Origin of the sequence: Geomonas oryzae, from assembly GCF_004117875.1 — a bacterium.
Lineage (GTDB): Bacteria > Desulfobacterota > Desulfuromonadia > Geobacterales > Geobacteraceae > Geomonas > Geomonas oryzae.
On sequence record NZ_RAHW01000003.1, the window covers coordinates 171,384 to 398,225 of the forward strand.

Below are 226,842 nucleotides of genomic sequence, written 5' to 3' on the forward strand. Positions count from 1 at the left end.
CTTGCCGGTCTTTGCCTTCTGGCCCGCGGCAGGTGGCGCAGGCGCCGCGTGCGCGCCTTCCTTGGTGCCGGCGGGCTGCTGCGCGGCCAGTGCCGGAGCGGGTTGAGCCGCCGCACCGTTGCCCCCTTTGCCCCCCGGGAACTGGTAGATCACCTCGTTGCCGCGCACGAGGCCGAAATCGCGCCGCGCGATGCTTTCCAGGTAGCGCCGGTCCGACTGCAGCGCCGCGATCTCGCGCTTTAGCTTGTCGTTTTCCTCTTTCAGCTCGGACAGGTGCTTCTGCATGTCGTCGAGGTCACGGTGCAGGTGGTTGATGCGCAGAAGTCCCCGGTCACCGAAGACGGTGAAGTAGAGGATGAAGATGATCACTGCTGCAGGTGCGAGAAATAGACTTTTCTGCATGCGTTCCTATGCCGTGGTGAGGACCGAGCGGAAGTAGTCGATGGTCTGTTTAAGCCCGTCGTCGACGCACACCGTGGGCTCCCAGCCGAGCATCTGCTTTGCCAGCGAGATGTCGGGCTGCCGCTGTTTCGGGTCGTCCGCCGGCAGCGGCCGATAGACGATGCGCGATGAGGACCCGGTCAGGGCGATGATCTTTTTCGCGAACTCGAGGATGGTCGTTTCCGCGGGGTTGCCGAGGTTCACCGGCCCCGTGAACCCCGGGGTTTCCATCATGCGCATCATCCCCTCGACGAGGTCGGAGACGTAGCAGAAGGAGCGTGTCTGCGCACCCTCGCCGTAGACGGTGATGTCCTCCCCCCTGAGCGCCTGGAGGATGAAGTTCGAGACCACCCGCCCGTCGTTTTCGGCCATCTTCGGCCCGTAGGTGTTGAAGATCCTAATGATTCTGATATCGACGTGGTTCTGGCGGTGGTAATCCATCATGAGCGTCTCGGCGACGCGCTTCCCCTCGTCGTAGCAGCTCCTGATCCCGAGCGTGTTGACGTTGCCCCAGTACGCCTCGGTCTGCGGGTGCACCTGGGGGTCGCCGTACACCTCCGAGGTCGAGGCCTGCAGGATCCTGGCGCGCACCCTCTTGGCGATGCCGAGCATGTTGATGGCGCCCATCACGCTGGTCTTGATCGTCTTCACCGGGTTGTACTGGTAGTGGATCGGCGAGGCGGGACAAGCGAGGTTGTAGATCCGGTCCACCTCGAGGAGGATCGGTTCGGTCACGTCGTGGCGGACCAGTTCGAAGTCGTTGTGGTCCAAGAGGTGCGCGATGTTACGCTTGCTCCCGGTGAAGAAGTTGTCGAGGCAGATGACCTCGTGCCCCTCTTTGAGGAGCCTCTCGCAAAGATGTGACCCTATGAAACCGGCACCGCCGGTGACCAAGACGCGCATAGAACCTCTCTGGATGAACAAGTTCTACGTTCTACGTTCTAGGTTCTACGTTACCTGCCGATTGCTTGCCGGCCGTTCCTGAGAAGCGGCCCTCAGATCTGCAACGTAGAACGTAGAACGTAGAACGTAGAACGTAGAACGTAGAACGTAGAACGTAGAACGTAGAACGTAGAACGGAAGTTACCTGAAGTTACTCCATCTCGCAGACGGCCGCGCCGTTTCTGCCGATGGGGAGATACTCGAAACCGATCTCGCGCATACGCTCCGGCTGATACAGGTTCCTGCCGTCGAAAATGACCGGGTTGACCAGGAGCTTCTTGATCCTGTCGAAGTCGGGGTTTCTGTACTCGTTCCACTCGGTGATGATGACCAGGGCGTCGGCGCCCTTGAGCGGCTCGTACTGGTTCATGTGATAACCGATCCGGTCGCCGAAGTGCTTTTTCGCCTCGTTGAGCGCCTCGGGGTCGTGCGCCTGCACCGTGGCACCAAGCTCGAGAAGACGGTTGATGATGGTGAGCGACGGCGCCTCGCGCATGTCGTCGGTGCGCGGCTTGAAGGAAAGCCCCCATACCGCGAAGCTCTTGCCGGCAAGCGGCTTCGCCCCACCCTGCCCGAGCCTGCGCTCGATCTTGTCGGAGAGGACGCGCTTCTGACGCTCGTTGGCCTCCTCCACCGCTTTCAACAGCACGAAATCGTACTTGCACTCGTCGGCGGTCTTGACGAGCGCCTTCACGTCCTTCGGGAAGCAGGAGCCGCCGTAACCGACGCCGGGGAAGAGGAAGTCGTAGCCGATGCGGGAATCGGAGCCGATCCCCTCGCGCACCGCCATGACGTCGGCACCCATCAGCTCGCAGAGGTTGGCCACCTGGTTCATGAAGGTGATGCGGGTCGCCAGCATGGCGTTCGCGGCGTACTTGGTCATCTCGGCGCTTCTGATGTCCATGACCAGCATGCGGTTGGACTTGCGCATGAAGGCGGAGTACAGCTCTTTCATGATCTCGGCGGTACGCACGTTGTCGGTACCGATGACGACGCGGTCCGGCTTCATGAAGTCGTCGATGGCCGCACCTTCTTTAAGGAACTCGGGGTTGGAGACGACGTCGAACTCGATGTGCGTCCCGCGCAGGGCAAGCTCCTCGGCGACGGCGGCGCGCACCTTGTCGGCGGTGCCGACCGGTACCGTCGACTTGTCGACGATGATCTTGAAGCTCTCCATGGAGCGCCCGATGTTGCGGGCGACGGCGAGGACGTACTGCAGGTCGGCGGAACCGTCGGCACCCGGCGGGGTCCCCACGGCGATGAAGCAGACCAGGGACTCCTTCACCGCGGCGTCGAGGTCAGTGGTGAAGCTGAGGCGCCCCTCTTCGCGGTTTCTGAGCACCATCTCCTTGAGCCCGGGCTCGTAGATCGGGATGATGCCGCGCTTCAGCCCTTCGATCTTCTGTTCGTCGACGTCGACGCAGATGACGTCGTTGCCGCTCTCGGCAAAACAGGTGCCGGCTACCAGGCCGACGTAACCGGAACCGATGACACATATCTTCATGAGGTTAACTCCTCCTCGGGGTTAAGATTAGCATTCTTATATAGCACACTCATTGGTGCTTAGCTAGAGGTTTTCCCAGCCGCCAGCGCCCTGGAAAGGGCCGCGAACTCTTCCAGCGAGAGGGTCTCGCCGCGCCTCATCCCGTCGATGGAACAGGCGGCAAGCGCAGCGGTGAGCGTCCCGTCGCCGTCGTCGAAACCGGCGGAGCGCAGCGAGTTCAAAAGCGTCTTCCTGCGCTGGTTGAAGGCCCCCTTCACGAGGCGCCTGAAGAGGTCCTCGTCCCCCACCTCGACACGCGGCGCGGCAAGCGGCGTGAAGGAGAGTACGGCCGAGTCCACCTTCGGTATGGGACGGAAGGAACCGGGTTTCACGATGAACTCGCGGCGGATGTCGAAGTGCAGCCGCAAAAGCACGGTGAGCGCGCCGTACTCCTTGCATCCCGGGGGGGCGGCGAGGCGGTCTCCCACCTCCTTTTGCAGCATGAGCACGAGCCCCTCGAAGAGCGCGCACTCCTCCATGAACTTGAAGAGAACCTGGGAGGAGATGTTGTAGGGGAGGTTTGCCGCCACCTTCCACTTCCTGCCGGGCGCGCGGCTGGTAAGGATCTGGCGCAGGTCCACCCGGAGGATGTCGCCGTGGCCGATCTCGACCCGGTCGTTGCCGGCGAACTCCGCGTTCAGAAGGGGGATGAGCTCGCGGTCCCATTCGACCGCGACGAAGCGCGCCCCGCTCGCCACGAGAAGCCGCGAGAGCGCACCCCTGCCCGGTCCTACCTCCAGGATGCAGTCCTCAGGAGTAGGGGCGACGCAGGACACGATGCGGGAAAGGACGTTGTCGTCGATGAGGAAGTTCTGGCCGAACTCCTTTTTAGCCTTGATCCGCTTCTCCATCATGCCCCTCCCTTGAAACGCGCTGCCAGCTTGTCGAGCGGCCAGACCGGGAGGGCGTCGAGGTCGAAGCCGCTCGTGATCCCGTTGGACAGGTAGTAGTCACCAGGCACCGCGATCATGGCGGCGTTGTCGGCGCAAAGTTTCGGCGCGGGTATCGAGAGTTCGACGCCGGCCTTTTCGGCGAAACGTGCCATGGAACGGCGCAGACCGCTGTTGCAGGCGACCCCCCCGGCAACCACGAGACGCTTGATGCCGGTTGCCGCCACCGCCGCGGCGGTCTTTTTGGTCAGGACGTCGCACACCGCCTCCTGGAAGGAAGCGGCGAGGTCGTTGATCCCCGCCTCTTTGGCCTCTGGGTGCCGGTTCACGTGGGTGAGCACCGCGGTCTTAAGACCCGAGAAGCTGAAGTTGAAGGTGCCGTCGTGCAGAAGCGGACGCGGGAACTTGATCGCCTCGGGGTTCCCGGTCGCGGCGAGCCGGTCGATGGCGACGCCACCCGGGTACGGAAGCCCGATCAGTTTCGCCACCTTGTCGAAGGCCTCACCGGCCGCGTCGTCCACGGTCTGCCCGAGCGTCGTGTAGCGCCCGACGCCGTCCACGCGGTACAGGTGGGAATGCCCCCCGGAAACCGCCAGGGCCAGGAAGGGAAACTCGACCGGCCGCTCCAGGAAGACGGCGAGGAGGTGTCCCTCGATGTGGTTCACCCCGACGAGCGGGATGCCGCGCCCGAAGGCGAGCCCCTTGGCTGCGGATATGCCGACCAGGAGGGCGCCGGCAAGCCCGGGTCCCTGGGTCACCGCAACCCCTTCGATCTCGGAGAGCGCGACACCTGCCTCACGGAGCGCCTCCTCGACGACCACCGAGACCGCCTCCAGGTGCTGCCGGGACGCTATTTCCGGGACCACGCCGCCGTATTCGGCGTGGACGCTGATCTGGGAGGCGACGATGCTCGAAAGGACGGTCCGGCCGTCTTTGACCACGGCGGCCGCCGTTTCGTCACATGAAGATTCCAGGGAGAGAATAAGCATAGAAAAATAAGAGAGGGCACTGAAGCGTGCCCCCTTTTTGGTCTCCTGATTCCGGGTGGTTAGCTGTCTTACAAAAGGTTCGCCGCCAGTTCCGCGAGCTCGCTGCGTTCACCCTTGGTCATGGTGACGTGGCTGGAGATCGACTGTTCCTTCAGGCGTTCGACAACGTAGGTGAGGCCGTTGCTCTCGGCGTCCACGTAGGGGTTGTCGATCTGGTACGGGTCGCCGGTCAGGATGATCTTGGTCCCCTCTCCGGCGCGGGTCACGATGGTCTTGATCTCGTGCGGGGTCAGGTTCTGCGCCTCGTCGACGATCATGTACTGGTTCGGAATCGAACGTCCCCTGATGTAGGTGAGCGGCTCGATGTCGAGGATCCCCATCGCCATCAGTTCCTTGTACCCCTTGCTGTGCCGCTTCTCCCCCTCGTGCCCGGTCAGGAGCAGTTCGACGTTGTCGAAGATCGGCTGCATCCAGGGGGTGAGCTTCTCCTCGATGTCGCCCGGGAGAAAGCCTAGGTCGCGTCCCATCGGGAAGACCGGGCGGGACACCAATAGGCGCGTGTACACGTTTTCCTCGGCGGTCTTTTGCAGGCCGGCCGCGATGGCGAGCAGCGTCTTCCCGGTGCCGGCCTTGCCGACCAGGGTGACGATCTTTATGTTGTCGTCCAAAAGCGCATCGAGGGCGAAGGACTGCTCGAGGTTGCGCGGGAATACGCTCCAGACCCCTTCCTTGTCGAGTTTCGCGAGCGGCACCATGCGGCGGGAGGCGGTGTCGTAGCGGCCGACGGCGCTGTGCTGGGCGTTACCCTTCTCGGTAAGAAGCAGGTACTGGTTCGGGTAGAAGTCGCCGTCCAACTCGAGCCACCCCTGCCCGTAGAAGCGGTCGATGAGATCGCCTCCCACCTCGAGGGTGGCGGAACCGTTGTACAGATCCTCGATGGCGACCTTGTCGGACTCGTAGTCCTCGGCGTTCAGACCGAGCGCGTCCGCCTTGATGCGCAGGTTGGTGTCCTTGGTGACCAGGATGACCGGCATATCCTTCTGGGTTTCCATCAGGTCGACGGCCACGGCAAGGATGCGGTTGTCGCCGCGCTCCTCGCGCAGCTCGGGAGGAAGGCGCTTCATCACCTTCTCTTCGTAGATCTCGATCCTCAGGGTGCCGCCGCTCTCAAGCGCGATCCCCTGGGAGAGCGACCCCTCCTTCCTGAAGGCGTCCATGAGACGGGAGACGTGGCGGGCGTTGCGGCCGGTCTCGTTCATGTCCTTCTTGAAGCGGTCGATCTCCTCGATCACCGTAATCGGGATGATGATGGAGTTGTCTTCGAACCTGGTGAGAGCTTGCGGGTCGTACAGAAGCACGTTGGTGTCGAGAACATAGATTTTCTTCATATCCACTCCCTGTACGCTGCTGCCTGCTGAATTATCGAACGCTTCCTCATCCCTGGCCAACAAAGCTGAACTTTTCGTATTATCCCCTTCCACGGCCCTTGGCCGGTTTACTTTAGGTTTGCTCTAACAGATGCTGCGCGCCCCGGGGACCGGCTCCGCAGGTGCCTGTCCCCTTCAACCCCGGGCCATTTTTCTCATGATATTATCTCACGCAGTGCCCTAAGAAAATAGTCTATATCGGTTTCACTATTGAAGTACCCGGGGCTCACCCGCACCGTCCCCTCCGGATAGCTCCCGATGCTGCGGTGCACGTCCGGCGCGCAGTGCAGTCCGACCCTCACGCTGATGTCGTAGGTGGAGTCGAGCAGGAAACCGAGCGAAGCGGGATCGTGTCCCTCGGCGTTGAAGGAGACCGCGGCGCCGCGCTCACCATGCAAGGGACCGTACAGCCGCACCCCGGGCATGCCGCGCAGCCCTTCCAGCAACTGCTCGACCAAAGCGCTCTCCTTGGCGCGGATCACCTCGAGACCGGTCGCCTCGATGAATTCCACCCCGGCCTTCAGCCCGGCGATGGCGGGGGTGTTGATGGTGCCGCTCTCCAGGCGCTCGGGCATCTGCTCGGGCGGCTCCGGCGTGCTGGCGCTCCCCCCCGTCCCCCCCACCTGCAGCGGCTCGAGGTTGATTCCCGCGCCGACGGCGAGGACCCCGGTCCCTGGAGGGCCGTAAAGCCCCTTGTGCCCCGGTGCGGCGAGCAGGTCTATCCCGATCGACTCCACGTCTATGGGAAAGAACCCGGCGCTCTGCGCGGCATCGACCAGAAAGAGCGCGCCCCCGATGCGGGCGACCTCGGCGATTTCGGCTATGGGCTGCACCGCACCGGTCACGTTGGAGCAGTGCGCAAGTGCGACCAGCCGGGTGTCCGGGCGCATGGCACGCGCTATGTCGCGCTCCGAGACGATGCCGCAGGGATCGGAGGGGACGAAGGTCACCTCGACGCCGCGCTTTTTCGCCAGGTGCAGCGGACGCGCGAGGGCGTTGTGCTCGACGCAGGTCGACACCACATGGTCGCCAGGCTTCAGCAGGCCGAACACGGCTATGTTGATCGATTCGGTGGCGCTGTGGGTGAAGATGAGGCGGGATGAGTCCGGGACCCCGAAGAAACGGGCCAGGGCGGAGCGTGCTTCGAAGACGATGCGTGCCGCGGCGAGCGACTGGCGGTAACCTCCCCGCCCGGGGGCCACTCCCACTTCCCGCATGGCGGCGTCCATCGCCTGGTATACGGCATCGGGTTTTGGGAATGAAGTCGCTGCGTTATCTAGGAATACGGACATACCGTATTTACTAGCATTTTAACGGGGCTTTGGCAACCCGTTTCATGAACGGTTTACGGGACTAACGCTAATGGATTCTGGTCGGTGAGGCCTAGTTCGTTCAGGAACCTGCGCGTCAGCTCACGCTCCAGTTCGGCAACCCGCGCCGAAGTGACGTTGTCCACCTTCCCTCCGGCCATCATGCCGTGCCCCCCTGCCGTGCCTATGCCTGCCACGAGCTTGCGGATCAGCTCTCCGGCGTTGATCTCCTCGCTGGTGGTCCTGATGGAGAGGACCAGCTCGTTGCTGTAATGCCCGAGGCAGAGGACGGTTTCGGTTCCCTCCAGACGAACGAGCAGATCGGCCAGTTCGGAAACGACCTCCGGGAAGAGCACCCCGTCGAGAGAGGCGACCAGCACGTCCCCGTAAAGCTTTGCGTGTTCGAGCGCGCTGTGCAGCGCGATGAAGTACTCCTTCGGAAGGTTCGGCCGGGTGATGCTGTTCAAAAGGGTCTTGTTGGCGAGCGGGAAGAGCACGAGGTAGGCTTCGCGGTCCGGGCGCGTCGCCTCGCGCCCGAGGTCCTGGGTCTCTGACTTTATCGCGTAGAAAAGCGCGGTGGCGAGCTTCGTCCCGAGCGACACCCCCTGCACCTTCAGGTACTCGTAGAGGATGGTCGCCGTGGTCCCGTAGTGGGGACGGATGTCGACCCAGCGACAGGAGGCGCTGTTGTCGCGCATGGGGTGGTGGTCGATGACGATGTCGGCGCGCACCTCGGGGGGAAGCGAGTTGTTCCCGGTGCCCGGCTGGGTGTCCAGGAGGCAGATGACCTGGAAGGCCTTCAGATCGATGAGCGGAAACGGGGTGAGCGGTATCTGCAAAAGCTTCGCCATGGCGAGGTTTTCGCTGCGGCCGATCATCCCGGAAAAGGCGATCACCGCCTCGCGGTTTAACCGCACCGCGAAGAGGTGGCGCAGCGCCATGGCCGAGGCGAGCGAATCGGGGTCTGGGTTGTCGTGTACCACGATGAGGATGCGTCCGCGTCCGCTCACCCAGGTGAGCATGGAGTCGGTGTAGGACAAAAGGTCGGGACGGGTTTCATTCTCCGGCAAAAGGCACCCCCTGAAAGAGCTGCAAACCCGTGTAGTTTATCCCAGTGACGGAAGCGGTGCAAAAATAAAAAAAGGGAAGCATAAGCCTCCCCATAGACAACTGAGAGTGAAAAGGTTTAGAACTTGCCGCGCAGCAGTTCCGCCATTGCGCAAAGGTTGGTCTGGCGGCCGTTTCCTTCCCTGAACTCCGGGATGATCGTGGGCATGGAGAACTTGATCTTGCCGTTTTCGTACTCGGCGAGCGATTTCGTCGCGGCGAAAGCACCGTAGCTTGCCCCGACGAGGACGCCGACGCCGGCGCCGATGCCTATGTTCTGGATGTGATCGGCGGGCTTTTTGGTGAAGGCCATGAGGGCGGCGCCGACCAGGCTGCCGGCGAGACCGCCGTAAAGGGCGTCCTCGAACACGGTCTTCATCGCGTTTTCTTCTGCGAGACAGGGAGTGGCTAGAAAAACAAGGGCGAAAACAAGGACAACAAGGCGCTTCAGGCTCTTCATATGATCCCCTTACTCCAGGTGTACGAAATGTCCGACATTCTGCAAAAAGGGGGCCACAAGCGCGCAGACAGAAGAACAACATCGACAAGGCGCTGTTTCTGCATGACAAATCCGCACCAGCAGCCACACGGGCACCCTTGTGGATAAGAGGGCCCATTAGTCTTAATGTGCTAATGATGCAACACTCCGGTCCTAAGCCCAAGGCAAGAACCGTTATTTAACGGGAAGATAACAGAATACGGTGAAAAGGCGGCGGTGTGGCAAAAAAGCCACAATCAGGAGAGGAGATTGCGGACCAGTGCGGTTTCATCTTCCTTGCTGGAGACCTTTCCGTTGAGCCTCGCGCTCAATACGACGTCGAGCACCTCGCGGAAAAGCGGGCCGGGCTTCACGCCGAGTTGCTTCAGATCCTCGCCCTTCAAAAGGGGACGCGTGCCGTGCAGCTTGGTGAAGTAAAGCGAGATGCAGCGTTTCACCTCGGAGCTGCCGCTCTTCGCCATCTGGTACAGGAGGATCTCGACGGGTAGCCCGCGCAGGGTGAAGTAGATCTCGCTGTTCTCCACCTGCTCCCCGCGCGCAAGCTTGCGCTCCATCGGCCCCACGAGCTCCTCCCCCTGGCGGCGCGTCTCGGCAAGACGCTCCCTGTAGTGCTCGCTTACCGCGAGCCTGGTGCAGGTATCTATGAACTGATCCTGGGTGAGCCCATCGCAGAGGGCGAGGAAATAGACGGCCCAGCGCTCGTAGGGACGCTCCAGGTAGAGAAGGTCGAACCAGGAGACCACGTAGCGCACCTCCTCGAGGGTCCCCTGCAGTTCGGGGGTAAGCTCGAGGCCGGGATGGATGAAGCGCAAAAGCCCCAGCGACGCCATGCGGCCGACGCCGTTTATCGGCTCCTTTTCCTTAAGGATCTGGACCAGTTCCGAGAGGAGCCTTCTCCCCCCGAGCTTCACGAGGAAATCCATCTTCACCGCCGTCTTGATGAGGTCCTCGGTGTGCTTCGCGATCTTGAAACCGAGCCTCTGCTCGAAACGGATGGCCCGGAAGACGCGGGTCGGGTCCTCCACGAAGGAGAGGTTGTGCAGCACCCGGATCACCTTGGCCTGCAGGTCTCGGTAGGCGCCGAAGTAGTCGATCAGCTTTCCGAAGGAGGGGGCGTTCAGCGATATGGCGAGGGTGTTCACGGTGAAGTCGCGCCGGTAGAGGTCCATCTTGAGCGAAGAGCGCTCCACGGTGGGAAGGGCGCCGGGGGAGACGTAATACTCGAGGCGCGTGCTGGCGACGTCGATCTTGAAGCCGTCGGGAAAGACGATGACGGCGGTGCCGAACTTCTCGTGGCTTTTCACGCGGCAGCCGTGCGACGCGGCGAAGGTCTCGGCGAAGAGGATGCCGTCGCCGTCGACGGTCACGTCGACGTCCGCGTTCTCCTGCCCTAGGAGGAGATCCCGGACGAAGCCCCCCACCGCGTACACCGCGAGGTCGAGCATGTCTCCGACGCTCCCCAGGTCGTGGAGGATCTGCACCGAGCGCTTGGGGAGCGCCTTTTTCATCAGCGCCTCCACCTCGCGGTTTTTCACCTGGATGGCGTCGCGCGAAAGGTCGTAGATCGCCTCGCTGCCGAGGCTGTAGCGCAAAAGATCGGTGCGCGTGATGACGCCGATCAGCTTCTTGTCCGAAAGGACCGGCACGAGGCGGGAGTCGCCCCCAACCATGTAATTCTGGATCTCGCTGATCGGGGTGTCGGAAGCGGCGACGTAGAACTCGGAATGCATGTAGTCCGAGATCGGGACGGCGTTCAGGTTGTGGTAGAGCGCCTTCTCCACCGTTTTTCTCGAGATGATCCCGACCACCTCGCCGCCTGAGACCACCGGCATGGCGCTCACGTTGTAGCGCACCAGGCGTTCGCGCGCCTGCTCGATGGTGCAGTCGGGCGGCAGGGTCTTCACCGGCGAGGACATGATGTTGCGCGCAACGCGGATCGGATCGACCCGTTTCCTGAGCACAGCCTCCAACTGCTCCAGCACCTGGATGAGGGTGAGCCCCCGCACCGTGGCCGAGGCGGCCGTCGCGTGCCCCCCGCCTCCCAATTCCTTCAGGATCTCCCCTACCCTCACCTCGGGGATGCGGCTTCTCGCGATGACGAAGACGCGGTCCTGCATCCCGACGACGAGAAAGAGTACCTGCAGGTTCTCCATGTCGCGGATCATGTGGGCGAGCTGCGCGATGTCCCCGACGTAGCGGTCCACCGAGGCGTGCGCCACCGAGACGTCGACCCCCTTTAGCGAGCTGGTCTTCAAGGAGGTGAGCAGGGTGTTCAGAAGCGACACCTGCTCGGCGGTCAGTTCGCGCCCTATGGAGTCGGCGACCTCGTTCAGTTGCGCACCGCGCTCGAGGAGCCAGGAGGCCACGGCGTAGTCCTCGGCGGTGGTCGATGGGAAGGTTAGGTTGCCGGTATCCTCGTGGATGCCGAGCATCATCAGGGTCGCCTGGCTCGCCGTCACCTCGATCCCGCGCTCCATGAGGATGGTGCCGAGGATGGTGGTGGTGGAACCGCAGGGGCGGATGATGCCGCCGACGGCGTTCAGGTCGCCGGAACTCGTCGGGTGGTGATCGTAGATGTGCAGCTCGACGCCGCCTGTCTTGGCGAGCTCGCCGAACTTGGCGAGTCGGGAGGAATGCTGGCAGTCGACGACGATGAGGCGGGTGATTGCGGAGAGATCGATGTCCTTGATGCGGGTAAAGGAGATCTCCGGGTGGAGCCCCTTCTGGAAGAAGTCACGCACCCCTTTCTCCTGCGCGCCGGAGAAGACGAGGAGCGCGTCAGGGTAGAGCATCTTCGCCGCGACCATGGAACCGATGCAGTCGAAATCGGCGTTGACGTGGGTGGTGATGACCTCCATCAGGAAACCACGAGCGAGGCGTAGGCGACGACGTTGCGCAGGTCGCCGTTCACCTCTCCGCTGGTGGCGTAGTTCACCAGCCTGCAGGAGGTGGCCCCGAGATTTTTGGCGGCGACCATCATGACCACGGCGGGTATCACGCCGCACATGGTGATCCCCTTGTCACGGCAGACGCGCAGGAGCCCTTCCGGGTTCATGTCGGCGAGTTGCGCGAGGGCCAGATCGTCCTTCGCCTTCGCCTGCGCCGCGGATTCGTAATGGGTCATGTCGGAACTCGCCACGATGAGGACCTCTTCGCCGTAGGCCGCGATGGCCTTGGCGATCCCCTCCCCGATCCTTGCGAGGGACGGGAAATCCGGAATGGCGAGGCAGACGGCGGCGATGGTTACGTCCGGGTTTCTGTACTGCAGGAAGGGGACCTGGACCTCTAGGGAGTGTTCGAAGCGGTGCGCCAGGGCGTCCTCGCGGACAAGCGGTGCGTGTTCGAGGATGAGCTGCGAGAGCCTGCGGTTAACCGGGACGGCACCAAGCGGGGTAAGCCATTCCGTGTCAGGGGAGAGCGCCGCGGCACTGCCCGCGCCGGTGTGGTTCGGGCCCAGCACGAGGACGGTGTCGGGGATGCGAACGGCGGAATACACCTTCCCGGCCACCTTTCCGGAGTAGACGTACCCCGCGTGGGGAGCGACGATGCCGAGGGCGCTTTGCGCATCCCCCTGCGGCACCATGGCGGAGAGCTCCTCGCGGAGCCGGTCCGGATCGCCGGTGTAGAACTTCCCGGCCACAACAGGTTGCCGTATCATGCCAGCCATACCAGCCTCCTTGTTGGAAGTGCTCATGAACAGCGAGCCAGGGGATATTTTAACCCGGCAAGGGCTCCTCTTCAACGGACTCGAGGGGAAGCGCGGGCTGGTCCGCGAAGGGATCGGGCGGCACTAGTTCCTGGATCTCCTTGAGCGTCGGGAGCTGGTTCAGGTCCTTAAGTCCAAAGAGCTCGAGGAATTCGCGGCTCGTACCGTAGATGAGCGGCTTTCCCGGGACGTCCTTCTTCCCCATGATGCGCAAAAGCTTCTTTTCCAGGAGGCTCTTCATCACGCCGCCCGAGTCGACGCCGCGCAGGTATTCCACCTCCGCGCGGGTTATCGGCTGGCGGTAGGCGACGATGGCGAGCGTTTCCAGCGCGGACTGGCTGAACTTCACCCCTTTGGTCTTGTTGAGCCTGCGGACGAAGTCGCCGTGCTCGGGGCGGCTTCTCAACTGGTAACCGCCGGCCACCTGGGTGAGGACGATGCCGCGTTCAGCCTGCTCGTACTCCTCGATCAACTCATCCAGCGCGGCGCGCAGGTCGGCCCGCTCGAACTCCTCCAGGATGGAAGCGAGGCGGTCCAGCGTGAGCGGCTGGTCATGGACGAAGAGGATGCTTTCTACGATCGATTTGAGCGACTTAGCGGACAACCAGGTTCCTCCGGTACATGCATAGATAAGACAAAAGCGGGCGAATCACGAAGCATTAAGCTGCCCAGCGCTACCCTTTGATAGGGTTCTTCATGGAATCCGGGCAAAGCCAAATCGGCTACCCACGAAGCACCGCGTGAGCACCTACGTCCCCCCCTTTGCGAAGGGGGGACAGGGGGGATTTAGCCACGTTAACCGCAGCCCAGAGTAAGCCACGGAGTCGAAACCCAACAACTCGTCAGGCTGTGGGCGTAGCTTCCTCGGCCGCGACCTCATCCCCAGCTTCGGGCGTTTCCCCCTCCTCTTCCTCCTTGGCCGCCAGGTGCAGCCAGATGGCGCCCCGGTTCTCCGTCTGCACCACCTTGATCAGCTTCAGCTTGCAGAGTTCGAGGATGGAAAGGAAGGTGACCACCAGGAGGTCACGGGTCATGCCGGTGGTGAAGAGCGCGTCGAAGGAGACCGTCTTTTCGACGTGGAGCACGGAGAGCACCTCCCCGATGCGGTCGGCGATCGAGATGCCGTCGGCGACGACGTCGTGGAAGGTATCGACCGAGACGCGCGCCAGCACCTTCTGGAACGCCTCGATGAGTTCGAAGAGTTCCACATCCGCCGGTTCCTCGACCGGCTCCAGTTCATCGAACTCGGGAGCGTCGAACTTGCGTGCGAAGACTTCCCGCCCAAGGAGGTTGCGGCAGTTGAGCAGTTGTGAAGCATCGCGGTAGCGCTGGTATTCGAGGAGACGGCGCACGAGTTCGGCGCGCGGGTCTTCGATTTCCGCCTCGCCGTCCTCCTCCGGGGTAGCCGGGAGGAGCATGCGCGACTTGATCTGCAAAAGGGTAGCCGCCATCACGAGGAACTCCCCCGCGATGTCGAGGTTCAGTTCCTTCATGATCTCCATGTAGTCGAGGTACTGCCTGGTGATGGCAGCGATCGGGATGTTGTAGATGTCCACCTCGTTCTTCTTGATGAGGTGGAGCAGCAGGTCCAACGGTCCCTCAAACTCCTCGATACGCACCCGGTAAGCCTGGTCCAGTGCGTCGGAGAACAGGTTGCTTTGCATCTCTTCCAAAAAGGCTCCTAGAAACCGTTCAACGTTCTACGTTCAACGTTCGCCATCATTATCCTGTCAGCCAGCGCCACTGGTGGCTTGTTAAAAAGGCTCTAAGACCCGTTCAACGTTCTACGTTCAACGTTCGCCGGCGTTATCCCGCTGGCCAACGCCGCTCGCGGCTTGTCAATTCTCTAAGAGAACCTCGCAAGCCATGGTAACCGTGCCATTTAGGACCGCACAACTCGAACGTTGAACGCTGAACGTTGAACGGTTTATGGGCCGTTAGACTTTAAGCGCCGCTCTCGCCTCGTCCATGGTCTGGCGGGCGACTACCTCGGCCTTGCGGCTACCCTCGGCGAGCACCTCGTCCACGAGCCCCGGCTTCGATGCAAGCTCCACGCGCTTCTCGCGGAACGGCGCCAGGGTGTCGACCATGGCCTGCGCGAGGATCTTCTTGCAGTCGACGCAGCCAAGCTGGGCGCCGCGGCAACCCTCGACGATCTCGGCGCGCTTGTCAGCGTCGACGTAGAGGGAATGCAGCGTGAAGGCGACGCAACGGTCCGGCTCGCCGGGGTCGCGCTTGAAGGGACGCAGGGTATCGGTCACCATGGACATGACCTTCTTCCTGGTCTCCTCGGCGTCGTCGGAAAGGAAGATCGCGTTGCCGTAGCTCTTGCTCATCTTGCGACCGTCGATCCCCAGCACCTTCGGGGTCTCGGTGAGAAGCGCCGCCGGCTCCGGGAAGACCTCGCCGTAGAGGTAGTTGAAGCGACGCGCGATCTCGCGGGTGATCTCGAGATGCGGGATCTGGTCCTGACCGACGGGAACGCGGGCGGCCTTGTAGACGATGATGTCGGATGCCATCAGCACCGGGTAACCGAGGAAGCCGAAGGTGGAAAGGTCCTTCGTGGTCAGGTTCTCCTGCATCTCCTTGTAGGTCGGGTTACGCTCCAGCCAGGAGACCGGTGTGATCATGGAGAGGATGAGGTTCAGTTCGGCGTGCTGCGGCACCTTGCTCTGCTTGAAGATCACGCTATGCTCGGGATCGATCCCGAAAGCAAGCCAGTCGAGCACCATCTCGGTGATGCTGTCCTGGATACCGTCCGTGCTGGCGTACTCCGTGGTCAAGGAATGCCAGTCGGCGGCGAAGAAGAAGCACTCGAAGTTGCGCTGCAATTCCATCCAGTTGGACAGAACCCCGTGGTAGTGCCCGAGGTGCAGCTTTCCAGTCGGTCTCATGCCGCTCACGATACGGTTGTTGCTCATAAAAACGGACTCCTTTTTGGTTTCTATATCCAGCCTACCCTCTCATCATGAGCCGGGTGACGCCGAAGACGAGGTTCGAATAAGGACCTGCCAGAAGGTGCACGCCGAAGCTGAGGGCGGGAGATATGACGTAGCTGAAGGCATTGGTGAAGAACACAAGTGCGATGATGATGATCATGCCGAACGGCTCCACCCGGGCAAGCGCCATGGAGGGGCCATACGGCAGCAGGCCTACCGCCACCCTTCCGCCGTCCAACGGAGGTACCGGGATCAGGTTGAAGATGCCGAGCAGCAGGTTGATGTAGACCGAGAAGGCGAGCATCAGGGTGACCGGGTCGACGAAGGCCGCGATCATGCTCCCCTCTGGGACCTGCTGGGTGGCCGCGATCAGGCCGCGCATCAACAAGGCCGACAGGGTCGCCAGACAGAAGTTGGTGATGGGCCCGGCGGCGGCAACCCAGATCATGTCGCGCTTTGGATGGCGCAGGTTGTTGAAGTTGACCGGCACCGGCTTGGCCCATCCGATCCCGATGACGAAGACCATGATGGTGCCGAGGATATCCAGGTGCTTTATCGGGTTGAGCGTCAGGCGCCCGAGGGATCGCGCGGTGCCGTCGCCGAACTTGTCGGCGATGAAGCCATGGGATACCTCGTGGCAGGTGATTGCCATGAGCCCCGGGACCAGCATGATGGACAACTTTATGAAGAACTGGTCCATGACGTCCTTTAAACCGTGTTAGCTACAAGCCCTATGTCTCTAGCAGATCGGTGTGGGAAAGTCAACGATAGCAGGCGATTGGGAGGAGAGATGAAGGTTCCGCAGTCTCCTTGTCCCCTCTCCCCCCGGGAGAGGGTGGCCGGAGGCCGGGTGAGGGAGGCGCCACGAGCGACATTTTGCTGAACGCAAAGCCCTCACCCCGTCCCTCTCCCGTGGGGAGAGGGAGAGTGGACCGGGTGCGCATCAATCAGTCTAAACCTCGGTGACCGTCTCATGCCGCGCCTCATGCCCCCACAATTGCAGGATGAGTCCGCCGAATAAAAGCACGGCCCCACCGAACCCCTGCAGCGCAGTGATCCGCTCCCCGAGCAAGACCGCGGAGAGAAGCACGGTTATGAGCGGCTCGAGCATGCTGATGATGGAGGCGTTGGTCGCGCCGACCAGGCGCAGCCCTGCGAAGAACCCCATGACGCCGAAAAGGGTCGGGAAGACGGCGATGCCGAGGATGGAGAGCCATCCCTGCGGGCTCAACTCCAGGATGATTTCACCCTTGGCGGCGCCGTAGCACAAAAAGGCGAGCCCGGCGGCGGTGCAGACCCAGAGCGAAGTGACCATGGGATCGAGGTTCTTGAGGATCCGGTTGCCGATGATGATGTAGCAGCTGTAGATCACCGCCGCCCCCAGGACCGAAAGCACCCCGGAAAGCTGCGCCCCCTCGAAGGACGCCCCCAGCAGCAAGACGAGACCTACCGAGCAGACTACAAGCGCGACCCCCTTGGTGCCGCTGAAACGCTCCTCACCCATAATCAGGGCGAGCACGGTTACGAGCGCAGGATAGGTGTAAAGAAGCATCCCGGTGAGCGAAGCGGGGAGGTAGTGGATCGCGTTTGCATAAAGTCCTGACATACCGCCGTAGCCGACGGCTCCCATCAGGATGAGCTGGAAGGCGACCTTTTTGTCCAGGCGGCAGTCGATGCAGCGAGCGCGGAGGATGCCTAAGAGAAAGAGTCCGGCGATCAGGAATCGCCCGGCCAGAACGGTGCTTATGTTGGCGCCGCCGGTGAAGGCGCTTTTTATCAGGATGCCGAGCGTAGCGAATCCCGCCGCCGAAGCGGCGATGAACCACGCCCCCTTGTGTCTGTCGGTCATTGAATAAAGTCCTTATCCCCCCTCCCCTTGCGGGAGGGGGTTAGGGGGTGGGGTAAGGTGCCACAACGTCGTGAATGGCATGCTCACCCTCTCCCCTGCCCCCTCCCGTCGAGGGAGGGGGAGAGCGTAGTTTAATCGAGCTGTATGGTCTGATCCGTGATCTCGGTGAAGCTCACGTCATGGCTCACCAGGAAGAGCTGGTCGTACCAGTGCTCGGTGACCTCCTCCTGCCCGACGTCGATGGCGCGAAACGCCTTCGCCAGGTTCTCGCGCCGTTCCGCGTCGAGATTCGAGGTAGGCTCGTCGAAAAAGGCGATGCGCGCACCGATGGTCTGCAAAAGGGCAAGGCGCAAGGCAACCACCGCACTCATCATCTGCCCTCCCGAGAGCTGGTCGTCGGTACGCTCCCTCATGGCACCGTCCACCATGTCCTTCAGGACGATCTGGTAGTTGTCGCCCCAGAGAAGCTCTTCGTCGGACTCGCAGATGCTGCGGTAGATCCGGTCGGCGCGGAAGCTGATCTCTTCCCGGAAGCGCTCGGAGAGCTGGGCCGAGACGTTCTTGAACACCTGGTTGCGCAGGAACTTCACGAGGTCGGCCTGCTCCTTCAGCTTCGCGATGTCGGCGAGCTTCTGCTCGATCTCGGCGGCGACAGCGCGCAGGACCGCGGTTTCTCCCTCGAGGCGGGTGACGTCGTTGGCTATGGAGCCGATTTCGGAGGCCAGCCTTGTCGCCGCCATCACGAGCTGTTCGCGCTCGTTTTTCGCAGCCTCATGCTGCTCAGGACGGTAATCGGCCACGAGTTTGCCGAGTTCCGCCTGTTTCGCGGCAAGCTCGGAAGCTATCTCCTTCAGACGCCCCTGGAATTTCTCGAGCGTTTCCTGGCGCTTTACCAGCTCTTCCGCGGACTTCTGGTTGGCGATGTAACGATCGCGTTCCGGCTGGAAGCGAACCAGCTCGTCCTCCGCCTCCTTCACGCCGCGCTCCACGTCCGCGAAAGCGGCAAGCTCCGTCTTCCTGGCGCCGACTTCCGTTTGCAGCGCGGAAAGCCGCGCGTTGTGCCGTGCGATGGATTGCTCGCGCTGCGCCGCCTGTTCCCGTGCCACGTCGAGCGTGCGCTCCCTTTTCTCCAGCGCCTCCCCCCCGGCGGACAGGGCGGCGAGTTTGCGGGCGGATTCCTGCACCGGTTCGCCGGCGAGCTTGACGCGCTCTTCCAGCGCCGCTTCCAAGCCGGCAACGACGTGCTGCCAGCCGTCCGTCGTCCGTGCGAGCGCGTCCCTGCGCAGCTTCGGAGCCGCCGCCAGGTCGAGATCCGCAAGTGGCAACTCGGTGGAGCAAACCGCCCCAAGTCCAGCGGTTGCCAGCCACTCTTCAAGCGGCGCTCGAAGTGCCGGGACGGCGATCCGGGCGTAGTTGCGTCCGAATTCCTCTTCCTGCTTCGCCCGCTCCAGCCCGGCCTTGGTCAGTTCCAGATGCACCTGCTCCATGGCGGCGAGCTCACGCTCGGCCTGCTGGGCGACACTCACCTGGGCCGCCAGTTCGGCTGCCTCGCGGTCGAGCCCCGCGATCTCTTCGTCGAGAGCGGCGATGCGGGTGTCGAAGAGTCCGCCCGGATCGGCGCCGTTCAGGTTCTGACACGGCTCCAGGAAGAAGGGGCACTCTCCAGCACCGATCTTCTCGCGTCCCTCGATGAGCGAAAGCTTGCGACCGGCGAGCTCGGAGCGCTGCGCCTGGATTTCCTCCAGCCTGGCCCGGCGTTCGGCAAGCTTCTGTGCTTCGGCCTTCAGCGTTTCGCTCCCGGCCAGCAGCTTTTGCCTCTCTTCAATCTGCCTGTCGATCTCCTCGATCCGGCTTAGGGCGACGTTCAGGTACGGCAGCGTCGTTTCCACGTTGTGCACGGGGAGCTCGCGGAAGAGCACCCTGCTGCGCTCCGCGTCGGCCAGCCCCTGCGCCGCTGCGGCCGCAAGCTTCTTCTGCTCCGCCAGGGCGGTCGCCAGGGATCCCTTCTCGGCCTTGAGACTTTTCAGCTCCGCGTCCATCGAGGCGCGGGCAAGCTCGAGCTCGCGCGTCTCCGCCCCCAGCATCGCCTGAACGCTCCCCTGTTCCTTCTCTAGGTCGGCGAGCCGTCTTTCCAGCTGGTGCTTCTTCTGTTCCTGTTCGCGCAGCTCCTTAAGCCTCGCCTCGGCCGCATCGTACCCCTGTTTACCGGCCGCGGCCGCCGCAACGTGCGCCGCAGCTTGTTTAGACTGTTCCACCAGGAGTTGCTGGTTCGATACGTAGTTCTTGCCTGACTCGGCACGCTCCTCGAGCCCCTGCAGCACCTTTTGGACCGACTGGATCAGTTCCTTTTTCGATTCAAGCGCGTTGAGGAGAGTCGTGGCCCGCTCAAGTTCCGCATTCTTCAGTTCAAGTTCTGCCTTCTTTGCTTCCCCCTGCGTCAGCAAAGCGGCCAGTTCCTCTTCCTTGGCCGGGAGTACGGCGACCTGCTCGGACCTGCTGTCAACCTCCGCCTGAAGCACATCAAGTTTTGCCTTAATGGTGCTGGTCAAAACCTTAGTTTTATCCTGTGCTTTGCGCCAAGCGTCTATGCCGAGGATCTCGTCGAAGGCGTCCTGACGCTTTGCCGGTTGCTTGATGACGAACGGCCCGAGGAAGTCGTTCTGGAAGGGACCGATCACCAGCTTGAACTGCTCGGAGAGCGGGCGCCCCGCGGAGAGGCCGAGCAGCTTGGTGATGCGCGCCTCGGTCTCCTCCATGTTGGCGTGCTCCTCCACCTCGAACTCTCCGCCGACCTCTTTGGCTAGGAGCCATTTTCCTGCGGTTCCAACGGTGCGGGTCACCCGGTACAGCTCTCCGGGCGCCGTCTCGAAAACGACGCCGATCTCGCCACGTTTGGTGCCGATGGTGAGGAAACGTTCCGCATTGGAGACGAAGTCCTTCGCGTCCACGCCGAAAAGGGCGTAGCCGATCGCCTCGAAGATGGTGCTCTTCCCGGAGCCGTTGGCGCCGGAGAGAACGTTGATCCCAGGGGAGAAGGAGAGTTCCTTGTCCCGGTGCGACTTGATGTTTTTAAGATGGACCGAGACTATGCGCACGGCTCACCTCCGGAAGAAAGAAGGCTCAGCAGTTCCTCGCCCTCCACGTCCCCCTTCAACACCAGGTCGCGCAACGCGAGGCTCAGGCGTGTAAGCTCCTCAACGCGCCCCTGGTACTGGCTGTTGGCGCCGATAAGCTCACCGAGCACGTCCCGCTCGATCTCGGCGAGGCTCTTCTTTACCTTCTCCTCCCCTCCCCCACCGGCAACCAGGGAAAGGTGGTTCTTGATCTCCAAGTGGAGCGGTTCGCAGACCTCGGAGAGGGATGCGCGCAAACGGTCGCGGCTCAGTTCGAACGGGTGGAAACCGACCTTTCCGGCCAGACGCACCTCGATAAGCGGGGACCTCTCGTCGGCGCAGCCGGCGAGTTTCCCGGCCATCTCAGTTTTGAAACGCTCCAGGGCGTCCGTGGCGTTGGCGGCACCGTCCAGGTTCGCGGTGACGACCAGCATCGGGCGCGGCGAGGTGCGACGGAACTCGTGCTGCACCTTGCCGTCCGGCTCCAGCGCAACCAGGTAATACCCCTTGTCGTAACGCTCCTCCCCGAAGTTCACGCAGTCGGGCGAACCCGGATTGAAGGCGTACGGGCGCCCCTGCGCATCGTTCACGATGTAAGGCTTGTGCCCGTGTCCGAGGGCCACGTAGTCGAAGCAATCCGAGAGCGGCAGCGCCTCCTCCGGCTTTATGTTCCCGATCTCCACCGGGGAATAGGTCCATACGCCGACATGGAAGAGCAGGATGTTCCGCTTCGTGGCAACCGCGTCGCAGATGCGGGAGATATGGTTTCCGGCCTGAGAGCCGATGTAGCCAAGACCGTAGACATTGACTCCGCCCGCCTCGATATGCCCGCCGCACCCTTCCTCCGGGTCGAAGGGATCGAAGAGGTAGCCGCCGTCGGCGGTGCGCGACGGACGCAGCAATCTTATGTACCCCAGCTGCGAGAGCGCTTCCATCCACGAGACGCTGTCGCGGCGGTGAATCCAGTCGTGGTTTCCCTCGACGGCGATGCAGGGGATGCCGGCATCTTTTAAGGGCTGCAGTATTTCGATGGTCTTTGCGAAGGTCTTGGGAAGGATCTGCCCGGTGTGGAACAGGTCGCCGCCTATCAGGAGGAAATCGACCCGCTCGCGGACCGCGTCTGCCACGATTCCGGCGAAGGTCGCGAAGAAGTCCTGGTAGCGCTGGGCATCGCAGCCGGAGCCGCGATAGGTCTTGCCGAGGTGGATGTCGGAGGTGTGGATGAAGCGAACGGGCATGCGGGCTCCGGCGAAAAGGAATTGCACAGGTATACCGCCGCCCGCGGGGACAAGTCAAGTTCTCTAACCTGGCAACTTCGGCCGCAGTTCGAAGTGCCTCCGCCTTGTTCCGGAGGGGACTGGCTCCGCCAGGTGCCAGTCCCCTTACGCCCTTTGATAAGGCTTTTGGGGAATGAGTTAGTCGGCAGGGCGAAATGGAGCGTTCCGCTAAAGGGACAGGCACCTAACGGAGCCTGTCCCTTCTGCTCCCCCCACCGACACTCCTACTTAACCGCAAAGATCTCGTTGAAGAAGAGCTTCATAGCCTCCCATGAACGCCGGTCCGCCTTCTCGTTGTAGGCGGCACCTTTGCTGTTGTCGCTTCCTGACTTCGGGTTGCTGAAGCTGTGCACCGCGTTGCCGTAATAGTTCATCTGCCAGTCTACCTTGGCGTCACGCATCTCCTTCTGGAAAGCGGCCACCTCGTCGGGCTTCACGTAGGGATCGTCAGCCCCGTGCAGCGCCAGCACTTTGCCTTTTATGTTTTGGGCATCGGCCGGGTTTGGCGTGTTGAGCCCGCCGTGAAAGCTGACCGTTCCGAGCAGGTCCGCGCCGCTGCGCGCAAGCTCAAGGGCCGCAGTGCCGCCGAAGCAGTAGCCGATTACAGCCAGACGCTTGCGATCGACCTGAGGGAAACCCGCCAGTTTCTCCAGCCCCGCGCCACCCCTTGCCCGGATCAGGCTCCTGTCATTGCCGCGGTATTTACCCGCCTCTTTGGCGGCAGCGTCCGGAGTGGCCGGCCGCACCCCCTTGCCGTAGATATCGGCGGCGAACGCCACGTAGCCGAGCTTCGCGAGCTGCTCGGCCCGCATCTTTTCGTAGGGCCCTACGCCCATCCATTCGTGAATCACCAGTACTCCGGGGCGCTTTTCCTTGATGGAATCGTCATAGGCCAGGTACCCCTCCAGCACGGTATCCCCCTGGCGGTATTCAACGGTCTTGCCGACCACTCCGGCAGCGGCGTTTTGCGCTACCAGTGTCATCATCAATGCGAACAGGTATCTTTTCATTGTCTCCTCCAACCGTCCGTTGCCATGCAACGTCGACTTTCATTGACGCTCGAAATTCCAAACCTTCACTGACTACCTGAGTCATGTCGTATTGTACCAAAAACAGTTTCCTTCAGACCATCACGCCCCGCCTCATTTCCTGACACACCGCCTGGCCGTTGACAGTCCCATCCCTTTCAGTACCATTTACCAGTCGAACATCTTAACAGGAGCCTGCCATGAGACAACAAAACCTCCGCAGCTTAACCGTTCGCATCATATCAGCCGCCGCGCTTGTAGGGCTCGCAGGGTGCGCAACCTGGACGAACTGGACCGCGCCGAAGACGGCGACGCTGCAAAACGTTCAGGATGACCTGACGTACGCGCAGATGAAGACGAAGGACACCCGCCAGGCGCTCGAGGAGTTGCTTTTCGCGGACCAGGCAGATCTTCCCGCTGCGTATAAATCCTTCACTGCGAAGCTGAACCTGATGGAAGGTGCGGGGAACCGCCTGACACAAAACGCGGATGGTCTCGTCTACCGCGGGAATTCCTACCTCGTGGAGGCGGAGGCATCGGCCGGGCAGTGCCGTTACCCTAGGCTCTCCAGAAGCGCAAAAATGCCGACGCTCATCCTCGGCGACGCCTTCGAGCCGATAGCCGAGCAGAGCGCACACGTGCAGCGTGCGTACCGGGCGTTCGAGTCGGATCTCGCTGCGGTCAAGATGCATCTCTCCCGGCGCCTCACCGAGCAGGGCGTGCGGGACGTGACCATGTTCATTCGAAAGGGTGAAACGGACGGGGAAAGCCTCTCGTACGCGCTGGACCAGGCAATGGCTGCCGTGACGAAGGCGGAGGCGGCGTATAAAATGACGGCGCAGGAACGGGAGGCGGCACAGCCGAAGGGACAGCCTGCACCGCAAGGGAAGCAGTAACGGGATCAGCGCGAAGCTTTATCGGCGTTGATCGGCAGTTGGCAGTGCAGGCATTTACGCAGATACAAAAGCATCATGCCGTGCATGTGGAAGTAGTTTTTGCAGCGGGGGCAGCGGGCCGTGGCGGAATAGGCCATGGCCCAGAGCAGCAGTGCGAACCAGAGAAAGAAGACCGGCATGGAACCGCTGAAGGAGTGGGTGATTTTTTGTGTGGCCCACATGGCGGGAAGGTAGACGATGAGTACGCCCCAAAGGCACATGCGGCGCCTGCGCACCGCGGAGAGCCCCGAGGCAAGTTGGACCGGATCTACGACTTCTGCAGCATCGGCCCGATCAGCGGCCGGTCGGCTTTCGTGATGCTCCAAGCGCACCTCCCATAACCTTTTACTGCTGCACCCCGTCCCGGTACTTCATGGTGAGTCCCTTCAGGAAATTACGTAGCATCTGATCGCCGCACGGCTTGTAGTTCTCATGCCCATTGGCTCGAAACACCGCGCTCAGTTCGGGCTTGGAAACGGGGAACTTGGCAAGCTTGAAGATCGCGAGCATCTCGTCTTCCTTGAGGGTAAGGGCGATGCGGATCTTCTTCAAGATGTCGTTGTTGGTAAGCTGTGCCGGGATCGACGTCGAGGCCTCACCTTCCCGCTTGCCCCGCTTAATCGCGATCAGCCCATCAAGGAAAGCCTCGAGCACCTCGTCGCTGCACTCGCGGAAGCCTTCCTCCTCTTCCTTTTTGACCAAGCTCGTGATGTCCGCCTGCCCCATCTTCATATCCGAAAGCCGGAAAGCCTCGATCACGGCCTGGGTGTTGAGGTTCAGCGCATAGCGCAGTCTGCGAAAAACATCGTTGTTGGTCATCGGTTGCTCCTATGTATTAACCGGGGTCGCGGAACCCCGCTACTACATAGCATTTACCGTTGCACTCTGCAAGATTTTGATGGGACGGGGATAGAGACCCTGCTGCCTGCGCCCTCACCCCGTCCCTCTCCCGGAGGGAGAGGGAGTAAGGGCGAATCGCCAGCGGACAATTATGCAACTGCTGCCAAACCTGTCTCCTCTTCAAGCGCAGGCAAACCGAGGATCTCGTCGATCTCTGCGGAATCCAGCGTCTCCTTCGCGAACAGTTCCCGGGACAAACGCTCAAGGGCGTCCATGTTCTCTCTCAACAGGGCCATCACGTCGGAGTAGCAGCCGGTGACGATGGAACGGATCTCGTTGTCGATCTCGAGGGCGGTGACGTCGCTGAAACCTTTCTTGGCTCCCGGCTCGGCGCTTTCATTATGCCCGAAGGCCACCGGACCGAAGGCCCGCGACATGCCCCACTCGCAGACCATCTTGCGCGCGGTGTCGGTCGCCCTGGCCAGGTCGTTCCCCGCGCCGGTGGTGGTCGTACTGTAGATCAACTCCTCCGCGGCGCGTCCCCCCATAAGCACCTTCAGATGGGCCACCAGCATCTCTTTGGTGTAGCAGTAGATGTCGTCCTCCGGGATCTGAACCGTTACCCCCATGGCGCGGCCGCGTGGGATGATGGTTACCTTGTGCACCGGATCACAGCCTGGGGTGAGCTTCGCCACCAGCACGTGGCCTGCCTCGTGGTACGCCGTAGAGAGTTTCGACTTATCGGAAAGGACCATCGACTTTTTCTCGGCCCCCATTAGGACTTTGTCCTTGGCGAGGTCGAAGTCGATCATCTCGACCCGCTCCTTGTTGGAGCGCGCTGCCATGATGGCCGCCTCGTTCACGACGTTGGCAAGGTCCGCACCGGAAAAGCCGGGGGTTCCACGTGCGATCACCAGCAGGTCGACTTCGTCATGCAGAGGGACGTTCTTCGCGTGCACCTTGAGAATCGCCTCGCGTCCCCTGATGTCCGGAGATCCCACGGTCACCTGGCGGTCGAAACGGCCGGAGCGCAGCAGCGCTGCGTCGAGAATTTCCGGCCGGTTCGTCGCGGCCAGCACCACGATGCCTGAGTTGACCTCGAAGCCGTCCATCTCCACGAGGAGCTGGTTCAGGGTCTGGTCGCGCTCGTCGCTTGCCCCACCCCCCACCGCCGCATCACGCTTACGCCCGACGGCGTCGATCTCGTCGATGAAGACGATGCAGGGGGCTGCTTTCTTAGCCTGGGCGAAGAGATCCCTCACGCGGGAAGCCCCCACCCCGACGTACATCTCGACGAACTCCGAACCGGAAATGGAGAAGAAGGGAACGTCGGCCTCACCCGCTACGGCGCGGGCGATGAGAGTCTTGCCGGTGCCCGGAGGGCCGACAAGGAGTACGCCGGTGGGCATCTTGCCGCCCAGCAGGGAGAACTTCTTCGGATCCTTGAGGAATTCAACCGTGTCGAGGAGCTCTATCTTGGCTTCCTCGGCCCCAGCCACGTCGGAAAAGCGCGTTGGCGATTCCGCATAGTCGATCATCCTGGCGCGGCTTCTCCCCATGCCGGTAAAACGTCTCAGCACTACGACAAGGAACAGTGCGATGGCGACGAAGAAGCCGATTTCGAACCATTTCGGTCCGCCTGATGCGGGGGTCGAGGTAAGATCTACCTTTTTCGCGATGAGCAGGTCCGGCAAGTTGGCTCCTGCCGGGACAAAGAGCCGGTACTTCTCTCCGTTTCTCGCGTCTGCGGTAATCTCTTCGCCCGCGATGCTGGCTCTAGCGATGCTTCCTGCGTTCACCTTTTGCATGAAGGCGGTGTAACTGATCTGTTTGCTCCTGTCACCGTGTGACTGCCAGGCATAGATGCCATAGCCGGCTAAAGTTAGAAGGCCCAGCGACAACATCACCAATATGAGCTTCTTGTTTCTAGTGCTTCCCATATTTCTCCTGTTGGCACTGAACTAGTCAAACATGGCAAAGATATTCAGTGCGGTATCCTAACTATTGTTATGAAATAGTTCAGCACCATAGCAACAACATCTAACGATAAGCATGCGCTAAACAAAATTTTTAACGTTGCAAAACATGCGAATATGTATTTGTACCGTAGTGGTAACTTTTTTGTACACACAATTATTTTTCATTTCTTTCCATGAATCAGGGAGCTGTTGTCTAACCGCCCCCCCTTTTCCGCTGCACTCTGCCCGCAAGCACCTATGCAAAGCGATAAACGGCGCAAAAAAAGAGGCATCCCCGTAAGGGATGCCTCTTTGGCTGCAACTTGTCTTTCCCCGAAACTACTTACGCAGCAGCTTCACGATGGCGGAGAAATCCTCCTCGCCCCTGCCGTCATTGACGGCCTGCTCGTAGATCCCCGCGACGGTCTTCGCCGCCGGAAGGTCGAGTTCGAGCTTGTCCGCCACCTCGAGCACGCGCAGCATCTGGGAATGCACGTACTTGAGGGCGAGGTTGCGGCTGAAATCGCCGCGCGCGATGGAGCGCCCCTTGGAGTGGAACAGCGGAGAGGCGACCCCGCCGGAGTCGAGCACCTCGAGGATCTTGTCCGGCTTGAAGCCCATCTTCTCGCCGAAGACGAGTCCCTCGGAGAGCGACTGCATCATCTCGGCCTGCAGCAGGTTGACGATCAGCTTCATCCGGGTGGCATCGCCGATCTTCCCGATATGAATGATGTTGAGCCCGAAGTAAGAGAACGGCTCGCGGCAGCGACCGAGGAGCGCCTCGTCCCCGCCGGCCAGGATGGTGAGCAGCCCGTTGGCGGCGTGCTCCTTGCTCCCCCAAACCGGCGCCTCGAGGAACATGACCCGGCGCTTCTTGGCCTCCTCGGCCATGCGCTCTATGGTCTCCAGGCAGTGGGTGCCCATGTCGACGAGGATCGTGCCGGGGTCGATGCCGTCCAGCACCCCGTTCTCGCCAAAGACCAGGAACTTGCTCTCAGGAACGATGACGATGACCAGATCCTGCCCCTTGGCGGTGGCAGCAGGGGAATCACCGACTTTCACCCCGAGTTTTGCCAGTTCGGCCATGGCATTGGCGTCCTGGTCAAACACCGTTAACTGGTAGTCCGACTTGGCAAGATTGGCTGCCATGTGAACACCGACGGTGCCCAGTCCCACAAAACCTATCTTCTTAAGCATAATCCCCCCAGAGTGGCTGGCGTGCTAAACCAGCGGATAGCATTTTCGTTCGGCGGCAAAACTCAAGGCCCCATTATACTCATCGAGCGAATTTGTGCAACACTGTTTTATCTTGATTTACTGACACCGACCCTGTCGCACAACTGGTACAGCGGACAGGTGGAGCACCGCGGTGAGACCGGGGTGCACTGGTTCTGCCCGAAAGTGACCAGAAGATCGTTGATTATGATCCAGTATTGGTCGGGCAGCTTCTTTCTCAGAGCGAATTCGGTCTGCTCCGGCGTGTTTGTTTTCACGTACCCCCAGCGGTTGCTGATGCGGTGCACGTGAATGTCGACACAGATGCCGGGCTTACCGAAGCCCAAGGTGATGACCAGGTTCGCGGTCTTTCGCCCCACCCCCTTGAAGGTGAGCAGCGTTTCGAGGTCATCGGGGACCGCACCCTGGTACAGATCGCAGAGGGTTTGCGAGATGGCGAGGATCTGCTCCGCTTTCACCCGGTAGAAACCGACCGGATAGATCGCCTGCTCGATCTCCGCGACGCCCAGTTGCGCCATCTTTTGCGGCGTATCGGCCATGGCGAAGAGCCGCGACGACGCCTCGGCCGTGGTCTGGTCGCGGGTCCGCAGTGAGAGGATGCAGGAGACGAGCACCTTGAAGGGATCGCGCCCCTGGGTAGCCACGATGGTCACGGCAGGACTGACCCAGGCCTTGACCGCCTCGTTCAGTATCGCTATGGCCTCATGGATCTGCTCGTCACGCATGTCAGATCCTGTTGTTCACGATGCGCATCACAAGCACTCCGAGAATGGAGGCGATGAGACCTACGCAAACAAGGAGAATACCGATGCTGCGCCCCTCTCCAAGGCCCATGAGGTCCTTGTACTTCATGAAGGCGATAAGCCCCAGGCCGGTGAAGGTCATGAGCCCGCCGATGATGAACGTCGACAGGGCGAAAATCGCCCCCGCCATACCTTTTGTCTTTGCCACGAACACCTCTGCTTTTATTGTGAAAAACGCAATGCTTCGTTATACAAGATGGACCGGTCCAAGGCAACTGCTAAGTGTCCCTTAGCGGTTGCACAAAAGACAGAAAACCCTATAATGACCTACTGATCAAATCCGGGAGACCCTAATGAACGATCTGGTAGACCTTCATCTTCACTCGACATTTTCCGACGGAGTGCGCACCCCGACCGAACTGGTGGCCATGGCCAAAGGGCTCGGGCTCAAGGCCATCGCCCTCGCCGACCACGACACCGTGGCGGGTATCGACGAGGCGCTCGCCGCCGGCGCCGCCGCGGGGGTCGAAGTGCTCCCCGCGATCGAATTCTCCGTCGCTTACAGTTCCTTCAAGGACGTCCACCTTCTGGGCTACCTGCTCGACCACCGGGACCGGCAACTCCAGGAGATCCTGAAGGAGTTCAGGGACCGCAGGGAGGCGCGCGGCGACGCCATCGTCAACAGGATCAACGAAAAGCTCGCAACCGAAGGGAGAGAGCCCATCTCGAGCGCCGAAGCCGCCGCTCTCGCCGGCGGCGCCCTCGGGCGCCCGCACATCGCCCAGGTGCTGATGCACAAGGGATACGTGCGCGACATGCAGGACGCCTTCGTGCGATATCTGCTTCCCTGCGACGTCCCGAAGCGCTACTTCCCGATGGAGGAGGCACTCGCGACGGTGCAGCGACTGGGCGGCATCGCCATCCTGGCGCATCCCACCACGATAACCAACGATCGCGACACCCTGTCCCGCATCATCGACGAACTGAGCGCGATGGGGCTTTCCGGCGTGGAAGCCTTCAACAACGTCTGCAGCGAGCAGGAAAGTGCGTTTTTACGGAGTTATGCCGAGAAGAAAGGGCTGATCTGGACCGGCGGGTCCGACTACCACGGCATCGAGGAAGGGATCAGCATGGGTACCGGTCGCGGCACGATGGCGATCCCCTACAGCTGCGTCACCGAACTCAGGCGCATGAAGAAAGAAAGGGTTTAGGAAAAAAGAAAGGGCCTGGCGGCCGGGAGCGGAGTGAAAACCTGCCGGTTCTCACCCCCTCCGCGCCGCCCGGCCCTTGCCGTTCGATGTATGTCAGTTGCTGCGGTTAGACCTGCCTCTAGTCCTTCACCGGCTTGTAGCTCAGCACGTCGAGCTCGCTCTCCACGTCGACCACACCCTTCACCGACTTGGCCAAATTGACGGCCTCCTCGATCTCCTCCTCGGACTGCACGTGCCCCGCGATGGTGACCACACCTTCCTCGCAGCTGATGCAGAACTTCAGGGCGCGCGCGAGGGAGGATTTCAGCAGTTCGGCCTCGACCTTCTTGGCCAGGATGAGATCATCGAGGAGCTCCATCGACTCCTCCTCCCCTTCCTTCAGACGCGCGTCCTTGGAAGCGGCGATGACCGCCTCGATCATGGCATGCGGGGTGCAAACCTTGGTGTTGAAAAGAAGGTCGTAAGCCAGCGGGTCGTTCCAGTCGCGGTCGAAATAGAAGTGAATGAAACCGCCAAGCTGGTGATCGCTTCTACGGATCAACTCACGGGCCAGGTCCGGATCGATCCACTCCCTCTCCGCAAATTTCTCCACCCGGTCTTCAAAAGGCGCGATGAAACGAACCTTCAGCACGTTGGTGAGTCCCTTGATGAGATCCTGAGCGCCCCTGCCGTAAAGGATGACGTTACCCTTCTTGGCGCAGTCCAGGAGGATCAGCTCCATGGTGGCAAGGTGAGCTGCCTGCAGGCGGTCTTCCGCGGTACGGTATGACGGGGGCTTCTCGTCCACCCGTTCCAGGATTTCCGGGGTCAGCCCGTAGGAAGGAGCGAGCTCTTCGATTTTCACCCGGTCTACGAGGGTATACTTGAGCTTTTTCGCAAGTTCCTTCGCGATGGCGTAGGCGCCGGTACCCATCTCCCTGGATATTGTGATGATTGCCATGCATGCCTCCTTTGCTAATGAAAAACGCACGAATCATAGCATGTAAAGTCGTCCGTATACAAGGAGTTTTGCTGCTTTCGGGGAACCGGACCCAGGTGTGGCGGGGGCAAACGCAGGAGTTGAGACAAGAAAAAGGCGGGGGAGAGTCTCCCCCGCCTCCGCAGGCTAGTAGTTTTCCGAGAGACGCTCGAAGTGCGCCTTCGGGTGGTGGCAGACCGGACAGATGTCCGGGGCGTCGGTCCCCTCGTGGATATGGCCGCAGTTACGGCACTTCCAGCTGGTCGGGGCCTCTTCCTTGAAGACGGTCCCCTCTTCCACCGCGGCGAGCAGCGCCTTGTAACGATCCTGGTGCGCCTTTTCGATGGCGGCGATCCCTTCGAACATGGTCGCCAGCGCGGTGAAGCCCTCCTCGCGCGCCTCCTTGGCCATACGGGGGTACATGTCGACCCACTCGGCGTACTCGCCTGCCGCCGCAGCCTTCAGGTTGGTCACGGTGTCGCCCAGGCCGCTGAGCGCCTTGAAGTGGAGCTTCGCGTGCTCCTTCTCGTTCTCGGCCGTTTCGAGAAACAGTGCCGCGATCTGCTCGTACCCTTCCTTCTTGGCCACCGCCGCGTAGTAGGTGTACTTGTTGCGCGCCATCGACTCGCCGGCGAATGCTTCCATCAGGTTCTTCTCGGTCTTGCTTCCTTTCAGTTCCGCCATGCTCTGTTCTCCTTTCGTTGTTGCTGAAAAACGTTGCCAGGTTGGTCAGTCGACGCTGACCCTCTTGACCCCGTCGATAGCACTTAAGCGGGCAAGCAGTTCGACGGACGAACCCTTTTTCGCCTGCTTGACCTGCAGTTCTACGGATATGACCCCCTTTTCGAGGTCCTTTTGCAACTTCGCGTCAACGTTGTCCATGCCGGTATCGCTCAGGATGTCGTAGACCCGGGCGAGAAAGTCCCCCTTGTCCTCCCCCCATACCTTCACCAGCACGTAGGTGTCGCGGGTGAGCCTCCTCTCCACCTCCTTCAGGAGCAGGAGATTGACGAGCGCCACGAGGGTTACCGAGATGGCAAGCCAGAAAAGACCGATGCCGCATGCGATGCCGAGGGCCGCGGCGACCCAGAGGCAGGCCGCGGTGGTGAGCCCGCGGATCGAGGCGCGCTCGCGGATGATGGCACCCGCCCCCAGAAAGCCGATGCCGGTTACCACCTGCGCCGCGATGCGCCCTGGATCGACGCCGACCGGCCCGTTACCGCTGAAATTCCCGAAGAGGCGGTAGACCTCGAGGGAGGTGATGGTGAAAAGGCATGCCCCAAGCGATACGAGCAGATGGGTGCGGAAACCGGCCGGACGGCCGTGGATCTCGCGCTCCAAACCGATCAGCCCGCCGAGGAATGAGGCGAGCAGCAGGCGGGCCAAGAGATGGATGCTCAGTTCGGGTCCCAAATGCTACTCCTCGGAAAGCCCAAGCGAAAGGGTCAGCACGACGGTCTTCTCGCGCGACCCGCTGCGGATGGTAAGCGGCACGCGGATCTGGTCACCTTCGGCAACGACCGGGGTCGCCGCAATCTCCAGGGAAAGCGGCGCTTCGTCCTCCGCTGCAGCGAGCTCCAGGACTGCCTCGGGCGCCTCGGCCGGTGCGGCGGCGGGAGGGGTTGCCTCGGTGAAGGGCTCGACGGGCGCCTGAGCCGCAGGTGCCGCGGGAGTCCCTGCCCCTTCCACCATATGCTGCAGGGTTTCGCCGCTTGCGATCCCATCGGCGCCCTTGGCACGCAGACCGGCCAGGATGCTCTTCACCAGGGCCATCACCCCTTGCAACACCCCCTGACCGCTGTGGCCGGAGGTGCTGAAGGTGAGCAGCCGGGAAGGGTTCAACTGGCGCTCCAGCTCGGCAACGGGGAGAGCGTCGGCAAGATCGTTCTTGTTTAGATGCAAGACGGCCGGAACGGTGCTCAACCCCTGTCCGTAACCCTTCAGGTAGGAAGCGAGTTCGTCCATGGCGGCCCGGTTCTCATCGAGACGCTGCGGCGAAGAGTCGGCCACGACGACGATGCCGTCCGCCCCCTTCAGAACCATCTTCCAGGCTGCGGGATCCACGACCGGTCCGGAGACGGTGTACAGGTGAAAACGGACGCGGAAGCCGTCCACGTTGCCGTCACCTGGCGGCGTGAAGTCGAAGAACAGCATGCGCGCGCCTTGCACGCTCATCACCTTCATCGCGCCGCGGAATTCCGGCTTCAGTTTGTTGAAGATGTGCCTAAGGCTGGTTCCCTTCCCTGCCTGGCCGGGGCCGAAAAAGACTATCTTGGCGTTAATTTCGCGTTTTGCCTGGTTCACCAGAGCCATTCGAGGTCCCCCTGAACTACCTTTTTTCTTTCTTCTGGATCAAGATCTTGCGGGCCTGCGTCGCTATCACCGTGTTGATGTTCTTGCTTTTGGCAAGTGAGGCGAGGTCCTTTTCCCCCAAGGTTCCCAGGAAGCGCAGGGCGTTGGGGAGCGGCGTCTTGTGATTTTCCACGAGCGCCTTTCTTATCTGCGCGTTCTTCACCCACTCCTTGTTGGCGCAGATGACCCGCAGGATCTCGTCGTTTTGCACCGTCGACTTCGCGATGGCGAGCACCTCCGCCTCGGTCATGCGCGGGTTCTTGATGGCGGCGCCCGAGACGAGCTTGTTGTTGTCCTTGATCAGGATAGTGCGCCACTCCTTGTCACCGGTCATGGCGATCTTGATCTTTTCGCTCACCCCCAGTTCCTGCGCTATCTGGAACTTCGACTGGAAACGCTCCTCGTCGATTTCCTCGTCATCGGCGCAAGAGTCCTCGGCGGCTGTATCGTGCCGCCTTTGCGGCTCCTCACCGTCAGCAGTAGCGGATGCGGGGACCACGGGAACGATCCCCTGCGCGGCAAGCCACGTCGACGCCTTCTCGGAGAGGTTCGGGTGTCCGGCAAAGACCGTCCCAAGCTCCGGGCGTTTGCCATGCAGTTGCACCAGAGCGTCCAGCACAACCGGCGGCAGCGCCGGATCAGCCAGTATCCCGGCTAGAAACTGCGCATCCAGGGAGCGCAATGTCCCGACCGCCAGGCGCTTCACCTCCTGGTCCGGATCATGGCAGAGGTAATACAAAAGAAGCACCAGGTCGCTCGGCGGCAAAGGCACCTTGCCGGAGGCGGCGAGAAGCCTGCTCTCTCTCGGTTTGTCCGCGCCCGCGTAAGGAGCGGCCGCCGCTGAGATCCTCAGGGTAACTTTCGTCACGGAATCTTATTTCCCCGCTTTGACGACCTTGGCCGTGAGTCCGCTCTTCTTGAGGCCTGCCGCCGCCTTCTCCGCGCTCGTCGGATCGGGGAAGCTGCCGGCACGTACCTTGACCACGGTAACCGGGATGTTGGCCTTCTTAAGCACCAGGCGCACCCCTTTGTCGTAGAGACGGTCCTGCTCGACGGCAGCCTTCCCTTCCCTCATGAAGGAACCGGCATAGACGGCATAGCGGCCGTTCTCCTTGAGCATGAAGGCGTTCGGAGCCACACCCTTCAGGCGCCCCAACTCCTCGGCGGCTTCGTCGTGGTTGCCGAAGTCGGCAAGGAAGAGGCGGTGCATCGGCTCGCCCTTGTGCGATTTGATGGTGACCACGCGGGTGAGACCCGCCTTTTTCAGTTTGTTCGTCACCGAGGGGATCTCGCTCTCGGCGAGGTCATTGTCCAATTCGAGGGCGAACCCGCCCTTCGCCGAGGCTGCAGCGGACTTGGCCACTTTTGCCTTTGTCGCCGTCTTCGCAGCGGGTTTCGCCTCAGCGGCCGCTGCTGCCTTAGCCTCTTTGGCCGCTGCAGGCTTGGTCTCCTTGGCAGGAGCCGCTTTGGCCTGCTTGGCGGGAGCGGCAGGCTTGGCCTCCTTCGTCGGAGCAGCCTTCGCTTCCTTCGCCGGAGCAGGTTTCACTTCCTTGGCAGGAGCAGCCTTCGCTTCCTTCGCAGGAGCCGGTTTGGCAGGAGCTGACGGAGTGGCGGGTTTCGCAGCCGCCTCCGGTTTCGCCGCAGGAGCGGCAGGCTTTGCAGCAGCCTCCGGTTTGGCCGGAGCAGCCGCGGGTGTGGCAGCAGGCTTCCCTGCCTCGGCCGAGCCAGGTTTACCGGCCTGAGCTTCGGTAGAGGCCGGTTTACCGGCCGGAGCTTCAGCGGAGCCCGGTTTACCGGCCGGAGCCTCGGTGGAGGCCGGGCGCGGCGGCAGCGGTTTCTTGACCACGGCAGGAGCAGGCGGCGGTGTCGGGGCGGAAGCCTGTTCCCCGCGCGGCTTGATCAGACCGGTGAAGAAGTACAGGTACGCAAAAAGGATGATGAGGAGCAGAAGCAGCAAAAGGAGCCTCTGTTGCGAGCTCTTCTTCTGTGCTGCGTTTTCATCTTCTTCCGGAAAAAATTCTTTCGCCATCTGGCCCATCCTCCCTATTGCATCGAAAATTGAACCTGCCCGGTCTCCTCAATCGAAGAGACCGGGCAGCATGCTCAGCTAAGCGCTTTTATGGTTGTTGTTCTTCTGCTCCTGCGCCTCGGTGATGATCTTCTGCGCCAGGTGACTCGGAACCTCCTCGTAATGGGAGAACTCCGAAGTGAACATGCCGCGATCGCTGGTCATGGAGCGCAGGTCGTTGGAGTAGGTCAGGACCTCCGACATCGGTACCACGCTCCTGATGATCTGCGAGTTCGCCTTCGGTTCCACGCCGACCACCTTGCCGCGCCTCGAGTTGAGGTCGCCGATGACGTCACCCATGTTCTCGTCCGGCACCGTTATCTTCATGTTGACGATCGGCTCGAGAAGCACCGGCTTGCACTGTTCCATCGCCTTCTTGAACGCCATGGAGCCTGCGACCTTGAAGGCCATCTCCGAGGAGTCGACGGTGTGGAAGGAACCGTCATAGAGCGCGACCTTGAAATCGACCACCGGGTTCCCGGCAAGGAAGCCGTCCTTGGCCGCCTCCTGGATCCCCTTGTCCACCGCCGGGATGTACTGGCGCGGGATCACGCCCCCCACGATCTTGTCCTCGAAGACGTACCCTTCGCCACGCGGCATCGGCGAGAGCTCGATCCAGCAGTCGCCGTACTGGCCGCGTCCGCCGGACTGCTTCTTGTATTTCCCCTGCACCTTCGCGCTGCCGCGGATGGTCTCCAGGTACGGTACCTTCGGGGTCTTCAAAAGGACGTCCACCCCGAACTTGCGCTTCATCTTCTCGACGATCACCTCGAGGTGCACCTGCCCCATGCCGGAGATGATGAACTCGCGGGTCTGCGGGTCGCGGTGGCTCTCGATGGTCGGGTCTTCCTCGATCATGCGCTGCAGGGCGCCGTGGATCTTGTCCTCGTCGTTCTTCGTCTTCGGCTCAATGGCATACGAGATGACCGGGGTGAGCGGCTGGGCCGGCTCGAAGAGGATCGGCTTCGCCTCGTCGCAGAGGGTGTCGCCGGTCACGGTCTCCTTCAGTTTCGCCACTGCCACGATGTCGCCGGCAACCGCCTGCTTGATCGGGTGCTGCTTCTTCCCTTCCAGCTCGAAGATCTGGCCGATGCGCTCCTGCACCCCCTTGGTCGAGTTGTAGACCAGGGAGTCGGAATTAAGGACACCGGAGTAGACGCGGAAGATGGTGATCTTGCCGGTGTACGGGTCGGAGGTGGTCTTGAAGACCAGCGCCGAGAACGGCTCGCTCTCCGAGGGACCGCGCTCGATGATCTGTTCCGTCTTCGGGTCGATACCCACCGCCTTGGTGCGGTCCAGCGGAGACGGCAGGTAGTTGCAGATCGCGTCCAGAAGCTGCGCGACGCCTATGTTCATCGCGGCCGAACCGCAGAACACCGCGGTGAAGGTGTTGCGCATGGTACCGACCCTGATGCCGTCGATGATCTCCTCTTCGGTGAGCTCGCCGGTGTCGAGGAACTTCTCGGTGAGCGCGTCGTACGCCTCGGCCACCGTCTCGACCATCATGTCGCGCAGGCGCTGCGCCTCGTCGCGGTACTCGGCCGGGATCTCCTCCTCGGAGAACTTGCCGGAGAGGTCCTTCGTGTAGCGGTAGGCCTTCATCCGTACGAGGTCGATGACCCCCTCGAAATTTTCCTCGGCGCCCAGCGGCATCTGCACCGCGACCCCGCGTGCCCCGAGCGACTTCTCCATGTCGTCGATGGCGCGCAGAAAGCTTGCGCGTTCGCGATCCATCTTGTTCACGAAGGCGATGCGCGGGATCTCGAACTCGCTCGCCCACTGCCAGACCTCCTCGGTCTGGACCTTGACCCCCGAGATGGCGGAGAGGATCACCACCGCGCAGTCGAGGGTGCGCATGCAGGCGCGGGTATCGGCGATGAAGTTGCCGTATCCCGGGGTGTCGACGATGTGGATGGAGTGCCCGTTCCACTCGCAGTGGTCGAGGGAGGAGGTGATGGAGATCCGGCGCTTGATCTCTTCCGGCTCGAAATCCATCGTGGAGCTGCCGTCGTCGACCCGCCCGAGCCGGTCGATCATGCCCGTATCGAACAGGATCGCCTCGGCCAGCGTGGTCTTGCCGGCACCGCCGTGAGCTACAATACCGAGGTTACGCAGTTTTGCCGTTTCATACCTTCCCATAGTGCCCTCCCTTTAGAATGAAGATCATCAATGACCTACCGTTCAACGAGACCTGACTTGAGACGAAACAGACTACTACCAACTACCTGGCTGAGACTCTTCAGTGGATTCCGGGGTACCTCCCTCACCCGCCTTGCGGATGGATCTGAACGTGCCGGTTACGCTTAAGCCCTAAGGCTTGTTCCTTTTGTAGATGATGCGCAGCCCCTCCAGGGTGAGGAACTCGTCCACCGCCTCGATGGTGCTCGACTCCGGTGCGATGAGCGAGGCGAGGCCGCCGGTGGCGATGACCTTCAGAGGCTCCTTCCCTTCCGACTTCATGCGCTGCACGATGCCGTCGACGAGCCCCACGTAGCCGAAGAAGATGCCGGCCTGCATCGAGTTCACCGTGTTCTTGGCGATGATGCTCGGCGGGCGGGCGATGTCGACGCGCGGCAGCTTGCTCGCCTTCTGGAACAGCGCCTCCATGGAGATGGCAAGTCCCGGTGCGATGGCCCCGCCGCAGTACTCCCCCTTCTTGTTCACGTAGTCGAAGGTGGTCGCGGTGCCGAAGTCGACGATGATGAGCGCCGAGCGGTATTTCTCGTAGCCGGCGATGGCGTTGACGATGCGGTCCGCGCCGACCTCCTTGGGGTTGTCGTAGTGGATCGGCATGCCGGTCTTGATCCCCGGGCCCACGATGTAGGGGGTGATCTTGAAGTACTGGCGTGCGAGCTTTTCGAGCACCCCGGTCAGGGTGGGGACCACCGAGGAGACGATGATGTCCTTCACGTCCGAGAAGACGATTCCCGACAGGCGGAACAGGTCGTGGAACAGGATGCCGTACTCGTCGATGGTCTTTGACTTGTCGGTGGAAACCCGCCAGTCCTGTACGAGGCGCTCCTCGTCGTATATGCCGAGTACGATGTTGCTGTTCCCTACGTCAATCACCAAAAGCAAACCGAACCTCCCAAAAGCGCCTCACGCAAAGCCGCAAAGACGCAAAGCAATACCTAAACCTAAGACAACCATTTAACAGGGATGAAGGGGATGAAAGGGATAACGGCAAACACGAAAGATTCGGGTTTAAACCCCAAAGTCTTTTGCTGTAAGCCTTTTCTTTGCGTCTTTGCGTCTTTGCGTTACGAAAGTTTTTTACGCCTTTATCCCCTTTATCCCCTTCATCCCTGTTTGAATCGGTTTTTTTCAGACCAGCGCCACATCGCCGGAGAGCACGGTCTCCACGCTGCCGTCGGAAAGCCTGACGAGGAGCGCGCCGAATGAGTCCACCCCCTGCACCTCTCCCGTGAACTCGCGCTCCCCCTGGCTCACCTTCACGCTGCGCCCGCGGATGGCGGAACGCTCGAGCCACTCGGCCCGGACCGGCCCCTCCCCTTCCTGCAGGAAGACGTCGTAGAGCTCGTCGAGCTCGGTCAGAAGCCTCCTGGTGAAGGCGACCCGATCCACTTCCTCACCACCCTCCTCGATCAGCGAGGTGGCCGGATGGCGCAGAAGCGACTCCGCTATCGACGACATCCTGAGGTTCAGGTTCACCCCGATCCCTAGTACCACGAAGTTCACCTTCTCGGTCTCGGCGTTCATCTCGTTCAAAAGTCCGGCTACCTTCCTGCCGTTGATCAGGATGTCGTTGGGCCACTTGATCTGGGGCTTCAGGCTCGTGCAGCTCTCGATGGCACGCGCCACGGCGACCACGGAGAGAAAGGTGAGCTGACAAGCCGCCATGGGTGCTATGGACGGACGCAGCACCACGGAGCAGTAGAGGTTCACCCCGGCAGGCGACAGCCATACCCGCCCGAGCCTTCCCTTCCCGGCGCTCTGGGCGTCGGCGATGACCACGGTCCCCTCGACGGCACCTTCCTCGGCCATCTTGAAGGCGACCTGGTTCGTGGACTCAGTTTCCTTGAGGCAGACGATGCGGGAACCGACCCTCCTGGTGGCGAGGCCGGAAGAGAGATCCAACTGGGTGAGGAGCTTGGGAGAGGAGAGCAACCGATAACCCTTCGAGGGGACCGCTTCGATGAGATAGCCTGCGGCGCGCAGCCCCTTCACGTGCTTCCAGACGGCGGTGCGCGAGACGCCGAGAAGCCGGCTGAGCGCAGCGCCGGAGACGACCCCGTCGCCGGAGCGGAACAGCTCTATGATCCTGCCGTCGACCCCGGAGTCTTTCAAACGTCCTCCATGAGCATTGAGATGTCGGTCGCGCGTACCGAGTGGGTGAGCGCACCGACCGATATGATATCCACACCGGTCAGGGCTATGGACCTGATCGTCTTCAGGTTCACCCCCCCGGACGCCTCGACCAGCGCCCTCTTATCGATAAGTTGCACGGCCTCGGTCATCTGATCAAGGCCCATGTTGTCGAGCATGATGATATCCGCACCGGCGTCGAGCGCCTGCTGCACCTCGTCCAGCGTCTCGGTCTCCACCTCGATCTTCAGGGTGTGCGGGATGTAGGCGCGGGCGGCGCGCACCGCCTCGGCGATCCCCCCTGCGGCGGCGATGTGGTTCTCCTTGATGAGAACGCCGTCGTAGAGACCGGTGCGATGGTTCGTCCCTCCCCCCACGCGCACCGAGTATTTCTCGAGGACGCGCAGCCCCGGGGTCGTCTTGCGGGTGTCGACCACGCGCGCGCCGGTTCCCTCGAGTTCCTTGACGAAGGCCGCGGTCTGGGTGGCGATGCCGGACATGCGCTGCAAAAGGTTCAGGGAGACGCGCTCCCCCTGCAAAAGCGAGGCGGCATCCCCTTCCATCATGGCGATGATGTCGCCCTTCTCAAGGCGCGCACCGTCCTTATATTGCGCGGTGAAGGTGATGTCGGCATCGAGCCTGGCGAAGACGCGGCTCGCGACATCGATGCCGGAGAGGACCATGGCCTCCTTGGCGACAAGACGTGCGCGCATCCTGCGCGGTCTTGCGAGCACGGAAAGGGTGGTGATGTCTCCGGTGTGGATGTCCTCGGCGAGGGCGTTGTCAATTATGTTATCGATTTGGTTCATATTATCCGGGATCTCCCTGTGTTAAGCGGCATTTTTTTATAGCACAGCTTAACTAGGCCCGCAACCGCTAATAAATCCCGCCGAGATGCTACTGACGCCACTCCAGCGGGACTCCGGCCTGGGCCGCGGCAAGGTCGAGTGCCTGGATCCGGTTGAGCATCTCGCTTATCTTCGCATCGTCGCCGGCGATGTCGGCTTCCATTACGTTTATCGCCTGGCGGTCGCTCGCCTTGTGGAAGAAGGTCCGCTTGCGGCGCAGCTCCTCTAGCGCCTGCTCCTTGCCGGCGCGGCCGTCCTGCAGGCTCTTCAGTTCGCTTCTGAGCGCCTTGTAGCGGTCGCGCCACCAGCGCTCGCCGTGGCCGCCCGGCTCGGCCGGCTTTTGCTGCGGCTCCTGTCGCACCGTCCCACCGGCTGGAGGAGCGACCGTGGTGGCCTTGTCGGAAACCTCGACCCGGCGCGCCCGGTCCAGGTACTGTTTCGGGATGTTGCTGCGGTTATCGGTGAAGTGAACGACGCCTTCCGCATCGGTCCATTGATAGAACGCCGCTCGTGCAGGTGACGGCGACAGGAGAGCCAGTATCAGAAGAGAGAGCAACAGGTGCCTCATCCTTCCCCCCTTTTGGTGCCTTAAATGGCCGAAGATAAAAAACAATCAATAGTTTTGAATTGACGATGGCTGTTGCGATGTGTATATTATCCCGGCTGTGCCTAGGCAGAGCAAATAAATTGCCAGAAGGAGTGTACCATGCAGTTTCGCCTCGCCTTACTTATGGTTCTTATCGTCTGCGCGTCGCCTGTTGCGCTTTTCGCAAAGGAGACTAAAGACGTCAAGTTCCCTCTTAAGAACGCGGATGCAGTTGTCTTCAGTCACGATGTACACCTGAAGAAATATAACAACAATTGCAGGATCTGTCACAACGCTATCTTCGATCTTAAGGCGAAGCACCACTTCACCATGGCAGAGATGGAGAAGACCAAGTCCTGCGGTGCCTGCCACACCGGCATCAAGGCCTTCAGCGTAGCCGATGAAAAGAGCTGCGTCAAATGTCACAAGGGCAAGCCGCGCAACGTAGACTTCAAAGTGAAAAGCGCGGGCCAGACTGTGTTCAGCCACTCCGTTCACATCGCCAAGGTCGGTTCCTGCAGGGCGTGCCACAACGGCACCGTCATCACCGGCAAGGAAACCCGCGTGACCATGGCCCAGATGGAGAAAGGCAAGACCTGCGGCGCATGCCACAACGGCAAGAAAGCCTTCACCGTCGCCGGCAACTGCGGCAAGTGCCACGCCGGGATGAAGCCGCGCGAGATCACCTGGAAGGCCAAAGGGGTCACCGACGCGAAGTTCAGCCACGACTTCCACCTCGAGGCGTTCAGCTGCAAGGACTGCCACACCAAGCTCTTCGCCTTCAAGGCAGGCGCCAAGCACTTCACCATGGCTGAGATGGGCAAAGGCAAGTCCTGCGGCGGCTGCCACAACGGCAAAGAAGCCTTCTCCGTGGCAGGCGACTGCAACAAGTGCCATGCGGGCTACAAGCCCGGCAAGGTTCTCTTCAAGAACGACGGCGGCGAAGTAACCTTCAGCCACGAGTTCCACCTTGAAGCCTACAAGTGCGCTGACTGCCACAACAAGATCTTCCCGATGCAGGCCGGTGCCAAGCATCACACCATGGGCGACATGGAGAAAGGGATGTCCTGCGGCGCATGCCACAACGGCAAGGACGCATTCACCTCCTCCGGCGAGTGCGACAAGTGCCACAAGATGTAACTCTCAAGCGGTAATCAGAAACATCAAAAGGCGGGACCTAAACAGGTCCCGCCTTTTTTTACGCCCTTCCCCCACCTGAGAAAACCTGTGGCCCGCTCGGCCGCATCGGGTATACTTGCCGAGTTTGAATGTCTTCTAACCGGAGGGCTGCCCATGTCGAGACGCCGATACTGCCTCGCCGCTCTGCTTCTGCTTTCAACCATGCTCCCCTCGCAACCCGCCCGTGCCGACGACGCCATCATCGGCGACGTGGTGATGACCGCCATTCCCGTTACGGCTTTCGCGGTCGCATTTTTCAAGGACGACGCGGAAGGCGAAAAGCAGTGGCTGCGCAACCTGGCCGCCAACCAGCTCATCACCTCGGCGGCAAGGCTCGGTTTCAACCAGACCAGTTGGGGAAAACGTCCCAACGGTCATCCCTACGGTTTCCCGTCCGGACACGTAGCCTTCGCCGGCTCGGGCGCCGCCTTTTTGAGCGAGCGCTACGGGTGGCACTACGGGCTCCCCGCCTGGATAGGCACCGCCTACGTCGCGTACAACCGCGTCGACAACCACAGCCACCGCTGGCGCGACGCCATCGCCTCAGGCGCAATCGCTTTCGGCGTCGGAAAGCTCTTCGTCAACCCGGAAAACGCCACCCACATAGCACCGACCATAGGGCCGGACTGGATAGGGATGCGCTGGCAGCGCTCGTGGTAAGGGGAGGCAACCGCCATGGCAAAGCTCTTTCTCGGATGCAGCGGTTTCAGCTACGACCACTGGCGCGGCAATTTCTATCCAGACGGTCTTCCCGCCAAGCACTGGTTCGAGCATTACCGCTCCGTGTTCGACACGGTTGAGCTGAACGTCACGTTCTACAGAACGCCCAAGGCCGAGACCTTCAGGCACTGGTATGAGGAAAGCGAGGGGTCCTTTTCCTTCGCCATCAAGGGAAGCCGCTACATCACGCACATCAAGAGGCTCGTTGACATAGAGGAGGCCGTCGCGAGGTTCTTCACCCCGGCGGAAGAACTGCGCGAGAAGCTGCAGGTGGTGCTCTGGCAGTTCCCGCCGCAGTTCAGGGCGGACGTGACACGACTGGAGAGCTTTCTTGACCAGGTGGCACCCTACCACGGCAGGCACACGCTTGAGTTCAGGAACGAGAGCTGGCTTAACGACGACGTCGTGAAGCTATGTCGCAACAGAAACGTTTCCCTCTGCATGGCGGACCATCCGACTTTTCTGGATGAACCTCCCATCACGGCGGACTTCGTCTACATAAGGCGGCACGGCTTGCAGGGGAGTTACAACGGGTTTTATACGGAAGAGGAGTTGCAAAAGGACGCGGCCCGCATCAGGAAGTACCTGGGGCGCGGCTTGGATGTGTATATATATTTCAACAATGACGCCGGCGGCGCAGCGCCGCAAAACGCACGCAATCTCGCCGCTATGCTAAAAGCGTAGCCCGAGCTGCAGCCGGCGGCACTGACAACTTAATTCTCCCGGCATTCCGCAGAACCTTCCAAACCCCTCTCCCTCCGGGAGAGGGTGGCCGGAGGCCGGGTGAGGGCGTTGCCCCAAAGTGATGAGTTGCCAGCTGCCGACGCCCTCACCCTGGCCCTCTCCCGGAGGGAGAGGGGATGTGGACGCACAGTCATGCACCTGAAACCAAGCCAGCCCGCTGCGGCCCGCAAACGTGCTCAACCGAAGTTTCAACACTCCCGCCGCCGACCGTCAGATAGATGTTTCCCTCGGTGATGGTGACCGACCAGTTGATGACCCGCTCCAGCCCGTCGCAAAGCTCCCTCAGGAATTTGAAATCCACCATGCAGACGGTCAGGTTCTTCACCTGCTCCAGCTTCTGCCGGTGCTGAGCAAGCCAGCGCCCCACGTTGGCTCCGAAAGCAAGCAGGACCGCGTGCTCCACGTGCCGGCATGACTTGGCGAGCCGGTCCGGGTCCGGCTGCCCAACCTCGACCCAGAGCCGCACCCGCCCGTCCGGTCCCTTGCTCCAGATATCCGGCTCGTCGCCGGAACCCACCCCCTTCGTGAAAGAGAGATCCTCCTCGTAGCAGAGAGCATAGGCCAAAAGCCTCGCGAGCAGCCGCTCGGAGGTTTCGGAGGGATGCTGGGCGATGGTGGTTTGCAGGTCAGCGTAGACCTGGCGGTCGAGATCCGAGAGCTGCACGGAAGCACGGTAAATAGTCGAGGGTAGTGCCACTTGAAAAACTCCTATTGATTACAGGGGACAGGCTCCGCAGGTGCCTGTCCCCCTCAGCGTTCAAGGAAAGGCGGCGCGCGCCGGGGCGAATGATTATTCGCCCCCCTCCTCCGCCCAGCGTTTCCAGTCGAACCCGGCGAAGTCGATGAGCAGCGCGAGCGGAATGAAGGTGTCCAGCTCGCTCACCCTACGCCCCAGCAACTGCCCGGTAAAATCCCGGAACAGCGCCACCTCCTCGCGGAAGATGGCATCAAACGGTGTGGTGAGCCCGGCCAGTGCAAGCGGATCGACGTCGGTGAAATTCATGGTGCACCACTCGTCGTGCATCACCTCCCCCTCCGTGTCGATGAGCGGAATGCCGTGGAGCCGGCAGGTCATGGGGCGGTTTTCGTAGACCAGGCAGCGCCCGTCGTCACCTAAAAGCACGCAAGGGGTCTCGTCCTCGTCAGGCATCAAGAGTTCCCAGTCCTCCTCCGGGCGGTAGTTCAGCACGAAGGGATGGTCGAGCTCCGGCCAATGCTCCCGCATCGAGGTGAGCCGTTCACGGCACTTGGCCAGCACCTCGTCCTTGACCGGGACAGGCAGGGCATCGAAGCCGCGCTTCAGGTAGTAGGCGTCCAGGAGCGTGATGTCGAAGGTGCCCCGGCAGCAGGCCGAGCAGCCGCTTTGGCAGGCGATGTGCTCCGGGAAAGTCTCCATGCAGCGGGAAAACCAGGCATCGACCTGGGAGAGCAACTCTTTATTTCTTTTCAGTATCTCGTCCATAAAAATCTTAAACAAAGCTCGACCACAGAGGTCACAGAGGTCCACAGAGGACACGGAGAAAACAAGAGGCAGGGGAAAGACTGAAACCTCTAAAAGCTTTTCCTCTGTGACCTCTGTGCACCTCCGGGTCCTCTGTGTTCCGGGGTGAAGGTTTAAAAAACAAAGGCGGCAATGGAGTAATTGCCGCCTTCGATGAAACAGGTGATGCCGGGTGAACTAGGCGAGGATCTCGGCCTTGGTGAAGATGGACTTCAGCCAATACCCTTCCGCCTCGATGTTCTCGCGGCCGCCTTCCTCGCGGTCCACCAGGGTGACGACGCCGAGCACCTTCAGCCCTTCCTCTTCGGCGCGCTTGATCGCCTTCAGGGAGGAACCGCCGCTCGTCACCACGTCCTCGACGATGACCACCTTGGAACCGGGCTTCAGGTTCTTGCGCCCTTCCAGCCAGGCGCCGGTGCCGTGGCCTTTGGGCTCCTTGCGGATAATGAAAGCCGGAACCGGCTTCCCTTCCAGGAAGCTCACCACGGAGGTCGAGGTGGCGATCGGGTCGGCGCCCAGGGTGAGCCCCCCTACCCCTTCAACCCCTTCCACGTCCTTGATCGCATCGAAGAAGAGCTTGCCGGTCAGGTAGCCGCCCTCGGGGTGCAGCGTGGTCTGCTTCCCGTCAAAGTAAAAATCGCTCTGACGGCCGGAAGCCAGGGTCACGTTCCTCTTCTCGTAGGACAGCTCAATGATGATCTTTTTCAGCCTTGCCTTCTCGCTCATTTCTTCTCGATCTCCTTTTCGAATAGTCCCATCTGCGGCTCTTCGAGCAGACGCGGGAATTTAACCGGATAGCCACCGGTGAAGCAGGCGGTGCAGAAGCCGGCGTTTTCCGCGCCGACGGTAGACATGAGACCTTCTTCGGAAAGATAGCCGAGCGAGTCGGCTGTTATGTAGCGGCGGATCTCGTCGATGGAATGGGACGAGGAGATCAGCTCCTTGCGGTTCGGGGTGTCGATGCCGTAGTAGCAGGGGTAGCTGGTCGGCGGCGAGGAGATGCGCACGTGCACCTCGGAGGCGCCGGCGTTCCTGATCATCTTGACGATCTTCCTGGAGGTGGTGCCGCGCACGATGGAGTCGTCGATGACGACGACGCGCTTGCCTTTGAGCACCTCGCGCACCGGGTTCAGCTTGATCTTCACGCCGAAGTGGCGGATCGCCTGCTGCGGTTCGATGAAGGTGCGCCCGACGTAGTGGTTGCGTATGAGACCCAGTTCGAACGGGATGCCGGATTCCTCGGCGTAGCCGAGGGCGGCCGGAACGCCTGAGTCCGGGATCGGGATGACGATGTCGGCGTCGACCTTGTGCTCGCGGGCCAACTGCCGTCCCTGCTCCTTGCGCACCTGGTAGACGTTCTTGCCGAAGATGTGGGAGTCCGGACGGGCGAAGTAGACGAACTCGAAGATGCACGGGGTCGGCTCCGCCTTCTTCAGCGGGAAGAAAGAGGTCATGCCGTTCTTGTCGATGACGATCACCTCGCCAGGTTCGATCTCGCGGATGAACTCGGCGTCGATCAGGTCGAGGGCGCAGCTCTCGGAGGCGACCACGTAGGCGCTCCCCAGGCGACCAAGGCAGAGCGGCCGGAAGCCGTTCGGGTCGCGCGCCGCCACCATGCGGCTCTCGGTCAAAAAGAGCAGGCAGTAGGCCCCCTGGATCCGGTTCAGTGCATCGGTCAGGCGGTCCAGAAGCGAGTTGGCCTTGGAGGTGGCGAGCAGGTGCACGATGATCTCGGTGTCCATCGTGGTCTGGAAGATGGAACCGTAGGCCTCGAGCTCGTCCTTGATGATCTGGGCGTTGACTATGTTGCCGTTGTGGGCCACCGCGATGGAGCCGCGGGAGTAATCCACGTTGATGGGCTGTACGTTCTTGATGACCGACGACCCGGTGGTCGAGTAACGGACGTGGCCGATGGCCGACCGCCCCGGAAGGGTCTTGAAGATCTCCTGGTTGCCGAAGACGTCGGCGACGAGACCCATGCTTTTATGTGCGTGCAGGGTGGCACCGTCCGAGGAGACGATACCGCAGCTTTCCTGTCCCCTGTGCTGCAAGGCGTAGAGCCCGAGGTAGGTGAGGTTGGACGCCTCCGGGTGGTTGAATACACCGAAAATGCCGCACTCTTCTTCGGGCCTGCGCATCATCATTTCTTCCACGACTGCTCCTTATAAAAAAGAACTGCTGTCTTATGTCGTTGCTGACTGATCATCGAGGGGTCGCCAACGCCCTCATCCGCCCCTTACGGGGCACCTTCTCCCGGAGGGAGAAGGGATCCGGCTCCCTCGCCCTCCGGGAGAGGGTGGCCGAAGGCCGGGTGAGGGAGATGCCTCACCGGAAATATTGCTAGAAGTTCTCTTTCACGTACTTCGCCGCGTTCTTGAAGAAGATGAGCCCTTCGCCCTCTTCCGGCAACTCCTCGCGGGTCCAGCGCGGGTGCTGGGTGCGGTGCACGAAGGCCTCGGGGTGCGGCATGAGCCCCATGATCCTTCCGGTCTCGTCGCAGATGCCCGCGATGGCGTTCACCGAGCCGTTGGGGTTCTCGGGGAACTCCATGGTGGCCGCCTTGTAGTTCCTGTCGGAGTACTTGAGGCAGGCGAGGTGCTTCGCCTCGATCGCCTCGAGCGTCTTCGCGTCGTCCACGAGGAACTTCCCTTCGCCGTGGCGCACCGGGAGATAAACCCCGCCTTCGATCCCCTTGGTGTAGAGCGAAGGGGAATCGGCGTCCACCTTGAGGTAGCACCAGCGGTCCTGGAAGCGGCCGCATTCGTTGTAGGTAAGGGTCGCGGTCTGGTTCAGGTAGTTCCCGGAAAGCGCCGGGAGCATCCCCATCTTCACCAGGAGCTGGAAGCCGTTGCATACGCCGAGGATGAGCTTGCCGTCGGCGATGAAGCGGGTGATCTGGTCCACCAGGCGCTCCTCTTTCCCTTCGACGGCCGCGTAGCGCAGGCGGTTCGCCTGGGCCTTCGCGCTGCCGAGGTCGTCGCCGTCCAGGAAGCCGCCGGTCAGGTTCAGGAAGTGGTAATCGTCCAGGCTCACCTCGCCGGTGAGGAGTTCGGCGATGTGGGCGATGCGCGCCTCGTCGAATCCGCCCAGCCTGCAGGCGTGGGCCGCCTCCATCTCGCAGTTGGTGCCGTTGCCTGTTATGACAAGCGCTTTAGCCTTGGTCATCTATTAAGTCCTCTATCGAAGTTGGTAGCGGGCACAACGCCAGCCATTATGGCATAACCCGCTTTTTTTCTGCATATAAAAGATTCGCGATATAAGCCCTCCTCCCCATTCCCTCTCCCCCCGGGAGAGGGTGGCCGAAGGCCGGGTGAGGGCGTTGCCACGAAGTGAGGAATCGCATCTGCCGACGCCCTCACCCCGCCCCTCTCCCGGAGGGAGAGGGAGATGGACCCGTTTACAGGTCCTTGAGCGGCGCCTGCCAGGCGGCCTTCAGTTCGGCGTTGGCGGCGTTCACCACCACGCTGCCGGAAAGCCCCTTCACCTTGAGTGCCGGCTCCTCGGTGACCGCACCGATTCTGCCGAATGCGGTCCCCGCCATCGCCTTCTCGAAGGCCTCCGCCTTCTCGGCACGCACCGTCACCAGAAGACGCGAGGCGGACTCGGAGAAGAGAAGCGCGACATCGCTCTTCCCTGCCGCATCCCCCTTGAAGGGCACCTGGGCCAGGTCGAGCTCGATCCCGAACCCGCCCGCGAAGGCGCTCTCGGCTGCGGCGACGGCAAGGCCGCCGTCGGAGAGGTCGTGGCAGGAAGCGACGAGCCCCGCGTTCAGGGCTGCGCCGTAGGCACGGTAGGTGGCTAGCGCGGCCTGAGCGTCGACCTTCGGCACGTTGTTCCCCACGAACCCTATCTGCGCCAGGTACTCGGAAGCGCCCAGCTCGTTCGCGGTGGCGCCCAGGAGGTACACCGCATCGCCCGCGCGCTTCACGTCCATGGTGACGGCGAGGCGCGCGTCCTCCATCTTGCCGATGACCGAGAAAAGGAGGGTCGGCGGGATGGAGATCTTCGTCGTGCCGTCGTAGAAGTCGTTCTTCATCGAGTCCTTGCCCGAGATGAGCGGCATGGAGAAGAAGGTGCAGTAGTCGTAGAGCGCCTTGTTGGCGCGCACGAGCTGCGCCATCTTGTAGGGGCCGTCCGGGGTCCTGTCGGAGAGGACCGGATCGCACCAGCAGAAGTTGTCCAGACCGGCGACCAAGTCGAGCGAGCCGCCGACGGCAACGTAGTTCCTGAGCCCCTCGTCGATGGCGTTTGCCGCCATGTCGTAGGCGTCGATGTCGCTGTAGCGCGGGCAGATGCCGTGCCCTACGACGACCCCTTCGAAGGAGTCGAGTACCGGGCGCACTACGGCGGCATCGGACGGGCCGTCGTTGTCGACGCCGGTGAACGGCTTGACCACGGAACCACCCTGGACCTCGTGGTCGTAGCGGCGCACCACGCTCTCCTTGGAGCAGATGTTGAGCGAGGAGAGGAGCGCCTTGACGTCGCCGGTGTAATCGGCGGACGCCTCGAGTTTCGGCTCCTCGTGCACCGGCTTTTCCCACTTGGCCGGGATCTGCATCGGGGGAAGACCCGCGTGCATGAAGGAAAGCGGCAGGTAGGCCACGGTCTTCTCGCCGTAGAGCATGTGGAAGATGCCGGAATCGGTGAAGGTGCCGAGCACGGTCGCCTCGACGCCGTAGCGCTTCGCCATCTCCATGAACTCGTCGATTCTCTCCGGGGGAACGGCGAGGCTCATCCTTTCCTGCGCCTCGGAGATGAGGATCTCCCAGGGGGCGAGACCCGGGTACTTGAGCGGCGCCTTGGAGAGGTCGAGTTGGCAGCCGCCGCACTCCTCGGACATCTCGCCGATGGAGGAGGAAAGCCCCCCTGCCCCGTTGTCGGTGATGAAGCGGTAGAGCGCCTTGTCGCGCGCGCGGATCAGGAAGTCGAACATCCGCTTCTGGGTGATCGGGTCGCCGATCTGCACCGCGGAGACCGGCGAGTTCTCGTTCAGCTCCTCCGAGGAGAAGGTAGCGCCGTGGATGCCGTCCTTGCCGATGCGCCCGCCGGTCATAACGATCAGGTCGCCGGGCAGAATCTTCTTCTGGTGTGCCGGCTCACCCTTGATGGTTGCGGGCATGAGCCCCGCGGTGCCGCAGAATACCAGCGGCTTGCCTGCGAAACGCTCGTCGAAGACGAGGGAGCCGTTGACGGTCGGGATGCCGCTTTTGTTGCCGCCGTGCTCGACACCCTCGACGACACCCTCATAGATGCGGCGCGGGTGCAGGAGACGCTTCGGAAGCTCTTTCTCGTAGAAGGGATCGGCGAAGCAGAAGACGTCGGTGTTGAAGATTAGCTTCGCCCCCTTGCCGGTGCCGAACGGGTCGCGGTTCACGCCGACGATGCCGGTGAGCGCCCCGCCGTAAGGGTCGAGCGCGGACGGCGAGTTGTGCGTCTCGACCTTGAAGACGAGGGACCAGTCGTCGTTGAACTTGATGACGCCCGCGTTGTCCTTGAAGACGGAGAGGCAGTAATCCTTGTCACCCTGGGCCGCGCGCACGTCGGCGGTGGTCTTTTGGATGTAGCTCTTGAAGAGGGAGTTGATCTTCTCGGTGTTCCCTTCGCCGTCGTCGTAGGTCACGTCCGCGGAGAAGATCTTGTGCTTGCAGTGCTCGGACCAGGTCTGCGCCAGCGCCTCGAGCTCCACGTCGGTGGGTGCCGCGCCAAGGCCCAGGCTCTTGCGCTTTTCGATCACCTCGGCATCGCGGTAGTGCGCCTGGATGATCTTCATCTCGTCCAGGGTGAGCGCGAGCACGCCGTCGCGGCTTATCCGCATCAGCTCCTCGTCGGAGACCTCGAGGTTCACCGTGTTCACCTCGACCTTCGCCTCGCCCTGCACCTTCGGCACGAACGGAGCGACGCCACCCTGCGCCTTGAAGGTCGCGGCGTCCAGGATCTGGTAGCGCTGGATCAGGGTGTTGCACAGAAGCCCGGTGGCGATCTTCTCGGCATCGGCCTGGGTCAGTTTGCCGGAGAGGAGGTACTGTACCGAGGTGTAGACCCCCTCCCCCGCCGCGAGTTCGCGCCCGAGCAGGTAACCGATCGCCTCTTTGGCGGTGCGCCCGACGTTGTCGGTGACGCCGGCGCGGAAGCCGACCTCGACCAGGAAGTCGAAGCCTGCCGCTGCGGGCTTGTCGATTGAGTAGTCCTGGATGACCGGATCGCTGAAGGGTCCGGCGGCAGCCTGCGCCAGCTCGTCGGCGGAGAGCTCGGCATCGACCGTGTAGACGTCGATGGTGCGTACCTCGGCCACGTCGAGATGGAGGAAGTGTCCGATCTCACGCTTGATACGTTCGCCGCGCGGGTCGCGGACCTCGTCCTTTAGGGTGATCTCAATCCTGTGGGGCATTGTTGGTGTCCTTTTCATAGATGACCGTCCGCGTCGGGTACGGGATATTGATGCCGTTTTCCTGGAATCTCGTAAGGAGCGCGCTGTTGATCTTGTCCTGCGCGCCGAAGACCTGGGTGTACTCGGGAACCCAGAAGAAGAGCGAGAGGTTCAGGGCGCTGTCCCCGAAGTTCACGAAGAACGCCTCCGGGGCCGGGTCCTTTAGCACCTCGGAGACGTCGAGGGCGGTCTGCACCATGATCTCCTTGGCGCGCGCCACGTCGCTGTCGTAGCCGATGCCGATGTTCACCCTCCCTTTGCCGCGCAGGTCCGGAAAGGCCATGTTGATCAGGTTGGAGTTGCACAGCTCCGAGTTCGGGATGATCAGGAGGGTGTTGTCGAGCCCCTTGATCTTGGTGCTCCGAAGGCCGATGTCCATCACGTCCCCGGTCTGGGTGCCGAGCGTGATCCGGTCGCCGATGCGGAACGGGCGGTCGATCATCAGGGTAAACCCGGAGATCATGTTCGCCAGGGTGTCCTTCGCGGCGAGACCGATGGCGAGGGAGCCGACGCCCAGGGCGGTGACCAGGGAGAGGATGTCGTAGTTGAAATGCTTGAGCGTGATGATGAGTGCGGTGACCACCAGGAAGATGGTGCAGAGCTTCTCCACGAGCGGCATGAGCTGCCGGCTCATCTCGGCCCCCGCCACGCGCGCCCCGTAAGCCTTCAAAAGCTCGTCGAGGATGCGGTAGGCGATGACGGTGAGGATGGAGATGTTCACCACGAAGAGAAGCCCCGAGGCGAGGATGCCGATCCGGTCGTGCAGCGGCAGGCGCCTGATGGCCAGGTACAGGCCGGCGCAGTTGACGAGGAGCATGGCGGGTCCGGAGACCCGCTCAAGGATCCTGTCGTCGAGATCCGTCTCCGTGAAGGAGCAAAGGCGCGTGCCGACCTTGGTCAGCAGCTGCTGCGCCAGCCTGGAGAGGAGGTAGAAAACGCCGATGATGACGGCGGAGATGAGTGCCTGCTTGCCCCAGAAGAGAAGGAAGGGATCCATCTCGTCGGGCGCCAGGTAGTACAGGATGCTATCCACCAAAGACCCTCGTGAAAATGGTGTCGACGTGCTTCAGATGGTAACCGAGATCGAAGGCTTCCTTGATCTCCTCGGCGGGAAGGAAGCCGGCCACCTCCTCGTCGTTCAGGAGTTCGGTCTGGAAGTCCTTACCCTCTTCCCACACCTTCATGGCGTTTCTCTGCACCAGGGCGTAGGCCTTCTCGCGGGAGGCGCCCGCCTCGGCGAGCTTCAAAAGCACGCGCTGGGAGAAGATGAGGCCGCGCATCTGGTTCAGGTTTCTCATCATGTTCTCGGGGTAGACCACGAGGTTCTCGATGAGCCCGATGGCGCGGTTCAGCATGAAGTCGAGCGTCACGGTGGCGTCGGGGCCGATGATGCGCTCCACCGAGGAGTGGGAGATGTCGCGCTCGTGCCAAAGCGGCACGTTCTCCATGGCGGAGAGGGCGTAGCCGCGGATCAGGCGGGAAAGACCGGTCAGGTTCTCGGAGAGGACCGGGTTGCGCTTGTGCGGCATCGCCGAGGACCCCTTCTGCCCCTTGCTGAAGAATTCCTCGGCCTCGAGCACCTCGGTCCTTTGCAGGTGCCTGATCTCCACCGCGAACTTCTCGATGGAGGAGGCGATGATGGCGAGCGTGGTGAAGTATTCGGCGTGACGGTCGCGCTGCAGCACCTGCGTCGAGCAGGGGGCGGGTTTCAGCCCGGCCTTCTTGCAGACGTACTCCTCGACCTGCGGGTCGATGTTGGCGAAGGTGCCGACCGCCCCGGAGATCTTGCCGTAGGAGATGGTTTCGAGGGCCGCCTCCATGCGTTTTAAGTTCCTGGCCATCTCGTCGTACCAAAGCGCCATCTTGAGGCCGAAGGTGACCGGCTCGGCGTGGATGCCGTGGGAGCGACCCATCTGCGGGGTCATCTTGTGCTCGAAGGCGCGGGTCTTGATGACCGCCATGAGACGCTTGATGTCGGAGATGATCAGCTCGCCCGCTTCCTTTAGAAGCATGGCGAAGGAGGTGTCGAGGATGTCGGAGGAGGTGAGCCCCAGGTGAACGAAGCGGGAGTCGTCGCCGATGTAGTCGGCAACCGAGGTGAGAAAGGCGATGACGTCATGCTTTACGGTGCGCTCGATCTCGTCGATGCGCTCCACGTCGAAGCTCGCCTTGGCACGGATGCGCGCCACGGCGTCCTTGGGAATGCGCCCCATCTCGGCGTGCGCCTCGCAGGCGTAGATCTCGATCTCGAGCCACTTGCGGTAGCGGTTTTCCGGTTCCCAGATGCGGGTCATTTCAGGACGGCTGTAACGTTCGATCACGAATAGTTCCCCCTTCTTGCATGTCTAGTTTTTTGTATGGCGAAAACAGCTGCACCGCGCGTCGCTGGGGAGGACTCCCCTTTCCGACGCCCGGCGCAAAGGATCAAGCGGAGAATACGCCGCAGACCTTGTGCTGGGCTCCGACGAAGAGGTCGGGACCGCAAAGGTTCTGGCGTTTTAAAAGCCCGTCGGCGGCGGCAAAGGCCAGCGCCGGATCGTTGTTCACCTCGGAGAGATGTGAGAGGAAGACCCCCTGCAGCTCGGGGTGCAGGAGCTCCTCCAAAAGGTTCGCCCCCTCCGTATTGGAGAGGTGCCCGTGGCGGGAGCGGATGCGCTGCTTCAGATGCCATGGATACGGGCCGTCCTGCAGCATCTGCTCGTCGTGGTTGAACTCGAGCACCAGCGCGCGGCACCCCTTGAGCTTCTCCTGGGTGAGCCGGGTGGCGATCCCGAGGTCGGTTGCGAAACCGATGCACCCCTCGCCGCTTTCGATGCGGAAGCCGACCGGATCGCAGGCGTCATGGGTGACCGGAAAGGGGTCGACCGACACCCCCTTGAAGGCGAAGGGGGAACCGGCCTCGAACTCGATGAACTCGGCCTTGCCGATGGCGTGGCGCGCCGCCTGCAGCATGAGGCTCGAACAAAGCACCGGGATCTTCAGGCGCCGGGCGAGCGTCCCCACGCCGCGGATGTGATCGCTGTGCTCGTGCGTCACCATGATGCCGTCCAGGGTGGCGGCGTCGACGCCGATGGAGGCGAGCCGGGTTATCGTCTCCCGGCCGGAGAGGCCGGCATCGATCAGCAAACGGCAGGCATCGGTTTCCAGAAACAGGGAATTCCCCTTGCTGCCACTTGCCAGGAGGCTGAGCCTCATCCATCCCTCCGAGAATTCGCGCATCGCCCGCACGGGGCTCATGAACGGCAGAAAAACCTTATTTTTATACAGGAAACGGGTGGCGGATTCAAGATGAAGTTGCTGAGTTTTGCTTAACGCAGGAGCCTGCTGTAGTCGGTGTTCCCCTCGCCCAGACCGGGCGCGAGCGGAAGCAGAATGTGGAAAGTGGAGCCCGGGAAGCGCTCCGGGTTGTAGCCGGTGGACTCGACCCAGATCTCGCCGCCGTGCATGTCGACGATCCCCTTGGCGATGGAGAGGCCAAGCCCCGCCCCCTTCGCCTTGAAGGCGACCTTGCCGCTTGAGTGCTCCTGGATGTTCCCCACCTCGTAGAACTTGTCGAAGACGCGCAACTGGTCCTCGCGATCGATGCCGATGCCGGTGTCGGTGACGGTGATCTCCAGGAACAGGTGATGCTCGCGCCCCTCCGTCGACCCCGCGGGACCGCGCAAGAGGTACTTCGCGGAGCTGCTCACCGTGATGCGCCCGCCGTCCGGGGTGAACTTGATGGCGTTACCGAGGATATTGGAGAGAAGCTGCATGAGCCTCAGCGCATCGCCGCGTATCGAGGGGAGCGACTCGTCGAGGTTCAGCACCACCTCCTGCTTTCTCATCGAGAAGAAGAAGCGCAGTTCGTTCACCGAGGCCTCGATGAGACGGTTCAGCTGGATGTCCTCGACTTTAAGCTGCAGCCTCTTCTCGTCGATCATGGAGACGTCGACCATGTCCTTGATGATGTTGTCCAGGCGCGACGCTGCGTTGGCTATGTTCACCACCATCTCGAGCACCGTCTTGTCCACCTTGTCGGCGAGGTCGGTGGTGATGAGCTCGGAATACCCCATGATGACGGTGAGCGGCGTCTTCAGTTCGTGCGACGCGAGCCCCAGGAAGGAATCCTTCATCCGGTTCAGGCGCGCGAGGTCGGCGGAGCTCTTCTCCAGGTTGAGGATGATCTCGCGCTCGCGGGTCACGTCGCGGAAGATGGCCTGCACCAGGGTCTCCGAGCCGCTTTTGATGCTGGAGGCGTGCAGCATGGCGACCATGGCGCCCCCCTCCTTCCTGGAGAGCTGCATCTCCTCGGCGATGTGCGCCCCCTCGGAGGCCTCGCGGAAGATCCGGTGCACCTTCGGGATGTTGCTGATGTTCAAAAGAAGGAGCATCTTGGTGAGCGGCAGCCCTACGAGCTCCTTCGCCTCGTAGCCGAAGAACTCCTCCGCCATCTTATTCACCATGCGGATCGAGTCGTCCGCCCCGATCACCACGATGGCGTCGCTTGCGTCCTCCATGAGCGACTTGTACAGCTCCTCGGAGCGCTCGAGGTCGGTGGAGAGGGTCTCGAGCTTGCGGTAGGAGGCCTGCAGCTCCTCGAAGGTCCGCTCCATGTCCTGGTAGTTCTTCTTGATCTCGGCGTCCCTGTTCTTCAGGAACTGCGACATGATGTTCACGTTCCTGGCAAGCTCGTTGAACTCGTCGACCTGCACCTCGCCGATATGGGTGTCGAAGGCCCCCTCGGAGATCTGCTTCACCCCTTTCAGAAGGACCGAGATCGGCTGGGTGACGTAGCGCCGCATGAAGAGCATGATGAGGGTGAAGGAGGTGATCAGGGAGAAGGCGAGCAACAGGAGGGTCTTCAGCACCATGCCGCGCATCTTGTCGAAGACGACCTGTTCGCTGAAACCGACGTGCGCCTGGGCGATCGGCTTGCCGTAGGGGCTCATCACCATGACGGCGTTGTCGTAGAAAGAGTTGTGGGCCCCGTCGAACACCATGGAGACGCGCCGCTTGTAGACCGGCTCGTCACCGGGGCGCGACTCCTCCTTCTGCGGCTGCGGCTGCAGCGGCATGGCGATGAAACGGGGATCGCTGGCGAAGAGCACGCGCCCGCCGAGGTCGGTCACCACGCAGTAGGCGATGTCCGGGTTCCCCTCGATGATCTCGCGGCACTTCTCGGAGACCCCGGTCATGTCCTTCAGCTCGAGCCCGAGGTTCAACACCTTCTCGATGTTGGACTTGAGCGCCACGGCGAGCCCCTTGGAGCGCAGGTTGAGCGCGCTCACCTGGTCCTTGCGCAACGCCATGATATCCATACCTGAACTAATGAAGATAGTAAGGAAGAGGATCAGGAAGGAGAAGAGAAGGATGCGTTTTTCCAGTGTCATTTTCATCAAGTGAATGTCCAGCAGCTTGCGTGGTGGAAAATGGTGCGCATCATGGTCCACGCCAGCATAATTTATACTTCAGCGAAAAGTCAATTATTATGTGTATTTATTCACCGGCAAAAAACGGATCGCAAGGTCTCGATTAACCGTAAAAACCCAGCCTGTACCGGCTCTTCATCGCTATCGACAATCCCGGAATTATCTTGAATAAAATCTTGACGACCACCACATCGGCTGTTAGTATGCCCAATTGTGAAGGAATACTTAATTAACGGGAGGAGCACATGGCTTTAAGAGTGGCGATTAACGGATTCGGCCGAATCGGACGTTGTGTACTTAGGGCAGCTGCGGGCACGCAAGAGTTTGAATTTGTTGCGATCAATGACCTGACTGATGCCAAGACCCTGGCGCACCTGTTAAAGTATGATTCCGTACATGGCAAGTTCCCGGGTGAAGTGTCCGTCGACGGCGACAGCATCGTCGTGAACGGCAAGGCGATCAAGGTGCTCGCGGTGAGAAACCCCGCCGAGCTCCCGTGGAAGGATATGGGCATCGACATCGTGCTCGAATCCACCGGCCTTTTCACCTCGCGGGAGAAGGCGGCGCAGCACCTGACAGCAGGCGCGAAGAAGGTGATCATCTCGGCGCCCGCCACCGACCCCGACCTCACCGTCGTGCTCGGCGTGAACGACAAGGAATACGACAAGAACAAGCACCACATCGTATCCAACGCATCCTGCACCACCAACTGCCTCGCCCCGGTCGCCAAGGTGCTCCAGGACAGCTTCGGCATCGAGAGGGGCCTCGTCACCACGGTCCACTCGTACACGAACGACCAGAACATCCTCGACCTGCCGCACAAGGACCTGCGTCGCGCGAGAGCGGCGGCCCTCTCCATGATCCCCACCACCACCGGCGCCGCCAAGGCGGTATCCCTCGTGCTTCCGGCCCTCAAGGGGAAACTGGACGGCATGGCGATCCGCGTGCCGACCCCGAACGTCTCCGTGGTGGACCTGGTCGCCACGCTCTCGAAGGCGACCGACGCGCAGGCGGTGAACGCGGCGCTGAAAGCTGCCGCCGACGGGCCGCTCAAGGGGATCCTCGGCTTCTGCGAGGAGCCGCTCGTATCCACCGACTTCAACGGCAACGCCCTCTCCTCCATCGTCGACGCCGCGTGCACCAAGGTGATCGACGGGACCATGGTCAAGGTCATCTCCTGGTACGACAACGAGATGGGCTTCTCCAGCCGCGTGGTGGGGCTTATGAGAATCATGCTCTGACAAGCGCGGAGTTTAGGACAAACCGCGGGGGGGAGCAGTCGCCCCCCCGTTTATTTTTAATGCAACCAGGAGGAAACATGTCAATTCGCTACATCGATGAAATCGAAAACCTTGCCGGCAAGAAACTGTTCATGCGCGTCGACTTCAACGTGCCGCTGGACGAGCACCAGAACATCACCGAGGACACGAGGATCCGCGCGGTGCTCCCCACGATCAACTACGCGCTGGACAACAAGGCGAAGATCGTGCTCGCCTCGCACCTGGGGCGCCCCAAGGGGGAGCGCAAGGAGAAGTACTCCATGGCCCCGGCCGCGAAGCGTCTTTCAAGACTTCTGGGCAAGGAGGTGAAGCTCGCCGTCGACTGCATCGGTGACGAGGTACGGGCCATGATCGACGCCATGCAGCCCGGCGACATCATCATGCTCGAGAACGTCCGCTTCTACAACGGCGAGGAGAAAAACGACGTCGACTTCGCCAAGGCCCTTGCCAACGGTTGCGAGGTGTACGTGAACGACGCCTTCGCGGTGTCGCACAGAGCCCACGCCTCCGTCGAGGCGATCACCGACTTCTTCCCGGTGGTAGCTGCGGGCTTTTTGATGAAGAACGAGATGAACTACTTCGAAAAAGCGATGAAGAACCCGATCCGCCCGCTGGTCGCCATCCTGGGCGGCGCCAAGGTTTCCGGCAAGATCGAGGTGCTTGAGAACCTGTGCGACAAGGTGGACAAGATCATCATCGGCGGCGGCATGGCCTTCACCTTCCTGAAGGGGATGGGTTACAACGTAGGGAAGTCGCTCGTCGAGGACAACCTCATCGAGACCGCGATGAAGACATACGAGAAGGCGCGTCAGCAGGGGGTCAAGTTCTACCTCCCGGTCGACTGCGTCGTCGCGGACCAGTTCAACCCGGCAGCCGAGACCAAGGTGACCCCGATCCAGGAGATCCCCGAGGGGTGGATGGCGCTCGACATCGGTCCCGCAACGGTCACCCTCTTCACCGAGGCGCTGCAGAACTCCAAGACCATCGTCTGGAACGGCCCGATGGGCGTCTTCGAGATGGACGCCTTCTCCCGCGGCACCTTCGCCATGGTCTCCGCCGTGGCCAACTCCTACGCGCTCACCATAGTGGGCGGCGGCGACACCGACGTCGCGGTGCACCGCGCCGGCGAGTACGCGAAGATCAGCTACATCTCCACCGGCGGCGGCGCCTTCCTCGAGCTGCTGGAAGGCAAGAAGCTCCCCGGCATCAAGGTGCTCGAGGACAAGGGGCACAAGTAAAACAGTCGAGATCTGAACCCTAATTTTATTCTGATCTGTCATTGAGGAGGGATTAGATGCGCAAGCCGGTCATAGCAGGCAACTGGAAACTGTACAAAACGAAGGACGAGGCGCTCGCCCTGATCGAGGAGCTCGCGCCGTTGGTAACCGGCGTCGACAACGTCGAGATCGTCGTGGCGCCGGTATTCACCGTGCTCCCCGCCCTCCCCGCCGCTCTTGCCGGCACCGGCATCAACCTCGCCGCCCAGGATGTCTTTTGGGAGGAGGAAGGGGCCTACACCGGCGAGGTGTCTCCGCGCATGCTGCTCGACGCCGGCGCAAGCCACGTCATCATCGGCCACTCCGAGCGCAGACAGTACTTCGGCGAGACCGACACGACGGTGAACAAGAAGATCAAGGCGGCGCTCAAAGGGGCGCTGGTACCGATCTTCTGCATCGGCGAGACCCTGGAGGAGCGCGAGGCGGGCAACACCTTCAAGGTGCTGGAGCGCCAGGTGAAGGGGGGACTCGAAGGGCTCACGGAAACCCAGTTCGCACCGGTCATCATCGCCTACGAACCGGTCTGGGCCATCGGCACCGGCAAGGTGGCCACCGACGACCAGGCGCAGGAGGCGCATGCCTTCATCCGCGGCGTCGTTGCGCAGATGCTAGGGAAAAACGCGGCCGACAAGGTGCGCGTGCTCTACGGCGGCTCGGTGAAACCCGAGAACGTCAAGGGGCTCATGAGCCGCCCGGACATCGACGGGGCCCTGGTGGGAGGGGCGAGCCTCAAGGGGGCATCCTTCGCCTCGATCGTCCGTTTCGGCGAATAGTGCTTGGTAATTTCGCACAAGTATGTTAATAAGACTTTTTGGCAGTCTCTTTGAACACTCTCGGAGGTTAGTTTTTTAATGACTATTCTACTGGTAACTCTGCATGTCATGGTCTGTTTCGCGCTTATCGTGGTCGTCTTGCTGCAGTCCGGCAAAGGGGCCGAGATGGGGGCATCGTTTGGCGCCAGCGGCAGCCAGTCCGTGTTCGGCGCAGGCGGTGGCAACACCTTCATGAGCAAGCTGACCACTTACGCCGCGGTGATCTTCATGCTGACCTCCCTCTCCCTCGCCTTCATCTCCGGCAAAGGCGGCGGTTCGTCCATCATGTCCAAGGCCCCCAAGGCCAAGCCCGCCCCCATGGGCGGCATGCCGCTGCAGCAGCCGATGAAACCGGGTGCACCCGCTACCGCACCGGCAGCCCCCGGCGCGCCCGCGGCACCTGCAGCACCGGCAACTCCCGCAGCACCGGCAAAGTAATTAATTAGAGATTTGCTGTTGACATCTCTGACGAGTAATGTTAGAAATCTGGTTCTTCCTGCCGAAGTGGTGGAATTGGTAGACACACCATCTTGAGGGGGTGGCGGGCGATAGCCTGTACGAGTTCGAGTCTCGTCTTCGGCACCAGAAAAGATCAAAGGGTTACGGTACACACCGTAACCCTTTTTTCATTCCCGCTCCCGCACGCTGGGGGCAAAGTACCCCACAGCGTGACCCGACGGAGGGACCGGCCATACCGACAGGCTCGCCGCGCCGCAGCGCGAAATAATGAACCAACACGCGCACTGAACAAAATTCAGTCAACCGGGTTTATTTTGTTGACTTCGAACTCAGCTAATGATAGTAATGTGGTTCTTCAACGCCGAAGTGGTGGAATTGGTAGACACACCATCTTGAGGGGGTGGCGGGCGATAGCCTGTACGAGTTCGAGTCTCGTCTTCGGCACCACACAAATGCAACGCTCCTGCTTTACAGCAGGGGCGTTTTTTGTTTTTACCCTTCCCTGCTGTACGATTTACAGTCACAGCCACCCATCCCCCTGTCTTTCAGCAAATCAAGAAGCTCTGCTTAGCCTCAGAAGTCCTCCACGACATCCGGAAGTTCAAACATTACACACCGCTCATCCAATCAGCGATCATCCCTCCCCTTTCCTCACAGTAAAAATCAGCAAAGTAGTCCGGTTGACAACCAATCAACACCCCATATAATGTTTACACCAACAATTTAATGATATCCAAAGACACGGGAGGGTTATATGAAAGACATGCAGGACGCACTCAAGCAGGCCATCCAGACCGAGAAGAACGCGATGAACTTCTACCAGATCGGCGCACAGCAGATGAAAGACAAGGAAGCGAAGCGGCTTTTCGAACAACTGGCGAGGGAAGAGAAGGAACATGCCGCCCAGTTCTTCAAGGCCTACCAGGGAAGCGAGCTCGGCTCGTTCGAGGAATTCATCACCTCCCCTCCCCAGAACGAGGCACTCTGGGTCAACTCCATCCAGAAGGTGATCGGTCCCGACTTCACCGAGCAGAAAGCGCTTGAGTACGCCATGGAGAAAGAGACCCACTTGGAGAAGGCCCTTCGTGAGACCGCGGCCAAGATCACCGACGCATCCATCAAGGAGATCTTCCTCTGGAACGCCAACGAGACGCACAACCACTTCCTCACGATCGAGGCCGAGTACGCGCGCATCATGGCGATGGTGGACGAGTCCGACATGGACACCTTCGTAAGGGAGTAGCGACACCAGGGGGCCTTCGAGCCCCCTTTTTAGCATCCGACGATTTTTCCGAGAGTTAGCCGCACGGCCAAAAAAGATAATCATTCAGCCATTTTTTTCTTGCACGGGAAGGCGTCCGATGCTATAAGTAGGTCTCTCGCAAGCCGGAGTGGCGGAATTGGTAGACGCGCTAGATTCAGGTTCTAGTACTCGAAAGGGTGTGCTGGTTCGATTCCAGTCTTCGGCACCAAAAGATCAAGAGGTTAGGCGACTGCTTAACCTCTTTTTTCTTCCTGTAAGTTAGGCGAGCACAATCAGATGGGGCTGTAGCTCAGTTGGGAGAGCGCTTGAATGGCATTCAAGAGGTCCGCGGTTCGATCCCGCGTAGCTCCACCATCAATCAGAAGGGTCAGGCATTTAGCCTGACCCTTTTTCTTTGTGACATTTCGCCCCTCTCCCGACATTATCTACTACCCCCCTTTATCTTCAGAGAATGCTGATAAAATCCACCTAGTCCCCGCCGCCTCCTCAACTGCTTGAATGCGCCATTAAAGCCTGAATGGAGGGAAACACAATGAGAAGACCGGTAGCAGCATTGATCTCTTTGGCAGTCATGTCGCTTCTTGCCGCCCTCTCCCCCCTTCCCGTCTCCGCTCAACCCGCACCCGGCAAGGTCCCCGTCTCGCAAGGCCCGGTGCAACGGATCAATCCTTACTTCAGCACCCAGGCCACCCTCTACAGCGACAACAGCGTCCTCGAGCGAGCCGAGATAAACGGCCCGCCAAAACCTCCCTACGGGTACCATATCCGCGCGACAACCCCGCTTCCCGCCCCCATGCAAGCCGCAGGGGTCAACACGCTGCCGGGCGTACCCGCCTTCCAGTGGGTCTTTGGCTGTTCCGCCGTTTCAGCCTCCATGATCGCCGGGTACTACGACCGCACCGGATTCCCGAACATCTATACCGGCCCAACCGGCGGTGGCGTGGTCCCGCTCACCGAGGACGCGGGCTGGGGTACCTGGACCGACAAGACCGGCGACTCCTATCCCAACAACCCGCTCATCGCCTCCCACATGGGAGTCGACGGCAGGACCACCCTGGGTTCCATCGACGACTACTGGATCTCTTACCTGAGCGGCCGGAGGGATCCATACATCTCCGGCAGGTGGACGCAGCATGAGTGGGGGGATGCCGTCGGCGACTACATGAAGACAAGCCAGTCGGCCTACAACAACGTCGACGGCTCGACCTCCTTCTACTACATCAATGCGGCCACCCCGCTCACCTGCGCCGACATGGAGGGGTACGGCGAGGCGAAACTGGATGGCACCTACGGAAGAAAACTCTTCTACGAGGCGCGCGGATATACCGTCACCGACTGCTACACCCAGATGACCGACAACGTGCATGCGGGAGGCTTCTCATTTGCCCAGTTCAAGGCGGAGATCGATGCCGGCCGTCCCGTGCTTTTGAACCTGGAAGGGCACTCGATAGTCGGGCTCGGCTACAACGACTCGAACACGGTGTACCTCCACGACACCTGGGACAGCGACGAGCACACCATGACTTGGGGGGGGAGCTACTCCGGGATGGCCCTTTGGGGGGTTAGCATCGTTAATCTCGCCTCCGCCGCGAGCGCTCCAAACCTGTCGGTCTCGCCCAACCCTTACGGCTTCGGCATCCGCAACCTGAACACCACAACGACGCAGACCTTCACCGTATCCAATACCGGGACGGCTCCCCTCGCCGTAGGCCAACTCTCGCTGTCCGGAGCCGCCGACTTCAAGGTGACAACGGACAACTGCTCAGGGACGACGGTATCCCCATCGGCAAACTGTTCGGTGCAGGTAAGTTTCACCCCGACATTGCCGGGACCGCAATCGGCTACCCTGACTATCCCCTCAAACGATCCGGACAGCCCCGCGTCCGTCTCCATCACCGGCGAAGGTACGAACCTGCTCCCCGATCTGTACGGAAAATGGTCCAAGGTGAGCAAGATCCAAAAGCGCGGTAACTACACGGTTACCGGCACGCTGACCACCATCAATGGAGGAACCGCAACCGCCGACAACGTCACTGTTAACGTCTATATCTCTACCGACGACACACCTTCCGGCAACGCCACGCTGATCGGGACCTACAAGTTCGCCGGCATCGCGGCAGGCGCGAGCAGGGCAACCTCGATACGTTACTCCACCGGGACCACGGACCCTGGGACCTTGTATCTGAAAGCGGTGATCGACCCGGCCAACAGCGTCGCAGAATCGGATGAGTCGAACAACACAGCTTTCGGTGCCATCCCCTAGTACCCTACCTTCCACTCCTCAAGAGGCAGGGGCTTAAGCCCCTGCCTCCCTTTCACCTGCCCAGCCCCCTTCCCTTCTACGGAGCGACCTCGCCTAACCGTTTGCCGGTGTTTACCGGCTCATCGGAAGCCCTGTCCCCACCGTTTATTAGAGCGGAGAGGACTTGAATTTAATTGTCTCACCCACTGTACAACCGTGGGGGGCTTGGCTATATTGAACAGCATCAACGTTAGAGTACTTTAACCATTCACACGGAGGTGACGATGCTACATCTAAAGTACGAACTATCAGGTAAAGCTTCGCTGGTGCTCAGCAACTGCCATCGGTACTACAGCGGCTTGGCTACACTGGAGTTGTATAAGAAAGCGGCCGAGCATGCGGTTCCTCTGGAGATGATCAATGCTGCGATCGTTGACGCTGAGCAAAAGTACAACGGTGCCATCAATTACGACCGCATCGCCATCGTAATGCGGAACCAGGCCTTCAAAGTCATGATCGATCTATTCAAGAAGGTCGCCGCCTATCTCCAGGTAATCGCAACCGAAGAGGACATCCCAGCTCTGCTGCAGGCGGGAGTCGAAGTGGTTGTGCCTCCTAAGAGAAAAAAAACTACCACCTCTTCGTCTGATTAGGTAGCTTCACGGTTCATCATCCTCCACTCCCTCGGGATGGAAGCCCCGAGGGAGTCTTTCCTATTACCTGAAAAATCCCCTGTCTCACCCTTGCCCTCCTTCAACGCCCCCCCAACATACGGCTTCGTGCCTTACCATACTTCATCTGGGCAAAGCGCCGTAGCACATCGCGCGACGTGTAGCACAGTTAAGGCCAAACATCACTGCAGATCTGTTATAGCGCGTGGCACATCGTGGAAGTGTCGCTCCGTTCAGGCCAACCTTAATGGTACATACTGCTATAGGTCGCGGCACAACGTGGACGTGTTGCTCCGTTTAGGCCGGACGTCACGGCACTTCGCGCGATATGTCCTGGCACATAGAGAGACGTTTGTTCCACCACCCCCTTCGTGCATGGCACATCTTGCGAGACAGAATTGGTTTGCGCCAAACGTCACGTCACATCAAGCGACAGGTAGCTCCATCAACCCCAAAGGTTACTCGATATCACACGACATGTTACTCAAAGGCTGGGATGGGACGTAGCAGTTCGGGAGATTGGCCAATCTGGCAGTGGGAAAGCGACGAGGAGAACCCTAACACCATCAGCAGCAAATCAAGATAAAAACGGCGTCTGCTACCCGCTCTATCCTGTACATGCGCTACCGCCTTCTGGTTCTCACGAATGGTAAACGCGAGGTGAGAAAGAAGCCCAGTAGCTCACCCTTTCCTGACGATGTCGACGGAAATCTCAACGGCTGGAATCGTGCCCCTGTTCTCGAGCCAGTGCATGGTGTTCCTGTCTTCGGGCCAGCCTACTCCCGGGCCATAGTCAGTGGCTATGCCGTTTCGGTGGTCGGTGATGATCCCCTGGAGTATATATACCGTGCCGGGCCTGTCTATATGGTCGTGCAGCGGCCCGAAGACGCCTCCGGGCTCGATGGTCACCATGCGCATGCGCAGTTCGCGACCCGCCATTCCCTCTATCTCGGGGCCCAGATCGACCGTTGCAAGTAACTGTACCGAGACCCCTCTCGTCTCGATGTTTGCCCTGTCGTCGCTCATGATCTCACCTCTGCGTACTTGCGAAATCCGGTTCACTGCGCCTTGGAAAGGGTGAAAGATTTGACCATTTCCCGCACCGCGGGCAGATCCCTCGCGAAATAATACCGTGCCGGAGCGGAGTAGGTGATCTGGTAGTACCAGTTATCGTGTACGAAGCCGTAGATCTCGGCGCGATACTTCAGCCCGGCTTTGGTGCTGTAAGTCAGGCGCACCCGAAAACCGGGCTCTCCCCCAACCATTGCTGGTTCATTTTCCTCCACGGCATCCACGGGGAAGTTCTGGTCCGACTGGAATTCGTCGATGACGACTTCGGCCAGCTCCTGCGGCAGCATCCCCGCAGTCACCCGTCGCTTCGTGTGGGTAAACTGCTTCTCCTCCTGGAGCCCCTTCCTGGCGATCTCCACGTTCTGCAGGGCGGGATACTCCTTAGTTATCAACATAAGCGTGTTGGTCCTTTGCTCCTTCCAGCCGGGCGGTTGGGTCATCGAAAACGGCCGGTTTTGCTCCACGGTTTTTGTCGTGGCACAGCCGCCGAGGAGAACAAGCACCATCACCAGCAGCACCTTTTTCATTTATGGCCTCCCCTAACGCAAGTTTTTAAGCATCCCCTCGATGTACGCCCGGTCCTGAGCACCTGGTTGCAGCTTCAGATACTCACCAAGCGACCTGCGCGCAAGCTCCGCGTCCTTTTCCTTGTAGGCGATAAGGCCCAGCATGCGGTAAGGCTCGGGATAGAGCGGATCCAGCCGGACCGCCTTCTGGTAAAGCTCTTTTGCCTTACCCAAATCGGGATGTTTGCCGTCGCGACGGTAAGTATCGCCCATGAGCAGGCAGGCCCGAGCATCCTCGCCACGGGCGGAGATATAACGCGTGATGCAATCCTGCGCCCTTTCGAAGTGCCCCGCCTTCATGTCCATCTCCGCGTTTTCCAGCAGCAGGACGGCAAAGGTGCGCAGGTACCCTTCGGCGTTTATCTTCCCCTTCTTGCCGTTCGCCTCGCCGGCAAGAAGGGAGTTGAAGTTGTCGAGGCGCGCCTGGAGCATCGGGTGCGAGGCGAAGAAGAAGGTCTCTTTGCGGTCTTCCGCCTTGGCCTCCTTCTGAAGGGCACCGAAGATCTTGGGTGCCTCGTAGGGATCGTATCCTGCCCGCACCAGCAACCGGAAACCTTCGCGGTCGGCTTCAGCCTCCAGCTCGCGGGAGTATCCCTTCATGGATGCAAGTGCTCCGAGGTTCCCCAGAGGGGTCAGGAGGTTCCCGGTCAGCATGCCGAGCACCGTCGAAAGGGCACTCTTGTCTTTTGCGTCACGAAGCTCCTTCACCATGTGACGATTTATGGCATGGATGCTTTCGTGGGCAAGGATCGTGGCGAGCTGCGCCTCGTTCTCGATGTTCGCCAACATGCCGGTGTTGATGTAGCCGCTGCCGTTAGGATAGATGAACGCGTTGCAGGAACGCTCCCTGATGATCCGGAATTTTATGGGCAAGACCGCGAGTTGCTCCCTGGTGACGAGCGTCTTCACCACATTGTCCAGGTAAAGCTCCATCTCCGCGTTCTTGTAGATCTGGCTGCTGTCGTTCAGCTTCTTAACTTCCTCATCGGCCCGCAGCCAAAGGCGCCGCTCATCGTCATCCTGCGGGTATGCCGTGCCGGCACCTGGCGCCGCAAAGGCGGCAGGACAGCAAAGTGCCAGGAGCACGAAGAAGATGCAAAACCTGATCATTTCTTCAGTCCCGGGAACTCGTCGAGGGCCACTTCGACGAAACCTTTTGCCAAGTCCGGATCGCGCAGGTTGGTCGACCCGCCCTTGATGTTGTGCCAGAGAACGGTTCCGTTGCGATCGACCAGGGCGATCCTGAGGGTCGTCCCCTCCCCTCTCGGCACGACGACGACACCCGTAAACGCCGACATCATCACGCCTGAGACTGTGCCGAGGACGTTCACCGCCTTCTTCCCGGCACTGGCGTACTGGTCCACGCCATGAACGAGGAGCAGGGCATCGGCGCCCGCCGGGTCCAGAATCTTGGGTATCGGCCCGACCGAGTAGTCGGCACCCGCCTCGTATGTTGTCGGGGCGCTTGGAGTGAATCCAGGCTGTGCCGGAGCGACATGCCGCATTATGGCGCTGCTGACCACCGGAAAGAGAGCGAGGACTTCCTTCATCTCCTGCTCGTTTTGAGGGTCCGGCTTCAATACCGATATTTTGGTGCCGGAGCCTTCGAACTGAGCGAGCACGGCCTTGGTGACGTTGTCACTGGCTAGGCCTGACCATTCATCCATGAGCTCGGGGACGCCACCGGCAGAAACGAGGTAGACCTTTATGTCCGGCTTGGCGAGAACGACGCTCTTTATGTTCTGACATTTCTGTGAGAGGGCGGGATGAGTCTGGATCGTCCGCGGCGCGGCACACCCAAGCAGCAAGAGGGAGAAACCTATGGCGATAAGAGCGAGACGTCTACATCGTTTCAGGTTGTCCATAAAGCCTCCGATCATGGTCAGGAAAAAAGCGCTATAGAACAAGTAAGGGTTGTTGTAACAATGAACTCAAACACACAAAGATTTTATGTCACAGTCAAACATTGTCAAAAGCAGCCAGTCTAGAATCATTGCGACAACCAGCTGAGTTCGAGAGGTCCTCACCCCGTTTCACCTACAGAGAATCCCTTGATTTTCCGAATTTTATCTGGTAAAAGTCTGGTCGAATTGAATCCTTTGACACCGGCATCGCTTGTACGATCACGGTATTGCAGCCACTAAGCAACAGGGGACCAGCTATTTTAGCTGGTCCCCTGTTGCCGTTTTGGAGGAGCGTAGGTGAAAGACGGACACCCAGTCAGGAGAATTTCCCCATGATCAGCAGACAGAAGATACTGCAGAAAGAGAATGCACAGACCTTGAAGCTGCCCATGGACCAACTGCAGTTCTTGCAGCAGTGTGCGGGATTCGAGTCCAAAGTGGCGACTTTATACCACTATTTCTCCGACCTCTTTGCCGATGAGGAAAGCCTTTCCATGCTGTTCAAGAAGACGGCTGTGGAGGAGGAAAATCATGCCCAGCAGTTCCACCTGGCGGTCAGGCTGCAAGGGAGTGGTATGAAAGCGGTCAAGACCGACGTCACGAAAGCGTCTGCCAACCTGAAAAAACTGGAGGAAATCGTCGAGCGCCTGACGGGCTCGACGCCGTTTCCAGAAGACGCCCTTGACATGGCCATCCGCCTGGAAGAGCAGGTGGCGCTTTTGCATATGGCAAATGTGGTGCATTTCCAGGACGCGGGGCTCAAGCAGCTTTTCGAGGCGATGATGGCGCATGACAACGGCCATGTCACCATGTTGAAGGATTACCGGGAGGTCATCCGTATGGGGAAAAACGCGATGGAATTATGCTGACGCCGTGATGCGAGCGGAAAGTTACGCACGTCACGCAAGGGAGGCAGCGGCACTCTCGCGGAGCCCATGGGCCAGCGGCTGGTGATGGACGATGTGCAACGCCTTGCACGCGCGGGTGATCGCAACGTACAGGAGGTTTCGGTCCGGATCGGTCTGGCGGTAATCGAAGGAGCTTGGGTTGTAGAGGATCACGTTGGTGAATTCAACCCCCTTGATGGCGTGAGCATGGATCACCTGGACCCCGGGCGAAAAGGAGACCTCACCTTCGGCGTGCAGACCTGGAACGCCGGAGAGCGCTGCGTGCAGCGCCTTCACGTCAGCCTTCTTCTTGCAGATGACGCCCGTGAGCGAGCCGGGTGCGGCCTGCACCAGTCCCTCGACGATTTCCCTGATCTTGGCCGTCGACTCGGCGGCGTTTCTAGTGGGGTGGAAATCGAGCGCACCGGAATGGGCCTTGGTGGTATCGGCGCTCCGCCCGCTCACCTGGGCGGCCAGATCGACGATCTCCTTGGGACAGCGGTAGGAAACGGTCAGGTTCTCCTTTTCCAGCCCCTGCGAGTGGAGCTGGGCCATGACGCTCGAGAACCCCTGGGAGTCGAGGAAACTCAGGATCTGCTGCTTTTCGTCGGCGCAGATGGTGATGCTTCGCGCAGCGGAGGTGGCGGCCACGATGGTACGCAGCTCAAGCGAGGAGAGATCCTGGGCTTCGTCGACCACGATATGGTCGTAGGCGTTCAGCGCCCCTAGCACCACGGCCCCTGCCGGGCGCCGGAGTTGCGCCAGGCGGAGCAGGATGCTGACATCGGAGAACGAGACGGTCCGCTCCTTCGCCTCGAACTTCCTTTGAGCCGTCCGCTGGAACTCCGCGCCGGAATCGGTGCAAAGTGCTGCGAAGACGTAGTCCTGCATGAGGAAGCGCCACAGGTCGGCGACCGGCTCGATCTTCGTGGTCTCCTTCACGTATTTAGCGAGAAGGGCCGGAACCCGGCTCCCTTTTTTCTGCGCCCCGAAGGGATCGTCGAAGACCGTCTTCAGCGAGTGCACGCCGAGGGCGGCAAGGGCCGTCAGGGACCATGCGCTGTAGGTATCCACCCGGACCGGACCGAGAAGGGTGTCGCTGCTTTGTTTCACGTAGTCGCGCAGGACCCTGTTGAACATGAGGACGATGCACCGCTCCGGGCGGTACCTCTCGGGGGCTTCGAACATGAGGTAGGAGAGCCTGTGGAGCGCCACCGTGGTCTTCCCTGCCCCGGCCGCACCGTTTATCACCACCACGCCGTCTTTGAGCTTCGTGATGGCGCGGAACTGCTCGGGAGAGATCAGGGCCGCGATGGAATCAACCATCCGGTGGTCTTCGGTGCGCTCCTTGGTGTCGGCGGTCGACTCGCCGGCCGAGCCGTTCTTGTGCCACGCGCCGCCGCGCAGCTCGTAGGTCTCCGAAGGGGTCTCGATACGTTGCAGCGCCTTCCTGTTGATGGTCACCTTGTCACGGCGGGTGATCACCCCTTCCCTCTCGACCCCCCTGATGGTGAGCTCGTACTCCTCCCCTATCTCATACCCCTCGTAAAAGGGGCCGGTGATCTCCGCTTTTCTCCAGTCGATGACGACCACCTTTTGGCCGTCCATGAGCGTCTGGTTGCCGATCAGGTACTCCTTCTTCCCGATCCTGCGGTCGTTGTCGTGGATGCCCAGGATGCCGAAGTAGGGAGAGGCCTGCTGGGTGAATTCATGCAGGTATTTGCGCGGCGAGTGGTGCCCGTGCTCGATCAGTTTCTCCGCTAGATCGTTCTTCTCGCGCCAGTCCACCGAGGAGAGGCGCTGCTGTTCCAGCTCCTTCGTGTACGCCTCGTGCCTCGCAATCGTCTGCAGGCGGTCCGCCGCGTAGCGTCCGATCGCCTCGTGTACCCTCTCCAGCCGTTCTATTTCCTGATTTACGATTTCCATCAACTCCCCATACCGAACATAAAAAAGCACCCGCAGGAAAACCCGCAAGTGCTTTGTAACTTTGGTTCCATGATACGTGCAGCGCTTCGTCCTGGGAAGCTCCACGCGGACTAGATATAGCGAGATTCAAGCCCTCTTTCAAGCACTTTCTACGCCGAGTGGGTCAGCTCGAATTCAACTCTCACGTCAGTGGCGTTAACAATCGGTTTCAGGTGTTTGTGTTCCTTGATCAAGGTCACGATGCCGAAGCGCTCCATGGTCTTAAGAGTTCTTGACAGGTTGCTGCTTTTCCGGCCTGATAGCACTTCCAAATCCTTTAAGGATTGCGGCTTCTCCTTTGAAATCAAAGCAAGCAATTCCCTGTTTTCATTGCTAAGTACCTCAGCCATTGGCGACCAGAGTTACGCATGAATTGGTGGAGGGCAAAAAAAGAAACTGCTTTGGGAGGTTGCCGCTGTACATGGACTCGTTTTTAGCAAGTCTAGACGCGGTCTCTGACCAAAGCAGTTTCGTTGGTGACTCCCGGCGGCAATGCAGCGTTTTTAATGCTAGCAGTGTCTACGTCAGCGGTCGGTTTTTTCAGGACCGAGGCTGGTGGAGCGGGAGCCTTTACCTGTTTCTGAAGCTTGTCGTATTCGGTAGATGTGTTTGGCATCCACTCGGTACGGTCTTCATAGCAGGTAATAGCAATTATCTGCCTATCTGCTGGAAAAGCAAACAGGAATTTTGGACACAACGTGCACCAGAATTCCCGTGTGCCTCTCTACCCAATTCGCAGGCGCCAGGTGCCAGGCATCGCCACCTTGCGCCTCCAGGCCCACCGGCTAGGATCAGGTCACTGCGATATCCAGGGTACCTTCCCACAGACCGTGGAGGTTGCACTGCTGTTTCGCCACCAGAGTCACCTTCCCGGTCGACGCGGCCTCTTTGGGGACCACAACGGTGAACGCAACTTTCGGTACAAGGTACCCCCTCGGCTGCAAATCAACTCTTCCAGCGGGCTCGTTGCCAAGGCTGAGATCGATAAAGCCTATCCAGTGGGCCGGCATCATACCGTGGAGCACTTCCCCGACCGATACTTCCACGGTGAAAGGCTTGCCGGCTGTTACTGAGACAGGAGCGGTGATGACAGGTGCATGGCTTTTCTCAAGCGGAGTCTTTTTAGTTGGGTCCTTTACCCTGTTGATTGTCTCGAAGAGCCTCATGTCCACTTGGGTCGGAAAATAGCGTTCGGCCGCCGCAACCGTTCCAGCGAAGCCCGCTACAAAGGTGCCGGCAACTGTGGTTTTCAGAAAAGCCCGTCTGTTCATTTCAAACCTCCTCATGATATTGTAACCAGTCTGTTAACGATAGTCCCCATCTGAGTCTAGTGGCTGGACGAGACAAGTCAACGGAAGGCCGCTCAAAATAGCAGTGCTGGGGGGCTGCAGGCCCGGGGGGACGGAGTTGATGAGTTGACTAAGAACAGAAAATGGCAGGAATAGCCAACAGATCAACACCGTCCCCTTAATCCACCTTAATCCCTTAGTTGAGGTTGCCGATCGTATAGGAGTGAGTTCTGAAGAGATTATTGGAAGAACAAGGGGACACGTATAAGCTTAGAGGTTCGGCAAGGACAAACTTATTATCTAATACCTGTCCCCATAGCATGCCATGGTACGGTTCCCTGCTCTAGTAATTCTCTAATTCGTTGACTCACAACATCGTAGACTTTACACATGGTTAAACCTCCTTGAAATAAAAAAGCCAGACTCTTAATAGTCTGGCGCTTGGGTAATTCGTATTGGTTCAAAGAGATACATAAAAGGTAACCGACCAAACAGCAGCGAGAATTAAAGGCTAATGGAATGTAAGAGCCGAAGGCCTTCGCAAAAACAGTTAGTTATAACGAGCCGAATACTCAATGTACATTTAGGGAAGTTGCGCGGGAAGTGGAAAAGATCTGAGTTGCGGAGGCAGGGGGGCACGCTGTGGGCACAATTGCTGCTGATAAAATTACAGGTTACACCTAACACACGTCCATATATTATTCACTTTGTCATATACCATGTCTGCACCGCAAATCTGACACGCAGGCTTACAACTCTTCGAATTTTCATTTCTATTATCGTTAAAGACATACTGCATTGCTAATAAGTCTTCTAACAGATCAGGTTTAGACATAAAGGCCTCCTACTATGTATCAAACTTTTGATTTGCTAAATAATTAGCCTCGTTGTATTCAATATTTAAATTAATGAACAAGAAATTATGGTATGAGATGACATACAGAGAAAAATCATCATGAGGATCAAGTCTATTTCTGAAGGTTGGTGATTGAAAAAAATAATCCCAATGTTTTTTTGCTTCTGATACATTATTTGCACTTCCAAAGTAACTTGCCAACGCAGCATACGACATTTCATACCCATTTTTTAGTGCTAATCTATGGCATTCAAGACCTTCATTAATATGATGGCATCTTCGTTGTGCTCTATCGTCGCCGAATAATTTTTCCCAAAAAGTACGATTATTATTAATTTCCGATTCCAATTGTTCTGCATAGTCAAGATGCGTTGAACCAAGCATATAATAAGATCTTATAGAACCAGCTTCAGCAGCTCTTGACCATAAAGCTATGCATTTGTTTACATGCTCCTTATACTCTTTACACGTTCTCTCAGGGCCTCTCCGCCAACCATGATACCAATACTCATACGCTTCACTTTCCAATCCGAGCCAAGCCTGTTGAGCCTGAATATTTGATCTACCTGATGGCCTCTCTTGAAGCAATGATTTAAATTCATCTTCGGACAAAGTACCTATAAAATTTGCTGTCGTTTCGATGACATTTATGGCAACGGAGACAGGTGCCCGGAAAAACTCTCGATTACTACTAACACGATACCCGTCTTTTTCCAGTAGTCCATGTGCGTATTTTTCGGCAAGGTCACAATCCGAGACGATGACACTGTATGCGACCATGAACTGCATAGGGACACCAGTGGCCGTAGAAAGTTCATTTGCTCGCTTGTCAGGGTTAACTCCTGTTTTTCCAACCTTAACAAGCCCCTCCAAAGCTGGGTTAATCAGAGCATAAAGATATCCAGGCTTTCCCATTTGAACCTCCTCGTTTGACAGCCGAAATAACAATACTACGATATTAGAGACTGTCAATATGAAGTATACACACGGCCAAACCTTTCCGAACTACGGTTAAGAGAGGTAAGAGAGTCATCTCAAGAAAAGTCAGCTGAGAAGGTAGGAGTTGATCCCAAACAGATTAGTAGAGTTGAGGGTGGCAAGAGCGCTCCGTCATTGGATACACTAGGGACTGAAGGGGGACACGTATAAGTTTATAAGATTCGGTAAGATAAATTTATAATCTTATACGCGTCCCTTTCTTTTCCGCGTCCCTTTCTTTTCCTTTCTTTTCTGAGGGTAGTGGGGACGTTGGTAAGTTATGTAAGTTTTTGGTATGAGTTTTAGGGGTGGAGAAGCTAGGGTCTGGCCTGCAAAGTTGTAAAGTCTGCAGTGCAGAGAGGGGATGCAGGCGAAATATGCGACATACTATGTTCTATGTCTCGTGCAGTGGGTAAAACTGCTTGCCATACAGCTCAATCGTTTTCCTTAACTTCGGCTGCGGCAACGTGTCGAAATGCAGCACGTCGAGCTTGAAAACGAGATCCAACGCATCCAATTCATCCAGCAAGCGGGAAAATTCACCGCTATCCATCTCAGGAGCGATCACGGCCAAGTCAATGTCGGAATATGGCTTTTCTGTCCCCTTGGCGCGTGAACCGAATATCGTCACCTTCTCTATATGGGGATACTTGCTGAAAACGCCGGCAAGCCCCAGATAGTGCCGACGCGCCAGACCGTAAATCAACTCTTCGTCTGCCATGACACCGCCTTTTGCGCAAGCTGCTGAAACAGGGATATCCCCTGTCCTACAACGAACGAGTAGACCTCCTCAGCCAGTTCCTCATTGTAGGTATGGCTGGTCAGGTTCCGCATCTTCTGCAGATCGCTCCAGGCATTACCGTCCTCAATGAATCCTGCTTCAAGTGAAGACTGCAAGGTCTCACGTGGCGTCTTTGGGAAAATATCCTCTTGCTCAAGGCGCAGCTTCAGCATTTTCCAGGCAAGTTCATGGGTAAACTCGAAACGCTGAATCACAGAGTCCCTAAGAAATTCATCCTTCGGTTGACTGCCGGCTTTTTCCAACTGAGCCAGAGCCTTGAGGTAGTCCGATACGCGTTCTTCCAGGCGCTCAGAATCCATGCTCAACTCCATATACTGACGGTGATGATCGTAGGATTATAGTTATCAAAAAAAATGGGTTACAGCAATGTTGCCGTAACCCATTTGATTGTTGTGGCGTCCCCGAGACGATTCGAACGTCCGACCCCTTCCTTAGGAGGGAAGTGCTCTATCCGGCTGAGCTACGGGGACAAGTCAGACGGACTTTATACATCAGCACCATCTGTTTTGCAAGATGTTTTATTAAAACTTGAGCAGCGAGAAGACCTTACCTTCGGGCAGCTTCTTCCGCCCTTCCAGGAACTCAAGCTCGGCCATGAAGCAGCACTCGACAAGCTCTACTTCCATGCTGGTGATCATGTCGACGACGGCGGCCATGGTGCCGCCGGTGGCCAGAAGGTCGTCGGCGATCAGCACGCGGTCGCCCTTGTTGAAGGCGTCGGTGTGGATCTCAAGGGTGTCGGTGCCGTACTCGAGGTCGTAGGTCTTCTTGACGGTGGTGGAGGGAAGCTTGCCGGGCTTTCTAACGAGCACGATGCCTGCACCCAGTTTGTACGCGAGGGCGGCGCCGATGATGAAGCCGCGTGCCTCGACTCCGACTACCTTGTCGATCTTCTGCCCGACGTAGCGGTGCGACATGAGGTCTACCATGCGCTGAAACGACTTGGCGTCTCCTAAAAGCGTGGTGATGTCTTTGAAGAGTATCCCCTTCTTGGGAAAGTCCGGGATGTTCCTGATGATGCTTTTAAGATCTTCCATGTCGAACGGCCGCTCCTTATTTTCCATTGTTTGCACTGCGCCCCATTATGTCGGTTGCTTCCACAATTTTTCTCAGTTTTTCCAGGGACTTCGCCTCGATCTGGCGGATCCTCTCGCGGGTCACGCCGAAGCTGCGCCCGATGGTGTCCAGGGTCTGCGGGTCCTTGTCGTCCAGGCCGAAACGGAGGGTCAGGATCTTCTTCTCGGCGTCGGAGAGGGTCTCGAACCACTGGGATACCAGTTCGTACTTGTTCAGGTCCTCAAGCAAGACCGCGGGGGAGATGGTCGAGGTGTCCTCGATGGTGTCGATGAGGAAGTAGTCGTTGTTCTCCCCCATCGGACGCTCGATGGAATAGGTCTTCTTCAGAAGCACCATGAGACGGCGCACGTAGGTGACGTTCACCTCGAGGGCGTCGGCTACTTCCTTCACCGAGGGCTCGCGGTTCATCTTCTGCACCAGTTCGCGGGTCACCCTGAGCATCTTGTTGATGTCGTCGGAGACGTGCACGGGAAGGCGGATGGTGCGGGACTGGTTCACCAGGGCGCGCTCGATGGACTGCCTGATCCACCAGGTGGCGTAGGTTGAGAAGCGGCACTCCTTGGAGAGCTTGAAGCGCTCGACCGCCTTGATGAGCCCCATGTTCCCCTCTTCGATCAGGTCGAGGAAGGGGAGCCCGCGGTTTATGTAGCGCTTGGCGATCTTCACCACGAGGCGGAGGTTGGAGACGATCATCCGGTCGCGGGCGGCCTTGTCTCCCAGGTCTATGCGCGCCGCGAGTTCCTTCTCCTCGTCTGCGGTAAGGAGCTTGGTCTTCTGGATCTCGCGCAGGTAGAGCTTGATGGCGTCATCGAAGTGCTCCACCTCGACGACCTTGATCTCCTCTTCCTCTACCTCGGCCTCTTCGTCCGCCTCTTCTTCGACCCCTTCGAGCTCTATCGCATCGGGGTCCTGCTCGGCGTCAAGAAAGAGAGGTTCCTTCTCCTCCAACAGTTCGTCGTTTTCCATGCAAGACTCCTTTGGCAAGGGTTTAGGTGTGTGTACAGGTCCTGCCTACGGTTCGTCGCTCCAGCCGTTTTTGCCGATCAATCTCACGAACCGGCAGTCGTCCGCCTCTTCGCGGGTCACGCTGCCGTCCATCCCCTTTCTTACCACCAACAGTTTCTGATCAACCCGGTCGCCGACCGGGATCACCAGGCGTCCGCCGGGTGCTAACTGCTCGATGAGGCACTCCGGAAGAAACGGTGCGCCCGCGGTGACGAGGATGGCGTCGAAAGGCGCTTCCTCGGGCCACCCTTCGGTGCCGTCGCCGATCTTCAGGTTCACGTTCAAAAGTCTCAGACTGTCGAGGGCCTTGCGGGCCTTCAGCGCCAAGGGCCTGATTCTCTCCACGGTGCAGACGCGATCGGCAAGGGTGGCCAGCACGGCGGCCTGGTAGCCGGAGCCGGTGCCCAGTTCAAGCACCTTCTCGCGTCCGGTAAGCGCCAGAAGCTCGGTCATGCGCGCCACGATGTAGGGCTGCGATATGGTCTGCTTCTCTCCGATCGGGAGCGAACCGTCGTTGTAGGCCTGGGCCGACATCGCCTCTTCGACGAAGATGTGCCTCGGCAATTCAAGCATGACGTTGACCACCCGCTGGTCGGTTATGCCGCGTTTCACCAGCTCGGCGACCATCCTCTTGCGTGCTACAGCTGAATTCATTCCACCCCCGATCTTTAGCAGCGGGGAAATATAACAAATGGCGTGCTAAAAGTCCAGCATCACGGCAATTCCCACGTTTCCAGCCGGCCAATCGCGGCGTGGTTGGTGAAGTCGATCTGCAGCGGCGAGACGGAGATGTGACCGCGAGAAACGGCGTGATAATCGGTCCCGGGTACGTCCTGGAAACTCAGATCGACGGTGCCGATCCAGTAGTAATTCCTGCCGCGCGGATCGACCTTGTCCACGATGGTCCCTTCGTAGCTCCTTCTCCCCTGGCGGGTGACGAGCGCGGGGAGGAGCGCTTCGGCGGGGACATCGGGGACGTTGACGTTCAGATAGGTGTCGCGCGGCAGCCCGCGCTCGACGACGACCTTGGAAAGGCGGGCGGCAAAGGCGGCAGCGGCGTCGTAGTTGTCGCCCGCGCCGCGCGTGACGAGAGATACCGCGATGGCGGGTATCCCCATGAGGGTGGCTTCCAGTGCAGCGGCAACGGTGCCGGAATAGGTGACGTCGTCGCCTATGTTGGCGCCGCGGTTGATGCCGGAGATGACCAGGTCGGGCCTGAAGGAGAGGAGGTTGTGGATGCCGAGGTTGACGCAGTCGGTCGGCGTTCCTTCCACCGAGAAGATGTTGTCGGCGATGCGGGCGGCCCTCAAGGGGTGGTGCAGCGTGAGCGCGTGCGAGACGGCGCTTTGTTCGCGGTCGGGAGCGACTACCACCACCTCGGCCACCTCGCCCATCCGTTTGGCAAGGGCGGCGAGCCCGGGGGCGTGGACGCCGTCGTCGTTGGTAAGGAGCACTTTCACGTGGTTCCCTCTCTGGTGGTTATCCCCGGCACGGTGCACACCTATCCTGCATCGGTCTTAGGGAATAAAACTTTAATTTATCTTAATTTCAAGCAGGCCACGTCCCCCAGACCTCGCCTGCGGCGTCGCCCTGTATGCGAGAAGGCGCCCTCCTCAAACAGAGGTGAGGCTGGAGGGGAAGGCGGATCGAGCCGCTGCGCTCCCCCTCCCTATCCCTCCCCCTCCGGGGGCGGGGACGCTTAGTCAGCATTTCCTTTCTTTCCCTTGAACTCGGCGCAGGCCCAGTCGATCTGGGAAAGAAGACCGCGCAGGGAGGCGACTTCGCGCTCGTCGAGTTCGGCACGGGAGAAGATGCGCCGCATGGTGCGCATCATGTGGTCCGGGTTCTGCGGGTTAAGGTAACCGATCCTCAGAAAGGTCTTCTCCATGTGGGCGTACATCGGCTCAAGCGATGCGGAACCGGCAAGCTCGCGGGCTTCCTTTACCGGGACCGGAGCCGCAACGCCTTTCAGGAACTCGTAGCAGAAGATGAGCACGGCCTGGGAGAGGTTCAAAGAACCGAATTCGTCCGCGGTCTCGATGGTGGACTGCCAGCGGCAAAGCGCCACCTCGTCGGTGGTGAGCCCGCTGTCCTCGCGTCCGAAGACGAGGGCCAGGCGGCTTGTCGGGGCGCAGGCGGCGAACTTCTCGACGATCTCGGGCGGTGTGTTGATCTCGCTGCGGTACTTGCCGTGGCGCCTCGTCGTGGCGACGGAATACTCGCAGTCGGCGATGGCGTCCTCGAGGGAGGTGAAGATGCGGGCGCGCTCAAGGAGGTCACGGGCGGAGACCGCGAACTTGATCGCGTCCAGGTGGTCTACCTGGCAGGGGTTCACCAGGCGCAGATCGGCAAGCCCCATGTTCTTCATGGCACGGCAGACCATGCCTATGTTGCCGGGACTCTGGGTCCCTACCAGGACGACGGAAACTCTTTGCTTCAAATCCATGCGGTACCTTTGTTCGTTGTGCGGAATGGCGACCCGATTGGGCGCGGCGGGCATTAGACCATAAAAGGGAGGCGGTTGACAATTGGCAATTGAGGATTGTTGGCATTGGGCGAGTTAAAGGCAAATCCCCCAGGCTCCCCCTTCGCAAAGGTTCATCCGGGAATTTGGTGGAACAGGCGCCTTAAGTCCCCCCTTCCCTTGCGGGAGGGGGTTAGGGGGTGGGGGAAGGTGCCATCATTTCCGTATCTTGCGGCTTCACCCACCCCCCGGCCCCCTCCCGTCAAGGGAGGGGGAGGCCTCAAAGGGCGATTCTCCCGGAATTTCATGAAGACCCTTCGCAAAGGGGGGAACGTCAGGCGGCTACACGCGTGGAAGGTGGTGGTTGGGTCTTGGGTGGCGGGGGCGGGACTTTATGCGGTTCAGACGGGCTCTCGCGTGCCGCTTGCGCCAACGGTGCACGACAAAGTGACTGGACCAGAAACAGGCGATGACTCCAGCTAGTACGAGCATCAGGTACGGCTCGTAACTCTCCAGATCTTCTATGAAGAGGGACGCGGTCTTGCCGAAGAGATAGCCGGCCAGGGAGAAGATGATGGACCAGGTTAGCGCGGAGAGCAGGTTCAGATACAGGAAGCGATGCGATGGAAAGGTGGTCATGCCCAGGATGATCGGGAGGATGATGCGGAAGCCGTAGGTGTAACGGGAGACGAACGCTACGAAGGTGCCGTAACGCTCGATGAGTCGCAGGGCTTTTTTGAACTTCCTGGCGATGGCGGTGAAAAACCGCAAGAGTTGGGCCCCTTTGCGGCGACCTATGTGGAAATAGAACTGGTCGCCCAGGAAGGAACCGACCAGGGCGGAGAGGATGACAAGGTATATATCGAGGTATCCCTGGAAGGCGAGAAAGCCGGCAAAGATGAGGACGGCTTCTCCTTCAAGGAAGGTGCCTAGAAAGAGCACCCAGTAACCGTGGACCTGCAAGTATTCCTTGAACAGTTCCTGCACGGCAGCTCCAGTTATGACAGTGGGGATTCGGCTGACTCAGTGACCGGGACACTTGGAGAGTATACCGCAAATTCCAACGGTCCCCCCTTAGCGGAGGCAGACTACGGGGTACAGGGGATTTCACCTCCATTGGATCAGGCAAACACCTACTGAAACGGCCAAAGCGAAGCAGACGCTAGGTGCCGAGCAACTGTCAATGTACCTCTAAGATAAGCAACTACTTGGAGTTGGGGTTTGAGCGGTGGGAACTGCGGAGCAAAGAGCAAATCCCCCCCGTCCCCCCTTCGCAAAGGGGGGAGCGCGAGGTCACCTGCGACGCTTCGTGGGCAAACTTCGCCGACTTGCTAAGAGTTGCAAAAACAGAAGGGCTACTTGCGGTAAACGGGGTTTTGGCCTCTGACCTCGACTACGGGGCCGTCTTCCAGTTCTTCGAGATTGCCGGTGTCGTCTTCGTACTCGTTCTCGCCTACGGCCCAGGCGTAGAATTTCTCGGAATCGAGCAGCACCGGCTTCTCGGGTATGCCGTAGACGCGGTTCTGCATCCCCTCGTCGTAGAGGCCCACGCAACCGTGGGAGGCGGGCTTGCCGGGGAGATCGCGGGCATGGATCCAGTAGGAGACGTTGTCGGGACCGATGTGGAAACGCATCGCGTTGTCCATCGGATACTGACCGGTTTCGTCCTCGGTCTTGTACAGGGAGGAGGTGTGGGTGCGGTGCCGCGCATCGATGCGGAAAACACCGACGGGGGTTTCATGTCCGGGCGCGCCGGTGGCGGCAGGGGCGGAGAAACGGAGCTTGCCGTTCTCGTAGGCGCCCATCCACTGCTCGGTCATGTCGATGAGGATGTATTTCCCGTAGCGCTTCGCCTCGGGGTACTCGGCGGGCATCGGGGTGTAGCTCCGCGCGGCGGCCATATCGACGGGAACCTTGATGGTCATCCCGGGATAGACGTGACGCCGGTCGATGCGGTTGAAGCGCGCCACGACGGGCCAGTCCTCGCCGTAAAGGGACTCCAGGGTCTCGTTGGGCTGTATGAAATGCCCGCGCCAGGCAATCTTGGCGAGACTCGGGTACTCCACGCGGGTCAGGTCTTCCTTGGCTGGATCTTGGGGATTCGCTCCGGGTAAGGAGATAGCGGAGGGGTTATATACGACGATGGAAAAAAGGACTGCCAGTACGACGAACGCCAGAAGCTTACGTAACATTCTTGCCTACTCCCAACCGGAAAACGACTAATGGGGCCTTAGGCCCCATTTCTGTGTTAATTAACACTTTTGCCGTGAGCGGTCAAGTAAAAGCGCTTTCCGCCATGACTTTCTGCACCGCGCTGTAGGGGTCGGTGCTCCTGTCGCGCAGCCCGTTGAGGATATCCTGGTAGGTGCCGTTCTCGCTGATGGCGCTCATGACGCTCTCGAAGAGCTCGTCCTTGAGTGTATCGGCGAACACCTTGGCGTTTCGTTCCTCGATCAGGCGCTGCAGGGCGCCCGACTCCTTCAGGTAGGTGCGGTGCGCGTCGAACTCCTCGACGAGTTCCTCGATGCCGACGCCCCTGCTCCCCTCGGTTTTCATGACGCGGGGAACCCAGCCGTCCTCGTCCGGGTGTTTCATCTCGAGCATGGTGGTGAGTTCGCGTGCGGTACGCTCGGCGCCGTCGCGGTCGGCCTTGTTCACGACGAAGACGTCGCCGATCTCGAGGATGCCCGCCTTGATCGCCTGGATGTCGTCGCCCAGACCCGGGACCATGACGACGACCGTGGTGTGCGCGGTGCTGACGATATCGACTTCGTCCTGTCCGACGCCGACGGTCTCGATGACGATGACGTCCATTCCCATGGCGTCCATGACGTTCGCCACGTCCATTGTGGAGCGGGAGAGTCCGCCCAGGGCGCCGCGCGTGGCGAGGCTGCGGATGAAGACGCCGGCATCGTCGGCGTGGCGGTTCATGCGGATGCGGTCACCGAGGATGGCGCCCCCCGAGAAGGGGCTGGTCGGGTCGATGGCGACTACGCCGACCAGGAGGTCGCGTTTGCGGTAGGCCGCGACGATCTGGTCGACGAGGGTCGATTTCCCCGCCCCCGGAGGACCGGTGATGCCGATGATGTAGGCGTTGCCGGTATGGGGGTAGAGGGTTTTCAGCTCCTCGACGGCGCTTTTGAAGCGGTCGTCGATGTCGCGCATCAGACGCGCGGCGGCACGGATGTCGCCGTCGAGCACACGTTCGGCTAAGGACATAATTACTCCAGAAAACGTTCTACGTTCTACGTTCTACGTTCTAGGTTCTACGTTAACAACAATCACAACTTCAACGCGGCGTTCATCGGTCAAGGAGACGTTACGGGAGCACCAAGTGATACGCCGCGGGCTGCCTTTTGGCAACTTGCGCGGCGCATGGGTTCGGTTCGGGTGGTAACGTAGAACGTAGAACGCAGAACGTAGAACGTCCGTTAGGTTTAAGCGTGGGGCGTTACGTTGTCGCGCACCCAGCCTACGATGGTCTCGGTGGAGGTGCCGGGGGTGAAGACTTCGGCGATGCCGGACTTCTTGAGCCCGGGGATGTCGTCCTCGGGAATGACGCCGCCTGCCATGAGCACGATGTCGGCGGCTCCCTTCTCGACGAGGATCTCTTTCACCGCGGGAAGCAGGGTGTTGTGTGCGCCGGAAAGGATGGAAAGGGCGACGCAGTCGACGTCTTCCTGGATGGCGGCCGATACTATCTGCTCCGGGGTCTGGTGCAGACCGGTGTAGATAACCTCGAAACCGGCATCACGGAAGGCGCGGGCGATGATCTTCGCCCCCCTGTCGTGCCCGTCCAGACCGGGCTTTCCTACCAACACGCGAACTCTTCTTTCTGCCATGGCAAACCTCCGCTATCAGTATATTGAATGGTAAGTTATTTCTCGATGCCGACGCGCGCGTTGACGCCCGCCTTGTAGTAGTGCTTGATCTCGCACATCTCGGTGACCAGATCGGCCGCGGCGATGACGCGCTCGTGCGCATTGCGGCCGGTAAGAACGAGTTCGACCTTTTCCGGCTTCTTCGCCATGAGATCGAGCAGCGCTTCCACCGGGACGAGTCCCATGGAGACGGCACCGTTCACCTCGTCGAGGATGACGAGATCGTACTCCCCTCCCTGCACCTTCTCGGCAGCAAGTGCGAGCGCCTCTGCGGCCAAGTCCTTGTCGGTCTGGTGCGGGTTGTCCTTGTTCACCCAGCCGGGACGCCCGGTCTGGATGATGGTGAGAAAAGGCGCGAGTTTCTCTGCGGCCATCTGCTCACCGTAGGGCCCGCCCCCCTTCATGAACTGGATCATGCAGACCTTCAGCTCGCGACCTACGGCACGCAGGGCAAGTCCCAGCGAAGCGGTGGTTTTCCCTTTGCCGTTACCGGTATACACCTGAATAAGACCGCGTTCCAGTTTCAAAACGACACCTCTTGGTAATTGTGCGGGGCCCCTATCGGCATGGTAAGAAAGGTTTGCGCTGACGCTAACGGAAGCCCCTCGAGACGCCGCACTATAGCAACAGCCAAAGGACCGTGTCAAGGCGAAAGAGGTAAAATCTAGAACGATGTTAGCGCGTAAAGTGACGACATTACCGGCTCGTGGGGACGGCTTATATCCACTCCTCCCCCTGCCGCACAGCCCATCCCCCCTCCCGTCCACCGTGCATGCCGTTTCATTTTCGCGACTCGTAAACCCATGAGGTGGCGAAGGGGTACAGAAAGAGGAAACCACGTGGAAGGTTATGGCAGTGAGGATATTTTCCTATCCGGCAAGTACGAATAAGTATCAGCGCCAGCGTCAATACTTGTCCTTCATCGGCCTTGAGTGCGGCTTGAGCGGCGATAAACAGTCTTGACATCGATTGGGCCATCTGGTACATACACAGAACACATCGGGCGATTAGCTCAGCGGGAGAGCACTGCCTTCACACGGCAGGGGTCACTGGTTCGAACCCAGTATCGCCCACCATGATAAAAAAGCAAAGGCCAAGTCGAATGACTTGGCCTTTTTCTTTTCCACTTGCTGCTGGTGAATCGTCGTGATCTTTCCTGTCGTTGCGACGCCCTCACCTCACCCCACCCCTCTCCCGGCGGGAGAGGGAGCAGAAATCACCGGTCGGTGATGTCGCGGTCGATGCCTCGGAAACCGCAAAAATTCCCGTCATCGTCGAAGATGGGAATACCGCTGCTCTCTAAAAGCACTTCCTTGCCGTCCTTGCGCAGATTCACGTTCTTCAGATTATGGAATGGCTCGCGCCTTGACACGATGTCGCCAAACACCATGAGCAACCGCTCCGCCTCGTGACGCGGCATGAGGTCGAAGGGGGTCTTGCCGAGCACCTCTTCGGGACCGTAACCCAGAAGGTCGTACACCTTGGGGCTTACGTAGCTGTACACCCCCTTCTCGTCCACCTCCCAGACCCAGTCCGAGGTCACCTCGACGAGCGTTTTGAAGCGCCGCTCGCTCTCCCTGAGCGCGTCCTCGGCCTGCTTCTGCTTCGTGATGTCCAGAAGCACCATGCGGCACTCCTGATGCGCCACGGAGGCCTCCATCGCCAGAAGCACCGGCGTCCCGTTTTGCAGCCTCACCTCGCACTCGAGCTTCCCCTTGCTACGCCGCACCCGCTCCAGACACTCCAGAAGCGAGGACCGGTCCCCCTTGGCCACGAGGTCGAGAAAATCCATCCCATGCAGGACGATCCGGTCCCGCTTCAGAAGCGAGCAGCAGGTGAGGTTGGTCTTCACGATGCGCCGTTCGAAGTCGGTGGAGAGATAGCCGACCGGGGCGTTGTCGTAGAGTTCGGCGTACTGGGCCATGGCGCGGTCCAGTTGAGTGTAGGCGTCCAGCAGTTGCTGGTTCTGCCGTTCCAACTCATTATTTTGGGCGTTGGAATCTGCCATGCGGCCCCCGAAACTATCAGAACTTGAGCCTGAGACCTACGGTCGCATTGTGGGTGGTGAGTTCCATTTTCGTGTCGAAGAAGTTCGCCTCGGTGGTGCCGAAGTACCGGTAGGCAAGATCAAGAGAGAGCTGACGGTTCAGCGGAATCTCAAGACCGCCCCCCACCTGGTAGGCGAAGACGACGTCATCGTCGGATAGATAGGAAAGCTCGTAGCCTGCATTGTCATAGGCGTAGGTGTCGTTCAGATGCAGGGCCGCGAACCCAACCCCTCCGCCGATGTAGGGGGTTATCGGGGTCTGGTTGTGCAGGTCGAAAAACACGTTGGCCATGAACGCAGTCGTATCAATGCTGCCGTTGGCAACGTTGTACCTGCTTGTCTGGTCGGTGATCGTGTCGAACTTGATGTCCTTGTAGGAGACTTCTCCCTCGAAACGGACCCCGCCGAAATCATACCCCATGACACCGCCCACGTTCACGCCGGGCTGGAACGAGATCCTGTCGTTGAACAGGGTACCGCTGCCGAAGCTAGTTGCATCGGTTTTCTCGGGGACGGTTACGCCTACGAAGCCGCCGATGTACGGTCCCTGGCGGAACGGGGCCGCCGATGCCACGGCCGGAAGTGCGAGTGAAGCGGCAACGAGGATTGCTAAAGTTGTCTTTTTCATGGATTTCCTCCTTCTGTTTGCAGGTCTCTTCTCAATCAACGGCAATAACAAAGAACATGCGGTGAAGTATACAGCGTCCTGCGGCGCTTTGTACAGTTTTCGTTATCTACAGTGCAATACAGCGAGCACCTTTGATGCAGTACCGCGGGCTTCTTTGTCAGCCGCGGCAGGCATTGACAGCTTCCAGTGACTTTTCTATGGCTGTAAAAAGATCCTTGTAATCAACCGGTTTCGCGATGTAATGGTCGAGGTGGAAACCGGTTCCGACGCTGTGTTCGACGGTTGCCCTGCCGGTGTCGGCCGTGATGAAGATCAACTGCACGTCAGGTTTTATGGCCCGCAGAGCCTGGACCATGGCTATCCCATCCATCTCGGGCATGTTCACGTCGGTGATCACGATGTCGAAGCTCTCCTGCCTGAAGAGATCGACCCCTTTTCTGCCGTTGTTCGCCGTGCGGATCTCCATGTCGACGTACTTGCGCTGCAGCACGACGCCCAGTATCTCCAGGGTATCCCTGTCATCTTCAACGACCATCATCCTAAGCTTCATATCAAACCTCGATCCTGAACTCGGCGCCGCCCGGCACGTTGCGCGCGGTGAGCACCCCTCCCATATTTTTTTCAATGATGGTCTTGGACATGAAGAGCCCTACGCCGGTTCCGGCCTGCGGCCCTTTCGTGGTGAAATACGGGTCGAAGATCTTGTCGATGATCCCCTCCGGGATCCCCCCCGCGTTGTCGGTGACCACCACAACCGACCTATCCTTCTCCTCCCCGATGGCGATGACCACCCGCGGTGACGCGACGGCGCGCTCGACGAAGGCGTCGCGTGTGTTCAGCAGGATGTTCAGGAGCACCTGGGAAAACTCGTTCGGGTACCCCTCGATGCACGGGTCGCCATCCTGCTTCACCTCCACGGCAATATTGAGCGACTGCAACCATCCGTCCACGAGGGAGAGGGTCTTGCCGACCTCATCGGCGATCCTGAAGCGCACCTTCTCCTTGTCCGGCCGGAAGAAGCTCCTGAAATCGTCGATGGTCTGCGACATGTGCTTCACGATCTGCATGGTCTTGCGCGCATGTTCTTCCAGGTATTCCCGGTCGACCTGACCTAGCTCGTAAAAAAGAGGCGGTTGCTGGACCATGAGGCCAAGGGCGTTCAGCGGCTGGCGCCATTGGTGGGCGATGTTGCCGATCATCTCCCCAAGGGCAGCCTGACGGCTTTGCTGGGTGAGAAGCTGTTCCTGCCTGCGCAACTCCTCGAGGGCGCGGATCTTTTCTGCGGTCTCGCTGCGCAACTCGTCCATGGCGAGGGAGAGCTGCCGCTCGGCAAGATCGCGCTCCGTCTCGCGCCGCTGCAACAGATGCGACGCCTGCACGAGCGCCTCGGCCACCTCGGTGGTCTCCTTGACCGACTCGCTGCGTATGCTCGTCACCACCCTCCCCTGCCCTATGGCCAGCGCGGGCTCCACGAGGCTCAGCACGTCGTTGGCGATGCGATGCCCGATGAAGATGGCCAAAAGGAGGCCGAGCATGGAAATGGCGGCAACCCCGGCGACGGCCCACGCCACCCATAGGTAGATCTGGTGCAGAACCAGCCCCTTGGGCACCCCGAAGGCGACGGTCCATCCTGAATAGGAAGACTTGGCGAAGGCTGTGAAGGCCTCTTCCTTCGCCGGGAAGGTCTGCATGATACTCCCCTCGCCTGCCGCGGCGGCGGCACGGCGCAGCTCTAGGCCGGCCTGCTTTCCGACGACATCGCCGAGATTCCCGGTGCGCGCCGTGATGACGCCGTTGCGGTCCAACACCGCGCCGTACCACTCCTTGAAGACGTTTCTGCTTTGCAAGATCGTGGAGAGTTTTTCGGACGAGAAAGTCATGGAGAGATCGAAGGCCACGCCGCCGTCGATGATGACGGGAACATCTATGGCGATGAGCGGTCGCCTGGTGACGGCCCCGATGAAAAGGTCGCTCACCTGCGGCTGTCCGGTCTCGAAGATGCGCCGCACCATGCGGAGGTTGCTGCGTTTGGGAAGCGTGCTCCCGAAGGGGCGGTAGGTGTTGACGAGCTGCTGCCCATCCCGGTCGGCGATGACGATGTCCGCACCCGGGTAGTTCCGGAGGATCTCCTTGCACTGAAGATAAAGCGCGGGTAGGTCCCTGCTCCTGAACGATGGGGATGTGGCGAGAGCGGCGAGCGACGCCTGGACGTTGGCAAGTTCGCGGTCCACCACGAGGGACATGGCGCGCGCGTTCACCAGCATGTCGCGGTTCACCTGGTCCAGTTTGGTCACGTAGGCGTGGCGCACCATTACCGTGGCCAAAAGCCAAACGGGCAGCACGCACGCCGCGACCAGGAAGCAGAGTTGTAGGCGGATTGTGGACTTCTTGTTTTCCGGCATTGCGGTCCTTTACTGGGCCGTTACTGTCTCAGCGGTGCTTTCCCTGCCAGGTGCAGCGTCACTCGAGCATTTCGGCAAGTATGGCGTCGAGGCTCTTTCCCAGGTAAAGGTTTTCCAGCAGTTTCTGCAGCGTCGTTTGAATCCCTTTGTACTGGCAGTTCGCCACCAGTTGGTTCTCGAGAATCTGCAATTGATCTCTGGTCATCCTTCCTCCTTTTCTCATTATCGGAGCCGCCGACACCAATTCTGCCAAAGGCGCGTTTTCTGTCAATGCGCCCAGTAGGAAAAAAGCTGAAGGATTACAAGATGAAGTAGTGTTAAGCTGATGGTTCCCAGCGCCTGAACCAGGCGAGGAGCGCTTCGGCTGATTGAGCACCAGATATCTGGTCCACGGTCTTTGCGCCGCGCAACAGGTGGGTCACCGGGATCCCTCGTACCCCGAAGCGTGCCGACAGGGTCGGGCTGTCATCGCAGTTCACCTGGATCACGGCGGCCTTTCCGGCCAGAAGTTCTGCAGCTTTTCGCACCGCCGGTGCGAATGAGACGCAGTGGGGTCACCATGGGGCCCAGAACTCGACCAGCACCGGCCCGTGGTAGGAGGAGAGGAAGGGGTTGAAAGTGGAGTCGTCCAGTTGCAAGGGGTGGGTGTAAAGCGGAGGAAGTTCGCCGCGGCAGCTGCCGCACTTGCCTGCGATGCCTTCCTTGTCGGAGGGGACGCGGTTCTTGGCGCCGCATGAGGGACACCTGATTTCGTAATTTTGCATGGTACACCTCCTGTTGGTTTTTCAAGTATAAAATGCGCTGGGGCTTGTGGGGTCTAGTCGGTAAATCCCCTCTATCCCCCCTTCGCCAAGGCTACGGGGGGCAGGCTCCCCCTTCGCAAAGGGGGGAACGTTTTGGCGCGGTCGGTGCTTCGTGGGCGGCAGCGCCTCCTTCCCCGGTTTGTATTCTACCATCCCGCGGGGTCGGCGCAGATTGATATGATTCTCGAGGATTCTCCCGTTTCAAATTTACGAAGTTTCTGCTATGTTAGGTCGTTTGCTTCGCCCCTCGACCAGGGGAAACTATAACGGAGGTTTTATTCCGCATGAAGTTCCGCATCCTGTTCCTTCTCCTTGCCGCCCTCTTCGCCGCTACCGGCGCACAGGCGGCGCCCGCCGCAAAGGCCGCCCCGGCCGCCGTCACCCAGGGAGTCCACGTCCCGATCCTTCTCTACCACCGCTTCGGCCCCACCGTGGCCGACGGCATGACGATAAAGACCTCGGTCTTCGAGGAACACCTGAAGTACCTGAAGGCGAACGGCTATACCGTGATCCCGCTCAGGAAACTGGTGGACTATTACCTGAAAAAGGGACCGGCACCGGCACCCAAGTCCGTGGTCATCGTCGAGGACGACGCCCACAAGTCGGTCTACACCGACATGCTGCCGCTCGCCAAGAAGTACAACGTCCCGGTCACCGTGTTCGTCTACCCCTCGGCCATCTCCAACGCGAAGTACGCGATGACCTGGGAACAGCTGAAAACGCTGCAGAAAAACGGCTTCGACATCCAGTCGCACACCTTCTGGCACCCGAACTTCAAGAAGGACAGGAAGAAGATGGCTCCGGCCGAATTCGAAAAGTCGGTGCAGACCCAGTTGAAGAAATCGAAGGCGCGCCTCGAGGAGAAGCTCGGCACCAAGGTCGACCTTCTGGCCTGGCCCTTCGGCATCTACGACGACTACCTCCTGAAGCGTGCCGCCGAGGCCGGCTACGTCGCCACCTTCACCATCGAAGCGCATCACGCCGGTCCGAACGACCAGGTGATGAAGCTGCCGCGTTACCTCCTCATCAACGCGGACCAGGGGAAATCCTTCGCCCGCATCGTCGAAGGGACCGCGCCCAAGCGCAACATCGTCTACTGACAAGAAGGGGAGCGGCTCTAACGCCGCTCCCCGCTTATGTTCGGTGATTAATATGAGTAAAGAAGAAGGGTGCGGAAACAACTGCAAGAAGCACCCGTGCGAGGACTGCAATTTCTGTCAGTGGTGCTCCGATGACAGGTGCAGGATGTGCAGAGGCAGGCAAAGCGGCAAGAAGAAGCTTTCCATCGCCGAGCAGATCGCCCTTTACGAATCGCTGAACCGGAAGAAGCCCGCCTGAATCATCCCCGATCCGCGAATAGCGCCGTTTAAAATCCTCAAGTAGTCATCCCCTCGTCCGAAGAGAAGCTTGAGTCAGATGTCGGTCCCCTGCCGCACCTGCACCCTGGTTACCCTGACGCGCGGCTTCACGCCGGTCAGCTCGTGATAAAGCGAGGCCAGGTAACGCACGGTCACCACCTTGTGGAGGTACGACTGCGTCCAGCCGTAGAGGAGCTTTCTGAGCCTCGACGGTGTGCGACTGCCAAGGAGCAGCGGGCAGTAATCCGAGAGCCGCACCGTGACACGGATACCATCCCCGGCCGGTGCGGTTGCCAGCGAGAACATGCCGCTGTCGCACTCGCCGGGCTGCACCAGAAACCCGCCGCTGATGTAGAGGTGCACGGCATGCGCGTTCTCGATGGTCTCGAAGCGGGGGGGAGCGAAAGAAAGCAGGGAGAGACCTGGACCGCTGACGCGAAAGCGTACCCCGTCGGCGTCGGCAACCGGGGTGATCATACCGAAGGTGGCGCGGCGCACGACCTTGAAATAGTGCTCGAGCAGGAACGGGGGGGCGGCGCGAAGCGAGACCGAAGAAGGAAGGTCGATCCACTGGACCGAGAAGACGGAGCTGTCCGGAAGCAGTATCTGCTGGTGAAAGATCTCCAAGTGCTTTGTCGGAGGGTGTGGCATGAGGGCTCCGGATACCGCGGCAATGACAGACGGCAAAAGATACCACAGAGTACCGTAATTTGGCACGCATCAAAAGACAGGAGCACCCCGAAGGGAGAGGTTCATGGAAATAGTGGCATGGTCGGATAGTCTCAGCCTCGGCATCGCGAAGGTGGACGAGCAGCACAAAAGGCTGATCCAGATGATGGAAGAGCTGGACGAGGCGATCAGGAACAATCAGGGGGCGGACGTGGTAGAGGACGTGCTGACGAACCTGTTCAACTACGCCCAGGCCCACTTCGCGGTCGAGGAAGAGCTGTTCCGCAAGCACAAGTATCCGGAGATGGCGCTGCACGAGCTGGAACACCAGCGTTTCATCGCGAAGGCGTTCGCCTTCAAGGAGCGCCTTGGGAACAGCAAGCCGGGGCTCGCCCTGGAACTGCTGAATTTCCTCTCCAGCTGGGTCTTGAACCACATCGAGCTCACCGACAAGCGCTACGCGAAGTACCTGCGCGACTGCGGCGTGAGCTAGCGGGACCTACCCTTTCACCGCGACGACGTATTTCAGATAACGCCCTTCCGCAAAGGTCACCGGGTACGGAAAATCCTCCGGCTGCCCGGTGACCGCAATCACCTGCAACTCCGCCCCACCCTGCAACGCCCCCCTGCGCAGTTCCTTCAGGTAATCCGCGAGATCGACCTTCTGGTGGTTCGACGAGGTGATGAGGAGTCCGCCGGGCTTTAAGAGCCTGAGCGCCGAAGCCGCGAGGTCGGAAGTCCCGCCACGCGTGGTGAAGCGGTTCTTGGAGGTGGTCGAGAATGAGGGGGGATCCATGAGGATCACGTCGTAGACCTTCTTCTGGCGCGCGAGGTCGTCGAGCGTGGCGAGGCAATCCCCCACCAGAAACTCGTGGCGCTTGGGGTTCAGCCGGTTCAGGTTGAAGTTTTCCCTCGCCTGCGCCATGTATCCCGGGGACGCGTCCACGCTGGTGACGAGGCTCGCCCCGGCCGCGGCCGCCGCCACGGAAAAGGCGCCGGTGTAGCTGAAGAGGTTCAGGAAACGCTTCCCCTTCACGCGTGCCATCAGTTCGCGGCGGTTCTTGCGCATGTCGAGGAAGAGCCCGGTGTTGAGGCCGCGCTCGAGGCTCACCTGGAAGACGAGTCCGTTCTCGCGCACGTGGTGCGGTTCCGGCGCGGAGGTGCCGGCGAGGAGATGGCCGTACTTCTTGGAATCGCCGGCCGCCTCGAGCTCACGCGTGTTCTGGGGGCGCACCTTCTCGTAGATCCCGGCCGGTGCGAGGAGGTCTTCGAGCGCCTGGGTGACGAGCTTGAGGTGCCGGCGCCAGCCGGAGCAGTAGATCTGCACCATGAGGTAATCGCCGTAGCGGTCGACGGTTAAGCCGGGAAGGCCGTCCCCTTCGCCGTTCACGAGGCGGTAGGCGTCGGAATCCTCGAGGTCGGCGTGCTGCTTTCTAAGCTGCACCGCGCGCTCCAGGCGTTTCAGCACCCATGCGCGGTCCAGGCGCATCCGCTCGCGCGACAGCACCCGCGCCACGATCCGGTCTGACGGGTCAAGGAGCGCGGTGGCGAGGAAGGCGCCGGAGGCATCGACCAGTTCCACGAGGTCCCCGGCCTCGCCGGCCGGCCATTTCCTGGTATAGGCATCGGCGATGATCCAGGGATGCCCCAGTTCGATCATCCGCACCGACTCGCTTCCAACGACACACTTCTTTGACACGTTCACTCCTTTAGGGAAAGGGGGCTCGGCCCCTCGTTTCCGTACTGCCTGAGGCCCTAAACTGTATCTTTTTTTGCACATTAGGGAAAGGTGGGCCTTTGCTGCAAAAAGGCAAATCCCCCCTGTCCCCCCTTCGCAAAGGGGGGGACGCTAGGCGCGGGCAGCGCTTCGTAGGGAGCGGTGCTCCCTCCACTCAGATATGAAACTGGACATTACTGGATGAAGCAAAAGAAGGGGCGGCGCTCCCGTGAGGAACCCCGCCCCTTTTAGACGACTTGTGAAAGCACTACCCTTAGTGGGTTACCTGACCTGCCTGCTCTGCGGCCATGGCGGTACGTGCCTGCTCCATCGCTTCGAATTCCTTCAGCTTCTCACCGAGCCAGAAGTGCAGCTCGCGGGCGGTCTGATGGTTCACGACAACACCGTTGATGACCTGACGCACGAGGCTCCTGCCCAGATCGGACGGCTCAACCTCGGTCTCCGGACCAATCTGGCCGGCCTGGGTGATCTCGTGGCTGATGGCGTTCGGAAGCGGCTGACGCTCAAGGTAGAAGTTGATGACGAGCTCGCCGCGCGGAGAGATCCCGCCGTGGGCACCGTTCACATAGACGGGGTTGTAGTCGTAGGTGAAGATGTATTTAAAGGTCATTTCGTTCTGTTTGGACATGCGGCTGCTCTCCTTTGGCTGATGGCATTGAATAACGGCATGCGACTTATAACACGGAGCGCCCCCGGAAGGCAAACAAGAATGTAAAGGGCGCTAATGTCGGGCTGCGGCGGCTAGGCTCCTCCCCCCGGAGGGGGGAAGCCGGAGCCTTGGCCCCTGCGCTCCCCCTCCCTGACCCTCCCCCTCCAGGGGAGGGGATGCCGGATGATGGGCGTGTCCTGGCGCAAAGCGCGGTTTTAGACGTGGTGGCGGTGCTCGGTCTTGGAGAGGTAGTAGTCGTAGTCCCCCTCGTAGAGGCGCATCTCGCCGTGGTCCACCTCGATGACCCGGTCCACCAGTTCGCGCAGGAAGTGACGGTCGTGGCTCACCAGGATGACGGTCCCCTGGAAGTTCGAAAGGGCGTCGAGCAGGATCTCGCGCGAACGGATGTCCAGGTGGTTCGTCGGCTCGTCGAGAACGAGGAAGTTCACCGGACGCGCCAGGAGCGTCGCCAGCACGACGCGGCTCTTCTCGCCGCCGGAGAGGTTCTCGACGCGCTTGTCGACGTCGTCCCCCTGGAAAAGGAAGGAGCCCAGGAGGTTACGGATGACGCCGATGGTGGCGAGAGGGATGACGTCCTGCACCGTTTCGAAGATGGTCTTCTTCGGGTCGAGGATCTCCATGGCGTGCTGGCTGAAGTAGCCGAGCTCCACGTTGGCGCCGAGCGCCACGCTGCCGCAGGTGGCCTCGGTCTGCCCGGCTATGGTCTTCAAGAAGGTCGACTTGCCGGCCCCGTTCACACCGACCACGGCGATCTTGCTCAGGCGCTTGATGACGCCGGTCACCCCGGAGAAGATGGGGTGCTCGCTCCCGTCCGGGTTGGGCCAGCTCTTGCCGAGGTTATCCATGATGACGACGTCGTCGCCGCTGCGCGGCGGTTCGTTGAAGACGAACTTGACCACCTTGTCCTCGGGGGGGATCTCGATGCGGTCGATCTTCTCGATCTTCTTCACGCGTGACTGCACCTGGGCGGCGTGGGAGGCGCGGGCGGCGAAGCGGGCGATGAACTCCTCTTCCTTCGCGAGCATCTCCTGCTGACGCTTGTAGCTCGCCAAGAGCTGCTCGCGCCGGATGTCGCGCTCGCGCTCGTAGAAATCGTAATTGCCGCCGTAGGTGGTGACGGTCTTGTTGGCCACCTCGACGATGCGGGTCACCACGCGGTTCATGAAGTCACGGTCGTGGCTCGTCATGAGAAGCGCGCCCTTGAACTCGCTGGCTAACCACTCCTCAAGCCAGATGATCGATTCGACGTCCAGGTGGTTCGTCGGCTCGTCGAGAAGAAGCACGTCCGGCTGCAGGGTGAGTATGCCGGCGAGGGCCACGCGCATGCGCCAGCCGCCGCTGAAGGATTCAACCGGGTTGTGGAAACGGTCCGGGCCGATGCCGAGGCCGGTGAGGACTTCCTGGGCGCGGGAGTCGAGATCGTAGCCGCCGCGATGCTCGAACTCTTCCATCGCGACGCCGTAGCGCTCGAGAAGGCTCGCCATGTCGTCGTCGGACATGGGTTGCCCCATCTGCTCCTCCATCTGCTTCAGCTCGCCCGCCAGGCGCACCGTCTCCGCCGAGACCGCCATCACCTCCTGAAGGGCGGAACGTCCCGCCATATCGCCGATGTTCTGGGAGAAGTAACCGATGGTGGTCTTCTTGCCGACGGTGATCTCACCGGCATCCACCTCTTCCTCGCCGGTGATGATCCGGAAAAGCGACGTCTTGCCGGCGCCGTTGGGACCGACGAGCCCCGTCCTCGTACCGGGAAGTATCTGGAAGCTCGCCTCGCGGAAAAGTACCTGCGAGCCGTGTTGTTTCGTGATGTTGGAAAGGTGGATCATGCTTTCTCCCTGGACCGATTTTGAACTTTCCAGCGTTAGCATGAACGCGCGGCAGTGACAACTTAATTTTTGTCAAGGTGCGGGGGAGTGTGGTTCGTATCCGCCTTGGGTGACGCGGGGTGTGCGTCATTTAGCGTACAGATGGGACAGCTAGTGTGCAAATGCCGGACAGTCGGCAGGAAGCGGCGCGGCGGCGAACAGGTGTGCGAGGGGAGGCGTCGAGGATAAGTATCGGTAATGGCGGGAGAAACGGAGTTAATGAGAGATAATGTCGCAGGCGCCATTTTGGGCCTTCTTTGTGCTTCTGCGAGAGGGAAGCCTTGAGTGCCACAGGGAGGGGAATATGAACATCTATAGCGCGCTGATGATGTCCGTAACCATGATCATGACCGCAGTCATGCTGCCTCGCATCTACTTTTCCTGGATCACGGCGCAGCATTGCGACGAAGCTGAGATCGGCCAGCTGGAACAGCTGCTCGCTGAGCAGAACCGCTGGGTCTGGCGCCACTTCGGTTGCGCGACCCTTGCCGTCGCCATGATCTGGATGGCGCACAACTCGCCGAACGACCTGGGCATCCCGGCATCGATGGAGATGACGCTTGCCTGCTACGCCACGGTTTCGCTCTTCTTCGCCGTGCTGGAATCGCTCATCGCCCAGAAGGTGGCGGCGTACCTTGCCCTGGTCCCGGTCGCGATGAGGGAAGAAAAGGACTAGCCCTTCCCGATGAAGCGCTCCACACCTCGCCTGAGCAGGTTGGCGAGGTAGATGGAGACGAACATGATGAGGGCGACGTTGACGAACCTGGTCCAGACGGGATCGCCGCCGACAGTCGCCCTCGCGGCGCTGTGGTAGAGATAGAAGCCGCTTCCCACCGCCCCGACGATGGCGCCCGCCGCCACGAAGGGGCGTCTTAGTTTCGAGACCGTTTTTTCCTTTTGTTGCACCTTGATTCCCCTTCCCGGCCTCAGTGGTATTGGCGCTCGCCGAAAAGCGCCGAGCCGACACGCACCAGGGTAGCCCCCTCCTCGATCGCCGCCTCGAAATCCCCGGACATCCCCATGCTGAGTTCCCGCATCTCGACGCCGTCGATCGCTGCGCCCGCCACCGCTTCGGAGAGCTCGCGCAGCTTTCTGAAGAAGGGGCGCGCCAGCTCCGGTTCGTCGAAGAAGGGGGGCATCGTCATGAGGCCCACGATTTTCAGGTGCGGCAGTTGCGCCACCTCGCGCACGAGACCTATGAGTTCCTCGCTGCTGGTCCCGCCCTTGGTTTCCTCACGCGAGATGTTCACCTGGATCAGGATCTCGCACACCTTTCCCAGGGCGCCCCACTGGCGGTCGATCTCCTTTGCGAGGCTTGCGCGGTCCACCGAGTGGATCAGCTCGACCTTCCCGGCGATCTGCCGCACCTTGTTGCTCTGGAGGTTGCCGATGAAGTGCCAGGAGATCCCTTCCGGCAGCTCGTCGAGTTTACCGACCAGTTCCTGGACGTAGTTCTCGCCGAAGATGCGCTGGCCGCAGGAGTATGCCTCGGCGATGGCCGCGGCAGGCTTGGTCTTGGAGACGGCGACGAGCCGAACCTCCTTCGGATCACGTCCGGCCCTGAGTGCGGCCTTTGCGATGCGCCCCTCGATCGCTTTCAGGTTTTCGGTTATCTCGCCCATGGCACCCTCCTTACTGCGGCAACGCGCCCATTACCCTTAACTGCTCAACCACCTCGCAAAGCGGCAGCCCGACGACGTTGGTGTAGGAGCCGTCGATCTTTTGCACCATGTGGGCGGCGCCACCCTGGATGGCGTAGGCGCCCGCCTTGTCGAAGGGACAACCGGTGGCGATATAGGACTCGATCTCCTCGTCGCGCAGTTGCTTGAAGTACACCTTGGTGCGGACCGCTTTGACTACGGCGCCGTCGCGCTCCCGGTCGTAGATGGCGAAACCTGTGACCACCTCGTGCGGCACCCCGGAGAGTTTCTTCAGCATGCGGAAGGCGTCGTCGTGGTCCTTGGGTTTCCCCATGATCTCGCCGTCGCAAAGGACGATGGTGTCGGCGCCGAGGAAGAAGCGGCCTTCGGTCTTTGCCGATGCCGCACGGGCCTTTCCTTCGGCCAGACGCAGCACGTGGTCCACCGGTTCCTCGCCCGGAAGCGGGTCCTCGCAGATGTCGGCGGGGACGACGCGGAAGTTGATTCCTGCAGATTCGAGAAGCTCGCTGCGCCGGGGGGAGGCGGAGGCGAGGATTATGCTTTGGGTCATGTCGGTGCTCCTTGCAATTTACGTCGGACTATTAAGCGGGGTGATCAAGGCAAATCCCCCCTGTCCCCCCTTCGCAAAGGGGGGGACGTCAGGCCACATACTGCGCTGCGTGGGCTGCTGGGCGGTTGGGCGGATAATCATTCAGCCTTTACGGCGTTTGCAGAGGCGGTAGACCAGGACTACTAGCAGGATGGCGGCGGCGCCCAGGGCGGTTCTTTTATGGCTGCCGGTGGCGAGACCGTAGATGAGCGAGGCTACCCCCATCACGAAGATCAGGGCCTCAAGGGACAAAAGCCGGCCGACCACGCTTATTTCCTGACTCTCCTTGTTCCCCGTCATGACGCCCTCCCCTTCCCTCGCGGCGGCTAGGCTGTCACTACAGCTAGGCCGACACCTCGGGAAGCCATTTCTCCAGTGCCTCGAGACCGCGCTGGGCCAGAAGTCCACGCTTCTCTTTCTTCTTTATGCGCCCGATAAGGGGCGGGAAAAGCCCGTAGTTCACGTTCATGGGCTGGAAGTGCTCGGCCTCGGTGTTGGTGATGTGCCGGGCCAGGGCGCCTATGGCGGTTTCGGCGGGGGGGACGAGGAGCGTCTCTCCCAAAGCCAGACGCGCGGCGTTGACGCCGGCCACGAAACCGCTCGAAGCGGACTCGACGTAACCTTCCACGCCGGTGATCTGCCCGGCGAAGAGGATCCTTGAATCCTCCTTCAGCTGGCAGGTGGGGAGCAGAAGCTTCGGCGCGTTTATGAAGGTGTTGCGGTGCATGGAACCAAGGCGCAGGAACTGGGCGTTCTCAAGGCCCGGGATCATGCGGAAGATCCGCTTCTGCTCGGGCCAGGTGAGCTTGGTCTGGAAGCCGACCAGGTTGTACATGGTAGCTTCCATGTTCTCCTGGCGCAACTGGATTACGGCGTAGGGCTCGACACCGACGCGCGGGTCGACGAGCCCTACCGGCTTCATGGGACCAAAGCGCAGCGTCTCGACGCCGCGGCTCGCCATCTCCTCGATAGGCATGCACCCTTCGAAGTGCACCACCTTCTCGAAGCTCTTCGGCTCCACCTTCTCGGCGGCGATGATCTCCCGGACGAAGTTTTTATACTGCTCCTCGTCCATGGGGCAGTTCAGGTAGTCGTCGCCGTCACCCTTGCCGTAGCGCGAGGCGCGGAAGGCCTTGTCGTAGTCGATGGAATCGGCGGCGACGATGGGGGCGATGGCGTCGTAGAAGTAGAGGTAGTTGCCGGTGAGGCGACCGATCTCCTCGGCGAGTGCGCCGCTCGTCAGGGGACCCGAGGCGACGATGACGATCCCCTCTTCCGGGATGCGGGTGATCTCCTCGTGCACCACCTCGATGTTCGGGTGGGACTCGATCTTTTTGGTCACGTATTCGGAGAAGAGCGTGCGATCGACGGCGAGGGCGCCGCCGGCGGGGACCTTGGTCGCTTCGGCGCCTTCCATGAAAAGGGTGTGCAGCCTGCGCATCTCTTCCTTCAAAAGACCCACCGCGTTCTCGAGGGCATCGCCTCGGAGCGAGTTGGAGCAGACCAGTTCTGAGAGGCCCGGGAGGTGGTGCGCCTCGGAATAGTTGTGCGGTTTCATCTCGTAGAGGCGGACCTTCACGCCGCGTTGTGCCGCCTGCCACGCCGCCTCGCAACCGGCGAGACCGCCGCCTATAACAGTAACTTCTTGCATCATTTCTCCAGTAAAACTTAAAGGCTAAAACCAAAACCATTTAACAGGGATAAAGGGGATACAGGGGATAAAACCAAAACCTTTTCTCACGCAAAGACGCAAAGGCGCAAAGAGAGACAAAAAAACCTTTTTGGGGTTAAACCTTAAAACCTGTCTCGCGCAAAGACGCTAAGGCGCAAAGAAAAACAAAATCCTCTTCGGGTTAAACCCAAATCTTGTTGCTTTTGCCTTTATCCGTGTTCATCCCCTTCATCCCTGTTAATCGGGGTCAAGGTTTTGCCTTTGCCTTTCTTTGCGTCTTTGCGTCTTGAGTGAGCGCAGCGAACGGGCGTGACGAACGGGGGGACAAAATAAAGACGGGGCCCGAAGACCCCGCTTGTGCGTAACCCAAAACCTGCGACAAAGGGGACAGGCACCTGCGGAGCCAGTCCCCTCGCAGTTACTCCTTGTTGCTCTGGTAGTCGCACCCTTCCTTGGGACACTTCAGGAACTCGCCGGTACGCTTGTACACCTTCTTCACCAGAAGCGGGAAGCCGCACTTCGGACAGGGCTTTTGCACCGGCAGATCCCACAACGCGAACTTGCACTCGGGATACCGGTTGCACGAGTAAAAAAGCTTCCCGAAACGGGACTTCTTCTCGATCAGCTCTCCCTTGCCGCAGGCGGTGCAGGTGATGCCGGTCCCCTTGGGCTTCACCAGGGGCTGGATGTTCTTGCAGTTCGGATAAGCGGAGCAGGCGAGGTACTTCCCGAAACGCCCTTCCTTGATGAGCATCTTGCTGCCGCACTTGTCGCAGACTTCCTCGGAGACGACCGGCTCGGCCACCTCTCCGGTCTCCTTGTCGAGACGACGGATGTAACGGCACTCGGGGTAACCGCTGCAGGCGAAGAACTTGCCGAACTTGCCTAGCTTCACGACGAGCGGCTTGCCGCACTCGGGGCAGACCTCGTCGGTCGCCTCGGTGGTCAGGTCGGACTTGCTCACCTCTCCTTCTTTCAGCTTCAGAAGGTTGATGAACGGCCCCCAGAACTCGTGCAGAAGCGGTCGCCACTGCTTCTCGCCGCGCGACACCATGTCGAGCTCTTCCTCGAGGTTCGCGGTGAAGTTGTAGTCGACGTACTGGTTGAAGTGGTTGGTCAAAAGATCGGAAACCACCATCCCCACGTCCTCGGGGAAGAAGCGCTTCTTGTCCAGGCGCGCGTACTTCCTCTCGGTGAGCGTGTTCATGATGGAGGCGTAGGTGGACGGACGCCCGATGCCGTACTCCTCCAGGGTCTTCACCAGGGTCGCCTCGGTGTAGCGCGGCGGCGGCTGGGTGAAGTGACGCTCGGGGAGGAGTTCGTTCAGCTTCAGGATGTCCCCCTCGGCCATCGGCGGGAGCATCCCTTCCTTCTCCTTGTCCTCGGCCTCGTCGTCCACGCCCTCGATGTAGAGCTTCATGAAACCGGCGAAGCGGATCACGGTGCCGGCGACGCGGAAACGGAAACCGGGCCCCGCGGTGATCTCGACGGAGGTCTGGTCGAGGAGCGCCTCGGCCATCTGGCAGGCGACCGTCCTCTTCCAGATCAGGTCGTAGAGCTTGAACTGGTCCGAGGTGAGGAACTTCTTCAGCTCGATCGGGGTCTTGGAGATGTAGGTCGGACGGACCGCCTCGTGGGCCTCCTGGGCGTTCTTCGACTTGTTCTTGAAGAAGCGCGGCTTCTCGAGGGCATATTCCTTGCCGTAGAGCGAGGTGATGACGCTCTTCGCCTCATCGAGGGCCACGTTGGAAAGCGCCACGGAGTCGGTACGCATGTAGGTGATGAGACCTACGTGACCGTCGCCGATGTCGATGCCCTCGTAGAGCTTTTGCGCCGTTGACATGGTCTTCTTGGCGGAGAAGCCGAGCTTTCTCGCCGCCTCCTGCTGCAGGGTAGAGGTGGTGAACGGCGGCGACGGCGAGCGTTTCCTCTCGCTCTTGGTGACCTTGTCGACCCGGTATTCGGGGTCGACCGGTTTTTGCACCACGAGCGGCGCGCCCTTCTCGTCACCCTCCTGGAGCGGGAACTGGCGCCCACCCAGCAGCCCGAAGAGCCGGAAGGCGGCGTCGCGGTCCGGGATGTCGAACTTGGAGAGTTTCTTTCCTTCCGCCTCGACGAGCGCCGCGGTCAGCCCCTGTTTTTTGGCGGTCTCGAGCCGCGCACCGATGGTCCAGTACTCCTGCTCCTTGAAGGCCTGGATCTCCTTCTCGCGCTCGCAGATGAGCCTCAGTGCCACCGACTGGACGCGCCCGGCGGAGAGGCCGTAGCGGATCTTCTTCCAGAGAAACGGTGAGAGGGTGAAGCCGACCAGGTAATCGAGGATGGAACGTGCCTGCTGGGCGTCGACCAGTTCGAGCGCGATGCCGCGCGGGTTTTGCACCGCGTGGACGATGGCGTCCTTGGTGATCTCGTGGAAGACGACGCGCTTGATCTCGAAGGGGGGCTTCTTCTTGCCGTCGAGCCCGAGCGCCGCCAGAAGGTGCCATGAGATGGCCTCCCCCTCGCGGTCGGGGTCTGTTGCAAGCAGCAGCGCGGAGATACCCTTCATCTCCTTCTTGATGGCGTCGATGTGCTTCTTGCTTTCGGGGAGAACGGCGTACTTCGGCTCGAAGTCGTGCTCCACGTCCACTGAGCCCTGCTTGCTCGGGAGGGCGCGCACGTGACCGAAGGAGGCGAGCACCTTGTACTCGGGGCCGAGGAATTTTTCTATGGTCTTCGCCTTTGCGGGCGACTCGACGATGACGAGATTTTGAGACATGTAACCACCTGGTAACGGTATTGGTTCAGACCGGCGCGAAACGCTTGCCGGGAAGCTGAGTTATCACACCCTTCACTTCCAAGCGCAGTAAGGTAGCGGAAACCTCGCCGGCTGTCAACGCGCTCTGCGCGATGAGTTCGTCGATCTCCAGCACGCCCTGGCAGATGAGGGCGTAGAGTTCGGCCTCCTGCGGGGTGAGCGGGAACGACGGGGGCTTACCTTTGGGATGGGTGACGCGGGGCTCGATGGAGAGTTCCTCAAGGATGTCCTCCACCTGCTGCACCAGCTTCGCTCCCTCCTTGATCAGGGCGTTGGCGCCGCGGCTGCCGTTCGCGGTGACGTTGCCCGGTACGGCGAACACCTCGCGTCCCTGCTCGAGGGCGTAACGCGCCGTGATGAGCGATCCGCTCGCCTCCCCCGCCTCGACGACCACCACGCCGCGCGACAGGGCGCTTATGATGCGGTTGCGCGCAGGGAAGTGCTCCGGCATAGGCTCGCTCCCCATCGGGAACTCGCTGATGACGGCCCCGTTCTCGCAAAGGGTGCGGTACAGGACGTCGTTCTCCGGGGGATAGATCACGTCGATGCCGCAGCCAAGGACCGCGACGCTTCTTCCTCCCGCCTTGAGCGCTCCCCAGTGGGCCGCGGTATCGATGCCGCGCGCCATGCCGGAGACCACGGTGATCCCCTGCCCGGCCAGTTCGCGCGCCAAAAGTGTCGCGGTGCTCTGCCCGTAATGCGAGGCGCGCCTGGAACCGACCACGGCTACCGCGGTCTCGCTGCCGTCCAGTTCCCCCATCAAATACAGGTAGGGGGGCGGGTCCGGGATCTCCATCAAAAGGCGCGGGTAGCGCCCGGAGAGGATGTCCACCACCTGCACCTTTCGCGCGGCAACCTTCCCGCACTCAGCCTGCGCAAAGGGGGCCCAGTCATGCTCCGCGATGGATGCGGCCGCGGCGGCGCTCACCCCTTTCACGGCGACAAGCTCGCGGTACGGCGCCTTAAGCGCCGCCTCGGGTGAGCCGAAGTGCGCGAGGAGCCGCAGGAAGGTGACGTTTCCCACCTGCGGGACCGATTTCAGGGCGAACCAGTAGTAGTGATCCATGGGGTCACCCCCTTTGGCGTCACCTGCTCTTTTTCATCTCCACGCGGTCGCCGCGGTACACGGTGTCCACGCTCTTCACTATCACGGCGGTGGAGCTGTTCATCCCGGTGGAAACCACCACGAGGGCGCCTACCACCTCGACCGGGAGCTTGTCGATCTTCACCTGGGTGTAGCGCTGGTCGGGCACCACGTCGCGCACGATGTAAAGCATGTTGCCCGGCTGCACCCCTTGCGCCTTGCCGAGGTCGAGGAACACCACGTCGTTCACGGCGAGGGCCTGGTTCCCGGTCTGGGTCTGCACGATGTAGCCGGTGAGGTCGCGGTCGGCGGCTCTAAGCGGCACGGTCAGCTTGCGCTCCTGGTACGGCATCAGGAAGGATCCTGCGCTGATCTCCTGGAACGATCTGGTGACGATCGCCTTGGAGGCCTTCTCTTCGACCTCGGAGAGCTGCAGCTCGCCAAGCGGCATCACCTGCTGCCCGAGGATCACGTTGGTGACCGGGTGGCTCACCGGACCGATCTTCTTGTAGATGAGGAAGCGGTCGCCGGGGTTGCCGCCGTTCACCCGCCCGATATCGGTATAGACGATGTCGTCGGCGCCTACCATCTCGCGGTTCTGATAAAGGGAGATGATGATGCCGGAGGGCTTCATCCCGTTCTCGATGAGAAAGCCTTCGCTGCCGTTCACCGCGAAGGTCGCCGCCTGGGGCTCCTCGCGCGGCTCCTGGGGCTTGGGCTGTTCCGCCTTGGGAGGCGCCGGGATCGGTTCGATCTCGATGCGGTCGGAGTAGATGCGCACCTTCTGCCCCGGATAGATGAAGTGCGGGTTGCCGACGGTCTGGTTGTTCGCCCAGAGGTTCGGCCAGTAGTAGGGATCTCTCAGGAAGCGCTGCGACAGCCCCCAGAGGGTGTCGCCGGGGACTATGGTGTAGATGGTGGGTTGTTCCTGCGCCGCCGCAACGGGTGCGGTGGTGGTGAGGCAAATGAAGAGCAGTGCCGCCAGACCAAGGTATTTTCTCATAGGCTCCTTTAGGGGCTTGAACACCCCACCCTCCTCCTCGGGCACGTGCGCCGCGAGGTCTGTGCAAATTGATACAACGGCTTCATGACAACAGGCGGTACAGAGACGGCCAAATCATTAATTAGTATTTTGCCGTCTTATAAAGGGTAACGCGACCGGAGCGGGCCGGTAAAACCGCGATGAGAGCGGGTCGGCAAAGGTGCCGTTTCCCGGCCTAAAGTGTGAGAGCCGAGAAAAATTTAACATAATTAAAGCGTTTTGCCTCGCAATGTCAAGGATAAAGACCTTTTGGGGGGTTCATTATCGCCGCGCTCTATGCTACGTTGTCCCGGTGCAGGACCGGCGCCAAGGCCGGCAGCCCCACAGATCCACAGGCAGGTATGGTTACGGGAGTGAAGGTGACGCAAGAAGAACAGGGTAAGGCGACGTTGCAGGAGAAGATGCAGGGCGGCAGGACGGCGGCAGGCAGGATGAAGCCCGAACTACTCGCTCCGGCCGGGAACATGGAGAAGCTGAAGGTGGCGATCCGCTATGGCGCGGACGCGGTGTACCTCGGTGGAAAGGCCTTTGGTCTCAGAAACCTCGCGGGTAACTTCACCAGGGAGGAACTCGAGGAGGCTGTGGCCTACGCGCACGCGCACGGCGTCAAGGTGTATCTCACCGTGAACGCCTTCGCCGACAACGCCGATCTGCCCGAGCTCGAGCGCTACCTCGACGAGGTCGCCCACATCCCCTTCGACGCCTTCATCGCCGCCGACCCCGGCGTCGTTGCGCTCATCGCCGAGCGCCTCCCAGGACGCGACATCCATCTCTCGACCCAGGCCAACACGACCAACTGGCGCTCCGCGCGCTTCTGGCAGTCCCAGGGGGTGACCCGGGTGAACCTCGCCCGCGAGATGTCCCTCGAGGAGATCGCCGAGACGGCGCGGCGCTGCGACGTCGAGCTAGAGGTCTTCGCCCACGGCGCCATGTGCATCTCCTACTCGGGGCGCTGCCTCCTCTCGAGCGCCATGACCGGGCGCGACGCCAACAAGGGGGAATGCACCCAGCCATGCCGCTGGAACTATTCCATCGTCGAGGAGACCCGTCCCGGCGAGTACTTCCCGATCCACGAGGACGAAAGCGGCACCTTCATCTTCAACTCGAAGGATCTCTGCCTGATCGAGCACCTTCCGGCGCTCGTGGAGAGTGGCGTGCACTCGCTGAAGATCGAGGGGCGCATGAAGGGGATCTACTACGCGGCGAGCGTGATACGGATCTACCGCGAGGCGCTGGACCGCTACTTCGAGGACCCGGAGGGTTACCGGCTGGAGCCGCACTGGCTCGAGGAGCTCGCCAAGGTGAGCCACCGCGGCTACACCACCGGCTTTCTCTTCGGCAAGCCGCGCGACGTCGACCACGAGTACCTCTCCTGCTACGTGAGAAACTACGAGTTCGTGGCGCTCGTGGAGGAGGGCTTTTCGGAAGGGACGCAGGTGCTGGTGAGAAACCGCCTCAAGGTGGGGGACGTCCTCGAGCTGATCGGCCAGGGGGCGAGCTTCACCCGCTTCACCCTCACCGGGATGCGTGACCTCGATGGGACGCCGCTCAGCGTCGCGCACGCGAACCAGCGCGTGGTCCTCGAAGGGGTGACCGGCGCAGGGGAATTCGACCTGATCCGGCGCGAGAAGATCGACTAGCCTCCCACCACCCGGTTCCGCCCTTCGTTCTTGGCCCGGTAGAGAAGCTGATCGGCGCAGGACAAAAGCGCCGCCGCATCGGCGCCGTCTTCGGGGAACCCGGCGACGCCGATGCTCACCGTCACCCGCCCGAGCGGCTGGGTCTCCCCCCCCGCAAAAGGGTGCTCCGCCACCCGGCTGCGCAGATCCTCCGCGACGTTCAAGGCAAGCTCCTTGCCGGTCTCCGGAAGCAAAAGCACGAACTCCTCGCCGCCGTAACGCGCGGCCAGGTCACACGCCCGCGTGTTCGCGGTCAAAAGTCCGGCGAGCCCCTTCAACAAGCGGTCCCCCTCGGGGTGGCCGTGGGTGTCGTTGTAATGCTTGAAGTGGTCGACGTCGAAGAAGATCAGGGAGCAGCGCTTGTCGTAGCGTTTCGAGCGCGCCACCTCCTGCGCCAGCGACTCCTGGAAGTAGCGGTGGTTGTACAGCGAGGTGAGGCCGTCGCGCACCGCCATCTCCTTCAAGGCCCGGTTCGCCTCCTGGAGGTCCTCGTTGGCGCGGGTCAACTGTTCCAGGAGTTCCCGGTTCTGCGCCACGAGGCGCGCCTTCTCCGCCGCGCGCCCCGCCACCGCCGAGATGAGGTCGAGGCTCTCGAACGGCTTCACGAGGTAATCGTAAGCGCCTGCGCGCAGCGCGGTTAAGGCGGAATCCAGCGAGGCGTGGCTCGTCATGATCACCACCTGCGTGTCCGGGTTGTGCTCCTTGATCTTCGTCAGAAGCTCGATGCCGCTCATACCCCCCATCCGGATGTCGGTGATCACGAGCGGGTGCGAACCGGAACGAAACGCCTCCAACGCCTCCTCGCCGCTCGCCGCCTCGGATACCTTGAAGCCGTCGGCGGTCAGCACCTGGGACACCACGCTCCTCAGGGTCTCCTCGTCGTCAACAACCAGCAGATGCATGTCCGTCCTCCTCTACCGCGGTGTTGTTCTTTATAGCCCGCCCCCTCAAGCACCAATGCAAATCCCCCCTGCCCCCCCTTCGCAAAGGGGGGAACGTGGGGCCATCTTCCCTGCTTCGAGAGGAACGCTTTACTGTACCCACCCTACAAGCGCGGGGCTTTACGCCGCCTGCACCTGCGCGGGCAGGGTGATGATGAAGGTCGTCCCCACACCCTCCTCGCTTTCCAGGCGGATCTCGCCGCCGTGATCCTTCACGATGCCGTAGCTCACCGAGAGCCCGAGACCGGTCCCCTGCCCGGCGGGCTTGGTGGTGAAAAAGGGATCGAAGATCTTTTCCCTGATCTCTCTCGGGATGCCGGGGCCGTCGTCGGCCACCCGGACCTCGACCCCTCCCGCGTCCAGTCGTTTCGCGCTCAGGCGCACGGTCCCCGCCGCCCCACCCATCGCCTGCTGCGCGTTGATCATCAGGTTCATGAGCACCTGCTGCAGCTGGTTCGCGTTGCCGCGGCAGAGGGGGAGCCCCTCCTCGACCTCCTTTTCCACCTTCACGCTGTTGATCCCCAACTGGTGGTCCACGATGGCCAGGGCGTCGCTCAGCACGAGGGCGATGTCCACCGCGGAGAACTCGACCTGCTCCTGGCGCGCGAACTTGAGGAGGTTCTCGATGATGGTCTTGCAGCGCTTGGTTTCCTTCTCGATGATGTGCAGGTTCTTCTCCAGCGGGTGCCCGCTCTCCACGCCGCGCAGCGAGAGCTGCGTGATGCCCAGGATGCCGGCGAGCGGATTCTTCACCTCGTGGGCGATCCCCGCGCCGAGCGCGCCGAAGGCCGCCATCTTCTCCGACTGCACGAGCTGCCCGTAAAGCTCCTTGAGCGCCTGCTCGCGCCCTCTGAGCTCGGTCGCCATCCGGTTGAAGGAGTAGGCGAGAGCGCCGATCTCGTCACCGGAGGAGGCCGGCACCTCCACCTCGAAGCGCCCCTGCCCCACCATGCGCGTCGCCTCGGATAGCTTCTCGATGGGGCGGGTGAGATGGTGCGACCAGAACTGGCTCAAAACAGCGGCCCCCACCAGCAGGACCAGGGAGAGGACGAGAAGGTCCAGTAACAGCGCGCGCGAGGTGAGAAAGGCGGCGCTCTTTTTGATCTGCACCCCTACGGTGAGCCCCCCGGTCATGGTGCGGGAGAAACCTCCCACGATGGCGGCGCCCCGGCTCTCATACTCCCGGGTGAGCCCGGAGACGCGGCTCGCCTTTTTCACCCAGGGCCACCACTCCCCTTCCGGAACGCTCCCGACGCGCCCCGTTTCCGCGTGGGCGAGGAAGCGGCCGGAGGCGTCGACGATGAAGGTGTCGAAGACCCTCGAGCGGGTGGCGATGCGCTGCAGCCGGTCGAGCCTGATCACCGCGGAGGTGAGCACCGGTTCGCCCCCGTCCGCCGCAGGTTCTGCGATGGTCACCTTCATGGCTGGAAAGGAGGAGGAAACCGCGGCGAACGCCACGACCGGCTCCCCCCCGGTCACCGGGTTCCCGCCTGCGCTGCGGCTGGAAGCGGCGCCCGCACCTACCCCTACCTTGCCTTGGGGACTGGCTCCGCAGGTGCCTGTCCCATTGCCAGTCCTCAAGGCACACAGCACTTCCTCCCTCGTCACCCCGGCGGCATCCATGGCGGCCTGGTCGTAGACCTCCTCGTCGCCGTCGGGGGCGCTGCGGGTCACCATGACGAACTCGCCGAACTCCTCGAAGAGCCCCTTTAGCGCCTGTTCACGCCCCCCCATCTCCCGGTCCGCCATGAGGCGCGAGAAGAGCTTCAGCTTCTCGGTGTACCCGGACACCAGGGTCCCCGCCTCCTCGGCGCTGTGCAGCGCCATGGTCGAAGTGAGATCGTGGATGTAGGCGGTCTTGTCCTTTTGGAACAGTGTCGCCATGGTGAAGGTGATGAGGCTAAGCACCACGGAGACGACGAGGAGCTGCGAGAGCAGGATCTTGAACCTGAGCGGGAACTTCAGTCCGGTATTCATCGCACCACCTCCCCGGCCTGTTTGCCGTAGACGACGCGTGAGGCGTAGCTCGCGTTGCCGGTCTCATCCACCGCCTCGACCCGAATCAGGTTCACCCCGGCCTTCAGCATCAGTTCGTGGCTAAAGGCGCCGGTCGGGGCGGTACTGGCGTCCGCACCGTTCACGTAGACGCGGGAGCCGGGGCGGGAAGTTCCGGTCAGGCGGAAGGCGCCTACCGTGGTGCTTTGCGGCGGGAAGTCAACGGCAAGCGCCGGCGCTTCGGTCTCCTGCAAGAGGCGGCAGTTCCCGGGCCTGCTGAAACGCCCCTCGCGCCCGTCCTCGATACGGCTCACCCTCCAGTAGTAGTTCCCCGCATCCAGGGTGCCGGCGGTCACCTCCGGCGCGGTCAACTTCAAGTCCATGACGGGCTTCTTGAAGCCGGGCTCGGTCGAGAGCTGGAAGTGGTACAGGGCGCTCCCGCCGGTCCAGTTGAAGTGCACCCTCGGGGGAAGCATCCGGAACCGGTAGATGAGCTGGTCGTTTTTGAGCGCGGGGGGCGAGGGTAGCGGCAGCGCCGGACCGGCCGCCACGCCGCGCCTTAAAGTGATGCCGTAGTTCGCCGGAACGCGCACCGGGCCGTCCTCTCCCTCCACGTGCAGCCGGCCCGAGTAGACGACAAGGCTCGTTGCATCGTCGCCCAAGGGGGTAAAGCGGAAACGGGAGGAACCCGGCCCCACCCGCGCCAGGTGCCCCACGGCAGCCACCTCCATGCGCACCTTCTTCGAGGCGGAGAGGCACCCCTGCAGCTCCCCTTCCACGTGCACCCGGTAGGCCCGCGCAGCACCTCCCACCCCCTCGTTCAGGCGGGTGACCACGAGCATGGAGTTGCTTCCCAACGTGAGGTAGTCGCCGGGGGTGAATGAGATGGTGGCCCCGGAGCGGTCGAAGGTCTGCACCGCGTCGTGGTTGAAAAGGAGCATCCCTTCCCGGGCGTCCCCCCACGCCACCGAGTCGCCGCGCCGGCAGCGCACGTCCCGCACCAGGGTGGTGAGGGCGGCCTCGGGGCTTCGCGCAGCACCTTCGCGGAACGCGGGTTTGACGCCCGCCTCCCCAACGAGCTCGCGAAGCGGAGTACCGGAGGGGAAGACGGCGTAGAGAAGGAGCATGAAAAGCCAGAAGAGCGCGAGCACGAGGAGAAGCGCCGCGCCGGTCTCGGCGGCCAGCGTCGCAAATTTCTTGAAACGGAAACCGGCGCTCACTGTTTCACCTCCTCGGGCAGCATCTCCTTCTCGGAGCGCAGGCGCAGGTTCAAAAGCTTCGAGCACCCCGACCCGTTTCTGAGCACGACCCCCATGACGCGGTCACCGCTGCGTACCGGCACGTCGAGGACGAAGCCGCCCGAGCCGTCCACCGGGACCTCCGCGCCGTCCACTTCGAGCCGCTCGCCGGTGCCGACCGCACCCAAGAGGCGACAGCCGACCGAGCCGTCCATACCTACGCTCACACCGGAGGCGGAGCTCCCGAAGGGAACGACGACGGGACCCGCAGGGTGCGCGAGCGTCAGGGCCGGAAGCGGCAGCGCGGTGGCGAGGTAGCGCCCCTGGGCGTCCCCCATCTCGATCTGCAGCCGATCGGTGGCACCGGGGAGCGAGGTCTCGAAGCGCCCGAAGCCGTCCACGGGGAGGTCGCGCCCGTTGATGACCGCGAAGGGGCGCGTGCGGTAGCGGTCGTCCGGCGCCACTTCCTTCACCTGGCGGAAGTCCCCCTTCAGCTCGACGCGGCGGTTGAGCCTGCGGCCGGGAGTCGTGGTGTTGTCGGCCACCGGGCGCGACTTGCCGTACCAGCGCCTTAAAAGCCTTTGCGGGTCGATCCCTTCCACCCGGGCGAGGTAATCCGCCGCCGAGTCGCACCGCTTGCGCGAAAGCTCCATGTTGTAGGGGACGCTGCCGATGCCGTCGGTGTGTCCCTCCACGATCACCTTCTCGCGCGGGCGCTCGCGCAGCACGCGGGCCGCGCCGCTTAAGAGCCTCTTCGCCTCGGGGGTGAGCGCCCACTTGTCGAAGACGAAGGCGCCGCCGGCCAGGGTGAGGAGCACGGCCTCGCTGCGGTTCACCCCGAAGAGCTCGCGGCCGGTCCTGAACACCGAGCCGTCCCGGTAGGTGACCTGGAGCTGCCCCTGGTAGATCTCCCCCTCGACCACCTCCTTGCGGTCGGTCTCCCCGTCCCACGCGATGCGCGGCGGCGGCGCACCGATCCCGGTGAACGCCCGCAGCGTCTCCCCTTCCCGGTTCATCATGACGAGGTGCCATGAGGCGACCTCGTCCGCCGCTTCCACGGTCATCAGCAGCCCAAGCGGCACGGCGAACTTGTCACCTTTCAGCTCCAGCGAGGCGAGACGCTCGCGGGTGAGGGTGACCGCGGTGGAGGGAAGGCGCGCCGGAGAGCCGTTCACGAGCAGGGTGAAGAGCTCGGCGCTCCCGGAAACGGCCAGCGGCTCGTCGATCCGCTCCAGGGTGACCATCATGGCGGGGACGATCTTGGACTCGGGCACCGGCGCAGGTTCGGCCGCGACCGGTTCGGGTACCGGAGGGGGGGGAGGAAGCGGCATGACGCGAGCCTCTGAGCTCTCGAACATCTCCTCGTCGAACTTCACCTTGATCCCCACGAAAGGGCCCTGCCCCTGGTAGCTCTCGCCGGTCAGGTCGCGGTCGTCCAGGCGCGCGTAGTTATACCCGGCGGAGAGGACCACGTTGCGGTAGACCCGGTAACCGGCGCTCCCGACCGCGCCCAGGGAGTGCATCCCGGCGTCGTACTGGTTCAAAAGCTTCAAATAGGCGGAGAGTTCCCAGCGTTCGGCAAGGTCGTAGGAGATGCCGGCGAGCATCAGGTCGGTGTAGCTGTCGAGTCGCCCACCGGTCCCTTCGGACCAGCTCAGTTTCCCGGCGTATTTCCCCTGGGCGGTCCACCGGCTCACCAGGCGATAAGTGGGCTCGGCGGAAAGGATGAGACTGCGGTTGTCCGGAGCGCCGCTCAAGGTGCCGCGTTTCTCGACCTTGTAACGCAGGAGGGTGAGAAGCTGCCACGGGTTGCCGCCTGGGGGACGGAAAGCGCCGCCTATATAGCTGTCGACGACGAGGTCGTTTCCTTGGTCGGCGTCGCGGTCCCAGAGGGAGGCCTTGCCGACCAGGGTGAACGCTGGGCTCACCTTGAAGGCGGCATAGGCGCCGTACAGGGAAGCTGTCTCCTCGGGGCCGGTCCGTATCTCGTAGCGGCCGGTCAGCTTCACATCCTTTGCGCGCAGGTATTCCCCCGCCATGGTGAAGGCGGTACGGGTGCCGTTATTCCCCTGCACCGTCTGCACCCTTTCGAAGGTGGAGTTGACGAAGAGCCCCTGCGCCAGGCGGTAGCGGCTGTTCAGGCCGAGGATAGCCTCGCCGCGCTCCCCTGGGAGGGAGTTCTCGATCTGGTAGCCGGTGCGCGAGGCGAGGCTGAAGCCGTCACGCTCCATGAGCTTTGTGTGCAGGTCGATGTTTTCCTGCTCGGTGCTTCCGGCTACGCCGCTGGAGAGGCGGTAGCCGGTGGTGAGACGCATCCGCTCGTTCAGCGTGCTCTCGAGGCCGAAAACGGTGGCGTTGCGCACCAGGGGGGAACCCTCCTGGTATTCCTCGGTCAGGAAGGCACGGGTCCGGTCGTTCAGCCGGTAGTCAAGTTTCAGGAAGGTCTTCGTCTGGTACTCGGCGATGCTGGAGGAGGAGAGGAGCTGTTCGCGCCTGAGCGTCGCATCGAGCTTCGGACTCAGGGGTGCCTTGATCCTGCCCCAGACGAGGTCGGAGGAGCCTTCCTTGCCGTCGAGATCCTCGCGTATGATTTTCACCCCCGCGTCCGCGTCCAGAAGCGAAAACCTGCGCGAGGCGCCGATCTCGTTGCCGAAGAGCCTGCGGTCGCGCAGCTCGTCGCGCTGCACGAAGCTTTCCGCGTAAAGGCGCGTGTCGCGCGCGGCGCGGTAGTCCAGGCGGCCGCCGAACTTCACGGTCCCGGTCTCGTTACCGCTCATGGAGGGGTTTAAGAAGTCGGCTTCAACCTTGCGGTAATAAAGGGCAAGCGCCATCGGCTCGACGGGGCGCAGGGTGAGGTCGGCCTTCCAGGCGCTCCCCCTTCCCTTCTCGAGGTTCTCGCTCACCGCCCCTTCCCCTTTTAGGGAAAGCCACTCCCCCAGGCACCACCCGGCGTCGAGTCCGAAGAGGGTGGTGTCCTTCAGGGCGTGCTCCTCGACCACCGCGGTCCCCCCCAGGTAGGAGCCGTTGCCGGAGTCGAGGAGGGCGCGGCCGCCGTAGACGTAGCGTTTCTCGCCTCCCCCGGAGGCCTGGTACGTGATCACGATGGAGACCGGGTTCAGGTTCCGGTCCAGCGAGGGTACCGGCTCCTTGAAGAGGATGGTGCCGGCCAGGTAGTCGATCGAGTAGTCGGCGTAGCGGACCTTTTCGGTGATGGAGAGGACCCGTTCGGAGTGGTAGCGGTCGCGGACCTCGATGCGCACGCGCTCGCTGTTTTCGAAGACCGGCCTTTTGGAGAGGAGGTAGTGGCCGGAGGTGCCGTTACCCGGGATGTCGTCGCGGGTGATGGTCTCCTCGGTGCGGCTTTCGAACCCCTTCACGGTGAGGTGATCGCGGTTCACCTCGAACTTCGCGCCGTTCAGGGCGCGGTCGTAGCGGGAGAACTCGTTTTCGGAGAGGTCGGTGCGGTAGTCCCCCCCCATTATGTAGGAGCGTCCCGATTCGAGTTTGAGGTAGAGCTTTCCGCGCGACTGCGCGTCGTAGCCGATGTCGGTGGCGTCGCCGTAGACCGGGTAGTACTTCTCCGGGTCTATGGCCTGGAAAACGCCGTCGCGCCGCTCCTTGTGGGAGTCGTAGGCGGCGGTGAGGAGGTATTTGTCGAGGAGCTTGCCGCGGGTGAAGAAGGCGAGGCGTTCCTCATGGAAGATGCCGGAGTCGAAGCGGTCGTCCTTGCTGATGTTTTCCAGGTTGCCGCTTGTCGCCTTGGCGCCGACGGTCGCGGTCCCGAGGCCGACAAGGATCCAGTCGCGCCGGTCGTTGGCGGCTAGGGTGCCAGCCGGGGTGTTTGCCGGGGTGTTTGCCGGGGCGGGGGCGGCCATGGTCGGACCAGTCGGACCAGTCGGACCAGTCGGACCGGTCGGACCGGCCGCCCAAGCTCCACCGGCTCCACCGGCTCCACCGGCCACACCAGCCCCACCAGCGCCAGCGCCATACCCAGCGCCCCCAGCGCCAGCGCCAGCGCCCCCGGCAGCCCCAGCAGCCCCGGCAGGGGCGCCGGCGCCGCGCGACACCAGGGCAAAATCGCCGCGCACGGGGCCGCCGAAGGGGACCGTCACGAACTGGCTCCACCCCACTCCGGCAAAGGCGGTGTTGTAAGGCACCGATCTCAAACCGACCGCCAGGGTGCTCCGGTCGATCTTCAGCACGTGGTCCCCGGCGGATACGCCGGTGAAACTGTAGTTACCTTCGGCGTCGCTCCGGACGTAAGAGCCGTCCTCCAGATAGATGCGCACGCCGGGCTCCCCCGGCTCGCCGGGATCAGGAACACCGTTGCCGTTATGGTCCCTGAAGATCCTCCCCAGAATCACCGCCTTGTCCCCGAGGATGGAGGGGCGGACCTTCACCGCGGCACTCGCGGGGGGCGAGACGCTGCTGCTCCCGGCGGCGGTGACACCGGAGGCACGTGCCCAGTTCACACTCGTCCCCACCGGCACCTCGGCGGAAAGCACGAGCCGGTAGTTGAGGGTCTTCCCGGCGCCCGGGGCGAGCGCCCCGAGGTCCCAGGTGAGCTGCTGCGAGGCACCTGCCGGATCGCCGACGGAAAAACCGTCGACATGGCTCGATCCCTTCAGGTAACGGAACCCCCTCGGGATCCGGTCGCTCACCGTCACGTGCTCCAGCGCGGCCGCGCCGACGTTTTCCACCCGCACCGCGTAGGCGACGATGTCTCCCGCCTCTGCCACGCTGCTCCCGGCTTTTTTCGCGACCAAGAGGGCGCGCGCGAGTACGGTGTTGAAGGTGCTGTTGGTGAGGGTCGGCGTGGGGTTGATGCTGCTGGTGACGCCGGCCGTGTTGACGATGGTGGCGTTTCCAAGGGCGTCAAGGCGCACGACGGCGTCGAAGGAGAGCGCTCCGCTGAAACCGGCGGGAAGCTCGGGGATGTCGTAGATGAGCGATCGGCTGGCGGCGTCGTAGCGAACCGTCCCGGAAAGGCCGGCGGGAAGCAGGGCGCTCCCCTCCTGGTACTCGAGCAGGGCATCGAGCGGGTCGATGACGCGCACGCCGGAGACCGGGGCGGAGCCAGCGTTGGCGAGCGTGATCCGGTAGGAGAGGAGCGTCCCGGGAAGTACGGCGCCTGCGGGGGTAACCGACTTCAGGAAAGAGAGCCCCCCAGGAAAGGGGACCTGCACCTGGTCGTTCGTGCTGCTCGAACGCGCGGGAGAGGCGACCGAGGACGCGGTGACCAAAATGGCGGCGACTTTCCCTTCGCTACCGACAGGCGGCGTCACCCTGAGCACCAGGTCCACCGAGCCGCCGGCGGCAACCGGGCCTAACACCTGGACCCCTTCGGCGTTGGCGGGAACTGGGGTCACCCCGTCGGGGAGGTAGAAACGCAGTTGAGGCAGGGAGACCGTCTCCCCCCAGCTCCCCTGGAGCGTCGCTTTCAACTGGAAACTGTCGGAGAAATTCCCCTTGTTGGTGAGGGTGTGCGGAAAATCTACGGGAATGCCCGCCTTCGTGGTGGCGTTTCGGGGCGGGACCAGGTCGGGTGCGGCCAGGTCCTTCACCGTGATCACGGTCTGGTTGGAGCGCGCCTGCCGGGAGACCGGTGCCGCATAACGGGCGCCGAAATCGTGGGTGATCACCGTGCCGGACGGGGTCAGCGCGAGAGAAACGCAAGGCAGGGCGCAAAGAAGCGTACAGCCCGCGAGGCACGCCCGGATTGCCCCCCCACTCATGTACCGCCACGTCGGGATCTTCATCGGTATCCCCGATCAATGCATTATTTAATTCATCTATTGGACCCGCGCCTTGAAGAATATGTACACCGTCCTGCCGGGGGCGATGCTTCCTCCCGCCGCATCCCCCGCCCCCTGGCCGAGCTGGGCCACGATGCCCCCTTCCTGTATCCGGGCCGTGCCGCTCTCTGCGGCGGCGCAGGGGGTTCCCTCCCCGGCAGGTGAGATAGAGACGAAGAGGGTGTCGGCGGCGACGGAAAGCCCCGCCGGGATCGGGCTTTCCAGGTTTACTTTCGTTGCGGGGGCGGAACCGCTGTTGGTGACCCCCATCCGGTACTGGATCTCGTCGCCGGGAATCGCCTCGGCGCTCGCCTCGAAGACGCCCCCCCTGGTGATGTTGCGCACCGCTTCGGCAAGCCCTACTACCGGGGCGGCCGCCCTGGTCCCCACCTGGTCGCTGCCGCTTGCCCCCTCGCCCGTTGCGGAAAGGAGGTGGTCGCAGCGCGCCCCGTCGCTGCCGGACTCGGGGACGGTGACCGCCAGGAAGAAACGGAAGGACGCGCCGGGCGCCAGGGGCCCGGTAGTCGTACAACTGCGCGTTTCACCGGGCTGGCGCACCCCGTCCCCGGCGACGCCCCCCCCCGCCCCGTCGTCGGCGAAGAGCTCCCCTTTCCACCCGCTGCCGCCGCTCAGGGCAAGAGCGAAGCTGTTCACGGTGTTGCCGACATTGGTGACGGTGTACGGGTAGTGCACCACGGTGCCGGGACCACCCACGCCGTCCGGGGGGGCGGAAACGGTTACCGCGGCGGTCCGGCCGCAGGCGACGGTCTCGGTCTTAACCTGGTCAACGGCAAGGGGGGCGCCAGAAGAGACCGCGGTGAGGGGAACGCGGTAACTGGCTCCGAGGGTGAAGACGACGGGGGTCACCTGGACCACGAGCAGGATGGAGCCCCCCGGGGCAAGCTCCGGGGTAAGGTATCCCGCGCCGGAAATGGCAGCGGCGCGGTCCACCCCGCCGGGATCGGTGTAGCTGACCGTGAAGGCACTGCCGCTGCCGGGCCCGGTAACGAGGAAGCGGTCCGGCTGGTCGCCCGCGTTCACGAGCAGCACGGCAAAACGCGCAGGGATTCCGGAATAGGCGGCCTGCGACCGCGACTGAACGCTCGCGCTCCCCTCGTAGACGCCTCCCCCCAGGTAGGAGGCATCGGACTCGCCGGCGAGCCGGACCATGAGGTCGGGCTGGTACGCCGCAAAGGCCACGTTTCCCATGAAGAGCAGAATAACGGGAACGTACCGAAGCCACGAAAGGAGTCGTATCAAAGGGTTACGCACGCTGTAGTATTTATTAATTTCAATTAATTTCATAACCATGAAAAAATAACAGAGGATCGGCGTGAGGCAACCGGGGAAAGAAAAATTGTCTTTTGTGCGTCCGGATGGTATGAACGAAGGCCGGACGCGAAGGCGTCCGAGGGGGGAAAGATGGAAACCGCAAGCCGTTACTACCAGTTGGCCAACCGCGACATCGTCTACATGAAGTACATCCTGGAGGCGCACGAAGGGCTCACCACCATGAGCACCGTCGACGGCAAGCGCGGCATCGTCAGGGTCAACTACCCGGTATGTTTCGCCGAAACGGTGGACGAGATGATGCGGGCCTTGGCCGGGGAGATCACGGTGACCGAGGTGACCGAGGAGGGAGAGCCATGCTCGAAGGGATAGACTGCGCGGCGCTTTTAAAACGTGCCCTCGCCGCCGGGGGCGAGTTCGCCGACATCTACTACGAGGACGGCACCTACACGAATATAGCCTGCGAGGACGGCAAGGTGGAGCGCGTGCTGGCCGCGTCGGACCGCGGCGTCGGCATCAGGGTCATCTCCGGCTTCTCCACCGCCTACGCCTACACGAACCAACTCGACTACCGCTCGCTTCTGCAACTGGCCGATACGGTGAGCCACGGCGTCCGCTCCGGGCTCCCCGCCCCCGATTTCAACCTCTGCGCCCCGCGCCGCGCGCCGGGACAGGCCGTTTCGCTGCCGCCGGACCAGATCGAACTCGCACGCAAGGTCGAGTTGGTGAACCGGGCCGACGCCGCCGCGCGCGGCTTCGATACGCGCGTCCGCCAGGTGCTGGCGGTGTACCGCGACTCCCGAGTGAGGACCCAGTCGGTGAACTCCCTCGGCGAATTCCACGAGGACGACACCTGCGCCTCGGTCTTCATGGTGCAGGTGGTGGCCCAGGACGGTAAAGAGACCCAGACCGGATACGAGCCGGTGGGTGGCAGCCGCGGCTTCGAGCTCTTCGACGCCGTCTCCCCCGAGGAGCTCGCGCTCACGGCGGCAGGACGCAGCGTGATGATGCTCGGCGCGCAGAAGTCCCCGGCCGGACGGCTCCCGGTGGTGCTTTCGAGCGAGGCAGGCGGGACCATGGTGCACGAGGCGATCGGGCACGGCCTCGAGGCGGACCTGGTGCAGGCCGGCACCTCGGTCTACCGCGGTCGCGTCGGGCAAAAGGTGGCTTCCGAGCTCATCACGGTGGTCGACGATGCCACCATCCCCTACGCGCGCGGCACCTTCGGCTTCGACGGCGAAGGGACGCCGGGACAGCGCACCGTCCTGGTGGAAAACGGGGTGCTCAAGGGTTATCTATACGACCGGCTCTCGGCGATGAAGGAGGGATGCGCCTCCACCGGCAACGGGCGGCGCGAGTCGTACCGCAGCCGCCCCATCGTGCGCATGACCAACACCCTCATCGCGCCGGGCAAGAGCGATCCTGCCGACATCGTGAAAAGCGTATCCAAAGGGCTCTTCGTCAAACGGATGGGGGGCGGTCAGGTGAACACGGTGAACGGCGATTTCGTCTTCGAGGTGTCCGAGGGTTACCTGGTGGAAAACGGGGTGATCGGGGAACCGGTGCGCGGGGCGACCCTTGCGGGTAACGGCCCGGAGGTACTGGGGCAGATCAGCATGGTGGGCAACGACCTCGGTTTCGGCATCGGCACCTGCGGCAAGGACGGCCAGGGGGTACCGGTCGCCGACGCCCAGCCCACCCTCCTCATCCCGGCCATCACCGTCGGCGGCGCGCGCTAGCGCCTCCGGCGCGGCCGGACCGCAGGCCTTTCTCTACCTCGAGCCGCGCCCTCCGTGCTCGAGTTCCTTTTGCAGCCTTTCCAGAACCGGCAGGACCCTGTCGCCGATCCATACCTGCGGGTTCGACGGGGTCTCCCCCCTATCCTCTTCCCACTTACCGATGGTCTCCCTGCTTTTCTCGAAGGCCTTGGTGAAGCTGAAGGTTTCCTTCAGCGCCTCGCCCACGAAGGCCTGTCCGAACCAGGTGAAGTTCTCCCCGAAGCCGCAACCAAACGACTCGTGCGTCGCGTCCGACGCGGTGATGACGAGGCTTTCCGCGTCGTTGAGCGGTTCGACGAAGCCCCCGGAGAAGCAGGCGGAAACGACGACCACCTTGTAACGGATGCCGGATTTCACGAGCAGCCGCTTGAGAAGTTCCGGGGTGACCTGCTTCAGCTCGAGGGGGGGATTGCTGACGGCCAGCTCGTGGTCCCGCGAGCCGTGCGAACTAAGGTAGAGGAAGAGGACGTCCTCGTCGCGGTTCATCACCTCGCCCACCCGTTTAAGGGCACGCTCGAGGTTGCCGACTGTGGCGAAGGGAAGCGCGGTAGCGCTCTGCGGGTTGTTCACCAGGAGCACCGAACGCCCGGCCGTGCCGAAGCGGCCGTCGAAGGTCTGCCGGGCCACGGTAAGCTCTTTGAGGAAAACGTCCTGCGAGGCGTCGCCGGCAAACCCAACGAAGTAAAGGTCCGGGACGCCGGGGCGGCCGTGCCGTAGGCGTGAGAGCTCCCCCTCGAGGAGCCGCGGCTGGGCGCTCAGCACCTCGTCGTCGATGGTGAGCGCGCCGCTCTCGTTGCCGCCCTCGCCGCTCGCCCAGAGGTCGCCGCGCTGGAAAAACCACAAAGGGGTCGCCACCAGGGCGAGAAACAACAAAGCGATCCCGAGGCGGCGCGAAAATCGGCGCGCTTGAAGGCGCCAGAGAAAAACGAGCGCCGCCGCGACCCACCACCCGAAGAAGCGGTAGTAATGCGGCGCGGAGAGGTAATCGGAAAGGGATTCGAAGCGCCGCCACTGCGCGAGCCACTCGAGTACGCCGTGACAGAGTTCAACCGGGATGCTGAAGGCGACGAGCGCCGCCGCTAGTGGGACGACCCCGGACCTGGGCGCGAGAAGCCGCTGTGCCGCGACCCCGAAAAAAAGAAAGAGCGGCAGGTAAAAGAGGAAGTAAGGCAGCGAGTTCCAGTAGAAGCTGCCGCCGCGCCCGACCAGCAGGAAGGAGATCAGCAGGTTGAAGGCGAGGTCGGCCAATACCAGCATGGCCAGGTTGGCGGGCAGGGAGGTGAGTGCCTCAAACCCGCTGCGCAGAAAGAGCGCGCCGCGCACTCCGTCCAGGAGGTCGCGGCCCAACTGCGCGAAAAGCGCACGACGCGGCGGGAAGCCGGTTTCCTCCACCCCGCCGGCGGTCGCCGCGGCGTCGTCGGCCGGGGCGTCGGAACGGTCCGTTTCCGTTGCCGGCGCTTTTTCGGGCGCCTTATGCATGTCAGGTTCATTGGGCATGGTCGAGCATCATATCATGAAGACACGGGTTTGGAAGAGTGTTTAACGTGGCTTTACTTGATTTTATTAACTTTTTTGTTTTTCAATCGCTTCAATCCTGATACCATTGCCCTCGGCCTGTACGCCCTGCCGCGCCGGCCAACCACTTTCCGATGCTTTAGCGAGGTTTCCACCATGACGATCAACAAATGGTCCAAGTCGAGCTGGCGTTCCTTTCCCGCCAAGCAGCAGCCGGTATGGCCGGGAGAAGCGGCGCTGGACGACACGCTGAAGACGCTGTCCCAGCTCCCGCCGCTGGTTTTCGCCGGGGAGTGCCAGACCCTCCGGGCAGGGCTCGCCGAAGCGGTCGATGGCAAGGCGTTCGTGCTGCAGTGCGGCGACTGCGCCGAGGACTTCTCGCGCTGCACCGGGCCGGACATAAGGGAACTTCTGAAGGTCATCCTGCAGATGGCCGTCGTCGTCGCCTACGCGGGGGAGAAGCGTGTCCTCAAGATCGGGAGGATGGCGGGACAGTACGCGAAGCCCCGCTCCTCCGATACGGAACTCGTGAACGGGGTGGAGCTCCCAAGCTACCGCGGCGACATGGTGAACAGTCCGGACGCAACGCTCGAGGCGAGAACACCCGATCCCCGTCGCATGCTGGAAGGTTATTACCGCGCCGCGGCGACCCTCAACCTGGTCCGTTCCTTCACCCTTGGGGGCTACGCCGCCCTGGACCGCGTGCAGGCGTGGCACCGCGCCTCGCTCGACGCCCTTCCCGCGGGTCAGAAGTACGAGGACCTGGTGCGGCAGATCTGGAAGACCATCAACTTCATGACCGCGATCGGGCTCGACCCGCAGCACACCCCGCAGTTGAACCAGGTCACCCTGTACACCTCGCACGAGGCGCTCCTGCTCGATTACGAGGAGGCGCTCACGCGAATGGATTCCACCACCGGCGGCTGGTACGACTGCAGCGGGCACATGCTCTGGATCGGCGACCGCACCCGGCAGCTCGAAGGGGCGCACGTCGAGTTCCTGCGCGGCGTGAAAAACCCGCTCGGCATGAAGATCGGCCCGAACTACGACATCGACAACATCAAGGCGATCGTGGAGCGGCTGAACCCGGAGAACGAGGCGGGGCGCCTCACCCTGATCACCCGTTTCGGGGCGGACAAGGTTTCCGGTTACCTCCCGAAGCTTTTGCGCGAGATGCAGCGCGAGGGGTACCAGGTGGTCTGGAGCTGCGACCCGATGCACGGCAACACCTACCAGAACGAGTTCGGCCAGAAGTCGAGGAAGTTCGAGGACATCCTGAGGGAGATCAAGACCTTCTGGGAGATCCACAAGTCCGAGGGGACCGTGGCGGGGGGCGTGCACCTGGAGCTCACCGGCGACCACGTCACCGAGTGCACCGGCGGCAGCCGGCAGCTCCTCGACAAGCACCTGCACCAGAACTACCAGACCAACTGCGATCCGCGCCTGAACGCGGAGCAAAGCGTCGAGCTCGCCTTCGAACTCGCCGAGATGCTGCACCCCTGCAAGTAGCGCGATCCCGGGGAGGGGGTACGGAAACGTCCCCCTCTCCTAGCGCCCTCCCCCTCTTTTCTGCAACGCACGTGCGAGGTTTTCCTGCGCCACGGCGTCCTCCGGCTTAAGCCGCACCGCTTCCTGGAACTGCGCGATCGCCGCATCAAGGTCTCCCTTTGCCAGGTACGCCTCGCCCAGGTTGCTGTACGCCTTCGCGTAGCCCGGGTGCACCGAGATGGCGGTCTTGAACTCGGCCACCGCCTCGTCCACCTTTCCGTTTCGAAGCAGCGCAAACCCCAGGTTGTTGCGCGCCTCGGCGAAGTTCGGTTTGCGTTTCAAAACGACCTGGTAGTAATCGATGGCGCGGCTGTCGTCCCCTTTCAGCAGACAGTCGACGGCCAGGTTGTTGTAGGCGGCGTCCAGCTCAGGCTGCAGGGCTACGGCCGCCTCGTAGCAGCTGACCGCGGCGTCGATGTTGCCGGTCTCGTCGAGAAGCCTCCCCAGGTTGTACAGTGCGACCGGGTTGCGCGGGTTTATCTGCAGCGCCTTTTTGAGGTACTCCATCGCCTCGGGAACGCGCCCCTCCTTGGAAAGGGCGACGCCGTAGTGGTTGTTCGCCCTGGACTTCTCCGGCGACTTGGCGATCACGTCCCCCCAGAGGCTCAGCTGGCTCTCCCACACCGTGTTTCGCTGCCAGGTGACCACGGCAAACACCGCTACAAGGAGCGCAGCTCCCCATACGACGGCGCGCGTCGGGAGGTTGCGGCACCCGAGCAGGATGGCGGCGACCAGGGCGGTGAAGGCGCCGGCAGCTGGAAGGTAGACGCGGTGCTCGAAAATGACATCGGAGATGGGGATCACGCTCGATTCAACGGCAAGGGTCAGGAAAAACCAGAGGATCCCGAAGGCGATCATCCGCCCGAGTTCCCCCTTAACCTGCCGGTCTTCGTCCGACGGATCTCCTTTTCCGAAGCCGGAAACCGAGGAGGAGCGCAGCTGCGCCACGGCGACCGCGAAGAGACCTAGCAACAGTAGGAATGAAAAGAACACCTGGGGCGCGAACAGCGAGTGGTACACCGGGTAGTCGTAATCGAGGTTCTGGTTGACCGGAAGGACCAGCAGACGCAGGTAGGTAGCGATGACGCTGAACTGGGTGATCAGGTAATCGGCGCGCGAGATGTTGACCGTCTCTCGACTCAATTCGTTCACGTCCGAGAGGAGTTCACCGAGAGGCTTTCCTGCGTTGACAACAACGATAGCCGCGGCGAGAACGAAAAGCGCCGCCCCGGCGACGAGAAGGAGGTTGCGTTTCCGGCTCGGCTCGAAGAAACAGAAGTCGTAGAGCAGCAGCGCCAGCGGCAGCGTCGCCGCCACCTCCTTGGTCTGTACCGCGAGGAGGGCGAACAGTAGCGCGGCCGCGAAGTACATGAACGGAACCAGCGGCTTTCTTTGCCCGTTCTCTCCCGCGCCGCAAGGCGCAAGGAGCACCCTTCCCCGGGCGTAGCAGAACAGGGTCAGGAGGTAGAAAAGGGTGACCAGCGAGGCGAGCCGCTGCACGATGTAAGTCACCGCCTGCGTCTGCACCGGGTGGACCACGAAAAGAAGCGCGGCAAAGATCGGCAGAAGTTCGAGGCTCCGGTGCGTTTTTCCGGTTCCGAAGAAGGGGGTCCGCAGGGTCACCCGCAGCAGGAAGTAGAGCACCCACGCGGTAAGGACGTGGATGAGGATGTTGAAGAGGTGGTAGCCGAAGGGATCAAGGGCGCCCCACCGGTAATTGAGGGCAAAGGTGAAGTACCCGACGACGCGGCGGGGATTGAACGCCCTCCCCTCGCCCCCAAGGAAACGGGAGAGGTCCCTGATGGTCTCGTTATCGATGATGGAGGGGATGTCGTCGAGGACGAACGGGGAATGCAGGGTATTGCCGTAGGCGGCGACGCCCAGGAGCATCATCAGCAACAGGTGCACCGGGATGCGGAATCGGTGGTAAAGGGTTTCAGGGGCGGGATCGGCCGCACCGGCAAGCTTCTGCCGCTTCATGTTCACCTCTACATATGCGCATTAAACATAAGTTGGCGGAGTCTAACCTTTTTCGTCTCAAGTTGCAAGAAAATGCGCGGGGAGAGGAGATCGGCGGGACACGCTAAGGCCGCGAGGAGCGCTCGTGAAGTTGTGGGGGGCTGTCGTCGGGACGGCCTGGGCACTCGCGGAAGTTTTTGGTGTACGCCCGGAGTTCAGACGCTATAATTCAGCACGAGGTGCCCATTAAAATTATCGCGCCCACTTTCCAAGAAATGAGGTCATCACATGAGAATTGAGGTATCCGTCGCCAACCCGTTGCAATACGAGACCCCGGCGCTTGTGGTCGGATGTTTTGAGGACGAGCAGGATCAGTTGTTCATCGAGCTTGATGCCGCGCTCGGGGGGCTGTTACAGCGCCTTGCGGAGAGCCGCGAGTTTTCCGGCAAGAGGGGAACGTCACGCCTCGTCCACACGCTGGGCAAGTTCCCCGCCGAACGGGTTTTGCTCGTAGGTTTGGGCAAAAAGAAGGAGCTTGGCGGGGAGCGCCTGCGCCAGGCCGCCGGGACCGCGGTTCAGGCGCTGCGGGCGACGCGTGTCGCCTCTTTCGCCAGTGCGCTGCATCGCGCCGGGGAGCTTCCCGACGGTGTCGAGGCGGCGGCCGTCGGCATGCTCTTGGGAAGCTACAGCTTCGATCTGTACAAGACCAAGGAGAAAGAGCAGCGCTTCAGTTTCGACACAGCGACCGTGCTGGTGGCGTCGGAAGCCGAGTTGGATGAGCAGCGGCAGGGAGCCGGCCGGGCCGAGATCCTCTGCGAGGCGGTCGCGCTCGCGCGGGACCTGGTTTCCCACCCGGGGAACGTGGTGACCCCCGTCTACCTGGCCGACACCGCCCGCGAGTTGGCCGAGCGCAACGGGCTCGAATGCAGGATCTATGAGCTGGACGAACTCGAGCAGATGGGGATGAACGCCCTCATCGGGGTCGGCAAGGGTGCCGCGATCGCGCCGCGCCTGATCGTGCTGCAATACCACGGCGGCAAGGGGCGTCCCACGGTGCTGGTCGGCAAAGGGATCACCTTCGACTCCGGCGGGATTTCCATCAAGCCCGGCGCCGGGATGGAGGCGATGAAGACCGACATGGCCGGCAGCGCCGCGGTGCTCGGAACAATGGAAGCGGCCGCGCGGCTAAGGCTCCCCGTGAACCTGGTCGGCATCATCCCGACCGCCGAGAACATGCCAGACGGCAACGCCTTCAAGCCGGGCGACGTCCTCACCTCCCTCTCCGGCACCACCATCGAGATCACCAACACGGACGCCGAGGGACGCCTGATCCTCTGCGACGCGCTCCACTTCGCTCAACAGTTCAAGCCTGCCGCCATGGTGGACCTCGCCACGCTCACCGGTGCCTGCGTGGTCGCCCTGGGACATGAAGCGAGCGGACTCATGGGTAACGACCAGCGCCTCGTCGACGCCCTCAGGCGTGCCGGTGAGGAAAGCGGGGAAAGGGTATGGCAGCTTCCCCTTTGGGAGGAGTACGGCGAAGTGATGAAGAGCGACATCGCCGACCTGAAGAACTCCGGGAGCCGGGACGGCGGGAGCATAACGGCGGGGTGGTTCCTGAAGCAGTTCGTCGGGGATACCCGCTGGGCCCATCTGGACATAGCCGGCACCGCCTGGAACGACAAGCCCCGCCCCTACGCCCCCAAGGGAGCGACCGGAGTCGGGGTACGGCTCCTGATCGAGTTTCTGCAAGCGCGCTGAACAAAGGAATGGGGCGCCCTGACGGGCGCCCCCAGCCACCAGCCACCAGCCACCAGCCACCAACCACAAGCCCAGCCCAAGCGTTAGCGCCTTATCGCTGCTCTGTCCGACGCGTCAGACCAGTCAGACCAGTCAGACCAGTCAGACCAGTCAGACCAGTCAGACCGGTCCGACGCATCCCCGCTCCGTTGACATCCCCCTGCCCGCCGGGTAGCCTTTAAAAGTTTTTAACCATGGGGTCACAGAACCCAGCCAGGAGCCCCCATGTCGAAAACGATCTCGGTAATGACCTACAACGTCCACAGTTGCATCGGCACCGACGGAAAACTGTCGCCATTGCGCATCGCCGAGGTGATCGACCAGTGCAACGCGGACATCGTCGCCCTGCAGGAACTCGACGCGGGGCTGCAGCGCACCCGGATGATCGACCAGGCCCACCTCATCGCCATGACCCTGGAGATGTCCTTTCACTTCCACTCATCGATCCACCTGCAGGAAGGGGGGTACGGCAACGCCATCCTCAGCCGCGGCAGCGTCCGACTGGTCAAGGCGGCCCCCGTCCCCACCGACCCGCTGCACCCCTCCTTCGAACGCCGCGGCGCGATCTGGGCACAAGTCGAGTTGGGGGGCGACAGCGTGCAGGTCCTGGCCACCCATTTCGGGCTGAACCGGGGCGAACGGGTCCGGCAGGCCCGCAGCATCACCGGCCACGAATGGCTCGACCACCCCGAGTGCCGTCACCCCGCCATCCTCTGCGGCGATTTCAACGCCATGGCCGGCTCCCACGTTTACCGCCTGCTGACCCAACACATGCACGACGTCCAGCGCGGCGTCAAAGGGCGCTTCCCCAGAGGAACCTGGCCGTCCCAACTCCCCTTCATGCGCATCGACCACATGTTCGTCTCGCGCGACCTGAAGGTACGCAACGTCTCGGTTCCGAAAACCCCTCTCAGCAGGGTCGCCTCCGACCATCTGCCGCTCGTGGTCACACTGGAGCTGCCATGAACATCTTGAAGCCCGGCCTGAACTGCATGGGTATCTACGACGCGGACGAGACGGGGGTCCTAGTCGACGCCGAGGACTATTACCGCGCCTTCTACCATACGGCCCTTGCCGCCCGCAGCTTTCTGCTCATGGCGGGGTGGCAGTTCGACTCGGAGGTGCGCCTGCTTCGCGGAGCGGATGAACATGACGCGCTCGGTGGAGGAAGGTTCCTGCGCTTTCTAGATCGTCTGTGCGAAGAAAACCCCGACCTGCAGGTCTACATCCTCGCCTGGGACTTCAGTGCCGTCTTCTCGCTAGAACGGGAATGGTTTCAGGGCATCATCTTCAACTGGACCACCAACAAGAGGATCCACTTCCGTTTCGACAGCAGCCATGCGCCCGGGGCCACGCACCACCAGAAGTTCGTCATCGCCGACGGGGCCCTCGCCTACCTTGGGGGGATGGACATCTGCTCCTCGCGCTGGGACGACCGGTACCACATGAAGGAAAACCCGGAGCGCGTCGATGTCGACGGCCACCGCTACGGTTCCTACCACGACATCCAGACCTACCATACCGGACCGGTAGTGCAGGTGCTCCTCGACCTGTTCCGGCAGCGCTGGCGCGACGCCGGTGGCGGTGAGTTGAAGCTGCCCGAGGCGGTAACTCTCGTCCCGACCGTACCATCCGGGGCCTTCAAAATGCCGACGACCAAGGTGGCCATAAGCCGGACGGTGGCCCCCACCCCGCTCACCACGCCCCCGGAGATCCAGGAGATCCGCCGTCTCTTCATGGACGCCATCATGTCGGCGCAAAGCCTCATCTACCTGGAAAACCAGTATTTCAGTTCGCAGGCCATCTTCTGGTCGCTCGTCGCACGCATGAGCATGCCGAAGCGCCCACGTCTGCAGATCATCCTGATGCTCCCGGACCGCCTCCCGCTCACCGAGGAGCTATTCCTAGGCCTTCCCCAGATACGCATGATCCGGTCCCTGCAGCGAGTGGCGGAAAAGACAGGCCACACGCTCAGCGTCTACTCTTCCGCCCAGGCGGATCACGACGTCAGGCAGATGACCTTCATCCACAGCAAGCTCCTCCTGATCGACGACCGCTTCCTCACCATCGGCTCCGCGAATGCCACCAATCGCAGCATGGGGCTCGATACCGAGTTGAACGTCGCATGGGAGGCCTCGCTCGCTCCACGCGACGAAGAACTGAGCAGCGCCATCCGCGCCCTGCGCTCATCGCTGCTGGCCGAGCATGCCGGCCTCTTCGGCTGCGGTAAGGAGAAGAAATTCGAAGACATGGAACACCTGAGCGCGCATCTCGAATCCCTTGCCGACGACGACCAGGCGAGACTTTGCCGGTACCAGCCGGATCCGACCTTCGAAAACAGCGAGCTCCCCGAGGCGCTGGAACCGATCGCCCGCGTGGTCGATCCGGAGCAACCGGTCGACAACGAGTTCATCTTCGAGAGCTTCACAAAATCGGAGCTTGGTTCCTTCGCAAGGGGTATATTTAAGCTAAGCCAGATGATCATCCGGCTTTGAAAAACGGAAAAGGAGGACACCAACATGGCAGAAAAAACGACTAAGACAGGTGTCGAGATCGACGATCACGCGTGCGATGTCAGGGTCTGGAGTCCGTCCTGTCAACGCAACGTCTACTCAAATGACAGCGAGAAATATCTCTGCGCCTCGTGCGGTACGATCCCCGGTCTCAAACACGAGATGCATCACGAACACTTCCCTCACCTAAGCGGCGATACCGACGATATGAGCTGAGGGCAAAAAAAGACAGGGGCGAAAATATCGCCCCTGCCGTCTGTCCCACTATCTGCACCTTCCTTCTCAACGCGGCAAGCCCGGTCCCTCTCCCGGCCCCACCGATTCCACCCGCGGCACCACCCCTTGGAAAAGAAGCCCTGCCACCTCCTGCACCTCTTCCGCAGTCACCGCCGATATGGCCTCCAAAGAGAGTTCGATAGGTTCCGGCGCCCCCAGAAGCGAGGTCGTGTTGGAGATCTTGCGCACCTGGGTCTCGCAGTCGTCAAGCGCCATGAGCCGCGCGCAGCGGATCTGCTCCTTGGCGGCCGCCAGCATTTCCTCGCTCACCTTTTCCTCGCAAAAACGCATCACCTCGCCATGGCAGACGTCCACCGCCTCCTGGGCCCGCTCCGGACCGGTCCCCGCGTAGATCATGAGCCCCGCCGAGTCGGTGTACGACGACATCATGGAATAAACGGTGTAGGCAAGCCCCCTGCGTTCGCGCACCTCGCGGAAAAGGCGCGAGTTCATGCCGGAGCCCAGGATCTGGTTCAGGACGGAAAGCTTGTGACGATGCTCGTTACCCGCCGGAGGAAGCGGGTACCCCATGTAGAAATGGGTCTGCTCCATGGTGCGCTGGTAGTGCACGTTCTCACCGACGGCCACACGGTACCCTTCCGAAGGCTTCTTAACTTTCGGGGTGCCGGTGGGGAGCTCCGCCAGAAGGCGCGCCGCCTGCTCCACGACCTCATCGTGCTCGACGTTTCCTGCGACGGAAACGATGGTCGCGTTGCTCAGGTAGTTCCCGAGTTTGTGCTCCATCAGGCGCTCGCGCGAAATGTTCCCGATGGTCTCCGCGGTCCCAAGGATCGGCGTCCCGAGCGGGTGTCCCTGCCAGAAGCCCTGGTGGAACTGGTTGTAGATGAAGCGGCCCGGGTTGTCCTGGTTCATCAGGATTTCCTGCAGCACGACGCCGCGTTCCTTTTCCACCTCGTTATCGGGGAGCCAGGAGTTGACGAACATGTCGGCCAGGATGTCGAAGGTCGCCGGGATGATTGAGGCGAGGGAAACCGCGTAGTAGAAGACCTCCTCCTGGCTCGTGTAGGCGTTGGCGCGGGCACCGATGCTGTTGAACTCGTCGGTGATGCGGTCAGCGTCGCGGCTAGGGGTCCCTTTGAAGAGCAGGTGCTCTATGAAGTGCGATGCGCCTCCGGTCTCCGGTGCTTCATTTCTGGTGCTGGAGTCGATCCGGATGCCGACGGCGGCGCTTTGCATACCCTGTATCTGCTGTGTAACCACGCGTATGCCGTTGGGAAGCGTGGTGAGTTGAAGCTTCGGGGCGGTGGACAAGGTGAACATAAAGGCTCCTTAAGCTTGCGGAATGTCTGGTTTTCACTGGCAGCAATTATAACACGCAGGATCTGGGGAAAACAGGTGGGTAAAAAAAAGGCGCCAGCCGATGAAGCGGCAGGCGCCGGTGCTGCGTTAAAACCTTCAGACGTCCTACTTGAACTCGGCGTAGCGCGAGAGGACGAATGCCCGATCCTTTGCGTCCTTCTCGTGGCAGCCGAAGCAGTCGCGCTTGCCGTCGAGCCCGGAAGGCTTGCCGTCGGGGGTGAAACCTACGAAACGCCAGCCGCCGGTCTCCTTGGCCTTCTTGTCACGCTGCATCATGACGATCATGGTCTTCTTCCCCGCCACCTGCTTGCCGCCTTCCTCCTTTATGGAGTAGTTGACGGCGACGAAACGGCTGCCGTCGGGGTAGTTGGCTGCTCCCGACTTGTAGGCAGGCATCGCCTTTTTGTTCACGTAGATGTAATGGATGCCGTAGAACATGGACTTCTTGTCGGTGATCACCCTCGCCTTGCTTTTCTCCCAGTTCTCGTAGTTCCTGGGAAGGCTCCCCTGTTCAGCGGCAAAGGCGGCGCCCGTTACGCCCACTAGGGCGGCAAGTGCGAGCAAAGAGATCGTTTTTTTCATTGTCGTGCCTCCGATTGATAAGAAAGTTGGTCCGTTTTCGGACATCGAGGTCCGAGCGCCGGCGCCTAAAGGGATACCACGAGGTGGCGACGCTATCAAAGGTTCTATTAAATTAAGTTCACGGGAAGACGGTCCGGCTGGAGGTGCCCGAGGCGGCCGGCGACCAGGGATAATCCGCGAGGTGGTCGGCAAGCTCGTCCTTGTGGTAGCGATCGACCTTCCGGACCAGGAGCACCAGGGTCATCACGACAGGCAGGGTGAAGATGAAGATCCCGGTCAGCCCCATCAGGTTTTCACCGATATAGAAGGTGACCCCCAGGTTGAAGACGATCACGCAAAGGTAGAGAAACGGCCCGTAAAGCGAGCGAAACGGAGCGGCGGCAACGCCTGCCGGACGCAGCTTCGCACTCCCCACACGGTCGATCCTCTGCAGGACGAAGATGAGGGCGGCACTCACGAGCAACCACCCCCAGTAATTGGACATCGGGATGCCGAAATGGGTCCCAACCTCGCGATACCCGTAGATCCTCCCCAGAAACCAGCGGCTCCCCTGCAGCGCCACCGGGTCGGTGATGATGTCCAAAAAGACCTGGAAGAGCGACCCTAAAAGGAGCACCGGGAAGGAGCGGCGCAGGCGTGCCGTCTCGAGAAGCACGAGGTCGCCCTTTACGCGCTTCACCGGCCCGAGGACAAGAAGCGCCGTGGCGTAGCTGCAGTAGGTGAGGAAAACGTAGGAGAGCGAGTCGAAAAAGGGGACGCCCGCGATCCAGAGTTCGCGGTCGCGCGTCACGTCCACGTAGTAATACCAGCCGTAGGGAAAGCCCGTGTTGATCGAGGAATACTCGGAGGCGAAGGCGACCAGGTAGCCGCAGACGGTGAACCACGCCGTCTTCTTCCAGCCGAGGTGCAAAACGGCGGCAACGAGGTAGACGGCGAAGAAAGCGAAGACGTAGGGACGCATGGTGAAGGTCCCCACCGCGATGTCGAGGATGTGGGTCATACCGGCGGGTCTCCGATGTGGTAGCGATCTTGAGGATGCGATGCGGACAGCGAAAAAGCATCGCCCCCTCCCCCGCCTGCGGGTCGGAACCCGAATGGTGAGGGAGGGGGCCGTAGATGGAGCTGAAGCCTTACACCTTTAGAAAAGCGTCCCGACGATGGTGCCCAAGACGGAGATGGGGCCGGTGTCGCCGAGCCCTTCCATGGCACGTTCCGCCTTCTTGAGCGTTGCCGTGGTGTCGCGGTAGAGCTGGTCCTCGTTGACCAGCTTGCCGATGGTCCCCTGGCCGGAGTTGATCTTCTGGGCGATCTCCTTCACGTTTTTCGAGGCGTCACGCAGGTCGTTGTAGAGGGAGTCGTCGTTCACCAGCTTGCCCATGGTCCCCTCGCCCTTGTTGATCTTCGCGGTGATCTCCCGGACGTCCTTCATGCTCGCGTTAAGGTCCTGGGTGCCGCTTCTCAAGTCCTTGATGAGGGCGGAGGCATCGGTGTACACGGTTTCGTCGTTGACGAGCTTGCCCAGGGTCCCCTCGCCGCGCTCGATCTTGCCGGCGACCACCTTCAGGCTGGACACGGCGCTGCTCGCGTCGTCGAAGAGCTTGCGGTCGTTCAACAGCATGGCGAGCGAACCCTCGCCGCGATCCATCTTGCCGGTGATGCTGCTGATGTTGGCGATCGCCTCCTTCAGGTTGCCGCGGTTGTCGTCCAGGATGCCGTTGATCTTTTGCATCACCTCGTCCTGGTTCTTGTTCAGGTTCTTGACGAGGACCTTGGTGTCCTTGATGACGTCGGAGAGGTCGTCGACGATGATATCGATGTTGGCGACATCCTTACCCTTCACCGTCCCCCCCTCGGGAAGCAGCGGCGCGTTGGGGGAACCGAATGAAAGACCGAGGAACTGGCCGCCCAGGAGGTTGGTAAGCCTCAAACCGGCGACGGTGTCGGTCTTGATGCGGGTACCGGGTTTGACCTCGAAATCGATCTCGATCTTGTCGTTTAACACCACGATGTCCTTGATGCGGCCGACGTCGACACCCGACAGGCGGACCGGGTCCCCCACCTTGAGGCCCGTGATGCTGGTGAGGTAGGTCTTGTACTTGACGTTCTTCTGGAACGGGTTCCACTTCTCACCCACCTCCAGGAGCACGCCCAGAATGATGAGACCGAACACGAAGAACATGCCGACCTTTTTCTCGACTGACAGAGCCATATATCTCTACCTCCGGAACAAAGGAAAAACAGTTACATAAGGAGCCTGGTCAGGACATAGTCGGCGACCAGGATCAGCATGAAAGACAGAACTACGGACCGCGTGGTGGACTGACCGATCCCCCTGGCGCCGCCGGAAGTGGCGAAGCCTACGTAGCAGCAGACCAGGGCGATGATCGCCCCGAAGACCATGGATTTGGTGAGGCCGATGCCGATCTCCTTCATCTTCAGCGCAGCGGTCAGGCTGTCGTAGTAGGTGGCGTAGGAGACGAAGATCTGCGGATGCAGGTTGCTGATGAGCGCGCCGCCGACGATGCCGATCAGGTCGGCGTACAAAACCAGCGCCGGGACGCAGATGATGCAGGCGATGAAGCGCGGCATGGCGAGGTAGCGCACCGGGTCGATGTCGAGCGTCTTCAGCGCATCGATCTCCTCGTACACCGTCATGACGCCGAGTTCCGCGGCCATGGCGGAACCGCAGCGCCCGGCGACCAGGAAGCTCGTCATGACCGGGCCCAGTTCGCGCACCATGGAGTGACCGACGATGGCCCCGATGATGTTCTGCCCACCGTACTTCTGCAATTCGACGCCGGTCTGCAGCGCGAGCACCATCCCCACGAAGAAGGCCATCACCGACGCAACCGGCAGGGTGTCCCAGCCGATCACCGCCATCTGGGTCAGGATGCTCGGGATGTTGCGGGGCGCCTCCCGCACGAAGTAGACGATCTTCCCCTGGAGGATGGCCATCTCCCCCAGCACCTGGTGAAAGTAGAGGACCCTCTTGCCTAAGCGTTCAAAAACTTGCGTCACTTATCACCCCATTTGGGTCCGAAGGGAAGCCAGAAGAGATTCACCCCCTCCTGTCCGCCGTCGCGCTTCAGGCTGATCAGTCCCTTCAGAAGTTTCAGCTCGCGCTCCTTTGCCGTCCTGCGGTAGGAGATCAGCGGGAAGAGCTCGTAGGCGAGGTCGTCGCCGCGCCGCTCGTGCCAGAACAGGTTCCACAAAAGGCTGGAGGTGGAGTTACCCGCCTCGTCCCACCTTCTTTGATAAAGGCGCCAAAGCGGTGCCCATTCCTTTTCGATCCCTTCTTTATCGAGGATAGGCTCGAGCAGAGCGGGGAACGAGAACGAAGAGACGCCGTCGACGTTCTTGCGGTAAAGATAAAGCGGCCACAGCGTGTTCCGGCGCCGCTCGCTTCCGTCCTTGGGCCAGTACTCGCGGTTGTCGCGGTACAGGAAGAAGAGGACACGGTCCTGCTCCTGGCCGAAGATGTCGGATTTGATCTCCTCATGCTTGTAAAGCGGCCACATGTACCAGGTCTTCTCACCTTCCGGACGAGTCTCGTGCGAGTAGAACGGGAGGAAGGTGTCACCGTTTTTCTTCTCGCCGCGCACCTTGGTGACGAAAGGCCAGAAGTAATCCACTTCCTCCACCTTCTTGGCGCGGTCCTCGGTGTAGCCGAAGAAGGGCCACAGGTAGCTGCGCGAGGTCCTCTTGGGAGAGTCGGTCGAGGCATACAGAGGGAAGATGAACTTCTTCTCGGTCGGGTTGTCGGTGTTGAGCCCGGTCTTCTCGGACGTGTAAAAAGGCCAGAGCACGAAGCGCTTCTCGTACACCCCGGTCTTTTGCGACTGCCCGTAAAGCGGGAAGACGTCGAAGCCCGACTCGTTCTCGCCCGAAGTGGTTGCGAAGAAGGGCCAGAGGTAGTGCCTCGTCGTGGTCCCCTTCTTGACGGTGCTGCCGTAAAGCGGGAAAAGGACGAAGTGATACTCGTCACGCCAGAAGCGCTCGTAGATATCGCCGTAAATCGGGAACAGGGCGCGGTACGGTCCGTACTTCTCCGACTCCCCGGAGACGTAGAACGGAAACAACATGGTCGACGATTCGCGCTGCGGTTCCGCCTCCTCTTTACGGAAGGTGGAGGTCCTGAAAAGTTGCAGCACCTCTGCGTTCCCGGCCTCGGGTGTATTCTCACTCGACGCCACGGGATAGAGGTAGTACGTGGAGCTCGCCTTATCCCTGGTATTGCTGGTCCGGTAGAAAAGCGGCCTCAGGGCCAGATCGCGGTCGTCCCCGCTTTTCTGGTACTTGAAAATGGGCCCGAGAATCGAGAGGTTGCTGTAACGCTCGCGCGGGCTTTCGCGGTAGTCCACCAGGGGCCACAGGGTGAAGATGGTCCCTTCCTCCTGCTTAGCCTCCTGCTTAGCCTCCTGCTTAGCCTCCTGCTTAGCTTCCTGCTTAGCTTCCTGCTTAGCTTCCTGCTTAGCTTCCGGCTTAGCTTCCTGCTCGGCGTGCCCTGCCGCTGTGAACAACAGCAAGGCCAGCAGTGCAGTTATGGACGTGACGGAGCGTGCCATGAACCTCTTTTGATCACCTTGATTGAAGATATAGGGTCGGATAGTAACTGCTGCTATTACATGGAGTCAATCAAAATGTACTATCCAGTGCGTCACAGTAATGGCGCCGAAAGACAATTACTACATGTGACACAAGCGCTTCACATCCCTCGGCTCACCGTCAAAGTTATGCCATCTTCGTTGCAAATGTCCAGTGATGCGACAAAAAGAGCGAGGCAGGAAACTGTCTGTCTCCTGCCTCGGTAAGTCTCTCTGAATGTATATTATGCTTGATCAGTACTTGCTGTCAGCGTAGTCGACCCATCCGCCGGCGAGAACGAGTGCCTTGTCAAAGGGAGAGATCTCGAACTGCATCGACTCCTCACGCCCCCCCCCTTTGATAGTGAGGGTCGTGTTGGCAACGTCCACCTCAATGGTGGCGTCTGCGGCATCGGCGAAGGTGAAGAGGCGGTCGATCTGCGCCGGCGCAAGCTCGATGGCGGCCATACCGCAGTTGAACATGTTCTGGCGGAAGATCCTGGCGAAGGACTCGGCGATGACCACATGGATGCCGTTCACCTCGAAAACCCACGGTGCATGTTCGCGGGAGGAGCCGCAACCGAAGTTGGCGCGGGTTACCACGGCGCCGGCGCCGTAGGTCTTCTCGCTCTTCGGGTCGAAGCCGGGAAGTTTCAGGTCCTCGAGGAGGTAAGGCTTCAGGTCCTCCTTGGTGATCTCGGTGAGGTACTTGGCCGGGATGATTTCATCGGTATTTATGTCGCTGCGGTCCAGGAAGAGGGCCGGGCCACCAAATTTTTTCATGTCAGTCTCCTGTAAGCGGGCACACCCCGCGATTCGTTGTCAATTGTCAATTGCCAATCGTCAATTGATTACAGATACTTGCGCGGGTCGGCAAGCTTCCCTTCGATGGCGGAGGCGGCGGCGGTAGCCGGCGAAAGCAGGTGCACCATGCCCCCCTTCCCCATCCTCCCCATGAAGTTGCGGTTCGTGGTGGAAGCGCAGACCTCGCCCTCGGCGAGAACGCCGTTGCTCATGCCGAGGCAGGCGCCGCAGGTCGGGTTGGTGACGCAGAAGCCGGCGTCCATGAAGATCTGGATCAGCCCCTCGGCGACCGCTTCCTTGTAGATCTGCGGGGTAGCCGGGGAAAGGATGCCGCGCACCGTCGGGGCGATCTTCTTCCCCTTGAGGATCTGGGCGGCAACCCTTAGGTCCTCGATGCGGCCGTTGGTGCAGGAACCGACGTAAACCTGGTCCACCGGGGTCCCGGCCATCTCTTCGATGCTCTTCACCTGGTCCGGCTTGTAGCCGAAGGTGCAGAGCGGGGTGAGATTGGAAAGGTCGAGATCGATGACCTTGTCGTACTCGGCATCGGCGTCGGAAGCCCACTTGGCGTACTCGGCGACGGCCGCTTCCTTGGAGGCGAAGGAGTCGGAGATGAAAGGCCAGAGGTAGTCCACGGTGACGCGGTCCGGTGCGCAGATGCCGGAGGTACCGCCCGCCTCGATGGCCATGTTGCACAGGGTCATCCTGGATTCCATGGTCATGGCGTCGACGATCGGGCCGCCGAACTCGATGACGCGGTCGGTGGCGCCGTTAACGGTCAGCTCGCTGATGACGCGCAGGATGGCGTCCTTAGCGTAGACCCCCTTGGGGAGGGTGCCGTTCAGGTTGATCCTGATGGTCTTCGGCTCGCGGAAGGCACAGACCCCTTTCAGGATGCCGACTTCGAGGTCGGTGGTGCCGACCCCGGCCGCGAAGGCGCCGAAAGCTCCGTGGGTGCAGGTGTGGGAGTCACCCATGATGACGGTGTTGCCGGGGCGGATGAACCCTTTTTCCGGGAAGATGGCGTGGCAGACGCCGTTGGCTCCGATATCGAAGAAGTCCTTGATCTCATGGCGACGCGCCCAGTCCCTGAGCATCTTCGCCTGGGTGGCGGTCTTGGAGTCCTTGCTCGGGGTGACGTGATCGATGACCGCCTTGATCTTCGTCTTGTCGAAGACCCGGTCCTTGCCGCGCGCCATGAGGTCGGCGATGGCGATCGGGGTGGTGATTTCGTGGCACATCACCACGTCGATGCCGAGCACTTTGGTTCCTGCAAAAGGCTCATCAACCAGATGGGCCGCGAATATCTTTTGAGCCGTTGTCATACCCATAAATAGCGCTTCCTTTTGAGTTTGAAGTGTTTTTCCCAGTCGCCAAGATAATAAAATAAGAGCAACAAATCAAACTAATAATTGTTCAATGTTATTAAACATTTGCCTGCTCGTACAGCCATGCTATAATACCCCCCTCAATTCAATAGGGAGCCCCGTATGCAACTTCGTTTCAACAGGACAAACAGCGAAATCGACAAGATGATTGATGATCTGATGGAAAAGGCGGGCGGGGTACACCACCCCGAGCAGACGCGCGAGATGATCATCGCCGCGCTCAAAGCGGGACAGGACACCAGCTACCTCGCGGACCTAAAGCTATTGAGCAACACCATGAAGGAGATGCGTTACACGACGACGGTCTTCGCACCCTACCGGCAGAAGAAGAAGGTGACCATCTTCGGCTCGGCCAGAACGCTCCCCGAAGAGGAGATGTACAAAAAGTGCATCAGCTTCAGCCGTCTGCTGGCGGACAAGGGGTACATGATCATCACCGGCGGCGGTGGCGGCATCATGCAGGCCGGCAACGAGGGAGCGGGAAGCGAGTGCTCCTTCGCGGCGAACATCAAGCTCCCCTTCGAGCAGAGCGCCAATCCGATCATGCTGAAAAACCCCAGGCTCATCACCTACAAATACTTCTTCAACCGCAAGGTCGCCTTCGTGAAGGAGTCCGACGCGATCGCGGTGTTCCCGGGCGGGTTCGGCACGCTGGACGAGGCGATGGAGGTCTTCACCCTGGTACAGACCGGCAAGACCTCCCCCAAACCGCTGGTTCTGGTCGACGACGAGGAGGGGTACTGGGAGCACTTCTTCCGGTTCATCAAGGAAAGGCTGCTGGTCAAGGGGTTCATCTCCGCCGAGGACTTCTCCATCTTCACCATCACGAAGAGCTATGAAGAAGCGGTCCAGGTCATCGACGAGTTCTATACCAACTATCATTCTATTCGTTTCGTGAACGGCGAGCTCATTATCCGTCTGACCAAGGTCCTCACCCCCGAACAGATCGAGATGTTGGAGAACGAATTCCCCGAATTGAGGTTAGACGAAAGCCGCATCGAGCTCATTAGCGCTCGCCCGGAGGAGGCCGACGAGCCGGACCTGCTCGAGCTGCCGAGGATCGCCTTCCGATTCCACCACCAGCACTACGGTCTGCTGATCGCCTTCATTAGGCGCTTGAACACCTTTTAGTCGGGCAAATAAGAAACAATTGTTTTGAAATATTTGCTTGACAAGGTTATTACACGATGTTAATTTTTATCCCAGCAGCTAGTTCTGGAAGTTTGCCGCGCCGAAAAGCCAAAGGGTTATCAACACTTTGTGCCATTTCCAGCCAAAGAACCTTCCGGAAATTGCAGCATCAAACGTAGATCCGGCAGAGACCCGGAGGTTAGAAAAAGGAGGCAGGAAAATGGCACAGGGCAAGGTTAAATGGTTCAACGACGCGAAAGGGTTCGGTTTCATCGAGCAGGAGAACGGCGAGGACGTATTCGTGCACTTCTCTGCCATCACCGGGGAAGGCTTCAAATCCCTGGCTGAGGGGGAGGCGGTCTCCTTCGACGTGACCAACGGGCCGAAAGGTCTGCAGGCTGCAAACGTTAAGAAGCTGGGCTAAGGCTTAAAGCATCGAACGTAGAAGGCCCCGCCGGGATTCCGGCGGGGCCTTTTTTTATTCCTATTCCTGGGCGGCGAGTTCCCGCGCCCTCACCTTCAGAAGCAGCACGCCTCTCCGCACCATGGCGCCCGCCAGGAACAGCAGGAGCACCAGCGCCGCCACCGGATGCTCGACGGCGAAGATCAGCGGGAGCAGCATCACGCGCACGCCGCTCTTCATCCATTCATGGCCGGCGATCACATCGGCGATCGGCGGACTCAAACGGTAGTAAGCCGAGACGAAGAGCCTGCCCGGCGCGTTGGTCATGAGCCAGTTGTCGCGGAAAGCCCGCAACTCGGCGACCTTGGGATGGAGGTAACTGCCGTAGGCCGCCGTCGCGATGAAGCACCCTCCCCCTCCGCCGCCACCGCCACCGCCGCTTTGCGCCGGGATGGCGAGACGGTTGGCATCAAGCACCAGACCGTCGTTGCCGAGCCCGGTACCGTCGTTGACAGTGACGTTGTCGGCCGGGAAAGCCGGGGAGACCACCACCGGATCGCTCAGGTCGCCGTTGCCGTTGTTGCAGGCGATCAGATAAACGACGTCACCCGCCTCGAAAAGGGGAACCGTTATGCTCTGGGACGAGGCGTTGTAGGGATACTCGGTGACGCCCGAGGTGCCGACCTTTTCCGCGGCCACCACCAGCGAGGCGGGCAGGCTCGCGAAGGTGATCTTCAGGGTGCCGCCGGGGTTTGCCGGCAGGTACTTGTAGACCTGGAAGGTGTACGGGGTCGGCAAGGATATGGCGGGCGCGGGTATGGTGCCGTCGACCGTGTTGGTCTGGGCCGGCGGGACCGTCGGGATAAGCTGCACATCGATCAGGTGGCTTGCCCAGTCGTGCATGAGCATCCGCTTCGCGAAGCCGAAGAAGTTGTTGCCGATGTTCCCCTGAAGGGCGGTATCAAGCGACGGGATGAAGGGTATCTCCACGCCGAGATCGGGCGAACTCGTGTTGCTCGGCTTGGGCTGCGCCGCGAGATCGGTCCAGACCGCCCTGATCACGGTGCGGCTTTGCTGCAGTTCGGTGAGGTAACGGTTGAAGATCCAGCGCCCGTACTCGGTGCCGTTGCCGACTCCGGCGTTGACCGCCACGGTTCCCACGCTCGACATATAGGCCCAAAGGTAGTCGTAGAGCTGGTTGCCGGAATCGTACACCTCGTCCTCCATCCACGTGGAGGTCATTTCGGCGAACGCGGTATCGAAATAGGCGTTGTACCCGAACTGGATCGCGTGGTGGAACTCGTGGGCCGCGGTGATCCTGAGACTCGTGATCGGGGTGTAGGGACTGAATATGGGAGAAGCGAAGGAGCGGTCTATCTGGATCCAGCTCGAATAGGAGACCGAGCTGCCGGCCACCGGCGTCGAGTCGTTCTGGGTGTAGCCGTAGACCCCGTCAGTGGCCAGGTCCTGCAGGTAGACATCGTAACTCGCGTCGGGGGGGGCATGGTACCCCATCTTCTCCACTTCGACGCTGTAGACGTACTCGAAAACACCGGCAACGGTCTCGACCCAGTCGGGCACGCCGTTGCCGTTGTTGTCGGTGGTGTCGACGGCGTCGCCGCCGCTCGTCGTGTAGTGGATGGTGAAGTGACCGCCGACCGGGGTGCAGGTCTTCTCCTTGCTGAGCGAGGGGCGCGCGAGGTATTTGGCCAGCACCTTCTGGGTGGGGGCCTCGAGGCGGCTCCAGTCCTTTTTCAGCTGCCTGAAGAACCCGGTACGGCACCTTTCGGCGTGCGTCGTCTGGGACTGGACCGAACTCAGCGCCTTGGCGACTCCCGCCTCGTGGCCGAACCTGGCAAGGTAATAGTCGTCGAGGGCCGCCGCCGAAGCTAAGGCCGGAAAGAGCAGTGCTGCGCAGAGCGCAGATGCGAAGAGTCTGTTTGCCACTAATCCACCATCCTTTTGCCCACGCGAAGCGGGACCAGTTTTGTTGCGCCCACCTCAACCTTCACCTCGACTCCCTGGTTGCCGACCCGGTAGGTGCCGCCCGGGAGCACCGCCACGAAGAAGCCGTTGCCGTCGGTGTCAACCGTCGTCACCTGCTTGTCCCCGGCAGCGATGGGGACGGAAAGCAGCGGCACCGCATGATAGCCGGCGGCGGGGCGCAGCTTTCCGCCGTACGACTGCACGAAGCAGATCCCCGCGATCGCCCCGGTACCTTCCGTAAGCGCGACCTCACGGATCCTCTCCTCGTTGGTCTCCACGACGGGACGGAACCCGGGGCGCACCGCCACGAAGGGGACGAAAGGCTCTCCCGGCTTACCGGCGACGAACCCCTTCCCGTCGAAATGGAGGTAGGACCAGAGTTCGGAAGGGCGCTTGGCGAAGGCATGCGCAGTCAAAGCGGTTAGGGCTACTGTCAAAGCAACAAGAGCTAGGCGTTTGAGACCGTGCATGTAATCACCTGGATACTGATCGGATGGGAAGCGAAAAACATGAAGGGAAATGCCGATAGCATTACACGAGGCGGCAGCAGAATTACAGTAAAAAAAAGTAAAGACAGGAAAAGGAAGCCAGGCGGCTTCCTTTTCCTTGCTGCGGTTAAGAGTGTGTTGCGGAGAACTAGAGTGACTCTATGTCGCGCTCGGTGGAGAAATAGAGCCGGTTCAGCGCGTCGATGTACGCCTTTGCCGAAGCCTCGATGATGTCGGTGGAGGAACCGCGCCCGACGACCGGGTTGCGCTCCCCTTCGGTGATGCGGACGGTGACCTCGCCGAGCGCGTCGGTGCCGCCGGTGATCGAGCCAACGTTGTACTGCAAGAGCTGCGCGTCACGCTTGGCGAGCTTCTTGATCGCCTTAAGCGTCGCGTCGACCGGGCCGTCGCCGAGCTCGGCCGTTCTCACCTGCATGCCGTCGATCTCCATCTGGACCGTCGCCGTGGCGACGGCGAAGGAACCGCAGGTGACGGTGATGTGGGAGAGCTTGTACTTCTCGTCGATCTTCTTCGCCTGGTCGGCGACGATGGTTTCCAGATCCTCGTCGAAGACCTCCTTCTTCAGGTCGGCGAGCGCCTTGAACCTGGTGAACGCCTTGTTCAGCGCGTCTTCGTCCAGCTCGTGCCCGAGTTCCTCGAGCCTCTTCTTGAAGGCGTGGCGCCCGGAGTGCTTGCCGAGAACGAGAGCGCTTGCCTTGAGACCTACCGACTCCGGGGTCATGATCTCGTAGGTCGACTTGTCCATCAGCATGCCGTGCTGGTGGATCCCCGCCTCGTGGGCGAAGGCGTTCGCGCCTACGATGGCCTTGTTCTGCTGCACCGCGATGCCGGTCACCTGGGTGAGCAGGCGGGAGGCCGGGGTGAGCTGCTCGGTGACCACGTTGGTCTTGAAGGGGAGGATGTCGCCGCGGGTTCTGATCGCCATGACGAACTCCTCGAGCGAGCAGTTGCCGGCGCGCTCGCCGATGCCGTTGATGGTGCACTCGACCTGTCCCGCGCCCGCCTGCACCGCGGCGATGGAGTTCGCGACGGAAAGGCCAAGGTCGTTATGGCAGTGCACCGAGATGACCGCATCGTCGATGTTCTTAACGTTGTCCTTCAGGTACTTGATGATGTTGAAGTACTCGAAGGGGATGGTGTAGCCGACCGTGTCCGGGATGTTGACCGTGGTGGCGCCTGCGTCGATGACCGCGCCCACGACCTCGGCGAGGAATTTGAGGTCGGTGCGCACCGCGTCCTCACAGGAGAACTCGACGTTGGCGGTGTAGGACCGCGCCCTCTTCACCCCCTTGACCGCCGCGTCCAGCACCTGGGCCGGGGTCATCTGCAGCTTGTACTTCATGTGGATGTCGGAGGTGGCGATGAAGGTGTGGATGCGACCCTTCTCTTCGGCGTACTTGAGAGCCTCCCAGGCGCGGTCGATGTCCTTGAAACCGGCGCGGCAAAGGCCGGCGATCTCCGGCCCCTTGATGGTCTGGGCCACCTTTTGCACCGCCTCAAAATCCCCCTCCGAGGCGATCGGGAAACCCGCCTCGATGACGTCGACGTTCAGTTTCTGAAGCTGCCTGGCGAGGCGGAGTTTCTCCTCGATGTTCATGCTGGCGCCCGGGGACTGCTCCCCGTCTCTGAGTGTCGTGTCAAAGATCTTGATGGTCTTCGGTTCCGTGTTGTTCACTTGCGCTCCCCCTCTTAGTGGTTGTGCTGCCTCGTTAGCCTGCCCTCCCCTGCCTGCTTGATCAGGTCAGACACGGTGGCAAAAACCGACAGGCCGAAAATAAAAAAGCCTCCGCCCCAGTAAGGGGCGAAGGCTCTAAAAAGCTTCCGCGGTACCACCCTCATTCATCCGCCCTGCGGCGGACCTCGTTGTCCCCTTTACGCGGGGTATCGGCCATGGCTAGGAGCGCCTCGTTCTAGTAGAACGGGTGTTCTTCACCATGACGGCTCGAAGGCGAGTTCACCTGCTTCCTCACCGGTTTGCACCAACCACCGGCTCTCTGTAGGGGAAGGAGAGGCTACTACTCCTCGTCATTGCCTTTACTTTTCGGGAGATAATAGAAAACGCTCGACCCCCTGTCAAGCCTTTTTGTTTTATTTTCCGACACCGCCCAACTAAAACGGCGTTGCCCCAAAGGACAACGCCGTGTTTTTCGTTCGGGCCGCCGAGGCACCGATGCGTCCCATCGTGATCAACGTAGAACGCAGAACGTAGAACGTAGAACGGGTTTAGAGGTTCTTCTTCCCCTCGTGGACCCGGTGCATGGCGCGCTCCAGCCTGCGCCTGCGCGGGTAACCGAGCACGAAACCGATCGGGCCGGAGAGGATGTAGCAGATGAAGATGGTGAAGAGCATCACCACCGGCTCAGCCGCAATCACGATGAGGAGCAGCACCGCGAGCACCAGGATGGCGAAGGGCTGCCTCTTGATCAGGCTCGGGTCCTTGAACGAGTAGTATTTGACGTTCGAGACCATGAGGAGCGCGAGGAAGTAGATGAGCACCAGGATGGCGAGCTTGTTGTACGAGGCGGGCCAACCCATGTGGTAGAAGAAGAGCACCGTCGCGGATACCATGCTCGCGGCGGCCGGGGTCGGCAGTCCCACGAAACGCTTGCTCTCGACCGTCTCCACCTGGACGTTGAAGCGGGCAAGCCTCAAAGCCGCGCAGGCGAGGAAGAGGAAACCGGCGAGCCAGCCCAGGCGCCCGAAGGGCTTCAAAGCCCAGCAGTACATGAGAAGCCCGGGCGCTGCGCCGAAGGAGACCACGTCGGCAAGCGAGTCGAACTCCACGCCGAACTTGCTCGCGGTCCCGGTGAGGCGGGCCACCTTGCCGTCCAGGCCGTCGAAGATCGAGGAGGCGAGGATCCAGAGGGCGGCGGTGCGGTAGTCGCCGTTCACGGTGGAAACCATGCAGTAAAAGCCGGCGAAGAGGCTCCCGGCGGTGAACAGGTTGGGAAGGACGTAGATCCCCTTGCGCATCCCTTCCCTTTCTACTTTTGGTTTCTCTTCACTCACGGCAGTATCCCCAGTACGGTCGCACCGGCGACCGTTTTCTGTCCCATGACCACGTCGATCTTCGTGCCGAGCGGCAGGTAAACGTCGAGCCTGGAACCGAAACGGATCAGGCCGTACCTGCGACCGCGGGTCAGCTGGTCCCCCGGCTTCGCGTAGCAGACGATGCGGCGCGCGATGAGACCTGCCACCTGCACCACCACCATCTTGAGCCCGGAGGCGGTCTCGAGTACGAGCCCCTGCTGTTCGTTCTCGAAGCTCGCGCGCTCGTCGCGCACGTCGTAGAACTTACCCTTGTTGTAGAAGCCGTCCACCACCTTCGCGGTCAGCGGCGCGCGGTTCACGTGGACGTTGAAGACGGACATGAAGATGCTGATCTTTTCCATCTCGGTCGAGGTGTGCGGTTCGATCACCTTGCCTAAGAAGATCACCTCGCCGTCGGCCGGGGCGATGACCTTGTCCTCGCCGGCGGGGGTGGCACGTTCGGGGTTTCTGAAGAAGAAGACGGAGAACAGGGCGAGCAGCGCGAAGAGGGCTGCCGGGAAGAAGAAGCCGCAGTGCAGGAACTGCCCCATGACCGCGAAGACCGCGGCCACAGCGGCGAAGCCTGCTATGAACGGGTACCCCTCGACGGCGATCGGGGTATTGGTATTGCGCATCTAGTACCTCTGGTTGAGTGATTGTCGCGGACAACAAAAAGGCCGTTTCCGGGCCTTCCGCGCAGCAAAGCGGGAGTATAGCCCGAAAACGGCCCATCATGCAATGAAAAGAAGCTATTACCCCTTCCACCCCTTGGCGCCGCGACCGATGACCACGGGGCCGGTGCTGACCAGTTCCTTGAGCCCCAAGGGGCGCAGGAGCTCGATCATGGCCCCCACCTTGGCGGGGGTGCCGGTTGCCTCGAGCGTGTAGGACTTGGGGGTCACGTCGATCACCTTGGCGCGGAAGATGTCCGCGATCCTCAAGACCTCGGCGCGGCTTTGATCCTCGGCGGCGACCTTCACGAGCACCATCTCGCGCTCGATGGCGTTCTCCGCCTCGAAATCGATGACCTTGATCACGTCGATCAGCTTGTTGAGCTGCTTGGTGATCTGCTCGATGATCTGTTCGTCACCGCGGGTGACCAGGGTGATGCGGGAAAGCGCCTCGTCGTTCGTGGGCGCCACGGTAAGCGAGTCTATGTTGAAGCCGCGGCCGGAAAAGAGACCGACCACGCGGGAGAGAACGCCGAATTCGTTCTCCACGAGCACAGCTATCGTATGTTTCATCGTATCCTCCATGGGCATGGGCAGTTAGCTAGCAAGAACCATCTCGGTCAGCGAAGCGCCGGCCGGGACCATCGGGAGCACCTTTTCCTCGCGTGCGACCTTGAACTCCATCAGTACGGGTCCCTTGATGGAGAACCCTTTCTTGATGACCTCGTCCACCTCGTCCACCTTGGTCGCCTGCAGACCGGTGGCGCCGAAGGCCTCGGCGAGCTTGATGAAGTCGATGGGAAGTTCCATGCAGGTCGAGGAGTAGCGCTTGTCGAAGAAGAGCTCCTGCCACTGGCGTACCATGCCCAGGAAGTTGTTGTTCAGGATGACGATCTTTACGTTGAGACGGTTCTGCACGATGGTGGCGAGTTCCTGCATGTTCATCTGGAAGCCGCCGTCGCCGCAGATCACCATGACCTGACGGTCCGGGAAGCCTGCCTGCGCTCCCATGGCCGCCGGAAGGCCGAAGCCCATGGTGCCGAGGCCGCCGGAGGAAAGAAGCGTCCTCGGTGCGGTGAAGCCGAAGAACTGCGCCGTCCACATCTGGTGCTGGCCGACATCCGTGGCCACGATGGCGTCCGGGTCGGAGAGCGCCCGCAGCCTCTGGATCACGTACTGCGGTTTGATGGTGGAGGTGGCCTGTTTGTAGGCCATCGGGTGCTTCTCCTTCCAGCCGTCGATCTCGGCGGTCCAGGAGGCGAGCGCCTGACGGCACCCCTCCGCGTCCGGACCGATCTCGTCCACGATCTTCAGCATCTTCACGAGGACGTCGCGCACGTCACCCACGATCGGGAGGTCGACGCGCACGTTTTTCTTGATCGAGGTGGGATCGACGTCGACGTGAACGATCTTCGCATGCGGCGCGAAGGAGGCGATCTTGCCGGTGACGCGGTCATCGAAGCGGGCCCCGATGGCGATCAGCATGTCGCAGTTGGAAACCGCCATGTTGGCGTAGTAGGTGCCGTGCATGCCGAGAAGCCCCAAGGACAGCGAGTCGTTCTCCGGGAACGAGCCAAGCCCCATGAGGGTGGTGGTGACGGGAATCCCGAGGCGCTTGGCGAGCGCCACCAGTTCCGCCGAGGCGTTGCCGAGTATGACGCCGCCGCCGACGTAGATCACCGGCTTCTTCGCCTGCATGATCGCGGCAACCGCCTTTTCGATCTGTTTCGGGTGCCCCTCGACGGTCGGCTTGTAGCCGCGGATTTCCACGGTCTCGGGGTACTTGAACTCGGTCTGGGCGATCTGGACGTCCTTCGGGAGGTCGACCACGACCGGGCCGGGGCGGCCGGTGCGGGCGATGTAGAAGGCCTTCTTCATGATGGTCGCGAGATCCTTCACGTCCTTCACGAGGAAGTTGTGCTTGGTGCAGGGGCGGGTGATGCCGATGATGTCCGCTTCCTGGAAGGCGTCGTTGCCGATGAGTGCGGTGGGCACCTGGCCGGTGATGATCACCATCGGGATGGAGTCCATGTAGGCGGTGGCGATGCCGGTGATGGTGTTGGTGGCGCCGGGTCCCGAGGTGGCGATGGCTACACCCACCTTGCCGGTGGCGCGGGCGTAGCCGTCGGCGGCGTGGACGCCGGCCTGCTCGTGCCTCGGCAGGATGTGCCTGATCTCCTTGAACGAGAAGAGCTCGTCGTAGAGGTTGATGACCGTCCCGCCGGGATAGCCGAAGATCGTGTCGACCCCCTCCCGCTTGAGACACTCCAATAAAATACGTGCACCGTTCAGCTTCATGCGATGTCCCCCTTGCCGCGGCAGTTCGCCTGCCTGCGTATTGATCGATCCCACGCTTGGTAAGCACGGAATCACTAGTAATGAGTTTCCCCTGGGGCCGATCCTTCCCGGTGAGGAAAGGACCTGCCCCTGCCCCTTGTGGTAAAGGGGGTCGAGGTTTTATTCAGCGGTGGTGATGGCGCCGGTATGGGCCGAGGTGACCACCTTCGCATAGCGGGCGAGCCAACCCTTCTTGATCTTCGGCTCCGGGGCGACCCAGCGGGCGCGCCTTGACGCCAGTTCCTCATCGCTCACGAGGAGCTTCAGGGAACGGGACGGAATGTCGAGTTCGATCTTGTCGCCGTCTTCAACGAGGGCGATCGGGCCGCCCACCGCGGCTTCCGGCGAGATGTGGCCGATGCAGGGGCCGCGGGTGCCGCCGGAGAAGCGGCCGTCGGTGATGAGGGCCACGGAATCGCCGAGGCCGAGCCCCATGATGGCGGCGGTCGGCGCGAGCATCTCGCGCATCCCCGGGCCGCCCTTCGGCCCCTCGTAGCGGATCACCACCACGTCGCCGCTCTTCACGCGTCCTTCCATGATGGCGGCCATGGCGAGGTCCTCGGAGTCGAAGCAGCGCGCGGAGCCGGTGAACTGCATCATCTTTTCACCCACGCCGGACTGCTTGACCACGGCCCCCTCGGGCGCGATGTTGCCGAAGAGGATCGCAATCCCCCCTTCCTTCTTGACCGGCGCGTCGACCGGGCGGATCACGCTGTCATCAACCGCTTTAAGGCTCGCGACGATCTCTTTCGTGGAGAGCCCCATGAGGGTCGGGCAGTCGTGGATCTTGTCGCCCAGCTGTTTCATGACCCCGGCAACGCCGCCGGCTGCGTCCAGGTCCTCCATGAAGTGTTCGCCCGCCGGGTTCATCGAGGCGATCTGCGGCGTCGTCTTGGAGAGGATGTCGAAGGTGTTGAGCGGCAGTTCGACACCCGCCTCGTGGGCGATGGCGAGCAGGTGCAGCACGGTGTTCGACGAGCCGCCGAGCGCCAGGTCGACGCGGATCGCGTTCTCGAACGCCTCGCGGGTCAGGATGGAGCGCGGGGTGACGTTCTCGCGCACGAGGTCGACGATGCGCTCGCCCGAGGCGAAGGCGATGCGGCGCTTGAGAGCGGAGACGGCAAGTGCGGTGCCGCAGCGCGGCAGGCTCATCCCCATGGTCTCGGTGAGGATCGCCATGGTGTTCGCGGTGAAGAGCCCCTGGCAGGACCCCATGCCGGGGCAGGCGTTCTCCTCGCAGCGGGCGAGCTCCTGGTCGTCGATGACGCCGGCCTTGTAGCGTGCCATCGCCTCGAAGGTGTCGGTGACGAAGGAGTACTTCCTCCCCGCGTCGCCGCGGCCGCTCATCATGGGCCCCGCGGTGACCACGATGCAGGGGATGTCGAGACGGGCCGCCGCCATGAGCATGCCCGGGGTGATCTTGTCGCAGTTGGTCAAAAGCACGAGGCCGTCCAGGCGGTGCGCCTCGGCCACCGACTCCACCATGTCCGCGATGAGCTCGCGGGTCGGGAGCGAATAGTGCATCCCCTTGTGCCCCATGGAGATGCCGTCGCAGACGCCGGGGATGCCGAAGAAGAAGGAGTAGCCGCCGCCGGTGTGCACCCCCTTCTCGATGAAGCGCTCAAGATCGCGCATCCCGACGTGACCGGGGATGAGATCGGTGAAGCTGGTGGCGATGCCGATGAACGGTTTCCCCATCTCGCTCTGCGGGAGGCCGGTTCCTTTCAAAAGGGCGCGGTGCGGGGTGCGCTCCAGCCCTTGGGTGATCATGTCGCTACGCATGCAGTTCTCCCATGACGCCGGCGGCACCCCGTTCGAGGAGGCCAAACCGGCAGTTGATATTGCCAAAAACTTTGTAGTTGAGAACAGTTACCGAGAATTGGTAGGAAGGGTCAACATAATACATTAAAACGGGGCTGTCAACAGACTAAAACGGCGTTAAAGGGACTCGCGCTTTCGTTTCGCGATCTCCGCCTCGGAGGCGCGCAGGTAGACGGGGTTCAGCTGGGCAAGCGAGGTGAACTTCCCGGCCCGTGCCGCCTCGCGTGCCAGCACCGCTCCGGCGCTAGCGCGCGGAAGGTTGGCGTGCCAGGGGGGGAAGATGGCAAGTTCGCCCACCGTCTGATCGATCAGGTCGCGATAGCGCAACGCTCCGTCCCCTACGAAGAGGGTCGGCTTGGTGATCCGGGAAAGAAACTCCTGCGGGGGGAGGACCGCGTCGGGAAAGACGGCCTCGGGAAGCTGTCCGCAGCGGTAAAGCGCGGCGTAGACCTCGGCTTTGCGCGCATCGAACATGGGCGCCACCTGGGCCGAGCAGTAAGGGAGGTTCATGGCGAGCATGGCGAGGGAGGAGAAGCCGACCGCGGGCTTGCCGGTCGCGATGGCAAGCCCCTTGACCGTCGCGATACCGACGCGCACCCCGGTGAAGGAGCCGGGGCCAAGCGAGACGGCGAACGCGTCCACCCCCTCCGGGGCGAGGCGCGCCGCCTTCAAAAGCTCGGAAACCGAGTCCATGAGGCGGCCGGAGTTGCAGCGGTCTTCGCCCAGGATGCACTCGCCCAGCAGGGTCGCGCCGTCGGAGAGCGCCACCGAGGAGCAGTTGCTGGAGGTGTCGATGGTGAGTATCTTCATCGATCAGGCCTTGCTGGCGAACATGCGCGCGATGTCGTTGTAGAAGGCGAGCATCATGAGGCTTATCAGGAGCACGAGCCCTACCTGCTGCGCGATCTCGCGGGTCCTCTTGCTGACCGGCCTGCCGAGCACCAGCTCGATCACGAAGAAGGCCAGGTGCCCGCCGTCCAGGATCGGCACCGGCAGGAGGTTTAAAACACCGAGGTTCACCGAGAGAAGCGCCACGAAGGCGAGGAAGCTCACCCCGCCCGCGGCGGCCTGTTCGCCTGCCATCTTCACGATCATGATCGGTCCGCCGATGTTGTCCAGCGGGATGGCCCGCTCCACGAGGCGCACCAGCGAAAGCACGGTGAGCTCGATCACGTTCCAGCACTGGGCGCTCCCCTTGGCGATGGCCTCCCCCGGGGGGAAGTGATCGATGACGATTTCTCCGGCGGCGACGACGCCGATGATCGGCTGGGTGATGGTTTCGCCGAGGACGTTCTTTGTGACGCGCTTCTCCGGGACCATGTTGAAGCTGAAGCGCTCCTTGCCGCGCTCGACCTCGACCTGCACCGGCACCCCTTTCCCCTCGGCGATGACCTTGGCAAACTCGTCCCAGCGCGTTACCGGCTTACCGTTCACGCTCCGGATCGCGTCGCCTGTTTTGATCCCCGCCCGCGCCGCGGGCTTGTCCTGCATCACCTCTCCGACCTTGGTGGTCAGGGAGGGGACGCCGACCATGAAGAGGACGATGAAGATCAGGTAGGCAAAAAGGAGGTTGAAGACCGGGCCGGCGGCGACGATGACGATGCGCTGCAGCACCGGCTTGTCGGCGAAGGAGCGTTTTTTGTCCTCCTCGGAGAGCTCGACTTCCTCCCCCTCCCCCACCATCTTCACGTACCCGCCCAGCGGAAACGCGGAAATCAGGTATTCGGTCTCCCCCACCTGCTTGCCGAAGATCTTAGGCCCGAACCCGAGGGAAAACTTTTCCACACCGACCTTGAAGGCCTTGGCGAAGAGGAAATGACCGAGCTCGTGAAAGAAGATCAGCGCCCCGAGGGCTATGATTGCGAAAAGTATGCTCATCGTCGTCCCTTTTTTCGGCGGGCGGCACCCTGCCGTCACCGCCTCTGTGGCACGTCATGCGTGCGGATCGGCGGTGGTTTGAGTTATTCCGTTACTCCAAGGACTTCCCTGGCGGTTCTTCTTCCCCAGCGGTCGGCTTCAAGCACTTCTTCGATGGAGTGCAGGGCGTGTGGGGTGTGCAGGTTCATGACCTTCTCGATCGCCTCGGCGATGGCCATGAAACCGATCCTTCCGGCGAGGAAGGACTCCACGGCGATCTCGTTGGCGGCGTTCATCACTGCGGGCATGCTCTCGCCCGCGTTGGCAGCCTCGTAGGCGAGCCTGAGTGCCGGGAACCGGTCCGTGTCCGGTTTGAGAAAGGTCAACCCGGAGAGGGCGGTCAGATCGAGCGCTTTCACCCCGGAAGCGACCCGGCAGGGGTAGGTGAGCGCGTAGGCGATCGGCCCCTTCATGTCCGGCACCCCCAATTGAGCCATCACGCTTCCGTCGATGTATTCGACCATGGAATGCACGATGCTCTGCGGGTGAACGTTGACCGCGATGCGCTCCACCGGGATGTCGAAGAGCCAGCGGGCCTCGATCACCTCGAGACCTTTGTTCATCATGCTTGCGGAGTCGACGGTGATCTTCTTCCCCATGCTCCAGTTCGGGTGGTTCAGCGCGTCGGCTACGCCGGCCTTTTTAAGCTGCTCAAGCCCCCAGTTGAGGAACGGACCGCCGGAGGCGGTGAGGATGACGCGTGCGATGTCTTCGCAGCGGTGCCCAGCCATGGACTGGAACACGGCGCAGTGTTCGCTGTCCACCGGGTAGAGGCGCACCCCTTTGTCCCGCACCATCTTCATGATCAGGTGCCCCGCGGTGACCAGGGTCTCCTTGTTGGCGAGCGCGACATCCTTGCCCGCCATGATGGCGGCGGCGGTCGGGACGAGGCCGGCCGCACCGACGATGGCCGCAACGACCATGTTGCTCTCGGCGGCGGTTGCCGCTGCGATGAGCCCTTCCACTCCGTGCATGATCTGGGGTTTCTTCCCGCTCAAGGACCTGCTGAGCGTTTTCGCCTTTTCGGCGGTGAGCACCGAGACCAGGTCCGGCTTGAAGGTCTCGATCTGCTGCTGAAGAAGTTCAAGGTTGGAGCCCGCGGTGAGTGCCACCACGCGGAACTTGTCGGGGTGGGCCGCCACCACCTCGAGGGTGCTGACCCCGATCGACCCTGTCGAGCCCAAAATCGTAAGACTTTTCATTTTCCCTCGCAGATGTCTCAAGTCAACCGACGCCGAGGCCGGATTATGCCCACCCGCGTGGAAAATCAGGCGAGCGGCCGGGCTTTCTGGCGCCGTTTAGAACAGGAAGTAGGCGTAGTAGTACGCCGCAGGTGCCGCAAACAAGATGGAATCGATCCGGTCGAGAACGCCGCCGTGACCGGGGATGATGGAACCGGAATCCTTCACGCCGCAGCTCCTTTTGATGAGCGATTCGAACAGGTCTCCCAATTGCCCGAGAACGCCCAAGACGAGCGCAGCACCGAAGCAGTGGACGATGGAAAGCTCAGGGAAAAAGGTGAACTTTGCGATGACCGCACCGCTTACGCTGCCTGCCAGCCCCCCCAGGGCCCCCTCGACGCTCTTTTTGGGACTCACCGCCGGGTAGAGCGGTGTCTTGCCGATACTGGAGCCGACGTAGTAGGCAAAGCTGTCGCCTGCCATGACGATCACCATGATGAGAAACAGCCAGGAGATCCCGTGAGGCAGCGCACGCACGAGCACGAGGTGCGCGAGAAGAAGCGGCACGTAAAGAAAGCCGGTGAGGACCAGCGCCACGTCGGGAGCCGCCTGCCTGATCTCCTTAAGCCGGAAAAGCGCCACGAGCGAGAAGGCGAGCACAAGCGCGGTGAGGGTCAGAAGCGGGGCGACGGGGCTGCCGGAGAAGATGACGAAGACGGAAGCGGCGCCGGCCAAGGCGGCACCCCTCCCTTCGGCACGACGATGCGGCAGCGCCATGCGGTAGAACTCGTCGAGCCCCAAAAGGGAGAGCAGGAATACCAGCAGCGAGAACTGGAACACCGTCGCCTTGAGGATGAAGAGGATCACGATGGGCAGCAGGACGGCTGCGGTGATTAGTCGTTTGATGGCGGACTCCTTCGGGGCACCTGCCCCTGCAAGGCTTTAGCCTTTTTATGAAGGCAGCTGGCCCAGCTGCTCGCTGGTCATGCCGAACCGGCGCTCGCGGGACTGGAAGTCGCGGAACGCACGCATGAGTTCTTCTCTGTCGAAATCGGGCCAGTTCACGTCGGTGAAGTAAAGCTCGGCGTAGGCCAACTGCCAAAGCAGGAAGTTGCTGATGCGCATCTCCCCGCTGGTTCTGATGAGAAGGTCCGGATCCGGAATCCCGGCGGTGAAGAGCGATGCGCCGAAGGCGCGCTCGTCGATGCTCGCCGGATCGAGTCTCCCTGCGGCGGCCTCGGTCGCGAGCCTCCTGGCGGCGGCCACCATCTCCTGACGGCTGCCGTAGGAAAGGGCCAGGGTAAGGAGCATCCCCTTGTTGCCGGAGGTTTTGTCGATGGTCGACTGGATCTCCCGGTCGACGTCCGGCGGCAGATCGCCCCGGTTCCCGATCACGTTGAAGCGGATGTCGTTCTGCATCATGCGGTCGGTCTCGACGCGGATGTACTGCTTCAAAAGCGCCATGAGCGCCTTGACCTCGGCCTTCGGCCTCAGCCAGTTTTCGGCGGAAAAGGCGAAGAGGGTAAGGTAACCGATGCCCAGACGCGAGCACTCCTCGACGATGACTCGCACCGTCTCCACTCCTTTTTGGTGCCCAACGATCCTGCGCAGCATGCGCTGCTTGGCCCACCGGCCGTTGCCGTCCATGATGACGGCGAGGTGCTGCGGGAGCTTCTGCGGGTCTAAGCGTTTGTCCATGAGCATCCTGAAAACAAAAAAGCCCCTTTGAATAGGGGGTTTGCCTGTGAACGCGAAGGCCGGGCGGCAGCGCGAAAGGGAGTTTCCTCCCCTTCGCGCCTCGGTCCGTTAGACCTCCATCACCTCTTTTTCCTTGTGGGCCAGCACTTCGTCCGCCTTGGCGACGTACTTGTTGGTGGCGTCCTGGACGTCCTTCTCGGCGCGCTTCAGCTCGTCCTCGGAGATCTGCTTGTCCTTCTCGAGCTTTTTAAGCTTGTCGATGGCGTCGCGGCGGATGTTCCTGAGGGCGACCTTCGCCTCCTCGGCATCACGCTTCAGCTGTTTCACGATGTCCTTGCGGCGCTCCTCGGTGAGGGGCGGCAGGCAGAGGCGGATCACCTTGCCGTCGTTTGCCGGGGTGAGCCCGAGGTTCGAGTTCATGATCGCCTTCTCGATGGGGGCGATCATCTTGCTGTCCCACGGCGCGATCGTGATGGTCCTGGCCTCGGGGACGGAAAGGGTCGCCACCTGGTTGAGCGGGGAAAGCATCCCGTAGGAATCCACCTTGATCTCGTCCAAAAGCGAGGTGCTGGCGCGCCCGGTGCGGACCTTCTGGTAGTCCTTCCTGAGGGATTCTATGCTCTTGTCCATGTGGACGTTCATGTCGGCGATGACATCCTTGATCATGCTATTCTCCTTCTTTCACGAGGGTGCCGATCGGTTCGCCGTTGACTACCCGCACTACATTGCCGTCGGTCGTCACGTCGAAGACGATGATCGGAAGGCTGTTGTCCATGCACAGCGAGATGGCGGTGGCGTCCATGACCTGAAGCCCTTTTCTGAGGACCTCGAGGTAGCTGAGCGTACCGTACTTGGTGGCGTTTTTGTCCTTGGCGGGGTCGGCGGAGTAAACGCCGTCGACCTTGGTCCCCTTGAGGATCACGTCGGCGCCGATCTCCATCGCCCTGAGGCTCGCGGCGGTATCGGTGGTGAAGTAAGGGTTGCCGGTGCCTGCTCCGAAGATGACCACCCTCCCCTTCTCGAGGTGCCTGATGGCGCGCCTGCGGATGTAGGGTTCGGCCACCTCGGCCATGGCGATGGCGGACTGGACGCGGGTGTCGACGCCGACCTTCTCGAGGGCGTCCTGCATGGCCAGCGAGTTGATCATGGTGGCGAGCATCCCCATGTAATCCGCGCTGGCGCGATCCATCCCTTTGGAGGAAGCAGCCACGCCGCGGAAGATGTTGCCGCCGCCGATGACGAGGCACAGCTCGACGCCCAGTTCAACCACCTGCTTCACCTCGCGGGCGATCGCGGTGATGGTGTTGGGATCGATACCGTACCCCTGGTCGCCGCCGAGGGCCTCGCCGGAAAGCTTGAGAAGTACTCTTTTGTAATAGGGTTCTGCCATCGTAGTCACCTTGCCTTTTTTAGACGGGCAAAAAGCCTTCACGCAGAACAGGTTCGGGCGCAGCCCGTTCGCCTGCCGGGGCTTGACACCGCCCGTGCAGGGCTTTTTGCCTTGCTGCAGATAAAAAAAGAGCCGCCCATTTTCATGGCCGGCTCCCTTTGGGACGTGTTACACGCCGGCCGCCGCGGCGACCTCTGCCGCGAAGTCGCTCTCCTTCTTGGCGAGCCCTTCGCCAAGTACGAACTTGGTGAAGCGGCGGATACTCATGTTCTCGCCGATGGAAGCGATGGTCTCGTTCAGGAAGGTCTGGATGGTCTTGTCCGGGTCCTTAACGTAGGCCTGCTCGAGGAGGCAGATATCGCCGTAGAACTTGTTGACCTGGCCCTCGAGGATCTTCTCGATGATGGCCGCCGGCTTGCCGCTCTCTTTGGCCTTCTCGCGGTAGATCGCCTTCTCGCGCTCGATCAGCTCTTCGGGTACTTCCTCACGGCGCACGTAAAGCGGGGATGCCGCTGCGATGTGCATCGCGATGTCCTTCACGAAGTTCTGGAAGTTGTCGTTCTTGGCGACGAAGTCGGTCTCGCAGTTGACCTCGACCAGGACGCCGATCTTGCCGCCGCCGTGGATGTAGGAACCTACCATGCCCTCGGTCGCTGCGCGGCCGGCCTTCTTGGATGCGGCAGCCAGACCCTTGGTGCGCAGGTAGTCGATCGCCTTCTCGTGATCGCCGTTGGTCTCGGTAAGAGCTTTCTTGCAGTCCATGAGGCCTGCGCCGGTTGCTTTCCTCAGTTCGTTAACCTGTGCAGCTGTAATGCTCACGTTATCCTCCACAGTAGCCCGCGCGGTTAGGCGCGGGCTTCTTAGTCATGTAGATTTTTGAAAAAGGTGATGCCGGTACGGTGACCGAAGGAGACCTTAGGCCTCGGCGGGAGTTTCTTCGGCAACCTCTTCGCCCTCGGTGAAGGCTACTTCTTCCTCGGCGCCGGTCTGGAGACGGGCGTTGCGAGCCTGGGCCCCTTCGAGGACGGCGTCAGCCATCTTGCTGGTGAGCAGACGAATGGCGCGGATGGCGTCGTCGTTGCCCGGGATGACGTAGTCGATGTCGTCCGGGTCGCAGTTGGTGTCGACGATGGCGACGACCGGGATACCGAGCTTCTTCGCCTCGGATACCGCGATCTCCTCGTTTTTCGGGTCGACCACGAAGAGCATGCCCGGGGTGCGGCCCATACCCTTGATACCGCCCAGGGTCTTCTCGAGCTTCTCGCGCTCTTTGCCGAGTTTCAACTGCTCTTTCTTGGTGTATGCCTCGATGGTGCCGTCGGCGATCATGCTGTCAAGACGCTTGAGACGGTCGATGCTCTGCTTCACGGTGGCGAAGTTGGTGAGCATGCCGCCGAGCCAGCGGTCGTTGACGTAGAACTGCCCGCAACGCTGTGCCTCTTCGGCCACGGAATCCTGAGCCTGCTTCTTGGTGCCGACGAAGAGGACGGTCTCCCCAGCCTGAGCCATTTCGGTCACGAAGCTGTAGGCGTTTTTGAAGAGCCTGACGGTCTTCTGCAGGTCGATGATGTAGATCCCGTTACGAGCGCCGAAGATGTACGGCTTCATTTTCGGGTTCCACCTCTTGGTCTGGTGTCCGAAGTGGACGCCGGCTTCGAGCAGTTCTTTCATGGTGATGTTGGACATTTTACTCTCTCCTTTTGGTTTTCCCTCCGCCACCAGTTGATGCCGGAACCCGCGAACGGGCACCACCGGCAAGACTCTGTTGGCGTGCGAATTTTGAACAGCGAACTTATATAGCACAGTGCAGAAATGAAGGCAAGGCCAAAACCGTGTCACGCAAAGCCGCAAAGGCGCAAAGAGAGACACAATCAGAACCGGATAAAACTGACAGAGCGAAAAGCGTTGACTAACAGACGCGAAGGTGCGGAAACGCTGAGAAAAAGGGGCGGAAAGATTCGTTGACAGCAATTGACTTTCTCTTTGCGACTTCGCGTCCTTGCGGTGAGTGATTTTATGTTTGAACCGACATCGACCGTTCCTCGGCCAGTCGCCAGAACGCCTTCACGCTTGCCCGCTGCAGGTTTCGCTTGCTGGTGCAAAGGCCGACCTGGTATGGCTTCAGCACAGGGGCATCCTGGAGCACCGCCACCTCGTCGCGAAAGGGACTGCGTTCCAGTACGAGTTGCGGGACGATCCCCACCCCGCAGCCAAGGCGGACCATGGCGATGATCGCCTCGTTCCCCGAGACCTCCGAGGTGATGTTGGGAGTGATGCGATGTTCCTTAAGCCACTGATCCAGACGTCGACGCGAGAGGCCGGTTTGCGGCAGCACGAGCGGAGCACGGGAGAGGTCGAGCCGGTCGCCGGGGACCGGCACCTCTGCAGCACCTGCAACACGCGGGGCGATGAAGATGAGCGGGATGGCGACGATGGGGAGAAACTCTATATTCGGGCGCGGGCCGTCCGGGAACGCCGCGACCGCGAGGTCGATCTCGCCGCTTTGCACCTGCGCGACCGCCTGTTCCGCCGCACCGGTCCGCAACTCGAGCTGCACCTCCGGGTAGCGTTCCCGGAACGACTCCAATAGCTCCGGCAGGAGGCTGTAGACGGCGGTGATCGAGGCGTAGATGGAGAGGGAACCGGCGACGGCCGGCTCGTTGCGGATCGAGGACCGGAAGCTCTGCCATTCGCCGAGGCAAAGGCGTGCGTAAGCCTTCAGTCGTTCCCCCGCCGGAGACAGGGAGACCGTGCGGTTGTCGCGCAAGAAAAGCGGTTGTTCCAGCTCTTCCTCCATGCGCTGGATGGTGCGCGTGAGAGCCGAAGGGCTCAAGTTGCACGCCTGGCTGGCCCTGCCGAAATGTTTAAGCTCCGCCACGGTGAGAAATATTTCCAGTTCCCGCAGATCCATCAACGCCCCCCCCTTCTCAACTTCCCCAAGCCCCACCAGCCTCACCGGGCTATCCAAGTCCACCTAGTCCACCTAGTCCATGTGGTCCGCGCGCCGCTCGTTGCGCAAGACGCAACACAATATGCACAACAAATCAATTTACGCAACGTGAAATTTGGTATACATTCGCCACACTTTCAGACTTCTAACCACACCACCAATATAATCAGGAGGAGAAAACGATGGGACAGAACTATTTCAACACCCTGCCGCTGCGCCGTCAGCTGCAGGAACTGGGGACCTGCCGCTTCATGGACGCATCCGAATTCGCAAACGGCTGCGAGTACGTGAAAGGCAAGAAGATCGTCATCGTCGGCTGCGGCGCACAGGGTCTCAACCAGGGCCTCAACATGCGCGACAGCGGGCTTGACGTCTCCTACGCCCTCAGGAAGGACGCCATCGAGCAGAAGCGCCAGTCCTACGTGAACGCCTCGGACAACGGCTTCAAGGTCGGCACCTACGAGGAACTCCTCCCCACCGCCGACATCGTCATGAACCTCACCCCGGACAAGCAGCACACCAAGGTGGTGGAGACCGTCATCCCCTTCATGAAAGAAGGCGCCGTGTTCAGCTACGCCCACGGCTTCAACATCGTCGAGGAAGGTACCCAGATCCGCAAGGACCTGACCGTCATCATGGTCGCACCGAAGTGCCCGGGTTCCGAGGTGCGCGCCGAGTACAAACGCGGCTTCGGCGTACCGACCCTCATCGCGGTGCACGGCGAGAACGACCCCAAGGGTGACGGCCTCGAAATCGCGAAGGCCATCGCCTCCGCACAGGGGGGCGACCGCGCCGGCGTACTCGAGTCCTCCTTCGTCGCCGAAGTGAAGTCGGACCTCATGGGCGAGCAGACCATCCTTTGCGGCATGCTGCAGGCGGGCGCCCTCCTCTGCTTCGACAAGATGGTCGAAAACGGCATCGCCGCCCCGTACGCCGTGAAGCTCATCCAGTACGGCTGGGAGACCATCACCGAAGCCCTGAAGCACGGCGGCATCACCAACATGATGGACCGCCTCTCCAACCCGGCAAAGCTCGTCGCCTTCAAACTCGCCGACGAACTGAAGGACATCATGCGCCCGCTGTTCCAGAAACACATGGACGACATCATGAGCGGCGAGTTCTCCAGCACCATGATGAAGGACTGGGCCAACGACGACGTGATGCTCCTCACCTGGCGCGAGCAAACCGGCCAGACCGCATTCGAGAAGACCGAAGCTGCCGGCGAGATTTCCGAGCAGGAATACTTCGACAAGGCGATCCTCATGGTCGCCATAGTGAAGGCAGGCGTCGAGCTCGCCTTCGAGACCATGGTCGAGACCGGCATCGAGCCGGAGAGCGCTTACTACGAGTCGCTGCACGAGACCCCGCTCATCGCCAACACCATTGCCAGGAAGAAGCTGTACGAGATGAACCGCGTCATCTCCGACACCGCGGAGTACGGCTGCTACCTCTTCTCCCACGCCTGCGTTCCCCTTCTGAAGCCCTTCATGGCCAAGGTCGGCACCGACGTGATCGGCAAAGGCCTCGACGTGAAGGACAACAGCGTCGACAACCAGCTGCTGGTTGCCGTCAACGCCGAGATCCGCTGCCACCTGGTTGAGGAAGTCGGCGCCGAACTGCGCGCCGCCATGACCGGCATGCAGAAGATCGTTTAACCGACCACCTCCGCAGACAAGAAAAGGCGCTCCATCTGGAGCGCCTTTTTTGTTTTGGGGATGAAAGTCCGAAAACGGTATCAGACCCCGGTTATCTTGGACGGCGCATGAAGCGCCTCGAGCAGGCTACTCAGCAGGTACACCATCGGCTTGATCACGGTCTCGTCGCTCCAGTAGGCGGCATGGTTGCCAGGGTTCCAGGAGGTGAGGATGTTGCCCACGCTCACCTCGATGTCCTCGTTGACCGCCGCGGCATAGCCGGTGCCGAGGGGCTTCAGCGGCCAGCCGAGCACGTCGTCGGAATCGTAGAGGTTCAACCACTTTGCCTTCTTTCTAAGCGGTTCAGGGAGGGTCGGCGGCGGAAACTCGATGCAGGCGGGATTCTCGTGTGCTACGCAGAAAAGCGGAATGGTACTACCCAATGTGACAACGCCGGAAAGCGTCTCCATCCGCTCGAACGGCGTAGCTCCGTAGCGCTCCCGTCCGTAACCCATCTGTCTGTCCCAGATATAGTCGCTCATGAACACCGACCCGAGGGAGTGGGCGACCACGACAAGCGGTTTGTCGTCGTCCCCGAGCTTCACGCGAAGCTGTTGCACAGCTTCGTGGATAAGGCCGTGAATGGTTTCGTATAGCCCGCCCGGCCTTCCGCTTTGGCTGTGATAGGCGCTCACGGTCCCGAAGGCGCTTAGGAAGAACTTGCGCAGCTTGGCCCAATTCAGATCGTTGTTCGCGGCGAGGTCCACCCAGAGTTGGTGCTCCCGCGCCGAGAGCAGCGGCGCCCAATACACACCATGCCAGGCGATCTCGTCACGATTCAGGCCGCGACCGGAAATCCGCTCCCGCAGTTCCTGTACCGTATCGTGCGCAAAATCGTCGGACATAGTCCCCATTCCATGCACAAGCAACACGCCGAGCTTCTTATCCATGTTCGCCTCCTGTAGCCCGAAAATTTCCTGCCGTCCTCCCGCGCAGCACGCAAGCAACGACTAATGTGCACGCACAAATATAACTGGATAATCAGACTGTGCAAGCAGGGGCAAGACAAGACCCATCGTGCGATGTGCACTAAAGGGGAGGCGCCAGAAAAAGACTTGTTATTCAGAAAGGAAAAAAGTAGTCTGCCCGGAGCAAAAGGATCCCTCTAAGGAGTCATTACATGAACCGAGTACTGAAACACCTCTTCCTGTTGCTTATGTTCGCCGTCTTGACCGCTCATCAGGCCGGCGCGGCGGACACCGCCCGGAAAGAGATCCCCCTTTCCGGCAAGGTCCTGGAGACCATGGACGGCGGAGGATACACCTACCTGCTGCTGCAAAACGGTCCGGAAAAGGTGTGGGTGGCGATACCTCTCACGAAGATCACGGTAGGGCAGCAGCTCACCCTCACCCCCGGTTTCGCCATGAAGAACTTCAACAGTAAGGCGCTGAACCGCAAGTTCGACCAGGTCATCTTCTCGGCAGGGCCAAGTGATGCGAAGAAAATGCAACTGAGCCCGTCCGCCATAAAGGCGCTGCACCAGGGCGTTCCCGGGGCACCCGGCGGGCAGCAGGAGCAGGCGACGAAAGAAAAACCAACCGCTCAGGCAGCCAAGCAGGCCCCCAAGAGCCAGAAAGTCACCAAGGCAAAGGGTGCCAATGCGTACACCATCGCCGAGGTGTTCGCCAAGAGCAAGAAACTTGAAAAGAAACAGGTGGTGATCAGAGGCCGCGTCGTGAACGTCGCGGAGAGGATCATGAAGAAGAACTGGATTCACCTGGAGGACGGCACCGGCTCGAAGGCCAAGAAAACCGACAACCTCGTGGTGACATCGAAAGAACTGCCCAAGGTGGGAGATGTGGTGACCATTACCGGCACCCTCTACAACAACCTCGACTTCGGTTCGGGCTACCGATACAAGGTCCTGATTCAGGACGCTACGCTGAAAAGGTAATCACCTGCAAAGAGATCCCTTCTCCCGCCGAGGCTATGCGCCGTAGCGCTTCGGCCCGCTAAGGCGGGAGAGGGGCCGATCCTGTCCCCTTCCCTTCCCTACCCGCGTCTGCTTCTCACTTCTTCGTTGAACTTCTCCATGTTGCCGCTCAACTCTCCCGTCAGGGCATGATAGTCGTCTATCGCCCGTCCCAGTAGAAATTCCGCCTCGTTGCGCACATCCATGTGCACGTAGAGGTCGGTTTCGTGTGCGGGACGACTCTCCCCGCGTACCGAGGCCCGTGCCGGCCGGAATAGATTCAGCACGGAGCGGAATGGAGTTTCCTTTTCGCCGGCACCGATCTGCAACAACTGTCCGAGGATCTCCTCTGCGGCACCCGCCAGAGTAATGACACTGAAGAGATCCTTCTTGGCGAAGTACAGAAGCAGCGCCGTCTCCAACTGGCGCACCGCAATCTCCTGCTTGTGATGTTTCTCGATGTTCACAGCTCCCCCGATGTGCGGCGCAAATGCGGGCCGGCCAAGATCTTCAGTCGCACGCACCCATACCGCTATCAACAAAATAAAAAGGGCCGCTCTCACAGGAGGCGGCCCTTTATTATTACAGACAGGTTCGGCTTTGCAGCGGTCCTAGGCCTTGGTAACCACGACCTTCAGGTTTGCCGCAACTTCCGGGTGCAGCTTCACGATTGCGGTGAACTCGCCCAGATGCTTGATCGGCTCGTCGAGCACGATGCGCTTGCGGTCGATTTCCACGCCCTTTGCCTTCAGCTGCTCAGCCAGTTCCATGTTGGTGACTGCGCCGAAGAGCTTGTCGTCCGCGCCGGCCTGGTGTGCCAGGTTGAGGGTGATGGCTTCGATCTTGGCCGCAAGCTGCTTGGCAGCTTCGAGAACCTTGTTCTTCTTGTATTCGAGGTGACGCTTGGCGTGCTCGAGAGCCTTGGCGTTCTTCTCGGTAGCCTCGATGGCGAACCCTTTCGGGAGCAGGTAGTTCCTTGCGTAGCCCGGGGCTACCTTGACGATGTCGCCGATGTGACCGAGGTTTTCAACGTTTTCTTTGAGAATTACCTTCATGTGTTGCCTCCTAGCCTGGTTAGTTACAGGTTTTCCTGTTTATTGGGGGACCTGAAGTCCGCCCAGAGATCAAATATCCCCAGCGCCGCGATCGCCAGCACCATCATGGGCTGGAAAACGAGGAGCAGGGTTGCCAACAATCTGATGAAGACCGGGACCGCCAGCTTCTGGAAGAAGAAGCTGATGATGGCCACCCCCTGGGTCGAGTACAGCGCGCCCAGAACGATCAGTACGTTCAAGGCGGAGAGGTGCACGATGTTCTCAGGGACCAGCACGCAAAACCCGGCTGCGATGAGCAGCCAGACAAGCGGCTCCGGATTCTTGTACTTCTTGAAGTCACCTACCTGCAGCGGCATCCCCATGCGCGAAACGATGCCCGCTAGGAGCAACAGGTTCAGGCATGCGACGACCCCGTAGGCCACGGTCACCATGGCCGGGTAGATGGTTACCACCAACTGCCCCGCCTGGTGCATCGAGTCGTTGAGCGCCTTCAGCTCATCGCCCTTGACGCCCGCCTTCTCGTAAAGAAGCGCGGTCTGGTTGATGCTGTTTTGCACGCCCTTGGTGATCTTCGCCTGCAGATCGGCGCCGGTGGCGAGGCCGTAGACGACTGCCGCAGCCAGCAGCACGGTGACGTTGACCGCCACCGCGTAGATCACCGAGCGGGCCCCGCCCTTACCGCGGACGAGGAACTCGGGAAGCGCCATGGAAAGCACGCCGGCCTGCAAGAGGTAGATCGCGGTGGCCGCCGGATCGGCAATCGCCAGAAGAAGCGCACAGCTTCCCAAGACGACACCGAGACCGGTCCCCCTCCCCCGCTTCAATGCGTAGAAGGCGGCGGGAGCAGAGGCGAAGAGGCCGGGGATCATGCCGACCACGGGGAGGTAGACGAAAGCAAGGAAGAGCGTTACCGTAGCAACGCTCCCCTTGATCACATCAAAAACCTTACCCTGCGGAGGGTTCACCGGTAGCGGCATTTACGCGGTTGCGTGGCTGCCTGCGATCGGGAGCAGCGCGATGTTCCTTGCACGCTTGATCGCCTCGGTGATTTCCCTCTGGTGCTTGGAGCAGTTACCGGAGATACGACGCGGGATGATCTTGCCGCGCTCGGACACGAAGTAACGAAGGGTGCGGGGATCTTTGTAGTCGATGGTAACCTGTTTGTCCGCGCAGAAACGGCAGACTTTACGACGCTGGAACGGACGCTTCTTCCTCGGGCCGCTGCTGGTGCTTCTCTGGGGTGCTCTTTCGTCTGCCATCTCTTATTCCTCCGTAGTAGTCGTTTCTGCCGGTGCCTCGGTAGCGGCGGCAGCCACTTCCTCGGTCCCTTCCTCGGCACTCTTAACCGGAGCGGCCGCCGGGGCAACCACTTCCTGCTCGAGCTTGACGCTCTGGTACCTGATTACCTTGTCGTCAAGGCGCAGACGACGCTCCAGCTCTGCGATCAGCGGAGCATCGGCATCGAAACGGAGGTAAAAGTAACGGCCACGCGGGTTCTTGTTGATCGGGTAGGCAAGTTTCCTGGTACCCCAGTCCTCAAGCCTCTTGAAATCGCCGTTCATGCTGGCGATGACGTCCTGTACCTTGGCGGAAAGAGCTTTGATCTCTTCGTCACCGAGGTCCGGCTGGACGATGTAAATCGTCTCGTACATCCTGCTCATTGTTAAGCCTCCTCACGGTTAATTTAGCCCCGGTCCGACCCGGAGCAAGGAGATACGGCCATGGGCCGTTCTGGTGAACGCTGCTTATTACTACAGTTTTGAAACTTTGACAAGCAAAAGATGAAAAAAGATCAAACGTTGAACCTGAAATGCATGACGTCGCCGTCCTGCACCACGTACTCTTTCCCTTCCAGGCGCATCAGCCCCTTCTCCTTCGCGCCTGATTCGCCGCCGGAGGCGATGAAGTCCTTGTAGGCGATCACTTCGGCGCGGATAAAGCCTTTCTCGAAGTCGGAGTGGATGACGCCGGCTGCGCCGGGCGCCTTGGTTCCCTTGGTGATGGTCCAGGCACGCACCTCCTTCACGCCGGCGGTGAAGTAGGTGATGAGGCCTAAAAGCTCGTAACCGGAACGGATCAGCCGGTCGAGACCGGACTCGGCAAGCCCCATCTCCTCGAGGAAGGCCTGTTTCTCCTCCCCCGCAAGTTCGGAAATCTCAGCCTCGATGGAGCCGCAGATGAACACGACGCCGTTCCCCTCCTTGGCCGCGAGTTGGCGCACCTCCTCGACGTAAGGATGCTTCCCTTCCAGGTCGTCCTCCGCCACGTTGGCGACGTAGAGAACCGGCTTCGCGGTCATCAGGTGCATGTCGCGCAGGATCAGCCTCTCGTCCTCGTTCTCCGCGAGGTCGCGCGGTGAAAGCCCTTTCTCCAGGGTCGCTTTAACCTTCTGGCAGAACTCCACGTCCTCCTTCGCCTTCTTGTCGCCGCTTCTAGCCTGCTTCTCGGTGCGCAGCATGCGCTTTTCCACCGTGTCGAGATCGGCCAGCGCCAGTTCGGTCTGGATCACCTCGATGTCGCGCACCGGGGACACGCTGCCGCTCACGTGGACCACGTTCTCGTTCTCGAAGCAGCGCACCACGTGCAGGATCGCGTCGACGGAACGGATGTGTCCAAGGAACTTGTTACCGAGCCCTTCCCCCTGGCTCGCCCCCTTCACCAGGCCGGCGATGTCGAGGAACTCGATGGTCGTGGGGAGGATGCGCTCCGGGTGCACGATCTCGGCGAGCTTGTCCATGCGGGGATCGGGCACCGACACGATCCCGACGTTGGGATCGATGGTGCAAAAGGGGTAGTTGGCGGACTCGGCACCTGCCGAGGTGAGCGCGTTGAAGATGGTCGACTTCCCGACGTTAGGGAGACCTACGATGCCGCAGTTAAAACCCATGTACGTTTCCTTTTATTACTTCGCGTTGAAGATGCTCATCGCCTTCGGCATCCCTTCCTTCATCGCCATTTCGATGGCGTCCAGGGAGGTGTCCAGCACTTCCAGCAGTTCGTTCATCTCTTCCTTGGCGAAGTTCGTGAGTACGAAGTTCACCACGTCGCCGTGCAGAGGACGTCCGATGCCGACGCGCACCCGTGCGAAGGAAGTGGAACCGAGTTCCTGGGCCAGCGAGCGAAGCCCGTTGTGCCCGCCGTGGCCGCCCCCTTCCTTGAGCCGCACCTTGCCGAAGGGGATGTCCAGGTCGTCATGGATCACGATGAGATCAGAGAGGGACAACTTGTAGAAGCGGAGCGCCTCGGCGACCGAGCGCCCGGACAGGTTCATGAAGGTCTGCGGTTTGAGGAGATAGACCCGCTCGCCCGCCCAGTTCCCGTCGCCGGAAAGGCCGGAGAAGGCCTTCCTGGTGACGGAGATACCGGACTGGCTGGAGAGACGGTCTAAAACCATGAAACCCGCGTTGTGGCGGGTCCATGTGTACTTGGGCCCGGGGTTGCCGAGCCCTACGATCAGTTTTGCAGCCATAGCGGTCCTGGTTAGGCGGCAGCCTCTTCCTCGGTTGCAGCCTTGCGGCCGAGGATGCTGACCACCGGAGCCTTCGGATCGCTCAGGATCGCGGTGCCCACCGGTGCCTTGATGTCGCCCACGTGGATGGAGTGGCCGATGGCGAGCTCGACGACGTCGACGTTGATGTGCGCCGGGATGTGAACCGGGAGGCACTCGACCTCAACTTCGTGCATGGCGAAATCGAGGAAACCGCCTGCCTTGACGCCCGCCGGGGTGCCGACGAGGTTCAGCTTCACGTGCACCTTCACCTTGTCGGCGAGGTTGATCTTGTGCAGGTCCACGTGGCGCGGGGTGTTCTTCAGGGAGTCGCGCAGCAGATCGGCTACGATGACGTTGGCGCCTTCCAGCGCGGGGACGCCCTGCAGCGTCAGGATATGGTTGCGGCCGCCTTCACCGGCGATCGCTTCGGAAAGCTCTTTCTGGCCCAGGGAAATGCAGACCGGCTCGAACCCTTTACCGTACACGACGGCCGGAACACGGCCGGCGGCGCGCAGACGACGGCAGATCCCCTTGCCGGTTTTTTCCCTCAGTTCAACATTCAGCACCTGCTTACTCATACATCCTCCGATGTCAATCTTGGTATTTGATCCAATGACAGATTTTATTTGGTTCTACACAAAAAGCGAGCTGACAGATTCGTCCTCGTGGATGCGACGGATCGCCTCAGCCAGAAGGTCGGCCACGGAAAGCACTCTCAGTTTCTCGGTCTGTTCAGCCTTCTCTCCCAGAGGGACGGTGTCCGTGATGACCACCTTCTCGATGACGGAGTTGTTGATCCTCTCGATCGCCGGCCCGGAAAGGACGCCGTGGGTGGCGCAGGCGTAGACGTTGGCGGCGCCGTGCTCCTTGAGGGCGAGGGCCGCCTGGGTCAGAGTCCCGGCGGTGTCGATCATGTCGTCGAGGATGATGGCGTTCTTACCCTTGACGTCACCGATCAGGTGCATGACCTCCATGACGTTCGGACCGGTACGGCGCTTGTCGATCACGGCGAGAGTGCAGCCAAGCCTCTTGGCGAAGGCCCTGGCGCGCTCCGTGCCGCCTGCATCGGGGGAAACCATGACCAGGTTGTCCAGGTCGTCGGCGAAACGGCTCTTCAGGTGGGCGAGGAGCACCGGTGCGGCATAGAGGTTGTCCACCGGGATGTTGAAAAAGCCCTGAATCTGACCGGCATGCAGGTCGATGGTGACCACCCTGTGGGCGCCCGCCGTCGTGATCAGGTCGGCCACGAGTTTGGAACTGATCGGCGTCCTCGGGGCGGCCTTCCTATCCTGCCGCGCATAGCCGTAGTAAGGCATGACGGCGGTGATGGTGGAGGCCGACGCCCTCTTCAGCGCATCGATCATGATGAGCAGTTCCATCAGATTGTTGTTGGTCGGGCAGCAGGTCGACTGCACCACGTAAATATCCCGCCCACGAACGTTCTCGCCGATCTCGACCATGATCTCGCCATCGGAAAAGGTCCTCACCTTGGCCTTGCCAAGGGGCACCTTGAGGCAGTCACAGATCTTCTCCGCCAGAACCGGATTCGAGTTGCCGCTGAACACCCTGATCTTGTTTTCCATTAACGCACCGGTCCTCTCTGCTTCTTTTCTTTATAAATTAGCTGCGTGTGTACCAGCCGAAACCTCAGGAATCCGCATCCCAAATCCAGGAAACGCTACTTAATACAATACTTGCCTTGTGAAGTCAACGGAAAACCTGCCGCCGCCCAAGGCATCTTCATGCCGGCACGACGCGTCTGCAAGCAACGTCCCCGGACCCGCCCCATGCGGGAGCGACACAAAAAACTCGTTGCAGACCTGTATGTTGACAAAATCGGCTACAGTTTGTATGGATCATGGTCGATAAGAAACCAACCGAACATCTCAATAGCATGCGAGGAGGGCTTCACCCATGAACCAGCGGCGTTTCCACCGGGTCAAACACACGGCACCCGGCGAACTGAAGCATCATGAAATGAGATACCGTTGCCGCATTGAAAACATATCGTTGCGCGGCGCGCTCATCAGTGCGGACGAGTGCCTGATGGTCCCGCTCAACGAAACTTGCACCCTTTCCATCGAGGTCTCGCCCGGGCAAGCCCCCATGGTCGTTTCGGTCAGCGTGGTGCACTGTTTCTTCTCGATGATGGGGGTTAAGTTCATCGCCTTCGAGGGGGATGCGGAGCAGACCCTACTGGAACTGATCAGGAATATCACGACCGAGCCGGAAAAGCTCGTGCAGGAGTGGGAAAGCATTCAGCAGGAAAAGGCTGGACGCAAACAACAGGCCGTAGCCGTAGCCGAGCCTGCCGTCGCGGTCTGTAACGAGGGGATTAGGGCCTGAAGCCTCTTGCGGACTAGTGACCGCCGAAGTCGTCCGGACGTGAAGAGGAGGGAACGCGCCTCTCATAGGGAAGGCAGCTGTTGATGTTCAACACCTCCTCGGCAAGCGCCACGCTCTTGTACCTCAACGAAACCTGTTCCAGCTTATCCTTCAGCCGGACGAGAACGTCCAGACTCTCCGTACGTGCATATTCGTTGTACAACTGCATCACTTCCATGAAGACGCAGTCAAGAGACTCCTCGATGGACGGGCGTGCGTCACACGGCTCGGCTTTTCTCTCATCCGCACCGGCATCGGCGTTCCGACGTGCCTCCTCCCTGAAACGGCATAGCGCGAGCCTGTCTATCTTGTACTTGGCGTTGCCGATATCAAGGATACTTCTAACCATACTCCCCCCTCGTACTACACTGAAATAAGCAGAACAACAAAAGGCATCTCTTACAGTATTAGAAGTTCGGCAGTGCTTCGGGAAACTTTAGTCTTTTTCGCCCCTATCTGCTTGTGATCAGTAGGAAACACCCGACACGAGCAAAAGCGCGCTTGACAGGGTACAGGCCTTGCGTTATCGTTCCTGCGAAAACCACAACAGCACCGATAAACGACAATACTAAACCATCCGCGAGGATGGGACGGAAAGCCTACAGGGTCTCACAGAGACAGCCGGGTCGCCGAAATATCACATAGATATTAGGCCCCGGCTTTTTTATTGCGCGGAGTTTGAGACAGAGACTGAGAAGTCCCTTCTTGAGCTCGGGATACAAAAGAAGGGGCAAATACCACCCCGAAAGGAATCCGACATGCGCGTGAAACCACCCTCAACCTCACTGGCTGTATTCGCTCTCACCTGCTTCATGCTGGCAGCCCCGACGACAGGTCACACAGGAACCGTCGGCGTCAACATCCAGCTAAACGGCTACATCCCCGCCCCCCCGGGAGTACACATCTACTATGACTCCGGGCGTCCTTATTACGTAGAGAACCACCAGCGGGTTTACCTGAAGAAAAAGGAGAAGGACCACCACGACCACGGCAAGAAGAAAGGACACAAAAAGCATCATCGCGATTAACAGGGATCTCCAAACAAAAGGAGGACATCACCATGCGAAAGACCTTTTTTGCCTACCGTTATCTTCTCATCGCCCTTTGCACCGTCACCGCAGCCCTTTTGTACCTGGGCGGATGCGGCGGAGGCGGCAGCAGCAGTACCAGCAAGGGGACCCTCAAGCTTGCCATCACCGACCGTCAAAGCGACGAATTCCAGAACCTCTTCATATCCATCCGCGAGATAAGGCTCGTTCCCGCGGGGCGTGAAAACGCCGCCGACAACGATCCCGCACTCCCCGTCTTCGCAAGCTACACCACCGCCAGGTCGGTGGACGTGATGCAGTTGCGCTTCAGCCAGGAAACCTTGGGCGACATCGCCCTCCCCGCCGGCACCTACAGCCAGATCCGCCTCATCCTCGATCCGAACCCGGGCGGCAACCAGGATCCGGTCAACTACCTCGTACTGGCGAGTGACCCCAACACGAAAGTCCCTCTAACCACGCCGAGCGGACAGCAATCCGGGCTCAAGATCCTCGGACCAATCGAGGTCAAGCCTGGCGTCATCAACGCCGTAATGATCGACTTCGACCCGAACACCGCCGTGGTCAAGCGCGGCAACAGCGGGCAGTACAACTTCAAGCCGACGGGGATAAGGCTCATCCAGATGGCGAACATGCTTGAGAGCTTCGGGTCCATCGCCGGCAACGTCAGCAACCCGTTCGTCAACTGGAGCAGCGCCACCGTCTCCATCAAGCGCCGCGGGGCCATCAACGGTACGAACCCCATCGCCGCGGGCCAGATCTTTGCGACCTATACCAGCGGGAAGTGGCAGGCTCCATTCTCCGCCTTCGTTCCAGCCAGCACCTCCGACACCGACCGCTACAAGGCCTTCATAAGCGCTAACGGCTTCGCCCTGTACTCGTCGGCAGCGGTATTGGTCACCGCCGGTCACGAAACATCTTTGGGCGAGATCACCCTAGCGCCCAACCAGTAATCATTTATGTGCCCGGTCCCTCCCTCACGGGGGCGACCGGGCACAACTTCTAAACAGGAGAGAAGGCTGTATGCCTATTATTGAATGGAAGGACTGTTATTTGGTTGGCATACAAGAGATCGACCAGTATCACCGTCACCTGGTACAGTATCTCAACAAAAGCTACGACCATTTCCGTGAAAACCACACGCTTGAGCCCGGGGTACTGGAGATCCTGATCGATTTTTCGATTCAGCAGTTCAACTGCGAGGAACGCTGGATGCAGCGAACGTCCTATCCTAAACTCACCGCCCACAAGGAAGAGCATCGGCATTTCCAGACCGAGATAGCCCTGCTGAAAAAAGGAAAGGGATTGGACACCAAGGGGTGCGTCGAGCTGCTCTGGTTTTTGTGCTCTTGGGTCACCAACCACATGCGCGAGAGCGACGCGGAGTTCGGCAGGTTTCTCGATTCCCAGCCGCGCCGGACCTGAACACAGCTCACAAACGGGCAGAGCGCCCGTCACTGAGGACACAGCCGGGTTGCGATTCTGGACATTGCACCCGGCTTTTCTATGCCTGGATTAAAAGCTGAGCCCAAAGCTCAGTCGAGGCGTATCATTTACCTGTAGTATCCAGTGAAAACAAGGGAGGATATCATCCATGAGAACGATAAGAATGATCACCGCCGCGATCGTTGCCCTGCTGCTGGGGACGAGCATCACGCCGGCTTTCGCTGCCGGTGAGACGCGGAAGATCGAGGACTGCGTCGAAGTGGTCAAGGCGATCAAGGCCATACCCGAGCAGAGCATCCCGCCGGCGCTTCTCCAGAACGCCCAGGGGGTGATGGTAATTCCGGGAGTGATCAAGGTAGGGTTCGTGGTCGGCGGCAGATACGGTACAGGAGTACTTACGGTCCGTGACGAAAAGGGGGCCTGGACCGATCCGGTCTTCGTTAAGATAGCGGGCGGGAGCCTCGGCTGGCAGATCGGGGCGGAATCTACCGACCTTATCCTCGTCTTCAAGACCAAGAAGAGCGTGGAAGGGGCACTAAAAGGAAAATTCACCCTGGGTGCCGACGCATCCGTTGCCGCCGGTCCGGTAGGTCGCAGCGCCGAAGGGGCGACCGACGTCACCCTGAAGGCCGAGATCCTTTCCTACTCGAGGAGCCGCGGGCTGTTCGCCGGCATCGCACTAAACGGTGCAGCGCTCATGATCGACGACGAAGCCAACGCCTCCTTCTACGGCAAAGACATCACCCCCAAGGGCATCATGTCCGGCCAGGGAGGCAAGCGCACCCCCGAAGTCGCTGCATTGCTCGATCTGCTCTGATTGAAACGCCCTCGCGTCACCCAAAGGCTGTCCCCATTGCGTTGGGGACAGCCTTTCCAACTTCATTGGGTGATTTTCTTTCCAATTTAATGATCCACTCCCCCCTCAACATCACAGCCTTTTTCCTTCCACCATAGTTCGTACCGCTAATGAAGCTGACCCGAGCCTTTTTCATCGCCGCTCAGCGGGTTGCGAGCACGCGAGACGCCGCTAGAATCCTGTCGTCTGGCTGGAACCTGCCGAAGAAAAGGAGGTTGGATATGTCCTACGTAAAAGTTTCCGTCGACCTAACAGGAAAAGACTCCACCGTTCTCAGCACCGTGCACCGCTGCACTCGGGGGCTTGAAACCTTGCTCCTGTACAAAGCCGGCCCCATTCCTGTGGAAGAAGTGAAGGGGGCCGTGAGCTATTATGACACTTCTCACGAAGGAGCGAAAACCGGGAACCGTGTAGAAATCTTTAAACGCAACAATGCACGCAGGACTGTCACGGAAATGTTCAAGAAGATAATTTCATTCCTGCAATCCGTAGCGACAGAAGAGGATATTCCGGCTCTAATGGAAGCGGGATTCAATGCTCGCGTGCCTTCTTACCGGAAAAGAACCACGACAGAACCCACAACAGCTTAGATTAGGACGGATGACTTCGTCAGGCGACCAGACAGCCCATGCTGTTGCAATGATCAATCCCCCGAGGGAAACGACGCATGCCGTGCTCTCGGGGGTCTGTTTGCTTTTGGCCCCTCCTTTTTCCGGTTGGTTCCCACAGCCATGTTACCCCCCATCAAAAACATGTTGGCACCCATCCCAAACATGTTGGTACCCATCCCAAACATGTTGGTACCCATCCCAAACATGTTGGTACCCATCCCAAACATGTTGGTACCCATCTCAAATATGTTGGTGCCCATCCCAAATATGTTGATACCCATCCCAAATATGTTGGTGCCCATCCCAAATATGTTGGTACCTATCCCAAATATGTTGATGCCTATCCCAAATATGTTGGTGCCCATCCCAAATATGTTGGTGCAAATCAAAAATATGTTGGTACCCATCCCAAATATGTAGATACCTATCCCAAATATGTTGGTGCCCATCACATAATGTCGATACCCATCAACAAAGCCAAGCCCCCCCTCCGAATATCTTTGGAACCGGGTATATGATGGCCAACTACCACAATTGGGATTTCACAAGATGTAGTATTTACAGACCTGACGTGGAACGTAGGATTAATATTTCAAACGATGGGATCCATGAGGAGTGCGTTTCCTAGGAGAGGATATTGAACTTGCTGATATGTGGAGGGATTGGGTAGCAGGAAACTACTCGGATTGTTTGCAGGATGAAATGAGGTGTTGAATGGCTTTCGGATCTGATGCTGGTGGGCTCGCTATGTTCTGGATCAGCTTGTATCCGTTCTTCATGAGTGAGGCTAGGTCTGGTCGGGTACATCAGTGCTCTGCCGTCCAGCGAGGAGTACACCATTTGGTCCTCTAGATTACCACAAGTCCCACACATTACTGTGACCGCTGAGTCCCGAGCAGCCTTGAATCCTGTTGAGGTAAACGTACCATACTTGATCCCGTGAATCGTGTCTCCTTGCCTTATCGCCCTACCGCAGTATTCGCATTTCGTATATGCCCACTTTTGGGTAATTGTGTAATAGGCCTTAGCCTAAGAGGACGTCATCAAATTCAGCTAACCTGCTATCCCCTCCCTCCAGGTAAACGGCTTTGCAACCTAGGGCCTTGCCAGCATGCTTGACAGCAGCGCAGTAGCTGGTACATTTTAAAGCTTACCGATAGAGCACCTGCATTGTTCAGAGTTGACATCATCGTTCGTGTGTGTGGAGATTGCCAAAGCCAGTAGCCTAAAGGAGGTATCTAATATGCGAAAGAATCCTCTCTGGGTTTTAGTCATTTTAACCTTATCCTTTTTGGCCCTAAGTGTTCCAGCCATGGCAGAGCACACAAAAGGTGTGTTCAGTCAGATCCCGGCTTATTATGATGCCAAGCTTTTCACCATTACCTTTACGGAGCTTCCTTCTGGAGGAGAAGCAGCCGTCTTGAAACGTAACAAAAGCATCAACATCATATACCAGTCTGATCAAGCTGAGCAGTGCAACACGCCGGTCACAAGCGTTATTGATGCAATACCGGGGCCGGGCGAAGGTCCAGGCTTCAACCCTCTTTGGCAAGAGGTTCAGATCACTTACTTGGGTGGATGCGGGTCTGTAGTCCAGTTCAAGTCAGATAACGAAATCTTGTCGCAAGTCGGGATTACCATCGCACTGACTCCCACTACAGAAATATATACATGTTCAGTTGTAGGACCTGGACCGAAATAGAAAGTGCCCATACACACAATACGAGACCGGTCCTCATTTCGAGACCGGTTTTTTTATTACTGTCCCTTGGCGTTAGCACATCTCAAAAAAGCTAGGTGTCGTGTGTGGTTTAGGTGATGGGAATTCTTCTGGTCAAAATAATGTTTCGATGATCATGGGGGTTCCTCCAATAGTTTTAATGTTTGCCCCTAACAACGTGAAATACTAACCTTAGACGCATGCCTTTCATCACGTGATTTTAGTCACTTGTCCACCTCCTCACATTTGTTACAGATTTAAATAAGGAATTTCATACAGCACACACTTACCTTCGTCACACGAATAAATATTGACATGCAATTACCACTAGTTAGAGAAATGTACAGAAAATGTGCACGACGTAAAAGTGCCTATTCTTACGTGACAACCTGAGAAGATATCCACAGGATTTGAGGGTTTATTCACAGGCACAGTGGAAAGGTGTTGAAGAATTGAAAACTTATGAGATAATAATGAGAGTCGGGATACAGTGTAAGACCAGCGCCAGATAGCCTCCGCAGTCAAATGTGGTCAACTGTCTACAGCTTTCTGACTCCCATACTGGAATACAGGCCACTGGCGTATCGAAGCCTTCAACTCGTCAAAGAGGTTATTATGAGACAGGAAACTACAGCTGGTCGTATAACGATACTTCTTGTCGATGACGAGCCACAATTACGGTCAATGCTCCATAATCTCCTGATTGGTAGTGGTTACAATGTGATACCCGCGATTGATGGGCAGGATGCGCTAGAAAAATTCAAGCAAAACCAGCAGAATATCAGTTTGGTTGTAACTGACATCGTCATGCCTCGAATGGACGGTATCTCAAGCTATAAGATCATGAGAACCATAAACCCTTCTCTTAATGTGATCTATATGAGCGGATATGTCCCAGAGCGCCCACTTCCCGAAGGAGTTAGTATCCTCGTAAAGCCCTTCTCTCCTGTTGATATCCTTCAAGCGATCCACCTCATCTTAGGTGACTAAGCCCATCGCAATATTCTCATCAGGTAGTCCATTAGTTTCAGCACTACGTCTATAGCTGGCAGTTGTCCCACTGGGGACCGAAAACGTCCCTGATCTGCTTAGGGGAGTGCATGTAGAATGGCTCTGGAGACATGTGAATCGCCACTGGTTGTTGTGTAGCTTCAGATTTGGGGTGATCGGTGTCATGAATATTCCTCCTTAGAAAATGGAAAAACCAGCCCTTGGGGCCTGGCTCCTTGCCTTATCACAATTTTGTGGTTAAATAGCTACAGGAGTGCGACATCAGACCCTTACGTTTTGTAAATTTAGGTGCTTACGATTTTACAGCTACCGTCATAGAGCAAGAATAACTCAGCCCAGCTAAACCATCTAGCTGACCATACTCTACCCCCTCCTCCACCACTAGGAACTACCAGCACCTCCCCTCATTAACCCGGCCTACACAGCAAATGCAGTCTTATTTCCCAGTGGCTAATTTGTCCAACTAACGGAGGTAAAGTGCATGGGGACTATCGTCGACATATTAACCCTAGAGCCGAGAGAGTTGTGCGTTTTTCAAGCTAAGTACCCACATTTCGAGATACTCAACAACACACTAAGTGGCCTCAGTACTAGGCAGAAAATAGTTATTTCGATACAGGAGGAAGATGAGGACAGTTACTATGATTTTTTATTATTGAACTATATAGCGCTTTCTTCAAAGGAGTTTACCCACAGATTAAGTCATGACAAACTGTTTGCAGAAAGAATAAAGACAAGAGCAGAAATATTATTTGAGAATGCACACGATTAAAGTACATTTTTAAATTAAAGCAGCTTAGCTCAAATTGGTGTGAATTATAGAGGATGGAGGTCTGAGGGATTCATCCGGTAGGTATGACATACCAGTTTGCAGGAGGGTGAAGGCCCTCGCTACCTGATACTCCATAGATACTCAATCGTGCAATTGCAGCATCTATATCTGCTGTCTTGAGTGATTTCTCGATGAAGGGGGTAGGAAGTGTGACTGGAGATCTACAGGGACTCTGATCTTAAAACAGTAGTGCTTATTGACGACTACAAGATGTTTTGGATATGACAAGGCCTCATACCTCCTGTGTACTAAATTGTGTACTAAGAGTTATAAGGCCTTGGTTTTCTCTAGTCTTTTTCAACTAGTTATGTCATTGGCTGGGGCGCCAGGGATCGAACCTGGGAATGACGGGATCAAAACCCGTTGCCTTACCGCTTGGCGACGCCCCAATATTCACTTTTTATCCGCTACAGCGTCTTCACTGCAACGGCGAACCAGCCGCACTCCGCTGCTATCTCGGTCGCAGCCTTTTGGGCTACCGCTTCGTCTTCGAAGATTCCGAAGACGGTGGCGCCGCTCCCCGACATGAGCGAACCGGCCGCGCCCGCTTTTAGGAGCTTATCCTTCAGGTCATTCAGAAGCGGATGTTTCGTACAGGTGACAGGCTCGAGATCGTTGGAAAGAAGCTCCGCGACCTCTGCAGCGCTGCTGTACGAATCGCGGATTATATGGTCTGAAGTTTTGGTTGTCAACCTCAAATTTTGGTAGACCCATGCAGTGGGGACATGGATCCCCGGGTTCACCAGCACGACCCAGAGAGCAGGCATGGACTCCATCGCGGTCAGCTTTTCCCCGATCCCCTCGGCAAGGGCTGTTTTCTTGAAGATGAAGAACGGGACGTCGGCCCCAAGCTTCACGCCGATCTCCATCAGGCGTTCGTCGGAAAGCTTCAGGTCGAGCAGTTCGTTCACCCCCATGAGCACGGTGGCGGCGTCGCTGCTTCCCCCTCCCAATCCGGCCGCAACGGGAATCCGCTTGTTGATGGCGATGTCGATCCCGACGGACTTGCCGGAGATCTGCAAAAGCGCATCGGCCGCGCGCCAGGCGATATTGCCCGGACCGTCGGGAACCCCTTTCTTGCCGCAGGTAACGCGTATCCCCGGCACATCGTTGAGGGAGATGATGACCTCGTCACACAGGTCGACCCGCTGCATCACCATGCGCAGGTCGTGGTATCCGTCCGGCCGTTTGCCCAGCACGTCCAGCCGGTAGTTCACCTTGGCGGGTGCCAAGAGGTGCAGTTTTCCCACTGAAATACTCCTTCCCCCTTTACGGGCTTGTCTTTAGTGGTCCTTCATAATCTCACTGAGCACGCAGGTCGCATAGGCGCCGCGCGGCAGCGAGAAGTCGAACAACAGGTCATTTCCTTCCTCACGAACCGAAGCCGAGGAGAGCGGCACCCTGAGCGGGCGGCGCTCTCCTTCCATGCGCAGACCGCCGGAGAGGTTGAAGCTCTCCGGGGTGAGCCCCTCGGCCGCGAGGATCCGGGCTTCCAGGTCCCCCTGGAGTCCCTGCGCCGCCATCATGGTGCACCCGAACATGGGACCGGTTGGGGAGATCTCGAAAGAGAGTGCGCGCGGCGCCTCGGCAGCGGCGTCCTGAACGAGGAAGCAGGCACCGTTTTCGTGCTTGAAAGCGACGTCCCCCGCTTCGACCCGGTCGAAGGTCTCGAGCCGCTGTTCCAAAACTGCGTCGAACAAGGAGGACTGGAAGGCGGAGAGGTAAAGACGCTTCATGCGCGGCTGCACCGCATGGAAAGCCCGTTCGAAAGCATCCGGGCGCTGCAGCAGACGCGAGAGGAGTTCACGCTCCACGCGGAAGTGGCCGGGGTAGAGTGCGAGGCTCCCGGCCAGGTCGCCGGCACGATAGGCGCTTATCGCCTCGCGCCAGCGCTCGTCGCTCACCTGCTCCGGGTCCCCGATCAGGATGTCGATGGCCGCCTTGAAATCTCGGCGCAGCATGGCGGCACCGATGTCATGGGTGTTTCCCTGGACGCCGTAGCGCTGTGCGCCGAAACGGTTGGGAACTCCACGCCCGACGAGCACCTTCAGGGCAGCATCGGCGTTTGCCAACGCCCCCGGCGCCACGTCGCGCACCCTTATTTCGAACCGGTTCCCCTTCAGGTGCCCAAGGCGCAACTTGTTGCCGTGCTTCACCGCGGCGAGCACCCTGATACCGGGGATCTCGAGGGCGAGAACCTTCTCAGGAGCGACGCGCGGAATGGAGATGGTCTGCCGGGTGATGCCTACGGCGTCCTTCATGCCGGCGTAGCCGATGTCGCGTTCCTGTACGCCGAGGGCCTTGGAGAGGCGGCGCACGGCCTCGAGGGTGGTGATGCCACGCTTTTCAACCGTGGCGAAGCAGTGTTCCCCCTGCCCGCTCGGCTGATAAGCCGGGACCTCCTCGACGATGAAGTCTTCCGGGCTGTTCTTGATGATGCCGCCCGTTCCCGGCACCTCTGCGGTCAGATATCTCTGCACTACCCCTCCGTCCGGCGTTTTCTCAAATGCAGCATCATACCCAGTAGAGATACCTGTTTCAACTGCTTTCGTCGTACTCGGTTCGTGAAGCGGGCGCCGGCGCTTCCAAGATGCGACTTTATCGAGAATAACTACCAGGCTTGGGCGGTAGCAACAAAGCTCCCAACCCCGTCGACAAAAAGGTCGAGCAAACGTTTTGCCCGCTGATATACTTGTGACGCATATCTCTTATATCTCATTCAAAGGGGAATGAAGCATGAGCAGCAAGGCCAATGCAAGAACGATCAGGGCCAATGAGCTTATTGAGAACCGCAAATGGCTCAAAGAGCAGATCACACCATTCTTCTTCAACTCGATGCAGGACGAGCCTCAGGCGCTGGAGCTCCTTGAGCGTGAACTCCGTTCCCTGAAAACGAACCGGCGCCTGATCCTGGCCGACCGGGACAAGAGCCTGATCCTTGCCAGGGTGAACGAGCCGGGCTCGCTTTACGACTCGCTGCGTCATTTCCAGGACAGGGAAATCTCCTATGCCATGATCACCCACTCCGACGGCCCGATGCCGGAGATGACGCAGGCGCTGGAGATCCAGCGTTTCGAGTTCGACCGCAAGGCGAACGACGACATAAAAGCATGGCGAGAGGTGCAGCTTCCCCCTGCCCTCACCCGCAAGGTGGCAGTGCAACTGCGCCGCAGCTATCCCGAGTTCGACATGAAGGAGTTCGACAGGCTCCTGAAGATACTCTGGCTCAACAACGAGAACTACGTGAGGATATCCTCTCCCCTTCGCGTGGCCCAGGTGCTGCAGTTACAGCAAAAGGCGACCAGAAGCGGGGGCCTGTACCTATACGTCGAACCGACCCCGGACGTGAAGATATCGCGGGTGCACTTCGCGGTGGCGAACCCGCCCCAGAAGGAATTCCTCCTGCAACTCATGGAGGTGTTCAACCGACTCGACCTTGGCGTGAACCGGGCCTACTGCCTCACCATATCGAACGGCGTGCACCCCTATTTCCTTGGAACCTTCCTCGTGAACCGGCGCTCCGGCGAGACGCTTGAGCCGGGGTCGGAGCTTTTCGGCAAGCTGCAGCAGGAGCTGTACAACACACAGATAGTCTCGACGAAGAGCTACGCCTACCGGGAGTTCGTGACCGCAGGGGTCATGACCGGCGAGGAAGCCTCCCTCGTCAACGCCTTCATCGCCTTCTGCCACACGAACCTGGCCCACAACCAGCCGGATCGTTTCGGCCTGGACGACGTGCAGAGCGCCTTCCATGCGCACCCGGAGATGTCGCTGCAAATGGTGAAGCTCTTCAAGGCCCGTTTTGATCCGGCCATAACCGAGAGCAGCCCGCTCTACGGGGCGACCCTCCAGGAAACGCTGCAGGCGGTGAACGATTACAACACCGGGCATCGCTACCTCGACGAGGTGCGCCGTGCCATCTATCGCTGCTGCCTGATCTTCATCACCCACACGCTGAAGACCAACTTCTTCGTGCTTGAAAAGCAGGCGATCGCCTTCCGGCTCTCCCCAACCTACCTGACCGAACTCGGAGCGGCCTTCACCGCCGATCTGCCGCAGGCGACCCCATTCCGGGTGACCTTCTTCTTCAGCCGCTACGGCTTCGGCTACCACATAGGCTTCTCCGACATCGCCCGCGGCGGCTGGCGCACGGTAATCGCTAGAAACGGCGACGACTTCATCACCAACGCGAACACCATCTTCCGTGAGAACTTCGTCCTCGCGCACACCCAGCATCTGAAGAACAAGGACATCTACGAAGGGGGATCGAAACTCGTGCTGATCCTCGATGCCTCCGACCTCCAGAGGGGTAGCGAGCGCCAGATGGAGACTTGGCGCCTTTACAAGCTGCAGCACGGCGTGACCCACGCCTTCCTGGACATCTTCGTGACCGACAACGGCATCGCCCGCTCCCCTGCGGTGGTCGACTACTACCGTGAGGACGAGCCGATCGAACTGGGCCCGGACGAGAACATGCACGATTCCATGATCGAGAACATCGCCCGTCTATCCAAGCGGCGCGGCTACATCCTCGGGATCGGCATCATGTCGAGCAAGGAGGTTGGGATAAACCACAAAGAGTACGGCGTCACCTCGACCGGCGTCGTGAAGTTCGCCGAGATCACCATGGCCGAGCTCGGCATCGACATCTACCGCGACCGCTTCAGCGTGAAGTTCACCGGCGGCCCGAACGGCGACGTGGCCGGAAACGCCATGCGCATCATGCTGGAGCGCACACCCAACGTCGCCATAAAGCTCATCCTGGACGGCACCGCCGCCCTGTGCGATCCCGACGGCGCGGACCGTCACGAGCTATCGCGCATCCTTTTAAAGCAGGACCTGGATGCCTTCGATCCGCAGGCGCTGCACCCGGGCGGCTTCCTGCTCTACCGAAGCGGCAGCCGGCGTGAAGGGTTACGCGAGCTCTACCGCAAGGTCTCAAAGACGAACGACGGGCTGCGCGAGGAGTGGATCTCGACCGATGAGTTCTCAAGGGTGTACGCAAGCCTCCCCTTCACGGTGAAGGCCGACCTCTTCATCCCGGCGGGGGGACGTCCTGAGACCATAGACAAGGAGAACTGGCAGAATTACTTCCTCCCAAGCGGGGCCCCGTCGGCCGGAGCCATCGTCGAGGGGGCCAACTCGTTCATAACACCGGAAGCGCGCGTGCAGTTGCAGAAGAAGGGTGTCATCATCATGCGCGACGCCTCAGCCAACAAGTGCGGGGTGATTTCATCCTCCTACGAGATCATCGCGAACCTCCTTTTAAGCGAGGCGGAGTTCCTGGCACACAAGGAGCGCTACGTGCAGGACGTCCTGGAGATCCTCGAGCAGCGGGCGGCGGACGAGGCGAAGCTCATCCTCAAGCGCCACCGTGAACAGCCCGGTCTTTTATGCACCGAGATTTCCGATGCGTTAAGCGGCGAGATCAACGAGCATTACGCCACCATCTACCGTTTCTTCCAGAAGCGTCCGCAGCTTTGCACGCAGCCGATCTACAAGAAGGCCATCCTCTCGCACCTCCCCAGGATGCTCAGGGAAGAGCCGAAGTACGCGCGGAGGATAACGCGCCTGCCGCAGAAGTACCTTTTCGCCATCTTAGCCGCCGAGATCGGCTCCTCGCTCGTATACCGCGGCGACCGGGAGGCCGATTTCGAGGCGACGCTCAAGGGGCACCTGACGCGGATGCTCGGGTAGTTTGTGCTTGCCCTTCTGCACGGGACCTGTATATAAATTGAATGGGTAGCCGTGAGATCATTCGAAGACTGGAAGAAGATGGCTGGCAGTTTGTAGGCGGCAAGGGGGACCACCGCAAATTCAAGCACCCCCAGAGGCCCGGACACGTAGTCGTCCCCTGCCCGCGCAAAGACATCCCGATCGGGACCCTGCGACAGATTTTCCGACAGGCGGGTTGGGAGTGGAGATAGAAAATGCTGTACCCGGTATATCTACATGCAGGTGACGAGGAGCACGCCCACGGAGTGACCATCCCCGATTTTCCCGGGTGTTTTTCCGCAGCAGACACTGAAGAGAATCTTTCGCGACTGATACAAGAAGCGGTGGAGCTTTATTTCGAAGGTGAAGAGATGGAAATCCCACCGCCTACCCCGCTTGAGCAACTAAAACAGGACCCAGCTTACAAAGGCGGCGTGTGGAAGTTGGTCGATATCGACCTCTCCAAACTCCATCCACGCATGATGTAACGCCGAGGAATAGCCGCGTCTAAATGCAAAAAAAGAGGGGGGCCCTGCACCGGGGTCCCCCTCTTCGCGTTCAACAAGCAAGTACTACTTGACCTTGTAGTGCATGAAGTAGATCTGCTTCCCCTCGGCCATGAACTTGCGCATGTACTTGGAGAGGTGGTACTCGGGGAACTCGTGGCGGTATAGATCGGGGGCGAACTGGTTCTCGAGCGCGGCGACCTCCGGGAGCGCGTTGGCGACGTCGATGCCGTAATCATCGAAATCGGTGGCGAAGAAGAAGTCGGCACCGGGCACCATGTAGTCGAGGAGGAACTCGATGAACTCGCGGTTCACCAACCGCCGCTTGCGATGGCGCTTCTTGGGCCACGGATCGGGGCAGTTGATGTATATGGCGGAGAGGCTCCCCTTGGGGATGCGCTCGGTGACGAAGGCGCGCGCCTCGTCGCGCACCACGCGCACGTTGGTTACGCCGTGGCGGTCCATGCGGCGGCAGGTCTTGTCGCACCCCTTGTTGTAGAAGTCGATGGCGATGAAGTTCGTTTCGGGCGCGTCCAGCGCGGTCTTCAGCATGAAGTCTCCCACGCCGCAGCCGATCTCAAGGGCAAGCCTGTTGTCGTTGCCGAAAATGCCCGGCCAGTCGGGCGGGTTCGGGAGGTCTTCAAGTTTCAGGTAGTTGGGGGAGTCGATGTGGATGAAGGATTGCGTCATCGTTACCTCTTGCGTTTTTTGTCGCGGGGAACATAGCACAAAAAGCCTGTCACGCAAAGACGCAAAGGCGCAAAGACACACCTCCCCGAAAAACGTTCAACGTTCGGCGTTCAACGTTTTAGAAAATACTCCGCTACGGCACCCCTTAGCGCCGACTGCCACAAGGCGCGTCGCCTCTGACAGTTTTCCGGACGCTTTCCTTGCCATTTTTTCATAGGCGTGTTAATTATATGCGGTTGAAATAAGGCAAAAAAAGGAAAACAACAGCATGAAATTCACCGAGCTGAACCTGCCGGAACTGGTCCTCAAAGGGATCGAGGAGACCGGCTTCACCGACTGCACACCGATCCAGGAGAAGGCGCTGCCGCTTGCCCTTACCGGGAAGGACGTGGCAGGACAGGCCCAAACGGGCACCGGCAAAACCGCCACCTTCCTCATCTCCATCTTCACCCGGCTGCTGAGCCAGCAGAAGACGGGAGCGGAGCATCACCCCCGCGCACTGATCCTCGCCCCCACCCGCGAACTGGTGGTGCAGATCGAAAAAGACGCCCAGATGCTGGGCAAGCACACCGGCTTCAACATCCAGGCGATCTACGGCGGCGTCGACTACATGAAGCAGCGCGACGCGCTGAAGGCCGGCGCCGACATCGTCATAGGGACGCCCGGGCGCCTCATCGACTACCTGAAGCAGAAGGTCTATTCGCTCAAGGACATCGAGTCCCTCGTCATCGACGAGGCGGACCGCATGTTCGACATGGGCTTCATCTCGGACCTGCGCTTCATCCTCAGAAGGCTCCCCTCCTACGACAAGCGCCAGAACCTCCTCTTCTCCGCGACGCTCAACACCCGCGTCATGGAGCTCGCCTACGAGTTCATGAACATGCCGGAGAAGGTCTCGGTGACCCCCGAGCAGATGACCGCCGAGCGCGTCGAGCAGGTGCTCTACCACGTGGCCCGCAAGGAGAAGTTCCCGCTGCTTCTCGGTCTGCTTAGGAAGATGGGGATGGATCGGACCATGATCTTCGTGAACACGAAGCGCGAGGCGGAGTACCTGCAGGACCGCCTGAACGCGAACGAGTTCCCCTGCCGCGTGATTTCCGGCGACGTCGAGCAGAGAAAACGGATGAAGATCCTTTCCGACTTCAAGGCGGGACTCCTCCCGATCATGATCGCGACCGACGTCGCCTCCCGCGGCATCCACATCGAAGGCGTTTCCCACGTCATCAACTACGACCTGCCGCAGGACTGCGAGGACTACGTGCACCGCATCGGTCGCACCGCGCGCGCCGGCGCCGAGGGTATGGCCATTTCGCTGGCGGACGAGGACGGCGCCTTCTTCATCGAGGCGATCCAGGAGTTCATCAAGCAGAAGATCCCGACCGAGTGGGCCGAGGACGACATGTTCGTCCACGACTACAAGAGGACGGCCAGGCCTCCCCGCCGTACCGAAGACAAGCCCGGCGGCAGGGGCGGCAAGTCCGGCGAGCGCGGCGGCAAGTCCGGCCGCGGCGAATCCCGCGGCAGAGGAAGCAGGTCCGGCACAGCCAAGGACAAAGCGGAACAGAAGGCCGCACCGTCCGCGGAGCAAACCGCCCCCACCGGCGAGGCAGCCGCAACGGGCGATGCAGCCGCCAAAAAGAAGCGCCGTCGCCGCAAGCCCAAGGCGAAGCCCGCGGAAGGGCAAACCGAGCAGCCGTGACCGGAAAGGGACGTCCGCCGCGCAAATACTCCCAGGCGGGAAGGGTCCATGACGTGATCCGACTCATCGAGGCTCGCCACGGCATCTCCGTGGCCGAGCTCGCCGAGGAGGCCGGCGTCAACAAGCGCACCGTCCACCGCGACCTGGTCGCCATCCAGGAGGCGGGATACCCCCTCATCTCCGACTGGCAGGACGGCGAGAAGGTGTACCGGTTCCTGACCCGTTTCAAGGACGTCCCACCCATCAGCTTCACGCTGCAGGAGCTGATGACGCTCTCCCTTCTACGCTCGCAGTTGGATCTCCTGAAGGGAACCCCCTTCATGGAGGACATGCAGAGCGTGTTCGGCAAGGTGAACTCGGTCCTGCCGCCGCGCCTTGCCGCCCACATGGAACGCATCGCCGAGGTCTCGCTCCCCCTTTTACAGGGGAAGCGGGACTACTCGCGCTGCGCCGAGCACCTCAAACAGATCCGCAACGCCCTCCTCTACCAGCAGAGCATCGTCATTTCCTACCGCTCTCCCGGCCGCGCCGAGCCTGCCGACTACAAGGTCGATCCGTACACGTTGCTCTTCCAGAAGGGCGGCATTTATCTGATGGGGTACGCGCAGCAGCGCGAAGCTCTGCGCACGTTCGCAGTCGAGCGTATCTGCGGCGTCGAGCAACTCAAGGAGCGCTTCGAGATCCCCGAGGGATACCGTCCCGGTCAGGCGCTGGGAGAAGCGTTCGGCATCGTGGCGGAATCCCCCATGGACGTGGTGGTCCGCTTCTCCGCGTCAATCGCCCACGCCATCAAGGACCGTGTCTGGCACGCGTCGCAGAAGATCGAGGAACTGTCCGACGGCTCCATCCGTTTGAGCTTCCACGCCGGGGGGAAGATGGAGATACTTTCCTGGCTTCTCTCCTACGGTGCACACGCCGAGCTGCTCGCCCCGATCGAACTGCGCGAAGAACTCGCCGGCATGGTGCAAGCCACCTCCCTTCTCTACCGCGACGCCTGATCCCTCCCTCCCCCTCCCGCGTTGACAAGCATTTTCGTTCCGTATATAAAAAGACCTTCAGATTCAGGAGGGCTTTTGATGGCTGACGCCGCTGCAACGACCAAACTCGCCGAACTCATCCTAAAACGTATCCGCACCCGCGGTGACATCACCTTCGCTTCATTCATGGAGTCCGCTCTTTACGAGCCGGACCTCGGCTACTACACCTCGCCGGGACGCAAGGTGGGCGCCGAGGGGGACTTCTACACCAGCATGAACGTTCACAGTGCCTTCGGCCGCCTCATCGCGCGCGAGATCGGGAGGTTCTTCGAACTGCTCGGCTCCCCCGCCTCCTTTACCGTTGCCGAGGCCGGCGCCGGCGGTGGACAACTGGCCCAGGACATCCTCGACGCCGCCGCCGAGGAGAACCAGGCGCTCTACGCCGCGCTGACCTACCGCCTCATCGAGAAGGAGCCCTCCCTCAAGGAGGCCCAGGCCGCGCGTCTTGAGCGCCATGCGGAGCACCTCGCCTGGAGCACCCCGGAGGAGCTCGCCAAGGGAGAGCTTTCCTTCACCGGCTGCATCATCTCCAACGAGCTCTTCGACGCCATGCCGGTGCACCTGGTCGAGATGACGGAATCGGGCCTCAAGGAGGTCTTCGTCTCGGCCGACGGGGACGGCTTCCGCGAAAAGCTCCTCGCTCCGTCCACCTCGGAACTGGAAAACTACCTGAAACAGTTCGAAGTGAGGCTCATGCCGGGACAGCGGGCCGAGATCAACCTCGCCGCGCCCGCCTGGATCACCTCCGCCGCGAAGGCACTGGAGCGGGGCTTCGTGCTCACCGTCGACTACGGCTATCTGGCCGAAGAGCTCTACACGCCGCAGCGGCGCAACGGCACCCTGCTCTGCTACTACAAGCACTCCACCAACGAGGACCCGTACCGCCAGGTCGGCGAGCAGGACATCACCACCCACATCAACTTCAGCGCCCTCATCGAGGCGGGGACCGAGGCGGGTCTTGTGAGTGCCTGGTACGGCGAACAGTACCGCTTCCTGTTAGGGGTCGGACTCATCGAGGAGCTGATGAAACTCGAGGCCCAGGCGAAGGACGAGCAGGAAAGCCTGAAGCACCGTCTCGCCATCAAGAAACTCATGCTCCCGGAGGGGGGGATGGGGGATACCTTCAAGGTACTTATCCAGGCCAAGGGGGTGGAGAAGCCGCAGCTTCTTTGCATGAGGAAATGGGGCATGGGGCTGTGACCACCACGCTCAAGGCGATCGTCTTCGACCTCGACGGGACCCTGTACCAGGAGGAGCGCCTGGGTGAGCAGGTGAACCAAAGCGCCATCAACTACGTGGCCGACCTCAAGGGACTCCCGTTTAAAGAGGCGGAAAAGCTGCTGCAGCAATCACGCTCCCTGGACTGCGAAGGCGGCACCTTGAGCCGCGCCGTGGTCGCCATCGGGGGGACCTTGAAGGAGTTGCACCGCCGTTTCGCCGCAGACTGCACGCCGGAAACGCTGCTTAAGCCCGACCCGCGCGTACAGGAGCTTTTACGCGCACTCGGACAGCGTTACCGGCTGCACCTCTACACCAACAACAACCGCGACCTTTCCGGGCGCATCATGGAACGGATCGGCATCACCGGTCTGATGGACCGGGTCTTCACCATAGAGGATTACTGGATCCCGAAACCGGACCGCACCATCATCACCGATATCCTCTCCCAAATCGGCTGCCTTCCTTCCGAGACGCTCTTTGTCGGCGACCGCTATGAGGTCGATCTTGCCGTCCCGAAGACATTGGGCTGCGCCGTCCTTGAAACAAGAACCACTGAAGAGCTGCTGACACTGGCAGATCTGGTACACTGATACACCAGACTGCGAGACAGGGACGCAGCTATGTCACCTGTGCTCCACCGAACAAGGAGCTGTTCATGGCAAACCGTATCGAAAAGGACACCATGGGGACGGTAGAGGTCCCCGAAGGCGCCTATTACGGCGCACAGACGCAGAGGGCGATCAACAACTTCCCCATCTCCGGGCTCAAGCCGCACCGGGCGCTGGTCCGCGCGACCATAAGGATCAAGAAGTGCGCGGCGCAGGCCAACATGACCACGGGGAGGCTCGACCGGGAACTCGGCGAGGCCATCGTAAAGGCGGCCGACGAGGCGCTTTCGGGCGCTATGGCGGACCAGTTCGTCGTCGATCCCTTCCAGGCCGGCGCGGGCACCTCGCACAACATGAACGTGAACGAGGTGCTGGCAAACCGGGCGAACGAAATATTAGGAGGAAAGCTCGGCGAGTACGGCAGGGTGAACGCGAACGACCACGTCAACATGGCGCAGTCCACCAACGACGTGTTCCCGACGGCCATGCGCCTGGCAGCCTTAGAGCTCGCACAGGAGCTGGACGGCGAGCTGAGACACCTCTCCGAGGCGCTCTCACGCAAGGGGATGGAGTTCGATCACATCCTGAAGTCCGGACGCACCCACCTGCAGGACGCGGTCCCCATCCGCCTCGGGCAGGAGTTCTCGGCCTGGGGCATCGCCGTCGAGAACAACCGTGCGGGGATGGAGCGCGCCTTCCCGGGCTTGAGGGAGCTCGGCATCGGCGGCACCGCGGTCGGCACCGGTTTGAATGCGGAAGAGGCCTTCATCGACCTGATCGTCGAGGGGCTCGCGCGGGAAACCGGCGAGGAGCTCACCCGCGGCGAGAGCCTCGTTGAGCGGATGCAGAACATGGACCCGTTCGTGGCGCTTTCTTCCAGCGTGAAGGGGGCCGCGGTGAACGTGATCAAGCTCGCCAACGACCTGAGGCTCCTCTCCTCGGGGCCGCGCACCGGTCTTGCCGAGATCAACCTCCCGGCCATGCAGCCCGGCTCCTCGATCATGCCGGGCAAGGTAAACCCCGTGCTCCCCGAGGTGACCAACATGGTCTGCTTCCAGGTGATGGGATGCGACCTCACCGTTTCCCTAGCAGCACAGGCCGGGCAGCTGGAACTGAACGTGATGATGCCGGTGATCGCGTTCAACACGCTCTTCTCCATGGAGATCCTCAAAAACTGCCTGCACCAGCTGACCACCCTGTGCATCACCGGGATCAGCGCGAACGAGGAGCGCTGCCGCAGCTACCTCGACCAGTCGGTCGGCCTCGCGACGGTGCTCGCGCCGAGTATCGGTTACGCGGCGGCGGCCGAGGTCGCCAAGGAGTCGGCCAAGACCGGCAACAGCATCCGGCAGGTGATCCTGGAGCGCGGCATACTGACCGAGGAGGAGCTGGAGGAGGTGCTCTCCCCCTACCCCCTCACCACGCCGGGGGTGCACGGCAAGGAGTAAGTACGGAGCCTCACTGGAGCTTTGCATTTATCACTAAAATCCTATAGACTCATACCTGTTGTAAACCACAGAGAACTGGAGGAGTACATGACAGAAGAAGTCAAAGCCATTTTGGAAAACATCAGGCCGGCGCTTCAGGCGGACGGCGGCGATGTTGAACTCGTAGAAGTAACCGATGACGGCGTGGTGAAAGTGCGCCTGGTCGGCGCATGCGGCCACTGCCCGATGTCCACCATGACCCTCAAGATGGGGATCGAGAGGACCATCAAGGAAAAGATCCCCGCCGTAAAGGAAGTCGTCTCCGTCTAGCGGGTTTTCCCCTTAGCCGCAGCACCTAAAGCGCGGAAGTAATGCTCGACGTTATTTCCGCGCTTTTTCGCTTTCAGGTTCCCGATCTATGACCAGCGTGCGCCGCAAAAGAAAGCAGTTCCTGTTCCGGACCGCCCGGTTCTTCGATCTCTTCAGGAAGAACACCGAGGCGGTGTCGTTTCTGGGCAACCGCGCCACGCTGTACCGCTACGGTTCCGAATTCTTCCCGGCATTACTGGAAGCGCTTCCCCGGGCGAAAACGAGCATCTGCCTCGAGTTCTACGCCATAGCCGACGACGAGACCGGACGCCGCGTGGCGAACGCGCTTATCGAAGCGGTCGGTAGAGGCGTGCGGGTGCACGTTCTATACGACTACATCGGCTGCTTCGAAACACCCGCATCCTTCTTCAAGCGCCTCATGAAAAAGGGGGTGAACTGCGCCCCGTTCAACCCGCCCCCCTTTCGCCGCGGGATCGCCTGGTTCGACAAGCGCGATCACAGAAAGATCGTCATCATCGACGGATGGTGCGTCTTTACCGGCGGTATGAACATCGCCGACGTCTACTCGGGATTCGGCAAAAAAGAGACGAATTGGCGCGACGTGGGGCTGAAGATCGAGGGTGAGGCGGGGCTCGAGCTGCTCCGGCTTTTCCGCGAGACCTGGACCGAGGAGACCGGCCTCTCTCCGGTCGGCTGCGACCCGGCGCCGATGCCGGAGATAACCGGCGACGCCAAGGTCATGGTGGTGAACGGCGGACCGCATCACAAGCGGAGCTTCATCAGGAGCGCCTTCCGCGTCGCCATCGCCGGCGCATCCGAGAGCGTCGTCATCGCGAGCCCCTATTTCGTACCCGGGCCGCGCGTGATGCGCTCGCTGCTGCGCGCCGCGGGGCGCGGGGTGGAAGTGAAACTGCTCTTGCCGTACAAAAGCGACGTTCCCCTGGTGCGGCTGGTGAGCCGGACCTATTACGCGCAGCTTTTGAAAAACGGAATAGAGATCCACGAGTTGGACAGCGCCGTGCTGCACGCGAAGGTGCTCCTCATCGACGGCGACTGGGCCATGGTCGGTTCGGCGAACATCGATTTCAGAAGCTTCCACCGCAACTACGAGCTGAACGTGGTGGTCGACAGCCGCGACTTCGGCAGCCAGGTCGCGAAAATGCTCGAAGCCGACTTCGCAGGAACCCGCCGCATCGTGCTGCATGAGCACGAGAAGCGGGGCTGGCCCGTGCGGCTTCTGGAGCGGCTTTTCAGCCCGGTCGCCTGGTTTTTGTAGGCATTAAAAAGGCCGGCACATCAACAAAATCTGCAAGAGGCCAAGGAGGCAGAAGCGCCGCTGCTCACCCCCTTGGCCTTTGCCTGTTATCTACCCGGAGTTATGTACATGATCGACAAGGACACCCTCAAGCGGCTGGAATTCGACAAGATCCTCGATACCGCCGCCGCCTTTGCCCACTGCGAAGCCTCGCACGTAGGCGTTTCTTCCGTCACCCCCCTCTCCGATCGCCGCGCCATAGAGGAGCGCCTGGGACTCGTGGAAGAGATCCGCAGGCTGACCAGGCAAGGCATCGCACTGAAGCTCGCCCCCTTCGAGGACATCACGCCGCAGGTGAAGGCGGTGCGTCCGAAAGGGGCGGTCATCGCCCCGATCGCGCTGCAGCGCTTCATCCCTACCCTGCGCGTCATGGCGGCGATATCGAAGCAGCTTGCCTTCAGAAACGACGTGCCGTTCCTTACCGCCGCGGCCGGCTCCATCAGCGGCTTCCCCGATCTTTTGGAGCCCCTGGAGCATACGGTGAACGAGGAGGGGGAGATCCTCGACACCGCGTCGACGCTGCTCTCCGACATTCGCTCGAAGAAGAAGGGGCTCACCGCGCGCATCAAGCGGCGTCTGGAGGAGATCGTGCGGGAGCGGCACACCGCGATCTTTTTGCAGGACGACTTCATCACCCAGAGGTCCGGGCGCTGGGTCATCCCGGTGCGCATGGACTCCAAGGGGATGGTGCCGGGGGTCGTGCACGACGTCTCGAATTCGGGCGAGACCGCCTTCATGGAACCGCTCGAAATCATCGGCCTCGCCAACGAACTCGAGAACCTGGTGGCCGACGAGCGCGCCGAGGAGATCCGCATCGTGCGCCAGATCTGCGACTGGATCCGCGAGGATGCCGAGGAACTGCTCGAGCAGTTCCAGGCGCTGGTGCAGCTTGACATCCTCAACTGCATCGCGACCTTGAGCGACAAATTAAGGTGCGAGACGCCGGTCATCGCCGAGACGCCGGGGATCCTGCTCAAGTCGGCGCGCCACCCGATTCTCACCCTGATGGGGAAGGATGTGGTGCCCCTCGACCTGGAACTCGCCTCCGATAACAGCGTCATGGTCGTCACCGGCCCTAACACGGGCGGCAAGACCATCGCCATCAAGACCGCCGGACTTCTGAGCGTGATGGCGCTTTGCGGCATGCCGGTCCCCGCCCTTCCCGGTACGGTGCTGCCGCTTGTGCAAAAGATCCTGGTCGACATCGGCGACGAGCAGTCCATCGAGGAGAGCCTTTCCACCTTCTCCGCCCACATCTCCAAGATATCGAGCATCTTGCAGGGCGCCGACCGCGGCACCCTGATCCTTCTGGACGAACTCGGGACCGGCACCGAGCCGGGACAGGGGGCGGCGATCGCCTGCGCCGTGCTGAAAGAGCTGCACGACAAGGGGGCACTCGTAGTCGCCACCACGCACTTAACCGAGATCATCGGCTTCGTGCAGCGCGAGGAGGGAATGGTGAACGCCGCCATGGCCTTCGACCGCGACCGGCTCGCGCCGCTTTACCGTCTCGTCGTTGGAGAGCCGGGCGAGTCGCACGCGCTCGAGATCGCCAGCCGCTACGGTCTCCCCGAGCGGGTGGTGGCCTTCGCCCGCGGGATGATCGGCACCATGGAGGCCGACTTCCACGCGCTGTTGCGCGACCTCAAGGGGAAGCGCGAGCAGTTGGAGCGGACCCTGCGCGAACTCGATGAACGCGAGGAGAAACTGGCCGCATCCGAGCGAAACCTCGTGGACCGGCGCGACGAGGCGGCAAAACTCGTGCAGGACGCCCGCGAAAAAGGGCTTCTGGAAGCGCAGGAGATCATCGCGAAGACGAGGCGGGAGGTTGCCGCCCTCATGGACCAGGCGAAAAGGGCGAAGGCGCGCGAGGCGAAGGAAAAGCTCGACCAGGCGGCGCGCGAGGTGGAGGAGGCTCTCGACCGCCTGCACCCGGAGGAGAGCGTCGATCCCGACGCCATCGCAGCCGGAGACGTCCTCTTCGTCAAGCCGCTCAACTGCGATGCCACCATCGTCTCCGTGGACCGCCGCGGCGAGCGCGTGCGCGTGCGGGCCGGGAGCATGGAGCTCGACGTAGCCATGGTTTCGCTGTTAAAGCCCAAAGGAAAAGAGCCGAAGAAGGTACGAAAGCAGCGCGAGAGAAAAGAAGCGGAGCAGGCCGAGACGGCGTCCAGCATCAACCTCCTCGGCAGGCGTGTGGAGGAGGCAATCGGTGAACTCGAGCCCTTCCTGAATCACGCCTCGCTCGAGAGGATGTCGGAGGTGCGCGTGGTGCACGGCAAGGGTACCGGCGCGCTCATGAAGGGGGTACGGGAATACCTTTCCGGCCATCCCCTCGTCTCATCCTTCCGCACCGGCGAGCGTTTCGAGGGTGGCGACGGCGTGACCGTGGTGACGCTTCGCTAAGACGACTCAAGCAGCACCGGAGGTCCCATGATCATCTCCATCATCGCGGCCATGTCGGACAACAGGGTGATCGGTGTCAACGGAAAGCTCCCGTGGGACATCCCCGCCGACCTCGCACGTTTCCGCAACCTGACCATGGGGCACGCTGTCCTCATGGGGAGAAAGACCTTCGAATCGATAGGTCATCCCCTGGAGGGGCGCAGGAACATCGTGGTGAGCAGGCACATGGGGAAGGTCGAAGGGGTCATCGTCGCCCGCACGCTGCAGGAGGGGATCGCCGCCGCCGACGGGGACGAGGAACTCTTCATCTGCGGGGGGGAAGCGGTCTTCAGGGAGGCGCTTCCCCTTTGCCAGCGGATCTACCTCACCGTGGTGCACGGCCGTTACGAGGGGGACGTGCACTTCCCGCAGCCCCCATGCACGTTCGCCGAGCTGCACCGCGAGGAGTTCACTGACGGAACGCCACCGACCACCTTCCTTGTCATGGAGAAGGTGGATCGTTTCGAACAAGGCGGCGATGTCGAGGAGTTGCGCAGCAAGGGTGTCGAGGCGCTGAACCGCCGGCTCTACTTTCTTGCGCGCTGCTGCTTTGGGCAGGCCCAGGCGATCGAAGACTCCCCGGAGACCGCCTCCGATCTCGCCTTCAGTCAGGCGAAAAGCGGAGGGGACCTCCCCGCGGCGCAGAAACTCGCGGAAAAGGCGCTGCGCGACGATCCGGATAACCTGCGCATCCGCCTGAACCTAGGGCGCATCCAGATCCTGAACGGTGAAAAGGGACAGGGGCTCGAGACGCTGCGCAAGGGGGTGCAGATGGGGGGCGGGCAGGAATTCCTCTCCGAACTCGCCCGGTGCGGCACCCGCGGGACCCCTCCCATCAAGTCGCTCCCGAGGAGTCACCCGCTGAACCGTTATCTGGGAATCTTGATGCACCGTTTGAACATGCGCGGGCAGTAGGCACCGTACCTCCCTCCCCTGGAGGGGGAGGGCTGGGGAGGGGGAAGCTGTCGTCTTGGCCCCCTGCCCTTCCCCCCTCCCGACCTCCCCCCTCCAGGGGGAGGTGTATGAGCCCATTGACTACCCCATCCACCGCATGTTACTTTCCCCGCGATGAAAAACACCGAGGCTGAAGGGATAGTGCTGCGCCTCACCGACTTCGGGGAGGCGGACCGCATCGTCACCTTGTTCACCCTGGAACACGGGAAGATGCAGGGGGTGGCGCGCGGGGCGAAACGGAGCAAGAAACGCTTCGCCGGCGCCCTCGAGCCGTTCGCACACTTGAAACTCCAACTGCACACGGGAACCGGCCTCGCCACCCTCTCCAGCGCGGACATCCTCGACGTCTTCTCCGGCATCCGCGCCGACCTCAACAGGATCGGCTGCGCCGCCTACGCCTGCGAACTGGTCGAACGCCTCACCCCGGAAGACGAGCCGAGCCCGCGCCTTTTCCGCCTGCTTTACTGCTACCTGGAACGGCTGAACGAAGCCCCGGCCTCCCCTTCCGACCGGCGCTTTTTCGCGGTGAACCTCCTCAAGATCCTCGGATACCAGCCCGACCTGCGCGTCAGGGGCGTTTCCGAGGAGACCGCCTCGCTCCTCGCCCGCGCCATGCAGACCGGGCGCTTCGGCGCCGTCGTCTTTCCGGATCCTCTCCTGCGCGAGGCGGACCTTCTCCTGAACCCCGCCATCGACCTGCACCTCGATCGGGAACTTAAATCGCTCGCCTTCCTGAAGGAGTGCGGAGTCTGACCGCAACCCGCCGTAATAGCTTGCGAAACCGCCACGACAAACCTGTCGCAAACCATTAATTTTGTTGACCCAAGCGTCGCTAACAGGTAGTATTCCGCCTTTGGGCCTAACCGGGTCGAAAGTCTGGCCACATCCCTTGAAGGGCAGTGACTTGAAGTGAGTAGATCGCATCTGCCGACGCCCTCACCCTGACCCTCTCCCGGGGGGAGAGGGGAGACTGGGGTTTGCTTTTTGTTTTTGAGGACCTGCATGAACCAAGCTGACATGAGAAAACTGCCCCCCCAGAGCATCGAAGCCGAAATGTCCATCCTGGGCGGCATCCTGGTGGATAACGAGGCGATCAACCGCGTGCTAGAGGTGCTCACCCCGGAAGAGTTGTACCGGGAGAGCCACAGAAAGATCATGCGTGCCATGATCGAGCTGAACGAGCGCGGCGAGCCTTGCGACCTGATCACGCTGACCACCATACTGCGCAAGAAGGGTGAACTCGACGAGGTGGGAGGCGGTGCATATCTCGCCACCCTGGTCGACTTCGTCCCCATGGCGGCGAACATCTCCTACTACTGCAAGATCGTGAAGGAGAAGTTCATCACGCGCAAGCTGATCACCGCGGCGACCGACATCGTCAGCCAGGGATTCGAGGACAAGGTCGAGGTTGAAAGCCTCCTCGACACGGCGCAGAAGGTGATCTTCGAGATCGGCGAGAACAAGCTGAAGCCCTCGTACTACAAGGTCAGCGACATCCTCAAGGACACCATCAAGAACATCGAGCTTCTTTACGAGAAGAAGGAACTCGTCACCGGCGTCCCGACCGGGTACACCGATCTGGACAAGCTGACCGCCGGTTTCCACGCCGGCGACCTCGTCATCATCGCGGGGCGCCCTGCGATGGGTAAGACCACCTTCGCCCTCAACGTCGCCCAGTACGCTTCGGTGGACGCGGACAAGAAGAAGTACCCCGCCGCGATCTTCTCGCTGGAGATGCCCAAGGAGCAGCTGGTGGAGAGGCTTTTGTGCTCCGCCTCGCGCGTCGACCTCACCCGTCTGCGCTCGGGACACCTTCAGGAGAACGACTGGCCCAAGCTGATCAAGGGTGCCGGGCTCTTGCACAACTCCAAGATCTTCATCGACGACACCCCTTCCATCTCGGTCATGGAGCTCCGCTCCAAGGCGAGGCGCTTGAAGGCCGAGCACGATATCGGCATCATCGTGATCGACTACCTGCAGCTCATGCGCGGCGGCGCAAACAGCGAATCGCGCCAGCAGGAGATATCGGAAATATCCCGCTCGCTCAAGGGTCTCGCCAAGGAGTTGAGCATCCCGGTGATCGCCCTTTCCCAGTTGAACCGTGGATTGGAGCAGAGAACCGACAAGCGCCCGATGATGAGCGACTTGAGGGAGTCGGGCGCCATCGAGCAGGACGCCGACATCATCATGTTCGTGTATCGCGGCGAGGTCTACGACAAGGAGAACGAGGACCTGAAAGGTAAGGCGGAGATCATCATCGGAAAGCACAGAAGCGGTCCGATCGGCACGGTCGATCTCGCCTTCCGCGGCGAGTTCACCCGCTTCGAGAACCTCAGCAATCGCGAAGAATATTAGTCTATAAGTCAGCGCCCTCCCCCGCATGGGGAGGGTCAGGGAGGGGGAGTGGTCGCACGGTTCGATCCCCCCTCCAAGCCTCCCCCTCCGGGGGGAAGGTGTATTCCACAGGGAGAAAGGGAACTACATGAGCAGATACCATGCAATGACCGAGGTACCGGCAACGGCCGGATTCAAGGAAGGGGACGTACTGTTTCTTTGCGGCGAGCTGTTCGGCCGCGGCTACGCAAACGGCATCGTCGAAGAGGCGAAGTCCAAGGGGATGACCATCATCGGCGCAACCGTGGGGCGCCGCGACGCGGACAACACGCTGCGCGCGCTCAACGCGGAGGAACTGGCGACGGCCGAGGAAAACCTCGGCGGCAAGATCATCAACATCCCGCTTGAGGCCGGCTTCGACATGGAGCCGGGCAAGGACGGCGTGGCACCGGTGGACCGCTTCAAGGGGGTCAAACCGGACGACTTCGCTTCGGTCAAGCTCGATCAGGCAGAGCTCGCCTACTCCAAAGAGAAAGGGACCGAGCGTTTCTGCAACAACCTGAAGGCAGTCATCGCGGAACTCGAGAAGATGATTCCGGCCGGCAGCAACCTGCTCGTGGTGCACACCATGGCCGGCGGCATCCCGCGCGCCCGCGTCTTCATGCCGATCCTGAACAAGCTCTTCAAGGGACAGGGCGACCGCTTCCTCTCCTCCGAGGCGTTCTGGAACTCCGACATGGGTAAACTGTGCGACGCGAGCTTCAACGAGGTGACCGCCGACACCTTCCGCTACCTGATCGACGCGACCGCCGGGCTCAGGGAGAAGTTCCCGGTCCACTACGCGGCGTACGGCTACCACGGCACCGCGGTCCTCATCGACGGCGTCAGCACCTGGCAGTCCTACACCCCGTACCTGCAGGGGTGGGCCAAGATCCGCCTGGAAGACATCGCCATCGAGGCGTGGGAGAAGGGTATCAAGGCGACCGTGTACAACTGCCCGGAAATCCTCACCAACTCGAGCGCACTTTTCCTCGGCGTGGAGAACTCCCTCTATCCCCTCATGGGCGCGCTCAGAAACGAAGGGGTAGACTCGGTCGTCGCGGAGTGCCAGTCCCTGCTGCGTGAGGGAACCACCGTCGACGAACTGCTGGAGATCGCCAACACCTACCTCACCTCCGAGCTCGTCACCAGCACCCGCGATTTCGACAACTGGCCGCAGCACAACAGCCCGGAGCAACAGGAGTACATGCTGAACACCTCGGCGGAGCTCATCGGCATGAACGCCGACCCGAAGGAGATCGTCTGTGCCGTCCTCTCCCGCGCCGTCTTCACCGGCGTAGGGGCACTCATGTTCAACAGCTCGTGGGATCCGAAGGCGCCGGTCTTCTGGCTGAACCACGACGTGATCGCTAAGGTACTGGCAACAAAGTAATTTGCAAGATCTTCCCCCTGGTCCCCTCTCCCTGCGGGAGAGGGTGCCCAAAGGGCGGGTGAGGGTGTTGCCACAAAGTGAGAAATCGCAGCCGCAGTCGCCCTCACCCTAACCCTCTCCCGGAGGGAGAGGGGATATAGAAGCCTCCGCAGGCTATTACGACTGCACCTTTACATCCCCCTGTACCTGAACAAGGAGCACACGTGGCGCACAAGGTCCTGCTGGTCGACGACGTAAGCATGTTCCTGGAACTCGAGAAGGAATTTCTCTCCCTCTCCGCGGTCGACATCTCCACGGCCAGAAACGGCGAGGAGGCCCTGCGCATCTGCCGCCAGGAGCATCCGGACCTGGTGGTCCTCGACCTGCACATGCCGGTCATGGACGGTGCCGAGTGCTGCCGCGCCATAAAAAAAGACCCCCATCTCTCCAATCCGGTGATTCTCATCGCCGCTGAAGGGAAGGAGGCCGATCGTCAGCTCTGCCTTCAGGCAGGGTGCGACGATGTAGTCACCAAACCGCTGGATCGCATGATTTTTCTCGAGGCGGCCCGCAAGCTGCTCCCCGCCGTGGACCGACGCGACAGGAGGGGAAGCTGCCGCATCAACGTCAAGTTCCGCGCCTTCAACCTCACCCTCTCCGGCTACTGCATCAACCTGAGCCAAAACGGCCTCTACCTGGCCGCCGACGTGGACCTCGAGCTGGACACCATGCTGGAGCTGATCTTCGTTCTTCCCGAGCCGGTGGGGACCATCGTCCAGGCAAAGGGACGCGTCGCCTGGCTCAACACCACGAAAGCCCGCAAGAAATCGACTATCGACGAGGGGTTCGGCATCCAGTTCGTGGACATCTCCGAACTCGACCGGCAGCGGATCGACCACTACGTCAGCACGCTGCCGCCTACCGCACGAGCTTAGAAAGCTTCTTGAACTCCTCGGTGCCCGCCACGCGCAAAAGCTGGAAGAGGACCGATTCGGTGGAGGTCATCACCGCGCCTGCCTGGGTCATGGTCTGCAGCGCGATCTCCCAGTTCTGCTTTTTGCGGCTCATCACCGCGTCCACAACGAGGTGCACCACGTAGCCGCGCGACAAGAGTTCGAGGGCGGTCTGCAGCACGCAGACGTGCGTCTCCATCCCGGTCAGGATGATCTGGCGCCTGCCGTTTTTTTCCAGCGTCTCGAGGAACCCCTCCCCGCCGCAGCAGGAAAAAGTCATCTTCTCCAGGCTCGGGGTGCAAAGCTTCTCCTTGAGAGTGGGAACGGTCTCCCCCAGCCCCTTCACGTACTGCTCGGTGGCAAGGGCTGGAATCCCCAGTTCGGCCGCCGCGTCGAGCAGGATCGAGATGTTGCCGGTCAGCTTCCCGAGCACCTTCTCGTCCATGGCACGGCAGAGCTTGTCCTGTACGTCCACGACTACGAGTTGTGCGCTCTCTTTCTCCAGAAAGAATCTCTCCATAAGGGTCACGGCAGCCTCCTTTAAGCGGGTTGAGGTTGAGGTTACTCTTTATTCCTAATCCTTGCGCAGTTCGATACCGAGCTCGGTGATCTTCTTTCTCAGGGTGTTGCGGTTTATGCCGAGGATGTCGGCGGCCTTCACCTGGTTGCCGCGCGTCTTCTCCAGCACGAAACGGATCAGCGGGCGCTCCACCTGCTCCAGCACCATGGCGTGCACGTCGCCGCTTTCCATCTTCTCCATGTTGGTGAAACAGGTGCGCAGCTTCAGATCGACGATCCCTTCAAGCGACAGCTCTTCCCCCTTCCCTTCGCTCGGACGGCTCCTGAGCCCCGGGAAATCCGAGGCGACCAGCAGCGGGTCCGGCGAGAGGATCACGGCCCTCTTGATGGTGTTTTCCAGCTCGCGGATGTTGCCGGGCCAGTTGTAGCCGGTGAGAAGCTTTACGGCGTCGGAGGAGCAGCGCTTGAGCGGTGCCTCAAGCTCCGCGCAGATCTTGTTCAGGAAGTACTGCACGAGGAGCGGGATGTCCTCCTTGCGGTCACGCAGCGGCACGAGCTGGATCGGGATCACGTTGAGGCGGTAGTAGAGGTCCTCGCGGAACTGCTTGTTCCGGACGCACTCCTCGAGGTCCTGGTTGGTCGCCGCCACGACGCGCACGTCGACCGGGATGCTCTGGTTGCCGCCGGTCCTGGTGATCTCGCGCTCCTGCAGCACCCTGAGGATCTTCGCCTGCAGGTCGATCGGCATATCGCCGATCTCGTCGAGGAAGATGGTCCCGCCGTTGGCCTGTTCGAACTTGCCGAGCTTGCGCTCGGTGGCGCCGGTGAAGGCCCCTTTCTCGAAACCGAAGAGCTCGCTCTCCAGAAGTTCCTTCGGGATGGCGGCGCAGTTGAGCGGCACGAACGGCTTGCCCAGCCGCTTCGAGTTGTAGTGAATGGCGCGGGCGATGAGTTCCTTGCCGGTCCCCGATTCCCCCTGCACCAGCACGGTGACGTCGGAGGGTGCCACCTTGCCGATGGTCTTGTAGACGTCGCGCATGGCGGGGGAGTTGCCGATGATGGTCTTCTCGAGCTGGTAGCGGTCCGCGAGTTCTTCCTTAAGGAGGGAGACCTGGGAGGTCATCTCGCGGGCCCGGCTCACCTTCTCCACCACCGCGTCGACGACGCTCAGGTCGAAGGGCTTGGTAAGGTAGTCGTAGGCGCCGCGCTTCATCGCCTCGACGGCGTTTTTCATGCTCGCTTCCGCGGTCATGATCACCACCATGAGGTCGGCGCGCTCCTCCTTGACCCGGTCCAAAAGCTCGAGGCCGGTCACTCCGGGCATCTTGATGTCGAGGAGCGCCAGGTCGTAGTTGTTGTCCTTGATGAGCTTGAGCGCCTCGTTGCCGTCCTTTGCGAGCTCGACGTTGAAGCCTTTCTTTTTCAGGGCCTTGGAAAGGACCCAGCGCATGCTCTCTTCGTCATCGGCCACGAGTATGTTGTTGATGGACATGGAAACTCCTAGAAACCGTTCTACGTTCTATGTTCTACGTTCTAAGTTGAAACCTTGAAGCGGCGCTGCTTCAAACTTCGGTAGAGCACAGGACGTTTGAGTATGAAATTGCCGATCTTCGCTCATATGACCAAGGTCCTAAGTCCGTGAGAAGCCTCTTTGCCCCCAACGTAGAACGTAGAACATAGAACGTAGAACAGCCGTTATTGTATGGCCGTTATTGTATGAGCGGCAGCATCACGGTGAAGACGGTGCCGCGCGCGGGATCGGAATCGACCCGGATCATGCCGCGGTGCTCGGAGACGATCTTCTGGCAGATGGCGAGCCCCAGACCGGTCCCCTGCGACTTGGTCGTGAAAAACGGGGTGAACATGTCCTTCAGGACGTCCGGCGGAATGCCGGGGCCGTTGTCGGAGATGTCGATGGCGACCATGCGCGCACGCCGCTCTCCCTTCTGGGTCATGGCGTAGTCGGCAAGGACACGGCTGGTTACCTTCACCACGCCGCCGGTCCCGACGGCCTCCATCGCGTTCTTGATCAGGTTCAGGAAGAGCTGGGTAAGCAGGGACTCGTCGCCCAGAATCGGGGGGATGCTCGGGTCGAAATACTGCTGCAGGTAGAGTTCCTTCCCCTCGCAGGCGTTTTTCTGCAGCAGCACGATGTCGGAGAGCACCCGGTGCAGGTTCACCTTCCCGAGTTTCAGCCGTCCCGGCGAGGCAAGTCCCAGAAGCTCCTCGACGATCAGGTTGACGCGATGCACTTCCTTCAGCATGACCCGCACGTATTCGCGCAGGTCCTCGTTGTCGGGAAACTCCATCTCGAGAAGCTGGGCCGCCCCCTTGATGCCGCCGAGCGGGTTCTTGATCTCGTGGGCAAGTCCCGCGGCCAGGGCCCCCAGGGACGAAAGTCGGTCCGCCTGGCGCACCGCGCTCTCAAGCTCCCTCACGTTGGTCAGGTCACGCAAGAGAACGACGGTGCCGATCCTCTCGCCGCATGAGCTCAAAAGCGGAGAGGTGCTCGTTCCTACCGGGGTCACCCTCCCGGAGCGCTTCAGCACGATGTTCTCATGGTCGGCGACGGACATCCCGGTCGCCACCGTCTTCGCCACCAGTTCGTTCAGGGCGGCGTCATCCTTGAAAATATCGCTGAAGAGGTTCCCCATCGCCTGGCGCTTCGAGACGCCGGCCAGTTCCTCCGCAGCGGGATTCATGAGGGTCACCGCGCCGGTGTTGTCCAGCACGATGACGCCGTCGCCCACGCTGTCGACCACGTTAGCGTAATAGTTCTCCAGCCGCTCAGCCATCAAAGAACTCCTCCATCGCCCCGACAAGTTCGGCAGCGCTTTCGATCCGGTTCACCGCAGCACGGAACTGCGCGGCGCCCGGAAGCCCCTTGGAGTACCACGACAGATGCTTGCGCATCTCCATAAGGGCCACTCTGCCCCCTGCGAACTCGGCGAAGAGTTCAAAGTGCCTGCGTGCCAGCGCGAGCCGTTCCGCCACCGTCGGCGGCGACGGCTCTTCACCGGCCAGAAGTGCGAGTGCCTCGCGAAAGAGCCACGGGTTTCCCATGGCGCCGCGGGCCACCATGACCGCGTCGCAGCCGGTCGTTTCAAGCATGCGGACCACGTCGTCCGCGCTGAAGAGGTCGCCGCTGCCGATCACCGGAATGGTGACGGCGCTTTTAAGCTCGCCGATCTTGTCCCAGTTGGCCGTTCCTTCGAACATCTGTGCCCGGCTTCTAGGGTGCAGGGTGATGGCGTCGCACCCCTCTTCCTGAGCGATCCTGCCGACCTCGAGGAAGGTGTCATCGCCGCAGACCCAGCCGGTGCGGATCTTGATGGTGAAGGGAAGCGCGGTCGCCTTGCGCACGCTTTTCACGATGCGCGCCACCTTGAGCGGGTCCTTCATGAGCGCGCTGCCGGCCCCCGTGCCGACGACCTTCTTGACCGGACACCCCATGTTGATGTCGATCAGCTCGCCGTACCCCTCGACCAGACGCGCGGCCTCGGCCAGCATCTCGGGTTCATCGCCGAAGAGCTGCATCCCGATGGGACGGTCCTCGGGAGTGGTCTTCAACAGTTCGAAACTCTTTTGCCCTTCACGGGTTAGGCCGTTCACGCTGACCATCTCGGTGAAGGTAAGCGAAGCCCCCTCACCGCGCGCGATGATGCGCATGGGAAGGTTGGTGATGCCGGCCATGGGGGCCAGAAATACCCGATTCTTCAAGGTAAGGGAGCCGATGGCCACCGTCTTTTGCATATCTTAAAACTTCCTTGTCTGCCTAAAAAATGTGCATACTAACAACTAAGAATTTAAAACGCAAGGGTTTTTTGTGGCGGGCGTATACGGAAAAAGGAGACTTGAGCGGCAGAAACGAAAAGGATGATCGATTAAGATGAGGGGCCGCCGACGAGAGCAAATCCCCCCTGTCCCCCCTTCGCAAAGGGGGGGACATAACGCCTGCTGCTCCGCTTCGTGGAAACGGTCACCCTGCTTCCCCGGAATTTCCAGAAGAACCTTCACAAAAGGGAAGTAAGGTTCAGACGTCCGCGCAGCTCAGCGCTTGCTCGATACCGGCGAGTCCTTCGAGCGCCCCGCAGGGAAGCGAGAGGTGAGGCCTTTGGATCTGCGGCTCGCGCGGGTTGATGCGGATGACGCGTGCGCCGGAAAGCGCGCCGATCCGCTCGCTCGCGGCACGCACGGTGGGGATCGCGGTACCGGCCCCCAGTTCCACGACGACGATGCGCCTTCCCGATTGGCGGGATAAAAACTGCCGGAAGCGTTCCTGCTGACGTCTCGTGCGCTCCTCTACCCAGGCGTAGTCGCCGAACATGAGGATGTTCGGACGCGCGGCGCTGCCGCAGCGGGGGCAAAGCGGGACGTGGTCCGAGCGCATGGTTGCTGCGTCGATGCGGAACGCCTCGCGGTTGTCCCAGATGCGCTCCGAGCAGGGACGGGTGCACTGCAGGTGGTGGATGGAGCCGTGGAATTCCAGGATGTTCTCTTCGGCAAAGCCCGCCTTCTGGAACTGTCCGTCCACGTTGGAGGTGGCGACGAAGAGATCGAGCCGGTAACGCGCGGCCCATTCGAGGAGCAGTCCGAAACCGGCGTGCGGGACGGTGTCCCGGTAGAGGTTGGTGCGGTGCCCGTAAAAGCCCCACCCGAAGGAGGGATCGTGTTCGAAGTGATCGGGGTTGGCGGCATCGACGAAACTGATGCCGAGACGCTCGTAAAGTGGATAGGCGCGCCAGAAACCGGTGTCGCCCCGGAAATCAGGGAGTCCCGAATCGACTCCCATGCCGGCCCCGGCGGTGACCACCAAGGCCTGGGCAGCGGCGAGCAGCGCGGCACCTTCCTGGAAGGCTGCGGCGAGATCGCCTTTCACGGTTAGATCCCCACCTTTACCGTTACCGGTTTCAGCACCCGCACAAGTTCGGCGGGAGGCATGGAGACGAGGAACCCGCGGTGTCCGCCATTTATATAGATAAGCGGCAGTTCGAGGATCGTCTCCTCGACGTAGACCGGCATCTGCTTCCGGGTTCCGAAGGGGGAGGTTCCCCCTACCATGTACCCGGAATGGCGATTGGCGGTGTCCGGGGTGCACGGAGCGACGCTCTTGGCGCCGATTGCCCGCGCCAGCTCCTTGGTCGAGACCTGGCGATCGCCGTGCATCAGCACGACCAACGGGGCCTTGCTCTCGTCTTCCATGATGAGGGTCTTGATGACGCAGTGTTCCTCCACGCCGAGTTCACGCGCCGAGACGGCGGTGCCCCCCTTCTCTTCGTATTGATACGGGTGCTCGCCGAATGACACCCCGGCCTGCCGCAAAACCCTGATGGCGGCGGTCACCGGCGACTTCACCTTGGCCATGTCGTTCTCCTTCAGCAGATTTGATAGCTTTATTAAAAAAGTCGCTTGCCAGTTCCTAACATACCGGCTATAGATTAATAGCACGTCTCCGCCATCTTAACAACGGGCTAACCAAGGTAACTTACTATGGGAAATGAAACGCGAGCGGCCAAAGTACTTGTAATGGACGACGATGAGATGGTGAGATTCGTCGCGGGCGAAACTCTCAAACGTTACGGGTTTGAAGTCGAGTTCGCCAATGACGGGGCGCAGGCCGTGGAACTGTACCGCGAACGGCACCAGTCCGGTGACGCCTTCGCAGCCGTGATCCTGGATCTCAACATCCCCGGCGGCATGGGGGGGCAGGAGGCGATGAAACTTCTGCTGGACATCGACCCGAACGCCAAGGGGTACGTCTCCAGCGGCCGGACCGACGACCCGGTGATGATGAATTACCAGAGCTTCGGCTTCAGCGGCACCATCGAAAAGCCCTATTTCTACCTGAACAAGCAGCTCATGGAAGATTTCAGCAAGAGCCTGCGCGGCGCCGAGTAGCATGACAGGACTCGAGAACTACCGCGTGCTGGTCGCACGCGTGGACGAGCTATGCGATCGCACCTTCACCGCCCTGGGCGCGCATATCGCCTGCCGCGCCGGATGCGACGCCTGCTGCCGCCATCTCTCCATCTTCGCCGTCGAGGCCGCCGCGCTCAGAGAAGCGCTCCGTGAGCTTCCCCCGGAAAAAGCCGCGCTGATCCACTCGAAGGCCGCACTCTCCGACGAGAACTCCCCTTGCCCGCTGCTCCACGAAGGCCTCTGTCTTCTCTATCACGCACGCCCGATCATCTGCCGCACCCACGGCCTGCCGCTTCTGCTCGAACGCGAAGGCGAGAGGTCGATCGACTTCTGCCCCGAAAACTTCCAGGGGCTGGAAAGCATCCCCGGGAGTGCGGTCATCGACCTGGAGCGGCTTAACACCATGCTTGCTACGGTCAACGCGCTATATTTACAGGAACATCCGGGCCCGGAACGGCTCACCCTTGCCGAAGCGCTCTCTATCCCCGATTGACTTTTCACCAAAGTTAGGCATATATGGCCGGGTGCGCCCCTGGAAGGGGACTGGCTCCGCAGGTGCCTGTCCCCCTCCGCAGCCGGAGTGAAAAATTGTAGCTGCCGACGCCCTCACCCTAACCCTCTCCCAGAGGGAGAGGGTTAGTGGACAAACGCGGGTGCAGATACATCGTCTCAGAGTTTGAATGAAACACTGGAAAAGGAGAGCAACAAAGATGAAGGTTAGCTACAAGACTTCCGGGAGCTGCGCTTCCCGCATAGACATAGAGATCGAAGACGGCGTCATCGTCTCGACCCATTTCGTGGACGGCTGCGCCGGCAACACCCAGGCGGTGGCCGCGCTCGTTCGCGGCATGGCGGTGACCGAGGCCATCGAGCGCCTCAAGGGGATCGCCTGCCAGGGCGACACATCCTGTCCGGACCAGCTCGCCCGGGCTCTGGAGCAAGCACAATGCAGCACCATCCCTTCCTAAACGGGGGTCCTATGGAAATCTTCGGCGGATTCATGATGATGATGAGCATCATCGGCTTCTTCCTGGTCGTGATCTGGTTCATCCTCCCCTTCGTGATCTTCAACATCAAGGGGCGGGTTGACCGCGCCGTCGCCATGCTTGAAGATATGGACCGACGCCTGAAATCGATCGAGCAGTCCGTCAGGGAGACCCGCGAGGTGACCATCGAGAAGGATGAGGATTCGATCAACAGGCAACTGTAGCAGCTGGCGGGCAGTCACTTACCACTCCCAAGGGGACAGGCACCTGCCGGAGCCAGTCCCCGCTTCCCCCCCCCCAACCCTCCCCCTCCGGAACTTCGCCCACCGCAGGGCTTCGCTCCGCAAGCGGGGGAGGGAGCGCACGCACCAAGCCGTGTCCACAGCGGCAACGCTTCCGCCGCGGCTTCCTTAAGAAACGGTCATATCGCTTGCCAACCCCCGCTTTTTTCATTATTATGGGCCGCTATACGTTCGCCCGCAGACTAGAGCAATCTAATCTGCCCGCGATATTGCAAGGAGATTTCATGGGTTTACTGGAAGGGAAAAAGGCGCTCATCTTCGGGGTCGCCAACGACAAAAGCATCGCCTGGGCCACGGCGGAGGCGATGCACCGCGAGGGAGCCGAAATAGCCCTCGCCTACGCGGGCGAAGCGGTCGCCAAAAGGGTGATGCCGCTCGCGGAAAAACTTGAGTGCAAACTGGTTCTTCCCTGCGATGTGCGCAGCGATGAGGAACTTTCCCGCCTGTTCGGCGAGATTCGCGAGGCATGGGGGGGGCTCGACATCCTGGTCCACTCCGTCGCCTTCGCAAACAAGGACGAACTGAAAGGCTCCTTCCTCAACACCACCCGCGAGGGCTTCCAAACCGCGCTCGACGTCAGCACCTACTCGCTGGTCGCCATGGCGCGCGAAGCGGCTCCGCTCATGCAGGGGCGCGACGGCAGCATCGTCGCCATGACCTACTACGGCGCCCAGAAGGTGTTTCCGAGCTACAACGTCATGGGGGTGGCCAAGGCGGCCCTCGAGGCGACGGTGCGCTACTTAGCCGAGGCGATGGGCCCGGAAGGGACCAGGGTGAACGGCGTCTCCGCCGGACCGCTCAGGACGCTCGCCTCCGCCGGCATCGGCGGCTTCGGCCAGATCGCCGGTCACGTCGCGGAAAAAGCGCCGCTTAGGCGCAACATCTCCCAGGAGGAGGTCGGCAACGCCGTCCTTTACCTCGCCAGCCCGCTCGCAAGCGGGGTCACCGGCGAGATCCATTTCGTCGACTGCGGCTACAACATCATCGGACTGTAGCGGAGGCGCGCCATCAAAGGACTGCACGGTAATCTGACAGGACTGAAACCGAGCCAGGTTAAGAGGCTGGAGAGGCTGTACCGCCGCCGGGTCAAGCCGGGCGAGGTGATCTCGCTGGAACTGGCCCGCGAGCTCTCCGACATCTCGCTGGAGATCCGGCGCCAGTTGGCCATCCTCATCAGCCGCATCGGCGAGGTCGCCTATGTGGTGGTCGGGGACGAGCGGGGCATCATGATCCCCGCCCTGGACGAGTACCCGCTCGGCAGAAGGCTTCTGCGCGGGGTGCGCCTCGTGCACACGCACCTCAAGGGCGAAACGCTCACCGACGATGACTTGACCGACCTCTCGCTTTTAAGACTGGACCTGATCGCCGCACTGCAGCTCACCCAGAACGCGGACCGCTTCTCCATCCAGACCGCGGCGCTCACCCCGCCCAACGGCGGCACCCTCCCCTATCACGTGGAGGCCTCGGTCCCCTTCCAGAAGTTCGACCTCGATTTCCGCAGCTTCGTGGAGACCCTGGAACAGACCATGGAGCGCGGTCTGAAGGAAGGAACGGTGGTGGGGACAGGCGAGGAGCGCGGCATCCTCATCTCGGTCACCCAGCGCCCGCTCGAGGAGGCGGTCGACTCCATAGAAGAGCTGAAGGAGCTCGCCCGCACCGCCGGGGTCGGCGTCCTCGATACCGTCATCCAGCGCCCAAAGGAATTCAACCCGCGCTACCTCTTGGGCGAAGGGAAGATCCGCGAGGTGGTCATAAAGGCGCTGCAGTTCGGCGCGACCATGCTCGTCTTCGACCAGGAGCTCTCCCCGACCCAGGTACGCTCCATCTCGGAGCTCACCGAGCTCAAAGTCATCGACCGCAGCCAGCTCATCCTCGACATCTTCGCCCGGCGCGCCACGACGCAGGACGGCAAGGTCCAGGTGGAACTCGCCCAGCTGAAATACCTGATGCCCAGGCTTTCCGGGCGCGGCGTGCAGATGTCGCGGCTCATGGGGGGGATCGGCGGGCGCGGCCCCGGCGAGACCAAGCTGGAGATCGACCGCCGCCGCATCCGCGACCGGATCGCGCACCTCGAGCGCGAGCTGAAGGAGCTCTCCAACGGACGCTACCAGCGGCGCCAGAAACGGGTGAAGGCGGGGATCCCCATCATCTCCATCGTGGGGTACACGAACGCGGGCAAGTCGACCCTGCTGAACACGATGACGAAGAGCGAGGTGTTCACCGAGGACCTGCTCTTCGCCACCCTGGACACCTCATCGCGCCGCCTGCGCTTCCCGATGGACCGCGAGGTGATCATCACCGACACGGTCGGTTTCATAAGGAGCCTCCCCAAGTCGCTCATGGGCGCCTTCAAGGCGACCCTGGAGGAGCTGAAGGACGCGGATCTTCTGATCCATCTCGTCGACTGCTCGAACCCGCGCATGGAGGAACAGATCAACCAGGTGAACACCATCCTGGCCGAGCTGGAATTGAGCCAGAAGCCGATGCTGCTCGTCTTCAACAAGATGGATCTCCTCCCCGAGCTGAAAAAGGGGGATCCCCTCGCCTTCATGAAGGTTCGGCAGCTGACGCGCAAGTACGGCGCGATCACCATAAGCGCCTCGGACCGAAAGAGCCTCGAGCCGCTCATGAAGGAGCTGCAGCACCGTTTCTGGCATGACGTCGAGGACTACCAGGCGCCCAGTCAGCATGACGAGGAGACAGAGGAGTAGCCCCAAGCGCAGCGCCGTTAATTCCGAAGGAGAACCGCTCTTTACATGGACCAGCAAGCGATCATCTACGCCCTCGACCTCCTGGGGACCGTCGCCTTCGCCGCCTCCGGCGCACTTGCCGGCGTGCGCCGGGGCATGGACCTTCTCGGCGTCATCGTCTTAGGCATCGTCACCGCCACCGGCGGCGGCGTCATCCGCGACGTGCTGTTGAACGACACCCCTCCCTTCTGCTTCAAAAACGAACTCTACCTCTATCTCGCCGTCGCCGCCTCGGTGATCGTCTTCATGACCCCCACGAGCTTCGAGAAGATGAACCGGGCCATGCTCCTTCTGGACGCACTCGGTCTTGGCACCTTCCTCGTCATCGGCACATCCAAGGCGCTCCATTTCAACCTGGGGCTCATGGGTGCGATCATCATGGGGGTCATGACGGCGACCTGCGGCGGGCTCGTGCGCGACACCCTGAGCAACGAAATCCCGCTCATCCTGCAGCGCGAGATCTACGCTTCGGCCTGCGTTGTGGGGGGCGCCCTCTTCTATTTCCTGCACCACACCGCCGTCCCCACTCCCGTAAACCTGACCGTCTCGGCCCTCACCGTGATCGCCATCAGGGTAACCGCCATCGTCAAAGGTTGGCAGTTGCCGCGCGGACAAGCGCTCTAGCCGGTGGCCAAGCGAAGCGCCGGACTGATCATGTACCGCGTCCGCGAAGGAAAGGCGGAACTGCTCCTCGTGCACCCCGGCGGTCCGTTCTGGGCGAAAAAGGACACGGGCGCCTGGTGCATCCCCAAAGGTGAGTACCCGGAAGGAGAAGCCCCCCTTGAGGCGGCGCGACGCGAATTCCTCGAGGAAACCGGACTGGAGGCAACGGGACCGTTTCTTGAACTTTCCGAGATCAAACAGGCGGGGGGGAAACTGGTGAAGGCATGGGCTTTCGCCGGGGACTGCGATCCGGAATCAATCATCAGCAACACCTTCACCATGGAGTGGCCGCCCCGCTCCGGAAAAGAAGCCACCTTCCCCGAGGTCGACCGCGCAGGCTGGTTCGACTTCGCCGCCGCAAGAGAGAAAATCCTTCCCAGCCAGCTCCCCCTGATCGACCAGCTCGCCGCCCTCATCTGACCCCATTTCTGTTCAAGCCGTTGCAGTTACTCTCATAAAACAAGGACCGTCTGAAATAAAACCGCTTCTCTTCATCGCTTGCACATTTTTTCCTTACTTATTTTATCGTATACACTCAAGTCTCCGACAATACGGACGATAGGTGTAGGCAGCTCATCACTCAGAGCGTTTCTATTGCCATAGAAACCCGGTCGGGTTTTACTCCGGACAGCGCAAATACACGAAAAAGTAAAACAGGAGAAAGGCATGAAGATCCAGGACATGAAGATCGGTGTACGACTGAGCGTGGGTTTCGGCATCATCCTTCTGCTGCTTCTTGCCATCGGCGCCATCAGCGTCTTCGGCATGCTCAGGATGGACAACAATATGGAAACCATCGTGAAGAAGGACTATGGCAAGATCAAACTGGCCAACGAGGCCTCGAAGAACGTTACCGCCATCGTCTCCAGCATCCAGAGCATGGTCCTCGCTTCCGACCCGGCCGCGCGACGCGAGGAGAACAAGAAAATCGAGCTCACCCGGCAACAATACAAAACGGCGATGGACCAGTTGGAAAAGCTGGAACAGACCGAGCAGGGAAAGGCGCTGATCGCGAAGGCCAAGCAGTCGCTCGACAACGCCCGCAAGGCGAACAACCAGGCGATCGACCTCGCCATGGCGGGGGACACGACCCGCGCGGCGGCGACCTTCGACAAGGAGGGAGCGCCCCTTTGCGCAGCGATACAGAGCGCCTTCAACGAGCTGGTGAAATACCAGGAACAGGGGATCGACGATCGCTACCTCGCTGCGGTCAAGGTTTCCTCCAGTGCCCGCACCTTCGCCGTTTCGCTCGCCTTCCTCGCCATCGCCATCGGCAGCCTGATCGCCTTCTGTATCACCCGCAGCATAAGCCGCCCGGTGAGCGCCCTTTCGGCCTGTGCCGACCGCCTTGCGCTCGGTGATGTCGAGGTGGTGATCGACACCGAGGGCAAAGACGAGATCGCCACGCTGGCGCGCTCCTTCAAGAACATGGCGGACAACATAAAGGAGGCGTCCCTAGCTGCCGAAAGGGTGGCGCACGGCGACCTCACCGTCCAGGTCAGCCAGAAGTCGGAGCACGACCTGATGGGCAAGAACCTCTCGGTCATGATCGCCACCATCGGCAGGCTGAGCGGAGCGATGAACGAGCTGATCCAGGCGGTACGCGAAGGGAAACTGGCGGCTCGCGGCGACGCGGCCCAATTCCAGGGGGCGTGGGGCGAGCTCATCGCCGGGCAGAACCGGCTCATAGAGGCGTTCGTCCAGCCGATCGACGTCACCTCCCGGAACCTGGAGCGCATCTCCAAGGGGGATATCCCCGAGAAGATCACCGAGACCTACTACGGCGACTTCAACGACATCAAGAACAGCCTGAACCTCCTGATCGACGCGAACAACGACGCCACCAGGCTCGCCCGCGAGATCGCCGACGGCAACCTTCTCCTCGAGGTGAAGCAGCGCTCGGAGAACGACGGGCTGATGCAGGCGCTCTCCAACATGGTGCAGAACCTGACCCGGGTGGTGCGCGACGTGAAGCAGGCGGCGGACAACGTGACTACCGGCAGCCAGGAGTTGAGCGCAACCTCGGAGCAGATGTCGCAGGGGGCAAGCGAGCAGGCGGCGAGCGCCGAGGAGGCGAGCGCGTCGATGGAGCAGATGACCTCTAACATCCGGCAGAACGCGGACAACTCGATGCAGACCGAGAAGATAGCGGTGAAATCGGCCGGCGACGCGAACGAAAGCGGCAAGGCGGTGGAAAGGACGGTCGCTGCCATGAAGGAAATCGCGTCCAAGACCTCGATCATCGAGGAGATCGCACGTCAGACGAACCTGCTCGCGCTGAACGCGGCCATCGAGGCGGCGCGGGCCGGCGAGCACGGCAAGGGGTTCGCGGTGGTGGCAAGCGAGGTGAGAAAGCTCGCCGAGCGCAGTCAGAAGGCGGCCGGGGAGATCGGCGATCTGTCCCTCACCTCGGTGGAGGTGGCCGAGCACGCCGGGAACCTGCTGCAGGCGCTCGTACCCGATATCCACAGGACCGCGGAACTGGTGCAGGAGATCTCGGCTGCGTGCAAGGAGCAGGACTCCGGAGCCGAGCAGATAAACCGCGCCATCCAGCAACTGGACCAGGTGATCCAGCAAAACGCCGGCGCCTCCGAGGAGATGGCGTCGACCGCGGAAGAACTCGCCTCCCAGGCGGAACAGCTGCAGACTACCATCGCCTTCTTCAAGGTGGGCGCGGGGGGAGAACAGCAGGTCAGAAGGCCGGCGGCCGCAAAGCAGCAGACGTCGCGGAAGGAGAACACCCAGAAGCTCACGCACGCAGGCATCCAGGTGCGTGAGTACCCGGGGGTAAGCCTCGATATGGCGGCCAACGAGAGCCTGCTGCAGGCGGGGTTCGAGAGGTACTAGGGTAGAATCTGCGAGAAATCTTCGCCGGATGAGAACAAAAGTTAAGGCGGCCGCGAGGCCGCCTTTTCTCGTTCAATCTCCCGGGAGTGTCGGGGTGATGGTCACCGTCCCGGGTTCCCCCTCGCGGCCGTCGATGCTGCTTGAAAGCTCCAGGAAGAGCCCGGCGACGCTCAGGTTGGTGGTGAGGTGTCTGGTGATGCGCGAGGTGCGGAAAACCGACCTGCCGCGGGCACGGGCGAGGTAGATGACGAGTTGGTCGGCCAGGTGCGGGTCGACGGGCGCCCCGTTTTCGTGGTGTGCCAGAAACTCCAGCGCGGCCTCGCTCCCAACCTGCTCCGCCGGCTTGCCCCGCTCTCCGAGCGCGGTGAAGCCGGCGGTGCCACGCTCGTACTTCCCCTTGATGAAGATGAAGGTCCCCTGCCCGAACACCTGCGGCTCGATTACCTCGATGTCCATGGGGATGCCACGTTCCACCTTCCCGCGCATGACCAAAAGTGCTGACTGAAGCTGCCGCTCCGCGATGCTCCTCGGAAGGTTTCCAACCGCCGAGACGATACGGATGCCGGTGAGTCGTCCTCTTTCCATAGAGGTCACGGGAGCCGGTTCCCCCTCCGGTTCAACGGTGCAGCCGATCCGCCCTCCCCCTTTGGGATAGAATCCGAAGGAGCGGGATATCGGCTCGCCCCTGACGCCTAACGCCTCTATGGAAGGCCAGAATACCTCGGAGAAATAGTGCCAGGAAGGGCTGAAGGGGACGTGAGTGCCGCCGGTCACCATGACGCGGCTCGACTTTCGTGCCGAGGCGAGCGGCGGGATCAAGGTCTGCAGCACCAGGGTCGCCGCTCCCGCCGTCCCAATGTCGAAGCTGTATTCGCCCGGCGCGATGCCGTCGGGAAGGAAGCTGAGCTCGGGAGAGCCCAGGCGGTCACCGGCTACGTTGGCGGAGGTGATGCGTGCCGCCGCCTGCACCGCCATAAGGTGCTGGCGCATGAGGCCCGACTTCTCGCGGTTCTTCCTTATGTTGAAGATGCGAAAGCCCTGGCCGGTCAGACAGGCAAGGCTCAGCGCGCTCCTGAGCACCTGCCCTCCCCCTTCGCCCATACTCCCGTCGATCTCGATCATCACGCACCTTCTCAGTAAAGGAACATCGGCTTGCCCAAAACGTGCCGCACCTTGGGGCGATACTCCGTGGTGTCGTACAGCTCCGCCACGTCCACCCGCTTCTCTCCCTGCATGATGGTGCTGATCGGGATGTGGCGGTAGGTCCCACCCTGCATGGCGACCATGCGCCCGGACATCCCCTCGCCGATCAGATCCATGGTCATGTTGGCGTAGTTGTAGGCGACCATGAGGTCGAGGGAGTCCGGCGCCCCGCTGCGCATGAGATAAGAGAGCTGCTGGTAGATGATGTGGGAGCCTGTTAGTTTTTTCACCGCCTCGCTCACCACGACGCCGATCCCGCCGAGCTTCTTGTGGCCGTAGGCATCCTCCTGGCCGTACTCGACGATCTGTCCCCCCACCATGGAGGCCCCTTCCGAGATGGTCACCATGGCGTAGTTGCTCCGGTTCCCCTTCTTGTCCTCCTGCAAAAGCGCCGAGAGCCGCTCGACATCGAAGGGGACCTCGGAGATGAGCGCACGGTCCACGCCGGCCAGGTATGCCGAGATGAGCGAGGTCTCGCCTGAATTGCGCCCGAAGAGCTCGACCACGGCGATGCGCTCGTGTGAACCGGCGCTCGTGCGCAGGTTGTGGATGAAGTTGACGCTCCTGGTCACCGCGGTGGAAAAGCCGATGCAGTAGTCGGTGCCGAAGACGTCGTTGTCCATGGTCTTCGGTATCGCCACGATGGGAACCCCCTCGCGGTTAAGCCGTTCGGCGTAGCTCAAGGTGTCGTCCCCACCGATCGGGATCAGCGCATCGATCCCCAGGTGCTCGAGGTTTTTCAGGACGTGGCCGGTGAAGTCGTGGTGGCCGGGCGCAGAGGGGTCGAAGTCGGCGCCCCGCAGGAAATCGGGGACGTCGGCCGTCGCCACCTTGCCGGGGTTCGTGCGGCTCGTATGCAGGAAAGTGCCGCCGGTGCGGTCGACGGTGCGCACCTCCTGGCGGTCAAGCGGGAGGATCGTCTTTTCCCACGACTCGGGATCCTCGCGGTCGTAGGCCAAAAGGCCGCCCCAGCCGCGCCGGATGCCGATGACACGGTACCCCTTTTCCGAGGCCCGTGTCACCAGGGTCTTCAGCGCCGGGTTGAGTCCCGGGACGTCGCCGCCGCCGGTCAGTACGCCTAACGTCTTCTGCCTGTCTCCCATGGCTCGCTCCTTTAATGATCACGGTTAAAAAACCTTCACATTGTACAGGAGCGGGATTCCTAATCAAGAACCCGATTATGGAAAAGGGGACTGGCTCCGCAGGTGCCTGTCCCCCTTTCGACGTTGCCGGCTACGGCTAGTCATGTGGTGAGGTAGTAAGTGATCTCGTTGTGCCCGACCAGGAGTTCGAGTCCGAGCAGGGACGGTGATGCGCAGGGGGCGGCGCCGTAGCGCTCGAGAAGTTCCCGGGCGTGGCGGGTGCACTCCGGTGTGAAAAAGAGCTCCACCCCCTCTTCCGATTCCCGGCGGAAAAGGGCCATGGTGCGCGGACCGCCCGCGGCGCGGAAGGCCGCCGTGAAATCTTCCTTCACCCGGGCGAGCACCCCGGCGGCAGCCTCGTCCGGCAAAAGCGTCAGCAGGTACCAGTTCATGCGGCGTCCCCTTTGCGCCCGGCGGGAGGGGTCACGTAGCCGGCGCAGGTGCCGACCAGTTTCTCGTGTATGGCATCCATCATCTCGCTCTCGTCGGTCACCCCGGCGGCAGCGCCCAGGTTGAGGGCCAGCGGAAGCAGCCCCATGAGGACGGTGCGCAGGTTGCCGCAGCCGCGCGAGCCGCCAAGGACGTCGGAGAGCTTGCGCTGCAGACCGCGGCCTATGACGAAACCGTTTAAACCGGCCATCTTCGCCGTCGCGTTGCAGCAGTCGCACGTCGGGGACTTGCGGAACTCGGCCCACGCCGAGAGTATCTTCAGGGTCGCCACCTCGACCTTCACCTCGATGACCAGGTCGTGAAAGCGGTCTTTCATGGTTGCGGCAAGCAGCGCCGTGCCGTCGTTTTGTTTAAGCAAGCGGTAGGAGATGTCCCGCTGGAAATCCTCCATGGGGTTGAGCTGCATGTATTTGCCCTTTATGCGCGAGTAATTTGGGGCCGAAGCACTCCGGCGCCGTCCGGGAGTTTCGCTGCTTGGGCGGTAGAAGTCAAGGGAAACGTGGCGCGGGGTGACGCGACCAGCAAGGCGTCAGGAGAGGCCGTCCAGGATGGCGCGGGAGATGATGAGGCGCTGGATCTCGCTCGTCCCCTCGTAGATCGAGGTGACCCGGACGTCGCGGGCGTAGCGCTCGACGGGGAAGTCCCCCAGATACCCGTAGCCGCCGAGCATCTGCACCGCCTTGTAGCAGGCCCTGTTGGCGGCTTCGGTGGCGTAGAGCTTCGCCATGGATGCCTCTTTCGCGAAACTCCTTCCCGCCTCCTTGCGGTAGGCGGCCTGCATGAGCAGAAGGCGCGCGGCCTCGAGTTCCGTATAGGCGTCGGCGATCATGAAGCGGATCCCTTCGAATTTGGTGATCTTCTGGCCGAACTGGGACCTCTGAGCCGCGTACGAGGTGGCAAAATCCATCGCGGCGAGGCCGATGCCGAGGGCGAGCGACCCGATGCCGATGCGCCCGCCGGCGAGTTCCCCCACCGCCACCTTAAAGCCCCGGTTCAGCTCGCCCAACAGGGCGGACGCCGGTATCCTGCATGCCTCGAAGGTGACGCTGCAGGTGGCGGAGGCGCGCTGGCCACTTTTATCCTCTTCTCGCCCGATGATGAGCCCCGGGGTCCCCGGTTCCACGAGGAAACAGCTGATCCCTTCACCCCTTTGGGCGTCACGGTCGGTGACCGCCCATACCACGAAGACACCGGCGTAGGGGGCGCTGGTGATGAAGGCCTTGGTGCCGTCGAGGATGAAGTGGTCGCCGTCGCGGCGCGCGGTGGTCGACATGGCGGCAGGGTCGGACCCGGCGCCGGGCTCGGTGAGGGCGAAGCTCGCGGCGGTGCAGTCGCCTGTGCAGATGCAGGGGATGTAGCGTTCCTTCTGCTCCTCAGACCCGATCGCCTCGATAACCTCGCAGACCATGTTGTTGACCGAGACGGTGACCGCGGTCGAGGCGCAGGCGCGTGCGATCTCGGTCATGGCGACGGAAAAGGCGACGGAGCCCGCCTCGGAACCGCCGTAGGCGGCCGATACGTCAAGCCCCATGAAGCCCAGTCGGGCCAGTTTCTTCAGGTTTTCGACGAAGGCGGGACGGTCCCCCTCCCGATCGAGCCTGGCCGCCATGGGGGCCAGTTCGGCGGCGGCGAAGGCGCGAGCCGTGTCGCGGATGAGCCGCTGTTCTTCGGTGAGGTCGAGAAACATGGATGCTCCGTTGGAGGGAGGTATCTAGTAGCTGTAAAAGCCCCGGCCGGACTTGCGGCCGAGGTAGCCCGCGTCGACCATCTGCACGAGCAGGGGGCAGGGGCGGTATTTGGGATCCTTGAAGCCGTCGTAGAGCACCTTGCAGATCGCGAGCACGGTATCGAGCCCTATGAAGTCGGCAAGCTGCAGCGGCCCCATCGGCTGGTTCGTGCCGAGCTTCATGCCGCGGTCGATGTCCTCCGCCTTTGCGATCCCCTCGTAAAGCGCGAAGGCGGCCTCGTTGATCATCGGGATGAGGATGCGGTTCACGATGAAGCCGGGGTAGTCCATGGAGGTTGCCATCTCCTTCCCGAGGAAGGCGACCGCCTCCGCAACGGCCTGGAAGGTCTCCTCGCTGGTGGCGATGCCGCGGATCACCTCGACCAGGGTCATGACCGGCACGGGATTCATGAAGTGCATGCCGATGACGCGGTCCGGCCGGGAGGTTGCCGCGGCGATTCTCGTGATGGAGATGGAGGAGGTGTTGGAGGCGAGGATGGCGTGCTCGGGGGCGATGCCGTCCAGGGTGCGGAAGAGCCCCAGCTTGAGCGGCTCGTTTTCGGTGGCCGCTTCGACGATCAGGTCGCAGGCGACGAACTCATCCGGCGAGGAAGCGACCGTGATGCGTGCCAGGATCTCGTCGATTCCGGCGTCGAAGACGACCCCCTTCTTCGCCTGGCGCTCGAGGTTCTGCGCGATGGTTGCAACCCCTTTGGCCGCCTGCGCCGGGACGGGATCATAGGCGATGACCCGGCAGCCGTTTTGGGCGAAGACGTGCGCTATGCCGCTTCCCATCTGGCCGATGCCAGCCACCCCCACCGTCTTGAACATGCTCCCCTCCGCCCTACACCCTCTCGAAAATGGCAGCCACCGCCTCGCCGCCGCCGATGCAGAGCGAGGCAAGCCCGTAACGCTTGCCGCTTTTTTGCAGCTCGCGCACCAGGGTCGCGGCGAGCCTCGCGCCGCTTGCCCCGATGGGATGCCCGAGGGCGCAGGCACCGCCGTTCACGTTCACCTTCTTCATGTCGAGCCCAAGCTCACGGATCGCGATCAACGGCACGGCGGCAAAGGCCTCGTTGATCTCGAAAAGATCAATCTCGTCCGGGTCGATCCCGGCGCGCGCGCAAACCGCCTTGATGGCGCCGACCGGCGCGTCGGTGTACTGGTCGGGATGCATGCTGCAGGTGGCATACGCGACGAGGCGCGCCTTCGCTCTCAACCGGTAACGCTCGACCGCCTCGGCACCGGCCAAAAGCGCGAAGGCCGCACCGTCGTTGATGGTCGAGGCGTTCCCGGCGGTGATGGTGGCGCCTTCACGGCCGAAGGCGGGTTTGAGGTCGGCGATCCTCGCTATGTCGACCCGGAACGGCTCCTCGTCCTCGCTCACCGTTTCCCTGCCGTGGCCGTGCTTTCCCTTCTTCACCACCGGCACGATCTCGTCGGCGAAGATCCCCTCGGAAACCGCCTCCTGGGCCAGCTGGTAAGAGCGCAGCGCGAACTCGTCCTGCGCCTCGCGCCCGAGGGCGTGCCGCTTGACCGCCTCCTCGGCGATCTCCCCCATATGACGCCCCGAGTAGGGGTCCTGGAGCCCATCGTACAGCATCAAATCGAGCAGTTGCCCGTGCCCCATCCGGTAACCGTAACGGGCCTTTTTCAGGGCGAAGGGTGCCTGCGACATGCTCTCCATGCCACCGGCTATGGCCACCTCTGCGTCGCCCAGCATGATGGAGCCGGCCGCCAGCATGATCGCCTTCAGACCGCTGCCGCACACCTTGTTGATGGTCATGGCGTGGGTGCTGTCGGGAATCCCCGCCCTGCGCATCGCCTGCCGTGCCGGGGCCTGTCCGCACCCGCCGGCGAGGACCTGCCCGGCAATGACCTCGTCCACGGCCGCCGCCTCCAGGGCGCTGCGCTCGAGAAGCGCCTGCATTACCGTCCCCGCCAGGGCAGGCGCCTCCAGCTCGGAGAGAACTCCTCCGAAGGAACCGAACGGCGTCCTCAACGCCTCGACGACAAACACCTCTCTCATGCCCCCTCCCCACGCGTCTGTTACTCTGTGTCCGGGCTCTCAAGACAGTCACAGGAGAAATAAATCTACAATGTTTTTGCTATAACGCCAGCACCTCATGCAGGAAAGGGAATCTCAATTAGTCATTATCTTCCGTCACATAACGTCCACATCCCCTCTCCCTCTGGGAGAGGGCAAGGGTGAGGGCGTCAGCAGCTGCAGTTTCTCACTTCGAGACAACGCCCTCACCCCCCTTCGCATAAAAAAAGCTACGGGGGGCAGGCCCGCCCAGCAGAATGTGGCGGACAGTAAATAAAGAAAAAGGGCAACGCTTTGACTGTTGCCCTTTCCCGTCTCCTTAACAGTAACAAGCTCAGAGATAGACGATGTCGTCCGGCAGGTCGCTCAGCTTCTCCCCCCCTTTTTCGGTGACGGCAAAGGTGTTCTCTATGCCGATCACCCCCTTGCCGGGGAAGACGAACTTCGGCTCTATGGCGAGGGTCTGTCCCACCTGCAGCGGGACCTTGAACCCCTGGGCGAGCACCGGGAATTCGTCCAGCTCCAAGCCGACGCCGTGGCCGACAAAGCGGGCGTTCTCACCCGGCGCCCCCATGAAATGCTCGGCGAGCCCTGCGTCGGTAGCCATCTCCAGGGCCTTCAGGAAGAGCTCCTCGCAGATGGCGCCGGGCTTCAGGTTTTGCGCCAGGTAATCCTGGATGGCGACGGCTACCCCGAAGGCGTGCTCCAGCTCCGGGTCGAGCTTTCCGATCACGAAAAAGCGGGTCATGTCGATGATGTAACCGTTGAAGACCGCGGTGTAGTCGATCAGGATGGGCGCATCGGCGGGGATTAGAGCGGCGGACGCCCCGTGGGGCGAGGCGGCGGACATCCCCTGGCCGGTGACGGCGCCGTCGAAGAAGCCGGTATCGCCCGCCGTTGCGGAGGAGACGGCAAGCCCCTGGAAGAGCTCCTGGTTGAAGGCGCGCATCCTTACATACCCCTCCCCGCCCGCCTTTCTCAGCCGGTACTCGAACTCGGCGGCGAGATCCACCTCGCGCATCCCTTCCTTAAGAAACTGCGGCACGGCACGGAAGACCTGCCCGAGCTCGACGCCGCAGTGCCGGATCTGATCCAGCTCCCAGGCCGATTTCACGGAGCGTATCTCGCGGTTCACCGCGGAGACATCCACGAACTCGCGTCCCGGAAGCAGCTTCTGGTAATACTGGTACTGCTGCACCGGCGCCACGTCGAAGGTGAAACCGATCTTTTTCACTTCATCGCCAAACTCGCCGGGAAATTCCTTGCTGGAGGGAAAGGGCCTGGTGTCGTCGATGCAGCTCTCGGCCTTGGCCCGTGTGTAGCTCTTGCGCACGAAAAGGCGCGGCTCACCCGAAGCGGGGACCCAGAGGGTCGAGTTCTGCCTGGTGCCGGAAAAGTAATAGACGTCTATCGGGTAGATGAAGAGCGCCCCGTCCATCCCTTTTGCCTGCAACTCCCGCTGCAGCCGCCCTATCCTCTCCTTTGCTTCCTGCCTTGTCAGCATGCCTGTCCCCCGTTTTGGTTTTGCTGGTCCCCCAGCGTGAAGAAGAAGGTCGCGCCCTCTCCCGGCTGCGCCTCGGCCCATATCTGGCCGCCGTGACGCTGGATGACGCGCTGCACGCTCGCAAGGCCGATGCCGGTTCCCTTGAAGTCGTCGGCATCATGCAGGCGCTGGAATGGCTTGAAAAGCTGCGCGGCCTTCCCCATGTCGAATCCCGCGCCGTTGTCGCGTATGAAGAAAACGTCCTTCCCCTGCGAACGATCGACGCCGATCTCGATGCAGCTTTGCTCCTTCTTCGCCGAATACTTCCATGCGTTGCCGAGAAGGTTGTCGAGCACCACGCGGATGAGCTGGGCATCGGCCTGTGCCGTCATCGACGGCTCCACAAGGCAGCTGATGCGTCGCTGCGGGTCGGACAGCCTCAACTCGGCCAGGATCTCCTCGGCAAGGCCGGTCACGTCCACCGTTTCGCGCTGCAGCGTGCCGCAGTAGCGGCGCGAGAAGTTGAGCAAGGTGTCGATCAGGTGGTTCATCTTGATGCTGCCGTTCAGGATCTCCTGGACGTAGTCGCGGCACTGCGGGTCGAGGTTCCCTCCGAAGAGTTCGAGGATGATCTGGCTGTAGCCGTTGATGGCGGTCAAAGGACGCCTGAGGTCGTGGGAAACGGTGTAGTTGAAGGCCTCCAGTTCCTCGTTGGCGGTCTCAAGTTCGAGGGCGCGCGCGGATAGGTGCGTGTGCAGCACCTCGATCTCCTCCGCGGTCTGCTTTCTGCGGGTGACGTCGGATATCATGGCGAAGGAACCGCCGAATACCCCGTTGCCGTCATGAATCGGTTTCGCGGAGACGCTGGCCCATACCCTGGAGCCGTCCTTGCGGACGAAGATGGTCTCGTAATGCTCGGCAATCCCTTGCTCGCGGCTTTTCTGGCGCGCCGCGGTCTCGTCGTGCAGCGCCTCGTCGACGAACTCGAGGAAGGGATGACCGATCACCTCGGAAATCTCGCGCCCGAGCATGTCGGCAAACTGCTGGTTGATATAGCTGAGCCGGCCGTTGCAGTCGGCGGCGACGATCGCCTCCTGCGAGGTCTCGACGATCATTCTAAAGCGAGCCTCGTTCTCCTTAAGCGCCTGCTTCGCCTTCTTCCATTCGGTTACATCCGTCATCACCGCCAGCGATCTCACGATCTCTCCGGCAGCGTCGCGCTCGGCCGAAGCGGAGAGCAGCACCTCGATGATCTCACCACTCTTGCTGACCACCTGGTACTCCACGTTGCGGCACGACCCGGTACGGAAGAATTCCGGCAACACCTCTTCCAACGCGTAGCGCCGAGATTGCGGGGTGAGGAAGTCGCTCGAACGGCGCCCGACGACCTCGTCCCGAGAATACCCCAGCACCTCCGTCCAGTGGTTGCTGACGTCGAGCAGGAGACCGTTTCTGTCGATGGAATGCAGCATCACCGGCGTCTCGTTGTAGAGATGGCGAAAGCGCCGCTCGCTGTCGGACAGGCGGTGCAGCTCGCTTTTTTGTTCGTCGCAAAGCCGGCGCAATCCCGCGTTCTCCGCCTGCAGTCGGGCAAGCTCGTTGCGAAGGTCTTCTGTCAGTACGTCTTCTTGCATGTCCGCTCCATGAGGCGCCTGCGCCCCCGTGAGACGTTGTTTACGATGTATACGGGGAGCTTGTCAACTGAATTCCGCCTGCAAGAAACCACACCAGTCTACGCGGCAAACGTTTGATACCATTAAACTTATGCGGGCATCATCATATTTCCGACATGCAGCGCAACGCCCCCTTTATTTCCGCGGCAAAGTCTGTTATGGTACCTCCGCCCTTTACGTATACGTAAAATACCGGGAGGAGAAAAACACCGTGTCCAATTCAACCGTACTGAAGGCCTGTGAACAGACCGAAATAGATTTGAGCGGCGCCGAGGGGTGGGTCCCTTTCGACGCGCCTGCGCTGGTCGGGGATTCGCTGCGTTTTGTTTCCGGCGACTCCAGGGGGGACCGCTTCCGGGCCCGCTACTACCGCGACGCAGACAAACACCTGCACGCCCGCTTCTGGCTCGGCCCCGAAGCCGAGGGGCCGCCGGGACACGCCCACGGCGGCGCGGTCGCCGCCATCATGGACGAGGCACTGGGACTTGCCGCATGGGCGGCCGGGTATCCTATCGTCGTGGGGAACCTGAACGTGAGTTTCCGCAACATGCTACCGCTGAAAAAGGTGGTGACCGTCGAGAGCCGCGTCGTTTCCGCGGAAGGGAGGAAGATCATGGTGCACGGCCGGATCTTCCGCGGCAATACCACCTACGCCGAGGCCCAGTGCCTTTGCATCACCATCCCAGGGAAGTAGCCCCTTGAGCGGCGGCGCAACCGCGCCGCCGTCCCTCGTCTTACCGCCAGATCACTCCTCGCGTCCCTTTGCCTGCCGCCACTACTGAACCTGGCGCGCAACGTATGCTCACAGCCTCGCCCTTCCCGTCACAACTGCAAAGCACGATCATTCTACCTTCCTTTTAGCAGATCACCATATTGTTTCTCCTATTCAATTTCCCCGCAGATTACCGATGAATTGTCCATGGTTGTCCGATCTATGACTATGCGTGTTCCAAAGCCGAATTCACCATTTGGCTTGCAAGGGGAGAGATGACATGAAGATCAAAAGTTTCAAAGATTGGAGTATCGCGGCCAAGGTTTTGAGCATATCGCTCGCCACCGTCGTGATAATAGCGGCGGTGAACTTCTTCTACCTGTTACCCGCACTGGACCAGAGGATCCTGGCCGAAAGGGAGGATACGCTGCGGTCGGTGGTAGACATCCCGGTCGAAATCGTAGCGGAGTACGACCAGAGGGTGCAAAAGGGCGAATTCACGCTGGAAGAAGGACAAAAGCGGGCGAAGGACCGCATCAGGCAGATGCGCTACGCCGACAACGAGTACTTCTGGATCAACGACCTGAACGCGAAGATGATCATGCACCCGATCAAGCCGGAACTCGACGGCAAGGACCAGAGCGGCTCGAAGGACTCCAGCGGGAAGGCGATCTTCGCCGAGATGGCGAACGTCGCCAAGAGCAAGGGCTCCGGCATCGTCGAATACCTCTGGCCCAAGCCCGGCTCGACGATCCCGGTGCAGAAGCTCTCCTACGTGAAACTTTACAAGCCATGGGGGTGGGTCATCGGCAGCGGTCTCTACATGGACGACCTGCAACAGGTGATCAACGACATGCGCTGGAAAATGACGATCATCACCTTTGCCATCGCGGCAGCGGTGCTGCTCCTTGGCTACCTGGTCGCTTCGAGGATCAGCAAGAACATCAAACAGGTAATCGCGGCTGCAAACGACCTCGCCCAGGGGGACGTGGAAGCTTCCATAGCGGTAAACAGTCAGGACGAGACCGGCCAGCTTGCCGAAGCGTTCAAGCAGATGGTCGGCAACATAGCGGAGGCAGCCAAAGCGGCGGAGCGCATCGCTGCGGGCGACCTTACCGTACAGTTACAGGCCAAGTCCGAAAAGGACATCCTGGCGAAGAACCTCAACGTCACCATCGCAGCGGTCCAGGCGATGGCCGCCGACGCGAACATGCTCGCGAAAGCCGCCGTAGACGGCAGACTTCTCGAGCGCGCCGATGCGACCAAGCACCGCGGCGAATACCGCAGGATCATCGAAGGGGTGAACGCCACCATAGCGCGTCTCGTCGGGCTTTTGGACACCATGCCCGCCCCGGCCATGATCATCGACCGAGACTTCACCGTCATGTACATGAACGAGGTGGGGGCGAAGGTCGGTGGCAAAACCCAGGCGCAGGTTGTCGGCACCAAATGTCACGACCACTTCAAAACCAGTGACTGCAAGACTGACAAATGCGCCTGCGGGCGTGCGATGCAGGGAGGCAGTGCGGCGAGCAGCGAGACCGACGCACACCCCTCCGGGCTTGACCTCGACATCGCCTACACCGGGATGCCGCTGCACGGCGAGGATGGAAGGATCATCGGCGCCTTCGAGGTGGTGACCGACCAGACCGCGGTGAAGCAGGCGGCCCGTCTGGCGAATAAGATCAGCGTCTATCAGGAGGAGGAAACCAAGAAACTGGTCCATGGTCTTGAGAAGCTCTCCAAAGGTGAGGTCGACTTCACCCTCCAGACCGCGCAGGGCGATGCGGACACCGGCGGAGCCAAGGAGATCTTCGATGCCCTCGCCGGTGCGGTGAACCACTGCGCCGACGTCATCAGAACCCTGAACGGGGACACGCTCGGTCTGGCACAGGCGGCGACCGAGGGAAGGCTCACCGCACGCGCCGACGCCCGCAAGCACCAAGGTGCCTATCGCGAAATCATCCAGGGGGTGAACGATTCACTCACCACGATGGTCGGTTTCATGGACAACATGCCTGCTCCCGCCATGATCATCGACAAGGACTTCAACGTACTTTACATGAACCAGTTGGGCGCCAAGGTAGGCGGAAAAACCCAGGAGCAGGTACTCGGCACCAAGTGCTACGACCACTTCAAAACCTCTGACTGTAAGAGCGCTAACTGCGCCTGCGCGCAGGCGATGACTACCGCGCTCGATGCGACGCGCGAGACCGACGCCCACCCCGGCGGGCTCGATCTCGACATCAGCTACACCGGCGTACCGATCAAGGACAAGGACGGAAAGGTGATCGGGGCCTTCGAGGTGGTGACCGATCTCACTTCCGTGAAGCAGGCGGCACGTCAGGCGAAAAAGATCGCGGACTACCAGGACCGCGAGACGCAGAAACTGGTCGAGGGACTGGCGAAACTCGCCAAGGGTGACGTGAACGTTGCCCTCGCCACGGAGCCTGCCGACAGCGACACCTCGGAGGCGAAGCACACCTTCGACACGATAGCCGCCGCGGTGAACAGCTCGGCCAAGGCGAACCGCGACATCGCGGATGTGGCGAAGCAGATCGCTGCCGGCGACCTCACGCTGAAGCTCACCGAGCGCTCGCCCGAGGACGAACTGCTGATCGCCTTGAAGGCGATGCTGGACAAGCTAAACCTCGTGGTGACCGACGTGAAGGGAGCCGCCGACAACGTCGCGTCCGGCAGCCAGGAGCTCTCCTCCAGCTCCGAGCAGATGTCGCAGGGAGCGAGCGAGCAGGCCGCAGCCGCGGAGGAGGTCTCCTCATCCATGGAAGAGATGACCTCCAACATAAGGCA

General features: G+C 61.0%; 213 protein-coding genes, 7 tRNA genes, 1 riboswitch and 1 other annotated feature (2 of these 222 running past the window's edge). Of the genes, 71 read left to right on the forward strand and 149 right to left on the reverse strand.

Annotated features, from left to right (window positions below):
• The 19 genes from D6Z24_RS08935 to D6Z24_RS09025 all read right to left on the reverse strand — a co-directional run.
• On the reverse strand, positions 1 to 402 hold the 5' portion of the coding sequence (locus D6Z24_RS08935) for an FtsB family cell division protein (protein ID WP_129126245.1). The gene continues 3 nt to the left of window position 1, outside the view; only the first 402 of its 405 coding nucleotides appear in the window; its start codon is at positions 400 to 402; its stop codon lies beyond the left edge, outside the window.
• Between the two features lie 6 nt (positions 403 to 408).
• Positions 409 to 1,344 (reverse strand): UDP-glucuronic acid decarboxylase family protein, encoded by a 936-nt coding sequence (locus D6Z24_RS08940; RefSeq protein WP_129126246.1) that lies wholly within the window; start codon positions 1,342 to 1,344, stop codon positions 409 to 411.
• Positions 1,345 to 1,534: 190 nt separating this feature from the next.
• Positions 1,535 to 2,887, reverse strand: a complete 1,353-nt coding sequence (locus D6Z24_RS08945; protein WP_129126247.1) for a UDP-glucose dehydrogenase family protein — start codon at positions 2,885 to 2,887, stop codon at positions 1,535 to 1,537.
• 59 nt (positions 2,888 to 2,946) lie between these two features.
• A complete protein-coding gene (gene rsmA / locus D6Z24_RS08950) occupies positions 2,947 to 3,780 on the reverse strand; it encodes a 16S rRNA (adenine(1518)-N(6)/adenine(1519)-N(6))-dimethyltransferase RsmA (RefSeq protein ID WP_198419531.1) in 834 nt (277 codons plus the stop codon).
• A complete protein-coding gene (gene tsaD, locus D6Z24_RS08955) occupies positions 3,777 to 4,805 on the reverse strand; it encodes a tRNA (adenosine(37)-N6)-threonylcarbamoyltransferase complex transferase subunit TsaD (protein WP_129126249.1) in 1,029 nt (342 codons plus the stop codon). The genes rsmA and tsaD overlap by 4 nt, the downstream gene beginning before the upstream one ends.
• Before the next feature lie 68 nt (positions 4,806 to 4,873).
• Positions 4,874 to 6,193 carry a PhoH family protein gene (locus D6Z24_RS08960; protein ID WP_129126250.1) on the reverse strand — a complete coding sequence of 440 codons (1,320 nt, stop codon included), beginning with the start codon at positions 6,191 to 6,193 and terminating at the stop codon, positions 4,874 to 4,876.
• Positions 6,194 to 6,387: 194 nt separating this feature from the next.
• The gene (locus tag D6Z24_RS08965) at positions 6,388 to 7,524 is read right to left on the reverse strand and encodes an aminotransferase class V-fold PLP-dependent enzyme (protein ID WP_129126251.1); all 1,137 of its coding nucleotides are present in this window, start codon (positions 7,522 to 7,524) and stop codon (positions 6,388 to 6,390) included.
• 53 nt (positions 7,525 to 7,577) lie between these two features.
• A complete protein-coding gene (locus tag D6Z24_RS08970) occupies positions 7,578 to 8,612 on the reverse strand; it encodes a DHH family phosphoesterase (RefSeq protein WP_456237286.1) in 1,035 nt (344 codons plus the stop codon).
• Between the two features lie 116 nt (positions 8,613 to 8,728).
• The gene (locus D6Z24_RS08975; RefSeq protein ID WP_129126252.1) at positions 8,729 to 9,109 is read right to left on the reverse strand and encodes a hypothetical protein; all 381 of its coding nucleotides are present in this window, start codon (positions 9,107 to 9,109) and stop codon (positions 8,729 to 8,731) included.
• A 275-nt stretch (positions 9,110 to 9,384) separates the two neighbouring features.
• Positions 9,385 to 12,006, reverse strand: coding sequence for an A-adding tRNA nucleotidyltransferase (locus D6Z24_RS08980; RefSeq protein WP_129126253.1), 2,622 nt, complete (start codon positions 12,004 to 12,006; stop codon positions 9,385 to 9,387).
• Positions 12,006 to 12,806 carry an AmmeMemoRadiSam system protein B gene (amrB, locus tag D6Z24_RS08985; protein ID WP_129126580.1) on the reverse strand — a complete coding sequence of 267 codons (801 nt, stop codon included), beginning with the start codon at positions 12,804 to 12,806 and terminating at the stop codon, positions 12,006 to 12,008. Before amrB ends, D6Z24_RS08980 begins: the two co-directional genes overlap by 1 nt.
• Before the next feature lie 58 nt (positions 12,807 to 12,864).
• The gene (gene scpB, locus D6Z24_RS08990; RefSeq protein WP_129126254.1) at positions 12,865 to 13,458 is read right to left on the reverse strand and encodes an SMC-Scp complex subunit ScpB; all 594 of its coding nucleotides are present in this window, start codon (positions 13,456 to 13,458) and stop codon (positions 12,865 to 12,867) included.
• 238 nt (positions 13,459 to 13,696) lie between these two features.
• A complete protein-coding gene (locus D6Z24_RS08995) occupies positions 13,697 to 14,518 on the reverse strand; it encodes a segregation and condensation protein A (RefSeq protein ID WP_129126581.1) in 822 nt (273 codons plus the stop codon).
• 273 nt (positions 14,519 to 14,791) lie between these two features.
• Entirely contained in the window at positions 14,792 to 15,775 is a 984-nt protein-coding gene (gene trpS / locus D6Z24_RS09000; RefSeq protein WP_129126255.1) for a tryptophan--tRNA ligase, read from the reverse strand.
• Positions 15,776 to 15,809: 34 nt separating this feature from the next.
• Positions 15,810 to 16,493 carry a site-2 protease family protein gene (locus tag D6Z24_RS09005; RefSeq protein ID WP_129126256.1) on the reverse strand — a complete coding sequence of 228 codons (684 nt, stop codon included), beginning with the start codon at positions 16,491 to 16,493 and terminating at the stop codon, positions 15,810 to 15,812.
• Between the two features lie 252 nt (positions 16,494 to 16,745).
• Positions 16,746 to 17,642, reverse strand: a complete 897-nt coding sequence (locus tag D6Z24_RS09010; protein WP_129126257.1) for a DMT family transporter — start codon at positions 17,640 to 17,642, stop codon at positions 16,746 to 16,748.
• A 131-nt stretch (positions 17,643 to 17,773) separates the two neighbouring features.
• Positions 17,774 to 20,737 (reverse strand): AAA family ATPase, encoded by a 2,964-nt coding sequence (locus D6Z24_RS09015; RefSeq protein WP_129126258.1) that lies wholly within the window; start codon positions 20,735 to 20,737, stop codon positions 17,774 to 17,776.
• Entirely contained in the window at positions 20,728 to 21,993 is a 1,266-nt protein-coding gene (locus D6Z24_RS09020) for a metallophosphoesterase family protein (protein WP_129126259.1), read from the reverse strand. Before D6Z24_RS09020 ends, D6Z24_RS09015 begins: the two co-directional genes overlap by 10 nt.
• A 263-nt stretch (positions 21,994 to 22,256) precedes the next feature.
• Complete coding sequence (locus tag D6Z24_RS09025) at positions 22,257 to 23,042, reverse strand: dienelactone hydrolase family protein (RefSeq protein WP_129126260.1); 786 nt, start codon at positions 23,040 to 23,042, stop codon at positions 22,257 to 22,259.
• 218 nt (positions 23,043 to 23,260) lie between these two features.
• Between D6Z24_RS09025 and D6Z24_RS09030 the strand changes: the two genes are divergently transcribed.
• On the forward strand, positions 23,261 to 23,956 hold the full coding sequence (locus tag D6Z24_RS09030; RefSeq protein WP_129126261.1) for a hypothetical protein: 696 nt from the start codon (positions 23,261 to 23,263) through the stop codon (positions 23,954 to 23,956).
• 5 nt (positions 23,957 to 23,961) lie between these two features.
• Here D6Z24_RS09030 and D6Z24_RS09035 read toward each other — a convergent pair whose 3' ends face one another.
• From D6Z24_RS09035 to D6Z24_RS09060, 6 genes are all read right to left on the reverse strand, one after another.
• Positions 23,962 to 24,321: a hypothetical protein gene (locus tag D6Z24_RS09035; RefSeq protein WP_129126262.1), complete on the reverse strand. Its 360-nt coding sequence runs from the start codon at positions 24,319 to 24,321 to the stop codon at positions 23,962 to 23,964.
• Between the two features lie 19 nt (positions 24,322 to 24,340).
• Entirely contained in the window at positions 24,341 to 24,814 is a 474-nt protein-coding gene (locus D6Z24_RS09040) for a YehS family protein (RefSeq protein WP_129126263.1), read from the reverse strand.
• A 170-nt stretch (positions 24,815 to 24,984) separates the two neighbouring features.
• The gene (gene ftsH / locus D6Z24_RS09045) at positions 24,985 to 26,775 is read right to left on the reverse strand and encodes an ATP-dependent zinc metalloprotease FtsH (protein ID WP_129126264.1); all 1,791 of its coding nucleotides are present in this window, start codon (positions 26,773 to 26,775) and stop codon (positions 24,985 to 24,987) included.
• Positions 26,776 to 27,132: 357 nt separating this feature from the next.
• Positions 27,133 to 27,990, reverse strand: coding sequence for an NAD(P)-dependent oxidoreductase (locus tag D6Z24_RS09050; RefSeq protein WP_129126265.1), 858 nt, complete (start codon positions 27,988 to 27,990; stop codon positions 27,133 to 27,135).
• Between the two features lie 107 nt (positions 27,991 to 28,097).
• The gene (locus D6Z24_RS09055; protein ID WP_129126266.1) at positions 28,098 to 28,754 is read right to left on the reverse strand and encodes an endonuclease III domain-containing protein; all 657 of its coding nucleotides are present in this window, start codon (positions 28,752 to 28,754) and stop codon (positions 28,098 to 28,100) included.
• 1 nt (position 28,755) lies between these two features.
• Positions 28,756 to 28,980, reverse strand: coding sequence for a hypothetical protein (locus D6Z24_RS09060; RefSeq protein WP_129126267.1), 225 nt, complete (start codon positions 28,978 to 28,980; stop codon positions 28,756 to 28,758).
• 145 nt (positions 28,981 to 29,125) lie between these two features.
• Between D6Z24_RS09060 and D6Z24_RS09065 the strand changes: the two genes are divergently transcribed.
• On the forward strand, positions 29,126 to 29,983 hold the full coding sequence (locus D6Z24_RS09065; protein WP_129126268.1) for a PHP domain-containing protein: 858 nt from the start codon (positions 29,126 to 29,128) through the stop codon (positions 29,981 to 29,983).
• Positions 29,984 to 30,101: 118 nt separating this feature from the next.
• On the opposite strand, the gene D6Z24_RS09070 is transcribed toward D6Z24_RS09065, so the two are convergent.
• From D6Z24_RS09070 to D6Z24_RS09120, 11 genes are all read right to left on the reverse strand, one after another.
• Complete coding sequence (locus D6Z24_RS09070) at positions 30,102 to 30,923, reverse strand: cytidylate kinase family protein (protein WP_129126269.1); 822 nt, start codon at positions 30,921 to 30,923, stop codon at positions 30,102 to 30,104.
• Positions 30,924 to 31,088: 165 nt separating this feature from the next.
• A complete protein-coding gene (rbr, locus tag D6Z24_RS09075; RefSeq protein WP_129126270.1) occupies positions 31,089 to 31,625 on the reverse strand; it encodes a rubrerythrin in 537 nt (178 codons plus the stop codon).
• A 45-nt stretch (positions 31,626 to 31,670) separates the two neighbouring features.
• Complete coding sequence (locus D6Z24_RS09080; RefSeq protein ID WP_129126271.1) at positions 31,671 to 32,354, reverse strand: MgtC/SapB family protein; 684 nt, start codon at positions 32,352 to 32,354, stop codon at positions 31,671 to 31,673.
• Positions 32,355 to 32,357: 3 nt separating this feature from the next.
• Positions 32,358 to 33,254, reverse strand: a complete 897-nt coding sequence (locus D6Z24_RS09085) for a GTP-binding protein (RefSeq protein ID WP_129126272.1) — start codon at positions 33,252 to 33,254, stop codon at positions 32,358 to 32,360.
• Between the two features lie 16 nt (positions 33,255 to 33,270).
• Positions 33,271 to 34,161, reverse strand: a complete 891-nt coding sequence (locus tag D6Z24_RS09090; protein WP_129126273.1) for a hypothetical protein — start codon at positions 34,159 to 34,161, stop codon at positions 33,271 to 33,273.
• A 6-nt stretch (positions 34,162 to 34,167) separates the two neighbouring features.
• Complete coding sequence (locus tag D6Z24_RS09095) at positions 34,168 to 35,322, reverse strand: SPOR domain-containing protein (RefSeq protein ID WP_129126274.1); 1,155 nt, start codon at positions 35,320 to 35,322, stop codon at positions 34,168 to 34,170.
• A 78-nt stretch (positions 35,323 to 35,400) separates the two neighbouring features.
• Complete coding sequence (gene fusA, locus D6Z24_RS09100) at positions 35,401 to 37,500, reverse strand: elongation factor G (protein ID WP_129126275.1); 2,100 nt, start codon at positions 37,498 to 37,500, stop codon at positions 35,401 to 35,403.
• Positions 37,501 to 37,671: 171 nt separating this feature from the next.
• The gene (locus tag D6Z24_RS09105) at positions 37,672 to 38,439 is read right to left on the reverse strand and encodes a type III pantothenate kinase (protein ID WP_129126276.1); all 768 of its coding nucleotides are present in this window, start codon (positions 38,437 to 38,439) and stop codon (positions 37,672 to 37,674) included.
• Positions 38,440 to 38,685: 246 nt separating this feature from the next.
• Positions 38,686 to 39,669: a biotin--[acetyl-CoA-carboxylase] ligase gene (locus tag D6Z24_RS09110; RefSeq protein WP_129126277.1), complete on the reverse strand. Its 984-nt coding sequence runs from the start codon at positions 39,667 to 39,669 to the stop codon at positions 38,686 to 38,688.
• On the reverse strand, positions 39,666 to 40,496 hold the full coding sequence (nadC, locus tag D6Z24_RS09115; RefSeq protein ID WP_129126278.1) for a carboxylating nicotinate-nucleotide diphosphorylase: 831 nt from the start codon (positions 40,494 to 40,496) through the stop codon (positions 39,666 to 39,668). The genes D6Z24_RS09110 and nadC overlap by 4 nt, the downstream gene beginning before the upstream one ends.
• Before the next feature lie 88 nt (positions 40,497 to 40,584).
• Positions 40,585 to 41,103: a DUF4124 domain-containing protein gene (locus D6Z24_RS09120; protein ID WP_129126279.1), complete on the reverse strand. Its 519-nt coding sequence runs from the start codon at positions 41,101 to 41,103 to the stop codon at positions 40,585 to 40,587.
• Between the two features lie 138 nt (positions 41,104 to 41,241).
• On the opposite strand from D6Z24_RS09120, the gene D6Z24_RS09125 reads away from it, so the two are divergent.
• The 3 genes from D6Z24_RS09125 to D6Z24_RS09135 all read left to right on the forward strand — a co-directional run bounded on the left by D6Z24_RS09125 (position 41,242) and on the right by D6Z24_RS09135 (position 43,704).
• On the forward strand, positions 41,242 to 42,261 hold the full coding sequence (locus tag D6Z24_RS09125) for a cytochrome c3 family protein (protein ID WP_129126280.1): 1,020 nt from the start codon (positions 41,242 to 41,244) through the stop codon (positions 42,259 to 42,261).
• A gap of 153 nt (positions 42,262 to 42,414) precedes the next feature.
• The gene (locus tag D6Z24_RS09130; protein ID WP_129126281.1) at positions 42,415 to 42,960 is read left to right on the forward strand and encodes a phosphatase PAP2 family protein; all 546 of its coding nucleotides are present in this window, start codon (positions 42,415 to 42,417) and stop codon (positions 42,958 to 42,960) included.
• A 15-nt stretch (positions 42,961 to 42,975) separates the two neighbouring features.
• Positions 42,976 to 43,704: a DUF72 domain-containing protein gene (locus tag D6Z24_RS09135; RefSeq protein ID WP_129126282.1), complete on the forward strand. Its 729-nt coding sequence runs from the start codon at positions 42,976 to 42,978 to the stop codon at positions 43,702 to 43,704.
• Positions 43,705 to 43,894: 190 nt separating this feature from the next.
• Here the strand turns inward: D6Z24_RS09135 and D6Z24_RS09140 are convergent, their stop codons facing one another.
• The 10 genes from D6Z24_RS09140 to D6Z24_RS09185 all read right to left on the reverse strand — a co-directional run bounded on the left by D6Z24_RS09140 (position 43,895) and on the right by D6Z24_RS09185 (position 57,070).
• A complete protein-coding gene (locus D6Z24_RS09140; protein ID WP_129126283.1) occupies positions 43,895 to 44,461 on the reverse strand; it encodes a YaeQ family protein in 567 nt (188 codons plus the stop codon).
• Positions 44,462 to 44,554: 93 nt separating this feature from the next.
• Positions 44,555 to 45,226: a YkgJ family cysteine cluster protein gene (locus tag D6Z24_RS09145; protein ID WP_129126284.1), complete on the reverse strand. Its 672-nt coding sequence runs from the start codon at positions 45,224 to 45,226 to the stop codon at positions 44,555 to 44,557.
• Positions 45,227 to 45,442: 216 nt separating this feature from the next.
• On the reverse strand, positions 45,443 to 45,991 hold the full coding sequence (gene pyrE, locus D6Z24_RS09150) for an orotate phosphoribosyltransferase (RefSeq protein WP_129126285.1): 549 nt from the start codon (positions 45,989 to 45,991) through the stop codon (positions 45,443 to 45,445).
• The gene (gene purF / locus D6Z24_RS09155) at positions 45,988 to 47,409 is read right to left on the reverse strand and encodes an amidophosphoribosyltransferase (RefSeq protein WP_129126582.1); all 1,422 of its coding nucleotides are present in this window, start codon (positions 47,407 to 47,409) and stop codon (positions 45,988 to 45,990) included. Before purF ends, pyrE begins: the two co-directional genes overlap by 4 nt.
• Positions 47,410 to 47,605: 196 nt before the next feature.
• Positions 47,606 to 48,430 (reverse strand): phosphoribosylformylglycinamidine synthase subunit PurQ, encoded by an 825-nt coding sequence (locus tag D6Z24_RS09160; RefSeq protein WP_129126286.1) that lies wholly within the window; start codon positions 48,428 to 48,430, stop codon positions 47,606 to 47,608.
• Between the two features lie 232 nt (positions 48,431 to 48,662).
• A complete protein-coding gene (locus tag D6Z24_RS09165; protein ID WP_129126287.1) occupies positions 48,663 to 51,653 on the reverse strand; it encodes a phosphoribosylformylglycinamidine synthase subunit PurS in 2,991 nt (996 codons plus the stop codon).
• Complete coding sequence (locus tag D6Z24_RS09170; RefSeq protein ID WP_129126288.1) at positions 51,637 to 52,725, reverse strand: mechanosensitive ion channel family protein; 1,089 nt, start codon at positions 52,723 to 52,725, stop codon at positions 51,637 to 51,639. The genes D6Z24_RS09165 and D6Z24_RS09170 overlap by 17 nt, the downstream gene beginning before the upstream one ends.
• Entirely contained in the window at positions 52,718 to 54,013 is a 1,296-nt protein-coding gene (purB, locus tag D6Z24_RS09175) for an adenylosuccinate lyase (protein WP_129126289.1), read from the reverse strand. Before purB ends, D6Z24_RS09170 begins: the two co-directional genes overlap by 8 nt.
• Positions 54,014 to 54,116: 103 nt before the next feature.
• Complete coding sequence (locus tag D6Z24_RS09180; RefSeq protein ID WP_129126290.1) at positions 54,117 to 54,887, reverse strand: MBL fold metallo-hydrolase; 771 nt, start codon at positions 54,885 to 54,887, stop codon at positions 54,117 to 54,119.
• A 113-nt stretch (positions 54,888 to 55,000) separates the two neighbouring features.
• A complete protein-coding gene (locus D6Z24_RS09185) occupies positions 55,001 to 57,070 on the reverse strand; it encodes an ATP-binding protein (protein ID WP_129126291.1) in 2,070 nt (689 codons plus the stop codon).
• A gap of 278 nt (positions 57,071 to 57,348) precedes the next feature.
• Here D6Z24_RS09185 and gap point away from each other — a divergent pair, with 278 nt between their 5' ends.
• The 11 genes from gap (at position 57,349) to D6Z24_RS09240 (ending at position 65,090) form a co-directional block, all read left to right on the forward strand.
• Complete coding sequence (gap, locus tag D6Z24_RS09190; protein ID WP_129126292.1) at positions 57,349 to 58,344, forward strand: type I glyceraldehyde-3-phosphate dehydrogenase; 996 nt, start codon at positions 57,349 to 57,351, stop codon at positions 58,342 to 58,344.
• A gap of 77 nt (positions 58,345 to 58,421) precedes the next feature.
• On the forward strand, positions 58,422 to 59,621 hold the full coding sequence (locus D6Z24_RS09195; protein ID WP_129126293.1) for a phosphoglycerate kinase: 1,200 nt from the start codon (positions 58,422 to 58,424) through the stop codon (positions 59,619 to 59,621).
• Positions 59,622 to 59,677: 56 nt separating this feature from the next.
• Positions 59,678 to 60,433: a triose-phosphate isomerase gene (gene tpiA / locus D6Z24_RS09200; protein ID WP_129126294.1), complete on the forward strand. Its 756-nt coding sequence runs from the start codon at positions 59,678 to 59,680 to the stop codon at positions 60,431 to 60,433.
• Positions 60,434 to 60,511: 78 nt separating this feature from the next.
• On the forward strand, positions 60,512 to 60,910 hold the full coding sequence (gene secG / locus D6Z24_RS09205) for a preprotein translocase subunit SecG (protein WP_129126295.1): 399 nt from the start codon (positions 60,512 to 60,514) through the stop codon (positions 60,908 to 60,910).
• A gap of 60 nt (positions 60,911 to 60,970) precedes the next feature.
• A tRNA-Leu gene (locus D6Z24_RS09210) sits at positions 60,971 to 61,057 on the forward strand.
• Positions 61,058 to 61,291: 234 nt separating this feature from the next.
• Positions 61,292 to 61,378: transfer RNA gene (locus D6Z24_RS09215), tRNA-Leu, on the forward strand.
• A 307-nt stretch (positions 61,379 to 61,685) separates the two neighbouring features.
• Positions 61,686 to 62,174, forward strand: coding sequence for a ferritin-like domain-containing protein (locus D6Z24_RS09220; protein WP_129126296.1), 489 nt, complete (start codon positions 61,686 to 61,688; stop codon positions 62,172 to 62,174).
• 142 nt (positions 62,175 to 62,316) lie between these two features.
• Positions 62,317 to 62,403 (forward strand) — tRNA-Leu (locus D6Z24_RS09225).
• A 70-nt stretch (positions 62,404 to 62,473) separates the two neighbouring features.
• Positions 62,474 to 62,549 (forward strand) — tRNA-Ala (locus D6Z24_RS09230).
• Between the two features lie 178 nt (positions 62,550 to 62,727).
• Entirely contained in the window at positions 62,728 to 64,458 is a 1,731-nt protein-coding gene (locus D6Z24_RS09235; RefSeq protein WP_162605101.1) for a choice-of-anchor D domain-containing protein, read from the forward strand.
• 263 nt (positions 64,459 to 64,721) lie between these two features.
• Positions 64,722 to 65,090 carry a hypothetical protein gene (locus D6Z24_RS09240; protein WP_129126298.1) on the forward strand — a complete coding sequence of 123 codons (369 nt, stop codon included), beginning with the start codon at positions 64,722 to 64,724 and terminating at the stop codon, positions 65,088 to 65,090.
• 699 nt (positions 65,091 to 65,789) lie between these two features.
• Here D6Z24_RS09240 and D6Z24_RS09245 read toward each other — a convergent pair.
• Genes D6Z24_RS09245 through D6Z24_RS09260 form a run of 4 tightly spaced genes read right to left on the reverse strand, consistent with a single transcriptional unit; the run spans position 65,790 to position 68,625 of the window.
• A complete protein-coding gene (locus tag D6Z24_RS09245) occupies positions 65,790 to 66,134 on the reverse strand; it encodes a cupin domain-containing protein (RefSeq protein WP_129126299.1) in 345 nt (114 codons plus the stop codon).
• A gap of 32 nt (positions 66,135 to 66,166) precedes the next feature.
• The gene (locus D6Z24_RS09250) at positions 66,167 to 66,706 is read right to left on the reverse strand and encodes a hypothetical protein (RefSeq protein WP_129126300.1); all 540 of its coding nucleotides are present in this window, start codon (positions 66,704 to 66,706) and stop codon (positions 66,167 to 66,169) included.
• A gap of 12 nt (positions 66,707 to 66,718) precedes the next feature.
• Positions 66,719 to 67,855 carry a M48 family metalloprotease gene (locus D6Z24_RS09255; RefSeq protein ID WP_129126301.1) on the reverse strand — a complete coding sequence of 379 codons (1,137 nt, stop codon included), beginning with the start codon at positions 67,853 to 67,855 and terminating at the stop codon, positions 66,719 to 66,721.
• On the reverse strand, positions 67,852 to 68,625 hold the full coding sequence (locus D6Z24_RS09260) for a hypothetical protein (protein WP_129126302.1): 774 nt from the start codon (positions 68,623 to 68,625) through the stop codon (positions 67,852 to 67,854). Before D6Z24_RS09260 ends, D6Z24_RS09255 begins: the two co-directional genes overlap by 4 nt.
• A 356-nt stretch (positions 68,626 to 68,981) precedes the next feature.
• On the opposite strand from D6Z24_RS09260, the gene D6Z24_RS09265 reads away from it, so the two are divergent.
• Positions 68,982 to 69,518: a rubrerythrin gene (locus tag D6Z24_RS09265; protein WP_246014618.1), complete on the forward strand. Its 537-nt coding sequence runs from the start codon at positions 68,982 to 68,984 to the stop codon at positions 69,516 to 69,518.
• Between the two features lie 30 nt (positions 69,519 to 69,548).
• On the opposite strand, the gene D6Z24_RS09270 is transcribed toward D6Z24_RS09265, so the two are convergent.
• The 4 genes from D6Z24_RS09270 to D6Z24_RS09285 all read right to left on the reverse strand — a co-directional run bounded on the left by D6Z24_RS09270 (position 69,549) and on the right by D6Z24_RS09285 (position 74,561).
• On the reverse strand, positions 69,549 to 71,462 hold the full coding sequence (locus tag D6Z24_RS09270) for a UvrD-helicase domain-containing protein (RefSeq protein WP_129126303.1): 1,914 nt from the start codon (positions 71,460 to 71,462) through the stop codon (positions 69,549 to 69,551).
• A gap of 149 nt (positions 71,463 to 71,611) precedes the next feature.
• Positions 71,612 to 71,851: an HVO_A0114 family putative DNA-binding protein gene (locus tag D6Z24_RS09275; protein ID WP_129126304.1), complete on the reverse strand. Its 240-nt coding sequence runs from the start codon at positions 71,849 to 71,851 to the stop codon at positions 71,612 to 71,614.
• Positions 71,852 to 72,292: 441 nt separating this feature from the next.
• On the reverse strand, positions 72,293 to 72,772 hold the full coding sequence (locus tag D6Z24_RS09280; RefSeq protein WP_129126305.1) for a class II SORL domain-containing protein: 480 nt from the start codon (positions 72,770 to 72,772) through the stop codon (positions 72,293 to 72,295).
• Positions 72,773 to 73,637: 865 nt separating this feature from the next.
• Positions 73,638 to 74,561: a GIY-YIG nuclease family protein gene (locus D6Z24_RS09285; protein WP_129126306.1), complete on the reverse strand. Its 924-nt coding sequence runs from the start codon at positions 74,559 to 74,561 to the stop codon at positions 73,638 to 73,640.
• Positions 74,562 to 74,603: 42 nt separating this feature from the next.
• Between D6Z24_RS09285 and D6Z24_RS09290 the strand changes: the two genes are divergently transcribed.
• On the forward strand, positions 74,604 to 74,795 hold the full coding sequence (locus tag D6Z24_RS09290) for a helix-turn-helix domain-containing protein (protein ID WP_129126584.1): 192 nt from the start codon (positions 74,604 to 74,606) through the stop codon (positions 74,793 to 74,795).
• A gap of 223 nt (positions 74,796 to 75,018) precedes the next feature.
• Here D6Z24_RS09290 and D6Z24_RS09295 read toward each other — a convergent pair whose 3' ends face one another.
• The 13 genes from D6Z24_RS09295 to cobO form a co-directional block, all read right to left on the reverse strand.
• Positions 75,019 to 75,345, reverse strand: a complete 327-nt coding sequence (locus D6Z24_RS09295; RefSeq protein WP_129126307.1) for a nucleotidyltransferase domain-containing protein — start codon at positions 75,343 to 75,345, stop codon at positions 75,019 to 75,021.
• A complete protein-coding gene (locus D6Z24_RS09300) occupies positions 75,327 to 75,725 on the reverse strand; it encodes a nucleotidyltransferase substrate binding protein (RefSeq protein ID WP_162605102.1) in 399 nt (132 codons plus the stop codon). The genes D6Z24_RS09295 and D6Z24_RS09300 overlap by 19 nt, the downstream gene beginning before the upstream one ends.
• A gap of 94 nt (positions 75,726 to 75,819) precedes the next feature.
• Positions 75,820 to 75,896, reverse strand: a tRNA-Arg gene (locus D6Z24_RS09305).
• A gap of 51 nt (positions 75,897 to 75,947) precedes the next feature.
• Positions 75,948 to 76,463: an adenine phosphoribosyltransferase gene (locus tag D6Z24_RS09310; protein ID WP_129126309.1), complete on the reverse strand. Its 516-nt coding sequence runs from the start codon at positions 76,461 to 76,463 to the stop codon at positions 75,948 to 75,950.
• Positions 76,464 to 76,479: 16 nt separating this feature from the next.
• Positions 76,480 to 77,469 carry a sigma-70 family RNA polymerase sigma factor gene (locus D6Z24_RS09315; protein ID WP_129126310.1) on the reverse strand — a complete coding sequence of 330 codons (990 nt, stop codon included), beginning with the start codon at positions 77,467 to 77,469 and terminating at the stop codon, positions 76,480 to 76,482.
• 45 nt (positions 77,470 to 77,514) lie between these two features.
• Positions 77,515 to 78,162 (reverse strand): protein-L-isoaspartate(D-aspartate) O-methyltransferase, encoded by a 648-nt coding sequence (locus D6Z24_RS09320; RefSeq protein ID WP_129126311.1) that lies wholly within the window; start codon positions 78,160 to 78,162, stop codon positions 77,515 to 77,517.
• A 59-nt stretch (positions 78,163 to 78,221) separates the two neighbouring features.
• Entirely contained in the window at positions 78,222 to 78,968 is a 747-nt protein-coding gene (surE, locus tag D6Z24_RS09325; RefSeq protein WP_129126312.1) for a 5'/3'-nucleotidase SurE, read from the reverse strand.
• Positions 78,969 to 79,207: 239 nt separating this feature from the next.
• A complete protein-coding gene (locus tag D6Z24_RS09330) occupies positions 79,208 to 79,954 on the reverse strand; it encodes an RNA methyltransferase (protein ID WP_129126313.1) in 747 nt (248 codons plus the stop codon).
• Between the two features lie 360 nt (positions 79,955 to 80,314).
• Entirely contained in the window at positions 80,315 to 80,959 is a 645-nt protein-coding gene (locus D6Z24_RS09335; RefSeq protein ID WP_129126314.1) for a DedA family protein, read from the reverse strand.
• 368 nt (positions 80,960 to 81,327) lie between these two features.
• Complete coding sequence (locus D6Z24_RS09340) at positions 81,328 to 82,164, reverse strand: L,D-transpeptidase family protein (protein ID WP_129126315.1); 837 nt, start codon at positions 82,162 to 82,164, stop codon at positions 81,328 to 81,330.
• An 82-nt stretch (positions 82,165 to 82,246) separates the two neighbouring features.
• A complete protein-coding gene (meaB, locus tag D6Z24_RS09345) occupies positions 82,247 to 83,191 on the reverse strand; it encodes a methylmalonyl Co-A mutase-associated GTPase MeaB (RefSeq protein ID WP_129126316.1) in 945 nt (314 codons plus the stop codon).
• Between the two features lie 218 nt (positions 83,192 to 83,409).
• Entirely contained in the window at positions 83,410 to 83,814 is a 405-nt protein-coding gene (locus tag D6Z24_RS09350; protein WP_129126317.1) for a cobalamin B12-binding domain-containing protein, read from the reverse strand.
• Positions 83,815 to 83,849: 35 nt separating this feature from the next.
• A complete protein-coding gene (cobO, locus tag D6Z24_RS09355) occupies positions 83,850 to 84,380 on the reverse strand; it encodes a cob(I)yrinic acid a,c-diamide adenosyltransferase (RefSeq protein ID WP_129126318.1) in 531 nt (176 codons plus the stop codon).
• A gap of 474 nt (positions 84,381 to 84,854) precedes the next feature.
• On the opposite strand from cobO, the gene D6Z24_RS09360 reads away from it, so the two are divergent.
• Positions 84,855 to 84,929 (forward strand) — tRNA-Val (locus tag D6Z24_RS09360).
• A 140-nt stretch (positions 84,930 to 85,069) separates the two neighbouring features.
• Here the strand turns inward: D6Z24_RS09360 and D6Z24_RS09365 are convergent.
• From D6Z24_RS09365 to D6Z24_RS09385, 6 genes are all read right to left on the reverse strand, one after another.
• The gene (locus D6Z24_RS09365) at positions 85,070 to 85,861 is read right to left on the reverse strand and encodes a PAS domain-containing protein (RefSeq protein WP_129126319.1); all 792 of its coding nucleotides are present in this window, start codon (positions 85,859 to 85,861) and stop codon (positions 85,070 to 85,072) included.
• Positions 85,862 to 85,877: 16 nt separating this feature from the next.
• On the reverse strand, positions 85,878 to 86,528 hold the full coding sequence (locus tag D6Z24_RS09370) for an outer membrane protein (protein WP_129126320.1): 651 nt from the start codon (positions 86,526 to 86,528) through the stop codon (positions 85,878 to 85,880).
• 157 nt (positions 86,529 to 86,685) lie between these two features.
• The gene (locus D6Z24_RS09375) at positions 86,686 to 87,078 is read right to left on the reverse strand and encodes a response regulator (RefSeq protein WP_129126321.1); all 393 of its coding nucleotides are present in this window, start codon (positions 87,076 to 87,078) and stop codon (positions 86,686 to 86,688) included.
• Between the two features lies 1 nt (position 87,079).
• Entirely contained in the window at positions 87,080 to 88,930 is a 1,851-nt protein-coding gene (locus D6Z24_RS09380) for a sensor histidine kinase (protein ID WP_129126322.1), read from the reverse strand.
• Positions 88,931 to 88,988: 58 nt separating this feature from the next.
• On the reverse strand, positions 88,989 to 89,135 hold the full coding sequence (locus D6Z24_RS21630; protein ID WP_198419532.1) for a hypothetical protein: 147 nt from the start codon (positions 89,133 to 89,135) through the stop codon (positions 88,989 to 88,991).
• Between the two features lie 112 nt (positions 89,136 to 89,247).
• Positions 89,248 to 89,694, reverse strand: coding sequence for a thioredoxin domain-containing protein (locus tag D6Z24_RS09385; RefSeq protein ID WP_129126323.1), 447 nt, complete (start codon positions 89,692 to 89,694; stop codon positions 89,248 to 89,250).
• Positions 89,695 to 90,017: 323 nt separating this feature from the next.
• Here D6Z24_RS09385 and D6Z24_RS09390 point away from each other — a divergent pair, with 323 nt between their 5' ends.
• Entirely contained in the window at positions 90,018 to 90,833 is an 816-nt protein-coding gene (locus D6Z24_RS09390) for a polysaccharide deacetylase family protein (protein ID WP_129126324.1), read from the forward strand.
• A gap of 52 nt (positions 90,834 to 90,885) precedes the next feature.
• Entirely contained in the window at positions 90,886 to 91,071 is a 186-nt protein-coding gene (locus tag D6Z24_RS09395; RefSeq protein WP_129126325.1) for a hypothetical protein, read from the forward strand.
• Positions 91,072 to 91,145: 74 nt separating this feature from the next.
• Here D6Z24_RS09395 and D6Z24_RS09400 read toward each other — a convergent pair whose 3' ends face one another.
• On the reverse strand, positions 91,146 to 91,742 hold the full coding sequence (locus tag D6Z24_RS09400; RefSeq protein ID WP_129126326.1) for a hypothetical protein: 597 nt from the start codon (positions 91,740 to 91,742) through the stop codon (positions 91,146 to 91,148).
• 103 nt (positions 91,743 to 91,845) lie between these two features.
• On the opposite strand from D6Z24_RS09400, the gene D6Z24_RS09405 reads away from it, so the two are divergent.
• A complete protein-coding gene (locus D6Z24_RS09405; protein ID WP_129126327.1) occupies positions 91,846 to 92,253 on the forward strand; it encodes a bacteriohemerythrin in 408 nt (135 codons plus the stop codon).
• A gap of 6 nt (positions 92,254 to 92,259) precedes the next feature.
• On the opposite strand, the gene D6Z24_RS09410 is transcribed toward D6Z24_RS09405, so the two are convergent.
• The 3 genes from D6Z24_RS09410 to D6Z24_RS09420 all read right to left on the reverse strand — a co-directional run bounded on the left by D6Z24_RS09410 (position 92,260) and on the right by D6Z24_RS09420 (position 95,994).
• Complete coding sequence (locus D6Z24_RS09410) at positions 92,260 to 93,459, reverse strand: class I SAM-dependent rRNA methyltransferase (RefSeq protein WP_129126328.1); 1,200 nt, start codon at positions 93,457 to 93,459, stop codon at positions 92,260 to 92,262.
• 292 nt (positions 93,460 to 93,751) lie between these two features.
• On the reverse strand, positions 93,752 to 94,126 hold the full coding sequence (locus D6Z24_RS09415; protein ID WP_129126329.1) for a hypothetical protein: 375 nt from the start codon (positions 94,124 to 94,126) through the stop codon (positions 93,752 to 93,754).
• Between the two features lie 236 nt (positions 94,127 to 94,362).
• Complete coding sequence (locus D6Z24_RS09420) at positions 94,363 to 95,994, reverse strand: ABC-F family ATP-binding cassette domain-containing protein (RefSeq protein ID WP_129126330.1); 1,632 nt, start codon at positions 95,992 to 95,994, stop codon at positions 94,363 to 94,365.
• A 343-nt stretch (positions 95,995 to 96,337) separates the two neighbouring features.
• Here D6Z24_RS09420 and D6Z24_RS09425 point away from each other — a divergent pair, with 343 nt between their 5' ends.
• The gene (locus D6Z24_RS09425; protein ID WP_129126331.1) at positions 96,338 to 96,709 is read left to right on the forward strand and encodes a hypothetical protein; all 372 of its coding nucleotides are present in this window, start codon (positions 96,338 to 96,340) and stop codon (positions 96,707 to 96,709) included.
• Here the strand turns inward: D6Z24_RS09425 and D6Z24_RS09430 are convergent.
• The 8 genes from D6Z24_RS09430 to D6Z24_RS09465 form a co-directional block, all read right to left on the reverse strand.
• Positions 96,706 to 96,939, reverse strand: coding sequence for a hypothetical protein (locus D6Z24_RS09430; RefSeq protein WP_129126332.1), 234 nt, complete (start codon positions 96,937 to 96,939; stop codon positions 96,706 to 96,708). The genes D6Z24_RS09425 and D6Z24_RS09430 overlap by 4 nt on opposite strands.
• A 20-nt stretch (positions 96,940 to 96,959) precedes the next feature.
• Complete coding sequence (locus D6Z24_RS09435) at positions 96,960 to 97,655, reverse strand: YggS family pyridoxal phosphate-dependent enzyme (protein ID WP_129126333.1); 696 nt, start codon at positions 97,653 to 97,655, stop codon at positions 96,960 to 96,962.
• A 10-nt stretch (positions 97,656 to 97,665) separates the two neighbouring features.
• Positions 97,666 to 98,244, reverse strand: a complete 579-nt coding sequence (locus D6Z24_RS09440) for a Maf family nucleotide pyrophosphatase (RefSeq protein ID WP_129126334.1) — start codon at positions 98,242 to 98,244, stop codon at positions 97,666 to 97,668.
• 141 nt (positions 98,245 to 98,385) lie between these two features.
• Complete coding sequence (locus D6Z24_RS09445; protein WP_129126335.1) at positions 98,386 to 98,583, reverse strand: hypothetical protein; 198 nt, start codon at positions 98,581 to 98,583, stop codon at positions 98,386 to 98,388.
• 43 nt (positions 98,584 to 98,626) lie between these two features.
• Entirely contained in the window at positions 98,627 to 99,937 is a 1,311-nt protein-coding gene (trmFO, locus tag D6Z24_RS09450; RefSeq protein ID WP_129126336.1) for a methylenetetrahydrofolate--tRNA-(uracil(54)-C(5))-methyltransferase (FADH(2)-oxidizing) TrmFO, read from the reverse strand.
• 436 nt (positions 99,938 to 100,373) lie between these two features.
• Positions 100,374 to 102,713, reverse strand: a complete 2,340-nt coding sequence (gene topA / locus D6Z24_RS09455; protein ID WP_129126337.1) for a type I DNA topoisomerase — start codon at positions 102,711 to 102,713, stop codon at positions 100,374 to 100,376.
• A gap of 25 nt (positions 102,714 to 102,738) precedes the next feature.
• Positions 102,739 to 103,818, reverse strand: coding sequence for a DNA-processing protein DprA (gene dprA / locus D6Z24_RS09460; protein ID WP_129126338.1), 1,080 nt, complete (start codon positions 103,816 to 103,818; stop codon positions 102,739 to 102,741).
• Between the two features lie 19 nt (positions 103,819 to 103,837).
• Positions 103,838 to 104,839: a LysM peptidoglycan-binding domain-containing protein gene (locus D6Z24_RS09465; protein ID WP_129126339.1), complete on the reverse strand. Its 1,002-nt coding sequence runs from the start codon at positions 104,837 to 104,839 to the stop codon at positions 103,838 to 103,840.
• A 440-nt stretch (positions 104,840 to 105,279) separates the two neighbouring features.
• On the opposite strand from D6Z24_RS09465, the gene D6Z24_RS09470 reads away from it, so the two are divergent.
• On the forward strand, positions 105,280 to 106,518 hold the full coding sequence (locus D6Z24_RS09470) for a peptidase U32 family protein (protein ID WP_342782635.1): 1,239 nt from the start codon (positions 105,280 to 105,282) through the stop codon (positions 106,516 to 106,518).
• On the opposite strand, the gene D6Z24_RS09475 is transcribed toward D6Z24_RS09470, so the two are convergent.
• From D6Z24_RS09475 to D6Z24_RS09495, 5 genes are all read right to left on the reverse strand, one after another.
• Positions 106,515 to 107,459, reverse strand: coding sequence for a GGDEF domain-containing response regulator (locus tag D6Z24_RS09475; protein ID WP_129126340.1), 945 nt, complete (start codon positions 107,457 to 107,459; stop codon positions 106,515 to 106,517). The two genes, D6Z24_RS09470 and D6Z24_RS09475, sit on opposite strands and share 4 nt — an antisense overlap.
• 159 nt (positions 107,460 to 107,618) lie before the next feature.
• On the reverse strand, positions 107,619 to 109,475 hold the full coding sequence (locus D6Z24_RS09480) for a sensor histidine kinase (RefSeq protein ID WP_129126341.1): 1,857 nt from the start codon (positions 109,473 to 109,475) through the stop codon (positions 107,619 to 107,621).
• Complete coding sequence (locus D6Z24_RS09485; RefSeq protein ID WP_129126342.1) at positions 109,472 to 110,713, reverse strand: hypothetical protein; 1,242 nt, start codon at positions 110,711 to 110,713, stop codon at positions 109,472 to 109,474. Before D6Z24_RS09485 ends, D6Z24_RS09480 begins: the two co-directional genes overlap by 4 nt.
• Entirely contained in the window at positions 110,710 to 116,490 is a 5,781-nt protein-coding gene (locus tag D6Z24_RS09490; protein ID WP_246014619.1) for an OmpA family protein, read from the reverse strand. Before D6Z24_RS09490 ends, D6Z24_RS09485 begins: the two co-directional genes overlap by 4 nt.
• Positions 116,491 to 116,523: 33 nt before the next feature.
• Entirely contained in the window at positions 116,524 to 117,735 is a 1,212-nt protein-coding gene (locus D6Z24_RS09495) for a COG1470 family protein (RefSeq protein ID WP_246014620.1), read from the reverse strand.
• Between the two features lie 213 nt (positions 117,736 to 117,948).
• Between D6Z24_RS09495 and D6Z24_RS09500 the strand changes: the two genes are divergently transcribed.
• Both D6Z24_RS09500 and D6Z24_RS09505 read left to right on the forward strand, forming a co-directional pair.
• Positions 117,949 to 118,188 carry a DUF4911 domain-containing protein gene (locus D6Z24_RS09500; RefSeq protein ID WP_129126343.1) on the forward strand — a complete coding sequence of 80 codons (240 nt, stop codon included), beginning with the start codon at positions 117,949 to 117,951 and terminating at the stop codon, positions 118,186 to 118,188.
• Positions 118,173 to 119,555, forward strand: a complete 1,383-nt coding sequence (locus D6Z24_RS09505) for a TldD/PmbA family protein (protein ID WP_129126344.1) — start codon at positions 118,173 to 118,175, stop codon at positions 119,553 to 119,555. The genes D6Z24_RS09500 and D6Z24_RS09505 overlap by 16 nt, the downstream gene beginning before the upstream one ends.
• A 33-nt stretch (positions 119,556 to 119,588) precedes the next feature.
• Here the strand turns inward: D6Z24_RS09505 and D6Z24_RS09510 are convergent, their stop codons facing one another.
• Complete coding sequence (locus D6Z24_RS09510; RefSeq protein ID WP_246014621.1) at positions 119,589 to 121,073, reverse strand: C13 family peptidase; 1,485 nt, start codon at positions 121,071 to 121,073, stop codon at positions 119,589 to 119,591.
• Positions 121,074 to 121,265: 192 nt separating this feature from the next.
• On the opposite strand from D6Z24_RS09510, the gene D6Z24_RS09515 reads away from it, so the two are divergent.
• A complete protein-coding gene (locus D6Z24_RS09515) occupies positions 121,266 to 122,618 on the forward strand; it encodes a class II 3-deoxy-7-phosphoheptulonate synthase (protein WP_129126346.1) in 1,353 nt (450 codons plus the stop codon).
• A gap of 39 nt (positions 122,619 to 122,657) precedes the next feature.
• Here the strand turns inward: D6Z24_RS09515 and D6Z24_RS09520 are convergent, their stop codons facing one another.
• Positions 122,658 to 124,637, reverse strand: a complete 1,980-nt coding sequence (locus tag D6Z24_RS09520; protein ID WP_129126347.1) for a tetratricopeptide repeat protein — start codon at positions 124,635 to 124,637, stop codon at positions 122,658 to 122,660.
• 267 nt (positions 124,638 to 124,904) lie between these two features.
• On the opposite strand from D6Z24_RS09520, the gene D6Z24_RS09525 reads away from it, so the two are divergent.
• From D6Z24_RS09525 to D6Z24_RS09545, 4 genes are all read left to right on the forward strand, one after another.
• Positions 124,905 to 126,377, forward strand: coding sequence for a leucyl aminopeptidase (locus D6Z24_RS09525; protein ID WP_129126348.1), 1,473 nt, complete (start codon positions 124,905 to 124,907; stop codon positions 126,375 to 126,377).
• 264 nt (positions 126,378 to 126,641) lie between these two features.
• Positions 126,642 to 127,382: an endonuclease/exonuclease/phosphatase family protein gene (locus D6Z24_RS09535; RefSeq protein WP_129126349.1), complete on the forward strand. Its 741-nt coding sequence runs from the start codon at positions 126,642 to 126,644 to the stop codon at positions 127,380 to 127,382.
• Positions 127,379 to 128,911 (forward strand): phospholipase D-like domain-containing protein, encoded by a 1,533-nt coding sequence (locus tag D6Z24_RS09540; protein ID WP_129126350.1) that lies wholly within the window; start codon positions 127,379 to 127,381, stop codon positions 128,909 to 128,911. The genes D6Z24_RS09535 and D6Z24_RS09540 overlap by 4 nt, the downstream gene beginning before the upstream one ends.
• Positions 128,912 to 128,935: 24 nt before the next feature.
• Positions 128,936 to 129,145, forward strand: a complete 210-nt coding sequence (locus tag D6Z24_RS09545; protein ID WP_129126351.1) for a hypothetical protein — start codon at positions 128,936 to 128,938, stop codon at positions 129,143 to 129,145.
• A gap of 66 nt (positions 129,146 to 129,211) precedes the next feature.
• On the opposite strand, the gene D6Z24_RS09550 is transcribed toward D6Z24_RS09545, so the two are convergent.
• The 8 genes from D6Z24_RS09550 to D6Z24_RS09585 all read right to left on the reverse strand — a co-directional run bounded on the left by D6Z24_RS09550 (position 129,212) and on the right by D6Z24_RS09585 (position 137,825).
• Positions 129,212 to 130,486: a M16 family metallopeptidase gene (locus D6Z24_RS09550; protein WP_129126352.1), complete on the reverse strand. Its 1,275-nt coding sequence runs from the start codon at positions 130,484 to 130,486 to the stop codon at positions 129,212 to 129,214.
• A gap of 144 nt (positions 130,487 to 130,630) precedes the next feature.
• Positions 130,631 to 131,107, reverse strand: a complete 477-nt coding sequence (locus tag D6Z24_RS09555) for a cytochrome P460 family protein (protein WP_129126353.1) — start codon at positions 131,105 to 131,107, stop codon at positions 130,631 to 130,633.
• 118 nt (positions 131,108 to 131,225) lie between these two features.
• The gene (locus D6Z24_RS09560) at positions 131,226 to 132,107 is read right to left on the reverse strand and encodes a carotenoid biosynthesis protein (protein WP_129126354.1); all 882 of its coding nucleotides are present in this window, start codon (positions 132,105 to 132,107) and stop codon (positions 131,226 to 131,228) included.
• Between the two features lie 138 nt (positions 132,108 to 132,245).
• Positions 132,246 to 133,316: an MlaD family protein gene (locus D6Z24_RS09565; protein ID WP_129126355.1), complete on the reverse strand. Its 1,071-nt coding sequence runs from the start codon at positions 133,314 to 133,316 to the stop codon at positions 132,246 to 132,248.
• Between the two features lie 32 nt (positions 133,317 to 133,348).
• Positions 133,349 to 134,125 carry an MlaE family ABC transporter permease gene (locus tag D6Z24_RS09570; protein ID WP_198419533.1) on the reverse strand — a complete coding sequence of 259 codons (777 nt, stop codon included), beginning with the start codon at positions 134,123 to 134,125 and terminating at the stop codon, positions 133,349 to 133,351.
• Positions 134,122 to 135,672: a hypothetical protein gene (locus D6Z24_RS09575; RefSeq protein ID WP_246014622.1), complete on the reverse strand. Its 1,551-nt coding sequence runs from the start codon at positions 135,670 to 135,672 to the stop codon at positions 134,122 to 134,124. Before D6Z24_RS09575 ends, D6Z24_RS09570 begins: the two co-directional genes overlap by 4 nt.
• Positions 135,673 to 135,945: 273 nt before the next feature.
• Complete coding sequence (locus tag D6Z24_RS09580) at positions 135,946 to 136,473, reverse strand: 3-isopropylmalate dehydratase small subunit (RefSeq protein WP_129126356.1); 528 nt, start codon at positions 136,471 to 136,473, stop codon at positions 135,946 to 135,948.
• Between the two features lie 68 nt (positions 136,474 to 136,541).
• On the reverse strand, positions 136,542 to 137,825 hold the full coding sequence (locus D6Z24_RS09585) for a 3-isopropylmalate dehydratase large subunit (RefSeq protein WP_129126357.1): 1,284 nt from the start codon (positions 137,823 to 137,825) through the stop codon (positions 136,542 to 136,544).
• A 159-nt stretch (positions 137,826 to 137,984) separates the two neighbouring features.
• Between D6Z24_RS09585 and D6Z24_RS09590 the strand changes: the two genes are divergently transcribed.
• The gene (locus D6Z24_RS09590; protein WP_129126358.1) at positions 137,985 to 139,013 is read left to right on the forward strand and encodes an LOG family protein; all 1,029 of its coding nucleotides are present in this window, start codon (positions 137,985 to 137,987) and stop codon (positions 139,011 to 139,013) included.
• 220 nt (positions 139,014 to 139,233) lie between these two features.
• Entirely contained in the window at positions 139,234 to 139,437 is a 204-nt protein-coding gene (locus tag D6Z24_RS09595) for a cold-shock protein (protein WP_129126359.1), read from the forward strand.
• A 60-nt stretch (positions 139,438 to 139,497) separates the two neighbouring features.
• Here D6Z24_RS09595 and D6Z24_RS09600 read toward each other — a convergent pair whose 3' ends face one another.
• From D6Z24_RS09600 to ilvY, 18 genes are all read right to left on the reverse strand, one after another.
• Entirely contained in the window at positions 139,498 to 141,363 is a 1,866-nt protein-coding gene (locus D6Z24_RS09600; RefSeq protein WP_129126360.1) for an MXAN_6640 family putative metalloprotease, read from the reverse strand.
• Complete coding sequence (locus D6Z24_RS09605) at positions 141,363 to 141,872, reverse strand: hypothetical protein (RefSeq protein WP_129126361.1); 510 nt, start codon at positions 141,870 to 141,872, stop codon at positions 141,363 to 141,365. The genes D6Z24_RS09600 and D6Z24_RS09605 overlap by 1 nt, the downstream gene beginning before the upstream one ends.
• 166 nt (positions 141,873 to 142,038) lie before the next feature.
• Positions 142,039 to 143,586 (reverse strand): 2-isopropylmalate synthase, encoded by a 1,548-nt coding sequence (locus D6Z24_RS09610; RefSeq protein ID WP_129126362.1) that lies wholly within the window; start codon positions 143,584 to 143,586, stop codon positions 142,039 to 142,041.
• Between the two features lie 119 nt (positions 143,587 to 143,705).
• Positions 143,706 to 143,949, reverse strand: a binding site (T-box leader).
• 185 nt (positions 143,950 to 144,134) lie between these two features.
• On the reverse strand, positions 144,135 to 144,884 hold the full coding sequence (gene pssA / locus D6Z24_RS09615) for a CDP-diacylglycerol--serine O-phosphatidyltransferase (protein WP_162605113.1): 750 nt from the start codon (positions 144,882 to 144,884) through the stop codon (positions 144,135 to 144,137).
• Between the two features lie 32 nt (positions 144,885 to 144,916).
• Entirely contained in the window at positions 144,917 to 145,576 is a 660-nt protein-coding gene (locus tag D6Z24_RS09620; RefSeq protein WP_129126364.1) for a phosphatidylserine decarboxylase family protein, read from the reverse strand.
• Positions 145,577 to 145,693: 117 nt separating this feature from the next.
• Entirely contained in the window at positions 145,694 to 146,185 is a 492-nt protein-coding gene (gene ilvN, locus D6Z24_RS09625) for an acetolactate synthase small subunit (RefSeq protein ID WP_129126365.1), read from the reverse strand.
• Positions 146,186 to 146,209: 24 nt separating this feature from the next.
• Positions 146,210 to 147,910 (reverse strand): biosynthetic-type acetolactate synthase large subunit, encoded by a 1,701-nt coding sequence (ilvB, locus tag D6Z24_RS09630; protein ID WP_129126366.1) that lies wholly within the window; start codon positions 147,908 to 147,910, stop codon positions 146,210 to 146,212.
• Positions 147,911 to 148,069: 159 nt separating this feature from the next.
• Positions 148,070 to 149,731 carry a dihydroxy-acid dehydratase gene (gene ilvD / locus D6Z24_RS09635; RefSeq protein WP_129126367.1) on the reverse strand — a complete coding sequence of 554 codons (1,662 nt, stop codon included), beginning with the start codon at positions 149,729 to 149,731 and terminating at the stop codon, positions 148,070 to 148,072.
• Positions 149,732 to 149,887: 156 nt separating this feature from the next.
• Positions 149,888 to 150,580, reverse strand: a complete 693-nt coding sequence (gene tsaB / locus D6Z24_RS09640) for a tRNA (adenosine(37)-N6)-threonylcarbamoyltransferase complex dimerization subunit type 1 TsaB (RefSeq protein WP_129126368.1) — start codon at positions 150,578 to 150,580, stop codon at positions 149,888 to 149,890.
• Between the two features lie 3 nt (positions 150,581 to 150,583).
• On the reverse strand, positions 150,584 to 151,648 hold the full coding sequence (gene rseP, locus D6Z24_RS09645; RefSeq protein WP_129126369.1) for an RIP metalloprotease RseP: 1,065 nt from the start codon (positions 151,646 to 151,648) through the stop codon (positions 150,584 to 150,586).
• Positions 151,649 to 151,731: 83 nt separating this feature from the next.
• Entirely contained in the window at positions 151,732 to 152,889 is a 1,158-nt protein-coding gene (locus tag D6Z24_RS09650) for a 1-deoxy-D-xylulose-5-phosphate reductoisomerase (RefSeq protein ID WP_129126370.1), read from the reverse strand.
• Positions 152,890 to 152,985: 96 nt separating this feature from the next.
• Positions 152,986 to 153,774, reverse strand: a complete 789-nt coding sequence (locus D6Z24_RS09655) for a phosphatidate cytidylyltransferase (RefSeq protein ID WP_129126371.1) — start codon at positions 153,772 to 153,774, stop codon at positions 152,986 to 152,988.
• Positions 153,775 to 153,819: 45 nt separating this feature from the next.
• On the reverse strand, positions 153,820 to 154,566 hold the full coding sequence (locus D6Z24_RS09660) for an isoprenyl transferase (protein ID WP_129126372.1): 747 nt from the start codon (positions 154,564 to 154,566) through the stop codon (positions 153,820 to 153,822).
• 108 nt (positions 154,567 to 154,674) lie between these two features.
• The gene (gene frr, locus D6Z24_RS09665; protein ID WP_129126373.1) at positions 154,675 to 155,232 is read right to left on the reverse strand and encodes a ribosome recycling factor; all 558 of its coding nucleotides are present in this window, start codon (positions 155,230 to 155,232) and stop codon (positions 154,675 to 154,677) included.
• Position 155,233: 1 nt separating this feature from the next.
• Complete coding sequence (gene pyrH / locus D6Z24_RS09670) at positions 155,234 to 155,956, reverse strand: UMP kinase (protein WP_129126374.1); 723 nt, start codon at positions 155,954 to 155,956, stop codon at positions 155,234 to 155,236.
• 168 nt (positions 155,957 to 156,124) lie between these two features.
• Complete coding sequence (gene tsf, locus D6Z24_RS09675; protein ID WP_129126375.1) at positions 156,125 to 156,775, reverse strand: translation elongation factor Ts; 651 nt, start codon at positions 156,773 to 156,775, stop codon at positions 156,125 to 156,127.
• Between the two features lie 96 nt (positions 156,776 to 156,871).
• The gene (gene rpsB / locus D6Z24_RS09680; protein WP_129126376.1) at positions 156,872 to 157,642 is read right to left on the reverse strand and encodes a 30S ribosomal protein S2; all 771 of its coding nucleotides are present in this window, start codon (positions 157,640 to 157,642) and stop codon (positions 156,872 to 156,874) included.
• 328 nt (positions 157,643 to 157,970) lie between these two features.
• Positions 157,971 to 158,930 carry an HTH-type transcriptional activator IlvY gene (gene ilvY, locus D6Z24_RS09685; RefSeq protein ID WP_281275024.1) on the reverse strand — a complete coding sequence of 320 codons (960 nt, stop codon included), beginning with the start codon at positions 158,928 to 158,930 and terminating at the stop codon, positions 157,971 to 157,973.
• A gap of 158 nt (positions 158,931 to 159,088) precedes the next feature.
• Between ilvY and ilvC the strand changes: the two genes are divergently transcribed.
• The gene (ilvC, locus tag D6Z24_RS09690; protein ID WP_129126377.1) at positions 159,089 to 160,561 is read left to right on the forward strand and encodes a ketol-acid reductoisomerase; all 1,473 of its coding nucleotides are present in this window, start codon (positions 159,089 to 159,091) and stop codon (positions 160,559 to 160,561) included.
• An 80-nt stretch (positions 160,562 to 160,641) separates the two neighbouring features.
• Here the strand turns inward: ilvC and D6Z24_RS09695 are convergent, their stop codons facing one another.
• Entirely contained in the window at positions 160,642 to 161,445 is an 804-nt protein-coding gene (locus D6Z24_RS09695) for a hypothetical protein (RefSeq protein ID WP_246014624.1), read from the reverse strand.
• Positions 161,446 to 161,720: 275 nt separating this feature from the next.
• Between D6Z24_RS09695 and D6Z24_RS09700 the strand changes: the two genes are divergently transcribed.
• Positions 161,721 to 162,494 carry an OB-fold nucleic acid binding domain-containing protein gene (locus D6Z24_RS09700; protein WP_129126379.1) on the forward strand — a complete coding sequence of 258 codons (774 nt, stop codon included), beginning with the start codon at positions 161,721 to 161,723 and terminating at the stop codon, positions 162,492 to 162,494.
• Positions 162,495 to 162,592: 98 nt separating this feature from the next.
• Here the strand turns inward: D6Z24_RS09700 and D6Z24_RS09705 are convergent, their stop codons facing one another.
• From D6Z24_RS09705 to D6Z24_RS09745, 9 genes are all read right to left on the reverse strand, one after another.
• The gene (locus D6Z24_RS09705) at positions 162,593 to 162,979 is read right to left on the reverse strand and encodes a hypothetical protein (RefSeq protein ID WP_129126380.1); all 387 of its coding nucleotides are present in this window, start codon (positions 162,977 to 162,979) and stop codon (positions 162,593 to 162,595) included.
• Between the two features lie 144 nt (positions 162,980 to 163,123).
• Positions 163,124 to 163,567 (reverse strand): 50S ribosomal protein L9, encoded by a 444-nt coding sequence (gene rplI, locus D6Z24_RS09710; RefSeq protein WP_129126381.1) that lies wholly within the window; start codon positions 163,565 to 163,567, stop codon positions 163,124 to 163,126.
• A gap of 23 nt (positions 163,568 to 163,590) precedes the next feature.
• A complete protein-coding gene (locus D6Z24_RS09715; RefSeq protein ID WP_129126382.1) occupies positions 163,591 to 164,544 on the reverse strand; it encodes a YybS family protein in 954 nt (317 codons plus the stop codon).
• Positions 164,545 to 164,826, reverse strand: a complete 282-nt coding sequence (rpsR, locus tag D6Z24_RS09720) for a 30S ribosomal protein S18 (protein ID WP_129126383.1) — start codon at positions 164,824 to 164,826, stop codon at positions 164,545 to 164,547.
• Positions 164,827 to 164,829: 3 nt separating this feature from the next.
• Complete coding sequence (rpsF, locus tag D6Z24_RS09725) at positions 164,830 to 165,228, reverse strand: 30S ribosomal protein S6 (protein WP_129126384.1); 399 nt, start codon at positions 165,226 to 165,228, stop codon at positions 164,830 to 164,832.
• 131 nt (positions 165,229 to 165,359) lie between these two features.
• On the reverse strand, positions 165,360 to 166,454 hold the full coding sequence (gene ychF, locus D6Z24_RS09730) for a redox-regulated ATPase YchF (protein WP_129126385.1): 1,095 nt from the start codon (positions 166,452 to 166,454) through the stop codon (positions 165,360 to 165,362).
• Positions 166,455 to 166,469: 15 nt separating this feature from the next.
• The gene (gene pth, locus D6Z24_RS09735; protein ID WP_129126386.1) at positions 166,470 to 167,036 is read right to left on the reverse strand and encodes an aminoacyl-tRNA hydrolase; all 567 of its coding nucleotides are present in this window, start codon (positions 167,034 to 167,036) and stop codon (positions 166,470 to 166,472) included.
• Between the two features lie 11 nt (positions 167,037 to 167,047).
• Complete coding sequence (locus D6Z24_RS09740) at positions 167,048 to 167,635, reverse strand: 50S ribosomal protein L25 (protein ID WP_129126387.1); 588 nt, start codon at positions 167,633 to 167,635, stop codon at positions 167,048 to 167,050.
• A gap of 54 nt (positions 167,636 to 167,689) precedes the next feature.
• Positions 167,690 to 168,640 carry a ribose-phosphate pyrophosphokinase gene (locus tag D6Z24_RS09745; protein ID WP_129126388.1) on the reverse strand — a complete coding sequence of 317 codons (951 nt, stop codon included), beginning with the start codon at positions 168,638 to 168,640 and terminating at the stop codon, positions 167,690 to 167,692.
• Between the two features lie 331 nt (positions 168,641 to 168,971).
• Here D6Z24_RS09745 and D6Z24_RS09750 point away from each other — a divergent pair, with 331 nt between their 5' ends.
• Positions 168,972 to 169,403, forward strand: a complete 432-nt coding sequence (locus D6Z24_RS09750) for a PilZ domain-containing protein (RefSeq protein ID WP_129126389.1) — start codon at positions 168,972 to 168,974, stop codon at positions 169,401 to 169,403.
• A 13-nt stretch (positions 169,404 to 169,416) separates the two neighbouring features.
• On the opposite strand, the gene D6Z24_RS09755 is transcribed toward D6Z24_RS09750, so the two are convergent.
• Positions 169,417 to 169,791, reverse strand: coding sequence for a hypothetical protein (locus D6Z24_RS09755; protein WP_129126390.1), 375 nt, complete (start codon positions 169,789 to 169,791; stop codon positions 169,417 to 169,419).
• 208 nt (positions 169,792 to 169,999) lie between these two features.
• Positions 170,000 to 170,076, forward strand: a riboswitch (cyclic di-GMP riboswitch).
• A gap of 124 nt (positions 170,077 to 170,200) precedes the next feature.
• Between D6Z24_RS09755 and D6Z24_RS09760 the strand changes: the two genes are divergently transcribed.
• The 5 genes from D6Z24_RS09760 (at position 170,201) to D6Z24_RS09780 (ending at position 173,380) form a co-directional block, all read left to right on the forward strand.
• The gene (locus D6Z24_RS09760) at positions 170,201 to 170,470 is read left to right on the forward strand and encodes a hypothetical protein (RefSeq protein WP_246014625.1); all 270 of its coding nucleotides are present in this window, start codon (positions 170,201 to 170,203) and stop codon (positions 170,468 to 170,470) included.
• A gap of 32 nt (positions 170,471 to 170,502) precedes the next feature.
• On the forward strand, positions 170,503 to 171,441 hold the full coding sequence (locus D6Z24_RS09765) for a DUF4382 domain-containing protein (protein ID WP_129126391.1): 939 nt from the start codon (positions 170,503 to 170,505) through the stop codon (positions 171,439 to 171,441).
• 70 nt (positions 171,442 to 171,511) lie between these two features.
• On the forward strand, positions 171,512 to 171,913 hold the full coding sequence (locus D6Z24_RS09770) for a bacteriohemerythrin (protein ID WP_129126392.1): 402 nt from the start codon (positions 171,512 to 171,514) through the stop codon (positions 171,911 to 171,913).
• A 169-nt stretch (positions 171,914 to 172,082) separates the two neighbouring features.
• Positions 172,083 to 172,751, forward strand: coding sequence for a lipid-binding SYLF domain-containing protein (locus tag D6Z24_RS09775; RefSeq protein WP_129126393.1), 669 nt, complete (start codon positions 172,083 to 172,085; stop codon positions 172,749 to 172,751).
• A gap of 260 nt (positions 172,752 to 173,011) precedes the next feature.
• Positions 173,012 to 173,380, forward strand: coding sequence for a hypothetical protein (locus D6Z24_RS09780; RefSeq protein WP_129126394.1), 369 nt, complete (start codon positions 173,012 to 173,014; stop codon positions 173,378 to 173,380).
• A gap of 53 nt (positions 173,381 to 173,433) precedes the next feature.
• Here D6Z24_RS09780 and D6Z24_RS21505 read toward each other — a convergent pair whose 3' ends face one another.
• Positions 173,434 to 173,850, reverse strand: a complete 417-nt coding sequence (locus D6Z24_RS21505) for a hypothetical protein (RefSeq protein WP_162605104.1) — start codon at positions 173,848 to 173,850, stop codon at positions 173,434 to 173,436.
• 794 nt (positions 173,851 to 174,644) lie between these two features.
• Between D6Z24_RS21505 and D6Z24_RS09795 the strand changes: the two genes are divergently transcribed.
• The 3 genes from D6Z24_RS09795 to D6Z24_RS09805 all read left to right on the forward strand — a co-directional run bounded on the left by D6Z24_RS09795 (position 174,645) and on the right by D6Z24_RS09805 (position 176,904).
• The gene (locus D6Z24_RS09795; RefSeq protein WP_129126396.1) at positions 174,645 to 175,103 is read left to right on the forward strand and encodes a hypothetical protein; all 459 of its coding nucleotides are present in this window, start codon (positions 174,645 to 174,647) and stop codon (positions 175,101 to 175,103) included.
• Positions 175,104 to 175,736: 633 nt separating this feature from the next.
• Positions 175,737 to 176,111, forward strand: a complete 375-nt coding sequence (locus D6Z24_RS09800) for a response regulator (protein WP_162605105.1) — start codon at positions 175,737 to 175,739, stop codon at positions 176,109 to 176,111.
• A 502-nt stretch (positions 176,112 to 176,613) separates the two neighbouring features.
• Complete coding sequence (locus D6Z24_RS09805) at positions 176,614 to 176,904, forward strand: hypothetical protein (RefSeq protein WP_129126398.1); 291 nt, start codon at positions 176,614 to 176,616, stop codon at positions 176,902 to 176,904.
• A gap of 374 nt (positions 176,905 to 177,278) precedes the next feature.
• Here the strand turns inward: D6Z24_RS09805 and D6Z24_RS09810 are convergent.
• The 3 genes from D6Z24_RS09810 to truD all read right to left on the reverse strand — a co-directional run bounded on the left by D6Z24_RS09810 (position 177,279) and on the right by truD (position 179,444).
• Positions 177,279 to 177,353 (reverse strand) — tRNA-Gln (locus D6Z24_RS09810).
• A gap of 18 nt (positions 177,354 to 177,371) precedes the next feature.
• A complete protein-coding gene (ispE, locus tag D6Z24_RS09815; protein WP_129126399.1) occupies positions 177,372 to 178,214 on the reverse strand; it encodes a 4-(cytidine 5'-diphospho)-2-C-methyl-D-erythritol kinase in 843 nt (280 codons plus the stop codon).
• A gap of 33 nt (positions 178,215 to 178,247) precedes the next feature.
• Entirely contained in the window at positions 178,248 to 179,444 is a 1,197-nt protein-coding gene (truD, locus tag D6Z24_RS09820) for a tRNA pseudouridine(13) synthase TruD (protein WP_129126400.1), read from the reverse strand.
• Positions 179,445 to 179,700: 256 nt separating this feature from the next.
• Here truD and D6Z24_RS09825 point away from each other — a divergent pair, with 256 nt between their 5' ends.
• From D6Z24_RS09825 to D6Z24_RS09835, 3 genes are read left to right on the forward strand one after another with little or no spacing between them, the layout of a single operon-like run.
• A complete protein-coding gene (locus D6Z24_RS09825; protein ID WP_129126401.1) occupies positions 179,701 to 182,661 on the forward strand; it encodes an NAD-glutamate dehydrogenase domain-containing protein in 2,961 nt (986 codons plus the stop codon).
• A gap of 41 nt (positions 182,662 to 182,702) precedes the next feature.
• Positions 182,703 to 182,891, forward strand: coding sequence for a type II toxin-antitoxin system HicA family toxin (locus D6Z24_RS22005; protein WP_129126402.1), 189 nt, complete (start codon positions 182,703 to 182,705; stop codon positions 182,889 to 182,891).
• Positions 182,892 to 182,894: 3 nt separating this feature from the next.
• Positions 182,895 to 183,167, forward strand: coding sequence for a type II toxin-antitoxin system HicB family antitoxin (locus D6Z24_RS09835; protein ID WP_129126403.1), 273 nt, complete (start codon positions 182,895 to 182,897; stop codon positions 183,165 to 183,167).
• 84 nt (positions 183,168 to 183,251) lie between these two features.
• Here the strand turns inward: D6Z24_RS09835 and trmB are convergent, their stop codons facing one another.
• Positions 183,252 to 183,875: a tRNA (guanosine(46)-N7)-methyltransferase TrmB gene (gene trmB / locus D6Z24_RS09840; protein WP_129126404.1), complete on the reverse strand. Its 624-nt coding sequence runs from the start codon at positions 183,873 to 183,875 to the stop codon at positions 183,252 to 183,254.
• Positions 183,876 to 184,143: 268 nt separating this feature from the next.
• Between trmB and D6Z24_RS09845 the strand changes: the two genes are divergently transcribed.
• The 13 genes from D6Z24_RS09845 to D6Z24_RS09905 all read left to right on the forward strand — a co-directional run bounded on the left by D6Z24_RS09845 (position 184,144) and on the right by D6Z24_RS09905 (position 199,591).
• Positions 184,144 to 185,574 carry a DEAD/DEAH box helicase gene (locus tag D6Z24_RS09845; protein ID WP_129126405.1) on the forward strand — a complete coding sequence of 477 codons (1,431 nt, stop codon included), beginning with the start codon at positions 184,144 to 184,146 and terminating at the stop codon, positions 185,572 to 185,574.
• Complete coding sequence (locus tag D6Z24_RS09850; RefSeq protein ID WP_129126406.1) at positions 185,571 to 186,572, forward strand: helix-turn-helix transcriptional regulator; 1,002 nt, start codon at positions 185,571 to 185,573, stop codon at positions 186,570 to 186,572. The genes D6Z24_RS09845 and D6Z24_RS09850 overlap by 4 nt, the downstream gene beginning before the upstream one ends.
• A gap of 78 nt (positions 186,573 to 186,650) precedes the next feature.
• The gene (locus D6Z24_RS09855; protein WP_129126407.1) at positions 186,651 to 187,811 is read left to right on the forward strand and encodes a class I SAM-dependent methyltransferase; all 1,161 of its coding nucleotides are present in this window, start codon (positions 186,651 to 186,653) and stop codon (positions 187,809 to 187,811) included.
• Positions 187,808 to 188,422, forward strand: coding sequence for an HAD family hydrolase (locus tag D6Z24_RS09860; protein WP_162605106.1), 615 nt, complete (start codon positions 187,808 to 187,810; stop codon positions 188,420 to 188,422). Before D6Z24_RS09855 ends, D6Z24_RS09860 begins: the two co-directional genes overlap by 4 nt.
• 65 nt (positions 188,423 to 188,487) lie before the next feature.
• Positions 188,488 to 189,888 (forward strand): aspartate ammonia-lyase, encoded by a 1,401-nt coding sequence (locus tag D6Z24_RS09865; RefSeq protein WP_129126409.1) that lies wholly within the window; start codon positions 188,488 to 188,490, stop codon positions 189,886 to 189,888.
• Between the two features lie 87 nt (positions 189,889 to 189,975).
• The gene (locus tag D6Z24_RS09870; RefSeq protein WP_129126410.1) at positions 189,976 to 190,197 is read left to right on the forward strand and encodes a NifU family protein; all 222 of its coding nucleotides are present in this window, start codon (positions 189,976 to 189,978) and stop codon (positions 190,195 to 190,197) included.
• A gap of 88 nt (positions 190,198 to 190,285) precedes the next feature.
• Positions 190,286 to 191,473: a phospholipase D-like domain-containing protein gene (locus D6Z24_RS09875; protein WP_129126411.1), complete on the forward strand. Its 1,188-nt coding sequence runs from the start codon at positions 190,286 to 190,288 to the stop codon at positions 191,471 to 191,473.
• Positions 191,474 to 191,581: 108 nt separating this feature from the next.
• Positions 191,582 to 193,918 (forward strand): endonuclease MutS2, encoded by a 2,337-nt coding sequence (locus D6Z24_RS09880; RefSeq protein ID WP_129126412.1) that lies wholly within the window; start codon positions 191,582 to 191,584, stop codon positions 193,916 to 193,918.
• A gap of 27 nt (positions 193,919 to 193,945) precedes the next feature.
• On the forward strand, positions 193,946 to 194,872 hold the full coding sequence (locus tag D6Z24_RS09885; protein ID WP_129126413.1) for a dihydrofolate reductase: 927 nt from the start codon (positions 193,946 to 193,948) through the stop codon (positions 194,870 to 194,872).
• A gap of 153 nt (positions 194,873 to 195,025) precedes the next feature.
• Positions 195,026 to 195,664: a DNA repair protein RecO gene (recO, locus tag D6Z24_RS09890; RefSeq protein ID WP_129126414.1), complete on the forward strand. Its 639-nt coding sequence runs from the start codon at positions 195,026 to 195,028 to the stop codon at positions 195,662 to 195,664.
• Positions 195,665 to 195,913: 249 nt separating this feature from the next.
• Complete coding sequence (dnaB, locus tag D6Z24_RS09895; protein WP_129126415.1) at positions 195,914 to 197,266, forward strand: replicative DNA helicase; 1,353 nt, start codon at positions 195,914 to 195,916, stop codon at positions 197,264 to 197,266.
• 127 nt (positions 197,267 to 197,393) lie between these two features.
• Positions 197,394 to 198,677, forward strand: coding sequence for an enoyl ACP reductase FabMG family protein (locus tag D6Z24_RS09900; protein WP_129126416.1), 1,284 nt, complete (start codon positions 197,394 to 197,396; stop codon positions 198,675 to 198,677).
• 203 nt (positions 198,678 to 198,880) lie between these two features.
• A complete protein-coding gene (locus D6Z24_RS09905; protein WP_129126417.1) occupies positions 198,881 to 199,591 on the forward strand; it encodes a response regulator in 711 nt (236 codons plus the stop codon).
• Here the strand turns inward: D6Z24_RS09905 and D6Z24_RS09910 are convergent.
• The 6 genes from D6Z24_RS09910 to ybaK all read right to left on the reverse strand — a co-directional run bounded on the left by D6Z24_RS09910 (position 199,575) and on the right by ybaK (position 205,492).
• Positions 199,575 to 200,138 (reverse strand): hydrolase, encoded by a 564-nt coding sequence (locus D6Z24_RS09910; protein WP_129126418.1) that lies wholly within the window; start codon positions 200,136 to 200,138, stop codon positions 199,575 to 199,577. The two genes, D6Z24_RS09905 and D6Z24_RS09910, sit on opposite strands and share 17 nt — an antisense overlap.
• Positions 200,139 to 200,183: 45 nt before the next feature.
• Complete coding sequence (locus tag D6Z24_RS09915) at positions 200,184 to 201,620, reverse strand: sigma-54-dependent transcriptional regulator (RefSeq protein ID WP_129126419.1); 1,437 nt, start codon at positions 201,618 to 201,620, stop codon at positions 200,184 to 200,186.
• A 217-nt stretch (positions 201,621 to 201,837) separates the two neighbouring features.
• Positions 201,838 to 202,923 (reverse strand): two-component system sensor histidine kinase NtrB, encoded by a 1,086-nt coding sequence (locus D6Z24_RS09920; protein ID WP_129126420.1) that lies wholly within the window; start codon positions 202,921 to 202,923, stop codon positions 201,838 to 201,840.
• Entirely contained in the window at positions 202,916 to 203,881 is a 966-nt protein-coding gene (gene dusB / locus D6Z24_RS09925; protein WP_129126421.1) for a tRNA dihydrouridine synthase DusB, read from the reverse strand. The genes D6Z24_RS09920 and dusB overlap by 8 nt, the downstream gene beginning before the upstream one ends.
• A gap of 280 nt (positions 203,882 to 204,161) precedes the next feature.
• A complete protein-coding gene (locus tag D6Z24_RS09930) occupies positions 204,162 to 205,007 on the reverse strand; it encodes an SIR2 family NAD-dependent protein deacylase (RefSeq protein WP_129126422.1) in 846 nt (281 codons plus the stop codon).
• Between the two features lie 2 nt (positions 205,008 to 205,009).
• A complete protein-coding gene (ybaK, locus tag D6Z24_RS09935; protein WP_129126423.1) occupies positions 205,010 to 205,492 on the reverse strand; it encodes a Cys-tRNA(Pro) deacylase in 483 nt (160 codons plus the stop codon).
• 162 nt (positions 205,493 to 205,654) lie between these two features.
• Here ybaK and D6Z24_RS09940 point away from each other — a divergent pair, with 162 nt between their 5' ends.
• The 9 genes from D6Z24_RS09940 to D6Z24_RS09980 all read left to right on the forward strand — a co-directional run bounded on the left by D6Z24_RS09940 (position 205,655) and on the right by D6Z24_RS09980 (position 213,595).
• Positions 205,655 to 206,026 (forward strand): response regulator, encoded by a 372-nt coding sequence (locus D6Z24_RS09940; RefSeq protein ID WP_281275025.1) that lies wholly within the window; start codon positions 205,655 to 205,657, stop codon positions 206,024 to 206,026.
• Position 206,027: 1 nt separating this feature from the next.
• Positions 206,028 to 206,540 carry a YkgJ family cysteine cluster protein gene (locus tag D6Z24_RS09945; protein ID WP_129126425.1) on the forward strand — a complete coding sequence of 171 codons (513 nt, stop codon included), beginning with the start codon at positions 206,028 to 206,030 and terminating at the stop codon, positions 206,538 to 206,540.
• A gap of 217 nt (positions 206,541 to 206,757) precedes the next feature.
• Complete coding sequence (locus tag D6Z24_RS09950; protein WP_129126426.1) at positions 206,758 to 207,015, forward strand: TIGR03905 family TSCPD domain-containing protein; 258 nt, start codon at positions 206,758 to 206,760, stop codon at positions 207,013 to 207,015.
• 11 nt (positions 207,016 to 207,026) lie between these two features.
• Positions 207,027 to 207,257, forward strand: a complete 231-nt coding sequence (locus D6Z24_RS09955; RefSeq protein WP_129126427.1) for a hypothetical protein — start codon at positions 207,027 to 207,029, stop codon at positions 207,255 to 207,257.
• A gap of 302 nt (positions 207,258 to 207,559) precedes the next feature.
• A complete protein-coding gene (locus D6Z24_RS09960) occupies positions 207,560 to 208,330 on the forward strand; it encodes an enoyl-ACP reductase FabI (protein ID WP_129126428.1) in 771 nt (256 codons plus the stop codon).
• Positions 208,331 to 208,372: 42 nt separating this feature from the next.
• Positions 208,373 to 210,046, forward strand: a complete 1,674-nt coding sequence (hflX, locus tag D6Z24_RS09965; RefSeq protein WP_129126429.1) for a GTPase HflX — start codon at positions 208,373 to 208,375, stop codon at positions 210,044 to 210,046.
• Positions 210,047 to 210,091: 45 nt separating this feature from the next.
• Entirely contained in the window at positions 210,092 to 210,709 is a 618-nt protein-coding gene (locus tag D6Z24_RS09970; protein WP_129126430.1) for a trimeric intracellular cation channel family protein, read from the forward strand.
• Between the two features lie 3 nt (positions 210,710 to 210,712).
• A complete protein-coding gene (locus D6Z24_RS09975; protein ID WP_129126431.1) occupies positions 210,713 to 211,168 on the forward strand; it encodes an NUDIX domain-containing protein in 456 nt (151 codons plus the stop codon).
• A gap of 246 nt (positions 211,169 to 211,414) precedes the next feature.
• Complete coding sequence (locus D6Z24_RS09980; RefSeq protein ID WP_129126432.1) at positions 211,415 to 213,595, forward strand: methyl-accepting chemotaxis protein; 2,181 nt, start codon at positions 211,415 to 211,417, stop codon at positions 213,593 to 213,595.
• Positions 213,596 to 213,667: 72 nt separating this feature from the next.
• Here D6Z24_RS09980 and rtcA read toward each other — a convergent pair whose 3' ends face one another.
• The 9 genes from rtcA to D6Z24_RS10025 all read right to left on the reverse strand — a co-directional run bounded on the left by rtcA (position 213,668) and on the right by D6Z24_RS10025 (position 223,280).
• Positions 213,668 to 214,717 carry an RNA 3'-terminal phosphate cyclase gene (gene rtcA / locus D6Z24_RS09985; RefSeq protein ID WP_129126433.1) on the reverse strand — a complete coding sequence of 350 codons (1,050 nt, stop codon included), beginning with the start codon at positions 214,715 to 214,717 and terminating at the stop codon, positions 213,668 to 213,670.
• A gap of 11 nt (positions 214,718 to 214,728) precedes the next feature.
• A complete protein-coding gene (locus D6Z24_RS09990; RefSeq protein WP_129126434.1) occupies positions 214,729 to 215,901 on the reverse strand; it encodes a 6-phosphofructokinase in 1,173 nt (390 codons plus the stop codon).
• Between the two features lie 140 nt (positions 215,902 to 216,041).
• Complete coding sequence (locus D6Z24_RS09995) at positions 216,042 to 216,332, reverse strand: hypothetical protein (protein WP_129126435.1); 291 nt, start codon at positions 216,330 to 216,332, stop codon at positions 216,042 to 216,044.
• On the reverse strand, positions 216,329 to 216,796 hold the full coding sequence (locus D6Z24_RS10000) for a DUF2889 domain-containing protein (RefSeq protein WP_129126436.1): 468 nt from the start codon (positions 216,794 to 216,796) through the stop codon (positions 216,329 to 216,331). Before D6Z24_RS10000 ends, D6Z24_RS09995 begins: the two co-directional genes overlap by 4 nt.
• Positions 216,797 to 216,919: 123 nt before the next feature.
• Positions 216,920 to 218,077, reverse strand: a complete 1,158-nt coding sequence (locus D6Z24_RS10005) for an acyl-CoA dehydrogenase family protein (protein ID WP_129126437.1) — start codon at positions 218,075 to 218,077, stop codon at positions 216,920 to 216,922.
• A gap of 24 nt (positions 218,078 to 218,101) precedes the next feature.
• On the reverse strand, positions 218,102 to 218,947 hold the full coding sequence (locus D6Z24_RS10010; protein WP_129126438.1) for a 3-hydroxyacyl-CoA dehydrogenase NAD-binding domain-containing protein: 846 nt from the start codon (positions 218,945 to 218,947) through the stop codon (positions 218,102 to 218,104).
• 13 nt (positions 218,948 to 218,960) lie between these two features.
• Complete coding sequence (locus D6Z24_RS10015) at positions 218,961 to 220,145, reverse strand: thiolase family protein (protein ID WP_129126439.1); 1,185 nt, start codon at positions 220,143 to 220,145, stop codon at positions 218,961 to 218,963.
• Positions 220,146 to 220,497: 352 nt separating this feature from the next.
• Positions 220,498 to 221,667 (reverse strand): M24 family metallopeptidase, encoded by a 1,170-nt coding sequence (locus D6Z24_RS10020; RefSeq protein WP_129126440.1) that lies wholly within the window; start codon positions 221,665 to 221,667, stop codon positions 220,498 to 220,500.
• Positions 221,661 to 223,280 (reverse strand): sensor histidine kinase, encoded by a 1,620-nt coding sequence (locus D6Z24_RS10025; protein WP_129126441.1) that lies wholly within the window; start codon positions 223,278 to 223,280, stop codon positions 221,661 to 221,663. The genes D6Z24_RS10020 and D6Z24_RS10025 overlap by 7 nt, the downstream gene beginning before the upstream one ends.
• Positions 223,281 to 223,530: 250 nt before the next feature.
• On the opposite strand from D6Z24_RS10025, the gene D6Z24_RS10030 reads away from it, so the two are divergent.
• Together D6Z24_RS10030 and D6Z24_RS10035 are read left to right on the forward strand one after the other, a co-directional pair.
• A complete protein-coding gene (locus D6Z24_RS10030; RefSeq protein WP_129126442.1) occupies positions 223,531 to 224,013 on the forward strand; it encodes a PaaI family thioesterase in 483 nt (160 codons plus the stop codon).
• 298 nt (positions 224,014 to 224,311) lie between these two features.
• Positions 224,312 to 226,842 carry the 5' portion of a cache domain-containing protein gene (locus tag D6Z24_RS10035; RefSeq protein ID WP_129126443.1) on the forward strand. 733 nt of this gene lie beyond the right edge of the window, so 2,531 of the gene's 3,264 nt are visible here — the first part of the coding sequence; its start codon is at positions 224,312 to 224,314; the stop codon falls past the right edge of the window.

Excerpts from the sequence above, each read along its gene's own strand:
- D6Z24_RS09260 (WP_129126302.1), bottom strand. The coding sequence starts at position 68,625 with ATGATCGGAGGCTTTATGGACAACCTGAAACGATGTAGACGTCTCGCT.
- D6Z24_RS09185 (WP_129126291.1), bottom strand. The coding sequence starts at position 57,070 with ATGAAAATGACACTGGAAAAACGCATCCTTCTCTTCTCCTTCCTGATC.
- ilvC (WP_129126377.1), top strand. The coding sequence starts at position 159,089 with ATGGGACAGAACTATTTCAACACCCTGCCGCTGCGCCGTCAGCTGCAG.
- D6Z24_RS09755 (WP_129126390.1), bottom strand. The coding sequence starts at position 169,791 with ATGGTTAGAAGTATCCTTGATATCGGCAACGCCAAGTACAAGATAGAC.
- D6Z24_RS09020 (WP_129126259.1), bottom strand. The coding sequence starts at position 21,993 with ATGCCCGTTCGCTTCATCCACACCTCCGACATCCACCTCGGCAAGACC.
- tsaB (WP_129126368.1), bottom strand. The coding sequence starts at position 150,580 with ATGAAGATACTCACCATCGACACCTCCAGCAACTGCTCCTCGGTGGCG.
- rseP (WP_129126369.1), bottom strand. The coding sequence starts at position 151,648 with ATGAGCATACTTTTCGCAATCATAGCCCTCGGGGCGCTGATCTTCTTT.
- D6Z24_RS09845 (WP_129126405.1), top strand. The coding sequence starts at position 184,144 with ATGAAATTCACCGAGCTGAACCTGCCGGAACTGGTCCTCAAAGGGATC.
- D6Z24_RS09865 (WP_129126409.1), top strand. The coding sequence starts at position 188,488 with ATGGCAAACCGTATCGAAAAGGACACCATGGGGACGGTAGAGGTCCCC.
- D6Z24_RS09280 (WP_129126305.1), bottom strand. The coding sequence starts at position 72,772 with ATGAACAGACGGGCTTTTCTGAAAACCACAGTTGCCGGCACCTTTGTA.
- D6Z24_RS09400 (WP_129126326.1), bottom strand. The coding sequence starts at position 91,742 with ATGCCACACCCTCCGACAAAGCACTTGGAGATCTTTCACCAGCAGATA.
- D6Z24_RS09030 (WP_129126261.1), top strand. The coding sequence starts at position 23,261 with ATGAGACAACAAAACCTCCGCAGCTTAACCGTTCGCATCATATCAGCC.
- D6Z24_RS09960 (WP_129126428.1), top strand. The coding sequence starts at position 207,560 with ATGGGTTTACTGGAAGGGAAAAAGGCGCTCATCTTCGGGGTCGCCAAC.
- D6Z24_RS09350 (WP_129126317.1), bottom strand. The coding sequence starts at position 83,814 with ATGGCAGAAAGAAGAGTTCGCGTGTTGGTAGGAAAGCCCGGTCTGGAC.
- rbr (WP_129126270.1), bottom strand. The coding sequence starts at position 31,625 with ATGGCGGAACTGAAAGGAAGCAAGACCGAGAAGAACCTGATGGAAGCA.
- D6Z24_RS09315 (WP_129126310.1), bottom strand. The coding sequence starts at position 77,469 with ATGGAAAACGACGAACTGTTGGAGGAGAAGGAACCTCTCTTTCTTGAC.
- D6Z24_RS09955 (WP_129126427.1), top strand. The coding sequence starts at position 207,027 with ATGGAAATCTTCGGCGGATTCATGATGATGATGAGCATCATCGGCTTC.
- D6Z24_RS09920 (WP_129126420.1), bottom strand. The coding sequence starts at position 202,923 with ATGGCTGAGCGGCTGGAGAACTATTACGCTAACGTGGTCGACAGCGTG.
- ilvD (WP_129126367.1), bottom strand. The coding sequence starts at position 149,731 with ATGCGTAGCGACATGATCACCCAAGGGCTGGAGCGCACCCCGCACCGC.
- rpsR (WP_129126383.1), bottom strand. The coding sequence starts at position 164,826 with ATGGCAGACGAAAGAGCACCCCAGAGAAGCACCAGCAGCGGCCCGAGG.
- D6Z24_RS10005 (WP_129126437.1), bottom strand. The coding sequence starts at position 218,077 with ATGTTTCTCGACCTCACCGAAGAACAGCGGCTCATCCGCGACACGGCT.
- D6Z24_RS10000 (WP_129126436.1), bottom strand. The coding sequence starts at position 216,796 with ATGCAGCTCAACCCCATGGAGGATTTCCAGCGGGACATCTCCTACCGC.
- topA (WP_129126337.1), bottom strand. The coding sequence starts at position 102,713 with ATGTCTCAAAATCTCGTCATCGTCGAGTCGCCCGCAAAGGCGAAGACC.
- D6Z24_RS09945 (WP_129126425.1), top strand. The coding sequence starts at position 206,028 with ATGACAGGACTCGAGAACTACCGCGTGCTGGTCGCACGCGTGGACGAG.
- D6Z24_RS09520 (WP_129126347.1), bottom strand. The coding sequence starts at position 124,637 with ATGAAGCGGCAGAAGCTTGCCGGTGCGGCCGATCCCGCCCCTGAAACC.
- D6Z24_RS08940 (WP_129126246.1), bottom strand. The coding sequence starts at position 1,344 with ATGCGCGTCTTGGTCACCGGCGGTGCCGGTTTCATAGGGTCACATCTT.
- D6Z24_RS09990 (WP_129126434.1), bottom strand. The coding sequence starts at position 215,901 with ATGGGAGACAGGCAGAAGACGTTAGGCGTACTGACCGGCGGCGGCGAC.
- secG (WP_129126295.1), top strand. The coding sequence starts at position 60,512 with ATGACTATTCTACTGGTAACTCTGCATGTCATGGTCTGTTTCGCGCTT.
- D6Z24_RS09235 (WP_162605101.1), top strand. The coding sequence starts at position 62,728 with ATGAGAAGACCGGTAGCAGCATTGATCTCTTTGGCAGTCATGTCGCTT.
- dusB (WP_129126421.1), bottom strand. The coding sequence starts at position 203,881 with ATGCAAAAGACGGTGGCCATCGGCTCCCTTACCTTGAAGAATCGGGTA.
- D6Z24_RS09590 (WP_129126358.1), top strand. The coding sequence starts at position 137,985 with ATGCAACTTCGTTTCAACAGGACAAACAGCGAAATCGACAAGATGATT.
- D6Z24_RS09245 (WP_129126299.1), bottom strand. The coding sequence starts at position 66,134 with ATGAGCGACGACAGGGCAAACATCGAGACGAGAGGGGTCTCGGTACAG.
- D6Z24_RS09620 (WP_129126364.1), bottom strand. The coding sequence starts at position 145,576 with ATGCGCAATACCAATACCCCGATCGCCGTCGAGGGGTACCCGTTCATA.
- D6Z24_RS09135 (WP_129126282.1), top strand. The coding sequence starts at position 42,976 with ATGGCAAAGCTCTTTCTCGGATGCAGCGGTTTCAGCTACGACCACTGG.
- D6Z24_RS09025 (WP_129126260.1), bottom strand. The coding sequence starts at position 23,042 with ATGAAAAGATACCTGTTCGCATTGATGATGACACTGGTAGCGCAAAAC.
- D6Z24_RS08975 (WP_129126252.1), bottom strand. The coding sequence starts at position 9,109 with ATGAAGAGCCTGAAGCGCCTTGTTGTCCTTGTTTTCGCCCTTGTTTTT.
- D6Z24_RS09165 (WP_129126287.1), bottom strand. The coding sequence starts at position 51,653 with ATGCCCCACAGGATTGAGATCACCCTAAAGGACGAGGTCCGCGACCCG.
- D6Z24_RS09740 (WP_129126387.1), bottom strand. The coding sequence starts at position 167,635 with ATGAGTAAGCAGGTGCTGAATGTTGAACTGAGGGAAAAAACCGGCAAG.
- trmFO (WP_129126336.1), bottom strand. The coding sequence starts at position 99,937 with ATGATGCAAGAAGTTACTGTTATAGGCGGCGGTCTCGCCGGTTGCGAG.
- D6Z24_RS09005 (WP_129126256.1), bottom strand. The coding sequence starts at position 16,493 with ATGGACCAGTTCTTCATAAAGTTGTCCATCATGCTGGTCCCGGGGCTC.
- D6Z24_RS09310 (WP_129126309.1), bottom strand. The coding sequence starts at position 76,463 with ATGGAAGATCTTAAAAGCATCATCAGGAACATCCCGGACTTTCCCAAG.
- D6Z24_RS09125 (WP_129126280.1), top strand. The coding sequence starts at position 41,242 with ATGCAGTTTCGCCTCGCCTTACTTATGGTTCTTATCGTCTGCGCGTCG.
- D6Z24_RS09765 (WP_129126391.1), top strand. The coding sequence starts at position 170,503 with ATGCGAAAGACCTTTTTTGCCTACCGTTATCTTCTCATCGCCCTTTGC.
- D6Z24_RS09475 (WP_129126340.1), bottom strand. The coding sequence starts at position 107,459 with ATGCATCTGCTGGTTGTTGACGACGAGGAGACCCTGAGGAGCGTGGTG.
- D6Z24_RS09055 (WP_129126266.1), bottom strand. The coding sequence starts at position 28,754 with ATGCGTGACGAGCAGATCCATGAGGCCATAGCGATACTGAACGAGGCG.
- D6Z24_RS09780 (WP_129126394.1), top strand. The coding sequence starts at position 173,012 with ATGTCCTACGTAAAAGTTTCCGTCGACCTAACAGGAAAAGACTCCACC.
- pssA (WP_162605113.1), bottom strand. The coding sequence starts at position 144,884 with ATGCGCAAGGGGATCTACGTCCTTCCCAACCTGTTCACCGCCGGGAGC.
- tpiA (WP_129126294.1), top strand. The coding sequence starts at position 59,678 with ATGCGCAAGCCGGTCATAGCAGGCAACTGGAAACTGTACAAAACGAAG.
- D6Z24_RS09440 (WP_129126334.1), bottom strand. The coding sequence starts at position 98,244 with ATGACCCAAAGCATAATCCTCGCCTCCGCCTCCCCCCGGCGCAGCGAG.
- D6Z24_RS09875 (WP_129126411.1), top strand. The coding sequence starts at position 190,286 with ATGACCAGCGTGCGCCGCAAAAGAAAGCAGTTCCTGTTCCGGACCGCC.
- pyrH (WP_129126374.1), bottom strand. The coding sequence starts at position 155,956 with ATGGCAGAACCCTATTACAAAAGAGTACTTCTCAAGCTTTCCGGCGAG.
- D6Z24_RS09380 (WP_129126322.1), bottom strand. The coding sequence starts at position 88,930 with ATGCCGGAAAACAAGAAGTCCACAATCCGCCTACAACTCTGCTTCCTG.
- recO (WP_129126414.1), top strand. The coding sequence starts at position 195,026 with ATGAAAAACACCGAGGCTGAAGGGATAGTGCTGCGCCTCACCGACTTC.
- D6Z24_RS09715 (WP_129126382.1), bottom strand. The coding sequence starts at position 164,544 with ATGCCGCTACCGGTGAACCCTCCGCAGGGTAAGGTTTTTGATGTGATC.
- rplI (WP_129126381.1), bottom strand. The coding sequence starts at position 163,567 with ATGAAGGTAATTCTCAAAGAAAACGTTGAAAACCTCGGTCACATCGGC.
- D6Z24_RS09555 (WP_129126353.1), bottom strand. The coding sequence starts at position 131,107 with ATGAAAAAAACGATCTCTTTGCTCGCACTTGCCGCCCTAGTGGGCGTA.
- trmB (WP_129126404.1), bottom strand. The coding sequence starts at position 183,875 with ATGACGCAATCCTTCATCCACATCGACTCCCCCAACTACCTGAAACTT.
- D6Z24_RS09750 (WP_129126389.1), top strand. The coding sequence starts at position 168,972 with ATGAACCAGCGGCGTTTCCACCGGGTCAAACACACGGCACCCGGCGAA.
- pyrE (WP_129126285.1), bottom strand. The coding sequence starts at position 45,991 with ATGAGCGAGAAGGCAAGGCTGAAAAAGATCATCATTGAGCTGTCCTAC.
- D6Z24_RS09395 (WP_129126325.1), top strand. The coding sequence starts at position 90,886 with ATGAGTAAAGAAGAAGGGTGCGGAAACAACTGCAAGAAGCACCCGTGC.
- D6Z24_RS09120 (WP_129126279.1), bottom strand. The coding sequence starts at position 41,103 with ATGAGGCACCTGTTGCTCTCTCTTCTGATACTGGCTCTCCTGTCGCCG.
- D6Z24_RS09970 (WP_129126430.1), top strand. The coding sequence starts at position 210,092 with ATGGACCAGCAAGCGATCATCTACGCCCTCGACCTCCTGGGGACCGTC.
- D6Z24_RS09010 (WP_129126257.1), bottom strand. The coding sequence starts at position 17,642 with ATGACCGACAGACACAAGGGGGCGTGGTTCATCGCCGCTTCGGCGGCG.
- D6Z24_RS09800 (WP_162605105.1), top strand. The coding sequence starts at position 175,737 with ATGAGACAGGAAACTACAGCTGGTCGTATAACGATACTTCTTGTCGAT.
- ybaK (WP_129126423.1), bottom strand. The coding sequence starts at position 205,492 with ATGGCCAAGGTGAAGTCGCCGGTGACCGCCGCCATCAGGGTTTTGCGG.
- D6Z24_RS09870 (WP_129126410.1), top strand. The coding sequence starts at position 189,976 with ATGACAGAAGAAGTCAAAGCCATTTTGGAAAACATCAGGCCGGCGCTT.
- D6Z24_RS09050 (WP_129126265.1), bottom strand. The coding sequence starts at position 27,990 with ATGCTTAAGAAGATAGGTTTTGTGGGACTGGGCACCGTCGGTGTTCAC.
- D6Z24_RS09580 (WP_129126356.1), bottom strand. The coding sequence starts at position 136,473 with ATGAAAAAATTTGGTGGCCCGGCCCTCTTCCTGGACCGCAGCGACATA.
- D6Z24_RS09320 (WP_129126311.1), bottom strand. The coding sequence starts at position 78,162 with ATGAATTCAGCTGTAGCACGCAAGAGGATGGTCGCCGAGCTGGTGAAA.
- D6Z24_RS21505 (WP_162605104.1), bottom strand. The coding sequence starts at position 173,850 with ATGGGCACCAACATATTTGGGATAGGTATCTACATATTTGGGATGGGT.
- D6Z24_RS09500 (WP_129126343.1), top strand. The coding sequence starts at position 117,949 with ATGGAAACCGCAAGCCGTTACTACCAGTTGGCCAACCGCGACATCGTC.
- tsaD (WP_129126249.1), bottom strand. The coding sequence starts at position 4,805 with ATGCTTATTCTCTCCCTGGAATCTTCATGTGACGAAACGGCGGCCGCC.
- pth (WP_129126386.1), bottom strand. The coding sequence starts at position 167,036 with ATGGCTGCAAAACTGATCGTAGGGCTCGGCAACCCCGGGCCCAAGTAC.
- D6Z24_RS09770 (WP_129126392.1), top strand. The coding sequence starts at position 171,512 with ATGCCTATTATTGAATGGAAGGACTGTTATTTGGTTGGCATACAAGAG.
- D6Z24_RS21630 (WP_198419532.1), bottom strand. The coding sequence starts at position 89,135 with ATGACCAGAGATCAATTGCAGATTCTCGAGAACCAACTGGTGGCGAAC.
- D6Z24_RS09250 (WP_129126300.1), bottom strand. The coding sequence starts at position 66,706 with ATGAAAAAGGTGCTGCTGGTGATGGTGCTTGTTCTCCTCGGCGGCTGT.
- D6Z24_RS09575 (WP_246014622.1), bottom strand. The coding sequence starts at position 135,672 with ATGGCACGCTCCGTCACGTCCATAACTGCACTGCTGGCCTTGCTGTTG.
- D6Z24_RS09835 (WP_129126403.1), top strand. The coding sequence starts at position 182,895 with ATGCTGTACCCGGTATATCTACATGCAGGTGACGAGGAGCACGCCCAC.
- D6Z24_RS09915 (WP_129126419.1), bottom strand. The coding sequence starts at position 201,620 with ATGTCCATCAACAACATACTCGTGGCCGATGACGAAGAGAGCATGCGC.
- D6Z24_RS09240 (WP_129126298.1), top strand. The coding sequence starts at position 64,722 with ATGCTACATCTAAAGTACGAACTATCAGGTAAAGCTTCGCTGGTGCTC.
- D6Z24_RS08980 (WP_129126253.1), bottom strand. The coding sequence starts at position 12,006 with ATGGAGGTCATCACCACCCACGTCAACGCCGATTTCGACTGCATCGGT.
- D6Z24_RS09775 (WP_129126393.1), top strand. The coding sequence starts at position 172,083 with ATGAGAACGATAAGAATGATCACCGCCGCGATCGTTGCCCTGCTGCTG.
- D6Z24_RS09425 (WP_129126331.1), top strand. The coding sequence starts at position 96,338 with ATGAACATCTATAGCGCGCTGATGATGTCCGTAACCATGATCATGACC.
- D6Z24_RS09220 (WP_129126296.1), top strand. The coding sequence starts at position 61,686 with ATGAAAGACATGCAGGACGCACTCAAGCAGGCCATCCAGACCGAGAAG.
- D6Z24_RS08960 (WP_129126250.1), bottom strand. The coding sequence starts at position 6,193 with ATGAAGAAAATCTATGTTCTCGACACCAACGTGCTTCTGTACGACCCG.
- D6Z24_RS09295 (WP_129126307.1), bottom strand. The coding sequence starts at position 75,345 with ATGGCAGACGAAGAGTTGATTTACGGTCTGGCGCGTCGGCACTATCTG.
- D6Z24_RS09390 (WP_129126324.1), top strand. The coding sequence starts at position 90,018 with ATGAAGTTCCGCATCCTGTTCCTTCTCCTTGCCGCCCTCTTCGCCGCT.
- ilvB (WP_129126366.1), bottom strand. The coding sequence starts at position 147,910 with ATGAAGCTGAACGGTGCACGTATTTTATTGGAGTGTCTCAAGCGGGAG.
- D6Z24_RS09995 (WP_129126435.1), bottom strand. The coding sequence starts at position 216,332 with ATGAACTGGTACCTGCTGACGCTTTTGCCGGACGAGGCTGCCGCCGGG.
- D6Z24_RS09495 (WP_246014620.1), bottom strand. The coding sequence starts at position 117,735 with ATGGGAAACGTGGCCTTTGCGGCGTACCAGCCCGACCTCATGGTCCGG.
- ftsH (WP_129126264.1), bottom strand. The coding sequence starts at position 26,775 with ATGGGAAGCACTAGAAACAAGAAGCTCATATTGGTGATGTTGTCGCTG.
- D6Z24_RS08945 (WP_129126247.1), bottom strand. The coding sequence starts at position 2,887 with ATGAAGATATGTGTCATCGGTTCCGGTTACGTCGGCCTGGTAGCCGGC.
- D6Z24_RS09745 (WP_129126388.1), bottom strand. The coding sequence starts at position 168,640 with ATGGAAAACAAGATCAGGGTGTTCAGCGGCAACTCGAATCCGGTTCTG.
- fusA (WP_129126275.1), bottom strand. The coding sequence starts at position 37,500 with ATGGGAAGGTATGAAACGGCAAAACTGCGTAACCTCGGTATTGTAGCT.
- rsmA (WP_198419531.1), bottom strand. The coding sequence starts at position 3,780 with ATGATGGAGAAGCGGATCAAGGCTAAAAAGGAGTTCGGCCAGAACTTC.
- D6Z24_RS09585 (WP_129126357.1), bottom strand. The coding sequence starts at position 137,825 with ATGGGTATGACAACGGCTCAAAAGATATTCGCGGCCCATCTGGTTGAT.
- D6Z24_RS09490 (WP_246014619.1), bottom strand. The coding sequence starts at position 116,490 with ATGAAGATCCCGACGTGGCGGTACATGAGTGGGGGGGCAATCCGGGCG.
- D6Z24_RS09195 (WP_129126293.1), top strand. The coding sequence starts at position 58,422 with ATGTCAATTCGCTACATCGATGAAATCGAAAACCTTGCCGGCAAGAAA.
- D6Z24_RS09415 (WP_129126329.1), bottom strand. The coding sequence starts at position 94,126 with ATGTCCAAACAGAACGAAATGACCTTTAAATACATCTTCACCTACGAC.
- D6Z24_RS09405 (WP_129126327.1), top strand. The coding sequence starts at position 91,846 with ATGGAAATAGTGGCATGGTCGGATAGTCTCAGCCTCGGCATCGCGAAG.
- D6Z24_RS09480 (WP_129126341.1), bottom strand. The coding sequence starts at position 109,475 with ATGAATACCGGACTGAAGTTCCCGCTCAGGTTCAAGATCCTGCTCTCG.
- D6Z24_RS09070 (WP_129126269.1), bottom strand. The coding sequence starts at position 30,923 with ATGGCAATCATCACAATATCCAGGGAGATGGGTACCGGCGCCTACGCC.
- D6Z24_RS09855 (WP_129126407.1), top strand. The coding sequence starts at position 186,651 with ATGGCTGACGCCGCTGCAACGACCAAACTCGCCGAACTCATCCTAAAA.
- D6Z24_RS09900 (WP_129126416.1), top strand. The coding sequence starts at position 197,394 with ATGAGCAGATACCATGCAATGACCGAGGTACCGGCAACGGCCGGATTC.
- D6Z24_RS09660 (WP_129126372.1), bottom strand. The coding sequence starts at position 154,566 with ATGGACAAACGCTTAGACCCGCAGAAGCTCCCGCAGCACCTCGCCGTC.
- amrB (WP_129126580.1), bottom strand. The coding sequence starts at position 12,806 with ATGATACGGCAACCTGTTGTGGCCGGGAAGTTCTACACCGGCGATCCG.
- D6Z24_RS09145 (WP_129126284.1), bottom strand. The coding sequence starts at position 45,226 with ATGGACGAGATACTGAAAAGAAATAAAGAGTTGCTCTCCCAGGTCGAT.
- D6Z24_RS09065 (WP_129126268.1), top strand. The coding sequence starts at position 29,126 with ATGAACGATCTGGTAGACCTTCATCTTCACTCGACATTTTCCGACGGA.
- D6Z24_RS09040 (WP_129126263.1), bottom strand. The coding sequence starts at position 24,814 with ATGACCAACAACGATGTTTTTCGCAGACTGCGCTATGCGCTGAACCTC.
- D6Z24_RS09700 (WP_129126379.1), top strand. The coding sequence starts at position 161,721 with ATGAACCGAGTACTGAAACACCTCTTCCTGTTGCTTATGTTCGCCGTC.
- rpsB (WP_129126376.1), bottom strand. The coding sequence starts at position 157,642 with ATGTCCAACATCACCATGAAAGAACTGCTCGAAGCCGGCGTCCACTTC.
- D6Z24_RS09515 (WP_129126346.1), top strand. The coding sequence starts at position 121,266 with ATGACGATCAACAAATGGTCCAAGTCGAGCTGGCGTTCCTTTCCCGCC.
- D6Z24_RS10025 (WP_129126441.1), bottom strand. The coding sequence starts at position 223,280 with ATGCAAGAAGACGTACTGACAGAAGACCTTCGCAACGAGCTTGCCCGA.
- D6Z24_RS09465 (WP_129126339.1), bottom strand. The coding sequence starts at position 104,839 with ATGAGAAAATACCTTGGTCTGGCGGCACTGCTCTTCATTTGCCTCACC.
- frr (WP_129126373.1), bottom strand. The coding sequence starts at position 155,232 with ATGATCAAGGATGTCATCGCCGACATGAACGTCCACATGGACAAGAGC.
- D6Z24_RS09420 (WP_129126330.1), bottom strand. The coding sequence starts at position 95,994 with ATGATCCACCTTTCCAACATCACGAAACAACACGGCTCGCAGGTACTT.
- D6Z24_RS09885 (WP_129126413.1), top strand. The coding sequence starts at position 193,946 with ATGATCATCTCCATCATCGCGGCCATGTCGGACAACAGGGTGATCGGT.
- D6Z24_RS09950 (WP_129126426.1), top strand. The coding sequence starts at position 206,758 with ATGAAGGTTAGCTACAAGACTTCCGGGAGCTGCGCTTCCCGCATAGAC.
- D6Z24_RS09375 (WP_129126321.1), bottom strand. The coding sequence starts at position 87,078 with ATGAAGCTTAGGATGATGGTCGTTGAAGATGACAGGGATACCCTGGAG.
- D6Z24_RS09550 (WP_129126352.1), bottom strand. The coding sequence starts at position 130,486 with ATGTTCACCTTGTCCACCGCCCCGAAGCTTCAACTCACCACGCTTCCC.
- D6Z24_RS09540 (WP_129126350.1), top strand. The coding sequence starts at position 127,379 with ATGAACATCTTGAAGCCCGGCCTGAACTGCATGGGTATCTACGACGCG.
- D6Z24_RS09940 (WP_281275025.1), top strand. The coding sequence starts at position 205,655 with ATGGACGACGATGAGATGGTGAGATTCGTCGCGGGCGAAACTCTCAAA.
- D6Z24_RS09340 (WP_129126315.1), bottom strand. The coding sequence starts at position 82,164 with ATGTTACGTAAGCTTCTGGCGTTCGTCGTACTGGCAGTCCTTTTTTCC.
- D6Z24_RS09095 (WP_129126274.1), bottom strand. The coding sequence starts at position 35,322 with ATGGCGAAAGAATTTTTTCCGGAAGAAGATGAAAACGCAGCACAGAAG.
- D6Z24_RS09265 (WP_246014618.1), top strand. The coding sequence starts at position 68,982 with ATGATCAGCAGACAGAAGATACTGCAGAAAGAGAATGCACAGACCTTG.
- D6Z24_RS09650 (WP_129126370.1), bottom strand. The coding sequence starts at position 152,889 with ATGAAAAGTCTTACGATTTTGGGCTCGACAGGGTCGATCGGGGTCAGC.
- nadC (WP_129126278.1), bottom strand. The coding sequence starts at position 40,496 with ATGAACCAAATCGATAACATAATTGACAACGCCCTCGCCGAGGACATC.
- purF (WP_129126582.1), bottom strand. The coding sequence starts at position 47,409 with ATGATGATGCGCAGGCCCGAAGAAGAGTGCGGCATTTTCGGTGTATTC.
- trpS (WP_129126255.1), bottom strand. The coding sequence starts at position 15,775 with ATGAGCAACAACCGTATCGTGAGCGGCATGAGACCGACTGGAAAGCTG.
- dprA (WP_129126338.1), bottom strand. The coding sequence starts at position 103,818 with ATGGATCACTACTACTGGTTCGCCCTGAAATCGGTCCCGCAGGTGGGA.
- ychF (WP_129126385.1), bottom strand. The coding sequence starts at position 166,454 with ATGGGTTTTAACTGCGGCATCGTAGGTCTCCCTAACGTCGGGAAGTCG.
- rpsF (WP_129126384.1), bottom strand. The coding sequence starts at position 165,228 with ATGAGCAGGATGTACGAGACGATTTACATCGTCCAGCCGGACCTCGGT.
- D6Z24_RS09980 (WP_129126432.1), top strand. The coding sequence starts at position 211,415 with ATGAAGATCCAGGACATGAAGATCGGTGTACGACTGAGCGTGGGTTTC.
- D6Z24_RS09435 (WP_129126333.1), bottom strand. The coding sequence starts at position 97,655 with ATGGGCGAGATAACCGAAAACCTGAAAGCGATCGAGGGGCGCATCGCA.
- D6Z24_RS09285 (WP_129126306.1), bottom strand. The coding sequence starts at position 74,561 with ATGGGAAAGCCTGGATATCTTTATGCTCTGATTAACCCAGCTTTGGAG.
- D6Z24_RS09270 (WP_129126303.1), bottom strand. The coding sequence starts at position 71,462 with ATGGAAATCGTAAATCAGGAAATAGAACGGCTGGAGAGGGTACACGAG.
- D6Z24_RS09565 (WP_129126355.1), bottom strand. The coding sequence starts at position 133,316 with ATGGCTCTGTCAGTCGAGAAAAAGGTCGGCATGTTCTTCGTGTTCGGT.
- D6Z24_RS09470 (WP_342782635.1), top strand. The coding sequence starts at position 105,280 with ATGCAGGGCGGCAGGACGGCGGCAGGCAGGATGAAGCCCGAACTACTC.
- ilvN (WP_129126365.1), bottom strand. The coding sequence starts at position 146,185 with ATGAAACATACGATAGCTGTGCTCGTGGAGAACGAATTCGGCGTTCTC.
- D6Z24_RS09545 (WP_129126351.1), top strand. The coding sequence starts at position 128,936 with ATGGCAGAAAAAACGACTAAGACAGGTGTCGAGATCGACGATCACGCG.
- D6Z24_RS10010 (WP_129126438.1), bottom strand. The coding sequence starts at position 218,947 with ATGTTCAAGACGGTGGGGGTGGCTGGCATCGGCCAGATGGGAAGCGGC.
- D6Z24_RS09560 (WP_129126354.1), bottom strand. The coding sequence starts at position 132,107 with ATGACCCACATCCTCGACATCGCGGTGGGGACCTTCACCATGCGTCCC.
- D6Z24_RS09510 (WP_246014621.1), bottom strand. The coding sequence starts at position 121,073 with ATGCATAAGGCGCCCGAAAAAGCGCCGGCAACGGAAACGGACCGTTCC.
- D6Z24_RS09880 (WP_129126412.1), top strand. The coding sequence starts at position 191,582 with ATGATCGACAAGGACACCCTCAAGCGGCTGGAATTCGACAAGATCCTC.
- D6Z24_RS10015 (WP_129126439.1), bottom strand. The coding sequence starts at position 220,145 with ATGAGAGAGGTGTTTGTCGTCGAGGCGTTGAGGACGCCGTTCGGTTCC.
- gap (WP_129126292.1), top strand. The coding sequence starts at position 57,349 with ATGGCTTTAAGAGTGGCGATTAACGGATTCGGCCGAATCGGACGTTGT.
- D6Z24_RS22005 (WP_129126402.1), top strand. The coding sequence starts at position 182,703 with ATGGGTAGCCGTGAGATCATTCGAAGACTGGAAGAAGATGGCTGGCAG.
- D6Z24_RS09130 (WP_129126281.1), top strand. The coding sequence starts at position 42,415 with ATGTCGAGACGCCGATACTGCCTCGCCGCTCTGCTTCTGCTTTCAACC.
- D6Z24_RS09535 (WP_129126349.1), top strand. The coding sequence starts at position 126,642 with ATGTCGAAAACGATCTCGGTAATGACCTACAACGTCCACAGTTGCATC.
- rtcA (WP_129126433.1), bottom strand. The coding sequence starts at position 214,717 with ATGATCGAGATCGACGGGAGTATGGGCGAAGGGGGAGGGCAGGTGCTC.
- D6Z24_RS09605 (WP_129126361.1), bottom strand. The coding sequence starts at position 141,872 with ATGCACGGTCTCAAACGCCTAGCTCTTGTTGCTTTGACAGTAGCCCTA.
- D6Z24_RS09445 (WP_129126335.1), bottom strand. The coding sequence starts at position 98,583 with ATGACGGGGAACAAGGAGAGTCAGGAAATAAGCGTGGTCGGCCGGCTT.
- D6Z24_RS09085 (WP_129126272.1), bottom strand. The coding sequence starts at position 33,254 with ATGGCTCTGGTGAACCAGGCAAAACGCGAAATTAACGCCAAGATAGTC.
- D6Z24_RS09505 (WP_129126344.1), top strand. The coding sequence starts at position 118,173 with ATGCTCGAAGGGATAGACTGCGCGGCGCTTTTAAAACGTGCCCTCGCC.
- D6Z24_RS10020 (WP_129126440.1), bottom strand. The coding sequence starts at position 221,667 with ATGCTGACAAGGCAGGAAGCAAAGGAGAGGATAGGGCGGCTGCAGCGG.
- D6Z24_RS09695 (WP_246014624.1), bottom strand. The coding sequence starts at position 161,445 with ATGTCCGACGATTTTGCGCACGATACGGTACAGGAACTGCGGGAGCGG.
- D6Z24_RS09275 (WP_129126304.1), bottom strand. The coding sequence starts at position 71,851 with ATGGCTGAGGTACTTAGCAATGAAAACAGGGAATTGCTTGCTTTGATT.
- D6Z24_RS09795 (WP_129126396.1), top strand. The coding sequence starts at position 174,645 with ATGCGAAAGAATCCTCTCTGGGTTTTAGTCATTTTAACCTTATCCTTT.
- D6Z24_RS09805 (WP_129126398.1), top strand. The coding sequence starts at position 176,614 with ATGGGGACTATCGTCGACATATTAACCCTAGAGCCGAGAGAGTTGTGC.
- D6Z24_RS09370 (WP_129126320.1), bottom strand. The coding sequence starts at position 86,528 with ATGAAAAAGACAACTTTAGCAATCCTCGTTGCCGCTTCACTCGCACTT.
- meaB (WP_129126316.1), bottom strand. The coding sequence starts at position 83,191 with ATGTCCTTAGCCGAACGTGTGCTCGACGGCGACATCCGTGCCGCCGCG.
- D6Z24_RS09255 (WP_129126301.1), bottom strand. The coding sequence starts at position 67,855 with ATGATCAGGTTTTGCATCTTCTTCGTGCTCCTGGCACTTTGCTGTCCT.
- D6Z24_RS08965 (WP_129126251.1), bottom strand. The coding sequence starts at position 7,524 with ATGTCCGTATTCCTAGATAACGCAGCGACTTCATTCCCAAAACCCGAT.
- D6Z24_RS09365 (WP_129126319.1), bottom strand. The coding sequence starts at position 85,861 with ATGGCAGATTCCAACGCCCAAAATAATGAGTTGGAACGGCAGAACCAG.
- D6Z24_RS09595 (WP_129126359.1), top strand. The coding sequence starts at position 139,234 with ATGGCACAGGGCAAGGTTAAATGGTTCAACGACGCGAAAGGGTTCGGT.
- D6Z24_RS09180 (WP_129126290.1), bottom strand. The coding sequence starts at position 54,887 with ATGAGGCTCAGCCTCCTGGCAAGTGGCAGCAAGGGGAATTCCCTGTTT.
- D6Z24_RS09300 (WP_162605102.1), bottom strand. The coding sequence starts at position 75,725 with ATGGATTCTGAGCGCCTGGAAGAACGCGTATCGGACTACCTCAAGGCT.
- D6Z24_RS09330 (WP_129126313.1), bottom strand. The coding sequence starts at position 79,954 with ATGGATTTGAAGCAAAGAGTTTCCGTCGTCCTGGTAGGGACCCAGAGT.
- dnaB (WP_129126415.1), top strand. The coding sequence starts at position 195,914 with ATGAACCAAGCTGACATGAGAAAACTGCCCCCCCAGAGCATCGAAGCC.
- D6Z24_RS08995 (WP_129126581.1), bottom strand. The coding sequence starts at position 14,518 with ATGCAAAGCAACCTGTTCTCCGACGCACTGGACCAGGCTTACCGGGTG.
- D6Z24_RS09825 (WP_129126401.1), top strand. The coding sequence starts at position 179,701 with ATGAGCAGCAAGGCCAATGCAAGAACGATCAGGGCCAATGAGCTTATT.
- D6Z24_RS09525 (WP_129126348.1), top strand. The coding sequence starts at position 124,905 with ATGAGAATTGAGGTATCCGTCGCCAACCCGTTGCAATACGAGACCCCG.
- D6Z24_RS09160 (WP_129126286.1), bottom strand. The coding sequence starts at position 48,430 with ATGACCAAGGCTAAAGCGCTTGTCATAACAGGCAACGGCACCAACTGC.
- D6Z24_RS09760 (WP_246014625.1), top strand. The coding sequence starts at position 170,201 with ATGCGCGTGAAACCACCCTCAACCTCACTGGCTGTATTCGCTCTCACC.